The sequence below is a fragment of the Amycolatopsis sp. lyj-109 genome (genome assembly GCF_046548995.1).
GTDB lineage: Bacteria > Actinomycetota > Actinomycetes > Mycobacteriales > Pseudonocardiaceae > Amycolatopsis.
In genome coordinates this window covers 339,061-505,216 of sequence record NZ_JAJPWR010000006.1, presented here as the reverse complement: position 1 = coordinate 505,216, position 166,156 = coordinate 339,061, and the positions used below count along the sequence as shown (strand labels likewise).

Sequence of the window (166,156 nt, the reverse complement as noted above, 5' to 3'; positions counted from 1 at the left end):
CCTCACCGGCCAGCACGTCACCCTCCAACCCCACGCCGCCTAACCCCTTCACCCCGGGCCCCGGCTCCGCTGCGCTACGCCGGGGGCGCTACCGCGCGCCCACAGTCACCTCGATTTACGAGCCAGGGCTTCGGAGGTCCTGAATGAGTCATTCAAGACGTTGGCTGCGCTGCGTTGCCGGGTGAGCGAGCCACCGCGACTTTGCCGGCCCCTGCCCGGGAGGGGCGGGGTGCGAGACGTGACTACCCCACCTCGCCCGCGGGCGGCGGCTGCACGTCGACCGGGCTGCCCCACTCCGTGTACCGGGTCGTGATGCGCGCCTCCGACCCCGGCAGGATCGGCGACAGGTCCAGCACGATCTGCAACGGCCGGTGGGCTTCGTCGAGCCACAGCTCCACCGGGAACTTCCCGCCCACCTGCCCCGCCGCGTCCGCGGGCAACCCCGCAGGCAGGTCCGTGCCCAGGCGCGCCAGCTCGAGGTCGATGCGGTAGTGCTCCGCCGGCACGCCGCCCAGGTTGGTGCGCTCGGCCGCGACGATCGTGCCCGCCGTCCGGATTTCGCCCAGCGTGTGCGCGGGGTCGTTCTGCGTGGCCAGCTGGGTCAGGCTGCCGCCGAGGACCTGGGAAAACGGGTCCGTGCCGTCCGCCGCCACCACGACCCACGGCTTCTGCGTGCCGACCTCGTCGCGGGAGCCTTCCGGCACCTTCGCGTACAGCTTCCCGGCCACCAGCCGCAGCTCCACCGGCTCGCCGAGGAAGTCCGTCGTCATCACCTGGGCCGTCCCGCCGGCGCCGAACCGCGCCTGGCCCTGGCCCTTCGACCGGACCGAGCCGACCGCGACGTCCGTGCCGAACTTCGCCGAGCCGCCGGTCGTCGTGGCCGCCGTGGCCGCGTCCGCCAATGCTCGCGCGTCGTCGAACGACGGGCGTGGTGGCGGGTCGGAACAGGCCCCGGCGAGCAGGGCGAACAGCAGCACGACGGCGGCTTTGCGCATGGTGCCAACAAAAACACAGCGGCTCCCCCGACCTCGTTCGGGGGAGCCGCCGCTACTCAGCGTCGTCCGGCGTCAGCGACCGGCCTTCTTCATCAGCTCGCCGAGGTCGACGACCTGGTCGGCGGGCGGGGCCGCCACGTCGACCTGGGTGCCCCAGTCGCTGTACTTCATCGTGAACTTGGCGTCGCCGGCCGGCGCGCCCATCGCCTGCATCATCGGGCCCTGGTCCATGGTCATCTGCAGCGGCAGGTTGTCCTTGTCGAGCCACAGCTCGGCCGGGAGCTTGAGGTCCTTGCCCTTGAGCTTCTCGGTGAGCTGGTCGCGCGCCGCGGCCGGGACCTGGTCGGTGAACTGGTCCAGGGCCTTCGCGACGTCGAGCTCCACCTTGTAGTGGTTGACCTTCTGGCCGTTCAGCTCGGTCTGGTCGGACGAGATGATCCGGCCCGTCTTGGAGATCTGCTCGAGCATCTTGCTCGGGTCGCTCTGCTCCGCCGACTGCGACAACGCGCCACCCAGCGCCTGCGAAAGCGGGTCGGTGCCGTCGGCCGAGATCTTGGCCCACGACTTGTCCGTGCCCATCTGCTTCTGCTCTTCGGCGGGCAGCTTGATGTACATGACCTTGTCGACCATGCGCATCTCGGTGGTCTGGCCGGCCGCGGTGCTGCTCATCGAGAACTTCGTGTTCGCGCCGTCGAAGGCCATCGCGCCGGTGGCGGTGATGGTCTGGCCGGCAGCGGAGCCCTCCATGCTGAACTTCACCGACTTGGACTTCTCGGTGCCCTGCTTCGCCTCCGACGCCAGCTTGATCGCGTCGGTGAAGGGCGAAGCGAGGCCGGCGGGCTGGCTCTGCTCGCTCGCGGCGGCCGGTTCCGCCGTGCCGGTGGCGGAGTTGCCGCTGCACGCGGTCAGCGTGAGCACCAGCGCCGCGCCCGCGGCGGCAACCAGGGTGGTCTTGCGCATCGAGTTCCCCTCAGGATCGGATCTTCCGCTCGGGACATCACCCGAACGGGCGAATGGTTGCCGATGTGACGGTGACGAGCGGCGATCGGTTCCCGGCCGCCTCAGGACTCGGTGGCGCGGGTCACTTCGTGGCCGCCGCGCGACGCCAGCAGCCGCCGCAGCGAAGCGAGCCGCTCGGGGCTGGCCTTCCCGTCGGTGACGACGTCGTCGAGCGCGCAGTCCGGGTCCTCCGGCGCGCCCAGGTGCCCGCAGCCGGACGGGCATTCCTCGGCGGCCGCGGCGAACTCCTCGAAGGCGTCCACGATGTCGTCCGCGGTGACGTGGGCCAGCCCGAACGAGCGCACGCCGGGGGTGTCGATCACCCAGCCGCCGTCCGGCAGGGGCAGCGCCACCGCCGCGACGGACGTGTGGCGCCCCTTGCCGACCCCGCTCACCACGCCGACGGCCAGGTCGGCGTCCGGGACCAGACGGTTGACCAATGTCGACTTACCGACACCGGAGTGGCCGACCAGCGCCGTCACGCGGTCCTTCAGCAGCTCGTCGAGGCCTTCGGGCTTCTCGTCGAAGCGGCTCACGATCGCCGGGATGTCGAGGCCCGCGTAGCCCGCCAGCAGCTCGTCCGGGCTGGCCAGGTCGGCCTTCGTCAAGCACAGGACCGGCTGGACGCCGCCCGCGTAGCAGGCGACCAGGCAACGATCGATGAAGCCGGTGCGCGGCGGCGGGTCGGCCAGCGCGGTGACGATCAGCAGGCGCTCGGCGTTCGCCACGACCAGCCGCTCGTACGGGTCGGTGTCGTCGGCCGTGCGCAGCAGCGAGCTGGTGCGCTCGTCGACCCGGACGATCCGCGCGAGGGTGTCCGGCTTGCCGGAGACGTCCCCGACGATGCCGACCAGGTCGCCGACGACCACCGGCGTCCGGCCCATTTCGCGGGCGCGCATGGCGGTGATCACGCGGGCCGGATCGGCGTCGATCGCGCAGGTCCAGCGGCCGCGGTCCTTGCCGATGACCATGGCGGTGACGGCGTCGGCGTGCTCGGGACGGCGCTTGCTGCGGGGCCGGGTGCCCTTGCCCGGACGCACGCGGACGTCGGACTCGTCCAGCTTGCTCCAGTCGTTGCGCGCCAAACCCGTGGTCCTCTCGTGTGCCGGTGCCCACCCGAATGATCCCACGTCGCTCGCCACGGCCCTGGCCTGCGTGTAACGATGGCGTCCCGGAGGTATCCGGCAGACTGCTTCGGGGGGTCCGGGTGGCGGAGCCCCCGGCCCGGGGCGAAGCCCCGGCTCTCACAGAGGAGGTTGGTCATGTGCGGGCGCTACGCCGCCACGAAGGACCCGGCGAAGCTGATCGAGGAGTTCGAGGCGATCGACCTCACCGAAGGCCACGCGCGCGCCGACCACAACGTGGCGCCGACGAAGAACGTGGTCACGGTTGTGCAGCGGCACCCGCGTGACGAAGACGGCCAGGTCCTCGAGGACGAGCCCGCCGAGCGCTCGCTGCGGATGATGAAGTGGGGCCTGGTGCCGTTCTGGGCCAAGGACCCGTCGGTCGGCTCGCGGATGATCAACACGCGCTCCGAAACGGCCGCCGAGAAGCCCGCCTTCCGCCGCGCGCTGGTGTCGCGCCGCTGCCTGGTGCCCGCCGACGGCTGGTACGAGTGGCGCCGCACCGGCAAGGAGAAGGAGCCGTTCTACATGACGGAGCCGGACGGATCCTCGCTCGCGTTCGGCGGGATCTGGGAGAGCTGGCGGCCGAAGGACGACGACAAGGCGTCCCCGCTGATCACCTTCTCGATCATCACGACCGACGCGGCCGGCCAGCTCACCGACGTCCACCACCGGATGCCGCTGATCGTGCCGAAGTCGCATTGGGACGGCTGGCTGGACCCGGACCGCGAAGACGTCACCGACCTGCTGGTGCCGACGCCCGAGGACATCGTGGCGTCGCTGGAGCTGCGGCCGATCTCGAGCCGGGTCAACAACGTCCGCAACAACGGCCCCGAACTGTTGGAGCGGGTCGACCCGGCGCACGAAGGCGCCCTGTTCGACGCGCCGAAGTCATGACGGCCATCCCGATCGAGACCGCCTACGGCCCGGCGCGGGTGTACCTGCACTGCGCCGAGGAGGGCGAAGCGGTGCTCATGCTCGGCCACGGCGCGGGCGGCGGCCTCGGGGCGAAGGACCTGGTGGCGGTGACGCGCGCGGCCCGGGATGCGGGCGTGCACGTGGCGCTGGTCGAGCAGCCGTACAAGGTGGCCGGCCGCCGCGCGCCGGCCCCGGCGAACCAGCTGGACACGGCGTGGCTGACGGTGGCGGACGAGCTGTCGGAGCGCTTCGACGGCCTGCCGTTCGTGTTCGGAGGCCGGTCCTCGGGCGCGCGGGTGGCCTGCCGGACGGCTTCCGTGGGCCAGGCGGTCGCGGTCCTGTGCCTGGCGTTCCCGGAGCACCCGCCGGGCCGGCCGGAGAAGACCCGCCAGCCGGAGTTCGACGCGGTCGAGGTGCCGACCCTGGTGATCCAGGGGGAGCGCGACCCGTTCGGGCGGCCGAAGCCGGGACCGCACCAGGAGCTGGTGCTGGTGGACGGCGACCACAACCTGGGCAAGGACCTGGAGACGGTCTCCCGGGCGGCGACCGAGTGGCTGTCGCGGGTGCTGCGGCCGCTGGCCTGAGTTGTCCACATCGGGGTCGGCTGTCCACAGATTTGCCGGTGACCCGTTTTGCGCCCCTGCCGCGGATAGACTGGACTTGGGGACGCCCCCCTGGGAGCGGTGGGGGATGTCTGGTTACTGGGGCCCGGCAAAGTGGCCCTCTCACTGGGCCGAGGCGGGCGAGGCCGCGCCGGCGGTGCGAGGACTGTGACTGGTGTCCTGAATGACTCATTCCTGGCATCGGAGGTCCTGAATGAGTCATTCAAGACGCCGAGGCCCGCCACCGAACCGGGCTGATACCCGCACCACGACGGCTCGAAGGACCCGGCCGGCAGCTCAGGCCCCGATCGACGCCACCACGGCGCCGGTCAGCCGGATCAGCTCACCCGGAGCCAGTTCCACCTCGAGCCCGCGCCGCCCGGCCGAGCAGAACACCGTCTCGAACCCCGCCGCCGACGCGTCGATCACCACCGGCAGCCGGCTCCGGTGGCCCAGCGGCGAGATCCCGCCCAGCACGTACCCCGTCGCCCGCTGGGCGGCCGCCGGGTCGGCCATCTTCGCCTTCTTGCCGCCCGCCGCGGCCGCCAGAGCCTTCAGGTCCAGCTGCCCGGTGACCGGAACCACACCCACCACGAGCCGGCCGTCCACCTCCGCGACCAGCGTCTTGAACACCCGCGCCCGGTCCAGGCCCAGTGCCTCCACGGCCTCCAGCCCGTACGACTCCGCGCGCGGGTCGTGGTCGTAAGCGTGCAGCGTGTGCGCCACTTTCTGCTTTCCCAGCAACGCCGTCGCCGGGGTGCCCTTGCCAGCCATGGCGGAAGTCTAGGGAATGCCGGATCACCCCGATCGGTTGTACGGGATGTGACAACAACGCTCGCCACCACACGCTCACGCAGCCGCCGCAGTTCCCAGGCACCGGCGAACCGCGGCGTGCCCGGTCCCCGCGTAAACTCGGGTCCGCCGTATGCGCGCACGCGCATCGACGCCGAGCGGGAAGGGAACGGTTTGCCGAGCACGCAGAACTCAGCGCCGGAAGAAACGACCGAGGCCGAGCGCGCCGAACGTTTCGAGCGGGACGCGATGCCGCTGCTCGACCAGCTGTACTCGGCCGCGATGCGGATGACCCGTAACCCCGCCGATGCCGAGGACCTGGTCCAGGAGACCTACCTCAAGGCGTACGCCGCCTTCGCGTCCTTCAAGGCCGGCACGAACCTCAAGGCCTGGATGTACCGCATCCTGACCAACACCTACATCAACGGCTACCGCAAGCGACAGCGGCAGCCCGTGCAGGCGCCCACCGAGGAGATCACCGACTGGCAGATCGCCAAGGCGGAGAACCACACCTCCAGCGGGCTGCGGTCGGCCGAGGTCGAGGCGATGGACAACCTGCCCGACACCGACGTCAAGGCCGCCCTGCAGAAGCTGCCCGAGGAGTTCCGGCTGGCCGTCTACTTGGCCGACGTCGAGGGCTTCGCGTACAAGGAGATCGCCGAGATCATGGACACGCCCATCGGCACCGTGATGTCCCGCCTGCACCGCGGCCGCGCCCAGCTGCGCGACCTGCTCGCCGACGTCGCGCGCGAGCGCGGCTTCATCCGGGGGGCCAAGGAAGAGGTGGCCGGGCGATGAACGACATGTGCGAGGGCGCATCCGACAAGGTTCGCTGCGAAGAGGCGCTCGCCGACATCTACCTGCTGCTCGACCGCGAGTGCAGCCCCGAGCGGGACGCCGCGCTGCGCTCACACATCGAGGACTGCCCGCCGTGCCTCGAGGAGTACGGCATCGACGAGCACATCAAGCAGCTGCTGGCCCGCAAGTGCGGCGGCGACCACGCTCCGGCCGAGCTGAAGAGCCGGCTGCGCGCGTCGATCCGCCAGACCGTCGCCACGCGCGGCGGTGTCACGGTCGAACGCACCGAGATCACCCTCGAGCAGCGTTCCGAATAGCGCCCGAGCACGACGAAGGCCCCCGCGCAGGAGTGCGGGGGCCTTTTGCGTGCCGACGCCGGATTCAGGAGTTGGGCTTACCGCCGTGGTTCGCGCTGTTCTTCTTCCGGCTGCGACGCTTGCGGGCGCGCTTCGACATGTTCACTCCTCGTCGTCAAAGGTGGCCACGGCCGCGGCGCTGGCGCCTGCCGGGCTGGGGTCAACCTCTCAAGTGTGTCATGACGTCGCGCTCTGGTTGGATGGGGTGCGTGTCCACGCTCGCCGAACTGCTCGCCGACAACACCGGCCTCCCCGGGGAGGCGGCGGACCATCTGCAGACCGTCGTCGCCGAGTGGCAGCTGCTGGCCGACCTGTCCTTCGCCGACTTCCTGCTCTGGGTCCCCGTGACCGAGGAACTGCAGCCGGACGGCGGCGACTTCGTCTGTGTCGCGCACGCACGCCCGACGACGGCCCCGACCGCGCACCCCGAAGACGTCGTCGGCACGCGGTTCACCGTCCAGGAGCACCCGCAGCTGGCGAAGGCCATGCGCGAGGTGCGGATCTGCCGCGAAGAGGATCCGCACTGGTACCGCGACCTGCCGATGCGGCGCGAGGCGATCCCGGTGCGGTTCCACGACGAGGTCATCGCCGTGATGAGCCGCGAGACGAACCTGGCGGCGCCGCGGGTGCCGTCGCCGTTGGAGATCGCTTACCTGGGCAGTGCCGGCGATCTGTGCCAGATGATCGTCGACGGCACGTTCCCGCCGAACGGCACCAACGCGACCGACACCCACACCTCGCCGCGGGTGGGTGACGGGCTGATCCGTCTCGATTCGAGCGGCACGGTCGTGTTCGCCAGCCCGAACGGCCTGTCCGCGTACCACCGGATGGGGCATGAGTCCGACCTGGTCGGGACGCGTTTGGCGCCGCTGACGCGGTCGCTGATCCGCGACCCGTTCGACGCGACCGAGGTGTCCCACCGGATCATCGAGGCTCTCGACGGGAAGCCGTCGAGCCGCACGGAGGCCGATTCCCGGCGCGGCGCCGTGGTGCTGTTCCGCGCGCTGCCGCTGCGGCCGGCCGGTCAGGCGGCGGGCGCGCTGGTGCTGGTGCGCGACGTCACCGAGGTGAAGCGGCGCGATCGCGCGCTGCTGTCGAAGGACGCGACGATCCGGGAGATCCACCACCGGGTGAAGAACAACCTGCAGACGGTGGCCGCGCTGTTGCGGCTGCAGTCCCGCCGGACGACGTCGGAGGAGGCGCGGCTCGCCCTGGCGGAGTCCGTGCGCCGGGTGACGTCGATCGCGCTGGTGCACGAGGCGCTGTCGATTTCCGTGGACGAGCGCGTCGACCTCGACAAGCTGCTCGACAACGTGCTGCCGATGGTCGGCGAGGTCGCCACGGCGGAGTCGCAGGTCAGCCTGTCGCGGAAGGGCTCGTTCGGGGTGGTGGTCGCGGAGATCGCGACGCCGCTGGTGATGGTGCTGGCCGAGCTGGTGCAGAACGCGATCGAGCACGCCTTCCCGGCCGGCCGGTCGGGCAAGGTCGAGCTGATCGTGGAGCGCTCGGCCCGCTGGCTGGACGTCGTGATCCGCGACAACGGCCGCGGCCTGCCGGCGGGGTTCTCGCTGGAGCGGTCGGACGGGCTGGGCCTGCAGATCGTGCGGACGCTGGTGGAGTCCGAGCTGCGGGGCTCGCTGTCGCTGCGGAAGGTGCGGACGGAAACGTCGTCGACCCGCGTGTCGGGGACGGAAGCCGCACTGCGCATCCCGCTCTCGCGCCGTCTCTGAAGGCTCCGCCGTACCCGGCTGATGCCCCGGCAGTCACGCTTGATGCCCGCTCAATCACGCGTGATGCCTGTTTGCGCACGCGTGAAGGCTCGGTGAGGTGTGATCGGGCGCGGGACTCGCGTGATTGGGGAGGCATCACGCGTGATTGGAGGGGCATCACGCGTGATTGGAGGGGCGACACGATGAAGGCCCGGCACCAGGTGCGTGGTGCCGGGCCGTTCAGCGCTTCGCGGGAGGACTTGAAGTCCCGGTGAGGTTTCACCGCACCCGTCGCCAGGTGGCTTCGCCTCGGTTGTTAAGCTCAAGCCGGGTAGGTATCACCCCAGACGGCGTGGGCACGACAAATGCCCGCCGGGTGAAATTCCTGCTCGGCCTGGGTGGATCTCGAGAAACTTAGGCGTTGGTACGCGTGCCGATGTGCGTACGGCGGCGCTTGAGCGCGCGTCGCTCGTCCTCGCTCATGCCGCCCCACACGCCGGCGTCCTGGCCGCTGGCCAAAGCCCAGGCCAAGCAGTCGGAAGCGGAGGGGCAGCGGTGGCACACGGCCTTCGCCTGCGTAACCTGCGACAGAGCCGGACCGCTGGTTCCCACCGGGAAGAACAGCTCGGGGTCCTCGTCTCGGCAGGCCGCGTCGTGGCGCCAGTCCATGTTCGTGAGCTCCTTCATATGGCGCGGGAGGGCCGCGCCACAGTCGTCAATGGCGGTCGTGTTCTTGGGTGCTTGTGAATGCTTTCACGAAGCACCGCTTTCGACAAGGGTTTCCGGAAGATCGGTGAGTCAGGTCACCCGGCCGAGCGACCCCTCTGACCTGCGGTTTCTCTCTGAAGCAGCCGCCCGAAGGGAAGGCTGATGCGCTGAGCGGAGCTTCTCCGTCGACGAACGGCACCTTGCACTTATCCGCAGGCGATCAGCAGTCCTGTCGTCACACGATTACTGTGAGTGCATTCGGGACGCTGAAGAATTCCACTCGAGTCCGCTGGCCGACGAGGTCGCCGTCCACCTGGAAGTTTACCGGTTCAGCTGCGTCGATGCGGATCATCGGCAGGTCATCGTGACGCACGAGACGTCGGCCCCGCTGGTTGCTCTTCGTAGCCAAAGCTTGGCGTACATGCTTGAACACTGTGGGCAACCCCAGACCGTTCAACGCGAACAAACCCAATCCCGTCTCGAACGAGCAACCCGGGTTGAGGTGGACGGCCCGCTCGCCCAGGTAGCTCCACGGATCGGTGTTCGACACGAAAGCGGTCAACGCCTCGACCGGGTCCTCTCCGGGGATGCGGATCGTGAGGGCCGGCCGGCCCAGCGGCGGCCGGAAGTAGGAGCGGACGGCGGCCCGCATGTACAGGCCGGCGGTCGTCTGCTTGCCGCGGCGCTTGGCGACCCGGCCGACGACGTCGGCGTCCCAGCCGAGGCCGGCGTTGAAGGTGAACCAGTGGCCGTCGGCCAGGCCAAGCCCGACCCGGCGCGAGCGGTCGTTCTCCAGCGCGTTGAGCAGCTGGTGGGTGGACTCGAAGGAATCCGCCGAGATGCCGAGCGCGCGCGCGAACACGTTGGCCGAGCCGCCGGGCACCACGCCCAAGGCGGGCACTCGCCCGATCTCCCCGGGATCGCCGTCGGCGTCGGCCAGCAGGCCGTTGACGACCTCGTTGACCGTGCCGTCGCCGCCGTGCGCCACGACCAGGTCGATGCCGTCCCGCGCGGCCGAGCGCGCGACCGCCATCGCGTGGCCGCGGTAGTCCGTCTCGACCACGTCGAGCTTGACCTGGCTGGCGAGCGCGTGCGCCAGCACGTCCCGGCCACCCGCGGTGGTCGAGGTGGCCTGGGGGTTCACGACGAGGATTGCGCGCATTACCGCAGAGTAAGTGACTTCCGGCGGCCCGAGAACCTCTCGGCGCCGCATGGTGACGGGCGCAACCCCGGGAGAACAGCACCTACGAGACCCTGTGCCGGGCGGCCCTCCTTCACGGGCGAGTGTCCGCTCGTCGTGACAAGTGCACCCGGGCCGACCGCCCGCTCATCGACGACATCTTGATTTTCGACGCGCAGGCGGCCCCGGGAAAACGGCCGACCGGGTGGCATACGATCGAAAGAGCTCACGCACGGTGACTCGCCCTGGTCGCGTCCACTGGGCCGCGCAGAACTGTGCTCCCGCAAAGCACCTCGCCAAGTCCTCACGGAAGGCCGCCGCAGTGAAGATCTCGCCCGCTCCCCGTGAGGTCCGGCTGGCCGGCGTGGTCACCGCGGTGCCGTCGCTGGCCCTGCTGGTGTTCGGGGTGATCGTGCTGGTGAACGGCCTGGGCGCGCCCGCCCAGCCGGGCAACAACATCTTCGTCGAGTCCGGCACGTTCATCGTGGTGGCGCTGGCGTTCCTGGCCGCGTCGGCCGGGCTGGTGCTCGGCCAGACGTGGGCGCGCTCGCCCGGCGTGGTGATCGCGCTGATCGTGATCGGGCTCGGCTGGTACCTGCTGGGCCCGTCCGGCGAGCCGCTGTGGGGCGTCCCCATCGCGCTGCTGGGCATCGCGGCCCTGGTCCTGCTGTTCCGGCGGCCGTCGCGGGCCTGGGCGCTGGGCCTGCGCGACGGCGAGACGGAGACGGAAGCCGCCGAGCGTGGCGGTCTCGCCGGCCGTCACGCCGAGCGCGAAGGCCGCGAAGAGGACTGACTCAGGCTTGCGCGGCCAGGGCCTGGAGCGGGGCGTCGGTGAGGCGGTTGACCGTCCACTCGTCCATCGGGACCGCGCCCAGGGCCTTGTAGAACTCCGTCGCCGGGTTCCAGTCCAGTACCGACCACTCGAGCCGGGCGTAGCCGTTCGCGACGCACTCCGCCGCCAGGGCCGCCAGCAGGGCCTTGCCCAGGCCGGAACCGCGCTGGGACGACCGGACGTACAGATCCTCCAGGTAGATCCCGTGCACGCCGCGCCAGGTCGAGAAGTTCAGGAACCAGACGGCGAAGCCGACGATCTCGCCGTCCACTTCGGCCACGTGCCCGAACAGCTTGGGCGCCTCGCCGAACAGTGCCTCGTGCAGCTGCGCCGGCGTCAGGTGGCACTCGTCCGGCGCGCGCTCGTACTCCGCCAGGTCGTACACCAGGCCGACCGCCGCCTCGACGTCGTCGGGGCGGATCCGGCGGATGCGGTCGTCGGGCACGTCAGTCCTCCGCGGGCAGCAGGTTGAGGTGTTCGATCTGGGGCTCGCCGCGCTCGTCGCCGAGCACCGCGATGCCGGCCGCGTCGAGTCCGAAGTGGACCCCGGCGGTGGCGGGCAGGCCGAGCCAGCGAGCCACCAGCACGCGGCTGAAGTGCCCGTGACCCACCAGGATCACGTCGCCGGCTTCGATGTCACGCCGGGCGCGTTCCAGCACGCGATCCGCGCGGGCGGAGACGTCCGAGGCGCTTTCGCCGCCGGGGATCGGGTGGGTCCAGACCGTCCAGCCCGGCACGGTCTCCCGGATCTTCGGTGTGGTGATGCCTTCGTAGTCGCCGTAGTCCCACTCGGCCAGGTCCTCGGTGACGTCGTCGACGCGCAGCCCGGCCAGCGCGGCCGTGCGCAGTGCCCGGGCCCGCGGGCTCGACAGCACCAGCGACGGGCCGCCCACCAGGCTCCGGAGGGTCCCGCCCGCGGCGCGTGCTTGGCCTTCGCCCGCCGGCGTCAGCGGGATGTCCGTGCGGCCGGTGTGCCGCCCGTTCAGCGACCATTCGGTCTGCCCGTGCCGGAGGAGGAAGAGACGGTTCGCCACCTGGCCGAACATACCCGGCCGTTTGCGCGGCGGCTGGCCGTCTGGTTGTCTACTGAGCGGTAGCTTAGTTCGAGGAGGCCTCCATGCCCGAGACGCCGACGTTCGCGATGTGGCACAAGCTGGCCGGGAAGCCGGGTGGGAAACAGCTGTTCAGCGCTGCGATGTGCCTCCGGGTGCCCTACTTCCGCACGGTGCTGCCGTCGGTGCGCGAGCTGCGTCCCGGCCGCTGTGAGGTGACCGCGCCGAAGTGGTGGGGTGTTTACAACCACATCCGCACGTTCCACGCGATCGCCGCCTGCAACCTCGCCGAGATCGCGATGGGCATGCTCGCCGAGGCGACCGTCCCCACCACGCACCGCTGGCTGCCGAAGGGCATGAACGTCCGGTACGTCGCGAAGGCCGAGACGGGCCTGCGTGCGGTGGCGGCGCTGCCCGAACTGCCGGAGTTCGGCGACGACGGCTTCGACCTCGACGTCCCGGTGACCATTTCGGACGCGAACGGCAAACCCGTGGTCACCGGGACGATCACCATCTGGGTGACCCCGAAGAAGCGTTAGAGCTGCTTGTACTGCACGTACGTCGTCTGGTGGAACTCGGACCGCGACGGCAGCCCCAGCTTCCGGTCGACGAGCTTGCCGAGCGGGCCGCAGTCCTGCGTCGCCGGGAGCGCCAGGTCCGGGTCGACGACGCCGAAGTGGAACGTCGGCGGGTTCTTGGAAAGCACCGTCGGCGGCAGCGCCGGGTCGTCGTGGACGACGGTGTGCAGCGGCGCGGCCGCCGTGCCGATGCTGCATTCCTTGCGCAGCAACGGGTGCCGCAGCACGGCGTAGATGTCGAGTTCACCGCGGCGCTCGTCGTTGCCCTGGAAGTCCGAATAGCCGCCGTAGCGCAGCTGAAGCGTGGTGCCGGCCAGGCCGGGCACGCGCACCGGCTCGTGCTCCAGCGCGCCGAACACCTGCGCGTACTGGCCGTTCACCCGGCCTTCGCTGAACGTCAGCCGCATTTCCCCCAGTGGGATCGCCTGGTCGCCGATCGTCAGCTTTCCCTGGGAGACAAAGGCTTCACAGCGCCAGGTGCCCGGATCGGCGTTGGACGGCGGTGCCGGGCAGTCGGTGAAGTCGAACGTCGGGAGTTCGTCCGCGGACGCGGTTCCCGGCAGCAAAGCCAGTGCGACCGCGGCCGCCCCCAGTGCGAGAAGTTTCATGGCGGTGAGCCTGCTCGCGTTGCGACACCGGGACATCCGGGATGCTCCCCAGGGAAGCCCCGGGATTCGTCAGGGGCCGAGCCGGGCCAGCGCGTCGACGAAGCCCTCGTCGGTGGCGGCGAAGAACTCGGCGTCCGCGGCCTCGACGTCCTTCAGTGCCTTCGCGACCAGTTCGAGGCCGGCCGGGGTGACTTCGAGGCGCTTCGCGCGGGCGTCGGCCGGGTCGTCGGCGCGCGCGAGCAGGCCGCGATCGGCGAGCTTGCGGACGACCTGGCTGGTCATCATCGTGTCGGTGCCGGCCTGGTCGGCGAGCCGGCGCTGGGTCGGTGGCTCGCCCGAGCGGGTGAGCCACCAGGTCGTCGTCAGCAGCACGAACTGGACGTGCGTGAGGTCGTGCGGGGCCAGCGCGGCCCGCATCGCCCGCTGCCAGGCCAGTGTCACGCGCCACAGCAGGAAGCCGGGGCTGCGCTCGGGGCCGGGCAGGCGGGACTTCGGGGCGGTCATACTCGCGAGCTTGCCTCAGCAAGGTGGGCGAGCGCGCGCATCGCGTCCGGGGTGTCCGAAGTGACCTGCTCGCCGAAGCCCTCCGGGCCGTCGATGGTGACGCGGTAGGTGATCCGCGTGCCGCCGTCGACGTCGGTCAGCGCGTGCTCGAACCGCAGGTGCGCGTCCGGCAGCACGGTCTCGTCGGTGAAGCTCCGGCCCTCGGTGACCTCGGTCAGGGTGAACGGGATCGGCGGCATGCCGTCCATCGTCATCGTGCCGCCGGTTCCGACCGCGAAGGGGCCGTCGAGGACCACCGACCGGACGCCGGCGTCCCACTCCGGCCAGCGGCCGGTGTCGGCCCAGAGCGGCCAGATCGCGGCGGCGGGGGCGGCGGAGGTCTCGCTGTGCTCGTACTCGTAAAGTGCCATGCGGGCAGACTATATGCGCGCTTACTAAATGCGCAAGCGGCCTGACGGCCTGGGAGTGGTGGTGGTCAGTTCGCCGAGCGCAGCTTGTCGTAGTAGGCGACGCAGTCGGCGTACATCGGGAGCAGGCCCAGCTCCTCGGCTTCGGCCAGGGTGGGCGCGGTGCGGTCCTTGTCGGACAGGACCTGCTCGATCTCCGCGGGCCAGGGCAGGTCCAGCGCGGTGTCGAGCGGCGTGATGCCGTGCTCGCCCCCCGGGTTGTACGGCTCCGAGCAGAAGTACGTCATCACGGTGTCGTCTTCGAGCGCGACGAAGCCGTGGCCGAGGCCTTCGGCGACGTACACGGCGCGGAACTCGCGCGCGTCGAGCACGACGGCGTCCCACTGGCCGAAGGTCGGCGACCCGACGCGGATGTCGATGACGACGTCGAGCAGTGACCCGCGCGGGCAGTAGACGTACTTGGCCTGACCGGGCGGGGTGTCGGCGAAGTGGATGCCGCGGATGGTGCCGCGCCGGGACACGCTGTGGTTCGCCTGGCCGAGCCGCAACGGGTGGCCGACCGCCGCGCGGAAGACGTCCTCCTGGAAGGGGGCGACGAACAGGCCTCGGTCGTCGGGGAACGCCCGGGGGGAGAACTCGAAGGCGTCCGGGACGCTCAGCCGGCGGAATTGCATGTCATCACCTTATCGGGCGCCAACAAAACCGGACGGACGTCTTGGGAATTGCCGGGAATGGGCGCCGGTGTGACATGAACCGCACCGAGGGGTCATCGGCGGCGGGGGACCTGTCACAATGAACGAACCGCCGCGTCCGCGGCCATCGCCAGACCCACGGCACCGATGGCCGACGTGACGCCTCGCCGACAGGCCGGCGCTACCGCGCTGGGCTGCCGTGCCGGGATCCCCCACGGTTTCCCCTTGCCGACCGTGGTCCCAGCCCGCATGCCCAGGAGAAATTCCAGTGACCCAAGTCCGAACCGCGAGTTCCGTCATTCCCGCTGGGGGAATGACGGAAACGACGACAGGAAACCCCATGACCGACCCCACCGGCGGCGTTGCGCCGGTCACCGACGAAGAGATCTTCACCGGGCACGAGGGCGGCAAGCTCTCGGTGGCGGCCACCCGCCCGATCTCCAGCCCGCGTGACCTTTCGATCGCGTATACCCCCGGGGTGGCGAAGGTGAGCCTCGCGATCGCCGAGGACGCGGCCAAGGCCAAGCGCTACACGTGGGCGGACCGGCTGGTCGTCGTGGTCAGCGACGGGACCGCGGTGCTCGGCCTCGGCGACATCGGCGCCAGCGCGTCGCTGCCGGTGATGGAGGGCAAGTCGGTGCTCTTCAAGACCTTCGGTGGGCTCGACTCGATCCCGCTGGTGCTGGACACGACCGACGTGGACGAGATCGTCGAGACGCTGGTGCGGCTGCGGCCGTCGTTCGGGGCCGTCAACCTGGAAGACGTCTCCGCGCCGCGGTGCTTCGAGCTGGAGGACAAGCTCAAGGAAGCGCTGGACTGCCCGGTCATGCACGACGACCAGCACGGCACGGCGATCGTGACGCTGGCCGCGCTGCGGGGCGCCAACCTGGTCCTCGACCGGGCGATCGCCGACCAGCGCGTGGTCGTCTCCGGCGCCGGCGCGGCGGGCGTGGCCTGCGCGAAGATCCTGCAGGAGGCCGGCATCGGCGACGTCACGGTGCTCGACTCGCGCGGCATCATCCACGAAGGCCGCGCCGGGCTGAACCCGGTCAAGGAGCGGCTGGCCGCGACGACGAACAAGGCGGGCCTGCGCGGCGGCCTGGCGGAGGCGCTGGAAGGCGCGGACGTGTTCCTCGGCCTGTCGGGCGCGACGATCGACGAGTCCCTGCTGGGCCGGATGGCGGGCGGCGGCATCGTGTTCGCGCTGTCCAACCCGGACCCGGAAGTCCACCCGGAGGCGGCCGCGCGGTACGCGTCGATCGTGGCCACCGGGCGGAGCGACTTCCCGAACCAGATCAACAACGTGCTGGCGTTCCCCGGCGTCTTCCGCGGTGCGCTCGACTCGGGCGCCCGGGCGATCACGGAGAACATGAAGCTGGCGGCCGCCGAGGCGATCGTGTCGGTGGCGATGGACGACCTCGGCCCGGACCGGATCGTCCCGTCGCCGCTCGACCCGCGCGTGGCCCCGGAGGTCGCGGCCGCGGTCGCGAAGGCCGCCGAAGCCGATGGCGTCACGGCCTGAGCAGTCTGCCGCAGCTCGTCGTGAGTGGTAATTAGGGTTCTAACCCTAATTACCACTCACGACAGCCGCGGCAGACTCAGGAACCGAGCAGGTCTGCCAGACGATGGCGGGGGACGTCGACCAGGCGCAGGTCCGTGAGGTCCGGCGGGACGTCGAGGGAGACGTTCGCCAGGCGGGCGTGGGCGCGGGTGAGGACCTCGTCCTGGTGCTCGACCGCGTCCGCGACCACCACCGCGTGGCGGTTGTCCGGCGTGCTTCGCAGGTAGCGCAGGGCGTACTTCGCCCGGACGAGTGACGCGAGCGCCTCCTGGGACGCCTGGTCCGCCAGGTCCGGGTGGGCGTTCGGCAGCAGCAGCGCCAGGCGCCGGGCGTTCGTGCCCAGCAGCGTCCGCAGCAGCCACGGGCCCGGGTCGGCCGAGAGGTCCATCGCGATCGCGTCACCCTCGGGGCCGGAGATCGACCAGTCCACCGGCCGCGACTCCAGCGCGAGGCCGCCCGCGCCCGCGATCTCCTTCAGCTTCGCCAGCAGCGCCGGTTTCGTCCCGGCCGCCTCCACCGACTGCGGCCCGTGCGTGTAGATCGCCTTGCCACTGCGCATCTTCTTGGCTTTCGCCGTCGGCTGGCAGACGTACAGGTCCGCCGCGCTGCCGATCGCCTGCGCCCCGAAGTACCGGTTGAAGCCCGGCAGGATCGCCTCGAACGTCAGCCCGAGCGTCGCCAGCGACCGCTGCACCTGCGCGCCCAGCGCCGGGTGACGCGGGCTGTAGCCGTACGCCAGCAGCAGCCGGCCCTCGCTCGGCTCGCGCAGCGCCTGCACCCCGCGCGCCGCGAACAGCCCCATGCCTTCGGGCGTGTACGGCGGATCGCTGAACACCAGATCGAAGCCGCCCGAGAGCGACGGCGGCAGGCCGACGCGCAGGTCCGCGTGCACGGTCCGGATCTCGCGGCCACCGCGGTCGTCGAGGTAGGCGAGGACGCGCTCGTCCAGGTCGACGACCGTGAGCGACGCCGACGGGCAGACCGCGCGCACGGCCAGCGACGTCAGGTCGTGGTCGCCGAGGAACAGCAGCCGCGCCGAGGCCAGGTCGTACTGCGTGTCCAGCCAGAGCGCGCGGCGCAGCACGGTCTCCGGCGTGGCCTGCACGTGGTCGAGCGCGGCCAGCGGCGACGGCACCTCGGCCACCCACTCGGCGACCTTCGGCAGCAGCTCGTGCGTCGCGACGGCTTCGTCGAGGGGGTCGGCGTAGCCGGGCGCGCGGTACTGCAGGTACGACGCCGCGACGCCGGGGGCGATGCGCAGGCGGTCGCCGCTGCGGTCCAGGTCGTCGCCGAGGGCCGCGAGGACGGCCTCCACGCTGCGCCGCGGGGCGGTGCTCAGCCGCACCAGCTCGCCGAGGTCGTGATCGCCGGTGCGTAGCAGGTCGAGGACGCGGTACAGCGGGCGGACGCCGACGCCGTGCGCGGCGAGGACGTCGTCGAGAGCCTTCACGGGCTCTGAGCCTAGTCAACCAGCCCGCGGAACAGCGTGCCAACCACCGCCGACTCGGCTACGGTCGAACCGGACCGGGACATGGGGAGTGGCAGTGACCATCGAATTCCGCGACGTGACCAAGCAGTATCCGGATGGGACGGTCGCCGTCGACAAGCTGAGCCTCACGGTCGAAGACGGCACGATCACCGTGTTCGTCGGCCCGTCCGGCTGCGGCAAGACGACCTCGCTGCGGATGATCAACCGGATGGTCGAACCGACCGCCGGGCAGGTGCTGCTGGACGGCAAGGACGTCGCCGAGGGCGACCCGGCCCTCCTGCGCCGCGGTATCGGCTACGTCATCCAGCACGCCGGCCTCTTTCCACATCGGACAGTGCTGGACAACATCGCCACCGTGCCGCTGCTTTCGGGCTGGGACAAGGCGAAGGCGCGCAAGCGGGCCGCCGAGCTGCTGGAGATCATCGGCCTGCCGGTCGAGCTCGGCAAGCGCTACCCGGCCCAGCTCTCGGGCGGCCAGCAGCAGCGCGTCGGCGTCGCCCGCGCGCTCGCCGCGGACTCGCCGGTGCTGCTGATGGACGAGCCGTTCTCCGCCGTCGACCCGATCGTGCGCGAGGACCTGCAGAACGAGCTGCTGCGGCTGCAGTCGCAGCTGGGCAAGACGATCGTGTTCGTCACGCACGACATCGACGAGGCGGTCCGGCTCGGCGACAAGGTGGCGGTGATGCGGGTCGGCGGCAAGCTCGCCCAGTACGGCACGCCCGCCGACGTCCTGCGGCACCCGGTGGACGACTTCGTCGCGTCGTTCGTCGGCCGCGACCGCGGCTACCGCGGGCTGTCGTTCCTCTCCGCCGAAGGCGTCGAGATCAAGGAGCTGGAGCTGGTCGAGATCGGCTCCGCCGTGCCGGCGAGCGACGGCTGGCGGCTCGTGGTCAACACCGAGAAGCAGCCCCGCGGCTGGTTGCCGCCGAACTCCACTGTGGACGGTCCGCTCGGCGAGGACGACCTCGTGGCCGGCGGATCGCTCTGGGTGCGGGGGACGCCGATCCGCGGCGCGCTGGACGCGGCGCTGTCGTCGCCCGCCAGCCTCGGCGTGGTCGTCGACGAAGAGCACCGGGTACTGGGCGCCGTGGCCGCGCGGCAGGTGCTCGACGTGATCGAGGCGTCCCCGCAGGCGTCATGAGCTTCTTCGAGGAGCTCGGGCGGTACCTGAGCAGCGCGAACAACCGCGTCCAGATCCTCGGCGACCTGGGCGACCACGTCTACCTGGCGCTGCTCCCGCTGGTCGTCGGCATCGTGCTGGCGATCGCCGCCGGGTGGCTCGGGCACCGCTGGCCGCCCGCGCGGCAGGTGCTGATGGTGGTGGCGAACCTGCTCTACACGATCCCGTCGCTCGCGCTGTTCGTCGTCATCCCCGGCCTGATCGGGTCGAAGATCCTGGACAGCGTCAACGTCGTCGTCGCACTGACGATCTACACCACGGCGCTGCTGGTCCGGCCGGTGCTCGACGCCCTCGACGCGGTGCCGCCGCCGGTGGTCGCCGCCGCCACCGCGGTCGGGTACAAGCCGGTGCGCCGCTTCTTCGCCGTCGAACTGCCACTGTCGGTGCCGGTGCTGGCGGCCGGCGTGCGGGTCGCGTCGGTCAGCAACATCAGCCTGGTCAGCGTCGGCGCGCTGATCGGCACCGGCGGCCTCGGCGTGCTGTTCACCGACGGCTTCCAGCGCGAGTACTTCTCGCCGATCGTGGTCGGCATCGTGCTGACCCTGGTGCTGGCGCTGATCGTCGACCTGGTGCTGGTGGGTTCGCGAAACCTGCTGACGCCGTGGACCCGGGTGGGGGCGTCGTGATCACCGATCTCGTCCACTGGTTCGGCGACCCGGCGCACTGGTCCGGGCCCGACGGCATCCCGCAGCGGCTGCTCGAACACCTCGGCTACACCGGGTTGTCGCTGGTGATCGCCCTGGTCATCGCGGTGCCGCTGGGCCTGTTCGTAGGCCACACCGGCCGCGGCGGCGTCGCACTGGTGAGTGCCGGCAACGCCATCCGCGCGCTGCCGACGCTGGGGCTCGTCACGTTCCTGTTCCTGCTCTTCACCGAGAGCGTCACCTCGACGATCATCGGGCTCGTGGTGCTGGCCGTGCCGCCGATCCTGGCCGGCACGTACGCCGGGCTGCAGGCGACCGACCACGGCGTGGTCGACGCGGCCGAGGGCGTCGGGATGACCGGCTGGCAGCGGCTGTGGCAGGTCGAGGTGCCGATCTCCCTGCCGCTCGTGCTCGGCGGCATCCGCAACGCCGTGCTCCAGCTCGTGGCGACCGCCGCGGTGGCCGCGTACGTCGGACTCGGTGGCCTGGGCCGGTTCCTGCTCGACGGACTGGCCATTTTGGACTATTCCGAGGTCATCGCGGGCGCGCTGCTGACGACGTTGCTGGCCATCGTCCTGGATCTGCTCTTCACTTTGCTGAACCGGGCTCTGGTGCCCCGGGGCGTCCGGCTCGCGGCGGCCGTGAAGAAGGTGGCGGCGTGAAGCGGCTGGTTTCCCTCGTCGCCCTCTTGGTCCTGGCCGCCGGCTGCGGGAATCCCCTGGCGGGCGGGGGCGAGGGCGGCGCTTCGGGCGACATCATCATCGGGGCGTCCGACGTCGGCGAAAGCCTGCTGCTGGCCCAGATCTACGCCGGGGCGTTGCGGCAGGCGGGTGCGACGAACGTGACCGTGCGGCCGCCGGTGGGCAGTCGCGAGGTCGTCGTCAAGGCGCTGCAGGACAAGTCGCTGTCGGTCGTGCCGGACTACAGCGGCAACCTGTTGCGGTACTTCGACAAGGACACCACCGCGACGACGTCCCCGGACGTCTACGCGCAGCTTCGCCAGAAGATCCCGCCCGGGTTCGAGGTGCTGGACCAGGCGCCGGCGGAAGACAAGGACCTGCTCGTCGTCGGCCAGCAGCTGGCGTCCACGGGCGTGAAGACGTTCTCGGACCTGGGGCGGCGCTGCCGCGACCTGGTGTTCGGCGGGCCGGGCCAGTGGAGCAGCCGCTGGAAGGACAAGATCAAGTCGCTGTACGGCTGCGAGTTCAAGGAGATCCGCACGACCGACACGGGCGGCCCGGTGACGGTGGCGGCCCTGAAGTCCGGCGACGTCCAGGTCGCGGACCTGTTCAGCACGTCGTCGACGATCGCGGCGAACGGGTTCGTGCCGCTGGTCGACGACAAGAACATGTTCCCGGCGCAGAACATCGTGCCGCTGGTGGCGCGCGGGACGCTGTCCCCGGCGGAGGTGGGGGCGTTGAACCGCGTGTCGGCGGCGCTGACGACCGAGCAGCTCACGCGGCTGAACGTCGAGTTCACCGAGGAGAAGCGCAACCCGCTGGACATCGCGGAGGACTTCCTCGCGCGGGCTTAGTGGTCTACGGCCAGCTTGACGCCGAGGCCGATGAAGATCCCGCCGGTGGTCACTTCGATCCGCCGCTGGTTCTTCTTCCGCCGGACCCACCCGCCGATCCGGCCGGCGAGGACGCCGACGGTGCCGTCGACGAGGAACTCGAACCCGATCATGATCGCGCCCAGGACGGCGAACTGCAGCCAGACGTGGCCTTTTGCCGGGTCGATGAACTGCGGGAGGAAGGCGATGGTGAAGGTGACCATCTTCGGGTTGAGCAGGTTGGTGAGCAGGCCGCTGAGGTAGGCGCGGTCGCTTCTTCGTTCGACGAGCGGCTTGCGGTTCCGGATGGCCTGGACGCCGAGGTAGATGAGGTAGGCGGCGCCGGCGACGCGGACCACGGTGAAGGCCATCGGAACGGCGGCGAAGAGCGCGGCCAGCCCGGCCGCGGCGACGGCGACGTGGATGGCCTCGCTGGTGGCGACCCCGGCGGTGGCGAGCAGACCGGCTTTCGGGCCGCCGCGCATGCCACAGCCGAGGACGAAGAGCATGTCCGGCCCGGGCGTCACCATCGCGATCGCGGTGGTCACGAGGAAGGCCAGGAGGAGGTGCGGGTCGACCGGCATGGCTCGATCGTGGCACGCCGGCCGTCCCGCGCGAACTCCTTTTCCGGGCGTCAGCCTCGGACGGCCGCCGCCACGCGGGCCGCGTCCTCGATGCCCCGCTCCGGGGGCTCCTCCGGCAGCGGCAGCAGTACCACCGAGCCGCTGCCCGCCTCGTGCAGAGCGCGGACCGCCGCCGCGCAGGCGTCGACGTCTCCGCAGATCGCCAGGCGGTCGAGCCACTCCGGACGCAGGCCGGCCGCCAGCTCGTCCACTGTGGACGCCGAGTCCATCAGGGCCAGCAGCTCGCCGGCGAACGGCAAGCCCTCCAGCTGCACCCGCGATCCGGGATTCAGGGACTCCGCGACCGTCAGGCGCGCTCGCTCGCGGTCGCCGAGGGCCAGCCAGTTGTACGTCACCACCGTGTGGTGGGGCGGCGCCCCCTCGGCCGCGCGGCCCGGGGCGATGCCCTCCAACGCCGTCCGGACGTACTCCGGCGGGGCCGGCTCGGCCAGGATCGTGCCGTCCGCCACCGCGCCCGCCACGGCCAGGGACTTCGGCCGGCGAACGCCCGCCACCAGCGGGGGCGGCGAGGACGGCGGGAACACCAGCTCGACCTCGTCGAGGTGGACGTGCCGGCCGTCCATCGAGACGCGCTCGCCCGCCAGCAGCCGCCGGACCGCCAGCAGCGTCTCCTCCAGCGCTGCCAGCGGAGACGCCGGGTACGCGCCGATCTGCCGCATCCACGACGCGACGCCGTGGCCGAAGCCGGCGATCAGCCGGTCCGGGTGCAGCTCGGCCAAGGCCGCGACCTCCATCGCCGCGATCGCCGGGTTGCGCGCCACCGCGGGCATGACGCCGATGCCCACCTTGATCTTCGACGTCACCGCCAGCGCCGTCGCGACCGTGGCGACGCCGGCCGCCCAGAAGCAGTCCTCGACCAGCCAGAGCTCGTCGAGACCCGCGTCTTCGGCCTGGCGCGCGAGGTCGCGCAGCTTGGTCGGCGGCTGCTCGCGGTTGATCCGGACACCTACGGACGAGGTCGGTGTGTACACGCGCGGCTCCTGTTCAGATCCGGGAAAACGCGGGCGCGTACTCGAACGCGCCTGCTTGGGTGGGTTCGTACGCGGCCAGCGTCCGTGCCTGGAAGTGCAGGCCCCACTGCGGGTCCGGAGCGGTGACGGACAGGTCCGACGCCGTCACGAACCCGAACCGCGAGTAGTAGGCCGGGTCGCCGAGCAGGACGACCAGGCCGTGGCCGAGGGCGTCCGCCGCGCCGAGCACGGCGTGCACCAGCGCCGAGCCGACGCCGGCGGCCTGGTGCGCGGGCAGCACACCGAGCGGGCCCAGCCCGACCGCGGTCGCCGTGTCTTCGCCGAGGCGGGCCCGGCTGCAGCACACGTGCCCGACGACGGCGCCGTCGCGGACGGCCACGAGTGACAGGGGGTTGATCAGGTCGCCTTCGGCGCGGAGTTCGTCGACGAGGGGCGCTTCGATCGGGGTGACGCCCGCTTCGCGCCGGAACGCTTCGCTGTGGACGACGTGGATTGCCGCATGATCGGCTGGCGTCTCGCGGCGGATCAGCATGATCGCTACCTTGCCGCGAACCCGCGGTGAACGGCAATCGGGTTTCGGGCCGTTGTGCGCAGCCCCCGATTCAACGCCGGCGGAGGGGACTGACGATTTCGGGTGAACGGCCTGCTCACGCCGTGCGAATGGCCTAGTGTCCGATTCGTGCAGCAAGGACCTCAGTACCCGTATCCGCAGTACCAGCCGTACCAGCAGCCCGGCTATCCGCCGCCCAAGTCCGGTGGGAAGACGGTCCTGATCGTCGTGCTCGTGGTAGCCGGCGTTCTCGTGCTCGCCGGGGCGGGCGTCGGTGCCTTCTTCCTGCTGACCGCGGACCACAAGCGGGCCGGCGCCGCGCCGTCCTCGACAGCTGCTGCCGGTGAGCCCGACAAGTACTCCTCGCTGCCGCGGTGCAGCGAGGTCGGCAGCCGGATGAACAACCTGCCGCCGCTGTCGAGTGATGCCCCTGCCGAACCGGCCAGCACCTCGGACGACAAGATCCAGCTTTCGCAGCTCAGCTGCTCGTGGACGAAGTCCGGCTCGTCGACCGGCACACTGTCGATGTTCCTCGCCAAGTCGAACCAGCCCGGCTCGGGCAACGGCCCCGGGTACGCGAAAGCCGGTTACGAGAACGCCGTCGACGACGGCGCCAAGCCGATCACCGAGAAGATCGGGAAGGCGACGAAGGCGGCGGACGTCGACTACGGCCAGAGCGGCGCCATGCAGTGCGGCGTGCGGTTCTACCAGGGCAACGTCGACGCGACCGTGATCGTCACGGCCGCCGACACGACGGACCGGAACGTCGAACGGTGCCGCCGCAACGCGCACAGCCTGGCCAAAGCCGCTTCTGAGTCCCTCGAATGAAAGAAGGCCTCCCCACAGCGAACCGTGGGGAGGCCTTCTTCGTGCTCAAGCGATCACTCGAACGCCTTCGCGATCAGCGCCTTCTGCTCGACCTCGTGCACCTTCGACGAACCCGCCGACGGCGCCGCCATCGGACGGCGGGACACGACCTGCAGGCCCGAGAGGACCTCCGGGAACTTCCGGGGCAGGTTCAGGCCGAAGAACGGCCAGCCACCCTGGTTCTCCGGCTCCTCCTGGACCCACGCGACCTGCGTCGCGTTGGTGTACCGCTCCAGCGCCGCCAGCAGCTTCTTCTTCGGCAGCGGGTAGTACTGCTCGATCCGCACGATCGCGACGTCGTCGGCCTCGCGCTTCGTCCGCTCCGCGACCAGCTCCCAGTACAGCTTCCCGGAGGTCAGCAGGACCTTGCGGATCTTCGCCGGGTCCGGCGTGACGTCGTCGATGACCGACATGAACCGGCTCTCGCCGGTGAAGTCCTCGGTCGGTGACGTCGCGGCCTTGTTGCGCAGCATCGACTTCGGTGTGAAGACGACCAATGGGCGCTGGATGCCGTCGAGGGCGTGCCGGCGCAGCAGGTGGAAGTAGTTCGCCGGGGTGGACGGCACCGCCACCGTCATCGAGCCCTCCGCGCAGAGCGAGAGGAAGCGCTCGATGCGGCCGGACGTGTGGTCCGGGCCCTGGCCCTCGTGGCCGTGCGGCAGCAGCAGCACGACGTCCGAGCGCTGGCCCCACTTGGCCTCGCCCGAGGAGATGTACTCGTCGATGACGGTCTGCGCGCCGTTGACGAAGTCACCGAACTGCGCTTCCCACATGACCAGGGACTCGGGGTTCGCCACCGAGTAGCCGTACTCGAAGCCGACGGCCGCGTACTCCGACAGCGCCGAGTCGTAGATCATCACGCGGCCCTGGCCCTCGGCCAGGTTCTGCAGCGGCGAGTACTCCTGGCCGGTCTTGCGGTCGATGAACACCGAGTGCCGCTGGGTGAACGTGCCCCGCCGCGAGTCCTGGCCGGACAGCCGGACCAGGCGGCTCTCCATCGCCAGCGACCCGAACGCGAGCAGCTCGCCGAACGCCCAGTCGATGTCGCCCTCACGGGACATCTTGTGGCGGCGCTCCATGACCGGCTTGACCCGCGGGTGCGGCGTGAAGCCCTCGGGCACGTTCACGAACGCGTCGCCGATGTGCTCCAGCGTCTCCTTGGTGATCGCGGTCGCGACCTTGGCCGGGACCTGCTGCTCCTCCTCGACCGAGGGGCTCGCCTTCGCCGGGTGCTTCTCCAGCTCCCGGACCTCGTTGAAGACGTGCTCCAGCTGGCTCGAGAAGTCGCGCAGCGCGGCTTCGGCCTCTTCGACGGAGATGTCACCGCGGCCGATCAGCGACTCGGTGTAGGTCTTCCGCACCGAACGCTTGGTGTCGATGATGTCGTACATCGCCGGCTGCGTCATCGAGGGGTCGTCGCCCTCGTTGTGGCCGCGGCGGCGGTAGCAGATCAGGTCGATGACGACGTCCTTGTGGAACGCCTGGCGGTACTCGACGGCCAGCTTGGCCACCCAGTGCGCGGCCTCCGGGTCGTCGCCGTTCACGTGGAAGATCGGCGAACCGATCATCTTCGCGACGTCGGTGGCGTACTGCGACGAGCGCGAGTGCTCCGGCGCGGTCGTGAAGCCGACCTGGTTGTTGACGATCACGTGCACGGTGCCGCCGGTGCGGTAGCCGCGCAGCAGCGACAGGTTCAGCGTCTCGGCGACGACGCCCTGGCCCGCGAAGGCCGCGTCGCCGTGCATCAGGACGGGCAGCACGGTGTAGCCCTCGCCGCCCTTGTCCAGGAGGTCCTGCTTCGCGCGGACGATGCCCTCGAGGACCGGGTCGACGGTCTCCAGGTGCGACGGGTTCGCCGTCAGGGAGACCTTCGTCTCGCCGTCGCCGAACATGCGGAAGTACTTGCCCTCGGCGCCGAGGTGGTACTTCACGTCACCGGAACCGTGCGCCTGGCCCGGGTCGAGGTTGCCCTCGAACTCCTGGAAGATCTGGCTGATCGGCTTGCCGACGATGTTGGCCAGGACGTTCAGCCGGCCGCGGTGCGGCATGCCGATGACGACCTCGTCGAGCTCGTGCTCGGCGGCCTTGTCCAGCAGCGTGTCGAGCAGCGGGATCGCCGTCTCGCCGCCCTCGAGCGAGAAGCGCTTCTGGCCGACGTACTTGGTCTGCAGGAACGTCTCGAACGCCTCGGCGGCGTTCAGCTTCGAGAGCACGTACTTCTGGACCGCGGGGTCCGGCTTCTCGTGCGGGATCTCGACGCGCTCCTGGATCCAGCGGCGCTCCTCGGGGTCGAGGATGTGCGTGTACTCGATGCCGACCGTGCGGCAGTACGAGTTGCGCAGCACGCCGAGGATGTCGCGCAGCTTCATCCGCTCCTGGCCGGCGAAGCCGCCGACCGGGAACTCGCGGTCGAGGTCCCAGAGGGTGAGGCCGTGGGACAGGACGTCCAGGTCGGCGTGGCTGCGCTGGCGGTAGTTCAGCGGGTCGGTGTCGGCCATCAGGTGGCCGCGCATCCGGAACGCGTCGATCAGCTCGATCACGCGGGCGGTCTTGTCGACCGGGCCCTCGGGGATGTCGGCGACCCAGCGGATCGGCTCGTACGGCAGGCGCAGGCTGGTGAAGACGTCGTCGTAGAAGCCGTCTTCACCGAGCAGCAGCTGGTGGATGCGCTTGAGGAACTCGCCGGACTCCGCGCCCTGGATGATGCGGTGGTCGTAGGTCGAGGTCAGCGTCATGATCTTGCTGATGCCGAGGTCGACCAGGGTCTTCTCGCTGGTGCCCTCGAAGGCCGCCGGGTACTGCATGGCGCCGACGCCGATGATGGCGCCCTGGCCGGCCTGCAGGCGCGGCACCGAGTGGTTGGTGCCGATGCCGCCGGGGTTGGTCAGCGAGATGGTGGTGCCGGAGAAGTCGTCCGCGGTCAGCTTGTTGTTGCGGGCCTTCTTGACGATGTCCTCGTAGGCCTGCCAGAACTGCAGGAACGACATGTCCTCGACGCCCTTGACCGAGGCCACGACGAGGTTGCGCGACCCGTCCTTGCCCTTCATGTCGATGGCGAGCCCGAAGTTGACGTGCTCCGGCGTGATCGCGAACGGCTTGCCGTCGATCTGCTGGTAGTGCCGGTTGAGGTTCGGGTAGTCCTTCAGCGCCCGCACCATGGCGTAGCCGATGAGGTGCGTGAAGGAGATCTTGCCGCCGCGGGTGCGCTTGAGGTGGTTGTTGATGACGATGCGGTTGTCGGCCATCAGCTTCGCCGGGACCGCGCGCACGCTGGTCGCGGTCGGGACGCTCAGCGAGGCGTCCATGTTCTTGGCGATGGCCGCCGCCGCGCCGCGCAGCTGCTTCGACTCCGGCTCGTCCTTCTTCGCGTCGGCCTTGGGCTCGGCCTTCGCGGCCGCCGGCTTCGGCGCGGCCTTGGCAGCGGGCTTCGGGGCCGCCTTCGGCTCCGGCTTGGTGGGCGCGGCCTGCTTGGCCGCCGACTCCGCGTTCTGCACGGCCTTGGCCGACGGCTGGGCGGCCTGGCCGTTGCCGGCGGGCTTGACGTCGACCTGCTGCCGGGCGGTGTCCGCCTTGGCCTGCGCGCTCTGCGTCGGCTTGAAGTCCGCGAAGAAGTCGTGCCATGCGGCATCGACTGAGGAAGGGTCGGCGAGGAACTGGTCGTACATCTCTTCGACCAGCCACTCATTGGGGCCGAACTGCGACGCAGGGCTGCTGCTGGACACGGCTGGGGCTCGCCTCTATCCGTCTCGATCTCGATCTTGAATCCGCTGATGCGCCTACCAGGCTAACCCCCTCGATGACCGCGATGTGATGGAACCGGCCTGTGTGAGGCGAGGCGCACTAGGGTATCGGTCACTGATTCGATCAAGATGTGCTAAGGGAACCTTAAGTGCTGGACCCGGTACAGGGTTCCCGGGCTCTTTCTCCCGGGTTCGTGCGCCGGCCCGTGGACGTTCACCGGGGTGCGACTCGTGCCACGCGGTCTGGCTGTCGCCCGCCGACTTCGTGAGATGGCGTGGGTCGAGCCCGAGGAGCCGGATTGGCAGGTCGGGGCCGGGATCCACGTCCGGCCGGGCACGGTCCGGTGGGCGTCACGCCCGGACGTCGAGGCGGCGGGCATGGGGTCGCTGGCGTGGCGGGCGCTGCCTTAGCCCGTCGCGTCGACGGCCTTCGCGAGTTCGTCGCTGAGCGGGTACGGCGGCTCGTGAGGGACGAGCTTGACCGCCAGGTGCAGCTGGTCGGTGGCCAGCAGGCCGGAGATGTCGCGCATCACTGGTGTGACATCGGTGATAGCGGTGATCCACTCGTCGACGTAGTGGTCGACGGCCTCGCCGCTCAGGCCGATCTGGATGGCGCGGAAGTTCAGCGCCGTGTGGTGGAGATCTCGCTCGGGATCCCACTGGATGCGGACCGGGCTGGTCTTGAGCTGCTGCTTCCAGGCAGCCGTGTCCTGGTCGCGGTGCGGCTTGCTGAGCGCGGCGTGGGTGAGGGCCCATTCGAAGCCGTCGCGAGTGATGTCGATCGCGAGGATGCGCTCCTGGCCCGGCTTGCGCCCGTAGCCGCAGCGGTAGGCCATCCACCGGAACGACGGTTTGACCCACGTCATCCGGTCCCGCTTGAACGGCGCGACGAAGGTCTGCTTCGCGAGCGCGGCGTCGGCGATCTCGGGCGAGTAGGCCTGGTAGACCCGGACGGTCGTCTCGGTCTGCACGGCCCGGATCTGCCGGTCGGGAACCCGCTTCTCTTCGAACATGCCCGCCATGCTCCCAGCGCCGGCCCCGCCCGGCCACGGACTTTCGTGCGCAAGAGGTCAACACCCGTGATGGGGAGGTCAACTCGCGTGATTGAGAGGTCAACTCGCGTGATTGGAGGGTCGACACGGCGGAACTCGGCCGATCCGGCGTGTCGACCTCTCAATCACGCGTGTCGACCCTTTCCGCACGGTCAGCCGAGGGACCAGAGGCGGGCGTAGTGGCCGTTGGTGGCCAGGAGTTCGGCGTGGGTTCCGGTTTCGACTATCCGGCCGTGGTCGAGGACCACGATGCGGTCGGCGCGGGCCGCGGTGGCCAGGCGGTGGGCGACCACGAACGTCGTGCGGCGGCGGGCGACCGTCTCCGTTGCGCGCAGGACCGCTGCCTCCGTCGAGGGGTCGAGGGCTGCGGTGGCCTCGTCCAGGAGGAGGACGTCCGGGTCGACCAGCTCTGCCCGGGCCAGGGCCACCAGCTGGCGCTGGCCCGCCGACAGCGAGCGGCCGCGCTCGCCCACCGGCTGCAGGAAGCCCGATGACAGGGCCGCGACGCCGTCGAGCGCGCCCACCGCGCGGACCGCCGCCTCGACCTCCGCGTCGGTGGCCGATGGGCGGCCGTAGCGGACGTTGTCCGCCACCGTGCCCGAGAACAGGTGCGCCTCCTGCGGCACCACGCCCATCCGGCGGCGCATCCCGGCCAGCTCGAACTCGCGGACGTCCGTGCCGTCGATCCGGACCTCGCCGCCGGTGACGTCGTAGTAGCGCGCCACCAGCTTCACCGCCGTCGACTTGCCCGCGCCGGTCGCGCCGACCAACGCGATCGTCTCCCCGGCCGCGACGTCCAGCGAGAACTGCTCCAGCGCCTTGCTCTCGGCACCGGCGTAGGCGAAGTCGACCTCCTTGAACGAGACTTCGCCGCGTAGCCGAGGCGGCACCGCGACCGCGTTCGCCGCCGCCGGCACCGACGTCGGCGTCCGCAGCAGGTCGCCGATCCGGTTCAGGCCGACGCTCGCCTGCTGGTAGCCGTCGAACACCGCCGACAGCTGCTGGATCGGCGAGAAGAACTGCTGCAGGTACAGCAGGAACGCGAGCAACACGCCGGCCGACAGGGTGCCCGCCGAGACACGGTTCGCGCCCACCACCAGCACCGTCGTGGTCGCCAGGTCCGACAGCAGCGCCACCAGCGGGAAGTACGTCGCCACGTACCGCTGGGCCCGCAGCCGCGAGCGCCGGTAGTCGTCGCTGCGTGAAGCGAACGCCTCCGCGGAGCGGTCTTCGCGCGTGTACGCCTGCGCGACCCGCAGCCCGCTGACGTTCTCCTGCATGTCCGCATTCACGACACTGACCCGCTCGCGGGCCTCGTTGTACGCCTTCGACGCCGACCGCCGGAAAATCACCGTGGCCACCGCCAGCACCGGCATCATCGCCAGCGCGTACAACGCCAGCCCGGCGTCGGTGACCAGCAGCGCGGCGGTGATCCCGGCCAGCGTCAGCGCGCTGACGACCGCGGTGGCCAGCCCGGTCTGCAGGAACGTCGAGAGGGCGTCGACGTCCGTCGTCATCCGGGTCATGATCTTCCCGGACAGCTCCCGCTCGTAGTAGTCGAGCCCGAGCCGCTGCAGGTGCGCGTAGCTGCGGACGCGCAGCGCGTACAGCACCGTCTCGCCGACCCGCGACGTCAGCCGCGTCTGCGCGAAGACCACCAGCCAGTCGGCCGCGATCACCGCGGCGCCGATCCCGGCGGCCAGCCAGATCACCCACTCGACGCCGGTCCGCACGCCGTGGTCGACGCCGAACTGGTAGAGCCCCGGCAGCGCGATCGACGCCAGCGCGTCCGCCGCCACCAGCGCGATCACCAGGGCGAGTGGCCGTCGGACCGGCCGCAGCAGCCCGGCCAGCCGGAACTTCGGGTCGGGCGCGGTGACGTCCACGCCGGGCAGGAGCGGCTCGTCGGCGGCGGGCGGGAGTTTGCGCACGCCCTCGACCAGCTCCGGTGTCGGCGGCACGTCGAGGCCGCCGCCCCCGCCGGCGAACCCGCTGCTGTTCGGGTCGCCGCTGCGCATCCGCGCGGCTTCGGCCAGTGCGTCGACTTCGTCGCGGCTCTCGTCACGCGGCCACAGCGACGGTGTGACCCCGTCCTGGCCGAAGTCCAGGCCCTCGCAGCGGTGCTTCTCCTCGACGTCGTCGCCCGGGCCCGCGACCAGTTCGCGGAACAGCGGGCAACGCGCCATCAGCTCCGCTTCGGTGCCGACGTCGACGACGCGGCCTTCGTCCAGCACCGCGATCCGGTCGGCCAGGGCGAGGGTGGACCGCCGGTGCGCGATCAGCAGGGTGGTCCGGGTCGCGGTGACCGACCGCAGCGTGTCGTGGATCGCCGCTTCGGTGACGGTGTCGATGGCCGACGTCGCGTCGTCGAGGACCAGGATCCGCGGGTCGGTGATCAACGCCCTGGCCAGCCCGAGCCGTTGCCGCTGCCCGCCCGAGAGCGTCAGCCCGCGCTCGCCGACCAGCGTGTCGTAGCCGCCGGGCAGGGCGCGGATGAAGCCGTCCGCCTCCGCGGCCCGCGCGGCCGCGACGACCTCCTCGTCGGTGGCGTCCGGACGGCCGTAGGCGATGTTGTCGCGGATCGAGGAGGAGAACAGGAACGCCTCCTCGAACACCACGCCGATCGCCTGCCGCAGCTGCCGCAGCGGGACGTCTCGGATGTCGAGACCGCCGACCCGCACCGCACCCTCGTGCACGTCGTAGAACCGGGGCAGCAGCAGGGAAATCGTCGACTTCCCCGAACCCGCGGTGCCGACCAGCGCAAGGGTCTCGCCCGGGTTCGCGGTGACCGAAAGGCCGTCCAGCACCGGTTCGCTGCGCGTGTAGCCGAACCGGACGCCGTCGAGCTCCACGCCCAGCGGCCCCGCCGGCAGCGGCCGCGCGTCCGGCGCGTCGACGACCTCGGGCTGCGCGTCGATCAGCTCGTACACCCGCTCGGCGCCGGCGCGGGTCAGCTGGGCCTGCACGACCAGGCCCGACAGCATCCGGGCCGGGCCGATCAGCGTCGCGAGGTAGGTGGCGAAGGCCAGGAACGTGCCGAGCGTGATGGACCCGTTCAGCGCGAGGACACCGCCGATGCCGAGCACGGCGACCTGACCGGCGGCCGGCAGGGCGGCGGTGGTCGCCGTCGGGACCGCCGACAGCTTCGCCGCGCGAAGCCGCTCGCCGAACAACTTGCGCGCGGTCGCTTCCAGTTTCGAGACTTCCCGCGCCTCCTGGCCGAAGCCCTTGACCACCCGGACGCCGGTGACGGTCTCTTCGACCTGCTGCGCGACGTCGGCCGCGCGCTGCTGCGCCGACCACGTCGCCGGGAAGAGGCGCTTGCGGCTGCGCGCCACGATGATGCCGACCGCGGGCGTGACGACCAGCGCGATCAGCGTCAGCACCGGGGACAGCCACAGCATCGCGACGAACGACAGCAGCGCGAAGACCACCGAGCCGAACGACAGCGGGACCTGCATCAGGATCCCGGTCACCAGCTGCAGGTCGGAGATCGCGCGTGACGCGACCTGGCCGGTGCGCAGCGCGTCCTGCTTGCCGCCGTCCAGCCGTGAAACGGCGTTGAAGACGCGCTGGCGCAGATCGTGCTGCACGTCGAGGGCGAGCTTCCCGCCGAGGTAGCGGCGCGCGAACGCGGTGCCGAACGCGATCAGCTGCAGCACGACCAGGAAGACGGCGATCCCGGGCAGCCCACCGGTCTGCCCGGCCACCGCGTCGTCCACCGCCGTGCGCACCAGCAGGGGGGTCGCGGCCTGCACGCCGACACCGAACGCGGCGGCGAGCAGCGACAGCACGACGAGCACGCGGTGCTCCCACGCCGCGGCGGACAGCCGGCGGATCCAGCCGGCTGTCTCGGTGGGTGGGAGCTCTTGACGGGAGCGGGGCGGAGCGACGGTCACGTTGTGACAGTAAGCGCCACCACTGACAAAATATTTCCTCGAAGTTCGTGAAGGCCACCTTGAGGAACTACAAGTTCCTCAAGGTGGCCTTCACGAACCATGGAACTACGTGATGTCGCGCTTCTGGTTGCCCGCCCAGCCGAGGCCGAAGAAGACCATCGTCCAGGCGAAGAAGATCAGCGCCGAAGCCCACCACGAGAGCACGCCGGGTGCGCCCGCCGTCAGCTGCAGCACCAGCTGCGAACCGGAGTCCACGCTGGCCGGCAGATTGAGCGAGTTGAACCCGAAGGCGTCCGCCGCGATGCCGCCGACGATCCCGTTCGCGGTGCCGTTCGGCAGGATGCCGCCCAGGATGGTGACGTCGCCCCACAGCCAGAACGCGATCACCAGGACGTTTTCCAGGATCAGGAACCACACCATCAGCAGCACGACGGCCAGTGGCACGCTGCGCAGCACCGCGCCGAACCCGATGCCGAACAACGTCACCAGCGCCCCGGCCAGCACGGACCCGCCGAGCGCGGCCAGCCACTGGCCCGCGGTCGGCCAGCGGCCCGAGTCGACCGATGCCATGACCGCCAGCGCCGAGACACCGAAGCTGACCAAGCCGTAGATGGCGCCCCACGCGACGTAAGTGAGCATCTTCGCGGTCAGCGCCGAAACCCGGTTCGGCGCGGTGAGGAAGGTCGTCGTGATCGTCTTGTTGCGGTACTCGCCGGCCAGCGCGAAGACGCCGAACAACGCCGGGACGAGCTGCGCGATGTTCACGCCGTGCGCCAGCGCCAGCAGCCCCACCGGGATCTGGTTCGGATCGAGGCCGACCATTTCGGTGACCTGCCGGGCGTCCTTCGACCCGAGGAAGTCCGCGAAGTTGTTCGTGAGGCTGCCCCACGCGAAGGTCAGCCAGAACGCCACCAGCGCCAGCGGGATCAGCAGCACCCACCACGTGTTCAAGGTGAGCGTCTTGCGGAACTCCGCCTTGATCAGGTTGCCCATCACTGTTGCGGTCCTCCCCAGTACTGCTGTTGCTGCTGCGGACCCGACGGCGGCCCCTGCTGGTAGTGCTGCTGCTGCGGCGGGTAACCGGGCGGCGGCCCCTGCTGGTACTGCGGCTGCGGCGGGTAACCCGCCTGCTGCGGCGGCTGACCCGGCGCGCCGGTGTACTGACCCTGCGTCAGCTGGAAGAACATCCGCTCCAGGTCGGCGTGCTCCTCCTGCATCCCGTAGACGGCGATCCCGGCCTTCGCGGCGATGTCACCGATCTGCTGGACGCTCGACCCGGCGACCGCGACCCGGCCGTCCGGCGTCGGCGAAACACCGGTGATGCCGTTGTCCTGCAACGCCTTCACCAGCGCCGACGGGTCCGCCGGCTGCACCAGGACCCGCGACTGCTGGCCCTTGCGCAGCTGCTCCAGCGGGCCGTAGTACCGCGTGAGGCCCTGGCTGATGATGACGACCTGGTCGATCAGCTGCTCGACCTCGTTGAGCAGGTGGCTCGACACCAGCACCGTCCGCCGCTGCTCCCGCGCGTAGGAGCGCAGGAAGTTGCGCAGCCACAGGATGCCTTCGGGGTCGAGGCCGTTCGTCGGCTCGTCGAGCACCAGCACCTGCGGGTCGCCCAGCAGCGCCGTCGCCAGCGCCAGCCGCTGCCGCATGCCGAGCGAGAACCCGCCCGCCTTCCGGTCCGCGGCGCTGCCCAGGCCGACCAGGCCGAGCACCTCGTCCGCGCGCCGGTCCGGCACGCCGATGGCCGCGGCGTACACCCGGAGGTGGTTGCGCGCCGTCCGGCCCGGGTGGAACCCCTCGTTCTCCAGGACCGAGCCCACCACCCGCGCCGGGTTGCCCAGCTGCGAGTGCGGCCGCCCGTTGATCGTCGCCGTCCCCGATGTGGGTGTCACCAACCCGAGCAACATGCGCAACGTAGTCGTCTTGCCGGCGCCGTTCGGGCCGAGAAAGCCCGTCACCGAACCAGGTTCGACCGTGAAGCTGAGGTTCTGCACGGCGTTCACGGCGCCGAACCGCTTGCTCAGGTTCTGCACCACAATCCGGCCACTGCCGTCGTGCATACCGTCCCCTAACGTTCCCCGCTGATGCGGCGTCATCCTGCCCTACCGGCGGCGCTCGCGCGCACGGAACGCCCGAGAGCGACCTTCGTCACTTTCCGCAACCGGCCGATGGCGGACTCGGCGGCGCTGACCAGAGGATTCGCGATCTTCCGGCGATCAACTTGGTAAAGAATTCGTGCGACTTGCCGACCCGGTGCAGCGCGAAGGGCCCGAGCCCTCTAAGCTAGGAATCGGCGGCCCGCTCCCAGTGACCCCCAGGCTGGTCGAGCGGGTCGCCCCTTCGTCTCTGCATCGCGGCTTCGCCGCTCATGTCGACTCCGTCGTATCTCCCGGGGGCCGAGCCCCCGGACCCCCACGGTGCCTCTCGTGCGGCTATCGGGTCTGCCGCGTTGTGGGGCGTGCGGCTGTTTGCCGTGTTGTTGCAGGTCTGTGGCATCGTTGCGCGATGCGGATCTTGCTCGTGGAGGATGAACGGCGGCTGGCTGAGGCGCTGCGGGCCGGGTTGACCGCTGAGGGGTACGCCGTCGATGTCGCCCACAACGGGCGGGATGCCCTCTGGTATGCCACCGAGCATCCCTATGCCGCCATCGTCCTGGACATCATGCTGCCGGGGCTGAACGGGTACCGCGTCTGTCGCCGGCTGCGGGAGCAGGGGAATGGCACTCCTATCCTGATGCTCACCGCCAAGGATGGCGAGGACGACGAGATCGAAGCCCTTGATACCGGGGCCGACGATTTCCTCCCCAAGCCCTTCTCCTACGGCGTCCTTCTCTCCCGCCTGCGCGCTCTTATCCGCCGCGGCGGAGCCACCCGGCCGGGCGTGCTCAAGCTCGGGGACCTCGAACTCGACCAGGCCAGCCGGAGCTGCCGGCGCGGTACGGCCGACATCACGCTCACCGGCAAGGAGTTCGCCCTCCTCTCCTACCTCATGCAGCGGCCCGGGCAGGTCGTCACCAAGGCCGAACTGCTCGACAACCTCTGGGATTTCGCCGCTTCCGCGACGGCCAACCTGGTGGAGGTGCACGTCAGCGCGCTGCGGCGCAAGATCGACGTCCCGTTCGGGGCCGAGACCATCCGGACGGTCCGTGGTGCCGGTTACCACGTCGTGACCGCGGGTGCCTGACTTCTGGCGCTCGACCCGGTTCCGCGTCGCCGACATCGCCTTCGCCGCGTCCGCGTGGCGCTCGGGGCCGTGTCGTGTGGTTCGTCCTGCAGGCGTGCGGCCGCCTCGAGAACGCCGCCACGCAGCTTCGTCGTTTGCCGGAAGAAAGGGGAGCGGGCTCCTGCCGCGGTGCGACAGGAACCCGCTCGGGTGAGGTAGGTCAGGCGAGGACGGTGTCCAGCGGCGTGTGCGGCAGGTCGTGGGCCACCGCGACCGGGCCGTTCGTCAGTGCGCCGTCGTGCGTGTTGAGGCCCTTGGCCAGCGCGGCGTCGGCCTGCAGCGCGGCCTTCCAGCCGTGCTCGGCCAGCTGGACCGCGTAGGGCAGCGTGACGTTCGTGAGGCCGTAGGTCGACGTCCGCGGCACCGCGCCCGGCATGTTCGCGACGCAGTAGAAGAGCGACTCGTGCACGGTGTAGGTCGGGTCGTCGTGCGTGGTCGGGCGCGAGTCGGCGAAGCAGCCGCCCTGGTCGATCGCGATGTCGACGAGCACGCTGCCCGGCTTCATGCGGGCCACCAGGTCGTTCGAGACCAGCTTCGGCGCCTTCGCGCCGGGGACGAGCACCGCGCCGATGACCAGGTCGGCCTGCAGCACGGACTCCTCGACCGAGAGCCGGTTCGACGTCACCGTGCGGATGCGGCCGCCGAAGTCGTTGTCGATCTGGCGGAGGCGGTCGACGTTGGTGTCCAGGATCTCGACGTCCGAGCCGAGGCCGAGCGCGACGCGGGCGGCGTTGAGGCCCGCGACGCCGCCGCCGATGACGACGACGCGCGCCGGGTGCACGCCGGGGATGCCGCCGGGCAGCACCCCGCGGCCGCCGCTGGGCTTCATCAGGGAGAACGCGCCGACCTGGGGGGCCAGCCGGCCCGCGACCTCGGACATCGGGGCGAGCAGCGGGAGGGCACCGCTCGCGGTCTGGACCGTCTCGTAGGCGATCGCGGTGGTGCCGGCGGCCAGCAGCGCGTCGGTCAGCGGCCGGTCGGCGGCGATGTGCAGGTAGGTGAAGAGGACCTGGTCGCGCCGGAGATGTCCGTACTCCTCGGCGATGGGTTCCTTGACCTTGAGGACGAGCTCGCCCTCGGCCCAGGTCTCGTCGGCGGTGGCGAGGATCTTCGCGCCGGCGGAGACGTACTCCTCGTCGGTGATGGACGAGCCCGCCCCGGCACCGGTCTCGACGAAGACGTCGTGCCCGCGGCCGACCAGCTCGTGCACCCCGGCCGGGGTCAGTGCGACCCGGTATTCGTGCTTCTTGATTTCACGGGGAACGGCGATACGCACGGTCGGCCTCCTGGGTCGGTCTGCGTCCGGAATCGGTGCGGTGTTGCCACTCACGGTGAACCACCCGGTCGGCGGTGTCATCGTGCTGCCCGGACAATTCTGAGCGATATTCGTAGTGCTGTGGGGACAAGTCCCTTGACCTCGACTTCACTTGAAGTTGCACCGTGACGGCATGCGTGCGGTGTGGTTGAGAGAGTTCGGCGGTCCGGAGGTCCTGGTTCCGGGGGAGGCGCCGGAGCCGGTTCCCGGGCCGGGACAGGTGCTGGTGGAGATGGCGTTCGCGAACACCACGTTCGTCGAGACGCAGTTCCGGGCGGGTGCGCCGGGGCCGTTCCGGGCGTCGCTGCCGGTGATCCCGGGCAACGGCGTCGGCGGGGTGATCAGCGCGGTCGGCGCGGGGGTGGACCCCGGGCTGGCGGGGCAGCGGGTGGTCACGTCGACGGGCGGCTCGGGCGGGTACGCCGAGCGCGTCGCGGTGGCGGCGACGGCGGTGTTCGAGGTGCCGTCCGCGCTGTCGCTCGACGCGGCGGTGGCGCTCCTCGCGGACGGCCGGACGGCGACCGGCTTGGTGCATGCGACCAGCATCCGCCCGGGCGATCGAGTGCTGGTCGAAGCGGCGGCGGGTGGCGTCGGCGGCCTGCTGGTCCAGCTGGCGAAGGCGGCGGGAGCGACGGTGATCGGCGCGGCGGGCGGCCCGGCGAAGGTGGCGCACGTGCTCGGGGCCGACGCGGTGGTCGACTACCTGCGGCCGGACTGGACGTCCGCGGCCGGCGCCGTCGATGTCGTCTTCGACGGCGTGGGCGGCGAGATCGGCACGGCGGCCTTCGGGCTGCTGCGCCCGGGCGGCCGGATGGCGATGTACGGGCTGGCGGGCGGGTCGTGGGCCGAAGTGTCCGAAGAGGACGCTGCGGCGCGGGGGATCTCGCTGGTGCGCTCGATCGGGGGACCTTCGGAGATGCGGGCGTTCACGGAATCCGCGTTGGCCGCGGCTGCTGCGGGGACCTTGGTGCCGGTGATCGGGCAGCGCTTCCCGCTGGAGAAGGCGGCGGACGCCCACGCCGCGATCGAGTCGCGCACGACGGTGGGGAAGACGTTGCTGGTCGCATGATCGACGACTTCCTCTGCCCGCCCGCTCACAGCCCGGGTGGCCACGGACGGGCCGACGGTGCGGCCCATTTGGTACCTGTGGGAGGACGGCGCGTTCTGGATTCTCAGCGGCTCGTGGTCCCGCCTGCCGGCGCTTGTCCGCGAGCGGCCGCGGATCGCGCTGAGCGTGGATGTCTGCGAGCGCTATCTGGGGGCTGACGAAGAGCGGTGGGATCCGCGGTTCCGCGAGTACCTGCCCCTCCTCGGGGTGTCTTGAATGACTCATTCCTGGCGTGGGACGCCAGGAATGAGTCATTCAAGACACCGTGGCCGCCGCGGGAGGCGGAGGCTTCAGGCGCGGTACGCCGACCAAGCGCTGTTCATCCGCGTGGCCTGGCCCGCGGTGAACTCGTACATGCAGCTGTCGTAGCTGTAGTCCATGAAGTTGTGCACCGGGTCCTTGCCCGCCGCCGTGCAGGTGTCCTTGTTCGTCGGGCAGCCCGAGGTCGCCGTCGCTTCGGCCGGGGTGTCCGACACGTAGTCGCCCGAGCCGGAGCAGCCGCCCTGGAACGTGTGGTACAGCCCCATCCAGTGGCCGACCTCGTGGGTGGCCGTGTCGCCCTCGTTGAAGTTCGTCGCCGAGCGGCCCGGGAGGGACTCGTCCAGCAGGACCACGCCGTCCAGCTTCGGCTGCGAGCTGTAGTTCGACGGGAACGTCGCCCAGCCGAGCAGGTCGTCGCCGAGGTTGGCCGTGTAGACGTTCAGGGCGTTCTTGCCGCCCTTGCGCAGCGCGTTCTTCATGTTGCGCTCGGCCGAGGTGCCGTCGGTGATGCCGGTGTACCAGGTCGAGTTGTTCGTGTAGTCGGTGCTGACCAGCGAGAAGCTGAAGCCGCTCGACGCGTACGCGCTGTTCAGGACCGAGATCTGCTTGCTGATCGTCGACGCCGGCAGGTTGCCGGTCGAGCCGCTGGTGATCACGTGGAAGTACACCGGGATCGACACCGCGGCGGCCGCCTGGGCCGAGAACGCCATGCGCTTGCCGGCGAGCTTGCTCTGCATGTCCGCTTCGATGCGGGCCGCTTCCGCCGGGGACACCGAGTCGGCGTGGCCGTCCTTGCTGCGGTCCGCCGCGTGCGTGGGGGTGAAGCAGTCGCCGCTCGGCGCCGCGACGGCGCTTCCGGCTCCTGCGGCCGGGACGACCAGGGCGACCAGGGAGAGCGCGGACACCGCGCCCAGCTTGATGGCCTTACCGAACCGCTCCGAACTGCTCATGGAGGAACTCCTCTTGCAACGACCCGGCTACCCGGGGTGGTGAAGAGAAAATGCGGCACGCGATCTTCGGAATCCACCATCTTTCGGCTGGAAAAGACAATCGGAACGATCGGCGCGATCCATGCGGAGTAACGCATAAGTCAAACGTTGGGCCGAATGGCCCATCAGCTCCAGCGGACGGCGACGAGCTGGGTCAGCAGCGCCAGCCGGACGTCGGGGTCGTCGAGGTCCAGCGGCACCAGTTCCAGGAGCTTCCGCATCCGGTATCGCAGGGTGTTCGGGTGGATCCGCAGCTCCCGCGCCGCCGCCCGCGGGTCGCCGGGGTGTCGCAGCCACTCGTAGAGCGTCTCGACGTAGCCGGCCTTGCCCGTTTCGTCGTGCGCGCGCAGGGTGCTCAGCGGGCCGAGGTCGGCGACCCGGGCCGCGGACGCCGCCGTCGCGCCGCGGTGCAGCGTCAGCGCCGTCCAGGCCTCGTCGAAGGCGATCACGCGCTCGGCGAGGATTTCGGCGCGCAGCAGGCCGAGGGCTTCGTCGGCCTGAGCACGCGACGCCGAGAGGTCGCCGATCCCGCCGGGGGAGCCCGCCGCCGCACGCGGGGCTCCGCCGCGCCGGGACGCCGGTTGCGCGGCCAGGGCCTGCCGCAGCTCGGCCCAGCCGCCCGGCCCCGGGCGGTCCGGCACCACGGCGTAGAGCAGCCCGCCGAGCTCGGTCGCCACCGGCCGGCTGCCGATGCCCTGGGAGATCCGTTCGAGCAGGGCGAGCCGCAGGCCCTCGGCGTCGCGCCCGTCGCCGCCGGTGACCTCGATGACGACCACGCGGTGCGGCTCGTCGGACAGGTCCAGCTCCGCCATCGCCTTGCGCGGGTTCGCGTGGCCTTCGAGCACCGCGCGCAGCAGCTCGGCGGACGCGCGGCGCTGCGCGTCGGTGTACGCGCGGCGCCGCAGCAGGTGCAGCGCGACGACCGGGGCGGCGTCGGCGAAGGCGGCCGCGCGCTCGTCGGACACCGGCCCGGCGACCACCGCCCACATCGACCCGAGCAGCTCGCCGCCCATCCGGATCGGCACGATCAGCCGCGGCAGCGTGCCGTCGCGCTGGGCCGGGACGAAGATCGTCTGCCGGCCGCGGGACAGCTCGCGGAACACCCCGCGCGACCGGAACCGCGCGAGGACGTCGTCGGGGATGCGGCGGCCCATGATGGTGGCCACGCGCGCGGGGTCGGTCAGGTCCTGGCGCGCGGAGTAGGCGAGCACGCGCGAGTTGGTGTCCTCGATGGTCACCGGCGCGTCGACGACGCTCGCGACGGCGTCGGCCAGCCGGAACAGGTCGCCGGAACCGGGATCGAGGTCCTCCGACTCGTCGGCGAGGGCGTCCAGGACGGTCCGCAGCAGCCAGACGAGCTGTGCCCACGACGTCGCGGCGTGCACCTGGATCAGCGCGATCCCGCTGGCCTTCGCGGCCCGCTTCACCGCCGGTTTCGCGGCCAGCGGCGGCTTCAGCAGCACAGCGGCCGCGCCCTGCCCGGCGCTCTGCTTCACCAGTTCGGCGGCGTCTTCGGGCCCGGTCGTGGCGACGCCGAGCACCAGGTCGCCGGCGGACAGCGTGAGCGCCCCGCCGGGTTCGGCGATGACGACGTCGGCGACCGCGGGCGAGTCTTCGGGCACCTGGAGCGCGTGGAGCAGCGTCGGCCCCACCCGGTCGACCACGCTGCGCACCGAAACCACGCGAGCATTCTCGCCGAGAAACCGGGGGACGGCTCGGCAGGGTCGCCGAGGTGGGCGAAGCCCGGCGGATCTGATCGGCCGGGCTGTCTCCGGTGGAAACCCGGTGCTCAGCCGGGCCTGCCGGGGCGGCGGCGGGCGGACGCACCGCCCCGGCAGGCGTTCAGGGGGTCAGAGCTCCAGGCTCTTGACCACGCGGCGCGCGCCGGCGAAGAGCATGCCGATGTTCACCGACTTCGGGCAGACCACGACCGCGACCACGTCGGCGTTCTGGTTGTTGCGGATGAACAGGTGGGTCAGGTTGGCGCTGTTGACCAGGATTTCCTGGAAGTAGTGCTCGCTGCTGGCGACCCCGCGGCGCTCCTTGAAGACGTCCTCGATCATCACGACCGTGCGGCCCTGGAACAGGTCGAGCGTCGCCCCGGCCAGCAGGTCCAGCACTTCGGGTGGGTGGGCGTCGGTGGTCTCGACGGCCAGCAGCATGCCGGTGGCCAGGTCGACGACGCCGGAAGCCAGGCAGTCGGGCACCTCCTGCCGCATCCGCTTCACCATGAGGCTCATCTGGTCGGACAGGGACTTGCCCAGCACGGCGGTTCTCCTTCTTCCGGGGGTGAGTGGGTTTCAGCAGGCGGGGCTGTCACCGTCCACGCGGGACGTCGTCGCGGGGCCCGGCCCGGATGCGGTTGAGCAGCCGGGGCAGCACCTGCCAGCCGGACGGCCGCCGCAGGTCGTCCACGACGCCGCTCGCGCCGGGATCGCGCCGCGGCAGGGGCGGCCGTGGATCCGTGACGACCGCCGCGCCGGTCTCCCGGGGGCGCGGCCGGAGGGGAGCGAGCGATCCCGCGGTGCCGCCGGGCACGCCGTCGGCGATGGTGAGCAGCCCGTCGCCGACCATTCTGGACACCTCGACCGTCACCGGGAAGACGTTGCGGCCCAACAGGAACGCGATGTCCCGGGCACTGCGTCGGCCGTCGGCGCGGCTGATGATGGCGCGACGCGTGCTGCTCAGCGCCGGGTTCGCGCCGGAGGCGGCGGCGAGGCGTTCCCGGTGCGGGGACACCGGCGTGGGCAGCGACGCGAGTGCGTCGAGCCGCCGCGCGGTTTCGGCCAGCAGCCGGTCGAGTTCGATACCCGGGCTGATCGGCAGCGGCACGTCCAGCGGGTCGGGGTCGACGGCGTACTCGTCGATGGTGCCCGCGACGATGACGAAGGCGCCGTCCTGCGCGGCCATCGTGGCGACCAGCCGCAGTTCCGTGCCGCCGATCCCGTGCGGGGCGCCGCCGGCGCGCAGGACCGCCGACCAGGCCGGCTCGCTGATCCGGCCCGACCGCAGCAGCAGCGTGTCCGTCCGGGGCGCACCCGGGCTGTCGACCGCCGCCACGGCACCTTCGCGCAGGTGAACCACGCCGCCGGGGTGGCCGGCGAGGTACAGCGAACCGGTGATCCGGTCGGCCCGGCACGCGCCCAGCGCATGGGCGAGGAAGCCGAACGAAGACCGGGCTCGGGTATCGCTCACTGCGCTCCTGTGATTTCGGGAATGCCGGACCCGTCGATCGTTCGCGGGGCCGGAGAGGCGCCGACTCTATTTGATCCCGGCGCGGGTTCCCAGCCGGTTCCCCCATTCATCGCAATGGTGGAAAACTCCTGCCGGAAAGGGCTGGAGAGCGAAAGAAACCGCCAGAGATGCCGAGGGTTTCCGTGGTGACAAGGGAAACTGGCCCCGGTGCAGGGGCGGATCGGGCGTATGGCATCCTCTCGCGATCGACCGGAAGGTTTCGCCGAGAAAGTGCGAGGTGGTCAGCTTGTACGGACGTGACGTGGCGGAATGGCAAAAGATGATCGATGAGGGCAAGGCGATTCTGATCGCCCGCGCGGTCGTGGACCGGACGACTTCCTTCGGCGAATTCGCCACCGCGCTGATCCGGCGGACCGGGGTGCCCGGGTTCGATTTCACCACCAGCGCCGGCCGCGCGAGCATGGCCTACCTGCTCGACCGCATCTCCGAAGCCGCGTTCGACGAGGCGGGCGGGCGGCTGCTCGGTGCGTTGGTCCGGAACCTCGGCGCCGACGACGCCGGGCCCGGCTTCTACCGGCTCGCGAGCAGCAAGGGCCTGCCCGTGCCCCGGACGCGCGGCGGACGTCAGTTGTTCTGGGCCCAGCACGTCCGGGAGCTGCACGAACACTTCGCGGGGGTCGGCAGGCGGCCCGCGGCGGGATGATCAGAGGTCTTGAATGACTCATTCAGGTCTTCGGAGGTCCTGAATGAGTCATTCAAGACTTTTGGTCCGGGTCGGCGCGACCCTAGCGGGACAGGACCGCTGTCAGGACCCGCCACAGCTCGCCGGCCGGGTCGCCGGTCGGCTCCGCGGACCGCCACGCGACGACGCCGTCCGGCCGCACCAGCGAGGCGCCGCCCGTCGCCAGGCCGTACCGGGTGGCGAAGACGTCCTCGTCGATCACGTGACTGTCGAGGCGGACGCCCAGCTCCGCCGCGATGTCCGCCGCGGCCGGCTGCCACCGCGTGCCGTCGCCCGCGCACAGCAGCACCCACGAGCGCCCCAGAAGATCCACAGTGGACGCCAGGCCGGGCGCCCGGAAGCCGGGCCGCCCGGTCGGGGCCTGCACGTTCTCGACGCGCTCGCCGTCGTCCGGCTCCTCCGAGAGCACCGCAGTCGAGCGGTAGCGGAACCCGAGCAGGATCGCGAGCTGGTCCTCGGCCTTCGTCAGCCCGGAGACGTCGAGGCCGGGGTGCATGCGCTGCTTCATGTTGTGCAGCGACGTGTCGATGACCATCCGCGCGATCGGCTTCCGCTCGGCTTCGTAGGTGTCGAGCAGGGCCGGGCCCGCTTCACCGCGCAGCACCGCGGCCAGTTTCCACGCGATGTCCGCGGCGTCGCCGACCGCCGTGTTGCCACCCATCCCGCCGGTCGGCGGGGTCACCTTCGCCGCGTCGCCGATCAGGAAGACCCGCCCGGCGCGGAAGTGGTCGGCGAGCCGTGCGGCGACCTCCCACGAGCCCGTCCAGACGATCTCCGGGTCCAGTTCCGGCAGGTCGGTGGCGGCGCGGATCATCGCGACGAGCCGGTCGTGGGTGAAGTCGGCCGGGCTTTCCCCGCGGTCCGGGAAGTAGTCCGGGGCGAAGACGTACCGGTTCGGCACGTCGGTGGTGACGAACCCGGCGGTGAAGTCCGGGTGCTGCAGGTAGAACAGGTCGGACAGGCCGGGGTGGACGCGGTCGCCGAGGTCGGCGTCGAACACCACGCCGAGGCAGTGGCTCAGCGCGTCCATCCCGGTGGTCCCGATGCCGAGCCGCTGCCGGATCCCGCTGCGTCCGCCGTCGGCGGCGACGACGTAGTCCGCGCGCACCACCGTTTCCGCGCCGGAGTCGCGGTGGCGCAGCGTCGCGGTGACGCCGTCGCCGTCCGGCACCAGCTCGGTGAGCTCGGTCCGGAACCGCACCCGCGCGCCCGCCTTTTCCGCGTGTGCCAGCAGGATCGGCTCCACGACGTCCTGGCCGGCCATGCCGGCGGGCAGCGTCGTCGAGGCCGAGACGTCGAACTCGCTGCCGTCCTGGACGAGCCGGTGCAGCACCCGGCCGGCCAGGCTGGTCGCGACGGTGATCCGCAGCCCCTGTGACGCCCGCGGGCTCGCCGCCAGCACGTCGCCGTCGATTCCCGCCCAGTGGAACAACTCCATCGTGCGCCAGCTCTGCCCGGCGGCGCGCGAGTGGACCGACGTCCCCGCGTGCCGCTCGACGGTCAGTACGTCCACTCCGGCCTGCGCCAGGAAGAGCGACGCCGACAGTCCGCCCAATCCGCCCCCGACGACCAGCACCTGAACCCGCTCGGTCATGACTTACTCCCCGTTCGTGAATCTCACTTGATGAATATCTTAGACACAAAGAGATCTGATTGGCAAGGCAACTCCGCTCCCAGGAGATGGGAAGGGTTGGGTAGGCCGTTCGGCGCAAGTAGCTTCGTCCCGGCAGCCCTCCAGGAACCCCTTGAGCCGCAAGGAGAAAACCGATGACCGAGACTTCGGCGTGGTCCTTCGAGACCAAGCAGATCCACGCGGGCGCCGCGCCGGACCCGGCCACCGGGGCGCGGGCGACGCCGATCTACCAGACGACGTCGTACGTCTTCCGCGACAGCCAGCACGGTGCCGACCTGTTCAGCCTCGCCGAGCCCGGCAACATCTACACGCGGATCATGAACCCGACCCAGGACGTGCTTGAGCAGCGGCTCGCCGCGCTCGAAGGCGGCGTCGCGGCGCTGGCGTTCGCGTCCGGCTCGGCCGCGACCACGGCGGCGATCCTGAACCTCGCCGGCGCGGGGGACCACTTCGTCTCGAGCCCGTCGCTCTACGGCGGCACCTACAACCTCTTCCACTACACGCTGCCGAAGCTCGGCGTCGAGGTCACGTTCATCGACGACCAGGACGACCTGGAGCAGTGGCGCGCCGCCGTCCGGCCGAACACCAAGCTGTTCTTCGCCGAGACGCTGGCCAACCCGGGCAGCAACGTCCTCGACATCCGCGGCGTCGCCGACGTCGCGCACGAGGCCGGCGTCCCGCTCGTCGTCGACAACACCGTGCCGACGCCGTACCTGCTGCGCCCGATCGAGCACGGCGCCGACGTCGTCGTGCACTCCGCGACGAAGTACCTCGGCGGCCACGGGACGACGGTGGCCGGCGTGCTGGTCGACGGCGGCACGTTCGACTTCGGCAACGGCCGGTTCCCCGGCTTCACGGAACCCGACCCCAGCTACAACGGCCTGAAGTACTGGGAGGCGCTCGGCCCGGGCGCGTACGCGGCGAAGGCGCGCGTCCAGATCCTGCGTGACACGGGCGCGGCGATCTCGCCGTTGAACAGCTTCCTGATCCTGCAGGGCATCGAGACGCTCTCGCTGCGCCTCGAGCGGCACGTCTCGAACGCCCAGGCGCTGGCCGAGTGGCTGGAGCAGCGCGACGAGGTCGAGACGGTCTACTACGCCGGCCTCCCGTCCAGCCCGCACCACGCCAACGCGCAAAAGTACCTGCCGCGCGGCGCGGGCGCGGTCCTGTCGTTCGACCTGCGCGGCGGTGTGGAGGCGGGCCGGAAGTTCGTCGACGGCACCGAGCTGCACAGCCAGCTGGTCAACATCGGCGACGTCCGCAGCCTGATCGTGCACCCGGCGTCGACCACGCACAGCCAGCTGACGCCCGAGGAGCAGCTCTCCAGCGGCGTCACGCCCGGGCTCGTCCGGCTCGCCGTCGGGCTGGAGGGCATCGAGGACCTCAAGGCCGACCTCGAGGCCGGATTCCGGGCGGCCAAGGCGGACCTGTGACCGTTACCGGCGCCTGGCGGGCCGGTGACCCGCCGGGCCGCCGGAAGTTCGTCACCGGCCCCGGTGCGCTCGCGCTGGAGGCCGGTGGCGTGCTGCCCGCGTTTTCGCTCGCGTACGAGACGTGGGGGACGCTGAACCCGGACGCGTCCAACGCGATCCTCGTCGAGCACGCCCTGACCGGGGACAGCCACGCGGCCGGGCCCGCCGAGGCGGGGCACCCGAGCGCGGGCTGGTGGGACGGGCTGATCGGGCCGGGGAAGGCCGTCGACACGGACGAGTTCTTCGTCGTGGTCCCGAACGTGCTCGGCGGCTGCCAGGGTTCGACCGGGCCGTCGTCGCTCGCGCCGGACGGGCGGCCGTGGGGCAGCCGGTTCCCGGCGGTGACGGTGCGGGACCAGGTGGCCGCGGAGGCGGTACTGGCGGACGCGCTCGGCATCGACCGCTGGGCGGCCGTCGTCGGCGGCTCGATGGGCGGGATGCGGGCGCTGGAGTGGGCGGTGTCGCTGCCCTCCCGGGTGGCTTCGGTGCTGGTGCTGGCCTCGGCCGCGCGCGCGTCGGCCGAGCAGATCGCCTGGGCTGCACCGCAGCTGCACGCGATCCGAAGCGACCCGTCCTTCCACGGCGGCGACTACTACGCGGGGCCTTCGGGACCCGTGGCGGGGCTCGGCATCGCCCGCCGGATCGCGCACGTCACCTACCGCAGCGAGCCGGAACTGGCCCAGCGCTTCGGCCGGTTTCCCCAGGACGGCGAAGACCCCCTGCGCGGCGGCCGGTTCGCCGTCGAGTCCTATTTGGACCACCACGCGGCCAAGCTGGCGCGCCGCTTCGACGCGAACAGCTACCTGGTCCTGACGGAGTCGATGAACACCCACGACGTCGGCCGCGGCCGCGGCGGTGTGGCGGCGGCACTGGGCCGGGTGACGGCGCGGGCGGTGGTCGGCGGCGTCGACAGCGACCGGCTCTACCCCCTGTACCAGTCGGCGGAGATCGCGGCCGGCCTCCCGGACGCGCCGGAGCCGTCGGTGGTGACGTCGCCCTACGGGCACGATTCGTTCCTCATCGAAACCGGCCAGATCGCGGCCCTGGTGAAGCACCTGCTCGGCTAGGCCCAAGCGCCCCAAGGCGGCCTTCGGTGCGTCAGACGCACCCAAGGCGGCCTTCGGTGCGTCTGACGCAACCAAGGCCACCTTGGGGCGCTTTAGTCGGAGACGGCCTCGGAGATCCAGGGGGCTACCGGGAGGTCGCGGTCCAGGCACTCCGCCGACAGCCGGATGGTCCAGCGGAGCGCCTGCAGGACGAGGCTGTCGACCTCGTCCGGGGCCGCGTTGGCGAGGGCGATCTCGACCTGCTCCTGCGCGGCTTCGGTGTTGCCGTGGACCTCCGCGAGCAGTGTCCGGACCGCGGTCCGGACCGGCGGGTCGGCCTGGTCGATCGAGACCTCTTCGCCGTCCTCGTCGAACACCTGGACCTTCACCGGGGCGCTGCCGCCGTCGCCGAGGGTGGAGACCATCGCGCTGCACTCGCCGAAGAGCAGCAGCATCAGGGCCTTCGTCTCGTCCGCGCGGGCCTGCGGCTCGGCGGCCGACGGGGCGACCTCGCCCAGCGCTTCGGCGTCGTCGCCGAGGCTCAGCGCGGTCAACGCACGCTGAGCCTTCTCGACGAGCCGGCGCTCCTGCTCGCTCCAATCCGGGTCCACGTGCCCCATCAAACACCACGATGGCGGTCAGCGGGATACCTTGATCCGCCGAGGGCCATCAGGCCGCGCGAAGGGCACCCAATGCGAGCCGGCAGAGCAGTTCGGCGAGCTCGTCGTCACCGAGATGGCGGTTGTACGGAGTCGAGTTGATCAGTCCGAACACGGCGTGCGCCGCCGACCGCGCCTGCCGTTCCCCCAGGTCCGGGACGGCTTCGCGGATCACGCGCACCCACACCTCGACGTACTGGCGCTGGAGCGCGCGCACCTGCTTGCGGTCGGCGTCGGTGAGGTTGGCGAGGTTGCGCTCCTGAACGGTGATCAACGCGGGGTGCTCGAGCGCGAAATCGACGTGGAACCGCACGAGGCCGGTCAGCGTGTCGTCGGGTTCACCCGGCCGGGCCGCCCGCGCCGTGCCGCCGTCGAGCAGGTAGCGGCTGATCGAGTTCAGCATCTCGCCGAGGATGGCGTCCTTGCTGCGGAAGTGCCGGTAGAGCCCCGGCCCGGAGATGCCGACCGCGGCGCCGATGTCGTCGATGCCGACGCCGTGGAAGCCGTGGTGGGCGAACAGTTCGGCGGCCGCGGACAGGATCTGTTCGCGCCTGCTCGCCTTCTCACCGTTCACGAGAGGGGTGGGGTTGGCCGGCATCCGGTCAGTTTAGAACGGCAGGTTAGCGAGCGCTAACGTCCCGCTTCCCAGCCCAGGCTGTGAGCCTGCTCACGCGGTTCGCCCAGGTGGGCGAAGGAATACCCGATCGGGCGCTGGGCACAACCAGGCCCTGGCCGAGGTGCGCTGCAGGCACCTCGGCCAGGGGGCCGGTCACGTGGTGCAGGCCGCCGCGCCGAGCTTGACGGCCGAAGGCGCGCCCGACGGGCCGTTGGCGGTGAAACCGAGCGACACGGCCGCTCCCGCGCCCAGCGACGGGCTGTAGGACGGCGCGCTCACCGTGACCGTGGTTCCGGTCTGGGTGAAGGTGCCGTTCCAGCCGCTGGCGATGGTGGCCCCGGCGGGCAGGGTGAACCCGACCGTCCACGGGTTGGCGGCGCTCGCCGCGGTGTTGGTGACGGTCAACGTGCCCTGGAAGCCGCCCTGCCAGGAATTGTCCAGCTTCCACGCCGTCCTGCACCCGCCGGTGCCGCCGCCGGTCGTCGTGGTCGTCGGGGTGGTGGTCGTCGGATCGGGGCCGCCGCCGGTGGGTGGGATGAGGTAGGGCTGGAGGATGCTCTGCTTCGCCTGGTTGACCGTGGTCCAGTCGTCGTTGAGGATGCCGCCGGTGTCACCGGAGTTGGGGTTCCACGACCAGTAGGTGAACGAGATGCCGTTGACGCCGGTCCCGGTGTAGGCCATCAGTTTTTCCAGCCACACCTTGTCGACCGGGTTCGCCAGCGTGGTGCCGAACTCGCCCATCATCAGCGGCGCGATGTTCTGCTTGTACAGATAACCCCAGTACTTGTCCCAGATCGCGGTCAGGTTCGCCGGGTAGTCGGGAGCGCTGAACCACGGCTGGTTGTAGACCGAGGTGGCGTACTCGTGCGGGGAGTACACCACCCGGCCGGGCACGGACAGGCGTACCGGGAACTCGCCTGCCTTCGACAGGTTCCCGCCCCACCAGCCGCAGTCCTCGTCGTTGGACGGGTCGCCGTCCCACACGTTCGACAGTCCGCCGCTCGGGCAGCTCACGCCCTCGACGAAGATCAGCCAGTTCGGCTGCACACCCAGAATCGCGTTGCCCGCGCGTTCGGCGGCCAGCCGCCAGTCGCGGGCGGTGTCACCACAGCCCCAGCACGCGCCGGTCGCGGCCGGGTTGGTGCCCTCGGCGTGCGGCTCGTTGTGCAGGTCCGCGCCGATGACCGTGGTGTTGCCCGCATAGCGCTGGGCGAGGGTCTTCCAGTCGTTGATCCAGGTGCTTTCCGGGACGCCGGCGGTGTACCAGAGCGGGGTCTGACCCGAGCTGGTCGGCCGGTGCCGGTCGAGGATGACGCGCATCCCCTTCTGCCCCGCGTAGCCGATCACCTTGTCGAGGATCTGCAGCGGCGAAAGCCCGATCAGGTCGGGGTTGGTGTAGTCGTTGATCCCGGTGGCCGTGGCGCCGGGTTTCAGCGCGTCGTCGGAGAACGGCACGCGCAAGGTGTTGTAGCCCAGCTGTGCCATCTGATCGAGCTGTTGGCGCCAGGTGCGGCTGGACCACAGGCCGTGGAAGGTCTTGTTGTCGGTCTCCATCCCGAACCAGTTGATGCCGGTCAGCCGGATCGTCGCGCCCGTGCTGTCCAGGATCTTGTTGCCGCTGGTGTGCAGGTACCCGGCGCCCGTACCGCCGGCCGCTGCCGCGACCTGGCCGGTCGCGCCGATGGTGACCAGCGCACTCGCGGTCACCACGGCCGCGGCCAGCAGGCCGAACACCTTTCTCCGCTGCGTCATCTGCTCTCCTTTGAGCAATACGTCGTCCTGGGAGCGCTCCCAGACGAGGTTAGCGAACGCGGTCGCCGTGTCAAGGGCGCAGTGTGAACCGGCTCCGTCGTCAGCACTGCACGCGAACTGCTGATCTTGCGCGGCTGACGGATCGCTGACGTTTCACACTTCCGGTGTGGGCCGAGTGGGTACCTACCGGTAACTAGGGGTTCCTTGTGAGGCTCCCACCTGCTGTCCTATTTGGGTCGGCCCTGTCACAAAGGAGTGACCCATGGCTGTTCCCACCCGTAATTTCCGGCGATCCCTCCTACGGTTGAGCGCGGCCCTGGGGGCCGTTGTCGTTGCCACGCTCGGCGTCACGGGCCTCGCCCACGCCGCCGGGACCGTCTACGCCGCACTCGGCGACTCCTACTCCTCCGGGGTCGGGGCCGGCAGCTACGGCAGTTCCGGGAGCTGTTACCGCAGCTCCAAGGCCTATCCGCAGCTGTGGACCAACGCCCACAGCGGGACCTCGTTCACGTTCCTGGCCTGCTCCGGAGCCCGCACCGGAGACGTGATCACCCAGGCGAACTCGATCCCCTCGTCGGCCACGCTCGTCACGGTGACCGTCGGCGGGAACGACGCCGGGTTCGCGGACGTGATCCAGGCCTGCACCCTGGGCAGCGATTCCGCCTGCGTGAGCCGGGTCAACACGGCGAAGACGTACATCAACACCACGCTGCCGCAGTTGCTGACCAACACCTACAACGCGATCAAGGCCAAGGCGCCGGGCGCCAGTCTCGTCGTCCTGTCCTATCCGCGCTTCTACACCGTGCCCGGTTCGTGCTGGGTCGGGCTGAGCGACACCAAGCGCACGGCGATCAATTCCGGCGCGGACGCGCTGGCGTCGGTCATCCAGTCGCGGGCGGGTTCGGCGGGCGCGACGTTCGTCGACGTGCGGCCGTCGTTCGTCGGGCACAACATCTGCTCGCCGGCCGATGACTACCTGCACAGCCTGACCTGGCCGGTGATCGAGTCCTACCACCCGACCGCGGCCGGGCAGTCGGGCGGCTACTACGCCCCGCTGCGGGCGGCGATCGGCTGATCCTCGGGATGTTCGTGAAGGCCACCTTCAGGAACTTAAAGTTCCTGAAGGTGGCCTTCACGGCTTTCCGGCGACTGGACACCCACGTTAGCGGTCGCTAACATCGGAGTGGAGGTTAACGACCGCTAACTTCGAGGGAGCTCATGGACACGCCGGCACTGGGGACTACGGCCGCCCCGGACAGCGAGGCCTACGCCCGCAACGCCACCTCCCACGCGGAGCTGGTGGAAGACCTCCGCAAACGCTTGGCGAGCGCCCGGCTCGGCGGCCCGGAGAAGGCCCGCACCAGGCACGTCGACCGCGGCAAGCTGCTGCCGCGCGACCGCGTCGACACGCTGCTGGACCCGGGTTCGCCGTTCCTCGAGCTGTCCCCGCTGGCCGCGAACGGACTCTACGACGACGAAGCGCCGTCCGCCGGGATCATCACCGGGGTGGGGCGGGTCTCGGGCCGGGAGTGCGTGGTCGTCGCCAACGACGCCACCGTCAAGGGCGGCACGTACTACCCGATGACGGTGAAGAAGCACCTGCGCGCCCAGGAGGTCGCGCTCCACAACAACCTGCCGTGCGTCTACCTGGTGGACTCCGGCGGGGCGTTCCTGCCCAAGCAGGACGACGTCTTCCCGGATCGTGAGCACTTCGGCCGGATCTTCTACAACCAGGCGACGATGTCCGCGCGCGGGATCCCGCAGATCGCCGCGGTGCTCGGCTCCTGCACCGCCGGCGGCGCGTACGTCCCGGCGATGAGCGACGAGGCCGTGATCGTCCGGAACCAGGGCACGATCTTCCTCGGCGGCCCGCCGCTGGTGAAGGCCGCGACCGGTGAGGTCGTGACGGCGGAGGAACTCGGCGGCGGCGACGTCCACGCACGGCAGTCCGGCGTCACCGACCACCTGGCCGACGACGACGCCCACGCGCTGCGGATCGTTCGCTCGATCGTGTCGACGCTCGGCCCGCGCACCCCGCGGCCCTGGGACGTCGTGGCGACCGAAGCACCCGCGGTCGACCCGGCCGAGCTGTACGGCGTCGTCCCGACCGACCCGCGCGTGCCCTACGACGTCCGCGAGGTGATCGCCCGGATCGTCGACGGCAGCCGGTTCGCCGAGTTCAAGAAGGAGTACGGCGCGACGCTGGTCACCGGGTTCGCCCGGATCCACGGCCACCCGGTCGGCATCATCGCGAACAACGGCGTGCTGTTCGCCGAGTCGGCGATGAAGGGCGCGCACTTCATCGAGCTGTGCGACAAGCGCTCGATCCCGCTGCTGTTCCTGCAGAACATCACCGGCTTCATGGTCGGGCGCGCGTACGAGGCCGGCGGCATCGCCAAGCACGGCGCGAAGATGGTCACCGCGGTGGCGTGCGCGCGGGTGCCGAAGCTGACCGTCGTGATCGGCGGCTCGTTCGGGGCGGGCAACTACTCGATGTGCGGCCGGGCGTACTCGCCGCGGTTCCTGTGGATGTGGCCGAACGCGCGGATCTCGGTGATGGGCGGCGAGCAGGCGGCCTCGGTGCTGTCGACGGTCCGTCGCGACTCGATCGAGGCGCGCGGCGGCGAATGGTCCACAGAGGACGAAGAGGCGTTCAAGGACCCGATCCGCGAGCAGTACGAGGCGCAGGGCAGCCCGTACTACTCGACGGCCCGGCTGTGGGACGACGGCGTCATCGACCCGGCGGACACCCGCACCGTGCTCGGCCTTGCCCTCTCGGCCACGGCCAACGCGCCGCTGTCCGAGGTCAACTACGGCGTCTTCCGGATGTGAGGGGCATGTTCGACTCAGTTTTGGTCGCGAACCGGGGCGAGATCGCCGTCCGGGTCATCCGCACGCTGCGGGCCCTCGGCATCCGCGCGGTCGCGGTCTACAGCGACGCGGACGCCGACGCGCGGCACGTCCGGGAGGCGCACACGGCGGTGCGCATCGGCCCGGCGGAAGCCGCGCGCAGCTACCTCTCGATTCCGGCCATTGTGGACGCCGCGGTGACTTCCGGTGCGCAGGCCGTGCACCCGGGTTACGGCTTCCTGGCCGAGAACGCCGAGTTCGCGCGCGCCTGCGAGGCCGCCGGGCTGGTCTTCATCGGCCCGCCGGTCGCGGCGATCGACGCCATGGGCGACAAGATCCGCGCCAAGGCGACGGTGTCGAAGGCCGGGGTGCCGGTCGTGCCCGGAGCGTCCGATGTGGACATCCCGGCCGGTGGCTTCGCCGAGGCTGCTGCTCGGGTCGGCTACCCGCTGCTGCTCAAGCCGTCCGCGGGCGGTGGCGGCAAGGGGATGCGGCTGGTGCACTCGGAGTCCGAGCTGGCCGCGGCGATCGAGTCCGCGCGGCGGGAGGCCAAGGGGTCCTTCGGCGACGACACGCTGCTGATGGAGCGGTTCGTCACGACCCCGCGGCACATCGAGATCCAGGTGCTGGCCGACACGCACGGGAACGTCGTCCACCTCGGCGAGCGCGAGTGCAGCCTGCAGCGGCGGCACCAGAAGATCATCGAAGAAGCGCCGTCGGTGCTGCTGGATCCCGCGACGCGCGAGAAGATGGGCTCGGCCGCGGTCGAGGCCGCACGCTCGGTGGGCTACGTCGGCGCGGGCACCGTCGAGTTCATCCTGTCGGCGAAGAACCCGGACGAGTTCTTCTTCATGGAGATGAACACCCGGCTGCAGGTCGAGCACCCGGTCACCGAGCTGGTCACCGGCCTCGACCTGGTCGAGTGGCAGGTCCGGGTGGCGGCGGGCGAAGAGCTTTCCCTGACACAGGACGAGGTGGTGCTGACCGGCCACGCCGTCGAAGCGCGCGTGTACGCCGAGGACCCGTCGCGCGGTTTCATCCCGACCGGCGGGACGGTGCTGGCGGTGCACGAGCCGTCCGGCGACGGCGTCCGCGTCGACTCGTGGATGACGCCGGGTGCGGTGGTCGGCTCGAACTACGACCCGATGCTGGCCAAGGTCATCGCCTGGGGTCCGGACCGTGCGGCCGCGCTGCACCGGCTCGACCTGGCGCTGGCCGACACGGCGTTGCTGGGCATCGGCACGAACACGGCGTTCCTGCGCGGGCTGCTGGCCGACGCCGACGTCCGTGCCGGCCGGCTCGACACCGAGCTCGTCGACCGCCGGCTGTCTGCTTTGGTCTCCAACGACGTGCCCGCGGAGTTCTTCGTCGCGGCCGCGCTGGACCGGTTCCTGGAACTGCAGCCGTCCGGGCCCGTGGTGGACCCGTGGGACGTGCCGGACGGCTGGCGGATGGGCGGTTCGGGCGGGGTGACGTTCCGGTTGAAGTCCGGCACCGCCCGCGCGGTGGTCCGGGTGCAGGGGACACCGTCTTCGGCAACGGTGTTCGTCGACGACGACGCGCCGGTCCAGGTCTCGGCGCGGCGGGACGGCGACGTCCTGGAGATCCGGCACGCCGGGGGCTTCCACCGCTACCGCCACGCGTGCGCGCCGGACCGGACGGTCTGGCTGGCACGCGACGGGTTCAGCTTCCCGTTCGGCGAGCAGGAGTTCGTGCTGGCGTCGCGCGGCGAGGCCGCCGGTGCGGGCCCGGTCACCAGCCCGATGCCGGGCACGGTGCTCGTGGTGAAGGTCGCCGCGGGTGACGTCGTCAAGGCCGGGACGCCGCTGCTGGTCGTCGAAGCGATGAAGATGGAGCACACCGTCACCGCGCCGATCGACGGCGTGGTCAGCGAACTCCCCGTCCGGGCCGGCCAACAGGTCGCGCTGGACGAAACCCTTGCCGTAGTTACGTCCCAAGAGGAGCAGCCGTGATCGACTTCCGCCTGGACGAGGAGTACGAGGCCCTTCGCAAGACCGTCGAGGACTTCGCGCACGCTGAGGTCGCACCGGTGATCGGCGAGCTGTACGAGAAGGAAGAATTCCCGTACGCGATCGTCGCGAAGATGGGCGAAATGGGCCTGTTCGGCCTGCCGTTCCCCGAGGAGTTCGGCGGCATGGGCGGCGACTACTTCGCGCTGTGCCTGGCGCTGGAGGAACTGGCGAGGGTCGACTCCTCGGTGGCGATCACGCTGGAGGCGGGCGTCTCCCTGGGTGCGATGCCGATCTACCGATTCGGGACGCAGGCGCAGAAGGAGCAATGGCTCCCCGACCTGTGCGCGGGAACAGCGCTGGGCGGCTTCGGCCTGACCGAACCGGGCGGCGGTTCGGACGCGGGCGCGACGCGCACCCGCGCCTCGCTGGACGGCGACGAGTGGATCGTCAACGGCAGCAAGGCGTTCATCACGAACTCGGGCACGGACATCACCCGGTTCGTCACGGCCACCGCCGTCACCGACGTGATGGAGAACGGCCGCAAGGAGATCTCGGCGATCCTCATCCCGTCCGGCACGCCGGGCTTCGCGGTGGCGCCGAAGTACTCCAAGGTCGGCTGGAACTGCTCGGACACGCACGAGCTGTCCTTTTCGGACGTCCGCGTCCCCGCGGAGAACCTGATCGGCGTCCGGGGCCGTGGGTACGCGCAGTTCCTGTCCATTTTGGACGAAGGTCGCGTCGCGATCGCCGCGTTGTCGGTGGGGTTGGCGCAGGGTTGCGTGGACGAGTCCTTGCGCTACGTCAAGGACCGGGTGGCGTTCGGCAAGCGGATCGGCGAGTACCAGGCGATCCAGTTCAAGATCGCGGACATGGAGGTCCGCACCCACACGGCCCGCCTGGCGTACTACCAGGCGGCGTCGAAGATGCTGCGCGGCGAGCCGTTCAAGAAGGAGGCGTCGATCGCGAAGCTGGTGGCGTCGAACGCGGCGATGGACAACGCGCGCGACGCGACCCAGATCTTCGGCGGGTACGGGTTCATGAACGAGTTCCCGGTCAGCCGCTTCTACCGCGACGCCAAGATCCTGGAGATCGGCGAGGGGACGAGCGAGGTCCAGAAGATGCTGATCTCGCGCCACCTCGGCGTCGTCTGATCAGGGCTGCTGCTGCTTCTTGTCCTCCTCGGCCCAGGCCGCTTCCGCCTGCATCTGGATGTCGGTCAGACCGCGGTCGACCTGCACGATGTCCTTGCCCGCCCAGCCCACGAAGTTCTTGGAGCTCTTCGCGTCGGAGAGGGCCTTCAGCATCGGGTAGTAGTCCGGGTGGTTCTTCTTGATCCAGTCGTCGGCGAACTTCATCTTCTGGTAGCTGTCCCCGAACTTGGTCTTCAGCCAGTCCTCGTGCTTCTTGATCATCGGGAAGTCGTGCTCGCTCAGGTGCGACTGCGGGGACGGTGGCTTCGGCGGGGGCGGCGGGTCCGCCGGCTTCGGCAGCGGCCGCGAGAAGTTCGGGACGGTGCCGTCACCCGGGGGCCGGGTGCTCGGCGTGGCGCCGCCGCCCCCGGGCCCGTTGTGGGTGACCGCGGTGCCCGGTGGCGGCTTCGGCAGCGGCCGCGAGAAGTTCGGCACGGTGTTCCCGCTCGGGGGCAGGTTCGTCAGCTCGTGGCCCGGGTTCGTGCCGCCCGGCTTCGGCTTGACCAGCTTCGACAGCTTGGTGAGCCGGGCCAGCGTGCGACCGGCGTAGGCGACGACCTTGGCGAGCTTGGCCGCCATCGCCGCCACCTGGATCGAGACCTGCACGACGATCTTGCTCACGCCGACCGCGATCGACGCGCCGAAGGTGAAGGCGGCCATCGCGAGGGCGATCAGCATCGTGGAGATGATGTCGCCGAGGATCGTCGTGATGATGTCGCGCAGCAGCGCGCGGACCGCGGCGATCAGCGCCCCGGTGGTCTCGACCATGTAGCCGGCGACGTCGGACGCCTTCGCGTTCGCGTCGATCCAGCCCTTCCGGTCGTCGATCGACTTCTTGAAGCTGTCGTAGCCCTTGCCCTGCCACTGGGTGATCGTCGACTTGAGCGTCTTGTCGAGTTCCTCGCCGGTGTTGCGCAGGCTCTCGCCGATCTTGTGCAGCTCGTTGGCGACCTTCGTGACCTCCGACGGGTTGCCCGCGACCTGGTCCAGCGGCCACTTCAGGAACGAGACGTGCTCGATCAGCCAGCCCAGGCCCGCGGCGATCAGCTTCGACAGCGGGTCCATGACGAACGCGACGGTGTCGAGCGCGGCGCTGATGACGTTGATGCCCAGCTCCACGCTGACGGCCGCGAGGTCGCCGCCGTGCTCGGTCTGGACCTTGCCGATCGAGTCGCCGACCTGCTTCCAGCTGTCGAAGACACCGGCGCCGGTCGTGGAGTTCGATGCCGTGATGGGAACGGTCACTTGCCCAGCTCCGTCTCGAAGGTGCGCAAACCCTGTGCGGTGGCCGAGTCGTGGGTCGCGTACGTTTCGGCGGCCTTCTTCACGTCCTCCGCGGACTTGCCGATGTCCCCGGCGAGCTTGCCGATCTCGCCGGTGATCACCGCCATCGTGATCCGCGAAGGCACGGCGAGCGCCTGCGCCAGCAGGATGCCGAACGCGGCGTTGTCGAACCCGTTGGCGGCCTGCATCCGGTTCGCGGCGTCCTGCACCGCCGGCTGCGTGCTGCCCGACAGGAACTGGCTGAACTTCTGCAACTCGGCCGGGTCGACCGAGAAACCTGCTCCGGAAACCACCGGTTCTCCTCTGCTACCAGGGGTTGCTTTCGCCGTCGTCCTCTTCCGGCGCCTGCCGGGGGCGACGACGCGGCCGGTCGTGCGGTGGCGGCTGCGGGGCCGGCGGCGGGCGGTGCGCGGGGCGCTCTTCGGCCGTCTGCTGCGGTGTGACGGCGGTGCCGTCGTCCGGTTCCGGCTCCGGCAGGAACTCGCCGAGCAGTTCGCGGGCGGCCGAGTTTTCGCCGACCATGCCGCTGAACGCCTCGGCGACCTGGGCCGAGACCTTCTGCTGGGCCCGGCCGATCAGCTGCAGCACCAGGCTGGACAGGGTTTGCGGGGAACGCTCGTACGCGCGGGGACCGAACCGGAGGTCCTGCAGGACACCGCTCGGGCCGACGGTCACCGAGACCGCCCCGTCGGGCGACTGCACACTGGCGACGGCGGATCGGAGCTTTTCCTGGGCCGCCACGGCTTTCGCCCGGATGTCCCCGAGCTCGGCGCCGAACGCGGCGAGCGGATCATCGGCGGGCACTGACTGCGTCAATTTGTCCTCGTCGCAAGAGAGGTCGTGTACGCCGGAAGTCAATCAGTGCTTCTTGAACTCCGGATGACGTGGACCGAGCCACCGGCTGAACGAGCTCGCCGCCCACTGGACAGCGATAACTATACCGGTATAGTTATCGTCATGGTCGAGATCAAAACCGCGCCCGAGCTGGCGATGATGCGCGAAGCCGGGCGAGTCGTGGCAAACACCCTCCACGCGGTCAAGGAGGCTGCCGCGATCGGCGTCTCGCTGCGTGAGCTGGACGACGTCGCCGCCCACGTCATCAGGGAGGCCGGTGCCAAGCCCTCCTTCCTGCACTACCAGCCGCGGTCCGCGCCGACGCCCTACCCGAACGTCCTCTGCGCCAGCGTCAACGACGTCGTCGTGCACGGGATCCCGACCGCGTACCGCCTTCGAGACGGTGACCTGCTCAGCATCGACTGCGGCGCCATCCTCGACGGCTGGAACGGCGACGCCGCGATCAGCTTCGTCGTCGGCGACGCCGATCCCGCCGACCTCGCGCTCATCGAGGCCACCGAGCGCGCCTTGGCGGCCGGGATCGCCGCCGCTCAGCCGGGCGCGAAACTCGGGGACATCTCGTCCGCGATCGGCGCGGCGGGCCGGGCGCCGGGCTACGGCATGGTCGAGGATCACGGCGGCCACGGCATCGGCCGCGCGATGCACGAGGACCCGCACCTGCCGAACGAAGGTCGCGCAGGTCGCGGAATGCGGCTCAAGCCGGGCCTCGCGCTGGCGATCGAGCCGATGCTGACCCGGGGTGGTGACACCTACCGTTACGCCGAGGACGGCTGGTCGATCCTCACCCTCGACGGCAGCCGCGCTGCGCACGTCGAGCACACCATCGCCATTACCGAAGACGGCCCGCGCGTGCTCACCGTGCGGTAGACAAGGGGGATGGACAACACCGTCATACGATCGGGTGATTCCGGGGACGTCGACACGCTGCTGCGCTTCTTCGACGAAGCTGTCGAATGGCTGGTCGCCCGCGGCAGCTCGAAGCAGTGGGGGACCGAGCCGTGGAGCCGGGTCGAGAAGCGCGTCGAGCGGGTCAAGGGCATGGCCGCGGACCCGGGCCTGCGCATCGCGGTGGTCGACGGCGAGCCCGCCGGCGCGCTGATCGTCTCCGAGGAACACGACCAGCACGTGCCGGCGGTCGACGAGCGCGAGCTGTACATCCGGCTGCTCATCACGTCGCGGCGGTTCACCGGGCGGCGCGTCGGCGGGCGCCTCATCGAGTACGCGCTCGACGAGGCCCGGCGGCGCGGCATCGACCTCGTGCGCGTCGACTGCTGGGCCGGCGGTGACGGCGAACTGCAGCGGTACTACGAGAGGCTGGGGTTCCGGCCGACGGTCCGCTTCACCGTCGAGGAGTGGGTCGGGCAGGTGCTGGAGCAGCGCGTGGGGTAGCGCGATGCGGCGGCGGGGGCGACACTGTTGACGCGGTGCCAACAGACGAAGGAGTCGCCATGGCCGAGGAACTCGCGGGCAAGGTCGTCGTCATCACCGGCGGCGGGCAGGGGATCGGCGCGGCGACCGCGTCGGCGCTGTCCCGGCTGGGCGCGAAGGTGGTGATCGGCGACCTCGACCAGGTCCGGGCCGAGAAGACCGCCGGCGAGCTGGGCGCCGACGCACTGCCGCTGGACGTCACCGACATCCGCGGGTTCACCGAGTTCCTCGACGAGGTCGAACGCCGCCACGGCCGGATCGACGTGCTGATCAACAACGCCGGCATCATGCCGCTCGGCAACCTCGACGAGGAGAACGACGCGACGACCCGGCGTCAGCTGGAGATCAACCTGCACGCCGTCATCCACGGCACGCGCGAAGCGGTGAAGCGGATGCGGCCGCGGCGGTCCGGGCACATCGTCAACGTCGCGTCGTTCGCGGGCAAGGCCGGCTTCCCCGGCGCGGCGACCTACTGCGCCACCAAGCACGCCGTCGTCGGCCTGTCCGAGGCGGTGCACCTGGAACTGCACGGCAGCGGCGTGCACGTCTCGTGCGTGATGCCGGGCATCGTGCGGACGGAGCTCGCGAGCGGCCTCGGCGAGGCGAAGATGTTCAAGTCCGTGCGGCCCGAAGATGTGGCCGACGCCATCGTATCCACCCTGCGCAAACCTCGTTTCGACGTTTTCGTGCCCCGCTCGCTGGGCACTATGGGCAAGCTCACGCGGCTGCTGCCACGACGGGCGGGCGAGACGCTCGCACGAGCGTTGAAGGCGGACCGGCTTTTGGCTTCAGCAGCCCATTCCCCGGCTCGTGCGGCATACGAAGCACGGGCCGCGGAGAGCGGGCCCGGGGTAACTCGGACGGACTAGCGACTGTCCGAATTGGACGTGCTTGCCAGGTGCTTGCGGGCGTGGTGCTGTTGAGTCCGCTCGCCCGGCCCGGCAAGATTGCCTCCGGATCGGTTTTCAGGAGGCTCGAGAAAATGTTTTCACCACCCGCACGGCTGGCCGCCGCGGCGTCGAACGTGGTCGGCAAGGTGCTGCACGGCGGCGTCGCCGACCTGCGCCCGATGCCGCGGGTGCTGATCGACCAGGGGCCCAACCGCTCGCTGTACCGGATGACGCACAGCGGCGGGACGGTGTCCGGGCCGCCGATCCTGCTGGTGCCGCCGCTGGCCGCGCCGGCGCTCTGCTTCGACCTGCGCCGCGGCTGCAGCCTCATCGAGCACCTGATCGACGGTGGCCGCAACACCTACCTCGTCGACTACGGCATGGTCGCGTTCTCCGACCGGCGCCTGGGCATCGAGCACTGGATCGACGAGGTCCTCCCGCGCGCGATCCGGCGCGTGAGTGCGGACGCCGGCGGCCAGGCCGTGCACCTGGTCTCGTGGTCGCTCGGCGGGATCTTCTCGCTGCTGGTGAACGCCGACCAGCCGGACCTCCCGATCGCGTCGATCACCGCGATCGGCTCGCCGGTGGACTTCACGGCCATCCCGATCGTGGCGCCGTTCCGCCCCCTGGTCGACCTGACGAACGGCCACCTGCTGACGCCCATCTACCGCGTGTTCGGCGGCGCACCGTCCTATTTGGTCAGCCGCGTGTTCCGGGCGACGGGCATCAGCAAGGAAATCACCAAGCCACTGGCGATCCTGTCTCATCTCGACGACCGTGACTATCTGGCTCAGATCGAGGCGGTCGACCACTTCATGGGCAACATGTACGCGTACCCGGGCCGCACGTTCGGCCAGCTCTACCACCGCCTGTTCCGCACGAACGACCTGGCGGAGGGCAAGGTGGACCTGAACGGCCGGATCATCTCCCTGTCGTCGGTCCGCGTGCCGACCCTGGTGGTGGCGGGCGAGAACGACACGATCGCACCCCGGCCGTCGGTCGAGCGCGTGGTGGAGCTGCTGGACAAGGCCCCGGAGGTCCGCTTCAAGACGGCGCCCGGTGGGCACCTGGGCGTCCTGACGGGTCGCAAGGCCCGCGGCACGACGTGGCGCTACCTGGACGAGTTCCTGGACGACCAGATCGCCACTTCCGGCTCCTGATGTTCGTGAAGGCCACCTTGAGGAAGTTCAAGTTCCTCAAGGTGGCCTTCACGAACTTTCGCTACTTGAGTTCGGCAGACGACTTGCCGAGGATGCGGCGAGCCACGATGAGCTGCTGGATCTGTTGGGTGCCCTCGAAGATGTCCAGAATCTTCGCGTCCCGCGCCCACTTCTCGAGCAGTGACTCCTCACCGTAAGCCCCGGTCAGCTCGACGCACTTCAGCGCGATCTCCACCACCGAACGGCCCGCCTTGGCCTTCGCCATGGACGCCTGCAGCGAGTTCGGCTTGCGGTTGTCCGCCATCCACGCCGATTCCAGCGTCAGCAAGTACGCCGACTCGTAGTCCGCTTCGAGGCGGAGGAACTCGGCCGCCGCCGCGTGCTGGGTGTGGGCCGGGCGGTCGTAGTCGATCACCACTCCCGCGGAAGTCAGGATCCGGCGCGTCTCCTCCAGCGCCGCGCGGGCGACGCCGATCGCCATCGCCGCCACCAGGGGCCGGGTGTTGTCGAACGTCTGCATGACGCCCGCGAAGCCCTTGGCTGTGTCGATTTCGGGTGAGCCCAGCAGGTTCTCGCGAGGCACGCGGCAGTTCTCGAAGCGCAGCACCGCCGTGTCGGAGGCGCGGATGCCGAGCTTGTGCTCGACGCGCACCACCTCGAAGCCCGGCGTGCCCTTCTCCACCACGAACGACTTGATCGCCGCGCGGCCCTTGGACTTGTCCAGCGTCGCCCACACGACCACCGCGTCCGCGCGCTCGCCCGACGTCACGAAGATCTTCTCGCCGTTGATCACGTAGTGGTCGCCGTCGAGACGAGCCGTCGTGCTGACCGCCGCCGAGTCCGACCCGAAGGCGGGCTCGGTGATCGCCATCGCGGCCCACATGCCGGAGAAACGCTCGAGCTGCTCGTCCGTCGCCACCGAGCCGATCGCCGCGTTGCCAAGGCCCTGGCGCGGCATCGACAGCAGCAGGCCGACGTCGCCCCAGCACATCTCGATCGTGCCGAGGACGACGTTCAGGTTGGCGCCGTTGCGGTTTCCCTTGGCGGAATCGTCGGAACCGGAACGGCGTACCCCGGCCGCGCCCGCGCCGCCCTCGCCGGAGGAATTGAGGCCGTCCAGCAGCGCCGCGAACATGTCCAGCTCGCTCGGGTACGTGTGCTCCGCGCGGTCGTACTTGCGCGAAATCGGCCGGAACACCTCGGCCGCGGCCTGGTACGCCTGGTTGATCAGCGCGCCGGCCTTCTTGGGGACTTCCAGGTTGATCATGACTTGCCTTTCCGAAGCCTAGAGAAGGACAGCGCCTTCCATGACGCCGATGGCCCGCAGGTCCCGGTACCAGCGCTCGACCGGGTGCTCCTTGACGAAGCCGTGCCCGCCGAGCAGCTGCACGCCCGCGTTGCCGATCTGCATGCCCTTGTCCACGGCCAGTTTCCGCGCCAGCGCGACCTCGCGGGCGTAGGACTTGCCCTGCTCGGCCCGCGCCGCGGCGCGCAGCGTGACCAGCCGCAGGCCCTCCAGCTCGATCGCGATGTCGGCGACGGAGAACGCGACCGCTTGCCGGTGGCTAATCGGTTCGCCGAACGCGGTCCGCTCGTTGACGTAGGGGACGACGTAGTCGAGGACGGCCTTCGCGGTGCCGGCGGCCAGCGCCGCCCAGCCCAGCCGCGACAGCCGGACGACCTCGGCGAAGACGTCCGCCTTGCCGCCGCCGAGCAGCGCACCGGCGGGCAGGTTGACCTGCTCCAGGTGCAGCTTGCCGGTCGCGGCGCCGCGCAGGCCCATCGCCGGCTCGGCCTCGATGGACACCCCGGCGCTCGACGACTCGACGAGGAACAGCGCGGGGCCGCGGCCTTCGAGGTCGGCCGACACGATGAACAGCTCAGCCTGTGTCGCGCGCGGGACCAGCGACTTCACGCCGTCGAGCTGGTAGCCCTTCGGGGTGCGTCGCGCCTTCGTGGCCGGTTTGAAGGGGTCGTAGAGCGCTTTCTGCTCCTGCAGGGCCAGCGCCGCGGCCGGGACGTGCTCGCCGGTGAACGCCGGCAGGTAGTCGGCCTGCTGCTGCTCGTCGCCCCAGCTGACCAGCGCGGTGCTGACCGCGGAGGGCGCCAGCACGGCGACGGCCAGGCCGAGGTCGCCGTGGGCAAGCGCTTCCGCGACGAGCGCGTTGGTCACCACCGAGCGTTCCGTGCCGATGCCGCCGAGTTCCTCGGGGATGCCGACCAGGCTGATGCCCAGCTCGGCGGCCCGGCTCAGCAGGCCTTCGGGCGCCTCGAGCTTGGCGTCGGCGTCCGCGGCGGCCGGCCGCAGCTGCTCGGCGGCGAACTCGGTCACCGTTTCGACGATGAGTTGCTGGTCCTCGGTCGGCGTGAGGTCGAACTGCCCGGTGTCGGCGGCCGGCGTGAGCCGCGCGGGCTTGCCCAGCTTCTGCACCGACTTGAACGACCGGGTCGCCGCGCCGGCGACGCGGAAGCCGTTGCGCGTCCCCGCGGTGACCAGGCCTTCGAGGGGCTTGCGCAGCCCGGCCCGATCGACGACCTTGCTCCCGGCCAGCCGGGTCAGCGCGGACAGGCCCCAGCCCATCGCGTCCCGTTTCCTTGGCGCAGCCATGTGGCCCTCCATCCCGTTACCTACTCGCGAGTAGGTTAACCCGGGGGCCGGGATAGCGCCAGTCCGGGTCGGTTATGGGTGAGCGGTGTGTACCTGCTTGCGCCATTCGGCGAACCGAAGCCGTTCGAAGGTGATGAGTCCGAGCACGAGAGCGGCCACGATCAGCAGCAGCGCCGCGGCGGGCACGTGCTCCAGCGCCGGCGTCGCCGCGACCAGCAGCACGCCGACGACGAGCCGCTGGACGTTCCAGCTGCCGAGGTTGCGCTTGCGCAGGGCACTCAGCGCGATCAGGTAGAGCGCGAGGCCACCGGTCAGCGTCCAGATCGGCACGCCGTGCAGTGCTTCGCCGGGGGTGTGGTGCTCGGTGTCGGCGATGTAGAGGAACGCCTTCTTCAGCCCGAGGGCGACCAGCACGATCCCGGCGATCAGCGGCAGGTGCAGGAAGGTGTAAGAGTCGGTGGCGAGCTTCGTGCGCTCGGTCCCGGTCGCCTGGGTGAGCCGGTGCTCGGAGACACGCGCGACGACGTCGAAGTAGGTCCACCACATCCCGGCGGCCAGCCCCAGCCCGCACACGGCGCCACCCGCGACCAGCCACGACATCGGCAGCGACCCGATCCCGATCCCGATGGCGACGATCGACTCACCGAGCGCGATGATCACGATCAGCCCGAACCGCTCGGCGAAGTGCGCGGGCGCGTTGAGCCGCCACCCTTCCGGCCCGGCGAGGTAGACGTTGAGGTAGTCGACGAGCAGCGCGACGACCCACAGCCCGAGCTGCCACGGCCCGCTGAGGAACGCGGCAACGGCGAGCAGCCCGACACTCGGCAACAGCCCGACGAACATCTTGAGCAGCACTTTTCGCAACCCTGGGTCACGCTTCGCGGCACCCAGGTAGGCAACGAGGTGCAGCAGCCGCACGAGCGCGTAACAGGCGACGAACAGCGCGGGCGCGTACAGGCCGCCGGGATGATCGACGAAGGCTTCCGGGATGGTCAGCGACACCAGGAACATCACGGTCATGGCGCCGAACATGGCCAGCCGCGCGATCCCGTGGTCGACGTGGATGGTGTTCCCGAGCCAGGCGTAGCTGCACCAGCACCACCACAGGACGGCGAGCATGGCCACCCCCTGCCCCACGCCGGTGGGGCTCAGGTGGTCGGCCATCAGCTGGGTGGTCTGGGTGATGGCGTAGACGAAGACCAGGTCGAAGAAGAGCTCGATGGTGGAGACGCGGTGGTCCTCATCCGCGCTCACCAGGTGGAGACGTCTCGTGGGCACGCCGAATTATGGACGAAACAAGGTCAAGAAGGTCCGGTTTCCCGGTAATGCCCTGCGCGAACATGGCCGAGCGTGCATGGGTCTGGGACAATGAGCCCGGGATGTGGGGAGGTGTCGTGCACTCTGTTTCGGCTGCGCACCACAAGACGATCATGGCCGTCGACATCGCCGGCTACAACCATCCGAGCCGCACCGTCGCTCACCTGCGGGTGGTGCACGAAGGGCTCTGGACCGTGCTGCGCACGACGTTCGCGGAGACGGGGGTCCCTTGGGCCGCCTGTTACGTCGAGAACACCGGCGACGGCGCGATGATCCTGCTGCCACCGGAGATCGCCAAGGCCGACCTGGTGGCACAGCTGCCCGAGCGGATGCTCGCCGAGCTGCGCCGCTACAACGAGGTCCACGCCGAAGGCGCCCGGATCAAGCTGCGGCTGGCCCTCAACGCGGGCGAAGTGCACCAGGGCAGTCACGGCTCGGTCAGCCCTGCCATCTCGTTCACGTTCCGGTTGCTCGACGCGCTGGCGGCGAAGGCCGCGCAGAAGCTCACCGGGGCGGATCTCGCTCTCATCGCGTCGGACACGTTCTTCCACGACGTGGTGAAACACGATCCGGCCGCGGACCCCGGTTCGTACCGCCGGATGCCGGTCGAGGTCAAACCTGGGGAGAAGGCCGCGTGGGCCCGGCTTCGCCTGCTCGGTGTCCGGCAGGAGACAGTAGCGCCGGAACCGCCTCGCGTTCCCCGGACCCAGGGCGATCTGTTCCCCGGATTGGTCGAAGCCCTGCTCGCCGTTCCGTGCGTGCGTGATCCGCAAAGTAGGCGTTTGTTGTTGGAGCTTTTCCCTCGTCGGGAAATAGCGGACGTCGTCCCTTACCATGCGGAGGACCGGTTGCACGTGATTGCGCTGGCAAGGACGTGCCAGCGTTTCAACGGTGGCTTGCCGGACTTGCTCACGGTGGTGCGCACGCTGGAACCCGAATCGCCGCAGGTTGAACACCTGGCGCTGATGATCACGGACTGGCCGGACCACCCGGAAAGCTGAACCGGCTGTGTCCGACTTTTGCCCTTTTGTGCGCGGGGCGAATCGGTAAACTCACGATCTTCGGAGGCGCTCGGCGGGGGCGGGAGGTGGTTCGTCAGGTGGTGGCCAGGCGAGGGCGGGCCGGACTCGGCATCGCGGTGCGCAAAGCGCTGGTCGACGCACTTGTCGCGGCCGGGTTCGCCGACGAGTTGCCGATCCGCTCATTGCTCATCGGCGAGCTGAGAGAAGTGCTCGGCGATGTGTTCACGGTCCCAGACCAGCTGAGCGGACGGGACCAGCTGGTCGCCATCGTGAACACCTGCGACCGATCGGACGCGATGGACGCCCTGGCCGACGTACTCGAATTCCTTCGGCCCGGAGATCCGTCGTGGGATCGGGTACGGCGTCTCGGTTCTGCCGACCGGGTGTTCGACGTGGTTTCCGAGCAGGAGCAGGAGTCCCTCCGGCCTTGGCTGACCGGTCTGAGGCCGCGGAACATGCCGTTCGCCGCGCGTCAAGCCACAGGCAACGTCGTGCCGCTGTCCCGGTTCGAGGACGCCTGGTCTGCCTTTTGTCGACTCTCCGACCAGAATTCGGGGCCCAGCGAATTGCCGCCCGCCGTGACATTTGTCGAGCTGATCTCCGCCGAGCTGAAGGACCCGCTCCGCGCGGACTTGCGGGCGTGGACGGCCGCGCAGGCACGGCGTTTGAGGCAAGACGCGGCGCTGCGCAAGTTGCGTTCGCAAGAGGGCACCGACGTACCCAATGGAGGCAAGCTTCACCTGACGATCGTGGTGGAACCGGACGGTATCGACCGTGGTCTTTTCGAAGTATCACCCTGGCGTCAGGACGATCCGCGGCAGTGGCCGCCCGGTCGCGGTGAATCCGTGCTTGTGGCGGCGGCGGACCTGGAAGACGCGGTGGGCTCTCTCGTCGCGGCTGCGGAAGAGGCGTGGGCCGGGCTCGCAGCCGAAGCAGCGCTCGAGTTCGTGCTACCCCGAGCACTCCTGAACCTGCCGGTTCACGCGTGGGCCACCGACCGGGCCAACGGCGACACCCGGCCGCTCTTCCTCTCTTACCCGATCGTGCTGCGTTCCATGGAACGCTTGACCACGCCCCAATATCACCGTCGGTGGCGGCTGCGCTGGTCACGTCTGGTCGCCGACCCTTCTGTCGAGCGCGTCTATTTCTGCCACGTCAAAGACGTGGAAGAACGCTATGGCCTGGATACGGTCCTCAGCGACGAGCAATGGGTGATGATGGTCTTGACCGATGCGCCACCCGGTGAACCGGACTCCGATCAAGATCAGCTTTTCGCGGCGCTCCGGGCGGGACTTCCCGTTGTGCTGTGGCACCCGACTGCATCTACGGATGCTCTCCGCGAAGTGGTAGCGTGGTTGGCCAACAGCAAAGGATTGGGGGACCTGCCTTCTTCGCGGACTCTGAAGTCTCGCAAGGGCCTCGATCCTGGGCCGGGATCGCCATTCGACAGTGAACTCTTGCGTGATCTGGTGGTGTTGTGGGACGACCCGGATCGAATCCTCCCTTGCTTTGGTGGGGCTTCGGACCGCTCGTTGAGCAGGGGAGCGGCGCATGAGCGTGACCGAACACCCTGACGGGCCACCCGATTGGTGGATTTACCGGGGTACTGGCCGGCCACCGCACGACATCGATCCGGTCACACTGCTGCCTGCCGCGCCCCCGTGGCGGCAGTTCGCGGCGCCGCCCGAGGCCGATGTGGTCCCGCCGGACGACGGGGAAGCGGACCGGCGGATCGGCACCGAATACCATCTCTCGGACGCGCTGGTCGACACGCACGAGGTGGAGATGGTCAACGCGGCGTTGTATCTTCGGCGCCCGCTTCTGGTGACCGGCAGGCCTGGAACGGGCAAATCCAGCATCGCCTACAAGATCGCGCGTGAACTCGCACTGGGCCGGGTCTTGCGGTGGCCGATCACTTCGCACACGACCTTGAAGCAAGGGCTGTACGAATACGATTCGATCGCGCGCGCCCAGGCTGCGGGGGGCCGTCTGTCGGCACCTGGTAAACAGAATGGCACAACAGGCGAGCCGCCGATCGGCGAATTCATCCGCTTGGGGCAACTGGGTACGGCTTTCCTGCCGCGCCGACGCCCGCGGGTTCTGTTGATCGACGAGCTGGACAAGTCCGATTCCGAACTGCCCGACGATCTGCTGAGCCTCTTCGAGGACGGCGAGTTCGTCATCCCGGAACTCGCCCGGGCTGCTCGTCGGACGAACGTCGTCGAGGTGTTCACAGCCGATCGCGCGCAGAAGGCCGAGATATTCGACGGCGTGGTAAGATGCGCGGCTTTTCCCATTGTGGTGATCACCAGCAACGGTGAGCGGGAGTTCCCGCCCGCGTTCCTCCGTCGTTGCCTGCGGTTCGAGACTCGAGATCCGGACATCGGGCAACTCGCGGCGATGGTCGCCTCGCACGCGCTGGATGCCGGTGTGTCATCGCGGCCGGACCTGGTGGCGGACTTCGTCGAGCGCAGCGCAGCGCTCGGCGGCCTGCCCTCGGACAGGCTGCTCGAAGCTGTGTACCTCGCGACGTCCGGCGTCTACAAGAAGAACGACGAGTCCTGGCAGCGCCTGATGGACGCGCTGTGGCGGCAACTGAATAGCGTGGTGCCGTGATATGGCGGGCGCCCCCGGAGGCGTTCCGGACGCCCACGATCTGACGTGGCGTGAGGTCGCCGACGCCCTCTGGTTGACCTCTGCCATTCAGGGCGCCGGGCCCGGAGGCGCAGGTCCACCTGGTCTGCCGGACAGTTCGAAGGGCCGCCAAGAACCCTACGAGCCGGCAGATGACCGGCACGGGGAACCGCTCCATCGTGAGTTGGACTGCCCGCAAACACAGGGAAGCCCGGCTCAAGCAGGGCCGGAGGCAGCGGCCCAGGAGGCGGATGAGCCGCCGGAACCCGGCCCGCGCGGGCGGCCGACGGAGCTTCCGTCGTCGACCGACGCGGATCCTTTGGTCAGGCCCCCCGTCGGGGTCGGCGCACTCCGGATCCGGACAGGTGTGTCCGGAAAACGGACGCCGCTGCCGGATGCGGCTGCCTTCGCCCGCGCGCTGCAGCCGTTCAAGCGCAAGGTGCGGTCGCGTCGTCCGCTGGACGTCGAACTGGACGAGGACCGGACAGCCGAGCGCGCGGCCGAAACCGGAAGCTGGCTGCCGGTGATGACGCCGTCGAAGGTGCGCTGGCTGGACCTCTCCATCGTTCTGGATGCGGCCCCGTCCATGTCCCTGTGGCGTCCACAGGTGAGTGCATTCGTTGCCCTTCTCAAACGGCAGGGCGGGTTTCGGTCGGTGCAGGTGCGGTTGCTCGACACTGCCAAAAGCGGATACGCGGAAGACGGAACGGTGATCGCTCCCGTGCTGCGGGGAGGTACACCGGATGCGCCGGCGCGCGGTCCGGCGGAGTTGCTCGATCCATCGGGCGAGCGCGTGGTGCTGGTCGTCACCGACGGTGTCGGTGACGCCTGGCGTCGAGACCTCGTCTCACCGCTCCTTTCCGTATGGGCCAAGACCATGCCGGTGGCGGTCGTCCACCTGCTGCCGCAACGGCTCTGGTCGCGCGGTGGGCTGGATGTGCACCGTGTGTTTCTGTCGGCCGCCGGTTCCGTCGTCGCCAACGCCAAGCTCGGCGTGCGGCTCCAGGACGCGTGGTTGGACATCGAGGGGGCGCTCGAACTGATCGCCGAGTCCACCGTCATTCCCGTGCTGGAATTCTCGCCGCGGTGGCTCGCCTGGTGGTCGGACTTGGTTGCCACGGGGACCGGCGGAGAGCGCGTCGCCAAGGGGCTTCTGGTCGGAGACCGGCCTCGTGCTGCCGACCGCGACACGGTGGTCGCTAAGCGAGAATTCGGGTCAGCGGAGGAGCGGATCCGAGTATTCCAAGCTGAAGCGTCACCTCCAGCCTACCGTCTGGCGACCCTGCTCGCGGCAATTCCGGTCACCGTCGACACCGCTCGCACACTGCAAGCCGAACTTGTCGCCAGTGCAGATTCGTCACATTTGACAGAAGTTTTCGGAAGCGGGTTGCTGGAGCGAATCGACGATGTGGCCGAATGGGACACGGCGACATGGGATTTCAGTCCCGGAATTCGGCAAATATTGTTGCGCGGAGCCCGCCGATCGGAAACGGCTTCAGCGATAATAACTGCTGCGCGGAACCACGCCCGTGAAGGCAGTGCTTTGGCGCGGCTCCGCGATGCTGTCCTGGATCCCGATGCCACCCCGGACCCCGATATCACCTCTGCCGTGGAGCGCGAGGTGGATCTCGAACGAGTTGTCATGCGTGCCCTGTCAGGTCCTTACCTGTCGCGCGCCGACCGTCTGCAGAGGGCTGACCCGGTTCAGGGCGTAGAGGGTACCGAGGCTACTGCGGGTTCGCCATCCGTCGAAAAGCGCATACCTGCTACAGAACGGCCATTGCCCGCTAGGATTCGGCTGGTGAGTGAAACCATGTCCCAGGCGTCCGATCGTACCGGTACCTCGAGCGAGTCCATCGCCCCTGTTCAGCCGGTGTCTTCGGTGCCGGACGTTCACTCGATGGTCGACGTTGCCCCCGCTATCCGCAAGGGGGTCTTGTCGAATATCGGCGCGGGCAAACGACACGAGCGCCACTCCGGCGACCAGGCACCCCCAGTGTGGGGCTCGGTGCCGCCGAAAAATCCGAACTTCACTGGAAGGCGTGAACTTCTAGACCAGTTGGGTGAACGGCTGGGGGCGGGGACCACGGCGGTGCTACCGGCCGCGTTGCACGGAATGGGCGGTATCGGCAAGACGCAGATGGCGGTCGAGTACATCTACCGGCACCTCGCTGACTACGACATCGTCTGGTGGATACAGGCGACCGAAGCGACGCAGATTCGCACCTCGCTCACCGAGCTCGCCCAGCACCTCAAGCTGCCCGGCTGCGACGAAGCGATCACCGCCATCCCGGCGGTGCGGGAGGCGCTTCGCATCGGCAAGCCGTACGCGCGCTGGCTGCTGGTCTTCGACTCCGCCGAAAGCCCGGAGGTTGTCCGTCCGTTCTTTCCCGTCAACGGGCCGGGCGAAATCCTGGTAACTTCGCGTAATCCGGACTGGGCCGGCATAGCTCGGCCACTGGAGCTCGCTGTCTTCGAGCGTGAAGAAAGCCGGGAGCTACTGCGGCTGCGCGGACCGGAGATCACCGACGAAGAAGCCGACCTGCTTTCCGACAAGCTAGGCGACCTGCCTTTGGCAATCGCACAGGCCGCCGCGTGGCACGCAGAAACCGGCATGCCAGTGCGCGAGTATATCCGGCTATTCGAAGAAAAGGTCGCAGAAATTCTCGACACTTCCGCTCCGGCGGATTATGAAGTTTCTGTTGCTGCCGCGTGGAACGTCTCTTTCGACGAATTAAAGAAACGTAATCTGTCGGCTCATCAGTTACTTCAAGTGTGCGCCTTTTTCGCTCCGGAACCAATTTCTCGCAGTTTTTTTACTGGAGTGCGCAGTATTTCAGTCGCGCCGGACTTGGACACCGCGCTGCGCGACCCGATGAAACTCGGCCGGGCGGTGCGTGACGTGAACCGGTTCGGTCTCGCCAAGATCGACCATCGCAATGACACCCTGGTGCTGCATCGGCTGGTGCAGCTCGTGCTCAGGGAACGGATGAACAGCCAGGACCGTGCCAGCCTGCGGCATGGTGCTCACGTTCTGCTGGCGAACCTGGATCCGAACGACCCGACCTCACCCAAGCAGTGGCCCCGCTATCAGGAGATCCTGCCGCACGTCTACAGCTCTGAAGTGATCGATTGCGACGACTCCTGGGTTCGGCAGCTCGTGCTGAACCTGCTGTCATTCCTTTACCAATGGGGTGACCACCAAGCCGCGCTCGAACTCGCCGAGCGGACGGTCGAGAACTGGACGCGTAAGCACGGCGAGAAGGACCCCCAGTCGCTGGAGGCTCTCGACAAGCTCGGTTTCTACTACTGGGTACTGGGTCGCTACCGCGAGGCGGCGGAGGTCAACGAGCGCGCCCTACGGCTGTGTCAGGAGGTGTACGGCGCCGACGCCGAGCAGACGCTCAACGTCGAGATGTCCGTGGCGGTCGACCTCAAGGCCAAGGGCGACTTCGCCGCTGCGAGGGATCTCAACTGGGAGACGTACACGAAGGCCAAAGCACTGTTCGGCGACGACGACCCGATCACCCTCGGCACAGCCCACGACTACGTCGTTTCCGCCCTGCTGGCCGGAGAGTACGAGACTGCGGCCGAATACGCCGAGCAAACATACCTCCGGCGGGTCGAGGTGCTCGGCTATGACAGCCCGGCCACGATCGGCACCCAGGTCCTGCTCGTCATCAGCCGTCGTGAGCTGGGCGACTATCCCTGGGCACGAGTCGAGGGTGACCGGATCGCTGAACGGGCACGCGAGCTGTTCGGCGAGGACGCAGTCGGTACATTGCGGCGCCGGCACTTCCAGTCGGTCGGCTGTCGCAAAGACGGTGACCACGACTTTGCGCTCCGGTTGTCGAAGGAAGCACTCGACCGGTTCCGGATCCGATACGGCGAAAGTCACCCGAACGCCATGGCTTGCGCGCTGGGTCACTCCATCGATCTGCGGCACGCGAAAGATCTGCCGGCGGCGCGCAAACTCGGCGAACAGGTCTTCGACCTGTATCGTGCCAGCTTGGGTGAGGAACACCCTCATACTTTGGGCGCAGCGCTCGACCTCGGTGTCACGCTTCGGCTCAGCGGCGATCCGGCCAGCGCGCTGGAACTCGACGAACGCTCGCTGGAGAAGCTGAGCAGTCAACTCGGGGTGGATCACCCTCACACGATCGTCTGTGCCATCAACGTTGCCAGCGACAAGTTCGCGCTCGGTCGGCCCGACGAAGCGCTGACGATGGACACGGAATCGCTCGAACGGTCGCGCCGAGTGCTCGGCGAAAACCACCCGACGACTTTGGCCGTCCAACTCAACCGTGCGTTGGACCTCCGCGAGCTGGGACACGAGCAGGAAGCCGAGGCACTTCACGCCGATGTGCTGACCCGCTACCGCCACGCCCTCGACAGCAATCATCCGGCGACCATTGCCGCGGCCCGGGGTGTTCGCGCGGACTGCGACATCGACCCGTCGCCCCTGTGATTCTTGTCAATGAGTGAACCGACCGATCCAACCGGCGAGCGCTTCCGGGGAAGAGGCGTCTCCGGGTTCGCAGTGCAAACTGCGGTGCACGGCCCGGACCAGCTCCGGGTGGTGCAGCAGGGCCCGGCCGGTTGCGCTGGCCTCCTGCTGGGTGAGCGCCAAACCCAGCCCGACCAGGGCGGACGGGTTGTCGGGGTCGGCACTCAGCTCCCGCCGGTACCCGGTGGCCGCCGCGTCAATGCGCCCGGCGACGAGGTCATAGTCGGCCCGGGTGGCCCCGGGAACAGATGGCCAGTCGGCGTCGAGGCGAGCCTCTCCGTTGATGCCGAGCGCAACGCGGATCAGGTCGACTCGCGCGTCCGGCCAGCTTCCATCCGGGACCGGGGTCGGCATGCCTGGCCCGGGTGCTCGCCACGGACTGGGCCGGGTGACTCCGGCACGCCAGGCGGTCACCAGCTCGGAAACCGCCTGCCGATCGGCGCGCAGGTGTCGCATCCGCCATCCGGCGTAGTGGTCCGCGGCGACGAGTGCGGCCCACGCCGCCGCGTTGCGATCGACCGGCTCGCTCTGCCATGAACCCAGCCGCTCCGCCACGCCGTTCAGCAGTCGCCGTCCGGCGGGGGTCAGCGCCGGGTCATGTCGCACTTCCTGCAGCGTGCGCCAGGTCTGGCTGCGCCACAACGCGAGTTCGAATGTGGCCAGCCGATCCTCCGGAGTGGCCTTCGCCTTGGCGCGCCAGAACAACGTCACGCCGAAGAACGCGAAGATTCCGTGGATGACGCCGGCGATCGGCCGAGGGTCATCGCGCCACGGGACGTAGATGCGCTGCCGCCGATCGTCTTCGCTGAGCCGAGTCAGATGCTGGATACCACCCAGTCGGATGTGCTGGAATTCGTGCACCAGCGCGGCCGCCAGCTCCGCCGGCTCGCCCGGGTGTGCGATGATCGCGCTGCCGAATGCCTCGCCGGTCGACGCACTGGGCAGCCGGAAGGGGACTGCAGGGGCCGGGACGATCGAGTCGAGGCCTTCAGCCATCGCCTCGGCGACATCCGGGATGTGGGCGACGAGCAGTTGCCATGCGCCGTCGAGCGCGGACCGCCATGATTCGACTTCGGTCGCTTCCAAGCGTCGCGGCGGAATAGGGTGGTAGAGGCCGCGGTAGTGGTCGACATCGTCGAGCCGAACCAGAAACCGGCGCTCGCCCGCCCACACGGCGGCTTGGCGGAGACCCGACCAGCCCGGTACATCAACCGACCGGTCGGCGGGCAATCGGACCTTCGAGTGGTCGTTCTCGACGACGATCTTCTCACCATCACCGCGGACGGTCGCGGTGGTGAACGGTTCGTCAGTGGACAAGTGAGCGGCACCCAGCGTCGGGAGGGAGACGCTCCCCTGCCAGACTGGCACGGCTGTCTCGAAGACGAGCTCGGCTCGGATCGCCGCCGCTGCGGCGATGCAGTGGATATGTCCGATGTGGACCCACAGCGGGCACCTTCCACTCACCTGCTGGTGCAATAGGCGGGTCGTGTATCCGGCCCAGCTGCCGGTGTACGGGTGTGTGAGCAGGGTTTCGACGGCCTCCGGGGCGTAGTGTTCCACTCGAGCCAGCAATTCCCACGCCGATTCCGTCGAGGGCAGAGGGCCGAACGAGTCGCCTCGTTTCGTTGTTTCGTCGACGAGCCCGCGCAGAAGGAGTAATCGACGGCTCCGTTCGGCGGCTCGCAGTTTTCGGATCGGTTCCGGACCGCCCGAAGCGTGGGCGATGCTGTCGAACGCGGCCCAGGGCAGGTGGTGAAGCTTCAAATCCGGATCCACATCGATCTCCCAGCGCGGTTGCCGTCAATCGACTCGCTCGGCGCCGCCGCCTTTTTGACTCTCGCTGGCGGTGACTTGGATGTGTCCGACCCCTTGTACCGCGTGCCGGATCGACTCACGGAGCAGCCTGCTTTCCAGGGTGCGGAGCCTGGACAACGGTACGCCACTGAGATCCAGGAGACCGGATTCGATTCCCGCTTCCCTGCCGGAGCGCGGTTGCTGCGTCACGATTTCCCCTCTCGCAGGGAGAACGGACCCCGTCGGCCCGGTTCATTGTCCCGCATTTCGAGCGGTTGCGACAGGGATGGAGGCTGTGCGCCGATCAGTCTACGCCGAGGACTGTCTGCAGCAACGTCGACAGCTCGGCTTCGAAGTTCGGCCGGGCCGCCACCCGGCGCGTCCGAGCGAGGTCGTTGGCGATCGTCAACGCCGCGTGGACCATGATTTTCGCTTCCCGTACCGGCAACTCGGGGCGCACCGCCGACAGCAACGTCACCCACTGGGCCACGTAGTCCCGCTGGACTCGTAGCAGGTCCACCTTGTCCCGGTCCGGCATCGTCACCCGGTCCGCCGAGAACGAAACCAGCAGCTCCGGCGTGTGCAAGATCGTGTGCACGTACGACGCCGCCAGGCGACGCAGTGCCGAGCGCTCGTCCGACGTCTGCAGGGCGAGCTCGGCGGCCAGGGCCAAGCGGTCGGCGGCCCGGTGGCCAATGGCCACCATCAAAGCCGCCTTGCTCGGGAAGTGGCGGTAGACGCTGGGTCCAGCGATGCCCGCCGCCGCTCCGATGTCCTCCATGCTCACGTCGTGGAAGCCGCGCTGGGCGAACAGGGCCGTTGCCTCCGCCAGGACCTGCTCGCGGCGGGACGGCTTGCCCAGGCTCAACGTCGCCGTAGGAGGGGGAGAAGACGGCGTGGGCAGTGTGGCGTTCAGCACATTGAGGGCCAGCTCGACCAGCAACTGGGCGAAGCGGCGGCGGGCCACCGACGTGTGGTGGACCGACACGCTGCCGAACACCGACAGTGCCGCCCAGCAGAGGAGTTCGGCGTCTTCCGCGGGTAACTCCGGGCGCCGGGCCTGCAGCGCTTTCGACCAGGCCGCCAGTGCCAGGGCCGACCGGCGGGCGATCTCGCGCTGGTCCTCCTTCGGGAGGTGGCGGCCTTCCCAGCGCCACAACGCCGCGATTTCGCGTCGCTCGACCGCCTGGGTGGCGAGCCGGCCGAGGAGGGATTCCAGCTGGTCAGACGGGGAAACCGAGTCCGACAGGGCCTCGGAAGTCGTCGCCTCCATGTCCTCGAAGCCGCTCAGGACCACGTACGCCAGGATCGCCTGCTTGTCCGCGAAGTGCCGATACAACGCCGGCCCCGTGACGCCCGCCGCGTCCGCTATGTCCTTGATCGACACCCCCGGGAAGCCGCGGGCGCGGAACAGCTCCGCCGCCACCGCGGCCAGCTGGGCCTTGCGGTCGCGGGGGCGTGCACTGCGGACAGAGTCGGTCATGGTGAGTGAACGATAGCGGCTCATGGCACACCTGCAACCCATTGACACCATGGGGTTATCCGGCGATATGTTAATGGTCATTAGCCCTACTGACCGGTACAGTCGGCTGTGACACGGCCAGGTACAACGACGTTCCGACACGCTCGCGAGGAGTAGTTCAGTGAGTAGCGAGGCCTACATCTACGAGGCGATCCGCACGCCTCGCGGCAAGAACAAGGGCGGTGCCCTGCACGGCACCAAGCCGGTCGACCTGGTGGTCGGCCTGATCAACGAACTGAAGGTCCGCCACCCGAACCTCGACCCCGCCGTGATCGACGACATCGTCCTCGGCGTCGTCTCGCCGGTCGGCGAGCAGGGTGCCGTCATCGCGCGCACCGCCGCGCTGAACGCGGGCCTGCCGGACACCGTTGCCGGCGTTCAGCTCAACCGCTTCTGCGCCTCCGGCCTGGAGGCCACCAACACCGCCGCGCAGAAGGTGCGTTCCGGCTGGGACAACCTGGTCATCGCCGGTGGCGTCGAGTCGATGTCGCGGGTGCCGATGGGCTCGGACGGCGGCGCGCTGTTCATGGACCCGGCCACCGCCTACGACAACTACATCGTGCCGCAGGGCACCGGTGCCGACCTGATCGCCACCATCGAGGGCTTCTCCCGTGAGGACGTCGACCGCTGGGCCGTCCGCTCGCAGGACCGCGCCGAGGCTGCCTGGTCCGGCGGCTACTTCGCCAAGTCCGTCGTGCCGGTCAAGGACATCAACGGCGTCACCGTCCTGGACCACGACGAGCACCGCCGCCCCGGCTCCACCGTCGAGGGCCTCGGCAAGCTCAAGCCCGCCTTCGCCGGCATCGGCGAGCTGGGCGGCTTCGACGCCGTCGCGCTGCAGAAGTACCACTCGGTCGAGCGCATCAACCACGTCCACACCGGCGGCAACTCCTCCGGCATCGTCGACGGCGCCGCGCTGGTGCTCGTCGGCTCCGAGCAGATCGGCAAGACCTTCGGGCTGACCCCGCGCGCCCGGATCGTGGCGACCGCGTCGATCGGCTCCGAGCCGACGATCATGCTCACCGGTCCCACGCCGGCCACCGAAAAGGTGCTGAAGACCGCGGGCCTCAAGCCCGAGGACATCGACCTGTGGGAGCTCAACGAGGCGTTCGCGTCCGTCGTGCTCAAGTGGATCAAGGACCTGCACCTCGACGAGGACAAGGTCAACGTCAACGGCGGCGCGATCGCCATGGGTCACCCGCTCGGCGCCACCGGCGCGATGCTGGTCGGCACCGTGGTCGACGAGCTGGAACGCCGCCAGGCGCGTCGCGCCCTGGTGACCCTGTGCATCGGCGGCGGCATGGGCGTCGCGACCATCATCGAGCGGGTGTGAGGACTCCTGTGTCTAACGAAAGCGTGCCCGAGAGCAAGACCATCCGCTGGGAGCAGGACGCCGACGGCATCGTCACCCTGACCCTGGATGACCCGAACCAGTCGGCGAACACGATGAACGCGGGCTTCCGCGAGTCGCTCGGCGTCACGGTCGACCGGCTGGAGGCCGAGAAGGACTCCATCACCGGCGTCGTCATCACGTCCGCCAAGAAGACGTTCTTCGCCGGCGGCGACCTGAACGACCTCATCCAGGCCAAGCCCGAGCACGCGGCCGAGCTGACCGAGGGCAGCGGCGCGATGAAGGGGCAGATGCGCCGCATCGAGCAGCTCGGCAAGCCGGTCGTCGCGGCGATCAACGGCGCCGCGCTCGGCGGTGGCCTGGAAATCGCGCTGGCGACGCACCACCGCATCGCCGCCGACGTCAAGGGCAGCCAGATCGGCCTGCCCGAGGTGACGCTGGGTCTGCTGCCCGGCGGCGGTGGCGTCGTGCGCACCGTGCGCCTGCTCGGCATCCAGAGCGCGCTGCTGAACGTCCTGCTCCAGGGCCAGCGGCACCGCCCGGCCAAGGCGCTCGAGCTCGGCCTGGTGCACGAGCTCGTCGGCTCGGTCGAGGAGCTCGTCCCCGCCGCGAAGGCGTGGATCAAGGCCAACCCTGAAGGCGGCGTGCAGCCGTGGGACGTCAAGGGCTACAAGATCCCCGGCGGCACCCCGTCGAACCCGAGCTTCGCGGCCAACCTCCCGGCGTTCCCGGCGAACCTGCGCAAGCAGATCAAGGGCGCGAACATGCCGGCGCCGCGGGCGATCCTGGCCGCCGCGATCGAGGGCGCGCAGGTCGACGTCGACACCGCACTGCAGATCGAGACGCGCTACTTCATCCACCTCGCCACCGGCCAGGTCTCGAAGAACATGACGAAGGCGTTCTTCTTCGACCTGCAGACCATCAACTCCGGCGGCTCGCGGCCGGACGGCTTCGAGAAGTACACCGCCAAGAAGGTCGGCGTGCTCGGTGCCGGGATGATGGGCGCCGCGATCGCGTACGTCTCGGCGAAGGCCGGCATCGACGTCGTCCTCAAGGACGTCTCGCTCGAGGCGGCCGAGAAGGGCAAGGGCTACGCGGCCAAGCTCGAGGAGAAGGCCCTCTCGCGCGGCAAGACCACGCAGGAGAAGTCGGACGCGCTGCTGGCGAAGATCAAGCCGACCGGTGACCCGGCCGACTTCGCGGGCGTCGACTTCGTCATCGAGGCCGTTTTCGAGAGCGTCGAGCTGAAGCACAAGGTGTTCGGCGAGATCGAAAGCGTCGTCAACGCCGACGCGGTGCTGGGTTCGAACACCTCGACGCTGCCGATCACCACGCTCGCCGAGGGCGTGCAGCGGACCGAGGACTTCATCGGGATCCACTTCTTCTCGCCGGTCGACAAGATGCCGCTGGTCGAGATCATCTGCGGCGAGAAGACGTCCCCGGCGACGCTGGCGAAGGTCTTCGACTACACGCTGCAGATCAAGAAGACCCCGATCGTCGTCAACGACAGCCGCGGTTTCTTCACCTCGCGCGTCATCGGCACCTTCATCAACGAGGCCGTCGCCGCGCTGGGCGAGGGTGTCGAGCCGGCGTCGATCGAGCAGGCGGGTGCGCAGGCGGGCTACCCGGCGCCGCCGCTGCAGCTGATGGACGAGCTGACGCTGACCCTGCCGCGCAAGATCCGCAAGGAGACCCGCGAGGCGATCGAGGCCGCGGGCGGCACGTGGAAGGCGCACGCGTCGGAGACCGTGATCGACCGTATGGTCGAGGAGTTCGACCGCAAGGGCCGCTCGACGGGCGCCGGCTTCTACGAGTACGACTCGGAGGGGAAGCGCGCCGGGCTGTGGCCGGGCCTGCGTGACGCGTTCAAGTCCGGCACGGCCGAGGTGCCGTTCGAGGACCTCAAGGAGCGGATGCTCTTCGCCGAGGCGCTCGAGACGGTGAAGTGCTTCGACGAGGGCGTGCTGACGTCGGTGGCCGACGCCAACATCGGCTCGATCTTCGGCATCGGCTTCCCGGCGTGGACCGGTGGCGTCATCCAGTACATCAACCAGTACGAGGGTGGCCTGCAGGGCTTCGTCGACCGTTCCCGGGAGCTGGCCGCCCGCTACGGCGACCACTTCGAGCCGCCGGCTTCGCTGGTGGAGAAGGCCGCCAAGGGCGAGATCTACGAGTAGGCCGCAAGTTCGTGAAGGCCACCTTGAGGAACTTCAAGTTCCTGAAGGTGGCCTTCACGGCTTTACGACGCGGGTTCCAGCGCGAGGTGCGGGAGACGGCGGTCCAGCCACCGCGGCAGCCACCAGGCGCGGGCCCCGAGCAAGCGCATGATCGCCGGGACGACCAGGCAGCGGATCACCAGCGCGTCCAGCAGCACCGCGACCGCCAGGCCGAGGCCGAACTGGGCCAGCATCCGGGACGGGTCCAGCAGGAACGCGCCGAACACCAGCACCATGATCGCGCCCGCCGCGGTGATCACCGCGCCCGTCGAGGCGAGTCCTTCGCGCACCGCCAGCTGTGCGTCGCCGGTGCGGCGCCACTCCTCGTGCATCCGCGACACCAGGAACACCTCGTAGTCCATCGACAGCCCGAAGACGATCGCGAAGATCATCACCGGCACGAACGCCTCGATCGGGCCCGGCTGCGCGCCGAACCAGCCGTCGCCGAACACCAGCGTCATGACGCCGAGGGAGGCGCCGATGCTCAGCAGGTTCAGCAGCGCCGCCTTGAGCGGGATCAGGATCGACCGGAACACGACCATGAGCAGCAACGCCGACAGCCCGACGACGACCAGCACGAACAGCGGCAGCCGGTCCGCGACGGCGTCCGCGAAGTCCGTCGCGGCCGCGACCGAGCCGCCGACGAGGTAGTGGCCCGGCAGCGTCGGCAGGACGTCGGTTCGCAGCCGCGTCACCAGCTCGGCCGTCGCTTCGTCCTGCGGTGACGTCGTGGGGAACGCCAGGACGGTCTTGCCCATCGGCGGCAGGACCTGGGCGATGCCCGGGGTGGAGCTGAGTTTCCGCTGCAGCGCGTCGGTGTCGCCGTCCTCGGTGACGATCGCGAGCGGGCCGGTGAAGCCCGGGCCGAAGCCCTCGGCCAGCAGGTCGTAGGCCTGGCGCGTGGTGGAGCCGGTCGGGTCGGTGCTCGCGTCGGCGAACCCGAGGCGCATGCCGGCGGCTGGAATGGACAGTCCGATGAGGACGATCAGGCCGATGGCCAGCGGCGCCAGCGGACGGCGTTGGACGCCGTCGGCGAGCCGGCGCCACGCCTTGCCGTGTTCCCGCCGAAGAGCGTGCCGGCGGATGCCGCGTTCGAGCCGCTTGCCGAACAGCGACAGCAGCGCGGGCAGGAGCGTGACGGACGCGACCATCGTCATCAGGACGGTGAGCGCGACGGCCAGCGCCACCCCGCGCAACCCGCCGAGCCCGAGCGCGAGGAGGCCGAGCAGCGCGATGATCACGGTCGTCCCGGCGAACAGCACCGAGCGCCCGGCGGTGTCGAGGGCGCGGCGGGCGGCCGCGTCACGGTCGTGGCCGGCGAGGATTTCGGTGCGATAGCGGGAAAAGATCAGCAAGGCGTAGTCGACGCCGACGCCGAACCCGACCAGCATCATCAGCGGCGCGGTGTAGCTCGCGATGTCGACGAAGTGCGAGACGACCGTGATCACGCCCAGCGTGCTGCCGACGGCGAACACCGCGGTGATGACCGGCAGCCCGGCCGCGAGCAGCGAACGGAACAGGAAGACGAGGATGACCAGCGCGGCGAGCAGGCCGACCCCCTCCGCGGGACCACCGCTCTCGGAGATCCGCTCGATCGGGTCCCCGGCGAGCGCGATCTCGACGGGCCCGGCCCGCTTCGCGGTGTCGGCGAACTTCACGATGTCGTCGTAGGGGAGATCGGTCGAGGCCGCGTCGAAGGTGACGGTGGCGTAGCCGATCCGCCCGTCGGGCGAGAGCGTCGGCTCGGTCACCGACCGCACGTGCGGCAGGGACCGGACTTCGCCGAGCATGGTGTCGATCGGCGCGCGGTTCGCGGCGAGCCCCCCGTCGGCCTTCAGCACGATCTGCGCGCCGGCGCCGGATTGGGCGGTGTCGTGCAGCAGGTCCACGACCTGCTGGGATTCGGTGCCGGGCAACGAGTTGTCGTCGTGGAAGGCGCTGCCGGCCAGCTGCGAGGTGAACGTGACGCCGATGAGGACCAGTGCCCAGAGCGCGACGGCGAGCCACCGGTGGCGCTGCGCCCAGCCGGCCGGCCGCGCCAGGCCGCCGCCGGTGGTACGAGTGATGGTGTCCATGGTGGACAAGGATTCGCGAGAAGGGCCCTACCGCGCGTCGCGCAGCGGAGGACACTTCGCGTGCTCCCGGCGGTGTCCCCTAAGGCTCGTCCCGTACACCCGGGGGAGTACGGGTCAGGGAGCCAGCCACCTCGGCGTCACCGCGCCGGATTCGTAGGCGAGGACGACGAGCTGCGCCCGGTCGTGCGTGCCGGTCTTGGTCATGATGCGGCTGACGTGCGTTTTCGCCGTCGCCGGGCTGAGCGTGAGCTCGCGGGCGATCTCGTCGTTCGACAGCCCGGCCGCGACCAGGGACAGCACTTCGCGCTCGCGGTCGGTGAGCCGGTCGAGCGCCGGGGACGGCGCCGGGCGGGTGCCGCGCGCGGCGAACTCCGCGATCAGCCGCCGGGTGATCGACGGCGCCAGCAGCGCGTCGCCGCGGGCGACCACGCGCACCGCGTGGATCAGCTCCTCGGGCTCGGTGTCCTTGACCAGGAACCCGCTCGCGCCCGCCCGCAGCGCGCCGTAGACGTCCTCGTCGAGGTCGAACGTCGTGAGGATGACGACCTTGGTCTGCACGTTCGGGTCGTCGAGGAGGTGCCTCGTCGCGGCAAGGCCGTCGAGCACCGGCATCCGGATGTCCATCAGCACGACGTCGGGGTGGTGGTCGTGCGCGGCCTGCAGCGCCTCGCGCCCGTCCGCGGCCTCGGCCACGACGGAGATGTCGGCCTCGCCGTCCAAAATGGACCGGAAGCCGGCGCGGACGAGCCGCTGGTCGTCGACGAGCAGGACCCGGATCATCGGCCCATCATCGCACCGGCAGCCGGGCACGCACGCGGTAACCGCCGTCTTCACGCGGCGCCGCGGTGAGCTCGCCGCCGAGGGCCCGCGCGCGTTCGGCCATCCCGCGGATGCCGTTGCCCGGCGGGGCCGCACCGCCGCGTCCGTCGTCTTCGACCGCCACGGTCAGGTCGTCGGCGCCGTAGCCGAGCCGGACGACGACGGTCTTCGCGCCGGCGTGTTTGGCGACGTTCGTCAGCGCCTCCTGCACCACCCGGAACGCGGCGTGCTCGACGTCCGGCGGCAGGTCCCGGGCGACGCCGTCGATCTCGGTGCGCACGGTCAGCCCGGAGGCGCCGACCGATTCGGCCAGCTCCGCGAGCCTCGACAACGACGGCAGCCCGGTCTGGCGGAGCATGCCGAGCGTCGCGCGCAACTCCTGGAGTGCGGTCTTGCTGGCGTCCTTGATGGCCCCGAGCGCTTCCTCGGCCTGCCCGGGGTCACGCCGGTGCAGCGCCGCGCCGGCCTGGACGTTGATCAGCGCGAGGTGGTGGCCGAGGGCGTCGTGCAGCTCGCGGGCGATGCGCAGGCGTTCGTCGGTGGCGCGCGCCCGGGCCTCGGCCTCCTTGGTGCGCTCGGCCTCGGTGCGGTAGTGCGCGACGGCACCGCCGGCGACCAGGGCGACGAACCAGCCGGTCATCAGGAAGAAGGCGAAGTTGTCGACGTGCCGCCCGGTCCGCGAGCTGATCTCCCCGGCGGTGACCCCGGCCATCGCGGCGACGACGAGCAGCGCGGCCCCACGGATCCGCCCGGCCGCGGCGGCGTTGTAGAGCGCATAGGCGAAGGCGAGCAGGACGAGGCCGTCCGGGTCGGTGAGGGGGTAGTAGAGCGCGCAGCAGACGAGGGTGAGCGCGGCGACGGTCAGGGGGTAGCGGCGCCGGAAGAAGAGGGCGGCGCAGGCGAGGACGGTGAGCACCCAGCCGACGGCGGCGTGGTGCCCGGGCTTGGCACCGTCGTTGAGCACGGCGAAGAGCGAGCCGACGAGCACCGCGACGACGACCGCCAGCTCCACGGCGAACCGGCGCAACCAGGACATGCGGAGAGTTTAGGAGAACCGGCGTAACAAGCGGGCGCGTCCGATCGACTCCTGCGGCATTACTTCGTGGTGCTAAGGGAGGCGTCGTGCGGATCAAGCTCGGTGCGGTGCTGGTCGCGGGTGTGCTGGTCGCGGGTTGTGGGGTCGGCTCGGTGCCGCCCAAGGATTCGGGCAACCTCGGCGTTCTCGCGCCCACTTCTTCGACGTATTCGCCGCCCACCTACTCGACCCCGGCGGATTCGACGCCGACCGCGACTTCGACTCCTGTCCAGGTGACCTCCGAAGCGCCGCCGGTGGTCGCCGCGACCCCCGCGCCCCCGAAAACGACCGCGCCGAAGCCCAAGGCCGCGCCGAAGACCACCACCCAGGCCGCGCCGGCGCCCACCGGCTGCGGCGCGGACTACTACCGGAATTCCGATGGCAACTGCGTCCACCGGCCCAGTGACAACCCCTCCGGCGCGACGGCCCTGTGCAAGGACGGCACGTACAGCTACAGCCAGCACCGCTCGGGTACCTGCTCCGGCCACGGAGGGGTCCGCACCTGGCTGTGACGAACCTGCCACTCGTACGGAAACCCGTCACCCCGTAGGTACAGTGCATGAAGTTGCATGACGCGTACTAAGTACACACCGGGGGTGTGGTGGTGTCCCGTTCCGGCCGCGCGATCGTCGTGGTGCTCGCCTCGTGCGGGCTCGTCGCGTCGTTCATGCAGACGCTGGTCGTGCCGCTGATCCCGGTCTTCCCCCGGCTGTTGAACGTCCCGGCGGCCGACGCGTCCTGGGTGGTCACCGTGACGCTGCTGGCCGCGTCCGTCATCACGCCGGTCAGCGGGCGGCTCGGCGACCTCTACGGCAAACGGCGGATGATCCTCGTCAGCCTCGGGCTGCTCATCGTGGGCTCGGTCGTGTCCGCGACGACCAGCGCGCTCGCGTTCCAGATCCTCGGCCGGGGGTTGCAGGGCTGCGCGATGGGCGTGATCCCGCTCGGCATCAGCATCATGCGCGACGAACTCCCGCCCGAACGCGTCGGCGGCGCGATCTCGCTGATGAGCGCGACGCTCGGGGTGGGCGGCGCGATCGGGCTCCCGGTCGCGGCCGTCATCGCCGAGAACGCCGACTGGCACGTGCTCTTCTGGGCCGCCGCCGGGCTGGGGCTGGCCTGCGCGCTGCTGATCTTCACCGTCGTGCCCGAGTCGCCGCTGCGCACGCCGGCGCCGTTCGACTACTTCGGCGCGTTCGGGCTGGCCGCCGGGCTGCTCTGCCTGCTGCTGCCGGTGGTCAAGGGCGGCACCTGGGGCTGGACCAGCGCACGCACGCTCGGGCTGGCCGCGGCCGCCGTCGTCGTCCTGCTCGGCTGGGGGTTCTACCAGCTGCGCCGCCGCGATCCGCTGGTCGACCTGCGGGTGTCCGCGCGCCGCCCGGTGCTCTTCACCAACCTCGCGTCGATCATGGTCGGCTTCGCCCTGTACGCCATGGCGTTGTCGTTCCCGCAGCTGCTGCAGGCGCCGGCGTCGACCGGCTACGGGCTCGGCCAGACGATGGTCGAGTCCGGCCTCACCCTGGCCCCGAACGGCCTGGTGATGATGCTGCTCTCGCCGGTTTCCGCGCGGCTCATCGCCCGGTTCGGCCCGCGCCCGACGCTGATGAGCGGCGCGCTGGTGATCGCCGCCGGGTACGCGTTCGCGATCGTGCTCATGGACAACGCCCTCGAACTCATCACGGCGTCGGTGATCGTCGGGGCCGGTGTCGGCATCGCGTACGCGGCGATGCCCGCGCTGATCATGGGTTCGGTGCCGGTCACCGAAACCGCGTCGGCGAACGGCCTGAACTCCCTGATGCGCTCGGTCGGCACGGCGATCTCCAGCGCGGTGATGGCGGCGATGCTGGCCCAGCTGACGATCAGCGTCGGCGGGATGCCGGTGCCGTCGCTGTCCGGCTTCCGCGCGACGTTCGCGGTCGCCGCGTTCGTCGCGCTGGCCGGTGCACTGCTGGCGGCGCTGGTCCCGAAGACGCGGACCACGCCGGAGCTGGTCGCCGCCTAGTACTACAGGGACACTTGTGTGCGTGACCTGGGGAAACAAGGTCACCGTTTGCCGTGGCTGGTGGTCGTGAGTGGTAATTCGGGTTCTAACCCGAATTACCACTCACGACGAGCTGCGGCAGACCGGCAGGCCGGCGTCACGGCGGGCACGCCGCTCTCGGCGAGCGCCTTGATGCCCTCGACGGTCTTCTGCATGTTGGCCTGCAGCTCGCCGAGCCGCATCGCGACGATTTCGTCTTCGTGCTCGGGCATCGAGCCGATGATCGTCGTGAGGTTGGACGGGCCGGGGCCGATCCGGGCCCACTGGCGCAGGATCGTGCCGTCGCCGTCCGGGACGAGCTCGAAGTGCCACGACGCGGCCGGGTTGGTCACGTCCATCACGGCCCACGCGAACAGCCGCTCGGGCTCGTAGCCGGTGACGGTCGAGACCGTCTCCCACTCACCGGCGATCGGGTGGGAGTTGCGGCCGCGGAACCGAGCGCCGAGGCCGGGCTCGGCGCCCTCGACCCAGCGACCGCCCTGGAACTCGGTGGAGAACCGGGCCGGCAGGTCGACGTCCAGCAGCCACGACCAGACCTCGGCCGGTGCCGCGGCGATGCGGACCTCGACCTGAGTCGTCGGGCAGTCGGAAACCTTCATGGCGGACCCCTCGCTCGATGACGGCACCTACGGATTCGGACCGTAACGTGGGGTCGATCACACGGACAACTCGCACGATGCCCGCGGTTGCGCACGCCTGGAGACGCGGCGCCACCCGCCGAAAGTCGGATCCTGACCAAATCTGCGCCCGGACAGCCGATTGCCGACCACCGCCGGTTCTGTGAGGGTCCCACCGAGGGTTCGGTGCGGGGTTCGTGAGCCGGGAGGGTGCTCGATGCGCAGACTTTTCACCGTTGGTGCGGTCCTGCTGGCGTCGGCCGGCCTGGCGCCGGCGGCCGCTGCGGCGCCCGACATCACCGCGCAGCTGCAGCGGATCCCGGGGCTGACGATCGTTTCCGAGGACGCGGCACCGGCCGGGTTCCGGTTCTTCAAGCTCACCTACACCCAGCCCGCCGACCACCGGCACCCCGGCGCGGGCACGTTCCAGCAGCGGTTCACGTTGCTGCACCGCGACTTCGCCGCCCCGACGGTCGCCTTCACGAGCGGCTACAACGTCAGCGGCTCGCCGAACCGCTCGGAGCCGACCCAGATCGTCGACGGCAACCAGCTGTCGATGGAGTACCGCTACTTCACCCCGTCGCGGCCCGAGCCGGAGAACTGGGCGAAGCAGCTGACGATCTGGCAGGCGGCGGCGGACGAGCACCGCGCGGTGCAGGCGTTCAAGGCGATCTACCCGGGCAAGTGGCTGGCCACCGGCGGCAGCAAGGGCGGCATGACCGCGACGTACTTCCGGCGCTTCTTCCCCGACGACGTCGACGCGACGATCCCGTACGTCGCGCCCAACGACGTCATCGACCCGGTCGACGTCTACAACCGGTTCCTGTCCCGCGTGGGCAACGACCCGGCGTGCCGCGCCGCCCTGAAGGCGATCCAGCGCGACGCGCTGAAGCGGCGTGCCGAACTGGGCGCGATCGCCGCGGCGGACGCGGCGCAGCGCGGGCTGACGTTCTCGATCGTCGGGTCGGCCGACAAGTCCCTCGAGATCTCGGTGATCGACTCGTACTTCGCGTTCTGGCAGTACCAGAAGCAGGCCGACTGCGTGACAGTGCCCACGCCGGGCGCGCCCGCGGCGGACGTCTACGCCTGGTACGAGAAGGTGGAAAGCCTCAACACCTACTCCGACCAGGACCTGGCGCCGTACATCCCGTACTACTACCAGGCGGCGGTCCAGCTGGGCTCGCCCGAGGCGTACGACGGCTACCTCCGCGACCTGCTGCGCTATCCCGGCGCCGACCAGCCGAAGACGTTCGTGCCGGCGTCGATCCGCCTGCCGCGCTTCGACTACCCGGCGATGCCCGACATCGACTTCTGGGTGAAGTCCCGCGGCACCCGCCTGCTGTTCGTGTACGGGTCCAACGACCCGTGGGGCGCCGAGCCGTTCGAACTCGGCCGCGGAAGCCGCGATTCCTACCGGTACTACGTCCAGGGTGGCAACCACGGGTCGAAGATCGCCCAGCTGGCCCCGGCCGACGCCGCGGCGGCGACGGCGACGATCCGCCGCTGGGCCGGCCTGCCGCCGGTGTCGTCGCGGGCGGCGCGCTCGGCTCCGGCGGGCTTCCCGGACTTCGACGCGGACCTGACGCCCCGGTCGCGGCTGTGACTTTTCTCAGGCCGGGCGTACTCTCACCACACCCTGACGGCCCGGCCTGAGGAGCGCGCATGCCTCGTCCCGTCCACTTCGAGATCCACGCAGGTGACCCCGAACGCGCGGTGGAGTTCTACACGGCGGTGTTCGGCTGGAAGTTCGAGCGCTGGGGTGAGGTCCCGTATTGGGTGATCACCACGGGTGAAGGAGACGGAATCGACGGCGGCCTCCTCCCCCGCCAAGGTCCGGCACCCGAGGCATCGGCCCCGATCCACGGCTTCGTCAACACGATCGACGTGGCGGACCTGGACGAGGCGCTGAACGACGTCAACCGGGCGGGCGGAACGCTGGCCCTGCCGAAGAACCCGGTCCCGGGCGTGGGCTGGCTGGCGTACTGCAAGGACACCGAGGGCAACGTCTTCGGCATGCTGCAGCCGGACGAGAACGCCCCCGCCCCGGAGTGACTTCAGGGCCGCTTCGCCTTGGGCAACCGCCGGACCACCCGGTCGTAGGAAGCATCGACGAGTTCTTCGAGCTCGGCGTCCGGCACCCCGGCCGCGAGCTCGACCCGGTTCCAACCATAGCGGCCGAGGTAGTCCATGACGCTGACGGCGCCCGGGTAACGGACGCGAAGTTCGGCGGCCTCGTCTCGGGTGGCGCCGCACTTGACGGCAACACTGCCCGGCGGCTCCTGGCCGATGAAGGCGAAGCCTTTGCCACCGACCTTGGCGACGAGGACGTGGTCGCCGAAGGGGTAGGTCTCCTCGGCGCCCGGCTTGGCGAGGCAGTAGGCGACGACGGCTTCGAGATTCACGACTCGAGCTTCACCAGTTCGAGGTCGGTCTGCGGGAAGTCGTTCCCGATGCACAGCAACGGTTCCCGCGCGAGCTTGGCCGTGGCGTAGCTGTGGCAATCGCCCAGGTTGAGCTTCGCCGAGTGCCTGCCCTTCCCGAACCGCTGGAACGCCTCGATGGCGACTTCGGCATGGCGATCGTCGAACGGAAGAGTGACCACTCCCCACTCCTGCAGGAACCGTTCGAACAGGCTCCGGCCCCGCATCCCGAACTTGGACTGCAGGACGATCCCCGCCTCCGCCTTGGTCGGTGCGCCGATCTTGGGCTCCAGATCCGTGACCAGCGCCCGCTCCAGTGCCATGGTTTCCGGCTCGTGGTTGATCATCGCGATGATGGCTGACGAATCGATGATCACACGCCCTCCGGTCCGAAGCCGAGGATCTCTTCCTGCTCTTCTTTGGTGATCGGTACTCCCAGCTGGTCCGCCGGCAGCTGGGACCAGACCTCTTCCTCCAGGAAGCGATGCAGCCGTTCCAACCGTTCCTCGGGCGTTTCCCGGTCGGCGACCAGCTTTGCCCTCAGCTCGCGCAGTGCAGTGCGCACAGCACCCGTCTTGGTGTCGCCGGTCAGTTCGGCCACCTCGGCCGCCAGGCGCTCGGTTTCCGGATCCTTGATGTTCATCGCCATGGTGTAATGGTACCGACGATGGTGTAACACGTCCATTTTCTCTCCCCCCGGCCGGACCGCTATTTGATCCCGGCCGCGTCCATGCCCCTGAGCTCCTTCTTCAGGTCCGAGATCTCATCTCGCAGCCGAGCCGCCAGCTCGAACTGGAGATCCCGCGCCGCCTGCATCATCTGGTCGGTCATCTGCTGGATCAGGTCCGCCAGCTGGGCCCGCGGCATCGCCGAGACGTTCTTGTCGACCAGCATCCCCGAGCTGCGCACCCGGTCGCCCTGCTCGGGCTTCTTGCCGCGCGAGGAATTGCGGCCCGAGCCACCCACCGAGACCTGCTCCGTGTCCTCGGCCTCGCTGTACACCCGGTCGAGGATGTCCGCGATCTTCTTCCGCAGCGGTTGCGGGTCGACGCCGCGCTCCTCGTTGTAAGCCACCTGCTTCTCGCGGCGGCGATCCGTCTCGTCGATCGCGTGCCGCATCGAGTCGGTGATCTTGTCCGCGTACATGTGGACCTCGCCCGACACGTTTCGCGCCGCGCGGCCGATCGTCTGGATCAGCGATGTCCCGCTGCGGAGGAAGCCTTCCTTGTCCGCGTCGAGGATCGCCACCAGCGACACCTCCGGCAGGTCGAGACCTTCGCGCAGCAGGTTGATGCCGACCAGCACGTCGAAGTCGCCCGCCCGCAGCTGCCGCAGCAGCTCGACCCGGCGCAGCGTGTCGACCTCCGAGTGCAGGTACCGCACTCGGATGCCCAGCTCCAGGAGGTAGTCCGTGAGGTCCTCGGACATCTTCTTCGTCAGCGTGGTGACCAGGACGCGCTCGTCCTTGTCGGCCCGCTCGCGGATCTCGTGCACCAGGTCGTCGATCTGGCCCTCGGTCGGCTTCACGACCACCTTCGGGTCGACCAGGCCGGTCGGCCGGATGACCTGCTCGACGAACTCGCCGCCGGCCTGGCCCATCTCGTACGGCCCCGGTGTCGCCGACAGGTACACCGTCTGGCCGATCCGGTCGGAGAACTCCTCCCAGGTCAGCGGCCGGTTGTCGACCGCGCTCGGCAAGCGGAAGCCGTACTCGACCAGGTTCCGCTTCCGGGACATGTCGCCTTCGTACATGCCGCCGATCTGCGGCACGGTCTGGTGCGACTCGTCGATCACCAGCAGGAAGTCGTCCGGGAAGTAGTCGATCAGCGTGGCCGGCGCCGTGCCCGCCCCGCGGCCGTCGATGTGGCGCGAGTAGTTCTCGATGCCGGAGCAGAACCCGACCTGGCGCATCATCTCGATGTCGTAGGCCGTGCGCATCCGCAGCCGCTGCGCCTCCAGCAGCTTGCCCTGGCGCTCGAGCTCGGCCAGCCTGTCTTCGAGCTCCTTCTCGATGCCCTGGATCGCCTTTTCCATCCGCTCCGGGCCGGCGACGTAGTGCGTCGCCGGGAAGATCCGGACCTCGTCGACCTCCTTGACGATGTCCCCGGTCAGCGGGTGCAGGTAGTACAGCTTCTCGACCTCGTCGCCGAAGAACTCGACGCGGATCGCGAGCTCCTCGTACGCCGGGATGATCTCGACCGTGTCACCCCGCGCGCGGAACGTGCCGCGCGCGAAAGCGATGTCGTTGCGCGTGTACTGGACGTCGACCAGCGCGCGAAGGAACACGTCCCGATCGAGCTGCATGCCGACGGCGAGCTTCGAGGACCGGTCCAGGTACGACTGCGGCGTGCCCAGGCCGTAGATGCAGGAGACACTGGCGACCACGATGACGTCCCGGCGTGACAGCAGGTTCATCGTCGCCGAGTGCCGCAGCCGCTCGACGTCGTCGTTGATCGACGAGTCCTTCTCGATGTAGGTGTCCGTCTGCGCGATGTACGCCTCGGGCTGGTAGTAGTCGTAGTAGCTGACGAAGTACTCGACCGCGTTGTTCGGGAAGAGCTCGCGCAGCTCGTTCGCCAGCTGCGCGGCCAGGGTCTTGTTGGGCGCCATCACCAGCGTCGGCCGCTGGACGCGCTCGATCAGCCACGCCGTCGTCGCCGACTTGCCGGTGCCGGTGGCGCCGAGGAGCACGATGTCCTTCTCGCCCGCCTTGACCCGGCGTTCGAGCTCGTCGATGGCCGCCGGCTGGTCACCGGCGGGCTGGTAGTCACTGACCACCTCGAACCGGCCGCCGGTCCGCGGGATCTCCGAGACGGGCCGGAAGTCGGACTGGGCGAGTACGGGGTGTTCGGTTGCGAAAGCCACGTGGACTAGAGTAGGCCGGGGCACCGACAATTTCCGTCGGGCCTGGTCAGCGGGCCCGGAACACCGTGATCGACGTGACGCCGCCGTCCCCGCCGCCGTCGACGGCGCAGTGCAGGACGGCGCCGGGGACGGGGTCGTCCCCGAAGCACGAGACCAGCACCCGGTCGGGACCGGTCGCCTGGACCTCGGTGCGCGGGAACTCCGTCAGCACCTCGGCGACCTCGCCTTCCGCCGCCGCGAGGTGCCCGAGGACGACTTCGCGCGGGGAAGGCGGCGGCGGGATCGGCAGGCCGTGGCCTTCGAAGAGACGGTTCAGCTGGTCGGCGGCGGAAACCGCGCGCGGAAAGCCCGCGAAGGCCGCGGTCTGGACGACCACTTCGCAGACCTCGGCCGGCGACAGCCCGGCGGCCAGGCCGGTGCGGAGGTGGACGCTCAGCGGCGGCCCGACCATCCCGGCGGCGACGATCGCGGCGAGCGTGGTGGCTTCGCGGGTGCGGGCATCGAGGGCCGGGCGTTCGTGCAGGTGGCCGTAGACCGTGCCGACGGCCAGCTCGCCGAGCGCCGGGACGGTGGCGAAGAGCGCGTCGAGGCGATCCTTTCCGCCTTCGACGAGCCCGGCGAAGTTCTCGCGGCCGCGGTCGTGGAGGTGGGCCATCGGGTCGGTCATGGTGTGCTCCTCAGCAGCCGCAGTCACAGCAGGAACAGCAGTCACAGCAGTCGCAATCGCAGCCCCAGGCCTCGATCGGTTTGCCGCTGAAGGGCCCAGGATAGGGATCGCGGCAGCAGAACTGGCAGGTGCAGCACATGTAGGGGATGAGGGCGCAGCCGAGGAAGGCGTTGCGCTTCTTCGGCGGGACGGCGAATTTCGGGTACCAGAGGCCGCCGCCCTTGCCGTCGTAGAACTCGGGCTTGCGGCGCTTGCCGGGGTCCTTGGGGTCCTTGGGGCCGCCTGGCCCACCGGGATCATCTGGGCCGCCGGGACCACCCGGCCCACCGGGTCCGCCTGGGCCACCGGGTCCACGGCCGCCCGGACCGCCGGGGCCACGCCCGCCGGGGCCACGCCCGCCGGGCGCACCCGGCGGCGGGACCGGACCCGGTGGCGGCGAGCCCCAGCCGGACGGGACCTGATGCGGGTGCTGCTGAGGCGCCGGCCCGATCCAGCCCGGGGGCTGCTGGTGGGGATGCTGCTGCGGAGTGGGCCCCGGCCCGATCCACCCGGGCGGCGGCTGCTGACCGGCCCGGCCGCCCGGCCGCGAGCTGTGCTCGTGGCCGTGGGAGTAACCGTGGCCGAAGGCCCGCCGCACCGCTTGGCGCAGCTCGTGCACCAGCAACGCGTGCACCAGCGCCGGCTCGGCGAACTCCGCCTCGCGCAACGCCAGCTCCACCCCCAACGCCGCGTCGTCGCACAGCCGCCGGGCTTCCTCCGGGCTCGTTCCGGTGGCCCGCAACGGGTTCCACCCGCCCGCTGCCTCGTCGGCCGCATAGTCCTCGACCGCGTCCAGCAGGTGCGCCACCCGTCCGAACAACCGGCCCGCCTCCGCCAGCGGCGCCGCGTTGCCCGGCTTGCCCGCCAGCTCCGCGGTCCGCGCGAACGCCGCCGCCGTGGCTCTCTCGGCCGGTTCCGTCGCCAGCAGCGGCGAGTCGCCCGGCCGGATCGCCGACTCCAGCGAGCTCTGTCCCTCGACCGCCTCCGTCAGCACCGTCGTGTCGAAGCCGACCCGGCCACCCGTGCGGCTGCCCTGGGCGGTCCAGCGGGCCGCGACCCGGCGGGCGGCCGCCGCTACCGGGCGCCTGCCGAACGCGCCGTCGCCGTCCTCGACGTGGTCGCCGACCTTGGCCGCCGCCAGCACCAGGGACACCGCCGCCGCCAGCTGGGCGCCCTCGCCGCGGGCCACCGAGGCCGTCCGCATCCCCCGCAGCGGGCACGGCCCTGCTTCGCGCCGGCCGTCCGCGCGCGGCGTCTGGGCCTCGACCAGCACCGAGATGATCAGCCCGTCGTAGTTGGTGACCACCCGGGCGAACTGGCCGTGTTCGTCACGCAGCGTCAGACAGAGGCCGCACAGGTGGGCCAGCCAGTCCGCGTGCAGGCCTTCGGCCAGGCGATGGCGGCACGGCCTGATGATCCCGAACATCCCCGGTTCCCCCTCGATTCCCCCACTTCTCGGCGCACTTTAGCCCGAACGCGTGATGCCCGCGGCCCGAGTACGCGTTTCGTGACCGGCCCGGCAGGATGACCGCATGGCCGCACTGCACCCCCCGAAGGTCGAGGTCTTCGACCCCGCCGCGCGCGCGAACATCGACCCGAAGGGCATCCTGCGGGAGGTCGAGGAGTTCCGCGAAGAACCGTTCGGCCTGTACCTCGCCCGCCCGACCCCGGGCCGCGCCCAGTTCCACTACCTCGAGTCGTGGCTGGTGCCCGGGCTGGGCCTGCGCTTCACCGACTTCTGGTTCTCCCCCGGCCACGAGCGCGACCAGGACTTCTACCTCGACGTCGTCCGCGTCCACCGGGACGGCCCGCGCTGGGTCGCCACCGACCTCTACGTCGACATCGTCCTCAAGGACAAGCTTTCCCTCCGGGTGATCGACACCGACGAGCTCCTGGAGGCCCTCGAAGCGGGCCTGCTCACCGCCGAAGACGCCGAGTACGCGCTGAAGACCACCTACGCCGCCGTCGAGGGGCTGGCCGCGCACGGCTACGACCTCGCCGCCTGGCTGGCCACCCTCGACATCGCGCTGACCTGGCGGCGTCACCCCTGACCCCGGCGGCGCCGGACCCGCACGTAGGGTGCGGGCGCGCTCGACCGGTACGGGCCCGACCACGGCCTGCCCGCAGCTTCCAGCGCCAGCCGGGGCTTCTGGTACTTCGGCCGTCCGGCCGAAGACACCCGCAACGTGCTCTTCGTCGGCTACGACCCGTCGAAGATCGCGAAGCACTTCGGCGCCGCGAGGATCGCCGGCCAGGTCGGGAACCGGCTCGGGATCCGCAACGCGAGCGACACCATGCCCGTCTGGCTGCTCACCGGCCGGACCGGGAGCTGGGCCGAGATCTGGCCGCAGCTCAAGGAAATGCGCGCTTAGGGCGTCCAGCGGGTGGCGGCCGCCCACTTCTCCGCGCGGGCGAACACGCCGTTGACCCACTCCTGCTTCTCGTCGGCGTAGGCCTCGACCGTGCCGTCGGCGGCGTGCGCCTCGGCCAGCCGGAGCTTGACGTCGCGGTAGTCGTCGCGCTCGTCCGGGTTCGCGCGCAGGAAGTCGCGGAAGAGCAGCGCGAGCCGCCACGCCGGCGTCTCCAGCGAGCGGACGTGCAGGTTCACCGGCCGCTTCGGGTCGGCGCCGATGTGCAGGCGCTTGGGCCACGTCCCGGCGCCGTCCTGGGCGTCGTCGCACCAGTCGCCGTCGAGCCGGGGGAAGCCGGCGTCGGCCAGCAGCCCGCCCAGCGTGTCCGCGTCGTCCAAAGTGGACACCGTGAGCTGCAGGTCGAGGACGTCCTTGGCGGGCAGGCCGGGCACGGCCGTCGACCCGATGTGGTCGGCGCGGCGGGCCAGCTGCCCCGCCGCGGCGCGGACCCGGGCCAGGACCCGCTCGGCCTGGGCCGGCCAGGTGAGGTCGTATTCCGCTATCTTCGGCGACATCGGGGGCCGCGGCCGGCGCAGCCGGACGTTGGCCTCGAACGGCACCAGCCGGTCCGCCCACAGCGCGTCGACCTCGGCGAGCACGGTGTCTTCGGCGCCGCCGTTGTCCAGCCAGACGTCCGCGACGGCGCGGCGCTGCTCGGTGCTCGCCTGCGCCCGGATCCGCGCCCGCGCGTCCTCTTCGGCCATCCCGCGCGCCGACACCAGCCGCCGCACCCGCACCTCGACCGGCGCGTCGACGACCACGACCAGGTGATAGGCCGTCGCGAGACCGTTCTCGACCAGCAGCGGGATGTCGTGGACGATGATCGCGTCCGGCTTCGCGGCCGCCATCAGTTCCCCGGTGCGGGCGCCGATCAGGGGGTGCACGATCGCGTTCAGCCGGTGCCGCGACTCGTCGTCGGCGAACGCCTTCGCGGCGAGCACCGGCCGGTCGAGCGAGCCGTCCGCGGCCAGGATGCCGGCACCGAACTCCGCCACCAGCCGGGCGAGCCCTTCGGTGCCCGGCTCGACCACCTCGCGGGCGATCCGGTCGGAGTCGACCAGCACCGCCCCGTGTTCGGCGAGCCGGTTCGCCACGGTCGACTTCCCGGCCCCGATCCCACCCGTCAACCCCACACGCACCATGCCGATCACCCTAGTCACGGGGCGGACCCACCCTCGGCGGACTCGTCCGGTCGGATCTGCGCCATTTGTGTGACAGGTGGGAAAATGTCGTGACACTCAGCCGAGCGTGACGCGTGACTCAACCGATATCCGGACACGCCGTGTTGCTTGGCCACCGCGAACCGCCGCAGTGCGTACGGTGCGCGCGACAGCGTCGTCCACGCGGAGGAACGATGGCGGACAGCAAGCACGCCGGGAGGCACCGGCTCGGCACGCCGGGGCTGGTGCACTGTGTGGTCCATCGCTCGGTGGGCGAGGCACTGGCGGACTACCGGCGGGCCTGGCTGAGCATGCTGCTGGTCCCGGCCAAGCACAGCTTCGCCGGCCTCCGCCGCAGGGCCCGCGCGGCCGCCCTCGAGCGCATCTGGGTGCCGTCGGTCGGCCGGGCCACGGTGACCATGCGCGCCGCCTGAGCTGTGACAACCGAGGCTTCGCCTCGGGCCGGGGGCTTCGCCACCCGGACCCCCGAAAAGCAGTCAGTGACAACCGAGGCTTCGCCTCGGGCCGGGGGCCTCACCACCCGGAAAGCCGGAAGTCAGCGACCGGTTTCGCGCGTCTCGATCGCGATTTCCGACGACAGCGTGCGGTGCACCGGGCACTTGTCGGCGATCAGCATGAGCTTGGCGCGCTGCTCGTCGTCGAGGTCGCCTTCGAGCTCGATCTCGCGGGTGATCCGGCTGAGCAGGCCGCGCTCGGTTTCGCACCGCGCGCAGTCCTCGGCGTGGATGCGGTCGTGCCGCAGCCGGACGGTCGCCCGGGTCAGCGGGATGCCCTTGCGGTCGGCGTACATCCGCAGCGTGATCGCCGTGCACGAGCCCAGCGACGCGAGCAGCAGCTCGTACGGGTTCGGGCCGGCGTCGGCACCTCCGACCGCGACCGGTTCGTCGACGAGCAGCGTGTGGCTCGCCGTGGCGACCTGCTGGGTGTAGGTGCCGTCGCCACTCGCGGTGACGACGACGGTGCCGGGCTCGGGGTGGTCCATCCGCCTGAAGTCCTCTCGGGTGGGCGCCCACGGGGCGGGACGCCGCTGATCCGGACATCCGGCGCATTCCCAAGACGCGGCGGATATCGTATCTTCTGCTGCGAGTGGGTCACCCGGACGCCGCCCTGCGCCCGGCTGCCGCAAAGGGGGTGCGCCCGTGGCTACCAGGCATCTGCCGATGCGCCCGGCCGATCAGGGCGGCCGTGAGCGCTACCTCGACGCCGCGCTGTCGGTGCTCGTGGACCGCGGGGTCCCCGGCCTGACCGTCCGCGGCGTGGCCGAAGCGGCCGGCGCGTCGACGCTCTCGGTCTACGCCCGCTTCGGCGGCCGCGAGGGCCTGCTCGACGCCCTGTACGAGCGCACCTTCGACTCGCTGCGGGACCTGCTGGAGGGGCTGCCGCCGTCGAGCCAGGACGGCGTCGCGGACCTGCTGCACCTCGCGTTGGAGTACCGGCGCTTCGCCCGCGAGAGCCCGACCCGCTACGCGCTGATGTTCGAGCGTCCGGTGCCCCGGTTCGACCCGGACCCGGCGCTGCGGTCGGCGGTGCTGCGGACGACGTTCACCCTGTTCATCGCCCGGGTGCAGCGGGTCTGCCCGCCGGGGACGGACGCCCGGTCGGTGGCGTACCGGCTGTGGACGGCCATGCACGGCCTGGTGGGCGCGGAACTGATGATGGCGTCGCGGCGGCCGTTGCCGGACTGGTTCATCCCGCCCACCGAAGAGGCGAACGAAGAGATGTACCGCGACGGCGTCACCGCCATGATGTCCGGCCTCGGCCTGCGCAACCACTGACCCCGGACAACGAAGAACCCCCGGCCCACTCGGGACCGGGGGTTCTTCGCGTTCAGCTCAGAGAGCTAGTGCTCACGCACCGCCGGAGAGCTTCTCGCGGAGCGCCGCGAGCTGCTCGTCGGAGGCGAGGGTGCCACCGCTGCTCTTCGAGTCGGCCGGGGCCGAGCCCGAGGTGTAGCTTTCCGCGCCACCCTCGATGCCGGTCGCCGCGTCGGCAGCCGCTTCCGCGTCCGCCTCGACAGCCTTCACGACCTGCTTCATGTGGGCCTCGTAACGAGTGTGCGCCTCGGCGTACTGGCGCTCCCACTCCTCACGCTGCTTGTCGAAGCCTTCCTGCCACTCCTGGGTGTCCGGGTCGAAGCCTTCGGGGTAGATGTAGTTGCCCTCGGGGTCGTACTCGGCGGCCATGCCGTACTGGGTCGGGTCGAACTCGGTGTCCGGCGTGACACCCTCGTTCGCCTGCTTCAGCGACAGCGAGATGCGACGGCGCTCGAGGTCGATGTCGATGACCTTGACCATGACGTCGCCGTTGACCTGGACGACCTGCTCCGGGATCTCGACGTGGCGCTCGGCCAGCTCCGAGATGTGGACCAGACCCTCGATGCCCTCTTCGACGCGCACGAACGCACCGAACGGAACCAGCTTGGTGACCTTGCCCGGCACGATCTGGCCGATCGCGTGGGTGCGGGCGAACTGGCGCCACGGGTCTTCCTGGGTCGCCTTCAGCGACAGCGAGACGCGCTCGCGGTCCATGTCGACGTCCAGAACCTCGACCGTGACCTCCTGGCCGACCTCGACGACCTCGGACGGGTGGTCGATGTGCTTCCAGGACAGCTCGGAGACGTGCACCAGGCCGTCGACGCCACCCAGGTCCACGAAGGCACCGAAGTTGACGATGGACGACACGACGCCCTTGCGGACCTGGCCCTTGGCGAGCGCGTTGAGGAACTCGCTGCGCACCTCGGACTGGGTCTGCTCGAGGTAGGCGCGGCGGGACAGGACCACGTTGTTGCGGTTCTTGTCCAGCTCGATGATCTTCGCCTCGAGCTCGCGGCCGACGTACGGCTGCAGGTCGCGGACGCGGCGCATCTCGACCAGGGACGCGGGGAGGAAGCCGCGCAGGCCGATGTCCAGGATGAGGCCGCCCTTGACGACCTCGATGACGGTGCCCTTGACGGGCTCGTCCTTCTCCTTGAGCTCCTCGATCGTGCCCCAGGCGCGCTCGTACTGCGCGCGCTTCTTGGACAGGATCAGACGGCCCTCCTTGTCCTCCTTCTGGAGGACAAGGGCTTCGACCTCATCGCCGACGGTGACAACCTCAGCCGGGTCGACATCGTGCTTGATGGAGAGCTCACGCGAGGGGATGACACCCTCGGTCTTGTAGCCGATGTCGAGCAGGACCTCGTCGCGGTCGACCTTGACGATCGTGCCTTCGACGATGTCGCCATCGTTGAAGTATTTGATCGTCTTGTCGATAGCCGCGAGGAAGTCTTCCTCCGACCCGATGTCGTTGATGGCGACCTGCGGGGCCGCGTTCGGGGCGGTCGGGGCGATGGCGGTGTCGGTGGTCATTAGGCGGGTTGCTCCGGTGGATGGGATCGAGGGTTGGCAGTTGTCGGCGCGATGAGCTGCTACGGCATGCGACGACCCCACGAGCAACGTCCACCAGTGAACGACCGCGGCATGACCCGCAAACGGTACGCGACCCCGAGTCCCAACCAGAAGTTGAGCGGAAGGCAGCGCGAACCCACTGCGCTAACACTTATCCTACGCGGCAGTCGCTAGGCGGCACAATCAGGGTCCCCCGCGATCGCTAAGGTCCTCGCGAAGGCAAATCGCACGCTGGAGGACGCGGGTGACGCAGGCGCCGGCGGCCGGGACCGGAGACACCATCATGCCACCGAACGAGCCCGCCGCGCCCGGGCGCCACGACTCGGCGGAGCACCACCTGGGCACCACGGCGGTCGCCTACCGCGCGGTCGGCGGGCCCGAAGCTGCAGCGGCCAACCTCGCCTGGTGGGACGCCGACGCCGACGACTACCAGGCCGAACACGGCGGGTTCCTCGGCGACGCCGACTTCGTCTGGTGCCCGGAGGGTGTCCGGGAGGCCGAGGCGCGGCTGCTCGGCGACGTCCGGGGCAAGCGCGTGCTGGAGGTCGGCTGCGGGCAGGCCGCCTGCGCGCGCTGGCTGGCCGCGGAAGGCGCCCACGCCGTGGCGACCGACCTCTCCGCCGGCATGCTGCGCCACGCCCGCGACGGCAACGCGCGCACCGGCCTGGCCGTTCCGCTCGTGCAGGCCAACGCCGAGCACCTGCCGCTGGCGCCGGGCAGCTTCGATGCGGCCTGCTCGGCCTTCGGCGCGATCCCGTTCGTGGCGTCGGTGGACGCGGTCTTCGCCGAGGTGCACCGGGTGCTGCGGCCGGGCGCGCCGTGGGTGTTCTCGGTGACCCACCCGATGCGGTGGATCTTCCCCGACGACCCGGGCCCGCAGGGGCTCACCGTCACCCAGCCGTACTTCGACCGCACGCCCTACGTCGAGGTCGACGACGAGGGCACCGCCACCTACGTCGAGTACCACCACACCCTCGGCGACTACGTGCGCGCGCTCGCCGGGGCCGGGTTCACCCTGACCGACCTGGTCGAGCCCGAGTGGCCGGCGGGGCACACGCGGGTGTGGGGCCAGTGGAGCCCGCTGCGCGGCAAGCTCTTCCCGGGTACCGCGATCTTCCGCACGCACCGCACGTGAGCACCCTCGAAGCACAGCAGAACGCGCGGTTCGCCGCGCTCGACCCGCTGCTCCCGCCGATCGCGGCCCCGCCGGCGCCGTCGAACGAGCCGCTGATGGTGACGGTCGGTGGGCGCAAGGCCGGCGGCCTGCTGACGCACGTCGTGCACGCGCCGGGGTCCTGGCCGTCGCTCTGGGGCCCGTCGGACATGCGGGACCTGACCGCGGTGCCGGGCGACAGCGGCGCGGCGGGTCTCGCGGCGCTGCTGGGCGCGTGGCGCGACCGGCTGCGCGGGATGCCGGCCGGCCCGGACTCGGGCTGCTCGCTGACCTGGCCGAGCCGCGACGCCGAAGCGTCCGCGGTGCTCCTGGCGCACGGGTTCGCGCCGATGACGTGCCTGGCGGTGCGGCCACCCGATCCGCCCGGCGGGTCCGGGGCGGCGCCGGTCGCCGTCCGCCGCGCCGGGGACGGCGACGTCGACGCGCTGACCGGGCTGCGGCTGGCCGAATGGCGGTACACCTCACTCGTCGGCACCGCGGTGCCGCGGCCGGGGGCGCGGGCGCTGCTGCGCGCCGAAGTCGTCCGCTCGCTGCGGTTCAGCGGGCTGGTCTGGCTCGCGGAGGAGGACGGCGGCGTCCCGGCCGGCCTGGCCTCCTGCGCGCTGGCCTCGGCCGCGCCGGGCAACTCCGTCCACGGCCGGCTGCTCCCGGGCCGCTGGGGGTACGTCGACACGCTGTCGGTCGCGCCCGCGGCCCGCGGCGGCGGGATCGGCCGGGCACTGATGGCGGTGGCGCACCGGGAGCTGCTGGTGCACGACGTGCGCGGGACGTTCCTGTTCTACCACCCGGCGAACCCGCTTTCGCCGGTGTTCTGGCACCGGCAGGGCTATCGTCCACTGTGGACCATGTGGCTCCGTCGCCCCGCCTGGTCCTGATCGCACACCCGAGGGGAACCATGGACATCGCCGAGCCGCTGCTCGCGGCGCACCGGGCACGCTTCGCCGCCCTCGACGCGCTGCTGCCGCCCGCCGCGCCGCCGGCCGACGGCGACCGGCTGCACGCCGCGACCTCGGACGGCACCCAGGTCATCGGGGTGCTGCAGCGGCAGCGGCTGGCGCCCGGCGACGTCCCGATGCTGTGGTCGGCCGCCGACACCTGGCAGCTCTTCCCGTACTTCGGCGACACCGGCACCGAAGGCGTGGACGTCCTCCTGCGCGCGCTGAAGGGCCGGCTGGAGGCGGAAGAGACGGGCGACGACTCGGCGTGCACGGTCGTCTGGCCCAGCCGCGACGCCGAAGCGATCCGCGCCTTCCTCGACCACGGTCTCGTCCCGCTCTCGGCACTCGGCGTGCGCACCGCGCCCCCGCCGGAGGCCTCGCCGGGAGTGCTGGTTCGGCGCGCCGGCCCGGACGACTACGACACCGCGCTGAGGCTGGCCGAGGCGACGTTCGACTACACCGGGCTCGTCGCGGCCACCCGCCGGGCCAACACCGCCGGCCTGCTGGGACCCGCCCTGCGGGAGGCCCTCGCCGAAGACGAGCCGGTCGTCTGGCTGGCCGAAGAAGACGGGGAAACCCGCGCGCTCGCGCACTGCGCGTGGGTGGACGCGGTGCCGGGCAGCGAGGCGGCCGAACTGCTCCCGCCCGGACGCTGGGGTTATGTGAACAACGTCGTCACCCTGCCGGATGAGCGCGGCGGCGGCGTCGGCCGGGCGCTGATGGCCCACGTGCACCGCGAGCTGCACCGCGGTGGCGCGACCCGCACGTACCTGTACTACAACCCGACCAACCCGCTGTCTTCGGTGTTCTGGCACCGGCAGGGCTATCGTCCACTGTGGACGACCTGGGAGGTGCGCCCGGCGGCGGCGCTGCGGTAAGTCACCCACAAGTGTGACGTGCGTCCGGTGATCTTGCCGCCAACCCCCGCCAGGACTAGTTTTTGAACTGACCGGTCAGTTCAAAAGTTCGCGAAGCGGGAGAAACCGTGCAGGTCCGAGCCGATCGGGTGTCCCTCGAAGGACACCACGGCACCTTGTTACCGCCCACCTCACTGACGGTCGGCGAGGGCGACCTGGCGATAGTGCACGGCGAACCCGGCGTCGGCGTCACGGCGTTCGGCCTCGCGCTGGCCGGGCGGCTGAAGCCGACCACCGGCACGGTGCACGCCGAGGGCGTCGACGCTCCGCTGACCGAGCTCGTCGCGGTCGTCGACGCCCCGAACGTCAGCGAGCCCGACGACGCGCTGCCCCTGCGCGTGGTCGCCGGCGAGGAGCTGGCGCTGGCCCACCGCCCGGCGGGCAAGGACGACGTGGCCCGCTGGCTCGCCGACCACGACGCCGCGCCGTTCGCCGGCACGCGCTTCGAGAACCTCGCCCCCGCCCTGCGCACCCGGCTGCTCACCGAGCTGGCCGCCGAGCGCAAGGGCGTGCGCGTGCTCGTGCTCGACACCCCCGACCGGCACACCAGCGACGTCGACAGCTGGGCCGGGCTGGCGCGCGAGCAGGCCGAACGCGGCCTCGCCGTCGTCGTCCTGACCGCGACGACCCCGCGGTCCGCGCTCCCCTTCACCCCGGCGGAGGTCGGCGCGGCCGAGCAGCCGGCGCCGCAGCACTGCGCTCCCCCTTCTCCCGCCGCTCCCCTCGCCGTCCCCGAACCCACCGAAGAGCTCACCGAGAGCACCGACGGAGTCTCCGAATGAACGCCTTCCGGATCGCGCGCAACGAGCTGCGCCGCCTCTCCACCGGCAGCCTGCCGAAGCTCGCACTGGTCGCGCTCGTGCTGGTGCCGCTGCTCTACGCGTCCTTCTACCTCTACGCGAACTACGACCCGTACGGCCGGCTCGACAAGCTGCCCGCCGCGGTCTTCACCAGCGACACCGGCGCGAAGGACGCCGGCGGCCACGAGCGCAACGTGGGCCGCGAGGTGACCGACGAGCTGATCAAGTCCGGCACCTTCCAGTGGCACGAGGTGTCCGAGCAGGAGGCCCGCGACGGCGTCCGCGACGACAAGTACTCGTTCGCGATCGGCATCCCGAGCGGCTTCTCCGCCGCGCTGCTGTCGGTCGGCAACTTCCAGCCGCAGCAGGCCACGATCACGCTGACCACCAACGACGCCAACAACTACCTGTCCGGCACGATCGCCAAGCAGGTGGCCGAGCAGGTGCGCAAGACGATCGCGGAGAAGGTCGGCAGCGAGGCCGCGGACCGGTTCCTGGTCGGCTTCTCCACGATCTACGCCAAGATCCAGGAGGCCTCGACCGGCGCTTCCCAGCTCGCCGACGGCGCCACGCAGCTCAAGTCCGGGCAGCAGCAGCTGGCCGACGGCGCGGCGAAGCTCGCGGACGGCTCGTCGACGCTGGCGACCGGCCTCGGCACGCTCAAGAGCGCCACCGCGTCCCTGCCGTCGCAGACGCAGCAGCTCGCCAACGGCGCCTCGCAGGTGGCCGCCGGTGACCAGAAGGTCGCCGACGCCGCTTCGGTCGCCGCGACCGCGTCGTCCGACATCCAGGGCAAGCTCGACGGCTACCGCACCCAGCTGGTGACGGACCTGCGCGGCGCCGGCGTGCCGGAGACCGAGGTCCAGGCGATCGTCGCCAAGGCCGACCAGCTGCGCTCCCCCGTCGACCAGGCGAACAGCAAGATCCAGCAGGCCAACGGCGACCTCGCGAAGCTGGCCGACGGCGCCCGCCAGGTGTCCGACGGCGCGGCCAAGCTCGCCGCGGCGTCCCCGCAGCTGGCGAGCGGCATCGCCCAGGCGTCCGACGGCGCGTACCAGCTGCGCGACGGGGCCTCCCAGCTCAGCGACGGCGAGAAGACGGCGGTCAACGGCACGAACCAGCTCGCCGACGGCGCGGTGAAGCTGCGCGACGGGCTCGCGGCCGGGCTCAAGCAGATCCCGAACCCCGACGACCCGACCCGCGCGGCGACGGCCAACACGATCGCGGACCCGGTGGCGGTGAACGCCAACGGCGAGGCGTCGGCGGGGACGTACGGCGCCGGCCTCGCACCCTTCTTCATCTCCCTGGCCACCTGGATCGGCGCGTTCGTGCTGTTCCTGATCCTGCGCCCGCTCTCGACGCGCGCGCTGACCGCGGGCGCGGCGCCGTTCCGGGTCGCGGTCGGCGGCTGGCTGTCCTCGGCGCTGCTGGGCGCCGCGCAGGTGATCGTCCTGTTCGGCGCGGTGACGTGGCTGGTCGGCATCCACATCGCGCACCCGCTGGCGGCGATCGGGTTCGCCGTGCTCGTGTCACTGACGTTCACCTCGGTGGTGCACGCGCTCAACGCGTTCTTCGGCGCGGTCGGCAAGTTCCTCGGCCTGGTGCTGCTGGTGCTGCAGCTGGTGAGCGCGGGCGGCACGTTCCCGTGGCAGACGATCCCGGACGCGCTGTACCCGCTGCACGTGGTCCTGCCGATGGGGTACGCGATCGACGGCTTCCGCCACCTGTTCTACAGCGGCGCCTCGACCGGGCGGCTGCTCGGCGACATCGGCGTGCTGCTGGCGTACCTGGCAGGCGGGATCCTGGTGTCCACGTTGGCGGCCCGCAAGCGTCGCGTTTGGACGGTGTCCGCGCTCAAACCCGAGCTGAGCCTGTGAGCGGCGCGACGAAGCAGAAGCTCTTCGAGGCCACCCTGGAGCTCTCGAAGAGCCGGGGCCTGGTGGGCCTGACGGTCGACGACATCGCGGCGGCGGCAGGCGTCGCGAAGGGCACGGTGTACTACAACTTCGGCTCGAAGGACGGCCTGGTCGACGCGCTGCTGCGCTACGGCGTGGACATGCTGGCCGGCCGGTTGCGCTCGGCGGTGTCCGACGGCGATCCCCTGGACGTCATCGAGGCGCAGGTCGACACGACGCTGGAGTTCATCGCGCAGTATCCGGGGTTCTCGCAGATCCTGGTCAGCGAGCTGTGGCGGACGCCTGGCCAGTGGCACGGGACGCTGTCGCTGCTGCGCGAGGAGATCATCTCGATCGTGAAGCAGCAGTTGTCGCGGCTGGACGCGGCGGGCCGGTTGCCGGAGGGCGTGGAGATCCCGACGGCGGCGGCCGGGTTGTTCGGCACGATGCTGGTGGTGGCGCTGGACTGGCAGGTGTTCGGGCCGCAGCGGACCCGGGCCGAGGTGCGGGACGCGGTAATGGTCCTGATCCGCGGCCTCGGCCGCCGCTAGCCGGCTGCGTTCGCGCGGTACCGGCCGGGTGTCTGGCCGAGGAGCTCGGTGAAGGCATCGATGAAGCTGCTCGGGTTCGCCCAGCCCAAGCGCGTCGCCGTGTCGGTGACCGAGGTGCCGGCGCAGAGTTCGAGCAGTGCCCGCTGGACGCGCAGCAGCGTGCGCCACTGGTGAAAGCTCATCGAGAGTTCGCGGCCGAACAGGCGGCTGAGGGTGCGTTCGCTCGATCCGGTCCGGTGCCCCAGCTCGGCCAGGGTCGCCGGGCTCGCCGGATCGGCGTGCAGCAGGTCGGTGACGGCCTTGAGGCGGGCGTCGCCCGGCTCCGGGAGGCGCAGGGCTTCCTGCTCTGCGCGGGCGAGCTCGGTGAGGACGACCTCGAGCAGCAGCCGGGCGCGCGGGCTGTCGGCCGGCTCGGTCTGCATCGCCAGGTACGCCTCGCGCAGCAGCGCGCTGGCCACGAACACCGCGGGCGTGGCCGGCAGGCGCCCGGCCTGGGCGGCAGGAACGCCGAGCAGCCGGACGACGGTGGTGCCGTGCGCGCGGCTGCTGTGCACGTGGAACGGCGGTACCCAGGTGATGCGGTTCGCCGGGGCCACCCAGGTGCCGGCCGTGGTCGTGGTGACCAGCGCGCCGGCAGCGGCGTACCTGAGCTGGCCGAAGTCGTGGAGGTGCGGGGCGATGTCCTCGCCGTGGGCCAAGGGCTCGCAAGTCACGGTTCCAGTCTAGGCGGGTTTTCGGAGAATTCCGGCGGGACACCGGTGGTACGCCCGCTCGGCGGCGATCATCGTGGAGGCATGCGAACGATCACTCAGCACACGTACGGCGGTCCCGAGGTCCTGACCATCGTCGACACCCCCGCCCCGCGGCCCCTGCCCACCGAAGTCCTCGTCCGGGTCGAGGCGATCGGGTTGAACCCCCTGGAGCCGCGCCTGCGCGCCGGCGAATTCCCGCTGCTGGGCCGGCCGCCGTTCGTACTGGGCTGGGACATCAGCGGCGTGGTCGAGGCGGCGCAGACGTGGCGCTTCCGGCCGGGTGACGAGGTGTTCGGGATGCCGCTGTTCCCCAGGGCGGCCGGCGGGTACGCAGAGTTCGTGGCCGCGCCGGCGTTGCATCTGGTGCGCAAGCCGGCGTCGCTGTCGCACGTCGAGGCGGCAGCGTTGCCGGTCGTCGGGCTGACGGCGTGGCAGGGTCTGGTGGACCTCGGCGGCGTGACCGAGGGCGACCGAGTGCTGATCCACGGCGGCGGTGGCGGGGTCGGTCATGTGGCGATCCAGCTCGCGAAGTCGCTGGGGGCGCACGTGATCACCACCGCGCGCGGGGACAAGCGGGAATTCGCGGCGAGCTTGGGCGCGGACGAGGTCGTCGACCACGACTTCGCGGACGTGGTCCGCGACGTCGACCTGGTGCTCGACACGTTGGGGGGCGAGACCGCGTTGCGCTCGCTGGAGGTGCTGCGGCCCGGCGGCCACCTCGTGACGGCGGTCGCGGAGGAGGACGCGGGGCTGATCACGAAGTTCGAGGCGGCCGGGCGGCGGTTCAGCGGGATCGCGGTCGAACCGGACCCGGTGGCGCTGCGGGGTCTTGTTGCGCTGGTCGAGGCGGGCGAGTTGCGGGTGCACGTGGCGGAGACGTTCCCGTTCGAGCGCATCGCCGACGCCCACCGGCTGCTCGAGCGCGGTCACCTGCGGGGCAAGGTCGTGCTCACCGTCTGATCCCCCGGCCCGCGGGGGCGCCCCCGTTTTCCACGCTACCGGACGCCACCGACAATTCCGGGCGCCCGAAGGCCGGACGGGGTCAGCCGCGGTCTTCGATACGGGCCCGGACCGCCGCCGCGTAGGTGTCGACCGCCGTTGCCGCGGCCGTCAGCTCGCACGGGCCGTCGATCAGCAGCCTCTTCGCCGGGATGTACGCCTGCTCGATGTCCGGGTCGCCCACCAGCCCGTGCTCACGGGCCAGCTCGAGGTCGCCCGCCAGCCGGGCGCGCAGCTCCTCGCGGCGGGCGACCAGCCCGTCGAGCACCGCCCGCTGACGGCGGCCGTCCTCGACCGCCGGGGCCACCGCGTGCTCGTGGCCGTCGATGTGGCGCTCGACCCACTCCGCGTCACCGTCCACCTCGGCCGACCGGAGCTGCTTCAGCGTGCCCTTCAGCCGCTGCGCCCGCGCCGGGAGCATCGCCACGCCGGTGAACCGCGTCGCCACGCGCAGCTGGTAGGCCTCGATCTCCGCCAGCTCCGCCACCGCCTGGGTGAGGACCTCCAGGCGGCCGGCGAGGTCGTCCGGAGCCGGGCGGGCCTGGCCCGTGCTCGCCCGGACCGCCGCCACCCCCGGCGAGGACTCGTGCCGGAACCCCAGCAGCAGGCGGAGACCCAGCTCGGCGGCGCGGCCGGCGAGCGGGGCCAGCACCTCGCCGACGAGCCGGTCGGGCTCCGCCGAGTCGTCGATAGCGTCGACGACCAGCGTGCGGCCCGCGACGCCGGTGGTGAGCCGGTCGGCGATGCGGTGGCGGACGGCGTCGGCCGTGCGGCCGGTCGCGTCGACCGCGAGGTCCACGCTGCCCGGCGGCGGTGTCTCGCCGAGTGCCGGCGGCAGGCCGGGCACGCCGAGGGAACGCTCCCGGTCGGCGAGCACGATCCCGAACCGCAAGGCCGCGGCGACGGGCGAGCCGGCCTGACCGGTGTCGACGACCCAGACCGTGCCCGGCTCGGCCTTGGCGAACCAGTCGGCGACGCGCTGCACGAACGAGACGTCGACGGCCTCACCGACCGGACGCGAGAAGCTGGCGTCGACGGCCGGGCTGCCGGACGTCCAGATGCTCAGCTGGGGCAGGTGCCCGAGCATGGTCTCGACCGGCACCATCCAGGTGCCGGTGTCCTTGCCGACGACCATGCCGACGACGTGGCCGGTCGCCTCGTCGATCACCGCGGTGCCGCCGAAGCCGGGGCCGAGCGGTTCGGCTTCGGCCGTGCGGAAGAGGCGGACCCACTCGCCGCCGGTCTGCTCCGGGCCGCCGAGCCGGGCGAGCGTCCAGCGGCCGACCGAGCCCGGCGGGAACCCGAACGCGCGGACGAGCTGGTGTTCGCCGAGCGGCATGCGGTGCAGCGGGGCGCGGAACACGCGGGATTCGGGGCGTTCCAGGCGCAGCAGGGCGAGATCGCCGTGGCCGCCGCCGTCGGACGGCACCCAGCAGCCTTCGACGACGCTCGCGGCGCCGGGCATGGCTTCGGCCAGGCCGACGAAGTCGACGCTCAACGCGGCCCGCGGACCGCCCGCGGTCTCGACGACGTGCGCGCTCGTGAGCACGTGGTACTCGTCCAGTACCGTGCCCGCTCCGCACACCCGGCCGAGTTCGTCGTGCAACCGAACCCGCCAGCGTCGTCGCTCACGCTCGAACCCCATTCGGCGGACCCTACGCCGTGATCGCCGCGCGCCGCCGCCGACCTCCCTACCCAGGGGTAATGGCTCACCCGAACGGAGTCATCCGTTCGGCACAACGCGCGTTCAGAAACGGCCGAACACGCGGCTGCCGGGTGCGGCCGGGTCGTCGCCGGCCCAGAACTCGAACCAGTGCCGGGTGAACTCCTCGCGGGACAGGCGGCCGTCGCCGTCGGAGTCGAGGAGGGCGAAGACGTCGCCCGACGGCGTGCCGACGCCGTTCCAGGCCGCAATGAGGCGCTCGTACTCGGCGGCGGAGATGACGCCGTCGCCGTTTTCGTCGACGGCCTCGAACATCGCCTCGGCCGTGCCGGTGACCGCGTCCGGCATCGCCGGCAGTGCGTCGACGACCTGGAGCACCTGGTCGAGGCTGACCTTGCCGCCACCGCCCGCGGCGGCGTCGAGCGTGCTCCACCAGCCCATCATGACGGCGGTGAGCTTCTCTCCCTCCGGAGTGCTCGCGACGGTGCCGCGGAGGTCGAGCCACCTCGCGGTGAGCGCGCGGAAGTCCGCCTCCGTCAGGAAACCGTCGCCGTCGGCGTCCATGGCGCCGAAGACGCCGGAGATCTTGCGCCGCTGGAAGTCACTGGCCATGGCGCCCAGCATCGTCGCGGCAGATGACGCCCGACGACGTCCGCCCGAGTACTTCCGCGTCACGACCCGGTGATCCAGGCCGTGACGCGGCGTAACCCGATTGAGGGGGTCCGGGTGGCGAAGCCCCCGGCCCGGGGCGGAGGCCCCGGATGTCTCAGTGCGCCGCTTCGTTCCACGACCGGCCGTAGCCGACCGACACCTCGAGCGGCACCGCCAACGCGTACGCCGAACCCATGCCCTCGCGCACCAGCTTCTCGAGCTGCTCCTTCTCCCCGTCCGCGACCTCGAGCACGAGTTCGTCGTGGACCTGCAGCAGGATCCGGCTCTTGAGCTTCGCCTCGACCAGCGCGCGGTGGACGTTGAGCATCGCGACCTTGATGATGTCGGCCGCGCTGCCCTGAATGGGGGCGTTGAGCGCCATCCGCTCGGCCATCTCGCGGCGCTGGCGGTTGTCGCTGTTGAGGTCCGGCAGGTAGCGGCGGCGCCCGAAGACCGTTTCGGTGTAGCCGTTCTTCGCCGCGACGCCGACGACCGAGTGGAGGTAGTCGCTGATGCCGCCGAAGCGGGCGAAGTAGGCCTCCATCTGCTCCTTGGCTTCTTCGGTGGAGATCCGCAGCTGCTGCGAAAGCCCGTACGCCGACAGCCCGTACGCGAGGCCGTACGACATCGCCTTGACGCGGTAGCGCAGCTCCGGCGTGATCTCCTCCGGCGGCAGGGAGAACGCCCGCGACGCGACGAACGTGTGCAGGTCCTCGCCGGAGTTGAACGCCTCGATGAGGCCTTCGTCCTGCGAGAGGTGCGCCATGATCCGCATTTCGATCTGGCTGTAGTCCGCGGTCATCAGCTCGGTGAAGCCCTCGCCGACGACGAAGGCGTCGCGGATGCGGCGGCCTTCCTCGGTGCGGACCGGGATGTTCTGCAGGTTCGGCTCGGTCGAGGACAGCCGCCCGGTGGCCGCGATCGTCTGCAGCAGCGTGGTGTGGATGCGGCCGTCGTCGGCGACGGACTTGATCAGGCCCTCGACCGTGGTGCGCAGCTTCGTCGCGTCCCGGTGCTCCAGCATGTGCTGCAGGAACGGGTGCTCGGTCTTCTCGAACAGGCCCTGCAGCGCCTCGGCGTCGGTGGTGTAGCCGGTCTTGGTGCGCTTGGTCTTCGGCATACCGAGCTCGTCGAACAGCACGACCTGCAGCTGCTTCGGCGAGCCGAGGTTGATTTGCTTGCCGATCACCGCGTACGCCTCTTCGGCGGCCTGCGTGACCCGCGAAAGGTAGTGCGCCTCCAGCGAAGTCAGCTGCTCGAGGTCGACGGCGACCCCGGCGATCTCCAGCTCGGTGATCACTTCCAGCAGCGGCAGCTCCAGTTCGGCGAGCAGCTTCGCGCCGCCGATCTGCTCGAGCTCCTTCTCGAGCGCGCCGGCCAGCTCGAAGATCGCGCGGGCCTTGACCAGGTCGTCCTGGATCTCCTTCTGCTCCAAGCCTTCCGCGCCGCCGTCGAGCAGTGACAACTGCCCGTCGCCGCCGTCGGTTTCCGAGCGCAGCTCGCGGTGCAGATAGCGCAGCGCGAGGTCGTCCAGCTCGAACGTGCGCTGCCCCGGCCGCACCAGGTAGGCGGCCAGCGCGGTGTCCATGGTGAGTCCGGCGAGTACCCAGCCGCGGGCACGGATCGCGTGGAGCGGGACCTTGAGGTCGTGGCCGGTCTTGCGGATCGCCGGGTCGGCGAGCCACGCGGCGAGGGCCGCGTCGTCGGCCTGGTCCATCGCGGTGACGTCGACGTACGCGCCTTCGCCGTCGGCCGTCGCGAAGGCGACCGCGCGCAGGTCGGACCGGACCGAGGTGCCCACCGCGCGGAAGGACAGGGCCACCGGCCCGCCCGCACCCGCGTGCGCGGTCAGCCATGCGCCCAGCGCCCCGGGCGCGAGCGCGTCACCGGAGACCTCGAAGCCTTCGTCGGCCTCCGGCTCGGCGCTCTGCAGCGTCGCGAACAGCCTGTCGCGCAGGACGCGGAACTCGAGCTCGTCGAACAGCGCGTGCACGGCTTCGCGGTCCCACGGGCGCAGTTCCAGCCCGGTCGGGGCGATCTCCAGGTCGAGGTCGCGGACCAGCTGGGTGAGCTGGCGGTTGAGGGTCACCGAGGACAGGTGCGCCCGCAGCGCGTCCCCGACCTTGCCCTTGACCTCGTCCACGCGGTCGATGAGGTCGTCGAGCGAGCCGAACTGCTTGATCCACTTGGCCGCGGTCTTCTCACCGACACCCGGGATGCTGGGCAGGTTGTCCGACGGGTCGCCACGCAGCGCCGCGAAGTCCGGGTACTGCCGTGGGGTGAGCCCGTACTTCTCTTCGACGGCGTCCGGGGTGAACCGGGTCATCTCCGAGACGCCGCGCTTCGGGTACAGCACGGTGACCTGCTCGGTGACCAGCTGCAGCGCGTCGCGGTCGCCGGTACAGATGAGCACGTCGAAGCCGTCCGCCGTCGCCTGTGTCGTGAGCGTGGCGATGATGTCGTCGGCCTCGAAGTTCTCCTTGACCAGCGACGGGATGCCGAGCACGTCGAGAACCTCCTTGACCAGGTCCACCTGGCCGCGGAACTCGTCCGGCGTCGCGCTGCGGTTCGCCTTGTAGTCGGCGAACGTCTCCGAGCGGAACGTCTTGCGCGAGAGGTCGAACGCCACCGCGAGGTGGGTCGGCGCTTCGTCGCGCAGGAGGTTGATGAGCATCGAGGTGAAGCCGAAGACCGCGTTCGTGACCTGACCGGTCTTCGTCTTGAAGTTCTCCGCGGGCAGGGCGAAGAACGCGCGGTAGGCCATGGAATGACCGTCGATCAGCAGCAGCTTCGGCCGCTCGGCGGTGGCGGTGGTTCCTGTGGCGTTGGCAACGGTCGTCTTCTCACTCGGGCTCACGAGGCCGAGTCTAGGCTGAGGGTCCGACACTCTTACGTGTCGCATAGGAAGAGGAGCTTTGCGTGACCGACGGTGCCGTCCCCATTGACGTGGACCGGTTGTCCGGCATCGACCCGGCGGCCGCGGACCAGCAACTGAACGACAAGATCGGGATGCAGCTGATCGAAGCGACCGCCGAGCGCGTGATCGGCACGATGCCGGTCGAGGGCAACCTCCAGCCGTACGGGCTGCTGCACGGCGGCGCGAACGCCGTGCTCGCCGAGGCGCTGGGCTCGACGGTCGCCGCGCTCAACGCCGGCCCCGGCCGGGCGGCGATGGGGCTGGAGCTGTCCTGCACGCACCACCGGGCCGTACGCTCGGGCAAGGTGACCGGGGTGGCGACCCCGCTGCACGTCGGCCGCGGCACGATCACCGCGGAGATCGTGCTGACCGACGACGAAGGCCGCCGCACCTGCACCGCGCGGCTCACCTGCGTGGTCCGGGACCGGCCGCCGGGCGCCTGAGCTCCGTGGACCTCGACGTCGCCCAGGTGCGGGCGTTCGTGGTGACCGCGGAGCAGCGGCACTTCGGGCGAGCCGCCCAGTCCTTGTTCCTCACCCAGCAGGCGTTGTCGAAGCGGATCCGGAAGCTCGAAGACGCCCTCACGACGCCGTTGTTCCTGCGCACGCCCCGCTCGGTCGAGCTCACCGCCGACGGCGAGCGGTTCCTCCCGCACGCCCGCGAGCTGGTGCGGGTGGCCGACGCCGCGGTGGCCGCGATGGGCGCCGAGGACCGGCCGCTGCGCCTCGACCTCGTCGACCACCGGCTCTCCCCCATGTTCCTGCTCCGCCGGCTGGCCGCGCACGAGCCGGGGCTGCGCATCGAGCGGGTGGCCGGCCGCGGGTTCGCGAACGCGATCGACCCGCTGCTGTCCGGGGAACTCGACGCCGCCTTCGGCCGGGTGTCCGGCTGCGGCCGGCCGCTGCCGGACGAGCTGGAGCACCGGCCGGTCCGGCTCGAGCCGCTGGTCGCTCTGCTCGCACCGGAGCACCCGCTGGCCGTGCAGGACGTGCTGCGCCTCGGCGAGCTGCACGCGGACGGGATCTGGCTGCCCGGCCTCGGCGGCCCGGCCGAATGGCTGTCCTACCTGAGGGAGCTGTGCGAGGAGTTCGGCGTGCCGATCGACGACTCCGGCGTCAGCTACGACCTGCGGCACACGCTCGAGCAGACGCGCTACGGCAAGCGGCGCGTCACCCTGGCCGGCGCCGACATGGAGCTGGCGCCCGACCTGAAATTGAAGGTGCTGCCGTTCGAGCCGGCTCCGCTGTTCCCGTGGTCGCTGGTCTGGCGGCGGGGCAAGGCGCACCCGGCGTTGCGGCGGCTGCTGGCCGTGGCCGGGCGCACCAGCCGCGAAGAGGACTGGTGCGCCTACGACCCGGAGCACGCCTGGCTGCCGTCGGACGACGTCAGCCTCGCAACCGCCGCGCGAACCACCCGGTGAACGCGGTGTCGACGCGGGCCGCGGCCGGCGTGCCCGGCGGGAACTCGTGCGCCATCCCGTCGACCGTGACCAGCTCGGCTCCCAGCTTCGCGTGCAGCGCCTCCGCGGGCTCGCGCACGGCGATGTCGTCGTCCGCGCCGGCGACCAGCAGCAGCGGCGCCGTCAGCTCGGCGGCACGGTTCACGTAGTCGTAGCGCGCCGCGACCGCGCGGGACCGCTCGGTCCACGCGTACGGCACGCCGAAGCGCCGTTCGTTGGCGGCGATCATCGGGGCGAGCTGGACGACCGGGCTGACCACCGCCGCGGCCGCGATCCCGGCGTCACCGCGAGCCAGCACCTCCAGGGCCACGATCGCCCCGGCCGAGCCGCCGAACACCCCGAGCGGCCCGGTCGCGCCGGGCAGCCGGTCGCGCAGTTCGGCCAGCGCGGCCGGGAACTCGCCCGCCGCCTGCTCGGTCACCGGCTCGAAGACGTTCAGGACGGCGTCCTCGCTCGCCCGCCGGAAGACCTCCTGGTGGCCGCCCTCGGGCAGCCGCGCCCCGGAGAGCGGGAGCCCGAAGTACACGCGCCAGGCCTGCAGGCCGGCCATCGGGACGGCCTCCGCCATGGCCTGTTCACTGGCCGGAACGTCCATCAGGTGCCAGCCCGCCACCAGGGCCGCCGGCTTACCAGGGTCCGCCGGCGGCATCGCCACGAACGGCACCCCGGCCGCGGTGCCCTCGACCATCTCGCTCATCCCGTCTCCTTGTCTCTGGGTTGCCTCCAGCCAACCGCCGGGGACGGGAGCGGGTCCAACAGCTGTTCCGGCGCCCACGACAACCGTTGGTTGTGACGCCCGGGCCCGGGCGGGCGGCCTTTCGGGCAGACCTGAACAAGGGGTGGTCCGTTCGGCCGCCCGAACCGGACGTAAGGTGCATCCCTACGGCGGTGCCCGTACCTCCCGCGACCCCGTCAGGGTGAACAGCGGCTCATCGGGAAACCGATCACGGTTCCCTCGCCAAAATGGGCGATGACATACTGGTGAAACATCGCTGTCACCCATTCGCATAACGGGCGCCGATACTTAGCATCGCTGCGTGACCAGCAGCGCGCTGTGAGGAAACGTCGTTCGCCTTTTCGTGCAATTCGTGTCGGTTGCGATCGTCACGATGTGGACACAGAGTAGTGAGGCCGCCTGTGCACAAGACGGGCGAGAGGGATATCTTCCTGCCCTAACCTAGCCCCTGTGTCGGGGGCAACGCCTACCCGGCGGCTGGTTGGTCATGGGAGGTAGTCGGTGTCAGGAGTGCGTTTTGGACGGGTTCTCGCCCTCGCGGCGGCGACGTCGCTCGCGCTGGCGGGCTGCGCTGGTGGCAGCTCGTCCAGCGGCAGTGGTGACGGCAGCACGCTGAAGATCGGGTTCATGGGTGACCTGACCGGGGAGAACTCCGGGATCGTGATCCCGCCCAACAACGGCGCCAAGCTCGCCATCGACGAGTACAACGCCACGAACCCCAAGGTCAAGCTCGAGCTGAAGAACTACGACAGCCAGGGCAAGCCCGACCAGGCGACCTCGCTGATCACGACGGCGATCGGCTCGGACAAGATCACCGCGCTGATCGGGCCGGCGTTCTCCGGCGAGTCGAAGGCCATCGGCGGCCAGCTCGAGCAGAACAAGATCCCGAGCGTCTCGCCGTCGGCGACCAACCCGGGCCTCGCGAAGAACAACTGGGCCTACTGGCACCGCGTCGTGGCGAACGACGACGACCAGGGCCCCGCCATCGCGAACTTCCTGATCACGGCGAAGTCGCCGAAGAAGGCGTTCGTCATCTCGGACGACCAGGAGTACAGCGTCGGCCTCGCGGACGCGTTCCAGAAGACCTTCAAGGACAAGGGCGTCGCGGTCGAGACCGACAAGTTCCCGAAGGACGCGCCGGACTACTCCTCGACCGTGCAGAAGGTCAAGGCGGCCAACCCGGACATCATCACCTTCGGTGGCTACTACGCGCAGGGCGGCCCGCTGCTCAAGCAGCTGCGTGACGGCGGCGTGAAGGCCATCTTCGCCACCGGTGACGGTTCGCTCGACCCGCAGCTGGTCTCGGGCGCGGGTGCCGCGGCCGCCGAAGGCGCGGTCATCGGCTGCCCGTGCAACATCCCGGACGCGAGCACCCCGAGCGACTTCGCCACCAAGTACAAGGCGAAGTACAACGTCGACCCGGCGATCTACGCCACCGAGGGTTACGACGCGGCGACCGCCATCATCAACGCGGTCAAGGCCGGCAACACCACCGGCGAGACGATCAACAACTTCTTGAAGACCGAGGACTTCAAGGGCGTCTCGAAGCAGATCAAGTTCAAGGCGAACGGTGAGCCCGAGACCGCCGCGATCAACGTCTACCAGGTCGTCGGCGGCGTCATCAAGAACCTCGGCGCGTCGACCGAAGCCAAGATCACCGGCTGACGAAACAGGAATTGCACTCGACGGGAGCGGGGGTGCTGTGGTCACCACAGCACCCCCGCTCCCGGCCCGTATCCCCTGTACTCGCCCTGTCTCGTAAGGCGCACACGTCATGTTGCAGACCCTGCAAGACCAGTTCCTCGGCAGCACCATCGGCGGACTGGTTCTCGGCTCCATCTACGCCCTCGTCGCCCTCGGCTACACAATGGTCTACGGCGTCCTGCGGCTGATCAACTTCGCCCACTCCGAAATCTTCATGATCGGGACGATGACGTCCCTGTTCATCCTGGCCAGCATCGCCACCTCCGGCAACATCGTGGTGGGCCTGGGCGCGATGATCCTGCTCCTGCTCGCACTCATGCTCGCCTCCGCGGCCGTGTCCGGCGGCTCCGCCGTGGTGCTGGAGCAGGTCGCCTACCGGCCGCTGCGCAAGCGCGGCTCGTCGAAGCTCGCGGCACTGATCTCCGCGATCGGCGCGTCGATCTTCCTGCAGGAACTCTTCGCGCTGGTGATCATCCCCAACGTCTTCGAAAAGTCGGGCCGGGTCCCGCAGAACGCGCCGCGGTTCGTCGACCGCGACACGCTGTTCCCGGTCGGCAACGCCGTCGTCCGCACCGACCAGGTCCTGGTCATCATCGGCGCGGTGCTCGTCATGGTGGTGCTGGACCAGCTGGTGCGCCGCACCCGCATCGGCCGCGGCATCCGGGCGACCGCCCAGGATCCCGAAGCCGCCGTGCTGATGGGCGTCTCGATCGACCGCATCGTGCGGATCACCTTCCTGCTGGGCGGCGCGATGGCCGGGGTGGCCTCCGCGCTCTACCTGATGGAACTCGAGAACACCGGCTACCGCGTCGGTTTCGTGCTCGGCATCAAGGCGTTCACCGCGGCCGTGCTCGGCGGTATCGGCAACCTGCGCGGCGCGCTCCTCGGCGGCATCGTGCTCGGCCTGGTCGAGAACTGGAGCGCGATCTTCCTCGGTTCCGAGTGGAAGGACGTCACGGCCTTCGTGGTCCTCGTGCTCGTGCTCATGTTCCGCCCCACCGGCATTCTCGGTGAATCTCTCCAGCGAGCTCGCGCATGAAAGGCGACGGTGTGACTACCCAGGAAGACACTCGCCGCTCGTTCCAGCCGATCAACGGCGCGCGGGACTGGTGGCAGCACGCTCCGATGTGGCAGCGCTATCTCGTCTACATCGCCCTGCTCGTGTTCGCGCTGATCCTCCCGGCACCGTGGATCGGCTCGTTCATGTCGCCCGCATCGGACTGGACGAGCGTCCTGATCTTCCCGATCGGGACCTACATCCTGCTGGCGATCGGCCTGAACATCGTGGTCGGCCTGGCCGGCATGCTGGACCTCGGGTTCGTGGCGTTCTTCGCGATCGGCGCGTACACGGTGGCGATCTTCGGCACGAAGTTCGGCTGGAACGTGTGGCCGACGATCCTGGTCGGGGTCGTGCTCGCCGCGGTGTCGGGCGTCATCCTCGGCGCCCCGACCCTGCGGCTGCGCGGTGACTACCTGGCGATCGTCACCCTCGGGTTCGGTGAGATCGTCCGCATCACGGCGAACAACACGAACGGCATCGGCGGTGCCCGCGGTATCACCAACATCCCGCACCCGTCGCCGATCTTCGGCATGGAGTTCCTGCTCGACCCGGCGCCGTACTACTACCTGATCCTGGTCGCGATCGTGCTGGTGATCGTGTTCTCGGTGCGGCTGCAGAAGAGCCGCGTCGGGCGCGCGTGGGCCGCGATCCGCGAGGACGAGGACGCCGCCGAGCTGATGGGCGTGCCGACGTTCAAGTTCAAGCTGCTCGCCTTCGCGATCGGCGCGATGATCGGTGGCTTCGCGGGCGGCATCTACGCCAGCAAGGCCGTGTTCATCGCCCCGGACAACTTCCCGTTCATCCTGTCCGCGACGATCCTCGCCGCGGTCGTGCTGGGCGGGGCGGGCAACCTGCCCGGCGTCATCCTCGGCGCCTTCCTGGTGGCCTGGATCCCCGAGCGCCTCCGGTCCGTCGAATGGCTGAAGCACCTGCTCGGCGACAAGGACCCGGCGGAGTTCCGGATCCTGCTGTTCGGCGCGGTCCTGGTGCTGATGATGGCACTGCGGCCCGAAGGCATCCTGCCCTCACGACAACGAAAAGCCGAGCTACGGGAAGGCACCGGCGGCATGGGCTCGCTCGGTGCCGAAGTGGCCGGACCCGACACCGAAGCCGCGGCGGAGGTGGCCAAGTGACTCCCTTGCTCGAGTTCGACAACATCACGATGCGCTTCGGCGGTGTCACCGCCCTGCGCGAAGTGAACGTCTCCATCAACGAAGGCGAGATCTTCGCGCTGATCGGCCCGAACGGCGCCGGCAAGACCACGGTGTTCAACGTGGTCACCGGCGTCTACCAGCCGACCGAGGGCCAGGTGCGCTTCGACGGCGACCGCATCGACGGGATGAAGCGCTTCCAGGTCACCAAGCGCGGCATCGCCCGGACGTTCCAGAACATCCGGCTGTTCCACAACATGTCGGCGATCGAGAACGTCATGGTCGGCGCGGACGCGCACCACAAGACCGGCGCGATCGGCGCGGTGCTCGGCCTGCCGTGGCACCGCAAGGAGGAGAAGCGCGGCCGCGAGCGGGCGCGTGAGTTGCTCGACTTCGTCGGCATCGGCAAGGTGGAGCACGAGACCGCGAAGAACCTCTCCTACGGCGACCAGCGCCGGCTGGAGATCGCGCGGGCGCTGGCGACCGACCCGAAGCTGCTGCTGCTCGACGAGCCCGCGGCGGGCATGAACCCGGCGGAGAAGAACGCCCTGCAGGTGCTGATCCGCAAGATCCGGGACGACGGCCGGACCGTGCTGCTCATCGAACACGACATGGGCCTGGTCATGCACATCAGCGACCGGCTGGCCGTGCTCGACTTCGGGCAGAAGATCGCGGAAGGGCTCCCTCAGGAAGTGCAGACCAACCAAAAGGTCATCGAGGCGTACCTGGGGGTGGCGGAAGATGCTTCTTGAGGTCGAGGACATCAACGTCCACTACGGCAAGATCGCTGCCCTCAAGGGCATGAGCATCCAGGTCGACGAGGGCGAGATCGTGTCCCTGATCGGCGCCAACGGCGCCGGCAAGACCACGACGCTCAAGACGATCTCGGGTCTGCGTCCGCTCACCAGCGGCCGGATCCTGTTCAACGGCCAGGACATCTCGAAGACCCCGGGGCACAAGCGCGTGCTGCTCGGGATCGGCCAGTCGCCCGAGGGCCGGGGCGTGTTCCCCGGCATGACGGTGCAGGAGAACCTCCTGATGGGTGCCTACACCCGCAAGGACGATCTCACCGCCGACCTCGACGAGGTCTACGAGCTGTTCCCCCGGTTGAACGAGCGCCGGACGCAGTTCGGCGGCACGATGTCGGGCGGCGAGCAGCAGATGATCGCCATCGGCCGGGCACTGATGACGAAGCCGAAGGTGCTGCTGCTCGACGAGCCGTCGATGGGCCTGGCGCCGATGCTGATCGCGCAGATCTTCGACATCATCCGGGAGATCAACAAGCGCGGGACGACGGTGCTGCTGGTCGAGCAGAACGCCCAGCAGGCGCTGAAGCTGTCGGACCGGGCGTACGTGCTCGAGACGGGCCGCGTGGTCAAGAGCGCCCGCGGCGCCGATCTGCTGGACGACCCGCAGGTCCGGGCCGCCTACCTCGGTGGCGACCTCGGCGTCTGAGTTGTGTCATGGGAAGGGCCCGGCTTCTTCGGCCGGGCCTTTCTCATAGCTTGATGTCGGTGCCGACGAGGTTCTTCATGTCGGTGATGCTCGGGCCGCCGAAGGCCCGGAGCGTGACCGGTTTCCGGTCCTTGGGGATGTCCCAGTAGAGGTCGAACTCGACGCGCACGCCGTGCCCGAGGTCGAACTGGGCGGGCTGGCGCTTGATGATCATGGCCTGCTCTTCGGGCGGGTGCGCGACGCCTTGGTCGTCGACGAGCAGCTGCCGCTTGGTGTCGAACAGGACGCTGGAGGTGCCGGTGTTGGTGACGACGAGCCGCACCCGCACGAACTGGCCCTTGGCGGGGAACTCGGTGTGACTCCCGGTGATGCTGGGCAGCCCGGCCGCCAGGCCGAGGAGGGTGAACTCGGTGTCACCGTTCTTGGCGGGCGGCAGCTCGAGCGCGGTCTCGTCGGGCCGCACCTGACGCGGCGGCAGCTCGTAGGTGGCCGGCGCGGGCGTGCTGGGCTGTTCGGCCGCTGCGCAGCCGGCTGCCAGTGCGAGAACGACGACGGCCAGCAGGCGGAGTTTCACCAGGGTGATTCTGCCTGCCGGCCGTCGTATCGGGCTAGCTTCCGATGCTCTCGACGACGGCTTCGGCAACGGCCTTCATGGTGGTCCGCCGGTCCATGGCGGTGCGCTGGATCCACCGGAAGGCATCGGGCTCGGTGAGCCCCTGGCGGCTCATCAGCAGGCCCTTGGCGCGGTCGATGACCTTCCGCGTCTCGAGCCGGTCGGTGAGCCCGGCCACCTCGGCCTCGAGTGCCTGCAGCTCGGAGAACCGGCTGACGGCGAGCTCGATGGCGGGCACGAGGTCCCGCTTGGCGAAGGGCTTGACGAGGTAGGCCATGGTCCCGGCATCCCTCGCCCGTTCGACGAGGTCACGCTGGCTGAAGGCGGTGAGGATGACGACGGGCGCAATCCGGTCACCGGTGATCTTGGCCGCGGCCTCGATCCCGTCCAGCTTGGGCATCTTGACGTCGAGGATCACGAGATCGGGTTTGAGGTCGGTGGCGAGAGAGATGGCCTGCTCGCCATCCCCGGCCTCCCCGACGACTTCATAGCCCTCTTCACGCAGCATTTCCACAAGATCAAGCCGGATGAGAGCCTCGTCTTCCGCGACGAGCACCCGACGCTGCGGCACGGTGGCGGCACCGTTGGCCTCGGTAGCCTGATCGGTCACCGGGGTCCTCCTGAAGGCTCGGCGGGGCGTTGACGTCTCGCGGCGTTCCGCGAACCTGAAGCCTACCGGGAACGATCCAGAAGCAGAGATGGCGTTCACCACGTAGTGGCGGGCGACACTCGCTTGTTCGTGCCCGCCCCGAAGGCGGGCGGGGTCCGGTGATCCCGTAGAGTCACGACGTCACGCCCCCGTAGCCCAACTGGCAGAGGCAACGGATTCAAAACCCGTCCAGTGTGAGTTCGAATCTCACCGGGGGCACAGTGACCCACCAGCACAGAACGGCCCCTGACCAGGCGTTATCCGGTCGGGGCCGCTCTCGTCTGGTCCGGGGCTGTCCGGCCGTCTACGGCCCTCCACCCCCCATGCGCCCCCAGCTTCCGGCCGTCAGCTCTCCCAGCCCAGGGCCTTCTCGATGCGGTCGTGGGCGGCCGACTCCAGGCCGGCGATCACCTTGGCGTAGAGCTGATGCAGCACCGCGACGGAGTGGCCGGCCCACTCCGCGCACTACGTGGACGACACCCCAGCGGCCAGCCAGGTGGACACACAGGCGTGCCGGAGGTCGTATGAACGCTTCGCAAGCGGCGAGGCGTACTCGTCCTCTGAGAGCGCGCCTTTCCGTGCCCTGTCCCCACATGCGGCCGATCGTGGACTCGGCGAGGTCTCCCCCAGTCAGGTTCCGGAACAGCCGTCCGTCGGCCGCCGCGCCGAGCGTGGTCAGGTGCGTGCGCAGGATCGCCGTCAGCGGAGGTAGCGACGGCGCTGCGCGGACTTCTCCCTTTCCCCGTTGCTTGAGCTGTCGGCGGTCTCGACGTTCGCCGCTGTCCGTCCAGGCCGCGCCGGTGATCGGCGCGGTCTCCGACGACAACAGCTCGCCCCACCCTTCCTCGGGGAGCTGCAAGTCCGACTTGCGCAGCCCTAAGCTGACCATCGTGAGCTGGAGCGAAGACGGAACGACCGATCTTCCTCGCTTGCCGTCACCGCTTCACGAGCTGCCGGACGAGCGGCTCGAACGCCACGGCGTCCACCTCCAGCTCAAGCGGGACGACCTCATCAACCCGGAAATACCCGGCAACAAATGGCGCAAGCTTCGCTACAACCTCCAGACCGCCCAGGAACAGGGCTGCACCAGGCTCCTGACCTTCGGCGGCGCGTACTCGAACCACATCCGCGCAACAGCCGCCGCCGGGCGGCGATGGGGCTTTGACACGGTCGGCGTCATCCGAGGTGAAGAGCACAAGCCACTCAACGACTCCCTTGCCTACGCTGCTGAATGCGGCATGACCCTGACCTACCTGGACCGGACGACGTATCGCCGCAAGACCGAGCCCGATGTACTCGCGGCCCTCGCCCGGCAGTTCGGCCCCTACTACGTCCTGCCCGAAGGCGGCAGCAACGGCCTGGCGGTACGAGGCACCGCCGAACTGGTCGACGAGATCACCACGGAATTCGACGTCATCTGCTGCGCCACCGGGACGGGCGGCACGCTCGCCGGCATCGCATCCGGCCTGTCCGGTCCACAACGAGCGCTCAGCTTCGCAGTCCTCAAAGGCGCACAGTTCCTGGAAGAGGAGGTCCGCCGGCTTCAACGGGAGGCATACGGAACGGCCACCACGAACTGGACAGTCGACCTCGGCTTCCATTTCGGCGGCTACGCGAAACGCAACACGGTGCTCGACGACTTCGTCATCGACTTCACCGAACGCCACGGCGTCACCCTCGACTGGGTCTACGAGGCGAAGATGATGTACGGAATCTTCGCCCGAACAGAAGCAGGCGACTTCCCGCCAGGTACCAGGATCATCGCGGTGTTGAGCTAGCGCTACGCCTTGCCGTGGTAGGCCTGCCGGGTGGCCGGTGAGGTGTCGGTCTCACACCGCTCCAGACGCCATTCGCCGCTGTTGATGGCGAAGTCCCGCCCGAACCCGAGCCACATCCCGCTCATCCGGCGCCCCGCCGGATCAATCACCATCTGTAGCGTGCCGTGGTACGAGGCTCCTTTGTAATAACCGGTCGGTGAAGTTTCCTCACGCCACGTGCCGGTGGCGACCGCCATATCCCTGCTCAGCTCCAGCCGCAGGCACGAGCCGGTCGAATGGGGCAGACTCTGCCCAGCCAGCCGGCCGCCGTGCGCACGCAGCACGACGTAGTGCGCCCCAGTGAGCACCTTGCGACGGCCGGAACTCGGGTACTTGTACTGACTGTGCCAAATTCCGGACAGGTCGGTCCCTGCCTCGGACTTGAAGAATAACAACAATACAATCGGTGACTGTTCAGGTCGTTTAGATAGTTGTTGGCAGCCAGGGGCCTTCCGCACCTGGACCGGAACCACCCCCGACAACCTCCGGACCTCAGCCACCGCCGGAGCCTGAACGGAGCCGCCGAGGACTTCGTCGACGACGGCGCCGCTCGTTACCTTGTGCCGCAGCGCAAAGGCACGCTGTTTCCCGCGATCGCGCGGTGTCGAGCCGGTCCGCGCTGTCGTGACTGTGCGGTGTGGCTCGTCGCGATGATCAACTGCGCGCCCTCGGGGCGGCGGAGACGGCGGAGACGGCGGTCAGCAGGGTTTGTCGATCCAGGCGCCCGGCGTCAACGTCGACCTGCTCAAATACCGCGATCCAGATACGGAGGCCGGACGGCTTCGCAGTTGGCCGCCGCGAGCGCGCGAATGTGGTTCAGCCGCGAGGGGCAGCGCCGTGGAGGAGGGTGTCGATGACGAGTTCGGCCAGTGCGTCCGGGTCCTGTGCCGCGGGGTCCTGGTCGGCGCCGGGCCGGTTGAGGGCTTCGCTGAGGAGGGCGTAGTACACCTGCCGGGTCCACTCCAGGTCCGCGTCCGGGGCAAGGAGTCCCTCGTGCTGCGCCCGGTTCAGGAGCCGGACGGTGTGGCCGTCGATTTCCGCCCAGAGAGCCGCCGCGGCGCTGGTGTGGGCCGTGGCGTGGCTGAGGGTGAAGCGCCAGGTGCTCTTGACCCGCATCACGTTCGCCGTCACCCGGTACAGCGCCACGAGCGCGGGGGCGGAGTCCGGCCTGGCTTCCTCGATCGCGTCGATGAGTTGCTGCTTCGCCGAGACGGCGAGTGCCTCCAGGAGCGCCTGCCGGCTCGCGAACCGGCGGTGCACGGTGATCCTGGTCAGCCCCGCCGCTTCGGCGATTTGCTCCATCGAGGCGCCGGCGTCCTCGGCGAGGACCCGCTCCGCCGCCTCCAGGATCGCGCGCACACTGCGCTCGGCATCCGCCCGCAGTGCTCGGCCCATGACTGTCTCCTGTCTTGTTCGCTACCAGTCGCCCCGCACAGAGGATACGTCAACGGTACGTGTACCCGCCTATCTGATACTTGCCTGTTGCCGATAGTCAGACTAGGTGATACGTTTCTGAAACAGATCAGCGTACGCCGGGAATCCTGGCTCGATCCAAGGAATTGCCATGCCTTCAACCAAACTTCGCGCCGGCTTCTCCCGGCGCACCGTCGTGGCGCTGGCCGCGATGTCGATCGCCGCGGCCGTCGCCGGTGCGGCACCGAGCGCGGCGACCGCCGTGAGCAGCGGCAACGCCGTCGCCCAAACGAAGAACACCGTGAGCGCCGCCACCGCGCCCAACCTGCGCGTCACCGCCGCCACCGGCGTCACCTACCAGTACCGCCGCTTCGGCCACCCCGCCACCGCCGGCGTTCCTCTGGTCTTCTTCCAGCACTACCGCGGCACCCTGGACAACTGGGACCCCCAGCTGATCGACACCATCGCCGCCCGGCGCGAAGTCATCCTCGTGGACAACGTCGGCGTCGGCGGCTCCACCGGGACCACCCCCGGCACCATCCAGCAGATGAGCCTGGACGCCATCGCCTTCATCGACGCGCTCAAGCTGCCCCGTTACGACCTGCTCGGCTTCTCGCTCGGCGGCCAGGTCGCCCAGGAGGTCGCCCTGCGCCGCCCCTGGCAGGTCCGTCGCGTCGTCCTCGCCGGGACCGGCCCGCAGGGCGGGGTGGACCAGCGGGCGTCCGACCCCAAGGTGCTCCAGAGCGCCCTGGCGGACAACCCCGGTCCCGCCGACTTCCTCTTCCTGTTCTTCAAGAACACCGCCTCCAGCCAGGCCGCGGGCACCGCCTTCCTGCAGCGCCTCGGGCAGCGCACCACCGGCCACGACGCCCCCGCCAGCCTCGCCACCCGCGACGCGCAACTCACCGCGATGTCCGAGTGGGGCATCCCCGACAAGTCCAAGCTGGTGCGCCTCAATGCGCTCTTCCAGCCCGTCCTGGTCGCCGACGGCGACGGCGACATCCTGATGCCGCCCGCGAACTCCCGGCTGATGGCCAAGAACCTGCCCAACGCCCAGCTCTCCATCTACCCGGACGCCGGCCACGGGTTCCTCTTCCAGTACGCCGTCAAGTTCGGCACCGAAGTGAACACCTTCCTCGACCGCTGACCAGCCTGCGCCGTCGGACGCTGGCCGACGCCGACAGGCGCCGACCAGCAGCCGACGCGTTCGCGAACTACCCATCACCGCGACAGCCCTGCTCCAAGACCAGGGCTGTCGCCGTGCCCTGTCTCCCCTCGACGACACGGCGACAGCCCAGCCACCACAACGTCCTGTTCGGTCCGCGCGTGTCGATCTACACCAGCAACCACGCGGTGGACGCCGAGGACCGCGTGGCAGGCGGCTGCTACGCCCCGTGACAACGCCTGGCGGTCGTTGGTCGGCGCGGTCGGCCTGATCAGCACCTCGCGGGACTAGAAGCTCCGGCCCCGCCGCCGAATCGCCGGAACGCCACGACAGAGCCACCACCCCCATCCGGCCACCGTCCCGGCTCAGCCGTGCGGTCCTCCGCCGTGCAGCAACGTGTCGATGACGAGGATAGCCAGGGCGTCCGGGTCCTCCGTGGAGTCCTGCTTCTCGCCGGGCCGGTTGAGGGCTTCGCTGAGCAGGGCGTAGTACACCTGCCGCGTCCACTCCAGGTCCGTGGCCGGGTCGAGGAGCCCCTCGCGCTGCGCCCGGGCCAGAAGTTCCAGGGTGCCGGCGTTGATGTCGGCCCAGATGGCGGCGGCGTCGTCGCTGTGGGGCGTGGAGTGGGTGAGGCTGAACCGCCAGGCGCTCTTGACCCGCAGGACGTTCGCGGCCACCCGATACAGCGCAACGAGCGCGGGCGCAGAGCCCGGCCGGGCCGTCTCGATGGCCTCGGCCAGCTGGTGTATCGCCGAGACCGCCAGTGCGTCCAGGAGTGCCTGCCGGTTCGCGAACCGGCGGTGCACCGTGATCCGGGTCACCCCGGCAGCCTCGGCGATCTGCCCCATCGAGGTGCCGGCGTCGTCGGCGAGCACTCGCTCGGCTGCCTTCAGGATCGCGCGGACACTGCGCTCCGCATCTGCCCGCAGTGCTCGGCCCATGCTCGTCTCCTCTCTCGTCCACAGCTCCCCCGGTAAAGGATACGTAAGAGCTACCAGTATCCAGTTAATTGACTCAGACTTGGTTCAACTAACTTGACAACTGATACAGCGATGATACTGTTAGCGGCAGAGCGTTCGAGAGCGAACGCCAACCACTGAAGTCAGGAGCCCACGATGACGACGAACAAGCCGGTAGCCCTCGTGACGGGCGCGTCCTCCGGCATCGGCAAGGCCACGGCCCTCGCCCTGGTCGACGCCGGCTACGACGTGGTCGGCACCAGCCGCAACGCCGCGAAAGCCGCTCCCCTGCGCGGCGTGACGTTCATCGACCTCGACGTCGCCGACGACGACTCGGTCACCACCGCGGTCGGACAGGTCATCAAGCGATCCGGCCGGATCGACGTCCTGGTCAACAACGCCGGCTTCGGCTCCGGCGGCGCCGCCGAGGAAAGCTCCCTCGCCCAGGACCAGCGCGTCTTCGACATCAACGTCTTCGGCGTCCTCCGGATGACCAAGGCCGTCCTGCCGCACATGCGCGCCCAGGGCCGCGGGCGGATCGTCAACATCTCCTCCATCGTCGGGTTCATCCCGATGCCGTACATGGCCGCCTACGCCGCGTCCAAGCACGCCATCGAGGGCTACTCCGAATCCCTCGACCACGAAGTCCGCGAATACGGCGTCCGGGTCCTGCTCGTCGAACCCGCGTGGACCAACACCTCCTTCGAAGCCAACGCCACCCAGCCCGACCAGCCGCTGCCGGTCTACGCCGAACACCGGCGAGCCTTCGAACAGCAGATGGCCAAGGCGGTCAAGGACGGCGACGACCCCGCCACCGTCGCCAAGGCCGTCGTCGCGGCCGCGACCGACGCCAAGCCGAAGCTGCGCTACCCCGCCGGCGCCCAGACCGGACGCGTCTTCACCATGCGCCGCCTGGTCCCGTCGCGGATCTTCGACCGGCAGATCCGCAAGCTCAACGGCCTGCCCGCCTGACCCCGGAAAGGCTTCTGTGATGAGCACCTACCTGGCCGACACGGCCGAAAACCTGACTGTCGACGGACCTTCCGCGACGTTCACCTACCGGCGCTTCGGGCCGCGCGGCGGCGTCCCGCTGGTCCTGCTGAACCGGTTCCGGGGCACCATCGACTGGTGGGACCCGGAACTGCTGGAGCACCTGGCCGCCGAGCATGACGTGATCGTGTTCGACGACATCGGAGTCGGCTACAGCACCGGGACCCCGCGTGACTCCGTCGAGGGATTCGCCGACGGTGCCCTCGAGTTCATCGAGGCGCTCGGACTGTCGCAAGTGGACCTGCTCGGCTGGACCCTGGGCGGCATCGTCGCCCAGTACCTCAGCCGCCGCCGGCCCGAACTGGTCCGCAAACTGATCCTGGCGGCCAGCAACCTGGACGGCCAGGTACCGGGCGCCCCGGCGCCGGATCCGAAGGTCCGAGCCATCCTGGGCCGGCCCGAGGTCAGCGGGGACGACCTGGTGTACCTGTTCTTTCCCGACACCGACACCGGCCGCGCCGCCGGGCACGCCTACCTCGCCAGGGTCGCCGGCCGGCTGGCCACCGGGCGGCCCGAAGTGTCCGAGGCCGCGGGCGCGAATCAATTCACCGCCATAGGAAAGAGCGCGGGGATCCCGTTCGACCAGACGCGAGCGGACCTGGAAACCATCACCCAGCCCGTCCTCTACGCCACCGGCATGCGCGACGCGATGATCCCCGCCCTCAGCGCTTACGTCGCCACCCAGCACCTGGCCGACGCCACCCTCGTCATCTACAGCGATGCCGGCCACGCCTTCCTTTTCCAGCACGCCAAGGACTTCGCCACCCAGGTGACGCACTTCCTCGCCGGCTGACTCCAAAACAGGAGCGATTGTGGAATCGACCAGCGATCCGGCGCGCCGGGAGGTCACGCCACTGGAGTTGTTCTTCGACCTGGTCTTCGTCTTCGCGATCGGCCAGCTCTCACACCAGCTGCTGGCCCACCCGACGTGGACCGGCGCGGCGCAGACACTCGTGCTGTACCTCGCGGTCTACGCGGCCTGGGCGTACACCACCTGGGCGGCCACCCTGGTCCCGGCCGAGGACCCGCGGACCCGGCGGATGCTGCTGGCGGTGATGTTCGTGGGGCTGTTCATGAACGCCACCATCCCGCGCGCCTTCGACGACGCCGGGTGGGTCTTCGTCACCACCTTCCTGCTGATCCACCTCGGCCGGGCGGTGTGGCTGCTCACCGTCGGTCTCGATCGGGTCAACCAGGAGCATTTCGTCCGCGTCCTGATCTGGTTCGCCGCGGCCGCACCGTGGTGGCTGATCGGCGCGGCGGCCGGTGGCGGCGCGCGGCTCGCGTGGTGGGCCGCGGCGACCGTGGTCGAACTGGCCGGCACCTGGACGGCGCATCCCCTGCCCGGCCGCAGGCTGGACTCCCGGGACGTCACCTTCGCGGGCGGACACCTGCTCGAACGCGGCCGCCTGTTCATGATCATCGCGTTCGGCGAGACGATCCTGACCACCGGCACCGCGCTCACCACCGCGCCCTACGCACCGATGACCCTGCTGACCAGCAGCGTGGCATTGGCCGGCACGATCGCCTTGTTCTGGCTGTTCTTCAGCCGCTCCGAGCGCGTCGTGCGCCACTACCGGCAGACCGACGACCCGATCCGCGCCGGCCGCAGCGGCGTCCTCAGCCTCCTGATCTCCGTCGCCGGGATGATCGCCGCCGCCGTGGCCGACGAACGCGTCATCGCCCACCCCGCGGAGCACGCCGGCACCACCACGAACCTGCTGCTGTTCGGCGGGCCCGCCGTCTACATCGCCACCCAAACCTGGCACGGCGCAACCCTGTTCGACGACCTGCGCTGGTCACGAGCCATCGCACTGCTCGCACTGCTCGCCGGTGGCCTGAGCACCCCCGCACTGCCGGCGTACCTGGCCGCCGCCACCGCCGCCGCGATCGTCATCGCCCTGGTCGCCTTCGAACACCTGCGACCGCACACCTTTCCCTTCCAGCACACCAGGAGCACCCCATGACCGAGCACGGCATGTTCAGCATCACGACCGTGGCACCCAAGATCCGCCGGGTCACCTTCACCAACCCGCCGGTCAACGTCGTCGGCGCGGCCACCGTCACCCAGCTGCTCGACGTCGTCGACGAGCTCAGCCAGGACAAGGAAGTCCAGGTCGTCATCTTCGACAGCGGCACCCCCGGATACTTCTTCAACCACGCCGACCTCGCCGAAGTGCCCGAACTCCTGGCCCTGAACGCCGCGGACGGCACACCGACCTGGGTCGACCTCGTCACCCGCCTGACCAGCGCCCCGTTCATCAGCATCGCCGCCATCCGCGGCCGCACCCGGGGCGGCGGCGACGAAATCACCCTCGCCTTCGACCTGCGCTACGCCAGCCGCGAAAAGGCCGTCTTCAGCCAGCCCGAAGTCTCGATCGGCATCGTCCCCGGCGGCGGAGGCAGCGACCGCCTGGCCCGCCTCCTCGGCCGCGACCGCGCCCTCGAAGCGATCCTCACCAGCGAGGACTACGACGCCGAACGCGCCGAAAAGTACGGCTGGGTCACCCGCGCCGTCCCCGACGCCGAACTCGACGACCTCGTCAACGACGTCGCAGCACGCATCGCCTCGTTCGACAAGGCATCCGTCCTGGGCGCCAAGGCCCAGATCAACCGATCGACCCTGCCGCCGGTGGCCGACCTGCGCGCGTCCTGGGCGGAATTCGCCGAATCGGTCACCTGGCCGGGATTCCAGGCCCGCGTACCACGGCTCCTCAAGGCCATCGACGAAATCGGCCTCGACGAGATCGAACAAAACCTCGGCTACTACTCCGGCGTCATCAACCAGCAGGCCTAGCGCCCCGGCAGCGCACCTGCCGATCGCGATCGACGTCGCGGCTCCGGAGTCCGCGATCCCGCGCATCGAAGGCACGTGCGATGTCTTCCTGTCCTGCTACGTCTTCGAGCTGGTCCCGTCGCCGGAGTACGGGGAACGCCTGCTGCGCATCGCCCACGAAGTCCTCGCCCCGGGCGGGCTGGCCCTGATCCAGATCAAGTACTCCGACGGACGCTGGCGCACCCGGTCCCGCCGCCGCGCGTACCGCCGCGGGCTCGCCGAGATGACCACCTACCCGATCGACGAGTTCTGGCAGCTCAGCCAGCGGTGCGGGTTCGTCCCGAAGGCCGTCCACCTCGTGCCGCGCAACGAGCTCGACGAGCGCTACGCCTACTTCTTCCTCGCGCGTGAGCCCATCGAGCAGTTGGTAACGAAACCGTAACGCCGCCCTGCCGATGTGAACCGCTCGTCCGAATTGCCCGTTTTTGCCTACGTCGGGACCAGCGGCCGGAGGTCCGGACTTCCGGCCGCTCCCCGGGTCCCGCACGTCCGGACCGGACGTGTCGCCGGTTGCTGCCCGGGCCGCGCTTACCTTGCCGCGCCCGGAAAACCCGAACGAGGTGAACAAACTCCATGCCCCGAAACCCCGCCACGGGCCGCCATCGCATCACCCGCCGCACCAAGATCGCCACGCTCGGCATCGGCCTGGCCCTGGCCGCCGGTGCCTTGGTCGTCGCGGCCACCAGCGGCGGCACCGGCACCGCCGGAGCGTCCGAAGTGGACAAGTCGTTCTTCGTCGACATCACGAAGGTCCCCCAGGGCACGAACGTCAACCAGGCACTGCAACGCCAAGGCGCCCGCGGAACGTTCACCGTGGACTGCGGCCGCAACGAGAACCAGCACTTCAACCCCGACAACTTCATCGCTCAGCCCGGTGTCCGCAACGGCGCCGAGCACCTGCACGACTACGTCGGCAACCTTTCGACCAACGCCGACTCCACCAACGAGAGCCTCGCGAAAGCCGGTACCACCTGCAAGAACGGGGACAAGTCGACGTACTTCTGGCCGGTCGTGCGCATCGACACCGAGTCCGACGACGAAAACCCGCCCGCCAAAGACGTCTCCCGCGATCGCGAGCAGGCGAAACAGGAGAAGGCCGGGACGCAGGTCGACTGCCCCGACGTCGCCAGCAAGCTCGCCGACGTCCCCGACCAGGCCGACGCCGAGGTCGAGCGCAACCTCGACCTGCTCGACACCCAGGTCAAGGAGGCGAACGCGCGGATCGCGGGCGGGGATCTCAAGTCCGAACAGGACGTCCGCAACGCCGTGCTGAACCCGCTCGGCGACAAGCGGAAGGCGACCCTCGACCGCATCGCCATCGCCGTCGGCCGGACCGGAACGAAGCCGGCGGACCTCGGTGGCCTCGCGGCCTGCGCCCTGAAGAAGAACGGCCAAGGGGGCCTCGACAACGGCGGCGGCAACAGCAACGGCAAGCCCGCCGAACTGCCGGGCGTCAACGAGGACAACGAGATCGGCGACAACGAAGGCGAGATCCAGCGCGTCGAGCGGGCCGACCTGACGTTCACCAGCGGTGGCGCCCGCCGGGTCGTGGCGATGCCGCAGTTCCTGCGGATCCTCTACGGCGACGCCAAGCAGAGCACGAACGGGCCGGCCAACGCCCGGCCGAGCTGGACGTGCAGCGGGTTCGAGGACCGGCTGATCGACAAGTACCCGATCTGCCCCGAGGGCAGCAAGGTCAAGCGCGTCCACGCGTTCCCGAACTGCTGGGACGGCAAGAACATCGACAGCGCCAACCACCGCTCGCACATCGTGTTCTCCGACCGGCAGGGCCGCTGCCCGCAGGGCTTCGAGAACGTCCCGCAGCTGCGGATCACGCTGACCTACGACATCCCCCGGGACGTGCAGGTCACCGGCCAGTACAAAGTGGACGCCTTCGAACAGGAGAACCACGACCCGCGTTCGGACCACGACGACTTCGCCAACGTCATGGGCCAGCGCCTGATGAACCAGGTGGTCCGCTGCATCAACAGCGGCAAGCGCTGCTCACAGTGACCGTTCCGCGTGGGCCCGCGAACGGCGGGCCCACGCGGATACTATAGCGGGTAGTACGCGACTGATACGGTGGCGTCGTGACGGCGAACCGGCTCGGCAAGGTGCAGCAGGTTCTCCTGCTGTGCGCGCTCGCCGTGGGTGTCGTCGCGATGCACCACGTCGGGATGGCGAACGCCGCCGGTGGCACGGCGATGCACGCCATGTCCGTGGCCGGTCCGCCGGGGGTCGGCTCCCCGCCGGCGGCCGGCGCCGGCGACCACGAGCCGGGCATGCCGGACGGCCTGCACGACATCCTCCACCTCTGCCTGGCCGTGCTGTGCGCGGCCGGCGCACTTCTGCTGACCGTTGTCCTGTTCCTGGGTATCTCGTGGTTGACCACGACCTTCTCCCGGACAGCCGACTCCCGTGGCTCACCGAGCCGCGGCCGCCCGCCGGACCGAGGCGGCCGCGGCATCCTGACTTCTCTGTGCGTTCTGCGCACGTGATCGACCGGGTTCACCCGACCGTCGAATCACGCACATTCACAGAGAAAGATTTGTCATGCGCAAAAACCTCACCATCCCGGGCCTCGTGCTGGTCTCCGCCGCCCTGCTCGGCGCCTGCGGCAGCACCGACCCCATGCCCGGGATGAACTCCGGCTCACCGGCGCCTTCGTCGGCCCAAGCGGCCGCCGGGCACAACGCCGGCGACGTCACCTTCGCCCAGCAGATGATCCCGCACCACAGCCAGGCGCTCGACATGGCGAAGCTCGTCCCGTCGCGCAGCACGAACCCGAAGGTGCTCGACCTCGCGAGCCGGATCGAAAAGGCCCAGGGCCCCGAGATCAAGCAGCTGCAGGGCTGGCTGACGAGCTGGGGCGCCGCATCGACGGCGCCGTCGATGCCGGGCATGGACCACGACATGGCCGGCATGATGTCCGGCGACGACATGAAGCAGCTCGAGGCCGCCAAGGGCATTGAGTTCGACAAGATGTGGCTCGGCATGATGATCAAGCACCACCAGGGCGCCATCGACATGGCCAAGTCCGAGCTGGCCGAGGGCGGCAACGCCGATGCCAAGGCGCTCGCCCGGAAGATCATCGATGCCCAGCAGGCGGAAATCACCGAGATGCAGGGGCTGCTCACGCAGAGCTGATCGCCGGTCGCCGGGGCAGCGGACGGCTGCCCCGGCGACCAGCCGATCTCCGGCCGGCCGCGCCGCGGGAAGTATCCTGCCCACCGGAGGTGCCATGCTGGGTTTGGGCGAGCTCGAAGCGTCGGTGATGGACGTGCTCTGGGGCGCGGCGGAACCCCTGCGGGTCCGCCAGGTGCTCGACGAGCTGAACCAGCATCGCCACCTGGCGTACACGACGGTGATGACGGTCTTGGACAACCTGCACCGGAAGGGCTGGGTCGTCCGCGACCTCGAGAACCGCGCGTACCGCTACCGCGCGGTCACCACGCGGGCGGAAGCGACCGCGCAGAGCCTGCGGGAGGTGCTGGACTCCGTCGACGACCGCGAGTCCGTGCTGCTGCACTTCGTCAGCACCGTCACCGAAGAGGAATCCGACGTCCTCCGCCGGGCGCTGCGCCGGAAGCCGAAGAAGCGGTGATCCTCGCGGCCGCCCTGCTGCTCGGGACCCTCGCCGTCGGCTGGTGGTCCCCGTGGCTGCTGAGCAGGCTCGCCGCGCGGATCGACCCGAGGACGGCGATCGCCTGGTGGCTGCTCACCGCCGCCGGGATGGCCGGCGGAACGGTCGCCGGGGTGCTGCTCCTCGTCCTGCCGGGACACGGCCCGGCCGACGCGGTCCTCCGGCTGCTCCACGACTGCTGGGCCGCGGCCGACCACGACGACCTGCCGGCTCTCGACCCCGTCGCCGGGACGATCGCCGTCCTGGTCCTGGCCTTCGCCGTCGGCCGGCTGGCGACGACCTGGCTCGCGCGGCGCCGGCGGCGGGCCGTCCTGCACCAGCGCCACCTGACGGCGCTGCGGCTCGCCGGCACCCGCGACACCAGACCGGTGCCCACCCTGTGGCTGCCGGACGAACGGCCGATCGCCTACAGCCTCGGCGGCCGCCGGTCGCTGGTGGTCGCCAGCGACGGGCTCGCGGCGCGGCTGACGAAGCGCGAACTGGGCGCTGTGCTGGCGCACGAGCGCGCCCACGTCCAAGGGCGTCACCACCTGCTCACCAGCTGCGCGGAGGTCCTGGGCCGGACGCTGCGGTTCGTGCCGCTGATGCGCGAGCTGCCCGGGGCGACGCGGCTGCTCGTGGAACTGGCCGCCGACCAGGCGGCGGCCGCGCAGTGCGGCCGCGAGCCGCTCCGGTCGGCACTCCTGTCGATCCGGGCCGTGGACGGGCCCCGGCGCGCCCTCGCCATGGCGGGCGGCGACACGGCCATCCGCCTGAGCCGGCTCGAAACCGGCTCGTCGCCGGCCCCGCGGTCGATGACCGTCGCCGGCGGGCTCGCCGCCTTCCTCGCACCCCCCGCGATCGCGGTGGCGCTGGTGCTGATCACCGGTTTCGTCGCCTGCCGCTGAGTCCGCGGTGTCTACCGCCGTCAGGCTTCCGCGGACCGGAGGCGGTGTGCGGTGGCCCGGCTCGTACGGTGCTCGGGCCGGGCGGCGAAACCACGCAGCCGCAAGCTGTTGCCGACGACGAACACCGAGCTGAACGCCATCGCCGCGCCCGCGATCATCGGGTTCAGCAGTCCCGCCGCGGCCAGCGGCAGCGCCGCCAGGTTGTAGGCGAACGCCCAGAACAGGTTGCCCTTGATCGTCCGCAACGTCCGCCGCGACAGCCGGATCGCGTCGGCCACCGCGCGCAGGTCGCCGCGCACCAGGGTGATGTCACTGGCCTCGATCGCGACGTCCGTGCCGGTGCCCATCGCCAGCCCCAGGTCGGCCTGAGCCAAAGCGGGGGCGTCGTTCACGCCGTCACCGACCATCGCGACGACCTTGCCTTCGTCCTGCAGCCGCTTGACGACGTCGAGCTTGTCCGCGGGCAGCACCTCGGCGATCACCTCGTCGATGCCGACCTCGGCCGCGACTGCTTTGGCGACGGCGGTGTTGTCGCCGGTGAGCAGCACCGGTGTCAGCCCGAGGTCGCGCAGCTGGGCGATCGCCTCTTTCGAGGTGGGCTTGACGGTGTCGGCGACCACCAGCACGCCCCGCGCCGCGCCGTCCCACGCCACCGCGACCGCAGTGTGCCCGCGCTCCTCCGCCGCGGCCTTCGCCTCGGCGAGATCGTCCGGCAGCGGCTGGCTCCAGTCCTCCAGCAGCGCCGTGCGGCCCACGAGGACCGCGTGCCCATCGACGATCCCGTGCACGCCGAGTCCTGCCACGTTCGTGAAGTCCTCGACCGCAGGCAGTTCGACGCGCTCCCGGGCGCCGCGCGCGATGGCCGCCGCGATCGGGTGCTCCGACGCGTCCTCCAGCGCACCGGCCAGCCGCAGCAGCTCACCTTCGTCGACGCCCTCGGCCGGGTGCACGGCGGTGAGCGTCATCCGCCCGGCGGTGACCGTGCCGGTCTTGTCCAGCACCACGGTGTCGACCCGGCGGGTCGACTCCAGCACCTCCGGGCCCTTGATCAGCACCCCGAGCTGAGCACCGCGGCCGGTGCCGACGAGCAACGCCGTGGGCGTGGCCAGACCGAGCGCGCACGGGCAGGCGATGATCAGCACCGCGACCGCCGCGGTGAACGCCGCCGCCGTGCCGACGCCGCTGCCGAGCCAGAACCCCAGCGTCGCCACGGCCAGCCCGATCACGATCGGCACGAACACCCCGGAGACCCGGTCGGCCAGCCGCTGCACGTCCGCCTTGCCGCTCTGGGCGTCCTCGACGAGCTTGGCCATCTGCGCCAGCTGCGTGTCCGCCCCGACCCGGGTGGCCCGCACGACCAGCCGCCCACCGGCGTTGACCGTTGCGCCGGTGACGGGGTCGCCTTCGCCGACCTCGACCGGCACCGACTCGCCGGTGAGCATCGACGCGTCCACCGCGGACTTGCCTTCCTCGACCAAGCCGTCGGTGGCGATCTTCTCGCCCGGCCGCACGACGAACCGGTCCCCCACCGCCAGCTCGGCCGTCGGGATCCGGACCTCGACGCCGTTGCGCAGGACTGCGACCTCCTTCGCACCCAGCTCCAGCAGCGCCCGCAGCGCGGCACCGGCCCGGCGCTTCGAGCGTGCCTCGAAGTAGCGGCCGGCCAGGATGAACATCGTGACGCCCGCGGCGACCTCGAGGTAGATGTTGCCCGCGCCATCGGACGGGGCGATCGTCAGCTCGAACGGGTGCACCATCCCCGGCGTCCCGGCCGTGCCGAACAGCAACGCCCACACCGACCACGTGAACGCGGCCAGCACCCCCATCGACACCAGCGTGTCCATGGTCGCCGCACCGTGGCGCAGATTCGTCCACGCCGCCCGGTGCAACGGCCACGCGCCCCAGGTGACCACCGGCGCGGCCAGCGTCAGCGAAATCCACTGCCAGTACGTGAACTGCACCGCCGGGACCATCGCGAGCAGGATCACCGGCACGGCGAGCACCGCGCTGGTGATCAGCCGCTGCCGCAACGACCGCGTCGGATCCTCTTCGGTGTCCTCGTCGTTTTCCGGTTTCTCCGGCTGGGGCACGGTCGCGCTGTATCCGGCGGCCTCGACCGTCGCCACCAGGGAAGCCGGGTCGACGCCGTCGGGGGCGTGGACCCGGGCCTTCTCCGTGGCGTAGTTGACGGACGCGGTGACGCCGTCAAGCTTGTTCAGCTTGCGTTCGATGCGGTTGGCGCAGGACGCGCAGGTCATGCCACCGATCGCGAGTTCGATCTCGGTCACCGCGGCGCTGGTCCTCAGCATGATCGTCTCCGTTCGAGTTCAGTGGCCGTGGCCGTCGGCGGTCGTCAGGGTGAACTCGGCGGTCCGCACGACATCGCCGTGGCGGAAGTCGAGGAACAGCCGGTAGGTCCCCGCACTGGGCACCTCGGCGGCGAACTTCACCTGTGGGCCGGGAGCCGTCTTGCCGTCACCGGGCGCACCGTCGGGGTGGACGTGCAAGTAGGCGAGGTCGCCTTCGCGCAGCGCGACCAGGTGCCCGTACGCGCCGAGGTAGGGCTGCAGGTCGGTGACCGGCACGCCGCCTCGGCTGACGGTCAGCGTGAGCGGCGACGTCTTCCCCGCGGTCAGGTCCCCGGCGAGCCGGACGGTGTAGCCGTCGACCTGCGCGGTGCGGCTGGGCGCGTAGGTCGACGGCTGGTAGCTGCCCGCGACGGACAGGTCGGTCCCGAGCGTCATTCCCTTGCCGCCGGTGGTGGTGAAGTCGGCGAACGCCCGGTACGAGCCCGCGGCGGGCAGGGCCAGCGGAACGCTCCAGGTGCCGTCCGCTGCCAGCTCGGGGTGGACGTGCTGAAAGCCCGCGGTGTCCCGGCGCACGACGATCAGGTGCAGCTTCTTCTCGTGCTCGACGTCGAAACCGGTGACGGGCTTGCCGTCCGGGCCGGTGATCGTGAACGAGAACCGGCCCGGCTCCGGAGCCGGGCCGGCCGGTGTGAAGGTGTAGCCGTCCTTGCTCGAGGCCAGCCCGCCCGGCAGGTCGTCCACCGGCGTGGCCGGCATGCCCGCGTGCTCGCCGCCCATGTCGCCGTGGCCGGCGTTTTCGCTGGTCGCGGCGGGAGCGAGGTCAGCCGCGTTCCCGGCGGCGAATCCGCCGACGGCCAGCAGGACGAGCGTTCCGCCGAACAGGGCGAGCCGTGCTGTGGTGGTCATACAGTCAAGGTACCCATAGGGGGTATGGGTTTCAAGTGAGCTGAGTCTCCCCTGTTCCGGCCGGCAGTCTACTATCAGCCATAGCAGACAGTACTATCACCCATAGCAGAGCGTGACTTGTTTGCTCGCAACGATTTTCTCGCCGGATGAGGTGGACAGGAACAAGATCTTTTCGTAACCTGGCCGAGATCTTGCGGCAGCTGCCGTCGACCGGACGGCACCGCGCGATCACCGCCGGTACGGCTTTGTCGCCGAAGCCGGAAACCGGGACCACACCGCGCGCATCACCTGGTGCGGCTCGAGCTGCGCAAAAGTGGCACGACCGGACGCGCGACGGGACGACGAGCAGCGGACCCCCGGCTTCGTCGTCCCCGGTCCCGACCGGCGGACGACCAGCAAAGGAGACCCGCGCGACCGTGCAGTCGCATCCCCTCAGGCGCGTGGTTTCAGGTGTCCTGGCCGCGACTTCGGTGATCTTCGTGATCACCGTCGCCCAGCCGACGGCCACCGCCGCCCCAGTCCCCCTCCTCCAAGCTCCGCCCACCGGGTCGGACGCACTGGCCAAGTACCGCGATCTCGCGGCCCAGGCCGAAAAGCTCAACGAAGACCTGCTCAAGGCCCAGGAAGACCTGAAAGCCAAGCAGGCCGACCTCGACAAGGCCACCGGCGACGTCAAGGCGGCGAAGGACCAGGCCGCCACGGCGAGCGAGAACCAGAAGAAGTACCAGGCCGAGGTCGACCGGTTCGCCGGTGCGTCGTTCACCAGCGGCGTCCAGCTGAACAAGCTGTCCGCACTGCTGTCCGGCACGTCCACTCAGGACTTCCTGGAGCGCTCGTCGGCGCTCGAAGTGCTCGCCACGGACAAGAGCGCCGCGATGGGCAACCTCACCGGCGCCGTCCGGCAGGCCACCGATGCCGCCGGCAAGGCGTCCGACGGCGCGAAGCGGGCGCAGGACGCGCGCGACGCCGCGGCGAAGCTGACCCAGGACATCGAGGCCAAGCAGAAGACGCTCAACGACCAGATCGAGCAGGTCAAGGCCGCCGACAAGACCCTAAGCGCGGCCGACAAGGCCGCGCAGCGGGACACCGGCGGGAAGGCGCCCGTCGTCAAGGCCCCGACGGCGGCCGCGCAGATCGCCGTGGACGCGGCGTTGAGCAGGCTCGGCAGCGCCTACGTCTGGGGCGCCACCGGGCCGAGCACGTTCGACTGCTCGGGCTTGCTGCTGTGGGCCTACAACAAGGCCGGCATCACGTTGCCGCGCAACTCCGCGGCACAGGCCCAGTTCGGCACGCCGGTGCCGCGTGATCAGCTGCAGCCGGGCGACCTGGTGGCGTACTACTCGCCGGTGTCGCACATCGGCATGTACCTCGGCGACGGCAAGATGGTGCACGCGCCGACCAGCGGCGACGTCGTCAAGATCTCACCGTTGCAGAGCCAGTACGCCGGAGCGACCCGGCCCACGGCCTGACACCCGGGAACGGCGGCGGGGTGGCATCGCGGGCGCGGTGCCACCCCGGTTCCGGTTCCGTTGTGCTCCACCGGGTTCGTCCCCGCGGATGCCGGGCAAGGGGCGGGCTATGCGGCATCCCGGCGGGCCACCACCCGATACGCGTTGGACCACCCACGCCGCTTGCCGAACGGTGCGCTGATCCGGTCCGCCGTCATGGCGAGCACGAACAACGGCACGCACAGGACGAACGTGGCCTTGCGCAGGATCCGCCGCCACCGCGCCGGCGGAGCGGCCCGCCACGGAAGATCCTCCCCGCCGATGGTCAAGGCGTTGACCGCCATGATCGAGGCGGCCACCACGTCGATCGCGGCATGCGGCTCGCCACGTTGCTCGGCGACCACCGTGAACCCGCGAGCCGCCAGCTCCGCACGAAGGTTGCCGAGCGGCATCAGGTTCAGGTGCTGGGGTTGCAGCCAGGGCATCCACCACCGGCCGAGCACCTTCGCCCAGCGACATTCCGGATCGGGCAGCTCGATCGCCAGCAGCCCACCCGGCCGCAACACCGTCATCGCCGCCGCCAGCTCTCGCCGGGGTTCCGCGGTGTGTTCCAGGTAGTGGTACATGCTGACCACGTCGTAGCGCCCGGCGAGATCCTCGGCCACCTCCACGAACAAGCCCCGGTAGCCGGTGCGGATCCAGCCCTCCCGGCGCGCCAGCTCCACCCCGTCACCGAGATCGAGACCGTCGAACTCGACACCGGGCAGCACCGCGGCGGCTTCCTTGCAGAAATGCCCGTGCCCCATGCCGACGTCGAGCCACTCACCCGACGCGCCGGCGTCCCGGGCCAGCTCGACCCGGGAGCGATACCCCGCCCGGTTGCTCTCGAACATCCCGGTCATGTTCTTTTCGCCGAGCCCGTCGTAGCAGTCCCGGTAGTAGAACTCGAGCCCGGCCGGGTTCAGCCGCGGGTTCTGGAAGACGTGCCCACAATCCCGGCATTCGTCGAGCACGAACCGGCCCGGCTTGTGCAGCAGCAGGTCCGTCGTGCGCAACCGGCCGCGAAGGGCGGCGGAGTCACACCACGGGCAGCTGGTACGGCGCGGCTCGAAGAACCGATCCACCCCGCCGGCCAGGTCTTTCAGGTAAGCCGGGCGGCGCGAGGCGACCGGATCGGCTGGTGCGACGTCCTCGATCATGGGGGCGGAGCCTACTGCGCGAACCACCCGGACATGCACCGTCGAACGGACGAAGTTGCGTGCCGGTACGCCCGACATGGCCGGCCACCAGGACGCCGGAACCGCTCCGTCAAGCAATCGCCGTCGGCTCGTGCGGCGGTGGCAGTCCGAGCAGGGCGGCGATCACCGACAAGGTGTCACCGCCCTGGCTCCAGACGGCCTCCTCGGCCGCGCCGGCCCTCGTGCGGGCCGCCGACGCCTCGTGTTCGCCGTGGATCTCGATCCGGTCGCTGAACTCCGGCCACCCGAAGGTGCCCACGATGACCGCCGGTCCGCCGTGCCGGTCGTCGCCGATGTGCTGGAACCGGAACCCGCGGGCGATCAGCGCGTGCAACCCCTCATCGATGGCGGTCACCGGCGATCCCGCTCGTCCTCGGCTTGCCGGGCGGTCCCGGCGGACCGGCCGGGCGCGGCGGGCGTGCGGGCGAGCGCGGCCTGCGTCACCCGGGCACGATCGCGCGGTGCCCCGCCGCCGCGGGCGTTTTCGACCCAGCGCACGGTCATGACCGCCGCCGCGGGCCGGTACCGGCGGTGTCGCTGAGACAGGACACGAATCCTCCACTCGGCTCGGTGCAGCGGACCAGCATTCCCGACCGGCCCGGCCGGGCGGATTCCCGCCGGACGGGAGTTTTCACCGGAGTTTCCGCGTGATTTCCGGTGCTGCCGCGGAAAGCCGTGATGCGCTACGGTGACCGACCGTCGGCGGTGATCACGGATTCGGTCTCGGAGCGGCGTCATGGGAACCAGCAGATCGAAGCCCGGGAGCAAACCCGAACGGGAGCAGCTCCGGCACCAGCTCCTCGCCGGCGGCTGCAGCCCGGCCCGGATCGCGGCCGAGATGACCGGCCGCTGGCAGTTCAACCCGCGTCAGGCCTGGCGGTACACCCACGGCCTGTCCCAGACGGGCGTCGCGGCGCGCTGCAACGACCTGCTCGGCGACGGCCGGGCACCGATGACCGGGAAACGGATCAGCGAATACGAGGCGTGGCCGCAGCGGGGCACCCGCCCCACGGTGCACTTCCTCACGCTGCTCGCCCGCGTCTACGGCACCGTCCCGCGCGCCCTGCTGGGCGCCGACGAACTGCCGCTGCTGCCCGAGCCGGAGCGGCTCGTGCTCGACCAGCTTCCGCCGGCCGGCGAGGCCACCGCTCCCCCGGCACCCGGATCCGGGCCGCTCAGCGTCGCCGCGGTGCGCGCCGCCGCCCACGCCTCCGGTGCGCACGCCGAACTCGCCGAGGTCACCGAGGTCGGCGCGATCACGCTCGAGCAGCTGGACCACGACGTCGTCGAGCTCGCGCGCACCTCCATCCGCACCCAGCCCGCCGAAATCTTCGGCGAGCTCGTCCGCGTGCGCGACCGCGTCTTCCAGCTGCTGAGCCGGCGCGCCCACCCGGCTCAGGAGTCGCACCTCTACCTGCTCGCCGGCCAGACGTGCGGGCTGCTGGCGAACGCCAGCATGGAGCTGGGTTGCCACAGCGCCGCGGCCGAACAGTCGCGCGCCGCCTGGGTCTACGCCGAGATCATCGGACACAATGGACTCAAAGCGTGGCTGCGCGGCACCCAGGCGCTCATCGCGTTCTGGTCGGGAAACCCGCAGGAGGCGGCGCGGTTGGCCGCGGACGGCCGCGAACACCTCCGGCACGGCACCGGTTTCGTGCGGCTGTGCAACATCGAAAGCCGCGCCTGGGCCCACCTCGGCGACGTCCGCGAGACCCGGAAGGTGATCGGCATGGGACACCACGCCCGTGAGCACGTCACCGATCCCGACGAGCTGCACGACATCGTCGGCGGCGAATTCGGGTTCGACGAGGCCCGGCAGTCCTTCTGCAACGCCGGCGCCTGGGTGCAGGTGGGCAAGCCGGCACTGGCCATCGAAGCCGCCGAGCGCGCACTGCACCTGTACCCGACGCAGGCCCAGCGCAACCGCCGCTACGGCGGCGAGGCGTCCACCCGGCTGGAGCTGACCGACGGGTACCTGGCCACACGGGAACTGGACGCCGCCGACGTCGCGCTCGCCCCGGTGATCGGCACGTCCGCCACCACCGGCGTCGCCCACCTGGCCACCCGCCTGTCCGACATCTGCGCGACACTGGACACCCCGCCCTACCGGAATTCCCGCGAAGCCAAGGAACTCGCCGAACGAATCCGCGCCCACCCCGCGCTGTCGATCCGGCCGTGAAAGATCGCCTTCGACGGCAGGTCCGAGGTCAGGACCGGAAGGCGTGCGGTGCGAGCAGGCCCAGGTCGCGAGCGCGGGCGACGGTCTCGGCCCGGCGGTGGGTGGCGAGCTTGGCGTACAGGTTGCGCAGGTGCGTCTTGACGGTGTTGACCGAGACATGCAGTTCGCTCGCGATTTCCGGCGCGGTCAGGTTGGTCGGCAGATAGCGCAGCACGCGCAGTTCGCTGTCGCTCAGCGGCTCGAGCGGCGCCGGGCTCCCTCCCGGCCGCGGCGCGGGCTCGTGCCCGGTGCGCAGGCCGCGGATCTCGCTGATCAGAGCCGCGTGCGTGGTGCCGCGCCGGGCATGGCGCTCCAGGAGGGCGGGAACCGGATGCAGCACGAACGCCGAGAGCGCCGTGTCGGGCTCGGCGAGGTCGAGCGCTCGCTCCAGTGCGCGGCCGGCGGCTTCCGGGTCGCCGAGAGCGTCCCGGGCCGCCGCCTCCAGCGTGCAGGCCAGGGTCAGGAAGGCCCGGGCCGGGTGCACGCGGGCAGAGCCGTCCAGGACCGGGGCGAGCGCGACGGTCGCCCCGTGGGGGTCGGCCTGGGCGAGCCGGAGTTCGGCGGTGGCGATGCGCACCTCCCCGTGCTCTCGCTCGCGTTCTTCCAGGTCGGCCAGGGTCTCCTCGGCGCGTTGGGGTTCGCCGAGACGCACCAGGGCGAGCAGCAGCAACGTCCGCGCCCGCGGAGCCAGCAGGTGCGGCGCGGCCAGTAGCCCCGCCAGCCGTTCGGCGTCCCGCAATGCGATCAGCGCGTCGCCGTCCCGACCTCGCACCAGCTCCACGAACCCGCGGGCATAACGGACCCCCAGCCCGGCCGCGGGGTCGGCCTCCGCGCTGACGATGTGTTCGGCGCGCTGCACCCAGGGCTCCGCCTCCCCGGGCCTTCCCTGCCAAGCGAGCACCGCACCGAGGATCATGCAGGCGGTACCTGCCGCCGACTCGTCCGACCAGCCGTGCCGGTCGGCAAGCTCGATCGCCTGCCTGCTGAACTCGGCCGCCCGCGCCAACGACTGTGAAGCTTCGATGGCCGCTTGGTGGGCCAGCCCCGTGAACTCGAGGTACGGCCGGCCGATCCGGCGCGCCAGCGCGATCCCCTCCGCCAGGTACTCCGCCTGGTCGTGGTGGCCGGTCCAGCCCTGGGCGTAGCCGAGGCTGATCAGCGCCAGCGCGCGCAAGTCCTCACCCAGGTAAGGCTGCGCCGCCCCCGAAGCCTCGGCCATGGCCTGCAGCCGCTGTGCCGCCTCGGCCTCGGCCGGCGGGTTCCCGCGCTGGCGGGCGGCCAGCAGGCCGACGACCCCGGACAGGAGCTCCAGCCGGCCGCGCTGGGGGTCCGGTACCGTCTCCACGCCCCGCTCGGCCAGGCGCAGCAACCGCTCGGCCGCATCCAGCGACCCCCGGGCCAGCTCGTCACCTGCCGCCACCGCCGCCAGCCCGGCATCCATCGTGAGCAGACCGGCCGGGAACCCGGCGAGCAGCTGGTGCACGACGCCGGCCCGCCCGTCCAGGTAGAAGCCGGACCAGTGCTCGGCCAGCAGCCGGGCGGCCAGGGACCAGTCGCGCGCCGCCTGGGCGTGCCGGACCGCCTCCGCCGGGTATCCGTGCCCGGCAAGCCAGCCGGCGGCGGCCCGGTGCAGCTCGGGGACCTCGCCCGGCGCGGCGCGCCGCAACTCCAGCTGCAACAGCCCGGCGAACATCTGGTGGTAGCGGAACTCCGTACGGGCGGCGTCCAGTGCCACGACGAACACGTTCGCCCGTTCCAGGTCCTGCAGCACCCGCTCGCCGCCCTCGCCCCCGGCCAGCAGGTCGGCCAGCTCCCCGTTGACCCGCTCCAGGATGGAAGTCCGCAGCAGCAGCCACCGCACCGGGTCGGGCTGCCGGTCCAGCACCTCGGCCATCAGGTACTCCGCCACCGTCCGCTCGGTGCCGGAGAACTCCGCGGCGAACCGCGCCGGATCGGGGTGCCCGGCCGCCGCCAACGCGGCCAGCCGCAGCCCCGCCGCCCACCCCTCGGTCCGCTCGTGCAGCACCGCCACCGCCGGCTCGGGCAGCTCGACCCCGGCCGTGGCGAGCAGTTCCGCCGTCTCGGTCCGGCCGAACCGAAGATCACCCGCTCGGAGCTCGGCCAGGTCCCCCTCCAGCCGCAGCCGGTGCAGTCCCAGCCGCACGTCATGCCGCGCGGCGAGCACGAACCGCAGGCTCCGCGGGGCGCGCATGATCAGCAGCTCCAGTTGCCGCAGCGAGTCCGGCCCCAGCTCGTGCACGTCATCGACGACCAGCCACACCCGCTCGGCCAGCGGCACCAGGTCCGTCAGCAGCCGCTCCGTGATCGCCCACCCGTCCAGGTCCGGCGCTGCCGTCAGCGCCCGCACCAGCGCCGCCCCCGGGCTGGTCCGGCGAAGCGCGTCGAGCACTGCCAGCCAGAATCCCGGCGGTTCCCGCTCATCCCGCCCCGCTGCCACCCACGCAGCGCACTCCGCCAGGCCCGCCTGGCTGATCCAGGAACGCAGCAACACGGTCTTGCCGCTGCCAGGTGGCGCCGACACCATCGTCACCCGGGCCGGCCCGCTCAGCCGGCCCCACAGCTCCGGCCGGGCCACCACTCCGCCCGCACCGAGCCGGGTCACCGGCCCGGCATCCGCTCCCTCGCCGGTTCCCACACCCGGAATCATCCCACTGCGCTTCGCCGCGTGCCGGGCCCGATCAATCACACGAATCAGGTGACACCCGCTCACCCGGCTGGTCCCTAGCGTTCGACCGTAGGCAACCGCGAGGAGACACGACAATGAAGGCAGTGCAGTACAACCGGTACGGCGGCGTCGACGTCCTGCAGGTGGCGGACGTCCCGTCCCCGGCACCCGGCCCCGGCCAGGCGCTGGTGCGAGTCGAGGCGGCAGGCCTCAACCCCGGCGAGGCGCACACCCGGGCAGGCCACATGCAGGCGGTGTATTCCGTGACGTTCCCGACGGGGCAGGGCCACGACCTGGCCGGGACCGTGGTGTCGGTCGGCGAAGGCGTCACCGAAGTGGCCGCCGGCGACGACGTGATCGGCTGGGTGGATCCGCTGTCGAGCCAGGCGGAGTACGTGGTCACGGAGGCGGACCACCTGGTCCCGAAGCCCGCCGGCGTGCCGTGGGACGTCGCCGGCGCGCTCGCGTCCGCGGGGTTCACCGCTTGGGCGGCCGTCCGTGCCGTGGAGCCGGCCGCCGGGGACACGGTGGTCGTGGCGGGGGCGGCCGGCGGGGTCGGCTCGATCGCGGTCCAGCTCGCCGTGCGGGCCGGGGCGACGGTGATCGGCCTGGCCGGCGCGGACAACCACAAGTGGCTGAGCGCACACGGCGTGACCCCGGTGACCTACGGACCGGGCGTGGCCGACCGGATCCGGGCCGCGGCGGCGTACGGCCGGGTCGACGCGTTCATCGACACCCAGGGCGCGGACTACGTCGAGATCGCGCTCGACGACCTGGGCGTCGCACCCGGACGGTTCGACACGATCGTCCGGTTCGACGCGGTTCAGACGCACGGCGTCAAGTTCGAGGGGTACGAGGCCGGTGTCAGCGCCGGCGCCGCGGTGCTCGCGGAACTGGCCGACCTGATCGCCGCCGGCGACCTGGAGATCCCGATCGCCGCGACCTACCCGCTGGCCGAGGTCCGCACGGCCTTCGACCACCTCGAGGGCGGCCACGTCCGGGGCAAGATCGTCCTGCTCCCGTGACGGCCCGCAGCACTCCCGATTCCGCAGTCAGCACAAAACACGAAGGAAGCACCATGCAGGTCGACAGCGGTGGCATCAAGCTGAACGTCGAGCTCCACGGGCCGGAAGAAGGGAAACCGGTCTTGCTGTTGCACGGTTTCCCGGACACCGGCCGCGTGTGGTCCCGGCAGATCGCGCCACTCACCGAGGCCGGCTTCCGGCTGATCATCCCCGACCAGCGCGGCTACGGCCGGTCGGACAAGCCGAGCGACATCGAGGCGTACAAGATCGCCGCTCTCGCCGCCGACCCGGTTGCCATCCTCGACCGGCTGGGTCTGGAGAAGGCGGCCGTCGTCGGGCACGACTGGGGTGCGAACGTGGCGTGGAGCATGGCCACGTTCGCCCCGCAGCGGCTCGACCGGCTGGCGGTGCTTTCGGTCGGCCACCCGTCGGTGCGCCGTCCCGGCAACATCCTGGAGCGGCAGCGGACCTGGTACATGCTGCTCTTCCAGTTCGAGGAGATCGCCGAGCGCTGGCTGTCCGGCAACGAATGGACGAACTTCCGGAACCTGTTCCGGCACCCCGACGCCGACGCCGTGATCGCCGAGCTGCAAGCCAGTGGGTCCCTGACCCCGGCCATCAACTGGTACCGGGCCAACGTCCACCCCAGGGTCCTCGTCGAGCCGCCGCCCGAATTGCCCAAGATCACCGTGCCCACGATGGGGATGTGGGGTTCGGCCGACTTCAACGCGGGCGACGAACGAATGGCCGGGTCCCACGAGTTCGTCGCCGCTCCCTGGCGCTACGAACGGCTCGACGGACCAGGCCACTGGCTGCAGTGGGAAGCCCCCGACGAGGTCAACCGGCTTCTCCTGGACTTCCTCACCTCCTGAACGCGGCCTTCAGCGCCGCGTCGAGGTGTGGGTTCGCGTAGACGTAGCCGGAAACCTTGGCGAGGAACGACTCCCCACCGTGATCACGGGGGCCCAGTACGCAGTGGACGGCTGGGTCTCCGGTGGGCTTTTCCAGCGCGGCTACGACGACTGGCGCGGTATCAGCACGACGGTCAACCGCTGCCTGCCGCCGCGCTGTACCGCCGCACCCCCGACGCCCCGGCCCGGTGATCAGACCGCTCCGCCGGCGGGGCTTCCGTGGCCGCGGGCCGGTGCGGCCGCGCCCGGCAGGATTTCGACCTGGCCCCACGAGCCGGGCAGGTGGCCCGTGCTCAGGGCCTCGTCTCGTAGCGGGTCAGCACCACGCCGCCGGGAAACGTCCGCGTCTCCACGAGGTTCAAGTGCACCCAGCCGTCCAGTGCGGTGAAGAACGGCGTGCCGCCGCCCACCAGGACCGGATGGGTGACGATCGCGTACTCGTCGATCAGCCCGGCCCGCATGGCAGCCCCGGCGAGCGTCGCGCCGACGATGTCCATCGGGCCGCCGTCTTCGGCCTTGAGCCGGGCGATCTCGGTGACCGCGTCGCCGGTGACCAGGCGGGTGTTCCAGTCGACCTCGTCGATCGTCGAGGAGAACACCACCTTCGGCATGTCCCGCCAGCGGCGGGCGAACTCGATCTCCGCCGGCGTGGCGCCGGGCTGCTGGTCGGCGGTCGGCCAGTGGGAGCTCATCGCCTCCCACAGCTTGCGCCCGTACAGCGCCAGGCCCGTCGCGGCCACCCGGTCGGACCACCACCCGAACAACTCGTCGCCCGGCGAAGAGTCCGGTCCCTCACCTCCGCTCCAGCCGAGGTCGTCGCCGGGCGCGGCGATGTAGCCGTCCAGGGTCACATTCATGCCAAAGGTCAGTTTCCGCATGGCGTCAGCCTCCCGTGAGCCGATCTCACCCGTACAGACGGGCGGGGCGCGAAAAACTGATCGGCGGGAGGGGGTCATGGTGCCTGGTGGCCGCACCTCCGGCCAGGCGCGTCAGTCGCTGAGCAGCAGCTGGTCGGCCATGAGGTGTCCCCATGCGCCGGTCGCCTGGTCGATCACCCGCACCTGCGCGCTCTGCCCCTGCAGGGCGCTGACGTCCCAGTCGATCGGTTTGAGGACGCCGGTGTCGTCGCCGGTGGCCGTGCGCACGACCTGGCCGTTCACGAGCAGGGTGATCGAAGTCTGGCCGGGTGAGCCGGGCGGGTGGTTGCCGCCGGCGAGGAGGAAGTGCAAGTGGTTGCGGTCGAGGGTGAACGGGGGCGAGGTGATCGTGCCGGTGGCCGGGTCGCCGCCGCCGGCGAAGGTGTCCAGGACCGCGTTGCCGACCATGCCGGGCAGGTACTCGAACGACGGGCCGGTGCCGGTGAAGCTGCCGGTGGTGGTCCAGCCGGGGTCGTAGGAGCTGCCCTCGAAGCCGGAGACCACGTGTGCCGGGCGCTGGGACAGGTCGGGGAACTCGGTGATGGTCGTGTTGGCGAAGGTGGCGCTGCCGCCGGTGGCGTAGAGGTTGAGGCCGGTGTCGGCGGGGTCGGCGAACACCTCGCTGGAGTGCACGTACCGGCCGTCGTCGACGAACACCTCGATCGTCGTCCGGTCGACCAGGATCCGCAGGTGTGCGCTGGTCTTCGCCGGGTTCCACGGCGCGTGGCTCTCGCCCCGCGCCCCGGTGGTGTCGGGTTCCCCGGTCTGGCGGCGGTTGAGGTAGCTGTAGTCGTGGTAGATCCCGGCGTCCGCGTGCCGGGTCCCGTCGGCCGACGCCCGCAGTTGCAGGCCGATGTTGTCCAGCTGCGTCCAACTGACGTCGGTGTCGAGCTGGTAGGCCGTTCCGTGGTAGGCCAGCGGCACCAGGCCGTCGTCGACCTGGATGGTGCCGAGGTTGGTCACCGAGGTGGCATGGGTTGCCAGCGCCGGTGTCGGCTGCGAGGCCAGGGCGTAGCCGTCCGGGTAGTGCTTCAGGGTGATCTGGCGGACGATCGAGTCGGTGCCGTTGAAGCCGTCGGCGGGCCAGGTCGGGGTGGTGTCCGCGTAGGCCCAGTTGTTCATCCAGGCCATGCCGAACCGCCGGTCCGCCGGCGCGGCCGGGTCCTCCCAGGTGACTCCGGCGTACCAGTCGAAGCCGTGGTCGAGCCACTGCGGCGGCGCCGCGTCCGCGGTGAACGCCGCGCCGTCGAAGGCCCCCGTCCAGTAGGCGTAGGTGCCCGGGGTGCCACCGGCGCTGACGCCCAGCACCCAGTGCGTGGTGCCGTCGTCGGCGCGGATCGGGTACAGGTCCGGGCATTCGAGGATGCCGTAGGTGCTGACGAAGTCCGACTGCCACGTCCAGGTCTTCAGGTCCGGTGAGGTGAAGAACCCGATCCGGTCGCCTTCGGTGATCGCCGCGACCCACCGGCCGCGCGCGGTGTCCCAGCTCACCTTGGGGTCCCGGAAGTCGTGGCGGCCGCCGTTCGGGATCACCGGTGTGTCGCCGTACGGCCGGAACGTCCGGCCGCCGTCGATCGAGTACCACAGGAACTGCGCCTGCGGCCCGGAAGCGTTGACCGGGTGGTCCATCTGCGTGACCAGCTGGACCACCGCGCCGGCGCCGAAGCCGGCCGTGTTCGCGGTGTCGACGACCGCGGAACCGGACCACAGGTCGTGGTTCGCGTTGGTCTTCTTCGGCGCGGCGATGCCCTGGTCGGCGAAGGCGACGCCGTCGGTGGTGGTCGCCAGCCGCCAGGCGGTGCCGACTTCGTTCGGGTAATCGGCGTTGTAGAGGTAGTAGTAGTTGAACTTGCCGTTGACGTACACCGGCCGCTGGGGGTCGTTCTTCCAGTGGTCGGGCACCGTGAAGTGGTACTGCGCGCGGTAAGTGGGCGCCGCCGATGCGGGGCTGGCGTCGGACAGGCCCACCACCGCCGTCGCCGCCACGAGGGCGGCGGCGGACAGCAGGCGAAGGCCGCTCGTCGTTGAGCGCATGGAACCTCCAGGAATTCAGGAATCGAGAACGCTGAGACGTTTGCCGTCCCACGCCACCGGCATGGGATCGCTGATGGTGCCGACGAAGCCGGACTCGCCGCGGTGGTGGAACGCGAGCAGCACCCAGCGGTCGTCGGCCCGGCGGCGGATGAGGCGGCCGCTGTAGAAGCGGTCGTCGGTGACGAGTTCGGCGGCCGCGATGTCGAACGGCCCGAGCAGGCCGCCGGCCGGGGCGGCCCAGATCCCGCCGGTGGTGCCGGTGGCCCGGCGGTCGCCCGAAGCGTGTTCGGCCAGGCAGGAGAACAGCAGCACCGGGCGGCCGTCCACCACCTCGGCCTGCAGCACTTCCAGCTGCCCGAACCCGCGGGGCCCGGGCGCGGTCAGCGGCGGGCGCGGCTGCCAGTGCCGCAGGTCCGCGGAGACGGCGTGGCCGACGACGCCGCGTTCGAACGGCTCGCCGACAGGGGCACGCGCGGTGATGAGCATGTGCCAGCCGTCCCCGTCGGGATCGGCGAACACCCACGGGTCGCGGAACGCCTCGTCGTGCCAGCCGTCGTCCAGGGTCTCGTACCAGCGAGGATCCGCGGCCAGGACCGGGTTCCCCGGACCCCGTTGCCACGTCAGGAGGTCGGGCGAAGTGGCATAGCCGATCCGCTGGACGTTCTTGCCACCGGGAGCGCGGGTGGCGCCGGTGTAGAACAGGAACCACGTGCCGTCCGGGTGCCGCACGACCGAACCGGTCCAGGTCGCCAGGTCGTCGAACGCCGGGGCGTCCGCGCGGACCAGCGCGTCCTCGATCCGCGTCCAGTGCACCAGATCGGCCGAGACGGCGTGGCCGATCGAGGCGCGGTAGTGGCGGGCTTCGGGGTCGTGCAGGGCGCGGGAGGCGTAGAGGAAGAACAGGTGGTAGCGGTCGCCGTCGTCGGCGAACCAGAAGTCCCAGACCCAGGAGTCGGGCAGCGAAAACATGGGAGCCTTTCGAAGAGGGTCATTCCTTGACGCCGCTGGCCGCGACGCTGCTGACGAACGCGCGCTGGAAGGCGAGGAACACCACGAGCACCGGGAGGGTGATCATCGACGTGTAGGCCATCACCTCGCCCCAGGCGGTGTTGTCCTGGAAGAAGTACTGCATGCCGACCATGACCGGCCGCAGCTTCTCGTCCTGGACAACCATGCTCGGCCACAGGTACTGGTTCCAGGCCGGCAGGAACGTCAGGATCGCGACGGTGGCGAACGCCGGCCCCGACAGCGGCACGGCGATCCTGCGGTAGATGGTGAACCAGCCCGCGCCGTCGATCCGGGCCGCCTCGTCGAGCGCGGTGGGGATGGTCGAGAAGTACTGGGTGAACAGGAAGATCGAGAAACCGTTGGCGATGAACGGGATGATCTGCACCTGGTAGGTGTCCAGCCAGCCGAAGTCGTACACGATCTGTCCATTTTGGAACAGCAGGGTCGGCAGCTGCGAGACCCAGTAGACCATCGGCACCGCGATGGTCTCGAACGGCACGATCAGCGTGGCGATGATGACGCTGAGCACGACCCCGCGGCCGGTCCAGCGCAGCCGGGAGATCGCGAACCCGGCCATCGAGTTCACCACCAGCCCGGCGGCCACGATCGCCACCGTGACGAGGACCGAGTTGAGCAGGAACCGCCCGACCGGCACCCGGTCGAACACCGCGGAGTAGTTGTCGAAGCTGATGTCGCCCAGCGGCAGGAACGCCCGCCAGCCGCCGACGTCGGACAGGATCTGGCCGTCGGGTTTCAGGCTGGAGACGGACATGAACACCAGCGGGAACAGGAAGAAGACCGCGAGTCCGGACAGGACCAGGTAGGTCCAGACCCGCCGGCGGCGGCGCAGCAGGCGCTCGTCGACATGTCCTTTGTGGATGGTCATGGGCGTCAGTCCTTGTCCCGGGTCAGGAAGCGCTGGACCAGCGCGACGATGAGCACCAGCACGAAGAACACCAGTGACAAGGCCGAGCCGTAGCCGATCTGCTGCTGGTGGTAGCCCATCCGGACCGCGTGGTAGACCAGCGTCGAGGTGGCGTCCACCGGGCCGCCCTGGGTCATCACGTCGATCTGCACGAACAGCCCGAGCGCGGCGATGGTGATGGTGATCAGCACGAACACCCGGGTCGGGCGCAGGCACGGCCAGGTCACGTGGCGGAACTGCTGCCAGGTGCCCGCGCCGTCGATCCGCGCCGCCTCGTAGAGCTCCTGCGGGATGGTCTGCAGGCCGGACAGCCAGATCAGCATGTGGAAGCCGACCGCCTGCCAGATCGACAGCACGATGATCGCGGTCAGCGCGGTACCCGGGTCGTTCAGCCACGCGGTGCCCTGCCAGGCGCCGAAGGTGATGGAGTCGATGAAGGAGTTGATCAGCCCGTCGGGCTGGTACATGAACTTCCACAGGATCGACACCACGACGATCGAGGTCACGACCGGGATGAAGAAGATGACGCGGAACGCGACCGCGCCGCGGATCTTCCGGTTCACCAGGATGGCCAGCAACAACCCGAACCCGGCCTGCACCGGCACGACGACCGCGGCGAAGCAGACCGTGTTCACCAGCGAGCGGAGGAACGTGGGATCGGCGGTGAAGGCGCGGACGAAGTTGTCGAGACCGGTGAAGGTGGTCGGCTCGGGCGAGACGAGCCGGGCGTTGGTGAACGACAGGACGAACCCGAGGATCACCGGGACGATCAGGAACGCCACCAGCAACAGCACGGCGGGGGCGGCCATGGCCCAGCCGGCCCGGCGCGCGGAACGCCGTTCGTGGTGGACCTTCGGCCGGGAGACGGGTTTCGGGACCGCGCTCGCGGCGCGGGTGTCCGGCGGGGAGATCGCCGTCATGGAGGAACCTCTCGGTATGTGCTCTACCGCGGCCCTCGTGAGTGGTAATTAGGGTTAGAACCCGAATTACCACTCACGACCGGCCGCGCGTGCACTAGAAGCCGTAGCCGTTCTGGGACTTGATGTCGGTGTCGATCGCCTGCGCGGCCGTGTCGAGTGCCGGCTTCACGTCGGCGCCGCTCATGATGTCCTTGGCCGCCTTCTCGAAGGTCGAGGAGATCACCGGGTAGCCGGGGGTGGCCGGCCGGGCGAGGGCGAACTTCTGCGACAGCACGGCGAACGGGTGCAGCGGAGCGGTGTCACCGAAGTACTTCGACGCCGCCGCGGCGGCGGTGGTGCTCGGGATGACCACCTGGCTGTCGGCGAAGGCGGTGAGGTACTTGTCCTGGAAGCTGAACTTCAGGTACGCGCGGGCGCCGTCGGCGTTCTTGCAGCCGGCGGAAATGCCCCACTGCCAGGAACCGCCGCCGATCTTCGGGCCCTTGCCGAAGTCCACCGGCGGCAGGATCAGCAGGTCGTTGCCGATGCTCTCGAGCGCGTCCTTGGCGTTCCACACACCGGTGTAGCTGAGGGCGACCTTGTTGTCGATGAAACGCTGGTTGCCGACCGGGCCCGCGTTGTCCGCCCAGCCGTTCTTGAAGGCCTGCTGGAACCAGGTGAAGAACTTCACCGCGTCCGGGCCGTTCAGGACGCCGTCGGCGGACTTCATGGTGGCGCGGTCGATCAGGTCACCGCCGGTGCTCTGCAACATCGGCGAGTACGCGTACGACCACCACTCCCCCTTGTCGGCGGCCCCCAGGTCCAGCGGCGTGGCATAGCCGTTGGCCTTCAGCGTGGTGACGGCCGCGTCGAACTCCTCCAGCGTCCACGGCTTCTCGACGGTCGGGATCCTGATCCGGTTCTTGTCCAGCACCGACTTCCGCGCGAAGATCGACAGCGCGGCGTCCCAGTAGCCCGCCGAATAGACGGTGTCCTTGTAACGGCCGACGGTCGTGGGCAGCAGCGTCTTGATCAGGTCGTCCGGCAGGCCCAGCGGCTGCAGGTAGCCGGCCCAGGCCCAGTTCGGCATCACCGGGCCGTCCATGTCCAGCAGGCAGGGCAGTTTGCGCGACGCGGCAGCCGCGGTGATCGCGTCGTTGTAGGACCCCTGCGGAAAGTTCTGCTCGACGATCTTGTACTGGGTCTGGGACGCGTTGAAGTCGGCAATGATCCGCTGGTAGACCGCGAGCTCGCCGGGGTTGCCCGCCGAGTGCGTCCACATGGTGATCTCACCGGGTCCGCCGGACGCCGAGGCATCCTGGCTCGCGCGGGCACAGCCGCCCAGTGCGAGTACCGCGGTCAGTCCTGCCGCTACCATGATGGGGAGGGATTTGCGTTTCACCGTGGAATCTCTTTCTCTGTTGCGGAGCGCGACCTCACCGTCGCCTCCGTGCCGGATGGCAGCGCCAACTGCCATGTGGAATGCAGTGAGAAGGGCGGTCCGCCGTCAGCCGCCGAGCGCGGCCGGCGGCGGGCCCACCGAAGCCCGGCGGATGACCGGGCACGGCATGAGGTACGGCGCCGCCGGGTCCGCCTGCCGCAGCCCGAGCGCGACCTCCATCGCCCACCGGCCCATTTCGTAGTGCGGCAGCGCGATCGTCGTCAACGGCGGATCGAGCTCGGCCGCGACCAGCTGCTGGTCGTCGTAGCCGACGACGGACAGGTCAGCGGGCACCGAAAGACCCCGGTGGTGCGCGGCCGCGTAGGCGCCCATCGCCATGCGGTCGTTGAAGCAGAACATCGCGGTGGGCCGGCGCCCGGCCGGCAGGTCCAGCAGCCGCCGGGCCGCTTCCCGCCCCCCGCCGGCCACCGGTTCGGCGCGGGCGTGCAACGCGGGATCCGGCTCGATCCCGGCCTCCGCCAGGACTTCGAGATACCCCTCGTACCGCAGCGGCGACGCGACGAGCTCGAACCGCTCCTCCGCGTCCAGGAAGGCGATCCGGCGGTGCCCGGCGGCCACCAGTTCCCGCACGGCGGCCATCCCGCCCGCCCGTTCGTCCGGGACGACCGCGGCCCGGCCTCCCGTGGCCGGCGCGCAGTCGAGCAGGACGGCGTCCCCGGGCAGGCCGTCCGGCACCTCGACGACGCGGTGCCACATGCTCGCGTAGATCATGGCGTCGACCTGCTGGCCGCTCAGCGCGTTGAGCGCCTGCCGCTCGGCGTCGGCATCCCCCTCGGTGTCGACCAGGACGACGAGGTTTCCCTGCGCACGGGCCACGTCGTTGGCCCCGGCCAGCATCCGCCCGGCGAACGGCGTGCTGGCGATCGTGTCCGAGATCAGGCCGACCATGCGGGTCTGCTGCGTCCGCAGGCTCCGCGCCACCGAGTTCAGCTCGTAGCCGACCTCCTCGGCCGCCTCGCGCACCCGCCGCTGGGTCTGCGGAGACACGCGCGCCGCGTCCCGCCCGCTGAGCACCATCGACACGGTCGCCGTGGACACCCCGGCACGGGCAGCCACGTCGGACATCCGGACTCGGGCCATCGCGGCGCCCCCTTCCTGCCTTCGGGCCGTTAATCGATTAACGGGAGGTTACGGGAGTATGCAACCCCGCCACTCACCCGTCAAGACCCGTGGCGACGCCGTTGCGCGCGAGGACAGACCCCGCGCGCAACGGGCATCCGTTCAGGGGCGCGGCACCGCCTTGCGGACGCGCAGGACGCAGGCGTCCAGGGCCAGCGGGCGGATGTCGGTCAGCTCGAAACCGGCGTCGGCCAGCAGCGCGCGGTAGTGCGATGCGGTGCGCTCGCGGCCACCGACGTTGCAGAGCATGTGGATGTCCCAGGGCACCGCCAGCGACGCGGTCTCGTCGCTCTCGGGCAGCAGCCGTTCGACGATCAGCAGTTCCGCCCCGGCCGGCATGCCGGCCGCGCAGGTCGTGAGGATCGCGTGGCAGCGCGCGTCGTCCCAGTCGTGCAGGAACCGGGACAGCAGGTAGACGTCGCCGCCGCCGGGCACGGCTTCGGTGAAGTCGCCGGCGACCGACGTGCAGCGCGTCGCGTACCGGGCCAGCGCCGGTCCGGCGACGGCCAGCGCCTCGGGGCGGTCCATGAGGATGCCGACGGCCGACGGGCAGGCGTCGAGGACGCGGGACAGCAACGCGCCGCTGCCGCCGGCCACGTCGACGACGACCCGGGCTCCCGAAAGGTCGACGGCGTGGGTGAGTTCGGCGAACATCGCGTCGCTGGCCGCCATGGACCGGTGGAACAGATCCGCCAGCGCGGGCTCCGCGGCCAGGTGGGTGAAGTGGTGCGCGCCGAAGACCTTCGCGTAGGACTCCGCGCCGGTGCGGACGGCTTCGGTGAGCATGGCGAAAGACTCGTAGAACGGGCCGCCGTACATCTGGGCGAGCGCGCTCATCGACCCGTCGACGTCCGAACGGAGCAGCACGCCGAGCTCGGTGAGGACGTACCCCGCGGCCGTCGCGCGGACGACGCCGAGGGTGCCCAGGTAACGCAGGAGCCGGGCCAGGCTGTCCCGGTCGGTGCCGGTCGCCGCGGCGAGGGTGGTGAGGTTCGTGGTCGTGGTGAGGTGGTCGGGCAGGCGCAGTTCGACGGCCGTGGCCACCGCCTGCGTGGCCCAAGCGCCGGTCAGCAGCCCGAGCAGTTCGGTGCCGGGCTCGGACTCTCGCCGGTGCGCGGCGAGCAGCCGCGGGAACTCGCCGGTGCAGAGCAGTTCCAGCCGCCGGCAGGCGGGCGCGGGGTGGTGCGCGTCGCGGAAGTAGAGCACCGTGGTGTCTTCGTGGCCGTTGTAGCCGCCCCCGTCCGGGCGCAGCTGCCCGGCGATGGCCGCGCGCAGTCCGGTGAGGACGATCGGATCGGCCTGGGGCACCGCGAGCGCGAAGTGGCTTTCGTGGCCGTGGCGGCGTTCGTCGGCGGAGATGTGGGCCAGTTCCGGCGAAGTGAGCAGGACGAAGATCTCCAGTGAGCACATGCTCCCGGCCCGGTCGGCCAGCGGGGCACGCAGGATGCCGACCGTCAGGTCGTGCGCGGGCACACCGTAGCGGCGGCTCAGCCGTTCCCGTACGACGACACTGGGCCGCATCGGCCCGGTTTCGAGGCCGTGGCGGGCCAGTTCCTCACCGAGTCCGTCGAGGGTCTCCGGGAAGATCAGCAGTGCGACGTGGGAAAAGGGGGCGTGCGCCGCCAAGGCCGCACGTTCGGCGGCCGGCAGCGACGGCAAGGCCGCCGCGAGCACCGAATCGGTGCCACTGGCGAGGACGAGGCTTTTCGCCGCAGCAAGGCGGTCGAGGTCCTCCGGCGCGAGCGCGGGGGCGATCGTCGCGGTCATGGGCACTCCTGTTGCTCAGATGCCGACGTAGTTCTCGGCGAAGAAATCCTGGTGGGCGCGGGATTCGCGCAGGTTGTCGAGCCGGGCCCGGCGTAGCGCGGACCCGAACCGCGGCCCCTGGCCGGCGTCGGCCGTGTCGTGGAGCAGGCCGATCATCCAGTGGGAGAACTCCTGCGCCCGCCAGATGCGGGGCAGGCAGGTGCGCGAGTACGCGGCGAGGGCGCGCTCGTCGTCGCGCAGGAGGGCGTCGGTGAGCGCCCTCGCCAGCACTTCGGCGGCCATGATCGCGAGGTTGGCGCCTTTGGCCGCCGACGGGCTGATCAGGCTGGCGGCGTCCCCGACGAGGAAGAGCCGGCCGTGCTGCACCGGGTCGACGACGTCCGAGCGCAGCCGCACGATCCGGCGTTCGGTGACCGGCCCTTGCCGCAGCGGGCCGAACGCGCCGGTGCGCATGCGGACGGCCAGCTCGGCCCAGATCCGTTCGTCGGTCCAGGCCGCGGCCTCGTCGCCGGGCGGCACCTGCAGGTAGTACCGGGTGACCGCCGGGCCGCGGGCCATCTGGCCGGCGAACCCGTTGCGGTGCAAGGCATAGGTGACCGCCGGCATGCTCTGCGGTGCATCGGCGAGCACGGCCAGCCACGAGATCCCGTGGTCGCGGACGTAGTGGTCCGGCGCCGGAACGGCCCGGCGGGTGACGCCGTAGCCGCCGTCGCAGCCCGCCAGGAACCGGGCGGCCACTTCGCCGGTGTTCCCCCGCTCGTCGCGGAAGCGCGCGGTCGCGGTTTCGGCGTCGACATCCGTGACCGTCACCCCGAAGCGCAGTCCGCCACCGCGGGCGAGGTATTCGGCGATGAGGTCGGTGACGAGCAACTGCTGCGGGTAGACGGTGTGCGGCTCACCGCGGCCGAGCCGGTCGTACCGCAGTTCGAACTCGCCTGCCTCGTCGCGGAACGCGCAGGTGCCGTGCGTGCTGCCGTGGCGCAGCAGGCCGGCGCCGAGGCCGTGCTCGGTCAGCACCCGGGCGCTGTTCGCGCCGAGGAATCCCGCCCGCGCCCGGGCTTGCACGTGCTCACGACCGCCGCGTTCCAGGATGAGCGTGTCGATCCCGGCCGCGCGCAGCAAGTTCCCCAGCACCAGTCCTGCGGGTCCCGCGCCGACGATGAGCACCGATGTCCGATCGGCCATTTCTTCCGGGCCCGTTCCCTTCTCCTGCACAACGGGCCGCCCACACCGGGCGGCCCGGGCGAGACCTAATCAGGTCGGCCGTCACCGGTTCCGTGTGTCGGGGGTCGTGGCGCGCGGAATCACCCATACGGGATCGTCGTGCGACAGGCAAGGCGGTGGCCGGAATCGAACTGTCACAGTTTCCGAGCGGAACTTCCCGTCGGTTGATCGCGGCGGGGAGACAGCCGGGTCCGGCGCGGACCCACCCGGCGTCACGAAATTCCCGAAAACGCAAATCCACCAGAAGGCACATCATTGTTCTGCAGGCAAATCGATCCGGAGGCATAACGCCCGTTCGACCGCAACATTCCGAACAACAATCTCCGAGCTTGACAGTGCTGTTGCGCGTGTTTATGGTCGTCCGGGTTCCCGCCGATCGATATTCGAAGGTGTACATGACCACGCCTCCAACACTGTCGAAGTTCCGGCAGCAGTTGATTCTTGCCGTTCTCATGGTGTGTTCGCTGCTGATTTGGCTGGACAACACCGTCCTCAGCATCACCCTGGAAACCCTCGCCGACCCGGTCCGCGGACTGGGGGCCGGCCCGGCCCAGCTGCAGTGGGCCACCGGCGCCTACACCCTGGTCTTCGCGACCCTGATGTTCACCGCCGGCGCACTGGGCGACAGCTTCGGGCACCGGACCGTGCTCGCCGTCGGCCTGGTGGTCTTCGGCGCTGCCTCGATCTGGGCGGCCTACGCAGGCGATGCGGGCCAGCTGATCGCCGCCCGGGCCGCGATGGGCGTCGGCGCCGCGCTGATCATGCCCGCCAACTTCGCCATCCTGCTGTGGACCTTCACCGGCCCCGGGCGGGCGACCGCGATCGCCATTTCCTCGACATCCACCGGCGTCGGCATGGCCGCGGGACCGGTGCTCGCGGGACTCCTGCTCAGCCATTTCTGGTGGGGTTCGGTCTTTCTCGTCAACGTCCCGGTCGTCGTGGTGGCACTGGCCGGGATCATCCTGCTGGTCCCCAATTTCCGCAGCCCCACCGTGCGGCCGCTGGACCCGGCCGGAATAGTGCTCTCGATCAGCGGGCTCGCGGCGTTGACCTACGGCCTGATTCGCGCGGGACAGGTGGACGACTGGAGCCGTACCGACGTCTGGGCACCGATCGCGGCCGGACTTGTCCTGCTCGCCGTTTTCGTGCTCGTCGAATTGAAGGCCACCGCACCGAGTTTCGATCCCCGGCTGCTGGCACAGCGGATGTTCGGTGGCGGCAACGCGTCCATGGCGCTGTTGCTCTTCTCGGTGGCCGCCGTCACCTTCTACAACGCGTTCTACCTGCAGGGCGCCTTGGGCTACTCACCGATGAAGGCCGGTTTGGCCAACATCCCGACCGCGGTCGGCGCGGTCGTCGGGGCACCCCTGGGCGCACGGCTGGTCCGCCGGTGGTCGCTGCGCCCGGTCGCCGTGCCGGCGCTCCTGGTGGGGGCGCTCAGCATGGGCGCGGTCGGGTTCCTCGATCTGCACACCCCGCTCCTCTGGATCGAGCTCCTGTTGCTGGTGCAGGGCCTGTCCGTCGGCATGGTGCTGGCCCCGGTGACCGGAGCACTGATCAGCAGCCTGCCGCTGGAACGGTCCGGAGCCGGCTCGGCCGTCACCAACACGGCACGCCAGGCCGGCAGCGTGATCGGGATCGCGGTGGGCGGCACGATCATGTCGATCGGCTACCGAAGCGCGATCGAACCCTCGCTGGGCGACGTCCCGGCGGCGCTGCAGGACAAGGTCCGGGTTTCCGCGGAACAGGCCCGGCACGTCGCCGCCGCGCTCGACCGGCCCGCTCTCGCGCGGGCCGCCGATGACGCGTTCGTCCACTCCATGCACGTCGGCGCGGTCTGGATCATGCTCATCGCCCTCGTCGCCACCGCGATCCTGGTGTTCGCCTTGCGTCCGGCCGGAAAACTCCCCGGGCCGGCGCCGGAGCCCGACGACGATCGGGACCGGAGCCACTCCGGGGCCGGGAAGCAAGCCACGCACGTGGGCGCGGACCCGGACAGCCACTGACACCAGGGGAATCAGGCAACGCTTCCCGTTGCCCTGCTCGACCTCCGCCAGGTCTTCCGCGTACCGGAAACTCAGTCTCTGGTCTGAGAAAAGCCGTCGGAAATACCCGTTTTTCGCCTGAGGACAACGTGTGACACGACCCCGTAACCTCATTCTCGGCCAGGGCGAAACGGGAGGTCAGACCATGAACGACGACCGGAAATCCGCAGTACCGGCGACGCACCGGCGCAGGGGCAGGTTCGGCGCACTGCCGAAAATCGACGTCGTCGGTCTCACCATCGATCTCGCGGTGGCCACGGCGTTTCTCCTCGTCCTCGCCAAGACGACCGGCGGGCCACGGGACGCAGCTCAGCCAACGTCTTGAATGAGTCATTCAGGACCTCCGAAGTCCTGAATGACTCATTCAAAACACACCGCGGGCCCTCCCCGGGGGTGAACGGAACCCGCCGGGGAGGGCGGGGCACCAGGCGATCAGGTGAGGACGAGCGCCACCTCGTCCGACCCGAGGATTCCCCGGCGGAGGTTCTGCACCCGCTCGGACGGCTCGAGGCCCAGCTCGCGGATCAGCGCGTGGCGCAGGCGCTCGAAGACTTCCAGTGCTTCCACCCGGCGGTCCATGCGGTGCAGCGAGAACATCAGGTACTCGTGGAAGCGTTCATGGTACGGGTGTTGGTGCACGAGCATCGACAACTCGCTGACCAGCTCCCGATGCCGGCCCAGGCGCAGCTCGCTTTCGATGCGGAGCTCCCGGGCGGCCACCCGGCGCTGCTCCAGCCGGGTGATCTCCGACCTGAGCGGCAGCCCGTGGTCGATGTCCGGCAGCACCGGGCCGGTCCACAGCTTTTCGGCCCGCCGCAGCAACTCCACGGCCTTGACGTCGTCACCGTCGGCCGCGGCGCGCTCGCCCGCGCCGGCCAGCCCCAGGTATTCGTGGAGGTCGAACGAGCAGTCCGCGAGCTGGAACCGGTATCCCTCGCTGCGCGTCACCAGCACCTCGGTGCGCACGTGGGCGGGCGGCAGGTCCAGTTCGCGGGCGAGCCGCCGGCGCAGGTTGAGGATGTAGGTCTGCAGCGCGGTGCGCGCCCGCCGGGGCGGCTCGGCCGGCCACAGCTCGTCGATCAGCTGGTGCACCGGGACGACGCGCGCGTAGTTGAACAGCAGCAGGGCGATCACCTCACGCTCCTTGGGCGCGCTGGGCGCGGCTTCGGTGCGCGGTTGCCCGCGGATGGACAAGTTGCCCAGTATCGTGATCGTGGTGGTGCGGTCCCCCATGTTTTCTCCTTTACCGGAAATGTTCTCCGAACTCCGTGCGGAATTGTTACCGACAGTGACACCGGCCGATTTTTCGGACACATTCGGAGCAACTCCCGGAAACAACCCCAGGGCTCGTATTGTACACCGCCCAGAACCGACCATTCTCGATTAATCGGAATTCACTAACCGGTGGGACAAACCGAAACAGCCGCAATGGCAAGATCATCAAGCGGATCTCGTGGCTGCGGTTCGACATCGACACGGATTCGATCGGTCGGTGCCAGGCGGGGCCGGTCGGTGCGGGGGTGGGCATACCGGCGTGCGGAACACCGGCTCCGGTGTTCCGCACGCCGTCAGTCGGCCGCGGACGGCACGACATCCGCGGATTCGGGGGAAAGGCGCACGAACGCCGTGACCCCGGCCGCGAGCAGGTCCGCGGCGGTCACCACGAGCCGGCTCATCGCCACGACGGCCACGATGGCGGGCATCGACGGCCCGGCGAGTGCGGCGCTCAGCGCCAGTCCGAGCACGGCTTCCCGCGCCCCGAGCCCGGCGGGCAGCACGACCACCAGCACGCCGGCCACCGACGCCAGCGCGAACCCGCCGACGAGCACCGCGGTCCCGGGCAGCCCGTTCACCGGCAGCCCCCGGGTGAGCACCACCAGGTGCACCCCGGCGAGCAACCACCCGGCCGCCATCAGGCCCATGGCGCCGAAGACCGCGCGCGGCCCGGGGAGTGCCACGGTCTTGCCCGTGCGCCGCCGCACGATCGCGGCGGCCAGCCGGGTCAGCTGCGGGGCGCCGATGACCAGCAGGCCGGCCACGAGCATCGGCACGACCACCCACCACACCGGCTGGACCGCGGCCAGCGCGGGCACCGCCACCAGGCCGACCGCCAGGCCGGCGACCGTGGACACGAGCACGCTCGCCAGGAACGCGCTCGCCAGCAGGCCGGGCGGCTCACGCAGCTTGCGCGCGAGATCGGCGTGCGCGAGGGCGGGCCACAGGCCGCCGGGCAGGTACCGGCCCAGCCCGGCGACGAAGTACACCTTCGCCGCGATCGGCGTCGCCAGCCGGCAGCCGAACGCCGTGAGCAGCGCACGCCAGCCCGCCATCCCCAGCCACGCACCCGCCGCCGCGATCGCGACCGCGGCGGCGAAGCGGCCCCAGCCCAGCGACGTCACGACTCCGGCGACGTCGCCGCGGTGCACGAACAGCTGGTACCCCAGGAAACCCAGCACCGCGACGTAACAGCCGGCCCGGACCACGGCGAACAACCCGCGCCCAGTCACCGCCCACCGGCCAGCGAGATCCGGGCCTGCTGCAGGTCGTGGTCGGACAGCCCGGCCGGGTCGGCGAACCGGTAATCGTGCACCCGCACGCCCGGCGTGGTCAACGTCCAGTCCAGCCGCCACAGCGGCGCGGACGCCGGCCAGGACCGCGGGTAGAGCGACGAGCTCGCCCGGTCGGCGTCCACCAGCGTGCCGCGCAGGCCGTCGAGGTCGCCCATGGCCGGGCTGGTGTTGAAGTCACCCGCGACGAGCAGCGGGTTCGGGTTCGCGGCGACGTCCTCGGCGAGCCCGGCCAGCTGCGCCTTGCGCAGACCGTCGCGCGTGTGGACGTAGCTGTAGAAGTCCCGGCTCAGCGGGTTGCGGGTGACGTCGACCTGCACCGGCAGGTGGACGTTGTAGACGGTCAGGACCGACGAACCCACCTGCAGGTCGGTCCGCAGC

154 protein-coding genes, 1 tRNA gene and 1 pseudogene (1 of these 156 cut by a window edge) are annotated in these 166,156 nt (G+C 70.3%); 75 read left to right on the top strand and 81 right to left on the bottom strand.

The genetic code is table 11. The annotated features are described in order from the left end of the window. Positions 1-242 precede the first annotated feature (242 nt). From ACLJQF_RS16830 to rsgA, 3 genes are all read right to left on the bottom strand, one after another. Positions 243-995, bottom strand: a complete 753-nt coding sequence (locus ACLJQF_RS16830) for a hypothetical protein (RefSeq protein WP_410609674.1) — start codon at positions 993-995, stop codon at positions 243-245. A gap of 72 nt (positions 996-1,067) precedes the next feature. After that, positions 1,068-1,955: a hypothetical protein gene (locus tag ACLJQF_RS16825; protein ID WP_410609672.1), complete on the bottom strand. Its 888-nt coding sequence runs from the start codon at positions 1,953-1,955 to the stop codon at positions 1,068-1,070. 101 nt (positions 1,956-2,056) lie between these two features. After that, the gene (rsgA, locus tag ACLJQF_RS16820) at positions 2,057-3,079 is read right to left on the bottom strand and encodes a ribosome small subunit-dependent GTPase A (protein WP_410609671.1); all 1,023 of its coding nucleotides are present in this window, start codon (positions 3,077-3,079) and stop codon (positions 2,057-2,059) included. A 177-nt stretch (positions 3,080-3,256) separates the two neighbouring features. On the opposite strand from rsgA, the gene ACLJQF_RS16815 reads away from it, so the two are divergent. Together ACLJQF_RS16815 and ACLJQF_RS16810 are read left to right on the top strand one after the other, a co-directional pair. Continuing rightward, the gene (locus tag ACLJQF_RS16815) at positions 3,257-4,015 is read left to right on the top strand and encodes an SOS response-associated peptidase (protein ID WP_410609669.1); all 759 of its coding nucleotides are present in this window, start codon (positions 3,257-3,259) and stop codon (positions 4,013-4,015) included. After that, on the top strand, positions 4,012-4,620 hold the full coding sequence (locus ACLJQF_RS16810; protein WP_410609668.1) for an alpha/beta family hydrolase: 609 nt from the start codon (positions 4,012-4,014) through the stop codon (positions 4,618-4,620). Before ACLJQF_RS16815 ends, ACLJQF_RS16810 begins: the two co-directional genes overlap by 4 nt. Before the next feature lie 315 nt (positions 4,621-4,935). Here ACLJQF_RS16810 and ybaK read toward each other — a convergent pair whose 3' ends face one another. Then, positions 4,936-5,412: a Cys-tRNA(Pro) deacylase gene (ybaK, locus tag ACLJQF_RS16805; protein ID WP_410609666.1), complete on the bottom strand. Its 477-nt coding sequence runs from the start codon at positions 5,410-5,412 to the stop codon at positions 4,936-4,938. Between the two features lie 192 nt (positions 5,413-5,604). Here ybaK and ACLJQF_RS16800 point away from each other — a divergent pair, with 192 nt between their 5' ends. Both ACLJQF_RS16800 and rsrA read left to right on the top strand, forming a co-directional pair. Beyond that, the gene (locus ACLJQF_RS16800) at positions 5,605-6,228 is read left to right on the top strand and encodes a sigma-70 family RNA polymerase sigma factor (protein ID WP_410609665.1); all 624 of its coding nucleotides are present in this window, start codon (positions 5,605-5,607) and stop codon (positions 6,226-6,228) included. Continuing rightward, positions 6,225-6,545 carry a mycothiol system anti-sigma-R factor gene (gene rsrA / locus ACLJQF_RS16795; RefSeq protein WP_103341238.1) on the top strand — a complete coding sequence of 107 codons (321 nt, stop codon included), beginning with the start codon at positions 6,225-6,227 and terminating at the stop codon, positions 6,543-6,545. The genes ACLJQF_RS16800 and rsrA overlap by 4 nt, the downstream gene beginning before the upstream one ends. 64 nt (positions 6,546-6,609) lie before the next feature. On the opposite strand, the gene ACLJQF_RS16790 is transcribed toward rsrA, so the two are convergent. Further along, positions 6,610-6,684, bottom strand: coding sequence for a 50S ribosomal protein bL37 (locus tag ACLJQF_RS16790; RefSeq protein ID WP_371827656.1), 75 nt, complete (start codon positions 6,682-6,684; stop codon positions 6,610-6,612). Between the two features lie 109 nt (positions 6,685-6,793). On the opposite strand from ACLJQF_RS16790, the gene ACLJQF_RS16785 reads away from it, so the two are divergent. Then, positions 6,794-8,314, top strand: a complete 1,521-nt coding sequence (locus tag ACLJQF_RS16785; protein WP_410609663.1) for a sensor histidine kinase — start codon at positions 6,794-6,796, stop codon at positions 8,312-8,314. Positions 8,315-8,707: 393 nt separating this feature from the next. Here the strand turns inward: ACLJQF_RS16785 and ACLJQF_RS16780 are convergent, their stop codons facing one another. After that, positions 8,708-8,962, bottom strand: coding sequence for a WhiB family transcriptional regulator (locus ACLJQF_RS16780; protein ID WP_285986072.1), 255 nt, complete (start codon positions 8,960-8,962; stop codon positions 8,708-8,710). Positions 8,963-9,236: 274 nt separating this feature from the next. After that, positions 9,237-10,163 (bottom strand): diacylglycerol/lipid kinase family protein, encoded by a 927-nt coding sequence (locus tag ACLJQF_RS16775; protein ID WP_410609662.1) that lies wholly within the window; start codon positions 10,161-10,163, stop codon positions 9,237-9,239. 340 nt (positions 10,164-10,503) lie between these two features. On the opposite strand from ACLJQF_RS16775, the gene ACLJQF_RS16770 reads away from it, so the two are divergent. Continuing rightward, complete coding sequence (locus tag ACLJQF_RS16770; RefSeq protein WP_410609660.1) at positions 10,504-10,974, top strand: hypothetical protein; 471 nt, start codon at positions 10,504-10,506, stop codon at positions 10,972-10,974. A gap of 1 nt (position 10,975) precedes the next feature. On the opposite strand, the gene ACLJQF_RS16765 is transcribed toward ACLJQF_RS16770, so the two are convergent. Together ACLJQF_RS16765 and ACLJQF_RS16760 are read right to left on the bottom strand one after the other, a co-directional pair. Continuing rightward, the gene (locus tag ACLJQF_RS16765) at positions 10,976-11,458 is read right to left on the bottom strand and encodes a GNAT family N-acetyltransferase (RefSeq protein ID WP_410609658.1); all 483 of its coding nucleotides are present in this window, start codon (positions 11,456-11,458) and stop codon (positions 10,976-10,978) included. Between the two features lies 1 nt (position 11,459). After that, the gene (locus ACLJQF_RS16760) at positions 11,460-12,047 is read right to left on the bottom strand and encodes an acid phosphatase (RefSeq protein ID WP_410609657.1); all 588 of its coding nucleotides are present in this window, start codon (positions 12,045-12,047) and stop codon (positions 11,460-11,462) included. Between the two features lie 83 nt (positions 12,048-12,130). On the opposite strand from ACLJQF_RS16760, the gene ACLJQF_RS16755 reads away from it, so the two are divergent. Then, the gene (locus ACLJQF_RS16755; protein ID WP_410609656.1) at positions 12,131-12,604 is read left to right on the top strand and encodes a hotdog fold domain-containing protein; all 474 of its coding nucleotides are present in this window, start codon (positions 12,131-12,133) and stop codon (positions 12,602-12,604) included. Here the strand turns inward: ACLJQF_RS16755 and ACLJQF_RS16750 are convergent. From ACLJQF_RS16750 to ACLJQF_RS16735, 4 genes are all read right to left on the bottom strand, one after another. Beyond that, complete coding sequence (locus tag ACLJQF_RS16750) at positions 12,601-13,251, bottom strand: hypothetical protein (RefSeq protein ID WP_410609654.1); 651 nt, start codon at positions 13,249-13,251, stop codon at positions 12,601-12,603. The two genes, ACLJQF_RS16755 and ACLJQF_RS16750, sit on opposite strands and share 4 nt — an antisense overlap. 69 nt (positions 13,252-13,320) lie before the next feature. Then, on the bottom strand, positions 13,321-13,755 hold the full coding sequence (locus ACLJQF_RS16745) for a MarR family winged helix-turn-helix transcriptional regulator (RefSeq protein ID WP_410609653.1): 435 nt from the start codon (positions 13,753-13,755) through the stop codon (positions 13,321-13,323). Further along, on the bottom strand, positions 13,752-14,165 hold the full coding sequence (locus ACLJQF_RS16740; protein WP_410609651.1) for an SRPBCC family protein: 414 nt from the start codon (positions 14,163-14,165) through the stop codon (positions 13,752-13,754). Before ACLJQF_RS16740 ends, ACLJQF_RS16745 begins: the two co-directional genes overlap by 4 nt. Positions 14,166-14,230: 65 nt before the next feature. Further along, a complete protein-coding gene (locus ACLJQF_RS16735) occupies positions 14,231-14,836 on the bottom strand; it encodes a dTDP-4-dehydrorhamnose 3,5-epimerase family protein (RefSeq protein WP_410609650.1) in 606 nt (201 codons plus the stop codon). 358 nt (positions 14,837-15,194) lie between these two features. Between ACLJQF_RS16735 and ACLJQF_RS16730 the strand changes: the two genes are divergently transcribed. Then, positions 15,195-16,376: an NADP-dependent malic enzyme gene (locus ACLJQF_RS16730; protein ID WP_410609648.1), complete on the top strand. Its 1,182-nt coding sequence runs from the start codon at positions 15,195-15,197 to the stop codon at positions 16,374-16,376. 76 nt (positions 16,377-16,452) lie between these two features. Here the strand turns inward: ACLJQF_RS16730 and ACLJQF_RS16725 are convergent, their stop codons facing one another. Then, the gene (locus tag ACLJQF_RS16725; RefSeq protein ID WP_410609646.1) at positions 16,453-17,865 is read right to left on the bottom strand and encodes a bis-aminopropyl spermidine synthase family protein; all 1,413 of its coding nucleotides are present in this window, start codon (positions 17,863-17,865) and stop codon (positions 16,453-16,455) included. 94 nt (positions 17,866-17,959) lie between these two features. Between ACLJQF_RS16725 and ACLJQF_RS16720 the strand changes: the two genes are divergently transcribed. The 4 genes from ACLJQF_RS16720 to ACLJQF_RS16705 are packed head-to-tail and all read left to right on the top strand — an operon-like array spanning position 17,960 to position 21,262. Continuing rightward, entirely contained in the window at positions 17,960-19,045 is a 1,086-nt protein-coding gene (locus ACLJQF_RS16720) for an ABC transporter ATP-binding protein (RefSeq protein WP_410609644.1), read from the top strand. Then, positions 19,042-19,710, top strand: a complete 669-nt coding sequence (locus ACLJQF_RS16715) for an ABC transporter permease (RefSeq protein ID WP_410609642.1) — start codon at positions 19,042-19,044, stop codon at positions 19,708-19,710. Before ACLJQF_RS16720 ends, ACLJQF_RS16715 begins: the two co-directional genes overlap by 4 nt. Further along, positions 19,707-20,390, top strand: a complete 684-nt coding sequence (locus tag ACLJQF_RS16710) for an ABC transporter permease (RefSeq protein ID WP_410609641.1) — start codon at positions 19,707-19,709, stop codon at positions 20,388-20,390. The genes ACLJQF_RS16715 and ACLJQF_RS16710 overlap by 4 nt, the downstream gene beginning before the upstream one ends. After that, positions 20,387-21,262 (top strand): ABC transporter substrate-binding protein, encoded by an 876-nt coding sequence (locus ACLJQF_RS16705; RefSeq protein WP_410609640.1) that lies wholly within the window; start codon positions 20,387-20,389, stop codon positions 21,260-21,262. The genes ACLJQF_RS16710 and ACLJQF_RS16705 overlap by 4 nt, the downstream gene beginning before the upstream one ends. On the opposite strand, the gene ACLJQF_RS16700 is transcribed toward ACLJQF_RS16705, so the two are convergent. From ACLJQF_RS16700 to ACLJQF_RS16690, 3 genes are read right to left on the bottom strand one after another with little or no spacing between them, the layout of a single operon-like run. After that, positions 21,259-21,864, bottom strand: a complete 606-nt coding sequence (locus tag ACLJQF_RS16700; RefSeq protein WP_410609639.1) for a LysE family translocator — start codon at positions 21,862-21,864, stop codon at positions 21,259-21,261. The two genes, ACLJQF_RS16705 and ACLJQF_RS16700, sit on opposite strands and share 4 nt — an antisense overlap. Positions 21,865-21,914: 50 nt before the next feature. Beyond that, complete coding sequence (locus ACLJQF_RS16695; RefSeq protein ID WP_410609636.1) at positions 21,915-22,895, bottom strand: LLM class flavin-dependent oxidoreductase; 981 nt, start codon at positions 22,893-22,895, stop codon at positions 21,915-21,917. Between the two features lie 13 nt (positions 22,896-22,908). Continuing rightward, positions 22,909-23,427 carry a GNAT family N-acetyltransferase gene (locus tag ACLJQF_RS16690; protein ID WP_410609634.1) on the bottom strand — a complete coding sequence of 173 codons (519 nt, stop codon included), beginning with the start codon at positions 23,425-23,427 and terminating at the stop codon, positions 22,909-22,911. 147 nt (positions 23,428-23,574) lie between these two features. Between ACLJQF_RS16690 and ACLJQF_RS16685 the strand changes: the two genes are divergently transcribed. Beyond that, a complete protein-coding gene (locus ACLJQF_RS16685; RefSeq protein WP_410609633.1) occupies positions 23,575-24,273 on the top strand; it encodes a hypothetical protein in 699 nt (232 codons plus the stop codon). A gap of 53 nt (positions 24,274-24,326) precedes the next feature. On the opposite strand, the gene ACLJQF_RS16680 is transcribed toward ACLJQF_RS16685, so the two are convergent. Next, the gene (locus tag ACLJQF_RS16680; protein ID WP_410609632.1) at positions 24,327-28,034 is read right to left on the bottom strand and encodes a multifunctional oxoglutarate decarboxylase/oxoglutarate dehydrogenase thiamine pyrophosphate-binding subunit/dihydrolipoyllysine-residue succinyltransferase subunit; all 3,708 of its coding nucleotides are present in this window, start codon (positions 28,032-28,034) and stop codon (positions 24,327-24,329) included. Between the two features lie 288 nt (positions 28,035-28,322). On the opposite strand from ACLJQF_RS16680, the gene ACLJQF_RS16675 reads away from it, so the two are divergent. Further along, positions 28,323-28,463, top strand: a complete 141-nt coding sequence (locus tag ACLJQF_RS16675) for a hypothetical protein (protein ID WP_410609630.1) — start codon at positions 28,323-28,325, stop codon at positions 28,461-28,463. On the opposite strand, the gene ACLJQF_RS16670 is transcribed toward ACLJQF_RS16675, so the two are convergent. The 4 genes from ACLJQF_RS16670 to ACLJQF_RS16655 all read right to left on the bottom strand — a co-directional run bounded on the left by ACLJQF_RS16670 (position 28,460) and on the right by ACLJQF_RS16655 (position 35,066). Continuing rightward, positions 28,460-29,065, bottom strand: coding sequence for a DUF4291 domain-containing protein (locus tag ACLJQF_RS16670; protein WP_410609628.1), 606 nt, complete (start codon positions 29,063-29,065; stop codon positions 28,460-28,462). The two genes, ACLJQF_RS16675 and ACLJQF_RS16670, sit on opposite strands and share 4 nt — an antisense overlap. Positions 29,066-29,256: 191 nt before the next feature. Then, complete coding sequence (locus ACLJQF_RS16665; protein WP_410609627.1) at positions 29,257-33,003, bottom strand: ABC transporter ATP-binding protein; 3,747 nt, start codon at positions 33,001-33,003, stop codon at positions 29,257-29,259. Between the two features lie 105 nt (positions 33,004-33,108). Next, positions 33,109-33,996, bottom strand: coding sequence for an ABC transporter permease subunit (locus tag ACLJQF_RS16660; RefSeq protein ID WP_410609626.1), 888 nt, complete (start codon positions 33,994-33,996; stop codon positions 33,109-33,111). Further along, complete coding sequence (locus ACLJQF_RS16655) at positions 33,996-35,066, bottom strand: ABC transporter ATP-binding protein (protein WP_410609624.1); 1,071 nt, start codon at positions 35,064-35,066, stop codon at positions 33,996-33,998. Before ACLJQF_RS16655 ends, ACLJQF_RS16660 begins: the two co-directional genes overlap by 1 nt. Positions 35,067-35,511: 445 nt before the next feature. Here ACLJQF_RS16655 and ACLJQF_RS16650 point away from each other — a divergent pair, with 445 nt between their 5' ends. Beyond that, positions 35,512-36,189 carry a response regulator transcription factor gene (locus tag ACLJQF_RS16650; protein WP_410609623.1) on the top strand — a complete coding sequence of 226 codons (678 nt, stop codon included), beginning with the start codon at positions 35,512-35,514 and terminating at the stop codon, positions 36,187-36,189. A 199-nt stretch (positions 36,190-36,388) separates the two neighbouring features. Here ACLJQF_RS16650 and ald read toward each other — a convergent pair whose 3' ends face one another. Further along, positions 36,389-37,504 carry an alanine dehydrogenase gene (gene ald / locus ACLJQF_RS16645; protein ID WP_410609622.1) on the bottom strand — a complete coding sequence of 372 codons (1,116 nt, stop codon included), beginning with the start codon at positions 37,502-37,504 and terminating at the stop codon, positions 36,389-36,391. A 172-nt stretch (positions 37,505-37,676) separates the two neighbouring features. Here ald and ACLJQF_RS16640 point away from each other — a divergent pair, with 172 nt between their 5' ends. Both ACLJQF_RS16640 and ACLJQF_RS16635 read left to right on the top strand, forming a co-directional pair. Beyond that, on the top strand, positions 37,677-38,612 hold the full coding sequence (locus ACLJQF_RS16640; RefSeq protein WP_410609620.1) for a zinc-binding dehydrogenase: 936 nt from the start codon (positions 37,677-37,679) through the stop codon (positions 38,610-38,612). 36 nt (positions 38,613-38,648) lie between these two features. Further along, the gene (locus tag ACLJQF_RS16635) at positions 38,649-38,867 is read left to right on the top strand and encodes a hypothetical protein (RefSeq protein ID WP_410609618.1); all 219 of its coding nucleotides are present in this window, start codon (positions 38,649-38,651) and stop codon (positions 38,865-38,867) included. A gap of 74 nt (positions 38,868-38,941) precedes the next feature. On the opposite strand, the gene ACLJQF_RS16630 is transcribed toward ACLJQF_RS16635, so the two are convergent. From ACLJQF_RS16630 to ACLJQF_RS16615, 4 genes are all read right to left on the bottom strand, one after another. Then, the gene (locus ACLJQF_RS16630; protein ID WP_410609617.1) at positions 38,942-39,862 is read right to left on the bottom strand and encodes a zinc metalloprotease; all 921 of its coding nucleotides are present in this window, start codon (positions 39,860-39,862) and stop codon (positions 38,942-38,944) included. Between the two features lie 164 nt (positions 39,863-40,026). After that, positions 40,027-41,583, bottom strand: coding sequence for a PucR family transcriptional regulator (locus tag ACLJQF_RS16625; RefSeq protein WP_410609616.1), 1,557 nt, complete (start codon positions 41,581-41,583; stop codon positions 40,027-40,029). Between the two features lie 168 nt (positions 41,584-41,751). Beyond that, on the bottom strand, positions 41,752-42,168 hold the full coding sequence (locus tag ACLJQF_RS16620; RefSeq protein WP_410609614.1) for a hypothetical protein: 417 nt from the start codon (positions 42,166-42,168) through the stop codon (positions 41,752-41,754). Positions 42,169-42,217: 49 nt separating this feature from the next. After that, on the bottom strand, positions 42,218-43,096 hold the full coding sequence (locus tag ACLJQF_RS16615; protein ID WP_410609612.1) for a hypothetical protein: 879 nt from the start codon (positions 43,094-43,096) through the stop codon (positions 42,218-42,220). 301 nt (positions 43,097-43,397) lie between these two features. Between ACLJQF_RS16615 and ACLJQF_RS16610 the strand changes: the two genes are divergently transcribed. Then, a complete protein-coding gene (locus ACLJQF_RS16610) occupies positions 43,398-43,799 on the top strand; it encodes a hypothetical protein (RefSeq protein WP_410609610.1) in 402 nt (133 codons plus the stop codon). 82 nt (positions 43,800-43,881) lie between these two features. On the opposite strand, the gene rdmE is transcribed toward ACLJQF_RS16610, so the two are convergent. Further along, the gene (rdmE, locus tag ACLJQF_RS16605) at positions 43,882-45,432 is read right to left on the bottom strand and encodes an aklavinone 12-hydroxylase RdmE (protein ID WP_410609608.1); all 1,551 of its coding nucleotides are present in this window, start codon (positions 45,430-45,432) and stop codon (positions 43,882-43,884) included. A 173-nt stretch (positions 45,433-45,605) separates the two neighbouring features. Here rdmE and ACLJQF_RS16600 point away from each other — a divergent pair, with 173 nt between their 5' ends. Both ACLJQF_RS16600 and ACLJQF_RS16595 read left to right on the top strand, forming a co-directional pair. Then, entirely contained in the window at positions 45,606-46,904 is a 1,299-nt protein-coding gene (locus tag ACLJQF_RS16600; RefSeq protein WP_410609607.1) for a bifunctional o-acetylhomoserine/o-acetylserine sulfhydrylase, read from the top strand. Then, positions 46,901-48,010 carry a homoserine O-acetyltransferase gene (locus ACLJQF_RS16595; RefSeq protein ID WP_410609606.1) on the top strand — a complete coding sequence of 370 codons (1,110 nt, stop codon included), beginning with the start codon at positions 46,901-46,903 and terminating at the stop codon, positions 48,008-48,010. The genes ACLJQF_RS16600 and ACLJQF_RS16595 overlap by 4 nt, the downstream gene beginning before the upstream one ends. Before the next feature lie 92 nt (positions 48,011-48,102). Here ACLJQF_RS16595 and ACLJQF_RS16590 read toward each other — a convergent pair whose 3' ends face one another. The 3 genes from ACLJQF_RS16590 to ACLJQF_RS16580 form a co-directional block, all read right to left on the bottom strand. Then, positions 48,103-48,609, bottom strand: a complete 507-nt coding sequence (locus tag ACLJQF_RS16590; RefSeq protein WP_308677391.1) for a hypothetical protein — start codon at positions 48,607-48,609, stop codon at positions 48,103-48,105. Positions 48,610-48,658: 49 nt separating this feature from the next. Then, positions 48,659-49,246, bottom strand: coding sequence for a TetR/AcrR family transcriptional regulator (locus ACLJQF_RS16585; RefSeq protein ID WP_410609605.1), 588 nt, complete (start codon positions 49,244-49,246; stop codon positions 48,659-48,661). Between the two features lie 171 nt (positions 49,247-49,417). Beyond that, positions 49,418-51,016 (bottom strand): cellulase family glycosylhydrolase, encoded by a 1,599-nt coding sequence (locus tag ACLJQF_RS16580; RefSeq protein WP_410609603.1) that lies wholly within the window; start codon positions 51,014-51,016, stop codon positions 49,418-49,420. A gap of 262 nt (positions 51,017-51,278) precedes the next feature. Here ACLJQF_RS16580 and ACLJQF_RS16575 point away from each other — a divergent pair, with 262 nt between their 5' ends. From ACLJQF_RS16575 to ACLJQF_RS16560, 4 genes are all read left to right on the top strand, one after another. Next, positions 51,279-52,091, top strand: a complete 813-nt coding sequence (locus ACLJQF_RS16575) for an SGNH/GDSL hydrolase family protein (protein ID WP_410609601.1) — start codon at positions 51,279-51,281, stop codon at positions 52,089-52,091. A 143-nt stretch (positions 52,092-52,234) separates the two neighbouring features. Next, the gene (locus ACLJQF_RS16570; protein WP_410609599.1) at positions 52,235-53,848 is read left to right on the top strand and encodes a carboxyl transferase domain-containing protein; all 1,614 of its coding nucleotides are present in this window, start codon (positions 52,235-52,237) and stop codon (positions 53,846-53,848) included. Positions 53,849-53,853: 5 nt separating this feature from the next. Continuing rightward, positions 53,854-55,839: an acetyl-CoA carboxylase biotin carboxylase subunit gene (locus ACLJQF_RS16565; RefSeq protein WP_410609598.1), complete on the top strand. Its 1,986-nt coding sequence runs from the start codon at positions 53,854-53,856 to the stop codon at positions 55,837-55,839. Then, the gene (locus ACLJQF_RS16560) at positions 55,836-56,990 is read left to right on the top strand and encodes an acyl-CoA dehydrogenase family protein (protein ID WP_410609596.1); all 1,155 of its coding nucleotides are present in this window, start codon (positions 55,836-55,838) and stop codon (positions 56,988-56,990) included. Before ACLJQF_RS16565 ends, ACLJQF_RS16560 begins: the two co-directional genes overlap by 4 nt. On the opposite strand, the gene ACLJQF_RS16555 is transcribed toward ACLJQF_RS16560, so the two are convergent. From ACLJQF_RS16555 to ACLJQF_RS16545, 3 genes are read right to left on the bottom strand one after another with little or no spacing between them, the layout of a single operon-like run. Continuing rightward, positions 56,991-58,274: a hypothetical protein gene (locus ACLJQF_RS16555; protein ID WP_410609594.1), complete on the bottom strand. Its 1,284-nt coding sequence runs from the start codon at positions 58,272-58,274 to the stop codon at positions 56,991-56,993. After that, positions 58,271-58,606 (bottom strand): hypothetical protein, encoded by a 336-nt coding sequence (locus ACLJQF_RS16550; RefSeq protein WP_410609592.1) that lies wholly within the window; start codon positions 58,604-58,606, stop codon positions 58,271-58,273. Before ACLJQF_RS16550 ends, ACLJQF_RS16555 begins: the two co-directional genes overlap by 4 nt. A gap of 13 nt (positions 58,607-58,619) precedes the next feature. Next, on the bottom strand, positions 58,620-59,129 hold the full coding sequence (locus ACLJQF_RS16545) for a YbaB/EbfC family nucleoid-associated protein (protein WP_410609591.1): 510 nt from the start codon (positions 59,127-59,129) through the stop codon (positions 58,620-58,622). A gap of 141 nt (positions 59,130-59,270) precedes the next feature. Here ACLJQF_RS16545 and map point away from each other — a divergent pair, with 141 nt between their 5' ends. The 4 genes from map (at position 59,271) to ACLJQF_RS16525 (ending at position 62,646) form a co-directional block, all read left to right on the top strand. Beyond that, on the top strand, positions 59,271-60,035 hold the full coding sequence (gene map / locus ACLJQF_RS16540; RefSeq protein WP_410609590.1) for a type I methionyl aminopeptidase: 765 nt from the start codon (positions 59,271-59,273) through the stop codon (positions 60,033-60,035). A gap of 9 nt (positions 60,036-60,044) precedes the next feature. Further along, positions 60,045-60,557 carry a GNAT family N-acetyltransferase gene (locus tag ACLJQF_RS16535; RefSeq protein WP_410609589.1) on the top strand — a complete coding sequence of 171 codons (513 nt, stop codon included), beginning with the start codon at positions 60,045-60,047 and terminating at the stop codon, positions 60,555-60,557. A 59-nt stretch (positions 60,558-60,616) separates the two neighbouring features. Beyond that, complete coding sequence (locus ACLJQF_RS16530; RefSeq protein ID WP_410609588.1) at positions 60,617-61,465, top strand: SDR family oxidoreductase; 849 nt, start codon at positions 60,617-60,619, stop codon at positions 61,463-61,465. Between the two features lie 113 nt (positions 61,466-61,578). Next, positions 61,579-62,646 carry an alpha/beta fold hydrolase gene (locus ACLJQF_RS16525; protein WP_410609586.1) on the top strand — a complete coding sequence of 356 codons (1,068 nt, stop codon included), beginning with the start codon at positions 61,579-61,581 and terminating at the stop codon, positions 62,644-62,646. Between the two features lie 61 nt (positions 62,647-62,707). Here ACLJQF_RS16525 and ACLJQF_RS16520 read toward each other — a convergent pair whose 3' ends face one another. The 3 genes from ACLJQF_RS16520 to ACLJQF_RS16510 form a co-directional block, all read right to left on the bottom strand. Continuing rightward, entirely contained in the window at positions 62,708-63,913 is a 1,206-nt protein-coding gene (locus ACLJQF_RS16520; RefSeq protein WP_410609584.1) for an acyl-CoA dehydrogenase family protein, read from the bottom strand. Positions 63,914-63,931: 18 nt separating this feature from the next. After that, positions 63,932-65,227, bottom strand: a complete 1,296-nt coding sequence (locus tag ACLJQF_RS16515) for an acyl-CoA dehydrogenase family protein (protein ID WP_410609695.1) — start codon at positions 65,225-65,227, stop codon at positions 63,932-63,934. A 99-nt stretch (positions 65,228-65,326) separates the two neighbouring features. Next, entirely contained in the window at positions 65,327-66,532 is a 1,206-nt protein-coding gene (locus ACLJQF_RS16510; RefSeq protein WP_410609582.1) for a low temperature requirement protein A, read from the bottom strand. A gap of 62 nt (positions 66,533-66,594) precedes the next feature. On the opposite strand from ACLJQF_RS16510, the gene ACLJQF_RS16505 reads away from it, so the two are divergent. From ACLJQF_RS16505 to fxsT, 4 genes are all read left to right on the top strand, one after another. Then, positions 66,595-67,572: an effector-associated domain 2-containing protein gene (locus ACLJQF_RS16505; RefSeq protein WP_410609581.1), complete on the top strand. Its 978-nt coding sequence runs from the start codon at positions 66,595-66,597 to the stop codon at positions 67,570-67,572. An 86-nt stretch (positions 67,573-67,658) separates the two neighbouring features. After that, the gene (locus ACLJQF_RS16500; RefSeq protein WP_410609580.1) at positions 67,659-69,167 is read left to right on the top strand and encodes an effector-associated domain 2-containing protein; all 1,509 of its coding nucleotides are present in this window, start codon (positions 67,659-67,661) and stop codon (positions 69,165-69,167) included. After that, on the top strand, positions 69,145-70,209 hold the full coding sequence (locus tag ACLJQF_RS16495; RefSeq protein ID WP_410609578.1) for an AAA family ATPase: 1,065 nt from the start codon (positions 69,145-69,147) through the stop codon (positions 70,207-70,209). The genes ACLJQF_RS16500 and ACLJQF_RS16495 overlap by 23 nt, the downstream gene beginning before the upstream one ends. Position 70,210: 1 nt before the next feature. Beyond that, positions 70,211-74,695 carry an FxSxx-COOH system tetratricopeptide repeat protein gene (gene fxsT, locus ACLJQF_RS16490; protein ID WP_410609577.1) on the top strand — a complete coding sequence of 1,495 codons (4,485 nt, stop codon included), beginning with the start codon at positions 70,211-70,213 and terminating at the stop codon, positions 74,693-74,695. 6 nt (positions 74,696-74,701) lie between these two features. Here the strand turns inward: fxsT and ACLJQF_RS16485 are convergent, their stop codons facing one another. Further along, positions 74,702-76,510 carry an aKG-HExxH-type peptide beta-hydroxylase gene (locus ACLJQF_RS16485; RefSeq protein ID WP_410609576.1) on the bottom strand — a complete coding sequence of 603 codons (1,809 nt, stop codon included), beginning with the start codon at positions 76,508-76,510 and terminating at the stop codon, positions 74,702-74,704. Positions 76,511-76,832: 322 nt separating this feature from the next. Beyond that, entirely contained in the window at positions 76,833-78,011 is a 1,179-nt protein-coding gene (locus ACLJQF_RS16480) for a TetR/AcrR family transcriptional regulator (RefSeq protein WP_410609574.1), read from the bottom strand. A 160-nt stretch (positions 78,012-78,171) separates the two neighbouring features. Here ACLJQF_RS16480 and ACLJQF_RS16475 point away from each other — a divergent pair, with 160 nt between their 5' ends. Together ACLJQF_RS16475 and ACLJQF_RS16470 are read left to right on the top strand one after the other, a co-directional pair. Next, complete coding sequence (locus ACLJQF_RS16475; RefSeq protein ID WP_410609572.1) at positions 78,172-79,383, top strand: acetyl-CoA C-acetyltransferase; 1,212 nt, start codon at positions 78,172-78,174, stop codon at positions 79,381-79,383. Positions 79,384-79,406: 23 nt separating this feature from the next. Continuing rightward, entirely contained in the window at positions 79,407-81,578 is a 2,172-nt protein-coding gene (locus tag ACLJQF_RS16470; RefSeq protein ID WP_410609693.1) for a 3-hydroxyacyl-CoA dehydrogenase NAD-binding domain-containing protein, read from the top strand. A 62-nt stretch (positions 81,579-81,640) separates the two neighbouring features. On the opposite strand, the gene ACLJQF_RS16465 is transcribed toward ACLJQF_RS16470, so the two are convergent. The 3 genes from ACLJQF_RS16465 to ACLJQF_RS16455 all read right to left on the bottom strand — a co-directional run bounded on the left by ACLJQF_RS16465 (position 81,641) and on the right by ACLJQF_RS16455 (position 85,547). Beyond that, a complete protein-coding gene (locus ACLJQF_RS16465) occupies positions 81,641-83,692 on the bottom strand; it encodes an MMPL family transporter (RefSeq protein ID WP_410609570.1) in 2,052 nt (683 codons plus the stop codon). A gap of 114 nt (positions 83,693-83,806) precedes the next feature. Beyond that, positions 83,807-84,472, bottom strand: coding sequence for a response regulator (locus tag ACLJQF_RS16460; RefSeq protein WP_410609568.1), 666 nt, complete (start codon positions 84,470-84,472; stop codon positions 83,807-83,809). A gap of 7 nt (positions 84,473-84,479) precedes the next feature. Beyond that, a complete protein-coding gene (locus tag ACLJQF_RS16455) occupies positions 84,480-85,547 on the bottom strand; it encodes a sensor histidine kinase (RefSeq protein WP_410609566.1) in 1,068 nt (355 codons plus the stop codon). 92 nt (positions 85,548-85,639) lie between these two features. Between ACLJQF_RS16455 and ACLJQF_RS16450 the strand changes: the two genes are divergently transcribed. Further along, on the top strand, positions 85,640-86,098 hold the full coding sequence (locus tag ACLJQF_RS16450; RefSeq protein ID WP_410609692.1) for a DUF3761 domain-containing protein: 459 nt from the start codon (positions 85,640-85,642) through the stop codon (positions 86,096-86,098). An 86-nt stretch (positions 86,099-86,184) separates the two neighbouring features. Further along, positions 86,185-87,588 carry an MFS transporter gene (locus tag ACLJQF_RS16445; protein ID WP_410609564.1) on the top strand — a complete coding sequence of 468 codons (1,404 nt, stop codon included), beginning with the start codon at positions 86,185-86,187 and terminating at the stop codon, positions 87,586-87,588. A 95-nt stretch (positions 87,589-87,683) separates the two neighbouring features. On the opposite strand, the gene ACLJQF_RS16440 is transcribed toward ACLJQF_RS16445, so the two are convergent. Next, a complete protein-coding gene (locus ACLJQF_RS16440) occupies positions 87,684-88,226 on the bottom strand; it encodes an SRPBCC family protein (RefSeq protein ID WP_410609562.1) in 543 nt (180 codons plus the stop codon). A gap of 235 nt (positions 88,227-88,461) precedes the next feature. Here ACLJQF_RS16440 and ACLJQF_RS16435 point away from each other — a divergent pair, with 235 nt between their 5' ends. Together ACLJQF_RS16435 and ACLJQF_RS16430 are read left to right on the top strand one after the other, a co-directional pair. Continuing rightward, on the top strand, positions 88,462-89,847 hold the full coding sequence (locus tag ACLJQF_RS16435) for a S28 family serine protease (RefSeq protein ID WP_410609561.1): 1,386 nt from the start codon (positions 88,462-88,464) through the stop codon (positions 89,845-89,847). Between the two features lie 59 nt (positions 89,848-89,906). Then, complete coding sequence (locus ACLJQF_RS16430) at positions 89,907-90,296, top strand: VOC family protein (RefSeq protein WP_410609559.1); 390 nt, start codon at positions 89,907-89,909, stop codon at positions 90,294-90,296. A gap of 2 nt (positions 90,297-90,298) precedes the next feature. Here the strand turns inward: ACLJQF_RS16430 and ACLJQF_RS16425 are convergent, their stop codons facing one another. The 6 genes from ACLJQF_RS16425 to ACLJQF_RS16400 are packed head-to-tail and all read right to left on the bottom strand — an operon-like array spanning position 90,299 to position 95,661. Then, the gene (locus ACLJQF_RS16425) at positions 90,299-90,646 is read right to left on the bottom strand and encodes an MmcQ/YjbR family DNA-binding protein (RefSeq protein WP_410609557.1); all 348 of its coding nucleotides are present in this window, start codon (positions 90,644-90,646) and stop codon (positions 90,299-90,301) included. Next, positions 90,643-91,041, bottom strand: a complete 399-nt coding sequence (locus ACLJQF_RS16420; protein ID WP_410609556.1) for a type II toxin-antitoxin system VapC family toxin — start codon at positions 91,039-91,041, stop codon at positions 90,643-90,645. The genes ACLJQF_RS16425 and ACLJQF_RS16420 overlap by 4 nt, the downstream gene beginning before the upstream one ends. Further along, entirely contained in the window at positions 91,038-91,313 is a 276-nt protein-coding gene (locus tag ACLJQF_RS16415; RefSeq protein ID WP_410609554.1) for a type II toxin-antitoxin system VapB family antitoxin, read from the bottom strand. Before ACLJQF_RS16415 ends, ACLJQF_RS16420 begins: the two co-directional genes overlap by 4 nt. A 59-nt stretch (positions 91,314-91,372) precedes the next feature. Continuing rightward, the gene (uvrB, locus tag ACLJQF_RS16410; protein WP_410609552.1) at positions 91,373-93,529 is read right to left on the bottom strand and encodes an excinuclease ABC subunit UvrB; all 2,157 of its coding nucleotides are present in this window, start codon (positions 93,527-93,529) and stop codon (positions 91,373-91,375) included. A gap of 46 nt (positions 93,530-93,575) precedes the next feature. After that, the gene (locus ACLJQF_RS16405; protein WP_410609550.1) at positions 93,576-94,196 is read right to left on the bottom strand and encodes a carboxymuconolactone decarboxylase family protein; all 621 of its coding nucleotides are present in this window, start codon (positions 94,194-94,196) and stop codon (positions 93,576-93,578) included. Between the two features lie 10 nt (positions 94,197-94,206). Next, positions 94,207-95,661 carry a DUF5685 family protein gene (locus tag ACLJQF_RS16400; protein ID WP_410609549.1) on the bottom strand — a complete coding sequence of 485 codons (1,455 nt, stop codon included), beginning with the start codon at positions 95,659-95,661 and terminating at the stop codon, positions 94,207-94,209. 106 nt (positions 95,662-95,767) lie between these two features. Here ACLJQF_RS16400 and ACLJQF_RS16395 point away from each other — a divergent pair, with 106 nt between their 5' ends. Both ACLJQF_RS16395 and ACLJQF_RS16390 read left to right on the top strand, forming a co-directional pair. Beyond that, positions 95,768-96,286, top strand: coding sequence for a DUF402 domain-containing protein (locus ACLJQF_RS16395; protein WP_410609547.1), 519 nt, complete (start codon positions 95,768-95,770; stop codon positions 96,284-96,286). A gap of 135 nt (positions 96,287-96,421) precedes the next feature. Next, positions 96,422-96,607, top strand: a complete 186-nt coding sequence (locus ACLJQF_RS16390; RefSeq protein WP_410609545.1) for a hypothetical protein — start codon at positions 96,422-96,424, stop codon at positions 96,605-96,607. Here ACLJQF_RS16390 and coaE read toward each other — a convergent pair. Then, positions 96,604-97,788 (bottom strand): dephospho-CoA kinase, encoded by a 1,185-nt coding sequence (gene coaE, locus ACLJQF_RS16385; protein ID WP_410609544.1) that lies wholly within the window; start codon positions 97,786-97,788, stop codon positions 96,604-96,606. The two genes, ACLJQF_RS16390 and coaE, sit on opposite strands and share 4 nt — an antisense overlap. 212 nt (positions 97,789-98,000) lie before the next feature. On the opposite strand from coaE, the gene ACLJQF_RS16380 reads away from it, so the two are divergent. Beyond that, positions 98,001-98,240, top strand: a complete 240-nt coding sequence (locus tag ACLJQF_RS16380) for a hypothetical protein (protein ID WP_410609542.1) — start codon at positions 98,001-98,003, stop codon at positions 98,238-98,240. Between the two features lie 122 nt (positions 98,241-98,362). Here ACLJQF_RS16380 and ACLJQF_RS16375 read toward each other — a convergent pair whose 3' ends face one another. Further along, positions 98,363-98,809, bottom strand: a complete 447-nt coding sequence (locus ACLJQF_RS16375; RefSeq protein WP_410609540.1) for an OsmC family protein — start codon at positions 98,807-98,809, stop codon at positions 98,363-98,365. 178 nt (positions 98,810-98,987) lie between these two features. Here ACLJQF_RS16375 and ACLJQF_RS16370 point away from each other — a divergent pair, with 178 nt between their 5' ends. Then, entirely contained in the window at positions 98,988-99,602 is a 615-nt protein-coding gene (locus tag ACLJQF_RS16370; protein ID WP_410609691.1) for a TetR/AcrR family transcriptional regulator, read from the top strand. 72 nt (positions 99,603-99,674) lie between these two features. Here the strand turns inward: ACLJQF_RS16370 and rpsA are convergent, their stop codons facing one another. Beyond that, complete coding sequence (rpsA, locus tag ACLJQF_RS16365; protein WP_410609539.1) at positions 99,675-101,174, bottom strand: 30S ribosomal protein S1; 1,500 nt, start codon at positions 101,172-101,174, stop codon at positions 99,675-99,677. A 322-nt stretch (positions 101,175-101,496) separates the two neighbouring features. On the opposite strand from rpsA, the gene ACLJQF_RS16360 reads away from it, so the two are divergent. From ACLJQF_RS16360 to ACLJQF_RS16335, 6 genes are all read left to right on the top strand, one after another. Next, a complete protein-coding gene (locus tag ACLJQF_RS16360) occupies positions 101,497-102,348 on the top strand; it encodes a class I SAM-dependent methyltransferase (RefSeq protein ID WP_410609689.1) in 852 nt (283 codons plus the stop codon). Beyond that, the gene (locus tag ACLJQF_RS16355) at positions 102,345-103,262 is read left to right on the top strand and encodes a GNAT family N-acetyltransferase (protein WP_410609538.1); all 918 of its coding nucleotides are present in this window, start codon (positions 102,345-102,347) and stop codon (positions 103,260-103,262) included. Before ACLJQF_RS16360 ends, ACLJQF_RS16355 begins: the two co-directional genes overlap by 4 nt. 20 nt (positions 103,263-103,282) lie before the next feature. Next, a complete protein-coding gene (locus ACLJQF_RS16350) occupies positions 103,283-104,203 on the top strand; it encodes a GNAT family N-acetyltransferase (RefSeq protein ID WP_410609537.1) in 921 nt (306 codons plus the stop codon). 107 nt (positions 104,204-104,310) lie between these two features. After that, on the top strand, positions 104,311-105,024 hold the full coding sequence (locus ACLJQF_RS16345) for an ABC transporter ATP-binding protein (RefSeq protein WP_410609535.1): 714 nt from the start codon (positions 104,311-104,313) through the stop codon (positions 105,022-105,024). Next, positions 105,021-106,919, top strand: a complete 1,899-nt coding sequence (locus ACLJQF_RS16340; protein WP_410609533.1) for a YhgE/Pip family protein — start codon at positions 105,021-105,023, stop codon at positions 106,917-106,919. Before ACLJQF_RS16345 ends, ACLJQF_RS16340 begins: the two co-directional genes overlap by 4 nt. Next, positions 106,916-107,488 (top strand): TetR/AcrR family transcriptional regulator, encoded by a 573-nt coding sequence (locus tag ACLJQF_RS16335; protein ID WP_410609532.1) that lies wholly within the window; start codon positions 106,916-106,918, stop codon positions 107,486-107,488. Before ACLJQF_RS16340 ends, ACLJQF_RS16335 begins: the two co-directional genes overlap by 4 nt. On the opposite strand, the gene ACLJQF_RS16330 is transcribed toward ACLJQF_RS16335, so the two are convergent. Then, complete coding sequence (locus tag ACLJQF_RS16330) at positions 107,485-108,201, bottom strand: AraC family transcriptional regulator (RefSeq protein WP_410609531.1); 717 nt, start codon at positions 108,199-108,201, stop codon at positions 107,485-107,487. The genes ACLJQF_RS16335 and ACLJQF_RS16330 overlap by 4 nt on opposite strands. 81 nt (positions 108,202-108,282) lie before the next feature. Here ACLJQF_RS16330 and ACLJQF_RS16325 point away from each other — a divergent pair, with 81 nt between their 5' ends. Continuing rightward, on the top strand, positions 108,283-109,200 hold the full coding sequence (locus ACLJQF_RS16325) for an NADP-dependent oxidoreductase (protein ID WP_410609530.1): 918 nt from the start codon (positions 108,283-108,285) through the stop codon (positions 109,198-109,200). Between the two features lie 82 nt (positions 109,201-109,282). On the opposite strand, the gene ACLJQF_RS16320 is transcribed toward ACLJQF_RS16325, so the two are convergent. From ACLJQF_RS16320 to polA, 3 genes are all read right to left on the bottom strand, one after another. After that, the gene (locus ACLJQF_RS16320; RefSeq protein ID WP_410609528.1) at positions 109,283-110,884 is read right to left on the bottom strand and encodes a trypsin-like peptidase domain-containing protein; all 1,602 of its coding nucleotides are present in this window, start codon (positions 110,882-110,884) and stop codon (positions 109,283-109,285) included. A 102-nt stretch (positions 110,885-110,986) separates the two neighbouring features. After that, positions 110,987-111,526 (bottom strand): EF-hand domain-containing protein, encoded by a 540-nt coding sequence (locus tag ACLJQF_RS16315; RefSeq protein ID WP_410609687.1) that lies wholly within the window; start codon positions 111,524-111,526, stop codon positions 110,987-110,989. 142 nt (positions 111,527-111,668) lie between these two features. Next, the gene (polA, locus tag ACLJQF_RS16310; protein WP_410609526.1) at positions 111,669-114,410 is read right to left on the bottom strand and encodes a DNA polymerase I; all 2,742 of its coding nucleotides are present in this window, start codon (positions 114,408-114,410) and stop codon (positions 111,669-111,671) included. A gap of 62 nt (positions 114,411-114,472) precedes the next feature. On the opposite strand from polA, the gene ACLJQF_RS16305 reads away from it, so the two are divergent. Next, positions 114,473-114,913, top strand: coding sequence for a hotdog fold thioesterase (locus ACLJQF_RS16305; protein ID WP_410609524.1), 441 nt, complete (start codon positions 114,473-114,475; stop codon positions 114,911-114,913). A 5-nt stretch (positions 114,914-114,918) separates the two neighbouring features. Beyond that, entirely contained in the window at positions 114,919-115,890 is a 972-nt protein-coding gene (locus tag ACLJQF_RS16300) for a LysR family transcriptional regulator (protein ID WP_410609523.1), read from the top strand. Here the strand turns inward: ACLJQF_RS16300 and ACLJQF_RS16295 are convergent. Continuing rightward, a complete protein-coding gene (locus ACLJQF_RS16295; protein WP_410609522.1) occupies positions 115,856-116,626 on the bottom strand; it encodes an alpha/beta hydrolase family protein in 771 nt (256 codons plus the stop codon). The two genes, ACLJQF_RS16300 and ACLJQF_RS16295, sit on opposite strands and share 35 nt — an antisense overlap. 549 nt (positions 116,627-117,175) lie before the next feature. On the opposite strand from ACLJQF_RS16295, the gene ACLJQF_RS16290 reads away from it, so the two are divergent. The 5 genes from ACLJQF_RS16290 (at position 117,176) to ACLJQF_RS16270 (ending at position 122,035) form a co-directional block, all read left to right on the top strand. Then, complete coding sequence (locus ACLJQF_RS16290) at positions 117,176-118,330, top strand: branched-chain amino acid ABC transporter substrate-binding protein (RefSeq protein WP_410609520.1); 1,155 nt, start codon at positions 117,176-117,178, stop codon at positions 118,328-118,330. 109 nt (positions 118,331-118,439) lie between these two features. Further along, a complete protein-coding gene (locus tag ACLJQF_RS16285) occupies positions 118,440-119,408 on the top strand; it encodes a branched-chain amino acid ABC transporter permease (protein WP_410609519.1) in 969 nt (322 codons plus the stop codon). After that, positions 119,405-120,562, top strand: a complete 1,158-nt coding sequence (locus ACLJQF_RS16280; RefSeq protein ID WP_410609517.1) for a branched-chain amino acid ABC transporter permease — start codon at positions 119,405-119,407, stop codon at positions 120,560-120,562. Before ACLJQF_RS16285 ends, ACLJQF_RS16280 begins: the two co-directional genes overlap by 4 nt. Beyond that, positions 120,559-121,332, top strand: a complete 774-nt coding sequence (locus ACLJQF_RS16275) for an ABC transporter ATP-binding protein (RefSeq protein ID WP_410609516.1) — start codon at positions 120,559-120,561, stop codon at positions 121,330-121,332. Before ACLJQF_RS16280 ends, ACLJQF_RS16275 begins: the two co-directional genes overlap by 4 nt. After that, complete coding sequence (locus tag ACLJQF_RS16270) at positions 121,322-122,035, top strand: ABC transporter ATP-binding protein (RefSeq protein ID WP_410609515.1); 714 nt, start codon at positions 121,322-121,324, stop codon at positions 122,033-122,035. Before ACLJQF_RS16275 ends, ACLJQF_RS16270 begins: the two co-directional genes overlap by 11 nt. Before the next feature lie 43 nt (positions 122,036-122,078). Here the strand turns inward: ACLJQF_RS16270 and ACLJQF_RS16265 are convergent, their stop codons facing one another. Continuing rightward, complete coding sequence (locus ACLJQF_RS16265) at positions 122,079-122,609, bottom strand: DUF4352 domain-containing protein (RefSeq protein WP_410609513.1); 531 nt, start codon at positions 122,607-122,609, stop codon at positions 122,079-122,081. A gap of 34 nt (positions 122,610-122,643) precedes the next feature. Then, a complete protein-coding gene (locus ACLJQF_RS16260; protein ID WP_013227937.1) occupies positions 122,644-123,258 on the bottom strand; it encodes an ANTAR domain-containing response regulator in 615 nt (204 codons plus the stop codon). Positions 123,259-123,442: 184 nt separating this feature from the next. On the opposite strand from ACLJQF_RS16260, the gene ACLJQF_RS16255 reads away from it, so the two are divergent. Beyond that, positions 123,443-123,516, top strand: a tRNA-Leu gene (locus tag ACLJQF_RS16255). 126 nt (positions 123,517-123,642) lie between these two features. On the opposite strand, the pseudogene ACLJQF_RS16250 reads toward ACLJQF_RS16255, so the two are convergent. Continuing rightward, positions 123,643-124,171, bottom strand: a pseudogene (locus ACLJQF_RS16250) (integrase); the annotation flags it as partial. A gap of 16 nt (positions 124,172-124,187) precedes the next feature. Here ACLJQF_RS16250 and ACLJQF_RS16245 point away from each other — a divergent pair. Beyond that, positions 124,188-125,075 carry a 1-aminocyclopropane-1-carboxylate deaminase/D-cysteine desulfhydrase gene (locus tag ACLJQF_RS16245; RefSeq protein WP_410609512.1) on the top strand — a complete coding sequence of 296 codons (888 nt, stop codon included), beginning with the start codon at positions 124,188-124,190 and terminating at the stop codon, positions 125,073-125,075. Positions 125,076-125,077: 2 nt separating this feature from the next. Here ACLJQF_RS16245 and ACLJQF_RS16240 read toward each other — a convergent pair whose 3' ends face one another. Then, on the bottom strand, positions 125,078-125,587 hold the full coding sequence (locus ACLJQF_RS16240) for a hypothetical protein (RefSeq protein ID WP_410609510.1): 510 nt from the start codon (positions 125,585-125,587) through the stop codon (positions 125,078-125,080). A 343-nt stretch (positions 125,588-125,930) separates the two neighbouring features. After that, on the bottom strand, positions 125,931-126,509 hold the full coding sequence (locus ACLJQF_RS16235) for a TetR/AcrR family transcriptional regulator (RefSeq protein ID WP_410609508.1): 579 nt from the start codon (positions 126,507-126,509) through the stop codon (positions 125,931-125,933). A 169-nt stretch (positions 126,510-126,678) separates the two neighbouring features. Here ACLJQF_RS16235 and ACLJQF_RS16230 point away from each other — a divergent pair, with 169 nt between their 5' ends. Then, entirely contained in the window at positions 126,679-127,674 is a 996-nt protein-coding gene (locus tag ACLJQF_RS16230) for an alpha/beta fold hydrolase (protein ID WP_410609507.1), read from the top strand. A gap of 383 nt (positions 127,675-128,057) precedes the next feature. On the opposite strand, the gene ACLJQF_RS16225 is transcribed toward ACLJQF_RS16230, so the two are convergent. Continuing rightward, a complete protein-coding gene (locus tag ACLJQF_RS16225) occupies positions 128,058-128,633 on the bottom strand; it encodes a TetR/AcrR family transcriptional regulator (RefSeq protein ID WP_410609506.1) in 576 nt (191 codons plus the stop codon). A 174-nt stretch (positions 128,634-128,807) separates the two neighbouring features. Here ACLJQF_RS16225 and ACLJQF_RS16220 point away from each other — a divergent pair, with 174 nt between their 5' ends. From ACLJQF_RS16220 to ACLJQF_RS16175, 10 genes are all read left to right on the top strand, one after another. After that, positions 128,808-129,623, top strand: a complete 816-nt coding sequence (locus ACLJQF_RS16220; RefSeq protein WP_410609504.1) for an oxidoreductase — start codon at positions 128,808-128,810, stop codon at positions 129,621-129,623. A gap of 19 nt (positions 129,624-129,642) precedes the next feature. After that, complete coding sequence (locus ACLJQF_RS16215) at positions 129,643-130,494, top strand: alpha/beta fold hydrolase (RefSeq protein ID WP_410609503.1); 852 nt, start codon at positions 129,643-129,645, stop codon at positions 130,492-130,494. 19 nt (positions 130,495-130,513) lie between these two features. Then, positions 130,514-131,668: a low temperature requirement protein A gene (locus ACLJQF_RS16210; protein WP_410609501.1), complete on the top strand. Its 1,155-nt coding sequence runs from the start codon at positions 130,514-130,516 to the stop codon at positions 131,666-131,668. Next, entirely contained in the window at positions 131,665-132,498 is an 834-nt protein-coding gene (locus ACLJQF_RS16205) for an enoyl-CoA hydratase/isomerase family protein (RefSeq protein ID WP_410609500.1), read from the top strand. Before ACLJQF_RS16210 ends, ACLJQF_RS16205 begins: the two co-directional genes overlap by 4 nt. A 262-nt stretch (positions 132,499-132,760) precedes the next feature. Then, complete coding sequence (locus ACLJQF_RS16200) at positions 132,761-132,919, top strand: hypothetical protein (RefSeq protein ID WP_410609499.1); 159 nt, start codon at positions 132,761-132,763, stop codon at positions 132,917-132,919. A 191-nt stretch (positions 132,920-133,110) separates the two neighbouring features. Continuing rightward, positions 133,111-134,550: a DUF1996 domain-containing protein gene (locus tag ACLJQF_RS16195; protein WP_410609497.1), complete on the top strand. Its 1,440-nt coding sequence runs from the start codon at positions 133,111-133,113 to the stop codon at positions 134,548-134,550. A gap of 77 nt (positions 134,551-134,627) precedes the next feature. Then, positions 134,628-135,035, top strand: a complete 408-nt coding sequence (locus ACLJQF_RS16190) for a DUF6153 family protein (protein ID WP_410609496.1) — start codon at positions 134,628-134,630, stop codon at positions 135,033-135,035. Between the two features lie 55 nt (positions 135,036-135,090). Further along, complete coding sequence (locus ACLJQF_RS16185; protein WP_410609494.1) at positions 135,091-135,684, top strand: DUF305 domain-containing protein; 594 nt, start codon at positions 135,091-135,093, stop codon at positions 135,682-135,684. A 94-nt stretch (positions 135,685-135,778) separates the two neighbouring features. After that, the gene (locus tag ACLJQF_RS16180; RefSeq protein WP_410609492.1) at positions 135,779-136,141 is read left to right on the top strand and encodes a BlaI/MecI/CopY family transcriptional regulator; all 363 of its coding nucleotides are present in this window, start codon (positions 135,779-135,781) and stop codon (positions 136,139-136,141) included. Then, positions 136,138-137,067: a M56 family metallopeptidase gene (locus tag ACLJQF_RS16175; protein WP_410609491.1), complete on the top strand. Its 930-nt coding sequence runs from the start codon at positions 136,138-136,140 to the stop codon at positions 137,065-137,067. The genes ACLJQF_RS16180 and ACLJQF_RS16175 overlap by 4 nt, the downstream gene beginning before the upstream one ends. A gap of 20 nt (positions 137,068-137,087) precedes the next feature. Here the strand turns inward: ACLJQF_RS16175 and ACLJQF_RS16170 are convergent, their stop codons facing one another. Beyond that, the gene (locus ACLJQF_RS16170) at positions 137,088-139,376 is read right to left on the bottom strand and encodes a heavy metal translocating P-type ATPase (protein WP_410609489.1); all 2,289 of its coding nucleotides are present in this window, start codon (positions 139,374-139,376) and stop codon (positions 137,088-137,090) included. A gap of 18 nt (positions 139,377-139,394) precedes the next feature. Beyond that, entirely contained in the window at positions 139,395-140,282 is an 888-nt protein-coding gene (locus ACLJQF_RS16165; protein WP_410609488.1) for a hypothetical protein, read from the bottom strand. 416 nt (positions 140,283-140,698) lie between these two features. Here ACLJQF_RS16165 and ACLJQF_RS16160 point away from each other — a divergent pair, with 416 nt between their 5' ends. After that, positions 140,699-141,751, top strand: coding sequence for an NlpC/P60 family protein (locus ACLJQF_RS16160; RefSeq protein ID WP_410609487.1), 1,053 nt, complete (start codon positions 140,699-140,701; stop codon positions 141,749-141,751). Between the two features lie 107 nt (positions 141,752-141,858). Here the strand turns inward: ACLJQF_RS16160 and ACLJQF_RS16155 are convergent, their stop codons facing one another. The 3 genes from ACLJQF_RS16155 to ACLJQF_RS16145 form a co-directional block, all read right to left on the bottom strand. Beyond that, positions 141,859-142,929 (bottom strand): class I SAM-dependent methyltransferase, encoded by a 1,071-nt coding sequence (locus ACLJQF_RS16155; RefSeq protein ID WP_410609485.1) that lies wholly within the window; start codon positions 142,927-142,929, stop codon positions 141,859-141,861. A 109-nt stretch (positions 142,930-143,038) separates the two neighbouring features. After that, a complete protein-coding gene (locus tag ACLJQF_RS16150; protein ID WP_410609483.1) occupies positions 143,039-143,323 on the bottom strand; it encodes a hypothetical protein in 285 nt (94 codons plus the stop codon). Beyond that, entirely contained in the window at positions 143,320-143,472 is a 153-nt protein-coding gene (locus ACLJQF_RS16145; RefSeq protein ID WP_410609481.1) for a hypothetical protein, read from the bottom strand. The genes ACLJQF_RS16150 and ACLJQF_RS16145 overlap by 4 nt, the downstream gene beginning before the upstream one ends. A gap of 232 nt (positions 143,473-143,704) precedes the next feature. On the opposite strand from ACLJQF_RS16145, the gene ACLJQF_RS16140 reads away from it, so the two are divergent. Next, positions 143,705-145,147 (top strand): hypothetical protein, encoded by a 1,443-nt coding sequence (locus tag ACLJQF_RS16140; protein WP_410609479.1) that lies wholly within the window; start codon positions 143,705-143,707, stop codon positions 145,145-145,147. Between the two features lie 28 nt (positions 145,148-145,175). Here the strand turns inward: ACLJQF_RS16140 and ACLJQF_RS16135 are convergent, their stop codons facing one another. Further along, positions 145,176-147,842: a LuxR C-terminal-related transcriptional regulator gene (locus ACLJQF_RS16135; protein ID WP_410609477.1), complete on the bottom strand. Its 2,667-nt coding sequence runs from the start codon at positions 147,840-147,842 to the stop codon at positions 145,176-145,178. 125 nt (positions 147,843-147,967) lie between these two features. Between ACLJQF_RS16135 and ACLJQF_RS16130 the strand changes: the two genes are divergently transcribed. Further along, positions 147,968-148,897, top strand: coding sequence for an NADP-dependent oxidoreductase (locus tag ACLJQF_RS16130; RefSeq protein WP_410609476.1), 930 nt, complete (start codon positions 147,968-147,970; stop codon positions 148,895-148,897). Between the two features lie 53 nt (positions 148,898-148,950). Further along, positions 148,951-149,769, top strand: a complete 819-nt coding sequence (locus tag ACLJQF_RS16125) for an alpha/beta fold hydrolase (protein ID WP_410609474.1) — start codon at positions 148,951-148,953, stop codon at positions 149,767-149,769. A 332-nt stretch (positions 149,770-150,101) separates the two neighbouring features. Here ACLJQF_RS16125 and ACLJQF_RS16120 read toward each other — a convergent pair whose 3' ends face one another. From ACLJQF_RS16120 to ACLJQF_RS16080, 9 genes are all read right to left on the bottom strand, one after another. Next, the gene (locus ACLJQF_RS16120; protein WP_410609473.1) at positions 150,102-150,686 is read right to left on the bottom strand and encodes a dihydrofolate reductase family protein; all 585 of its coding nucleotides are present in this window, start codon (positions 150,684-150,686) and stop codon (positions 150,102-150,104) included. 111 nt (positions 150,687-150,797) lie between these two features. Beyond that, entirely contained in the window at positions 150,798-152,759 is a 1,962-nt protein-coding gene (locus ACLJQF_RS16115; RefSeq protein WP_410609471.1) for a glycoside hydrolase family 32 protein, read from the bottom strand. A 15-nt stretch (positions 152,760-152,774) separates the two neighbouring features. Next, on the bottom strand, positions 152,775-153,728 hold the full coding sequence (locus ACLJQF_RS16110) for a glycosyl hydrolase family 32 (RefSeq protein ID WP_410609470.1): 954 nt from the start codon (positions 153,726-153,728) through the stop codon (positions 152,775-152,777). A gap of 19 nt (positions 153,729-153,747) precedes the next feature. Further along, positions 153,748-154,653 carry a carbohydrate ABC transporter permease gene (locus tag ACLJQF_RS16105; protein WP_410609469.1) on the bottom strand — a complete coding sequence of 302 codons (906 nt, stop codon included), beginning with the start codon at positions 154,651-154,653 and terminating at the stop codon, positions 153,748-153,750. A gap of 5 nt (positions 154,654-154,658) precedes the next feature. Next, complete coding sequence (locus ACLJQF_RS16100) at positions 154,659-155,612, bottom strand: carbohydrate ABC transporter permease (protein ID WP_410609467.1); 954 nt, start codon at positions 155,610-155,612, stop codon at positions 154,659-154,661. A gap of 94 nt (positions 155,613-155,706) precedes the next feature. Next, on the bottom strand, positions 155,707-156,969 hold the full coding sequence (locus ACLJQF_RS16095) for an extracellular solute-binding protein (RefSeq protein ID WP_410609465.1): 1,263 nt from the start codon (positions 156,967-156,969) through the stop codon (positions 155,707-155,709). A 129-nt stretch (positions 156,970-157,098) separates the two neighbouring features. Continuing rightward, entirely contained in the window at positions 157,099-158,118 is a 1,020-nt protein-coding gene (locus ACLJQF_RS16090) for a LacI family DNA-binding transcriptional regulator (protein ID WP_410609463.1), read from the bottom strand. 156 nt (positions 158,119-158,274) lie between these two features. Continuing rightward, a complete protein-coding gene (locus tag ACLJQF_RS16085; RefSeq protein ID WP_410609462.1) occupies positions 158,275-159,939 on the bottom strand; it encodes a methyltransferase in 1,665 nt (554 codons plus the stop codon). 15 nt (positions 159,940-159,954) lie between these two features. After that, positions 159,955-161,124, bottom strand: coding sequence for a 4-hydroxybenzoate 3-monooxygenase (locus ACLJQF_RS16080; RefSeq protein ID WP_410609461.1), 1,170 nt, complete (start codon positions 161,122-161,124; stop codon positions 159,955-159,957). Positions 161,125-161,558: 434 nt separating this feature from the next. Here ACLJQF_RS16080 and ACLJQF_RS16075 point away from each other — a divergent pair, with 434 nt between their 5' ends. Together ACLJQF_RS16075 and ACLJQF_RS16070 are read left to right on the top strand one after the other, a co-directional pair. Continuing rightward, positions 161,559-163,169, top strand: coding sequence for an MFS transporter (locus tag ACLJQF_RS16075; RefSeq protein ID WP_410609459.1), 1,611 nt, complete (start codon positions 161,559-161,561; stop codon positions 163,167-163,169). A gap of 184 nt (positions 163,170-163,353) precedes the next feature. Beyond that, entirely contained in the window at positions 163,354-163,533 is a 180-nt protein-coding gene (locus tag ACLJQF_RS16070) for a hypothetical protein (RefSeq protein WP_410609458.1), read from the top strand. Positions 163,534-163,640: 107 nt separating this feature from the next. On the opposite strand, the gene ACLJQF_RS16065 is transcribed toward ACLJQF_RS16070, so the two are convergent. The 3 genes from ACLJQF_RS16065 to ACLJQF_RS16055 form a co-directional block, all read right to left on the bottom strand. Continuing rightward, on the bottom strand, positions 163,641-164,441 hold the full coding sequence (locus ACLJQF_RS16065; RefSeq protein ID WP_410609457.1) for an AfsR/SARP family transcriptional regulator: 801 nt from the start codon (positions 164,439-164,441) through the stop codon (positions 163,641-163,643). Between the two features lie 335 nt (positions 164,442-164,776). Then, positions 164,777-165,715 (bottom strand): hypothetical protein, encoded by a 939-nt coding sequence (locus ACLJQF_RS16060; protein ID WP_410609455.1) that lies wholly within the window; start codon positions 165,713-165,715, stop codon positions 164,777-164,779. Further along, positions 165,712-166,156 carry the final stretch of an endonuclease/exonuclease/phosphatase family protein gene (locus ACLJQF_RS16055; protein WP_410609454.1) on the bottom strand. 686 nt of this gene lie beyond the right edge of the window, so 445 of the gene's 1,131 nt are visible here — the last part of the coding sequence; its start codon lies beyond the right edge, outside the window; the stop codon is at positions 165,712-165,714. Before ACLJQF_RS16055 ends, ACLJQF_RS16060 begins: the two co-directional genes overlap by 4 nt.

Bases quoted from the DNA above. Each gene is read 5' to 3' on its own strand.
- ACLJQF_RS16830 (WP_410609674.1), bottom strand. From the start codon at position 995: ATGCGCAAAGCCGCCGTCGTGCTGCTGTTCGCCCTGCTCGCCGGGGCC.
- ACLJQF_RS16825 (WP_410609672.1), bottom strand. From the start codon at position 1,955: ATGCGCAAGACCACCCTGGTTGCCGCCGCGGGCGCGGCGCTGGTGCTC.
- ACLJQF_RS16815 (WP_410609669.1), top strand. From the start codon at position 3,257: ATGTGCGGGCGCTACGCCGCCACGAAGGACCCGGCGAAGCTGATCGAG.
- ACLJQF_RS16810 (WP_410609668.1), top strand. From the start codon at position 4,012: ATGACGGCCATCCCGATCGAGACCGCCTACGGCCCGGCGCGGGTGTAC.
- ybaK (WP_410609666.1), bottom strand. From the start codon at position 5,412: ATGGCTGGCAAGGGCACCCCGGCGACGGCGTTGCTGGGAAAGCAGAAA.
- rsrA (WP_103341238.1), top strand. From the start codon at position 6,225: ATGAACGACATGTGCGAGGGCGCATCCGACAAGGTTCGCTGCGAAGAG.
- ACLJQF_RS16780 (WP_285986072.1), bottom strand. From the start codon at position 8,962: ATGGACTGGCGCCACGACGCGGCCTGCCGAGACGAGGACCCCGAGCTG.
- ACLJQF_RS16775 (WP_410609662.1), bottom strand. From the start codon at position 10,163: ATGCGCGCAATCCTCGTCGTGAACCCCCAGGCCACCTCGACCACCGCG.
- ACLJQF_RS16755 (WP_410609656.1), top strand. From the start codon at position 12,131: ATGCCCGAGACGCCGACGTTCGCGATGTGGCACAAGCTGGCCGGGAAG.
- ACLJQF_RS16750 (WP_410609654.1), bottom strand. From the start codon at position 13,251: ATGAAACTTCTCGCACTGGGGGCGGCCGCGGTCGCACTGGCTTTGCTG.
- ACLJQF_RS16745 (WP_410609653.1), bottom strand. From the start codon at position 13,755: ATGACCGCCCCGAAGTCCCGCCTGCCCGGCCCCGAGCGCAGCCCCGGC.
- ACLJQF_RS16740 (WP_410609651.1), bottom strand. From the start codon at position 14,165: ATGGCACTTTACGAGTACGAGCACAGCGAGACCTCCGCCGCCCCCGCC.
- ACLJQF_RS16735 (WP_410609650.1), bottom strand. From the start codon at position 14,836: ATGCAATTCCGCCGGCTGAGCGTCCCGGACGCCTTCGAGTTCTCCCCC.
- ACLJQF_RS16730 (WP_410609648.1), top strand. From the start codon at position 15,195: ATGACCGACCCCACCGGCGGCGTTGCGCCGGTCACCGACGAAGAGATC.
- ACLJQF_RS16715 (WP_410609642.1), top strand. From the start codon at position 19,042: ATGAGCTTCTTCGAGGAGCTCGGGCGGTACCTGAGCAGCGCGAACAAC.
- ACLJQF_RS16700 (WP_410609639.1), bottom strand. From the start codon at position 21,864: ATGCCGGTCGACCCGCACCTCCTCCTGGCCTTCCTCGTGACCACCGCG.
- ACLJQF_RS16690 (WP_410609634.1), bottom strand. From the start codon at position 23,427: ATGCTGATCCGCCGCGAGACGCCAGCCGATCATGCGGCAATCCACGTC.
- ACLJQF_RS16675 (WP_410609630.1), top strand. From the start codon at position 28,323: ATGGCGTGGGTCGAGCCCGAGGAGCCGGATTGGCAGGTCGGGGCCGGG.
- ACLJQF_RS16670 (WP_410609628.1), bottom strand. From the start codon at position 29,065: ATGTTCGAAGAGAAGCGGGTTCCCGACCGGCAGATCCGGGCCGTGCAG.
- ACLJQF_RS16660 (WP_410609626.1), bottom strand. From the start codon at position 33,996: ATGGGCAACCTGATCAAGGCGGAGTTCCGCAAGACGCTCACCTTGAAC.
- ACLJQF_RS16655 (WP_410609624.1), bottom strand. From the start codon at position 35,066: ATGCACGACGGCAGTGGCCGGATTGTGGTGCAGAACCTGAGCAAGCGG.
- ACLJQF_RS16650 (WP_410609623.1), top strand. From the start codon at position 35,512: ATGCGGATCTTGCTCGTGGAGGATGAACGGCGGCTGGCTGAGGCGCTG.
- ACLJQF_RS16640 (WP_410609620.1), top strand. From the start codon at position 37,677: ATGCGTGCGGTGTGGTTGAGAGAGTTCGGCGGTCCGGAGGTCCTGGTT.
- ACLJQF_RS16630 (WP_410609617.1), bottom strand. From the start codon at position 39,862: ATGAGCAGTTCGGAGCGGTTCGGTAAGGCCATCAAGCTGGGCGCGGTG.
- rdmE (WP_410609608.1), bottom strand. From the start codon at position 45,432: ATGACCGAGCGGGTTCAGGTGCTGGTCGTCGGGGGCGGATTGGGCGGA.
- ACLJQF_RS16600 (WP_410609607.1), top strand. From the start codon at position 45,606: ATGACCGAGACTTCGGCGTGGTCCTTCGAGACCAAGCAGATCCACGCG.
- ACLJQF_RS16590 (WP_308677391.1), bottom strand. From the start codon at position 48,609: ATGGGGCACGTGGACCCGGATTGGAGCGAGCAGGAGCGCCGGCTCGTC.
- ACLJQF_RS16585 (WP_410609605.1), bottom strand. From the start codon at position 49,246: ATGCCGGCCAACCCCACCCCTCTCGTGAACGGTGAGAAGGCGAGCAGG.
- ACLJQF_RS16580 (WP_410609603.1), bottom strand. From the start codon at position 51,016: ATGACGCAGCGGAGAAAGGTGTTCGGCCTGCTGGCCGCGGCCGTGGTG.
- ACLJQF_RS16575 (WP_410609601.1), top strand. From the start codon at position 51,279: ATGGCTGTTCCCACCCGTAATTTCCGGCGATCCCTCCTACGGTTGAGC.
- ACLJQF_RS16570 (WP_410609599.1), top strand. From the start codon at position 52,235: ATGGACACGCCGGCACTGGGGACTACGGCCGCCCCGGACAGCGAGGCC.
- ACLJQF_RS16565 (WP_410609598.1), top strand. From the start codon at position 53,854: ATGTTCGACTCAGTTTTGGTCGCGAACCGGGGCGAGATCGCCGTCCGG.
- map (WP_410609590.1), top strand. From the start codon at position 59,271: ATGGTCGAGATCAAAACCGCGCCCGAGCTGGCGATGATGCGCGAAGCC.
- ACLJQF_RS16535 (WP_410609589.1), top strand. From the start codon at position 60,045: ATGGACAACACCGTCATACGATCGGGTGATTCCGGGGACGTCGACACG.
- ACLJQF_RS16530 (WP_410609588.1), top strand. From the start codon at position 60,617: ATGGCCGAGGAACTCGCGGGCAAGGTCGTCGTCATCACCGGCGGCGGG.
- ACLJQF_RS16525 (WP_410609586.1), top strand. From the start codon at position 61,579: ATGTTTTCACCACCCGCACGGCTGGCCGCCGCGGCGTCGAACGTGGTC.
- ACLJQF_RS16520 (WP_410609584.1), bottom strand. From the start codon at position 63,913: ATGATCAACCTGGAAGTCCCCAAGAAGGCCGGCGCGCTGATCAACCAG.
- ACLJQF_RS16515 (WP_410609695.1), bottom strand. From the start codon at position 65,227: ATGGGCTGGGGCCTGTCCGCGCTGACCCGGCTGGCCGGGAGCAAGGTC.
- ACLJQF_RS16505 (WP_410609581.1), top strand. From the start codon at position 66,595: ATGGCCGAGCGTGCATGGGTCTGGGACAATGAGCCCGGGATGTGGGGA.
- ACLJQF_RS16495 (WP_410609578.1), top strand. From the start codon at position 69,145: ATGAGCGTGACCGAACACCCTGACGGGCCACCCGATTGGTGGATTTAC.
- fxsT (WP_410609577.1), top strand. From the start codon at position 70,211: ATGGCGGGCGCCCCCGGAGGCGTTCCGGACGCCCACGATCTGACGTGG.
- ACLJQF_RS16480 (WP_410609574.1), bottom strand. From the start codon at position 78,011: ATGACCGACTCTGTCCGCAGTGCACGCCCCCGCGACCGCAAGGCCCAG.
- ACLJQF_RS16465 (WP_410609570.1), bottom strand. From the start codon at position 83,692: ATGGACACCATCACTCGTACCACCGGCGGCGGCCTGGCGCGGCCGGCC.
- ACLJQF_RS16460 (WP_410609568.1), bottom strand. From the start codon at position 84,472: ATGATCCGGGTCCTGCTCGTCGACGACCAGCGGCTCGTCCGCGCCGGC.
- ACLJQF_RS16455 (WP_410609566.1), bottom strand. From the start codon at position 85,547: ATGTCCTGGTTGCGCCGGTTCGCCGTGGAGCTGGCGGTCGTCGTCGCG.
- ACLJQF_RS16440 (WP_410609562.1), bottom strand. From the start codon at position 88,226: ATGAAGGTTTCCGACTGCCCGACGACTCAGGTCGAGGTCCGCATCGCC.
- ACLJQF_RS16435 (WP_410609561.1), top strand. From the start codon at position 88,462: ATGCGCAGACTTTTCACCGTTGGTGCGGTCCTGCTGGCGTCGGCCGGC.
- ACLJQF_RS16430 (WP_410609559.1), top strand. From the start codon at position 89,907: ATGCCTCGTCCCGTCCACTTCGAGATCCACGCAGGTGACCCCGAACGC.
- ACLJQF_RS16415 (WP_410609554.1), bottom strand. From the start codon at position 91,313: ATGGCGATGAACATCAAGGATCCGGAAACCGAGCGCCTGGCGGCCGAG.
- ACLJQF_RS16405 (WP_410609550.1), bottom strand. From the start codon at position 94,196: ATGACCGACCCGATGGCCCACCTCCACGACCGCGGCCGCGAGAACTTC.
- ACLJQF_RS16400 (WP_410609549.1), bottom strand. From the start codon at position 95,661: ATGTTCGGGATCATCAGGCCGTGCCGCCATCGCCTGGCCGAAGGCCTG.
- ACLJQF_RS16395 (WP_410609547.1), top strand. From the start codon at position 95,768: ATGGCCGCACTGCACCCCCCGAAGGTCGAGGTCTTCGACCCCGCCGCG.
- coaE (WP_410609544.1), bottom strand. From the start codon at position 97,788: ATGGTGCGTGTGGGGTTGACGGGTGGGATCGGGGCCGGGAAGTCGACC.
- ACLJQF_RS16380 (WP_410609542.1), top strand. From the start codon at position 98,001: ATGGCGGACAGCAAGCACGCCGGGAGGCACCGGCTCGGCACGCCGGGG.
- ACLJQF_RS16375 (WP_410609540.1), bottom strand. From the start codon at position 98,809: ATGGACCACCCCGAGCCCGGCACCGTCGTCGTCACCGCGAGTGGCGAC.
- ACLJQF_RS16370 (WP_410609691.1), top strand. From the start codon at position 98,988: ATGCGCCCGGCCGATCAGGGCGGCCGTGAGCGCTACCTCGACGCCGCG.
- rpsA (WP_410609539.1), bottom strand. From the start codon at position 101,174: ATGACCACCGACACCGCCATCGCCCCGACCGCCCCGAACGCGGCCCCG.
- ACLJQF_RS16360 (WP_410609689.1), top strand. From the start codon at position 101,497: ATGCCACCGAACGAGCCCGCCGCGCCCGGGCGCCACGACTCGGCGGAG.
- ACLJQF_RS16350 (WP_410609537.1), top strand. From the start codon at position 103,283: ATGGACATCGCCGAGCCGCTGCTCGCGGCGCACCGGGCACGCTTCGCC.
- ACLJQF_RS16340 (WP_410609533.1), top strand. From the start codon at position 105,021: ATGAACGCCTTCCGGATCGCGCGCAACGAGCTGCGCCGCCTCTCCACC.
- ACLJQF_RS16325 (WP_410609530.1), top strand. From the start codon at position 108,283: ATGCGAACGATCACTCAGCACACGTACGGCGGTCCCGAGGTCCTGACC.
- ACLJQF_RS16320 (WP_410609528.1), bottom strand. From the start codon at position 110,884: ATGGGGTTCGAGCGTGAGCGACGACGCTGGCGGGTTCGGTTGCACGAC.
- ACLJQF_RS16315 (WP_410609687.1), bottom strand. From the start codon at position 111,526: ATGCTGGGCGCCATGGCCAGTGACTTCCAGCGGCGCAAGATCTCCGGC.
- ACLJQF_RS16295 (WP_410609522.1), bottom strand. From the start codon at position 116,626: ATGAGCGAGATGGTCGAGGGCACCGCGGCCGGGGTGCCGTTCGTGGCG.
- ACLJQF_RS16285 (WP_410609519.1), top strand. From the start codon at position 118,440: ATGTTGCAGACCCTGCAAGACCAGTTCCTCGGCAGCACCATCGGCGGA.
- ACLJQF_RS16280 (WP_410609517.1), top strand. From the start codon at position 119,405: ATGAAAGGCGACGGTGTGACTACCCAGGAAGACACTCGCCGCTCGTTC.
- ACLJQF_RS16270 (WP_410609515.1), top strand. From the start codon at position 121,322: ATGCTTCTTGAGGTCGAGGACATCAACGTCCACTACGGCAAGATCGCT.
- ACLJQF_RS16235 (WP_410609508.1), bottom strand. From the start codon at position 126,509: ATGGGCCGAGCACTGCGGGCGGATGCCGAGCGCAGTGTGCGCGCGATC.
- ACLJQF_RS16230 (WP_410609507.1), top strand. From the start codon at position 126,679: ATGCCTTCAACCAAACTTCGCGCCGGCTTCTCCCGGCGCACCGTCGTG.
- ACLJQF_RS16225 (WP_410609506.1), bottom strand. From the start codon at position 128,633: ATGGGCCGAGCACTGCGGGCAGATGCGGAGCGCAGTGTCCGCGCGATC.
- ACLJQF_RS16220 (WP_410609504.1), top strand. From the start codon at position 128,808: ATGACGACGAACAAGCCGGTAGCCCTCGTGACGGGCGCGTCCTCCGGC.
- ACLJQF_RS16215 (WP_410609503.1), top strand. From the start codon at position 129,643: ATGAGCACCTACCTGGCCGACACGGCCGAAAACCTGACTGTCGACGGA.
- ACLJQF_RS16205 (WP_410609500.1), top strand. From the start codon at position 131,665: ATGACCGAGCACGGCATGTTCAGCATCACGACCGTGGCACCCAAGATC.
- ACLJQF_RS16200 (WP_410609499.1), top strand. From the start codon at position 132,761: ATGACCACCTACCCGATCGACGAGTTCTGGCAGCTCAGCCAGCGGTGC.
- ACLJQF_RS16195 (WP_410609497.1), top strand. From the start codon at position 133,111: ATGCCCCGAAACCCCGCCACGGGCCGCCATCGCATCACCCGCCGCACC.
- ACLJQF_RS16185 (WP_410609494.1), top strand. From the start codon at position 135,091: ATGCGCAAAAACCTCACCATCCCGGGCCTCGTGCTGGTCTCCGCCGCC.
- ACLJQF_RS16180 (WP_410609492.1), top strand. From the start codon at position 135,779: ATGCTGGGTTTGGGCGAGCTCGAAGCGTCGGTGATGGACGTGCTCTGG.
- ACLJQF_RS16170 (WP_410609489.1), bottom strand. From the start codon at position 139,376: ATGCTGAGGACCAGCGCCGCGGTGACCGAGATCGAACTCGCGATCGGT.
- ACLJQF_RS16165 (WP_410609488.1), bottom strand. From the start codon at position 140,282: ATGACCACCACAGCACGGCTCGCCCTGTTCGGCGGAACGCTCGTCCTG.
- ACLJQF_RS16155 (WP_410609485.1), bottom strand. From the start codon at position 142,929: ATGATCGAGGACGTCGCACCAGCCGATCCGGTCGCCTCGCGCCGCCCG.
- ACLJQF_RS16145 (WP_410609481.1), bottom strand. From the start codon at position 143,472: ATGACCGTGCGCTGGGTCGAAAACGCCCGCGGCGGCGGGGCACCGCGC.
- ACLJQF_RS16140 (WP_410609479.1), top strand. From the start codon at position 143,705: ATGGGAACCAGCAGATCGAAGCCCGGGAGCAAACCCGAACGGGAGCAG.
- ACLJQF_RS16130 (WP_410609476.1), top strand. From the start codon at position 147,968: ATGAAGGCAGTGCAGTACAACCGGTACGGCGGCGTCGACGTCCTGCAG.
- ACLJQF_RS16125 (WP_410609474.1), top strand. From the start codon at position 148,951: ATGCAGGTCGACAGCGGTGGCATCAAGCTGAACGTCGAGCTCCACGGG.
- ACLJQF_RS16120 (WP_410609473.1), bottom strand. From the start codon at position 150,686: ATGCGGAAACTGACCTTTGGCATGAATGTGACCCTGGACGGCTACATC.
- ACLJQF_RS16115 (WP_410609471.1), bottom strand. From the start codon at position 152,759: ATGCGCTCAACGACGAGCGGCCTTCGCCTGCTGTCCGCCGCCGCCCTC.
- ACLJQF_RS16110 (WP_410609470.1), bottom strand. From the start codon at position 153,728: ATGTTTTCGCTGCCCGACTCCTGGGTCTGGGACTTCTGGTTCGCCGAC.
- ACLJQF_RS16105 (WP_410609469.1), bottom strand. From the start codon at position 154,653: ATGACCATCCACAAAGGACATGTCGACGAGCGCCTGCTGCGCCGCCGC.
- ACLJQF_RS16100 (WP_410609467.1), bottom strand. From the start codon at position 155,612: ATGACGGCGATCTCCCCGCCGGACACCCGCGCCGCGAGCGCGGTCCCG.
- ACLJQF_RS16095 (WP_410609465.1), bottom strand. From the start codon at position 156,969: ATGGTAGCGGCAGGACTGACCGCGGTACTCGCACTGGGCGGCTGTGCC.
- ACLJQF_RS16090 (WP_410609463.1), bottom strand. From the start codon at position 158,118: ATGTCCGACGTGGCTGCCCGTGCCGGGGTGTCCACGGCGACCGTGTCG.
- ACLJQF_RS16085 (WP_410609462.1), bottom strand. From the start codon at position 159,939: ATGACCGCGACGATCGCCCCCGCGCTCGCGCCGGAGGACCTCGACCGC.
- ACLJQF_RS16080 (WP_410609461.1), bottom strand. From the start codon at position 161,124: ATGGCCGATCGGACATCGGTGCTCATCGTCGGCGCGGGACCCGCAGGA.
- ACLJQF_RS16075 (WP_410609459.1), top strand. From the start codon at position 161,559: ATGACCACGCCTCCAACACTGTCGAAGTTCCGGCAGCAGTTGATTCTT.
- ACLJQF_RS16070 (WP_410609458.1), top strand. From the start codon at position 163,354: ATGAACGACGACCGGAAATCCGCAGTACCGGCGACGCACCGGCGCAGG.
- ACLJQF_RS16065 (WP_410609457.1), bottom strand. From the start codon at position 164,441: ATGGGGGACCGCACCACCACGATCACGATACTGGGCAACTTGTCCATC.